The organism is Pseudomonas sp. zfem002, from assembly GCF_032621685.1.
Classification (GTDB): domain Bacteria; phylum Pseudomonadota; class Gammaproteobacteria; order Pseudomonadales; family Pseudomonadaceae; genus Aquipseudomonas; species Aquipseudomonas japonica.
Genome location: NZ_JAVYJH010000003.1, coordinates 57672 through 288357, shown reverse-complemented (window position 1 = coordinate 288357; position 230686 = coordinate 57672). Strand labels below are relative to the sequence as shown.

General features: G+C 65.1%; 188 protein-coding genes, 1 tRNA gene and 2 pseudogenes (2 of these 191 only partly in view). 88 read left to right on the top strand and 103 right to left on the bottom strand.

What is annotated here, in order from left to right; translation table 11 throughout:
* Both RTI28_RS07170 and RTI28_RS07165 read left to right on the top strand, forming a co-directional pair.
* Positions 1-1390 carry the 3' portion of a methyl-accepting chemotaxis protein gene (locus RTI28_RS07170; protein ID WP_316919804.1) on the top strand. Its footprint begins 89 nt before the window's first position, so only the last 1390 of its 1479 coding nucleotides appear in the window; its start codon lies off the left edge, out of view; the stop codon is at positions 1388-1390.
* Positions 1391-1567: 177 nt separating this feature from the next.
* Positions 1568-1933: an Mpo1-like protein gene (locus RTI28_RS07165; RefSeq protein WP_316919803.1), complete on the top strand. Its 366-nt coding sequence runs from the start codon at positions 1568-1570 to the stop codon at positions 1931-1933.
* A gap of 3 nt (positions 1934-1936) precedes the next feature.
* On the opposite strand, the gene RTI28_RS07160 is transcribed toward RTI28_RS07165, so the two are convergent.
* The 3 genes from RTI28_RS07160 to RTI28_RS07150 form a co-directional block, all read right to left on the bottom strand.
* Positions 1937-2734, bottom strand: coding sequence for a thioesterase family protein (locus tag RTI28_RS07160; protein ID WP_316919802.1), 798 nt, complete (start codon positions 2732-2734; stop codon positions 1937-1939).
* 133 nt (positions 2735-2867) lie between these two features.
* Positions 2868-3635 (bottom strand): CHAD domain-containing protein, encoded by a 768-nt coding sequence (locus RTI28_RS07155; RefSeq protein WP_316919801.1) that lies wholly within the window; start codon positions 3633-3635, stop codon positions 2868-2870.
* Positions 3636-3651: 16 nt separating this feature from the next.
* Positions 3652-3930, bottom strand: a complete 279-nt coding sequence (locus RTI28_RS07150) for a hypothetical protein (RefSeq protein ID WP_316919800.1) — start codon at positions 3928-3930, stop codon at positions 3652-3654.
* Between the two features lie 164 nt (positions 3931-4094).
* On the opposite strand from RTI28_RS07150, the gene RTI28_RS07145 reads away from it, so the two are divergent.
* A complete protein-coding gene (locus tag RTI28_RS07145; RefSeq protein WP_316919799.1) occupies positions 4095-5153 on the top strand; it encodes a patatin-like phospholipase family protein in 1059 nt (352 codons plus the stop codon).
* A 129-nt stretch (positions 5154-5282) separates the two neighbouring features.
* Here RTI28_RS07145 and RTI28_RS07140 read toward each other — a convergent pair whose 3' ends face one another.
* From RTI28_RS07140 to kdpF, 6 genes are read right to left on the bottom strand one after another with little or no spacing between them, the layout of a single operon-like run.
* Positions 5283-5981 carry a response regulator gene (locus tag RTI28_RS07140; protein WP_316919798.1) on the bottom strand — a complete coding sequence of 233 codons (699 nt, stop codon included), beginning with the start codon at positions 5979-5981 and terminating at the stop codon, positions 5283-5285.
* Positions 5978-8632, bottom strand: a complete 2655-nt coding sequence (locus tag RTI28_RS07135; RefSeq protein WP_316919797.1) for a sensor histidine kinase KdpD — start codon at positions 8630-8632, stop codon at positions 5978-5980. The genes RTI28_RS07140 and RTI28_RS07135 overlap by 4 nt, the downstream gene beginning before the upstream one ends.
* Before the next feature lie 15 nt (positions 8633-8647).
* On the bottom strand, positions 8648-9208 hold the full coding sequence (kdpC, locus tag RTI28_RS07130; RefSeq protein ID WP_316919796.1) for a potassium-transporting ATPase subunit KdpC: 561 nt from the start codon (positions 9206-9208) through the stop codon (positions 8648-8650).
* Positions 9209-9224: 16 nt separating this feature from the next.
* Positions 9225-11279: a potassium-transporting ATPase subunit KdpB gene (gene kdpB, locus RTI28_RS07125; RefSeq protein WP_316919795.1), complete on the bottom strand. Its 2055-nt coding sequence runs from the start codon at positions 11277-11279 to the stop codon at positions 9225-9227.
* Positions 11276-12985, bottom strand: coding sequence for a potassium-transporting ATPase subunit KdpA (kdpA, locus tag RTI28_RS07120; RefSeq protein ID WP_316919794.1), 1710 nt, complete (start codon positions 12983-12985; stop codon positions 11276-11278). The genes kdpB and kdpA overlap by 4 nt, the downstream gene beginning before the upstream one ends.
* A gap of 8 nt (positions 12986-12993) precedes the next feature.
* Positions 12994-13083, bottom strand: coding sequence for a K(+)-transporting ATPase subunit F (gene kdpF / locus RTI28_RS07115; protein ID WP_042128909.1), 90 nt, complete (start codon positions 13081-13083; stop codon positions 12994-12996).
* Between the two features lie 412 nt (positions 13084-13495).
* Here kdpF and RTI28_RS07110 point away from each other — a divergent pair, with 412 nt between their 5' ends.
* A complete protein-coding gene (locus RTI28_RS07110) occupies positions 13496-14281 on the top strand; it encodes a sulfite exporter TauE/SafE family protein (RefSeq protein WP_316919793.1) in 786 nt (261 codons plus the stop codon).
* 529 nt (positions 14282-14810) lie between these two features.
* On the opposite strand, the gene RTI28_RS07105 is transcribed toward RTI28_RS07110, so the two are convergent.
* Positions 14811-15311 carry a transcriptional regulator gene (locus tag RTI28_RS07105; protein ID WP_316919792.1) on the bottom strand — a complete coding sequence of 167 codons (501 nt, stop codon included), beginning with the start codon at positions 15309-15311 and terminating at the stop codon, positions 14811-14813.
* Between the two features lie 171 nt (positions 15312-15482).
* Positions 15483-16124, bottom strand: coding sequence for a DUF998 domain-containing protein (locus tag RTI28_RS07100; protein ID WP_316919791.1), 642 nt, complete (start codon positions 16122-16124; stop codon positions 15483-15485).
* Positions 16125-16255: 131 nt separating this feature from the next.
* On the opposite strand from RTI28_RS07100, the gene RTI28_RS07095 reads away from it, so the two are divergent.
* Together RTI28_RS07095 and RTI28_RS07090 are read left to right on the top strand one after the other, a co-directional pair.
* Positions 16256-17149 carry a LysR substrate-binding domain-containing protein gene (locus tag RTI28_RS07095; protein ID WP_316919790.1) on the top strand — a complete coding sequence of 298 codons (894 nt, stop codon included), beginning with the start codon at positions 16256-16258 and terminating at the stop codon, positions 17147-17149.
* A 247-nt stretch (positions 17150-17396) separates the two neighbouring features.
* Positions 17397-17915: a cysteine hydrolase family protein gene (locus RTI28_RS07090; protein WP_316919789.1), complete on the top strand. Its 519-nt coding sequence runs from the start codon at positions 17397-17399 to the stop codon at positions 17913-17915.
* Positions 17916-18115: 200 nt separating this feature from the next.
* On the opposite strand, the gene lysA is transcribed toward RTI28_RS07090, so the two are convergent.
* The gene (gene lysA / locus RTI28_RS07085; RefSeq protein ID WP_316919788.1) at positions 18116-19333 is read right to left on the bottom strand and encodes a diaminopimelate decarboxylase; all 1218 of its coding nucleotides are present in this window, start codon (positions 19331-19333) and stop codon (positions 18116-18118) included.
* Positions 19334-19464: 131 nt separating this feature from the next.
* On the opposite strand from lysA, the gene RTI28_RS07080 reads away from it, so the two are divergent.
* From RTI28_RS07080 to RTI28_RS07065, 4 genes are all read left to right on the top strand, one after another.
* Positions 19465-20379, top strand: a complete 915-nt coding sequence (locus tag RTI28_RS07080; protein WP_316919787.1) for a LysR family transcriptional regulator — start codon at positions 19465-19467, stop codon at positions 20377-20379.
* 561 nt (positions 20380-20940) lie between these two features.
* Positions 20941-21267 (top strand): DUF485 domain-containing protein, encoded by a 327-nt coding sequence (locus RTI28_RS07075; RefSeq protein ID WP_316919786.1) that lies wholly within the window; start codon positions 20941-20943, stop codon positions 21265-21267.
* Entirely contained in the window at positions 21264-22922 is a 1659-nt protein-coding gene (locus RTI28_RS07070; protein WP_316919785.1) for a cation acetate symporter, read from the top strand. Before RTI28_RS07075 ends, RTI28_RS07070 begins: the two co-directional genes overlap by 4 nt.
* Before the next feature lie 62 nt (positions 22923-22984).
* Positions 22985-24229, top strand: a complete 1245-nt coding sequence (locus RTI28_RS07065) for an OprD family porin (RefSeq protein ID WP_316919784.1) — start codon at positions 22985-22987, stop codon at positions 24227-24229.
* 182 nt (positions 24230-24411) lie between these two features.
* Here the strand turns inward: RTI28_RS07065 and RTI28_RS07060 are convergent, their stop codons facing one another.
* Positions 24412-26994, bottom strand: a complete 2583-nt coding sequence (locus RTI28_RS07060) for an EAL domain-containing protein (protein ID WP_316919783.1) — start codon at positions 26992-26994, stop codon at positions 24412-24414.
* A 425-nt stretch (positions 26995-27419) separates the two neighbouring features.
* Between RTI28_RS07060 and RTI28_RS07055 the strand changes: the two genes are divergently transcribed.
* Positions 27420-29009 (top strand): sensor domain-containing diguanylate cyclase, encoded by a 1590-nt coding sequence (locus RTI28_RS07055; protein ID WP_316919782.1) that lies wholly within the window; start codon positions 27420-27422, stop codon positions 29007-29009.
* Positions 29010-29039: 30 nt separating this feature from the next.
* Here RTI28_RS07055 and RTI28_RS07050 read toward each other — a convergent pair whose 3' ends face one another.
* Complete coding sequence (locus tag RTI28_RS07050; RefSeq protein WP_316919781.1) at positions 29040-29990, bottom strand: DMT family transporter; 951 nt, start codon at positions 29988-29990, stop codon at positions 29040-29042.
* Between the two features lie 102 nt (positions 29991-30092).
* On the opposite strand from RTI28_RS07050, the gene RTI28_RS07045 reads away from it, so the two are divergent.
* From RTI28_RS07045 to RTI28_RS07030, 4 genes are all read left to right on the top strand, one after another.
* Positions 30093-30980, top strand: coding sequence for a LysR family transcriptional regulator (locus RTI28_RS07045; protein ID WP_316919780.1), 888 nt, complete (start codon positions 30093-30095; stop codon positions 30978-30980).
* Positions 30981-31166: 186 nt separating this feature from the next.
* Positions 31167-32177 (top strand): tRNA dihydrouridine(20/20a) synthase DusA, encoded by a 1011-nt coding sequence (dusA, locus tag RTI28_RS07040; protein ID WP_316919779.1) that lies wholly within the window; start codon positions 31167-31169, stop codon positions 32175-32177.
* A gap of 117 nt (positions 32178-32294) precedes the next feature.
* Complete coding sequence (tal, locus tag RTI28_RS07035) at positions 32295-33221, top strand: transaldolase (protein ID WP_316919778.1); 927 nt, start codon at positions 32295-32297, stop codon at positions 33219-33221.
* An 83-nt stretch (positions 33222-33304) separates the two neighbouring features.
* On the top strand, positions 33305-35206 hold the full coding sequence (locus RTI28_RS07030; RefSeq protein ID WP_316919777.1) for an alkaline phosphatase D family protein: 1902 nt from the start codon (positions 33305-33307) through the stop codon (positions 35204-35206).
* A gap of 96 nt (positions 35207-35302) precedes the next feature.
* Here RTI28_RS07030 and rssC read toward each other — a convergent pair whose 3' ends face one another.
* Both rssC and rssB read right to left on the bottom strand, forming a co-directional pair.
* Positions 35303-35785 (bottom strand): anti-sigma factor antagonist RssC, encoded by a 483-nt coding sequence (gene rssC, locus RTI28_RS07025; RefSeq protein ID WP_009394781.1) that lies wholly within the window; start codon positions 35783-35785, stop codon positions 35303-35305.
* Positions 35782-36966: a two-component system response regulator RssB gene (rssB, locus tag RTI28_RS07020; protein WP_316919776.1), complete on the bottom strand. Its 1185-nt coding sequence runs from the start codon at positions 36964-36966 to the stop codon at positions 35782-35784. The genes rssC and rssB overlap by 4 nt, the downstream gene beginning before the upstream one ends.
* Before the next feature lie 273 nt (positions 36967-37239).
* Here rssB and RTI28_RS07015 point away from each other — a divergent pair, with 273 nt between their 5' ends.
* Positions 37240-37539, top strand: coding sequence for a PilZ domain-containing protein (locus tag RTI28_RS07015; RefSeq protein WP_316919775.1), 300 nt, complete (start codon positions 37240-37242; stop codon positions 37537-37539).
* A gap of 63 nt (positions 37540-37602) precedes the next feature.
* Here the strand turns inward: RTI28_RS07015 and RTI28_RS07010 are convergent, their stop codons facing one another.
* Entirely contained in the window at positions 37603-38307 is a 705-nt protein-coding gene (locus tag RTI28_RS07010; RefSeq protein ID WP_316919774.1) for a VacJ family lipoprotein, read from the bottom strand.
* Positions 38308-38484: 177 nt separating this feature from the next.
* On the opposite strand from RTI28_RS07010, the gene RTI28_RS07005 reads away from it, so the two are divergent.
* Positions 38485-39075 (top strand): phosphonoacetaldehyde phosphonohydrolase-related protein, encoded by a 591-nt coding sequence (locus tag RTI28_RS07005; protein ID WP_316919773.1) that lies wholly within the window; start codon positions 38485-38487, stop codon positions 39073-39075.
* A 122-nt stretch (positions 39076-39197) separates the two neighbouring features.
* Positions 39198-39461: a DUF4404 family protein gene (locus RTI28_RS07000; RefSeq protein ID WP_316919772.1), complete on the top strand. Its 264-nt coding sequence runs from the start codon at positions 39198-39200 to the stop codon at positions 39459-39461.
* A 55-nt stretch (positions 39462-39516) separates the two neighbouring features.
* Here RTI28_RS07000 and queF read toward each other — a convergent pair whose 3' ends face one another.
* Positions 39517-40347, bottom strand: a complete 831-nt coding sequence (gene queF, locus RTI28_RS06995) for an NADPH-dependent 7-cyano-7-deazaguanine reductase QueF (RefSeq protein ID WP_316919771.1) — start codon at positions 40345-40347, stop codon at positions 39517-39519.
* Between the two features lie 57 nt (positions 40348-40404).
* Positions 40405-40890, bottom strand: coding sequence for a cupredoxin family protein (locus RTI28_RS06990; RefSeq protein WP_316919770.1), 486 nt, complete (start codon positions 40888-40890; stop codon positions 40405-40407).
* 149 nt (positions 40891-41039) lie between these two features.
* Here RTI28_RS06990 and RTI28_RS06985 point away from each other — a divergent pair, with 149 nt between their 5' ends.
* Entirely contained in the window at positions 41040-41720 is a 681-nt protein-coding gene (locus RTI28_RS06985) for a heavy metal response regulator transcription factor (protein ID WP_316919769.1), read from the top strand.
* On the top strand, positions 41717-43060 hold the full coding sequence (locus RTI28_RS06980; RefSeq protein WP_316919868.1) for a heavy metal sensor histidine kinase: 1344 nt from the start codon (positions 41717-41719) through the stop codon (positions 43058-43060). Before RTI28_RS06985 ends, RTI28_RS06980 begins: the two co-directional genes overlap by 4 nt.
* A gap of 6 nt (positions 43061-43066) precedes the next feature.
* On the opposite strand, the gene RTI28_RS06975 is transcribed toward RTI28_RS06980, so the two are convergent.
* From RTI28_RS06975 to RTI28_RS06965, 3 genes are all read right to left on the bottom strand, one after another.
* Entirely contained in the window at positions 43067-44311 is a 1245-nt protein-coding gene (locus RTI28_RS06975; RefSeq protein ID WP_316919768.1) for a lipoprotein-releasing ABC transporter permease subunit, read from the bottom strand.
* Between the two features lie 67 nt (positions 44312-44378).
* Positions 44379-45062: a lipoprotein-releasing ABC transporter ATP-binding protein LolD gene (gene lolD, locus RTI28_RS06970; protein ID WP_316919767.1), complete on the bottom strand. Its 684-nt coding sequence runs from the start codon at positions 45060-45062 to the stop codon at positions 44379-44381.
* Positions 45063-45069: 7 nt separating this feature from the next.
* Positions 45070-46320, bottom strand: a complete 1251-nt coding sequence (locus tag RTI28_RS06965; RefSeq protein ID WP_316919766.1) for a lipoprotein-releasing ABC transporter permease subunit — start codon at positions 46318-46320, stop codon at positions 45070-45072.
* Positions 46321-46414: 94 nt separating this feature from the next.
* On the opposite strand from RTI28_RS06965, the gene RTI28_RS06960 reads away from it, so the two are divergent.
* Both RTI28_RS06960 and RTI28_RS06955 read left to right on the top strand, forming a co-directional pair.
* Complete coding sequence (locus RTI28_RS06960) at positions 46415-47002, top strand: PilZ domain-containing protein (protein WP_316919765.1); 588 nt, start codon at positions 46415-46417, stop codon at positions 47000-47002.
* Positions 47003-47036: 34 nt separating this feature from the next.
* Positions 47037-47759, top strand: coding sequence for a glycerophosphodiester phosphodiesterase (locus tag RTI28_RS06955; protein WP_316919764.1), 723 nt, complete (start codon positions 47037-47039; stop codon positions 47757-47759).
* 42 nt (positions 47760-47801) lie between these two features.
* Here the strand turns inward: RTI28_RS06955 and sthA are convergent, their stop codons facing one another.
* The 3 genes from sthA to RTI28_RS06940 form a co-directional block, all read right to left on the bottom strand.
* The gene (gene sthA / locus RTI28_RS06950) at positions 47802-49196 is read right to left on the bottom strand and encodes a Si-specific NAD(P)(+) transhydrogenase (protein WP_316919763.1); all 1395 of its coding nucleotides are present in this window, start codon (positions 49194-49196) and stop codon (positions 47802-47804) included.
* A 171-nt stretch (positions 49197-49367) separates the two neighbouring features.
* Positions 49368-50387 (bottom strand): FAD:protein FMN transferase, encoded by a 1020-nt coding sequence (locus RTI28_RS06945; RefSeq protein ID WP_316919762.1) that lies wholly within the window; start codon positions 50385-50387, stop codon positions 49368-49370.
* Positions 50388-50553: 166 nt separating this feature from the next.
* Positions 50554-52017 carry a glyceraldehyde-3-phosphate dehydrogenase gene (locus tag RTI28_RS06940; RefSeq protein WP_316919761.1) on the bottom strand — a complete coding sequence of 488 codons (1464 nt, stop codon included), beginning with the start codon at positions 52015-52017 and terminating at the stop codon, positions 50554-50556.
* A 169-nt stretch (positions 52018-52186) separates the two neighbouring features.
* Between RTI28_RS06940 and mfd the strand changes: the two genes are divergently transcribed.
* The 3 genes from mfd to RTI28_RS06925 are packed head-to-tail and all read left to right on the top strand — an operon-like array spanning position 52187 to position 59551.
* Entirely contained in the window at positions 52187-55636 is a 3450-nt protein-coding gene (mfd, locus tag RTI28_RS06935; RefSeq protein WP_316919760.1) for a transcription-repair coupling factor, read from the top strand.
* A gap of 9 nt (positions 55637-55645) precedes the next feature.
* Positions 55646-56218 carry a CsiV family protein gene (locus RTI28_RS06930; protein ID WP_316919759.1) on the top strand — a complete coding sequence of 191 codons (573 nt, stop codon included), beginning with the start codon at positions 55646-55648 and terminating at the stop codon, positions 56216-56218.
* Between the two features lie 3 nt (positions 56219-56221).
* On the top strand, positions 56222-59551 hold the full coding sequence (locus RTI28_RS06925; protein ID WP_316919758.1) for a DEAD/DEAH box helicase: 3330 nt from the start codon (positions 56222-56224) through the stop codon (positions 59549-59551).
* A gap of 55 nt (positions 59552-59606) precedes the next feature.
* On the opposite strand, the gene nagZ is transcribed toward RTI28_RS06925, so the two are convergent.
* The 3 genes from nagZ to RTI28_RS06910 are packed head-to-tail and all read right to left on the bottom strand — an operon-like array spanning position 59607 to position 61911.
* Positions 59607-60605, bottom strand: coding sequence for a beta-N-acetylhexosaminidase (nagZ, locus tag RTI28_RS06920; RefSeq protein ID WP_316919867.1), 999 nt, complete (start codon positions 60603-60605; stop codon positions 59607-59609).
* Positions 60606-60627: 22 nt separating this feature from the next.
* Complete coding sequence (locus tag RTI28_RS06915; RefSeq protein WP_316919757.1) at positions 60628-61152, bottom strand: L,D-transpeptidase; 525 nt, start codon at positions 61150-61152, stop codon at positions 60628-60630.
* A 45-nt stretch (positions 61153-61197) separates the two neighbouring features.
* A complete protein-coding gene (locus RTI28_RS06910) occupies positions 61198-61911 on the bottom strand; it encodes a TetR/AcrR family transcriptional regulator (RefSeq protein WP_316919756.1) in 714 nt (237 codons plus the stop codon).
* 214 nt (positions 61912-62125) lie between these two features.
* On the opposite strand from RTI28_RS06910, the gene lexA reads away from it, so the two are divergent.
* The gene (gene lexA, locus RTI28_RS06905; RefSeq protein ID WP_316919755.1) at positions 62126-62737 is read left to right on the top strand and encodes a transcriptional repressor LexA; all 612 of its coding nucleotides are present in this window, start codon (positions 62126-62128) and stop codon (positions 62735-62737) included.
* Positions 62738-62750: 13 nt separating this feature from the next.
* Complete coding sequence (gene sulA, locus RTI28_RS06900) at positions 62751-63224, top strand: SOS-induced cell division inhibitor SulA (RefSeq protein WP_316919754.1); 474 nt, start codon at positions 62751-62753, stop codon at positions 63222-63224.
* A gap of 55 nt (positions 63225-63279) precedes the next feature.
* Here sulA and RTI28_RS06895 read toward each other — a convergent pair whose 3' ends face one another.
* From RTI28_RS06895 to fadB, 6 genes are all read right to left on the bottom strand, one after another.
* Complete coding sequence (locus RTI28_RS06895; protein ID WP_042124341.1) at positions 63280-63516, bottom strand: hypothetical protein; 237 nt, start codon at positions 63514-63516, stop codon at positions 63280-63282.
* Positions 63517-63567: 51 nt separating this feature from the next.
* Positions 63568-64089, bottom strand: a complete 522-nt coding sequence (locus RTI28_RS06890) for a DUF6586 family protein (protein ID WP_316919753.1) — start codon at positions 64087-64089, stop codon at positions 63568-63570.
* A 210-nt stretch (positions 64090-64299) separates the two neighbouring features.
* The gene (gene topA, locus RTI28_RS06885) at positions 64300-66909 is read right to left on the bottom strand and encodes a type I DNA topoisomerase (RefSeq protein ID WP_316919752.1); all 2610 of its coding nucleotides are present in this window, start codon (positions 66907-66909) and stop codon (positions 64300-64302) included.
* Between the two features lie 100 nt (positions 66910-67009).
* Positions 67010-67261 (bottom strand): DUF1653 domain-containing protein, encoded by a 252-nt coding sequence (locus RTI28_RS06880; RefSeq protein ID WP_316919751.1) that lies wholly within the window; start codon positions 67259-67261, stop codon positions 67010-67012.
* Positions 67262-67336: 75 nt separating this feature from the next.
* The gene (fadA, locus tag RTI28_RS06875) at positions 67337-68512 is read right to left on the bottom strand and encodes an acetyl-CoA C-acyltransferase FadA (RefSeq protein WP_316919750.1); all 1176 of its coding nucleotides are present in this window, start codon (positions 68510-68512) and stop codon (positions 67337-67339) included.
* Positions 68513-68543: 31 nt separating this feature from the next.
* Positions 68544-70691 carry a fatty acid oxidation complex subunit alpha FadB gene (gene fadB / locus RTI28_RS06870; RefSeq protein ID WP_316919749.1) on the bottom strand — a complete coding sequence of 716 codons (2148 nt, stop codon included), beginning with the start codon at positions 70689-70691 and terminating at the stop codon, positions 68544-68546.
* A gap of 17 nt (positions 70692-70708) precedes the next feature.
* Between fadB and RTI28_RS06865 the strand changes: the two genes are divergently transcribed.
* Entirely contained in the window at positions 70709-70966 is a 258-nt protein-coding gene (locus tag RTI28_RS06865) for a hypothetical protein (protein ID WP_316919748.1), read from the top strand.
* 219 nt (positions 70967-71185) lie between these two features.
* Here RTI28_RS06865 and RTI28_RS06860 read toward each other — a convergent pair whose 3' ends face one another.
* Positions 71186-72676 (bottom strand): MFS transporter, encoded by a 1491-nt coding sequence (locus RTI28_RS06860; RefSeq protein WP_316919747.1) that lies wholly within the window; start codon positions 72674-72676, stop codon positions 71186-71188.
* A gap of 132 nt (positions 72677-72808) precedes the next feature.
* Here RTI28_RS06860 and RTI28_RS06855 point away from each other — a divergent pair, with 132 nt between their 5' ends.
* Entirely contained in the window at positions 72809-73693 is an 885-nt protein-coding gene (locus RTI28_RS06855) for a LysR family transcriptional regulator (RefSeq protein WP_316919746.1), read from the top strand.
* A 23-nt stretch (positions 73694-73716) separates the two neighbouring features.
* On the opposite strand, the gene RTI28_RS06850 is transcribed toward RTI28_RS06855, so the two are convergent.
* Positions 73717-74154 (bottom strand): hypothetical protein, encoded by a 438-nt coding sequence (locus RTI28_RS06850; RefSeq protein WP_316919745.1) that lies wholly within the window; start codon positions 74152-74154, stop codon positions 73717-73719.
* A gap of 110 nt (positions 74155-74264) precedes the next feature.
* Here RTI28_RS06850 and RTI28_RS06845 point away from each other — a divergent pair, with 110 nt between their 5' ends.
* Complete coding sequence (locus RTI28_RS06845; protein ID WP_042124321.1) at positions 74265-74708, top strand: universal stress protein; 444 nt, start codon at positions 74265-74267, stop codon at positions 74706-74708.
* A gap of 42 nt (positions 74709-74750) precedes the next feature.
* On the opposite strand, the gene RTI28_RS06840 is transcribed toward RTI28_RS06845, so the two are convergent.
* Positions 74751-76679, bottom strand: a complete 1929-nt coding sequence (locus RTI28_RS06840) for an ATP-binding cassette domain-containing protein (RefSeq protein ID WP_316919744.1) — start codon at positions 76677-76679, stop codon at positions 74751-74753.
* A 205-nt stretch (positions 76680-76884) separates the two neighbouring features.
* Between RTI28_RS06840 and RTI28_RS06835 the strand changes: the two genes are divergently transcribed.
* Positions 76885-78810, top strand: coding sequence for a transglycosylase SLT domain-containing protein (locus RTI28_RS06835; protein WP_410478962.1), 1926 nt, complete (start codon positions 76885-76887; stop codon positions 78808-78810).
* A 57-nt stretch (positions 78811-78867) separates the two neighbouring features.
* Here the strand turns inward: RTI28_RS06835 and RTI28_RS06830 are convergent, their stop codons facing one another.
* Positions 78868-79671, bottom strand: a complete 804-nt coding sequence (locus tag RTI28_RS06830) for an MOSC domain-containing protein (RefSeq protein ID WP_316919743.1) — start codon at positions 79669-79671, stop codon at positions 78868-78870.
* Positions 79672-79746: 75 nt separating this feature from the next.
* Positions 79747-80682, bottom strand: coding sequence for a chemotaxis protein (locus tag RTI28_RS06825; protein ID WP_316919742.1), 936 nt, complete (start codon positions 80680-80682; stop codon positions 79747-79749).
* Positions 80683-81060: 378 nt separating this feature from the next.
* Between RTI28_RS06825 and RTI28_RS06820 the strand changes: the two genes are divergently transcribed.
* The 3 genes from RTI28_RS06820 to RTI28_RS06810 all read left to right on the top strand — a co-directional run bounded on the left by RTI28_RS06820 (position 81061) and on the right by RTI28_RS06810 (position 83562).
* Positions 81061-81489: a histidine kinase gene (locus RTI28_RS06820; protein WP_316919741.1), complete on the top strand. Its 429-nt coding sequence runs from the start codon at positions 81061-81063 to the stop codon at positions 81487-81489.
* Between the two features lie 595 nt (positions 81490-82084).
* Entirely contained in the window at positions 82085-82912 is an 828-nt protein-coding gene (locus RTI28_RS06815; RefSeq protein ID WP_401246645.1) for a sensor histidine kinase, read from the top strand.
* Positions 82909-83562: a response regulator gene (locus tag RTI28_RS06810; protein WP_042124307.1), complete on the top strand. Its 654-nt coding sequence runs from the start codon at positions 82909-82911 to the stop codon at positions 83560-83562. The genes RTI28_RS06815 and RTI28_RS06810 overlap by 4 nt, the downstream gene beginning before the upstream one ends.
* Here the strand turns inward: RTI28_RS06810 and yegS are convergent.
* Positions 83546-84445 carry a lipid kinase YegS gene (yegS, locus tag RTI28_RS06805; RefSeq protein WP_316919740.1) on the bottom strand — a complete coding sequence of 300 codons (900 nt, stop codon included), beginning with the start codon at positions 84443-84445 and terminating at the stop codon, positions 83546-83548. The genes RTI28_RS06810 and yegS overlap by 17 nt on opposite strands.
* Positions 84446-84680: 235 nt before the next feature.
* On the opposite strand from yegS, the pseudogene RTI28_RS06800 reads away from it, so the two are divergent.
* Positions 84681-84833: pseudogene (locus tag RTI28_RS06800) on the top strand (sugar phosphate nucleotidyltransferase); the annotation flags it as partial.
* Between the two features lie 83 nt (positions 84834-84916).
* The gene (locus tag RTI28_RS06795) at positions 84917-86155 is read left to right on the top strand and encodes a glycosyltransferase family 4 protein (RefSeq protein ID WP_316919739.1); all 1239 of its coding nucleotides are present in this window, start codon (positions 84917-84919) and stop codon (positions 86153-86155) included.
* Between the two features lie 135 nt (positions 86156-86290).
* Here RTI28_RS06795 and glp read toward each other — a convergent pair whose 3' ends face one another.
* Together glp and moaB are read right to left on the bottom strand one after the other, a co-directional pair.
* Positions 86291-87478: a gephyrin-like molybdotransferase Glp gene (glp, locus tag RTI28_RS06790; protein ID WP_316919864.1), complete on the bottom strand. Its 1188-nt coding sequence runs from the start codon at positions 87476-87478 to the stop codon at positions 86291-86293.
* A gap of 22 nt (positions 87479-87500) precedes the next feature.
* Positions 87501-88040 carry a molybdenum cofactor biosynthesis protein B gene (moaB, locus tag RTI28_RS06785; protein WP_316919738.1) on the bottom strand — a complete coding sequence of 180 codons (540 nt, stop codon included), beginning with the start codon at positions 88038-88040 and terminating at the stop codon, positions 87501-87503.
* 194 nt (positions 88041-88234) lie between these two features.
* On the opposite strand from moaB, the gene RTI28_RS06780 reads away from it, so the two are divergent.
* From RTI28_RS06780 to RTI28_RS06770, 3 genes are all read left to right on the top strand, one after another.
* Positions 88235-88456 (top strand): YgdI/YgdR family lipoprotein, encoded by a 222-nt coding sequence (locus tag RTI28_RS06780; protein ID WP_042124298.1) that lies wholly within the window; start codon positions 88235-88237, stop codon positions 88454-88456.
* A gap of 78 nt (positions 88457-88534) precedes the next feature.
* Positions 88535-88611 (top strand) — tRNA-Pro (locus tag RTI28_RS06775).
* Positions 88612-88746: 135 nt separating this feature from the next.
* On the top strand, positions 88747-89109 hold the full coding sequence (locus RTI28_RS06770; RefSeq protein WP_316919737.1) for a YMGG-like glycine zipper-containing protein: 363 nt from the start codon (positions 88747-88749) through the stop codon (positions 89107-89109).
* A gap of 125 nt (positions 89110-89234) precedes the next feature.
* On the opposite strand, the gene mqo is transcribed toward RTI28_RS06770, so the two are convergent.
* The 4 genes and pseudogenes from mqo to RTI28_RS06755 form a co-directional block, all read right to left on the bottom strand.
* Positions 89235-90833, bottom strand: a complete 1599-nt coding sequence (gene mqo / locus RTI28_RS06765; RefSeq protein ID WP_316919736.1) for a malate dehydrogenase (quinone) — start codon at positions 90831-90833, stop codon at positions 89235-89237.
* 521 nt (positions 90834-91354) lie between these two features.
* Entirely contained in the window at positions 91355-92059 is a 705-nt protein-coding gene (locus RTI28_RS30275) for a methyl-accepting chemotaxis protein (protein ID WP_410478963.1), read from the bottom strand.
* Positions 92060-92287: 228 nt separating this feature from the next.
* Positions 92288-92398 (bottom strand): annotated as a pseudogene (locus RTI28_RS30270) (hypothetical protein); the annotation flags it as partial.
* A gap of 805 nt (positions 92399-93203) precedes the next feature.
* Positions 93204-94967: an ABC transporter transmembrane domain-containing protein gene (locus RTI28_RS06755; RefSeq protein ID WP_316919734.1), complete on the bottom strand. Its 1764-nt coding sequence runs from the start codon at positions 94965-94967 to the stop codon at positions 93204-93206.
* Between the two features lie 174 nt (positions 94968-95141).
* Here RTI28_RS06755 and RTI28_RS06750 point away from each other — a divergent pair, with 174 nt between their 5' ends.
* Complete coding sequence (locus RTI28_RS06750) at positions 95142-95309, top strand: PA1571 family protein (protein ID WP_316919733.1); 168 nt, start codon at positions 95142-95144, stop codon at positions 95307-95309.
* A gap of 95 nt (positions 95310-95404) precedes the next feature.
* Here RTI28_RS06750 and pdxB read toward each other — a convergent pair whose 3' ends face one another.
* Positions 95405-96550: a 4-phosphoerythronate dehydrogenase PdxB gene (pdxB, locus tag RTI28_RS06745; RefSeq protein WP_316919732.1), complete on the bottom strand. Its 1146-nt coding sequence runs from the start codon at positions 96548-96550 to the stop codon at positions 95405-95407.
* A gap of 143 nt (positions 96551-96693) precedes the next feature.
* Here pdxB and RTI28_RS06740 point away from each other — a divergent pair, with 143 nt between their 5' ends.
* On the top strand, positions 96694-98079 hold the full coding sequence (locus tag RTI28_RS06740; protein ID WP_316919731.1) for an MATE family efflux transporter: 1386 nt from the start codon (positions 96694-96696) through the stop codon (positions 98077-98079).
* Between the two features lie 149 nt (positions 98080-98228).
* Here RTI28_RS06740 and tusA read toward each other — a convergent pair whose 3' ends face one another.
* Both tusA and rlmM read right to left on the bottom strand, forming a co-directional pair.
* The gene (tusA, locus tag RTI28_RS06735) at positions 98229-98471 is read right to left on the bottom strand and encodes a sulfurtransferase TusA (protein ID WP_316919730.1); all 243 of its coding nucleotides are present in this window, start codon (positions 98469-98471) and stop codon (positions 98229-98231) included.
* 26 nt (positions 98472-98497) lie between these two features.
* Positions 98498-99565, bottom strand: coding sequence for a 23S rRNA (cytidine(2498)-2'-O)-methyltransferase RlmM (rlmM, locus tag RTI28_RS06730; protein WP_316919729.1), 1068 nt, complete (start codon positions 99563-99565; stop codon positions 98498-98500).
* 254 nt (positions 99566-99819) lie between these two features.
* Between rlmM and acnA the strand changes: the two genes are divergently transcribed.
* The 3 genes from acnA (at position 99820) to RTI28_RS06715 (ending at position 105246) form a co-directional block, all read left to right on the top strand.
* Positions 99820-102507, top strand: coding sequence for an aconitate hydratase AcnA (gene acnA / locus RTI28_RS06725; RefSeq protein WP_316919728.1), 2688 nt, complete (start codon positions 99820-99822; stop codon positions 102505-102507).
* Between the two features lie 193 nt (positions 102508-102700).
* On the top strand, positions 102701-103489 hold the full coding sequence (locus RTI28_RS06720; protein ID WP_316919727.1) for a CPBP family intramembrane glutamic endopeptidase: 789 nt from the start codon (positions 102701-102703) through the stop codon (positions 103487-103489).
* A gap of 191 nt (positions 103490-103680) precedes the next feature.
* Positions 103681-105246 carry a PAS domain-containing methyl-accepting chemotaxis protein gene (locus RTI28_RS06715; protein ID WP_316919726.1) on the top strand — a complete coding sequence of 522 codons (1566 nt, stop codon included), beginning with the start codon at positions 103681-103683 and terminating at the stop codon, positions 105244-105246.
* A gap of 156 nt (positions 105247-105402) precedes the next feature.
* Here the strand turns inward: RTI28_RS06715 and RTI28_RS06710 are convergent, their stop codons facing one another.
* The 4 genes from RTI28_RS06710 to RTI28_RS06695 form a co-directional block, all read right to left on the bottom strand.
* A complete protein-coding gene (locus tag RTI28_RS06710) occupies positions 105403-106287 on the bottom strand; it encodes a pseudouridine synthase (RefSeq protein ID WP_316919725.1) in 885 nt (294 codons plus the stop codon).
* Between the two features lie 50 nt (positions 106288-106337).
* Entirely contained in the window at positions 106338-106649 is a 312-nt protein-coding gene (locus tag RTI28_RS06705; protein WP_316919724.1) for a transcriptional regulator, read from the bottom strand.
* Between the two features lie 94 nt (positions 106650-106743).
* Positions 106744-107175, bottom strand: coding sequence for a D-Ala-D-Ala carboxypeptidase family metallohydrolase (locus RTI28_RS06700; protein ID WP_316919723.1), 432 nt, complete (start codon positions 107173-107175; stop codon positions 106744-106746).
* Between the two features lie 121 nt (positions 107176-107296).
* A complete protein-coding gene (locus tag RTI28_RS06695; protein ID WP_316919722.1) occupies positions 107297-107533 on the bottom strand; it encodes a glutaredoxin family protein in 237 nt (78 codons plus the stop codon).
* A gap of 167 nt (positions 107534-107700) precedes the next feature.
* On the opposite strand from RTI28_RS06695, the gene RTI28_RS06690 reads away from it, so the two are divergent.
* Positions 107701-109671, top strand: coding sequence for a monovalent cation:proton antiporter-2 (CPA2) family protein (locus RTI28_RS06690; protein WP_316919721.1), 1971 nt, complete (start codon positions 107701-107703; stop codon positions 109669-109671).
* Here the strand turns inward: RTI28_RS06690 and RTI28_RS06685 are convergent.
* Positions 109662-110870 carry an ammonium transporter gene (locus tag RTI28_RS06685; RefSeq protein ID WP_316919720.1) on the bottom strand — a complete coding sequence of 403 codons (1209 nt, stop codon included), beginning with the start codon at positions 110868-110870 and terminating at the stop codon, positions 109662-109664. The two genes, RTI28_RS06690 and RTI28_RS06685, sit on opposite strands and share 10 nt — an antisense overlap.
* Before the next feature lie 309 nt (positions 110871-111179).
* On the opposite strand from RTI28_RS06685, the gene RTI28_RS06680 reads away from it, so the two are divergent.
* The 7 genes from RTI28_RS06680 (at position 111180) to RTI28_RS06650 (ending at position 119370) form a co-directional block, all read left to right on the top strand.
* Positions 111180-111494: a YqjD family protein gene (locus RTI28_RS06680; protein ID WP_316919719.1), complete on the top strand. Its 315-nt coding sequence runs from the start codon at positions 111180-111182 to the stop codon at positions 111492-111494.
* A gap of 10 nt (positions 111495-111504) precedes the next feature.
* On the top strand, positions 111505-111873 hold the full coding sequence (locus tag RTI28_RS06675; protein ID WP_316919718.1) for a phage holin family protein: 369 nt from the start codon (positions 111505-111507) through the stop codon (positions 111871-111873).
* Positions 111870-112202, top strand: a complete 333-nt coding sequence (locus RTI28_RS06670; RefSeq protein WP_316919717.1) for a hypothetical protein — start codon at positions 111870-111872, stop codon at positions 112200-112202. Before RTI28_RS06675 ends, RTI28_RS06670 begins: the two co-directional genes overlap by 4 nt.
* Before the next feature lie 82 nt (positions 112203-112284).
* On the top strand, positions 112285-113448 hold the full coding sequence (locus RTI28_RS06665; RefSeq protein WP_316919716.1) for an EAL domain-containing protein: 1164 nt from the start codon (positions 112285-112287) through the stop codon (positions 113446-113448).
* 64 nt (positions 113449-113512) lie between these two features.
* Positions 113513-114844 (top strand): deoxyguanosinetriphosphate triphosphohydrolase, encoded by a 1332-nt coding sequence (locus RTI28_RS06660; RefSeq protein ID WP_316919715.1) that lies wholly within the window; start codon positions 113513-113515, stop codon positions 114842-114844.
* A gap of 225 nt (positions 114845-115069) precedes the next feature.
* The gene (locus RTI28_RS06655; protein WP_316919714.1) at positions 115070-115696 is read left to right on the top strand and encodes a response regulator transcription factor; all 627 of its coding nucleotides are present in this window, start codon (positions 115070-115072) and stop codon (positions 115694-115696) included.
* Positions 115693-119370 (top strand): transporter substrate-binding domain-containing protein, encoded by a 3678-nt coding sequence (locus tag RTI28_RS06650; RefSeq protein ID WP_316919713.1) that lies wholly within the window; start codon positions 115693-115695, stop codon positions 119368-119370. The genes RTI28_RS06655 and RTI28_RS06650 overlap by 4 nt, the downstream gene beginning before the upstream one ends.
* 39 nt (positions 119371-119409) lie before the next feature.
* Here RTI28_RS06650 and RTI28_RS06645 read toward each other — a convergent pair whose 3' ends face one another.
* Complete coding sequence (locus RTI28_RS06645) at positions 119410-119751, bottom strand: YggL family protein (RefSeq protein ID WP_316919712.1); 342 nt, start codon at positions 119749-119751, stop codon at positions 119410-119412.
* A gap of 216 nt (positions 119752-119967) precedes the next feature.
* On the opposite strand from RTI28_RS06645, the gene dacB reads away from it, so the two are divergent.
* On the top strand, positions 119968-121419 hold the full coding sequence (dacB, locus tag RTI28_RS06640) for a D-alanyl-D-alanine carboxypeptidase/D-alanyl-D-alanine-endopeptidase (protein WP_316919711.1): 1452 nt from the start codon (positions 119968-119970) through the stop codon (positions 121417-121419).
* A gap of 1 nt (position 121420) precedes the next feature.
* On the opposite strand, the gene RTI28_RS06635 is transcribed toward dacB, so the two are convergent.
* Together RTI28_RS06635 and rlmKL are read right to left on the bottom strand one after the other, a co-directional pair.
* A complete protein-coding gene (locus RTI28_RS06635) occupies positions 121421-123811 on the bottom strand; it encodes a diguanylate cyclase (RefSeq protein ID WP_316919710.1) in 2391 nt (796 codons plus the stop codon).
* A gap of 102 nt (positions 123812-123913) precedes the next feature.
* Complete coding sequence (gene rlmKL / locus RTI28_RS06630; protein ID WP_316919709.1) at positions 123914-126100, bottom strand: bifunctional 23S rRNA (guanine(2069)-N(7))-methyltransferase RlmK/23S rRNA (guanine(2445)-N(2))-methyltransferase RlmL; 2187 nt, start codon at positions 126098-126100, stop codon at positions 123914-123916.
* 532 nt (positions 126101-126632) lie between these two features.
* Between rlmKL and rmf the strand changes: the two genes are divergently transcribed.
* Positions 126633-126848 (top strand): ribosome modulation factor, encoded by a 216-nt coding sequence (gene rmf / locus RTI28_RS06625; protein ID WP_009404525.1) that lies wholly within the window; start codon positions 126633-126635, stop codon positions 126846-126848.
* A gap of 117 nt (positions 126849-126965) precedes the next feature.
* On the opposite strand, the gene RTI28_RS06620 is transcribed toward rmf, so the two are convergent.
* Positions 126966-127991 (bottom strand): quinone-dependent dihydroorotate dehydrogenase, encoded by a 1026-nt coding sequence (locus tag RTI28_RS06620; RefSeq protein WP_316919708.1) that lies wholly within the window; start codon positions 127989-127991, stop codon positions 126966-126968.
* A 157-nt stretch (positions 127992-128148) separates the two neighbouring features.
* On the opposite strand from RTI28_RS06620, the gene RTI28_RS06615 reads away from it, so the two are divergent.
* The 5 genes from RTI28_RS06615 to cobA all read left to right on the top strand — a co-directional run bounded on the left by RTI28_RS06615 (position 128149) and on the right by cobA (position 133731).
* Positions 128149-129339: a CmpA/NrtA family ABC transporter substrate-binding protein gene (locus RTI28_RS06615; RefSeq protein WP_316919707.1), complete on the top strand. Its 1191-nt coding sequence runs from the start codon at positions 128149-128151 to the stop codon at positions 129337-129339.
* A 14-nt stretch (positions 129340-129353) separates the two neighbouring features.
* Positions 129354-129929 (top strand): ANTAR domain-containing response regulator, encoded by a 576-nt coding sequence (locus RTI28_RS06610; protein ID WP_316919706.1) that lies wholly within the window; start codon positions 129354-129356, stop codon positions 129927-129929.
* Between the two features lie 147 nt (positions 129930-130076).
* Complete coding sequence (locus RTI28_RS06605; protein WP_316919705.1) at positions 130077-131288, top strand: nitrate/nitrite transporter; 1212 nt, start codon at positions 130077-130079, stop codon at positions 131286-131288.
* Positions 131288-132958, top strand: coding sequence for a bifunctional protein-serine/threonine kinase/phosphatase (locus RTI28_RS06600; RefSeq protein WP_316919704.1), 1671 nt, complete (start codon positions 131288-131290; stop codon positions 132956-132958). The genes RTI28_RS06605 and RTI28_RS06600 overlap by 1 nt, the downstream gene beginning before the upstream one ends.
* 29 nt (positions 132959-132987) lie before the next feature.
* Entirely contained in the window at positions 132988-133731 is a 744-nt protein-coding gene (gene cobA, locus RTI28_RS06595; protein ID WP_316919703.1) for a uroporphyrinogen-III C-methyltransferase, read from the top strand.
* A 66-nt stretch (positions 133732-133797) separates the two neighbouring features.
* Here cobA and RTI28_RS06590 read toward each other — a convergent pair whose 3' ends face one another.
* The 9 genes from RTI28_RS06590 to ppsA all read right to left on the bottom strand — a co-directional run bounded on the left by RTI28_RS06590 (position 133798) and on the right by ppsA (position 142234).
* Positions 133798-134838, bottom strand: coding sequence for an OmpA family protein (locus RTI28_RS06590; protein WP_316919702.1), 1041 nt, complete (start codon positions 134836-134838; stop codon positions 133798-133800).
* Between the two features lie 110 nt (positions 134839-134948).
* The gene (gene sigX, locus RTI28_RS06585; protein ID WP_316919701.1) at positions 134949-135539 is read right to left on the bottom strand and encodes an RNA polymerase sigma factor SigX; all 591 of its coding nucleotides are present in this window, start codon (positions 135537-135539) and stop codon (positions 134949-134951) included.
* Positions 135540-135627: 88 nt separating this feature from the next.
* The gene (locus tag RTI28_RS06580; RefSeq protein ID WP_042124227.1) at positions 135628-136452 is read right to left on the bottom strand and encodes a mechanosensitive ion channel family protein; all 825 of its coding nucleotides are present in this window, start codon (positions 136450-136452) and stop codon (positions 135628-135630) included.
* Between the two features lie 2 nt (positions 136453-136454).
* Positions 136455-136703 carry a CrfX protein gene (locus tag RTI28_RS06575; protein WP_170946401.1) on the bottom strand — a complete coding sequence of 83 codons (249 nt, stop codon included), beginning with the start codon at positions 136701-136703 and terminating at the stop codon, positions 136455-136457.
* A gap of 94 nt (positions 136704-136797) precedes the next feature.
* Positions 136798-137793 carry a zinc transporter ZntB gene (locus RTI28_RS06570; RefSeq protein ID WP_316919700.1) on the bottom strand — a complete coding sequence of 332 codons (996 nt, stop codon included), beginning with the start codon at positions 137791-137793 and terminating at the stop codon, positions 136798-136800.
* 27 nt (positions 137794-137820) lie between these two features.
* Positions 137821-138309 carry a ribonuclease E activity regulator RraA gene (gene rraA, locus RTI28_RS06565; RefSeq protein ID WP_316919699.1) on the bottom strand — a complete coding sequence of 163 codons (489 nt, stop codon included), beginning with the start codon at positions 138307-138309 and terminating at the stop codon, positions 137821-137823.
* A 93-nt stretch (positions 138310-138402) separates the two neighbouring features.
* Entirely contained in the window at positions 138403-138702 is a 300-nt protein-coding gene (locus RTI28_RS06560) for a Rieske (2Fe-2S) protein (protein ID WP_316919698.1), read from the bottom strand.
* Positions 138703-138753: 51 nt separating this feature from the next.
* Positions 138754-139752, bottom strand: coding sequence for an alpha/beta fold hydrolase (locus RTI28_RS06555; protein ID WP_316919697.1), 999 nt, complete (start codon positions 139750-139752; stop codon positions 138754-138756).
* Positions 139753-139858: 106 nt separating this feature from the next.
* Entirely contained in the window at positions 139859-142234 is a 2376-nt protein-coding gene (gene ppsA, locus RTI28_RS06550) for a phosphoenolpyruvate synthase (protein WP_316919696.1), read from the bottom strand.
* A gap of 188 nt (positions 142235-142422) precedes the next feature.
* On the opposite strand from ppsA, the gene RTI28_RS06545 reads away from it, so the two are divergent.
* From RTI28_RS06545 to RTI28_RS06535, 3 genes are all read left to right on the top strand, one after another.
* The gene (locus RTI28_RS06545; protein WP_042124213.1) at positions 142423-143241 is read left to right on the top strand and encodes a pyruvate, water dikinase regulatory protein; all 819 of its coding nucleotides are present in this window, start codon (positions 142423-142425) and stop codon (positions 143239-143241) included.
* 246 nt (positions 143242-143487) lie between these two features.
* Positions 143488-143886, top strand: coding sequence for a carboxymuconolactone decarboxylase family protein (locus RTI28_RS06540; RefSeq protein ID WP_316919695.1), 399 nt, complete (start codon positions 143488-143490; stop codon positions 143884-143886).
* Positions 143852-144208 carry a hypothetical protein gene (locus tag RTI28_RS06535; protein ID WP_316919694.1) on the top strand — a complete coding sequence of 119 codons (357 nt, stop codon included), beginning with the start codon at positions 143852-143854 and terminating at the stop codon, positions 144206-144208. Before RTI28_RS06540 ends, RTI28_RS06535 begins: the two co-directional genes overlap by 35 nt.
* Positions 144209-144303: 95 nt before the next feature.
* Here RTI28_RS06535 and RTI28_RS06530 read toward each other — a convergent pair whose 3' ends face one another.
* Positions 144304-149169 (bottom strand): NAD-glutamate dehydrogenase, encoded by a 4866-nt coding sequence (locus RTI28_RS06530; RefSeq protein ID WP_316919693.1) that lies wholly within the window; start codon positions 149167-149169, stop codon positions 144304-144306.
* 340 nt (positions 149170-149509) lie between these two features.
* Between RTI28_RS06530 and RTI28_RS06525 the strand changes: the two genes are divergently transcribed.
* The 10 genes from RTI28_RS06525 (at position 149510) to RTI28_RS06480 (ending at position 162691) form a co-directional block, all read left to right on the top strand.
* Positions 149510-149863: a hypothetical protein gene (locus tag RTI28_RS06525; RefSeq protein ID WP_316919692.1), complete on the top strand. Its 354-nt coding sequence runs from the start codon at positions 149510-149512 to the stop codon at positions 149861-149863.
* Positions 149864-150191: 328 nt separating this feature from the next.
* Positions 150192-151151 carry an AAA family ATPase gene (locus RTI28_RS06520; RefSeq protein WP_042124203.1) on the top strand — a complete coding sequence of 320 codons (960 nt, stop codon included), beginning with the start codon at positions 150192-150194 and terminating at the stop codon, positions 151149-151151.
* Between the two features lie 4 nt (positions 151152-151155).
* Positions 151156-152100 carry a DUF58 domain-containing protein gene (locus RTI28_RS06515; RefSeq protein WP_316919691.1) on the top strand — a complete coding sequence of 315 codons (945 nt, stop codon included), beginning with the start codon at positions 151156-151158 and terminating at the stop codon, positions 152098-152100.
* The gene (locus RTI28_RS06510) at positions 152097-152591 is read left to right on the top strand and encodes a DUF4381 domain-containing protein (protein ID WP_316919690.1); all 495 of its coding nucleotides are present in this window, start codon (positions 152097-152099) and stop codon (positions 152589-152591) included. Before RTI28_RS06515 ends, RTI28_RS06510 begins: the two co-directional genes overlap by 4 nt.
* A complete protein-coding gene (locus tag RTI28_RS06505) occupies positions 152584-153672 on the top strand; it encodes a VWA domain-containing protein (RefSeq protein ID WP_316919689.1) in 1089 nt (362 codons plus the stop codon). Before RTI28_RS06510 ends, RTI28_RS06505 begins: the two co-directional genes overlap by 8 nt.
* Positions 153669-155393 (top strand): VWA domain-containing protein, encoded by a 1725-nt coding sequence (locus tag RTI28_RS06500; RefSeq protein ID WP_316919688.1) that lies wholly within the window; start codon positions 153669-153671, stop codon positions 155391-155393. The genes RTI28_RS06505 and RTI28_RS06500 overlap by 4 nt, the downstream gene beginning before the upstream one ends.
* Positions 155390-157009: a BatD family protein gene (locus RTI28_RS06495; RefSeq protein WP_316919687.1), complete on the top strand. Its 1620-nt coding sequence runs from the start codon at positions 155390-155392 to the stop codon at positions 157007-157009. The genes RTI28_RS06500 and RTI28_RS06495 overlap by 4 nt, the downstream gene beginning before the upstream one ends.
* 218 nt (positions 157010-157227) lie before the next feature.
* Positions 157228-158469 carry an exonuclease SbcCD subunit D C-terminal domain-containing protein gene (locus RTI28_RS06490; RefSeq protein WP_316919686.1) on the top strand — a complete coding sequence of 414 codons (1242 nt, stop codon included), beginning with the start codon at positions 157228-157230 and terminating at the stop codon, positions 158467-158469.
* On the top strand, positions 158466-162113 hold the full coding sequence (locus RTI28_RS06485) for an AAA family ATPase (RefSeq protein ID WP_316919685.1): 3648 nt from the start codon (positions 158466-158468) through the stop codon (positions 162111-162113). Before RTI28_RS06490 ends, RTI28_RS06485 begins: the two co-directional genes overlap by 4 nt.
* Positions 162110-162691, top strand: a complete 582-nt coding sequence (locus tag RTI28_RS06480; RefSeq protein WP_316919684.1) for a glutathione S-transferase — start codon at positions 162110-162112, stop codon at positions 162689-162691. The genes RTI28_RS06485 and RTI28_RS06480 overlap by 4 nt, the downstream gene beginning before the upstream one ends.
* 165 nt (positions 162692-162856) lie before the next feature.
* Here RTI28_RS06480 and RTI28_RS06475 read toward each other — a convergent pair whose 3' ends face one another.
* The 11 genes from RTI28_RS06475 to RTI28_RS06425 form a co-directional block, all read right to left on the bottom strand.
* Positions 162857-163036, bottom strand: coding sequence for a hypothetical protein (locus RTI28_RS06475; protein ID WP_316919683.1), 180 nt, complete (start codon positions 163034-163036; stop codon positions 162857-162859).
* A 118-nt stretch (positions 163037-163154) separates the two neighbouring features.
* Complete coding sequence (locus RTI28_RS06470; protein WP_316919682.1) at positions 163155-164261, bottom strand: lactonase family protein; 1107 nt, start codon at positions 164259-164261, stop codon at positions 163155-163157.
* On the bottom strand, positions 164218-164511 hold the full coding sequence (locus tag RTI28_RS06465; RefSeq protein WP_316919681.1) for a DUF5629 family protein: 294 nt from the start codon (positions 164509-164511) through the stop codon (positions 164218-164220). Before RTI28_RS06465 ends, RTI28_RS06470 begins: the two co-directional genes overlap by 44 nt.
* 99 nt (positions 164512-164610) lie before the next feature.
* Complete coding sequence (locus tag RTI28_RS06460) at positions 164611-166986, bottom strand: RND family transporter (RefSeq protein WP_316919680.1); 2376 nt, start codon at positions 166984-166986, stop codon at positions 164611-164613.
* A gap of 20 nt (positions 166987-167006) precedes the next feature.
* Positions 167007-167978: a WD40/YVTN/BNR-like repeat-containing protein gene (locus RTI28_RS06455; RefSeq protein ID WP_316919863.1), complete on the bottom strand. Its 972-nt coding sequence runs from the start codon at positions 167976-167978 to the stop codon at positions 167007-167009.
* A 634-nt stretch (positions 167979-168612) separates the two neighbouring features.
* The gene (gene pepN / locus RTI28_RS06450) at positions 168613-171270 is read right to left on the bottom strand and encodes an aminopeptidase N (protein ID WP_316919679.1); all 2658 of its coding nucleotides are present in this window, start codon (positions 171268-171270) and stop codon (positions 168613-168615) included.
* A gap of 12 nt (positions 171271-171282) precedes the next feature.
* On the bottom strand, positions 171283-172113 hold the full coding sequence (locus tag RTI28_RS06445; protein ID WP_316919678.1) for a DUF2797 domain-containing protein: 831 nt from the start codon (positions 172111-172113) through the stop codon (positions 171283-171285).
* Positions 172110-172370 (bottom strand): YeaC family protein, encoded by a 261-nt coding sequence (locus RTI28_RS06440; RefSeq protein ID WP_316919677.1) that lies wholly within the window; start codon positions 172368-172370, stop codon positions 172110-172112. Before RTI28_RS06440 ends, RTI28_RS06445 begins: the two co-directional genes overlap by 4 nt.
* Before the next feature lie 13 nt (positions 172371-172383).
* Positions 172384-173253, bottom strand: a complete 870-nt coding sequence (locus RTI28_RS06435) for a rhomboid family intramembrane serine protease (RefSeq protein WP_316919676.1) — start codon at positions 173251-173253, stop codon at positions 172384-172386.
* On the bottom strand, positions 173250-174224 hold the full coding sequence (locus RTI28_RS06430) for a metallophosphoesterase (RefSeq protein WP_316919862.1): 975 nt from the start codon (positions 174222-174224) through the stop codon (positions 173250-173252). Before RTI28_RS06430 ends, RTI28_RS06435 begins: the two co-directional genes overlap by 4 nt.
* Positions 174221-175111, bottom strand: a complete 891-nt coding sequence (locus RTI28_RS06425; protein WP_042124167.1) for an NAD(+) kinase — start codon at positions 175109-175111, stop codon at positions 174221-174223. Before RTI28_RS06425 ends, RTI28_RS06430 begins: the two co-directional genes overlap by 4 nt.
* 101 nt (positions 175112-175212) lie before the next feature.
* Here RTI28_RS06425 and RTI28_RS06420 point away from each other — a divergent pair, with 101 nt between their 5' ends.
* The gene (locus tag RTI28_RS06420; protein ID WP_316919675.1) at positions 175213-176187 is read left to right on the top strand and encodes a DUF1853 family protein; all 975 of its coding nucleotides are present in this window, start codon (positions 175213-175215) and stop codon (positions 176185-176187) included.
* A 250-nt stretch (positions 176188-176437) separates the two neighbouring features.
* A complete protein-coding gene (locus RTI28_RS06415; RefSeq protein WP_316919674.1) occupies positions 176438-176986 on the top strand; it encodes a cytochrome b in 549 nt (182 codons plus the stop codon).
* Here RTI28_RS06415 and RTI28_RS06410 read toward each other — a convergent pair.
* Positions 176983-177855 carry a 1-aminocyclopropane-1-carboxylate deaminase/D-cysteine desulfhydrase gene (locus tag RTI28_RS06410; protein WP_316919673.1) on the bottom strand — a complete coding sequence of 291 codons (873 nt, stop codon included), beginning with the start codon at positions 177853-177855 and terminating at the stop codon, positions 176983-176985. The genes RTI28_RS06415 and RTI28_RS06410 overlap by 4 nt on opposite strands.
* Positions 177856-178206: 351 nt before the next feature.
* On the opposite strand from RTI28_RS06410, the gene RTI28_RS06405 reads away from it, so the two are divergent.
* Both RTI28_RS06405 and RTI28_RS06400 read left to right on the top strand, forming a co-directional pair.
* Positions 178207-180828 carry a T6SS effector BTH_I2691 family protein gene (locus RTI28_RS06405; protein WP_316919672.1) on the top strand — a complete coding sequence of 874 codons (2622 nt, stop codon included), beginning with the start codon at positions 178207-178209 and terminating at the stop codon, positions 180826-180828.
* Complete coding sequence (locus tag RTI28_RS06400; protein WP_316919671.1) at positions 180829-181989, top strand: DUF6708 domain-containing protein; 1161 nt, start codon at positions 180829-180831, stop codon at positions 181987-181989.
* A 78-nt stretch (positions 181990-182067) separates the two neighbouring features.
* Here RTI28_RS06400 and RTI28_RS06395 read toward each other — a convergent pair whose 3' ends face one another.
* Complete coding sequence (locus RTI28_RS06395; RefSeq protein ID WP_316919670.1) at positions 182068-184104, bottom strand: NADPH-dependent 2,4-dienoyl-CoA reductase; 2037 nt, start codon at positions 184102-184104, stop codon at positions 182068-182070.
* Between the two features lie 252 nt (positions 184105-184356).
* Here RTI28_RS06395 and RTI28_RS06390 point away from each other — a divergent pair, with 252 nt between their 5' ends.
* On the top strand, positions 184357-184917 hold the full coding sequence (locus tag RTI28_RS06390; RefSeq protein ID WP_316919669.1) for a TetR/AcrR family transcriptional regulator: 561 nt from the start codon (positions 184357-184359) through the stop codon (positions 184915-184917).
* A gap of 150 nt (positions 184918-185067) precedes the next feature.
* Here RTI28_RS06390 and RTI28_RS06385 read toward each other — a convergent pair whose 3' ends face one another.
* From RTI28_RS06385 to RTI28_RS06375, 3 genes are read right to left on the bottom strand one after another with little or no spacing between them, the layout of a single operon-like run.
* The gene (locus RTI28_RS06385) at positions 185068-186471 is read right to left on the bottom strand and encodes an efflux transporter outer membrane subunit (protein WP_316919668.1); all 1404 of its coding nucleotides are present in this window, start codon (positions 186469-186471) and stop codon (positions 185068-185070) included.
* Positions 186471-189593 (bottom strand): efflux RND transporter permease subunit, encoded by a 3123-nt coding sequence (locus RTI28_RS06380; protein ID WP_316919667.1) that lies wholly within the window; start codon positions 189591-189593, stop codon positions 186471-186473. The genes RTI28_RS06385 and RTI28_RS06380 overlap by 1 nt, the downstream gene beginning before the upstream one ends.
* Positions 189594-189608: 15 nt before the next feature.
* The gene (locus RTI28_RS06375; RefSeq protein WP_316919666.1) at positions 189609-190742 is read right to left on the bottom strand and encodes a MexC family multidrug efflux RND transporter periplasmic adaptor subunit; all 1134 of its coding nucleotides are present in this window, start codon (positions 190740-190742) and stop codon (positions 189609-189611) included.
* Between the two features lie 95 nt (positions 190743-190837).
* On the opposite strand from RTI28_RS06375, the gene RTI28_RS06370 reads away from it, so the two are divergent.
* On the top strand, positions 190838-191416 hold the full coding sequence (locus RTI28_RS06370) for a TetR/AcrR family transcriptional regulator (RefSeq protein ID WP_316919665.1): 579 nt from the start codon (positions 190838-190840) through the stop codon (positions 191414-191416).
* A 22-nt stretch (positions 191417-191438) separates the two neighbouring features.
* Here the strand turns inward: RTI28_RS06370 and RTI28_RS06365 are convergent, their stop codons facing one another.
* Entirely contained in the window at positions 191439-192692 is a 1254-nt protein-coding gene (locus RTI28_RS06365) for a PucR family transcriptional regulator (protein WP_316919664.1), read from the bottom strand.
* Positions 192693-192945: 253 nt separating this feature from the next.
* On the opposite strand from RTI28_RS06365, the gene RTI28_RS06360 reads away from it, so the two are divergent.
* Positions 192946-193818: a phytanoyl-CoA dioxygenase family protein gene (locus RTI28_RS06360; RefSeq protein WP_316919663.1), complete on the top strand. Its 873-nt coding sequence runs from the start codon at positions 192946-192948 to the stop codon at positions 193816-193818.
* Positions 193819-194438: 620 nt separating this feature from the next.
* On the opposite strand, the gene RTI28_RS06355 is transcribed toward RTI28_RS06360, so the two are convergent.
* The 7 genes from RTI28_RS06355 to RTI28_RS06325 form a co-directional block, all read right to left on the bottom strand.
* Complete coding sequence (locus tag RTI28_RS06355; protein ID WP_316919662.1) at positions 194439-195401, bottom strand: WD40/YVTN/BNR-like repeat-containing protein; 963 nt, start codon at positions 195399-195401, stop codon at positions 194439-194441.
* Positions 195402-195411: 10 nt separating this feature from the next.
* On the bottom strand, positions 195412-197826 hold the full coding sequence (locus RTI28_RS06350) for an efflux RND transporter permease subunit (protein ID WP_316919661.1): 2415 nt from the start codon (positions 197824-197826) through the stop codon (positions 195412-195414).
* 8 nt (positions 197827-197834) lie between these two features.
* Positions 197835-199481, bottom strand: coding sequence for a DUF1302 domain-containing protein (locus RTI28_RS06345; protein ID WP_316919660.1), 1647 nt, complete (start codon positions 199479-199481; stop codon positions 197835-197837).
* A gap of 24 nt (positions 199482-199505) precedes the next feature.
* Complete coding sequence (locus tag RTI28_RS06340) at positions 199506-200924, bottom strand: DUF1329 domain-containing protein (protein WP_316919659.1); 1419 nt, start codon at positions 200922-200924, stop codon at positions 199506-199508.
* A 471-nt stretch (positions 200925-201395) separates the two neighbouring features.
* Positions 201396-202058, bottom strand: coding sequence for a hypothetical protein (locus RTI28_RS06335; RefSeq protein ID WP_316919658.1), 663 nt, complete (start codon positions 202056-202058; stop codon positions 201396-201398).
* A 63-nt stretch (positions 202059-202121) separates the two neighbouring features.
* Positions 202122-203489, bottom strand: a complete 1368-nt coding sequence (locus RTI28_RS06330; protein ID WP_316919657.1) for an FAD-binding oxidoreductase — start codon at positions 203487-203489, stop codon at positions 202122-202124.
* A gap of 143 nt (positions 203490-203632) precedes the next feature.
* On the bottom strand, positions 203633-204520 hold the full coding sequence (locus RTI28_RS06325; RefSeq protein WP_316919656.1) for a phytanoyl-CoA dioxygenase family protein: 888 nt from the start codon (positions 204518-204520) through the stop codon (positions 203633-203635).
* Positions 204521-204922: 402 nt separating this feature from the next.
* On the opposite strand from RTI28_RS06325, the gene RTI28_RS06320 reads away from it, so the two are divergent.
* The 5 genes from RTI28_RS06320 to RTI28_RS06300 all read left to right on the top strand — a co-directional run bounded on the left by RTI28_RS06320 (position 204923) and on the right by RTI28_RS06300 (position 210586).
* Positions 204923-205504 (top strand): TetR/AcrR family transcriptional regulator, encoded by a 582-nt coding sequence (locus RTI28_RS06320; RefSeq protein ID WP_316919655.1) that lies wholly within the window; start codon positions 204923-204925, stop codon positions 205502-205504.
* A gap of 318 nt (positions 205505-205822) precedes the next feature.
* Positions 205823-207346, top strand: coding sequence for an NAD(P)/FAD-dependent oxidoreductase (locus tag RTI28_RS06315; protein WP_316919654.1), 1524 nt, complete (start codon positions 205823-205825; stop codon positions 207344-207346).
* Positions 207343-208218, top strand: coding sequence for an alpha/beta hydrolase (locus RTI28_RS06310; RefSeq protein WP_316919653.1), 876 nt, complete (start codon positions 207343-207345; stop codon positions 208216-208218). The genes RTI28_RS06315 and RTI28_RS06310 overlap by 4 nt, the downstream gene beginning before the upstream one ends.
* 278 nt (positions 208219-208496) lie before the next feature.
* Positions 208497-209546, top strand: a complete 1050-nt coding sequence (locus tag RTI28_RS06305) for an AraC family transcriptional regulator (protein ID WP_316919652.1) — start codon at positions 208497-208499, stop codon at positions 209544-209546.
* Complete coding sequence (locus tag RTI28_RS06300; protein WP_316919651.1) at positions 209537-210586, top strand: AraC family transcriptional regulator; 1050 nt, start codon at positions 209537-209539, stop codon at positions 210584-210586. The genes RTI28_RS06305 and RTI28_RS06300 overlap by 10 nt, the downstream gene beginning before the upstream one ends.
* A 306-nt stretch (positions 210587-210892) precedes the next feature.
* On the opposite strand, the gene RTI28_RS06295 is transcribed toward RTI28_RS06300, so the two are convergent.
* From RTI28_RS06295 to RTI28_RS06250, 10 genes are all read right to left on the bottom strand, one after another.
* Positions 210893-212272, bottom strand: a complete 1380-nt coding sequence (locus RTI28_RS06295) for an aspartate aminotransferase family protein (protein ID WP_316919650.1) — start codon at positions 212270-212272, stop codon at positions 210893-210895.
* A 94-nt stretch (positions 212273-212366) separates the two neighbouring features.
* Positions 212367-213620: a diaminobutyrate--2-oxoglutarate transaminase gene (locus RTI28_RS06290; protein WP_316919649.1), complete on the bottom strand. Its 1254-nt coding sequence runs from the start codon at positions 213618-213620 to the stop codon at positions 212367-212369.
* A gap of 71 nt (positions 213621-213691) precedes the next feature.
* Positions 213692-215116: a gamma-aminobutyraldehyde dehydrogenase gene (locus tag RTI28_RS06285; RefSeq protein ID WP_316919648.1), complete on the bottom strand. Its 1425-nt coding sequence runs from the start codon at positions 215114-215116 to the stop codon at positions 213692-213694.
* A gap of 112 nt (positions 215117-215228) precedes the next feature.
* On the bottom strand, positions 215229-216563 hold the full coding sequence (locus tag RTI28_RS06280) for an APC family permease (RefSeq protein ID WP_316919647.1): 1335 nt from the start codon (positions 216561-216563) through the stop codon (positions 215229-215231).
* A 12-nt stretch (positions 216564-216575) separates the two neighbouring features.
* Entirely contained in the window at positions 216576-217733 is a 1158-nt protein-coding gene (locus RTI28_RS06275) for an iron-containing alcohol dehydrogenase (RefSeq protein WP_316919646.1), read from the bottom strand.
* 85 nt (positions 217734-217818) lie between these two features.
* On the bottom strand, positions 217819-219477 hold the full coding sequence (locus RTI28_RS06270; protein ID WP_316919645.1) for an AMP-binding protein: 1659 nt from the start codon (positions 219475-219477) through the stop codon (positions 217819-217821).
* An 84-nt stretch (positions 219478-219561) separates the two neighbouring features.
* Positions 219562-220329: an SDR family NAD(P)-dependent oxidoreductase gene (locus RTI28_RS06265; RefSeq protein ID WP_316919644.1), complete on the bottom strand. Its 768-nt coding sequence runs from the start codon at positions 220327-220329 to the stop codon at positions 219562-219564.
* Positions 220329-221501 (bottom strand): acyl-CoA dehydrogenase family protein, encoded by a 1173-nt coding sequence (locus tag RTI28_RS06260; RefSeq protein ID WP_316919643.1) that lies wholly within the window; start codon positions 221499-221501, stop codon positions 220329-220331. The genes RTI28_RS06265 and RTI28_RS06260 overlap by 1 nt, the downstream gene beginning before the upstream one ends.
* 44 nt (positions 221502-221545) lie before the next feature.
* On the bottom strand, positions 221546-221902 hold the full coding sequence (locus tag RTI28_RS06255) for a DUF6285 domain-containing protein (RefSeq protein WP_316919642.1): 357 nt from the start codon (positions 221900-221902) through the stop codon (positions 221546-221548).
* Positions 221899-222957 carry a phosphotransferase family protein gene (locus tag RTI28_RS06250; RefSeq protein WP_316919641.1) on the bottom strand — a complete coding sequence of 353 codons (1059 nt, stop codon included), beginning with the start codon at positions 222955-222957 and terminating at the stop codon, positions 221899-221901. The genes RTI28_RS06255 and RTI28_RS06250 overlap by 4 nt, the downstream gene beginning before the upstream one ends.
* A gap of 201 nt (positions 222958-223158) precedes the next feature.
* On the opposite strand from RTI28_RS06250, the gene RTI28_RS06245 reads away from it, so the two are divergent.
* The 3 genes from RTI28_RS06245 (at position 223159) to RTI28_RS06235 (ending at position 227382) form a co-directional block, all read left to right on the top strand.
* Positions 223159-225111, top strand: coding sequence for a sigma 54-interacting transcriptional regulator (locus RTI28_RS06245; protein ID WP_316919640.1), 1953 nt, complete (start codon positions 223159-223161; stop codon positions 225109-225111).
* Between the two features lie 116 nt (positions 225112-225227).
* Positions 225228-226337, top strand: a complete 1110-nt coding sequence (locus RTI28_RS06240) for a carbon-nitrogen hydrolase family protein (RefSeq protein ID WP_316919639.1) — start codon at positions 225228-225230, stop codon at positions 226335-226337.
* Positions 226338-226341: 4 nt separating this feature from the next.
* Complete coding sequence (locus RTI28_RS06235) at positions 226342-227382, top strand: AraC family transcriptional regulator (RefSeq protein ID WP_316919638.1); 1041 nt, start codon at positions 226342-226344, stop codon at positions 227380-227382.
* Between the two features lie 633 nt (positions 227383-228015).
* Here RTI28_RS06235 and RTI28_RS06230 read toward each other — a convergent pair.
* The gene (locus RTI28_RS06230; RefSeq protein WP_316919637.1) at positions 228016-228942 is read right to left on the bottom strand and encodes a DUF2242 domain-containing protein; all 927 of its coding nucleotides are present in this window, start codon (positions 228940-228942) and stop codon (positions 228016-228018) included.
* Between the two features lie 248 nt (positions 228943-229190).
* Here RTI28_RS06230 and RTI28_RS06225 point away from each other — a divergent pair, with 248 nt between their 5' ends.
* Positions 229191-230686, top strand: partial view of a cyclic peptide export ABC transporter gene (locus tag RTI28_RS06225; RefSeq protein ID WP_316919636.1) — the 5' portion only. 169 nt of this gene lie beyond the right edge of the window; only the first 1496 of its 1665 coding nucleotides appear in the window; the start codon lies at positions 229191-229193; its stop codon lies beyond the right edge, outside the window.

The window sequence follows — 230686 nt, the reverse complement described above, 5'->3', positions numbered from 1 at the left end:
GTACGCGGTGTTCCTCGAACAGCAGGCGCGGGTCGACGAGGCCCGCGACCGCGCCGCCGCCGAAGCCCGCCTGCTGGCGGCCTGGCCCGCCGGGCAGGCGTTGCCGCAAAGCCCGCACATCGTCGCCTTCACCCCGGGCCAGACACCCAGCTACCAGGGCCAGCCCCTTGCCGGCCTGGCCAATGCCAGCGGCTGGGTCAGCCTCGAACCCTACGCGATCTTCGGCGAAGCGCCGCTGGCCGGTGCCCAGGTCATCAGCCGCGACGGTCAGCGGGTCGCGGTGCTGGCGCCGTCGCCGAGCTTCGTCCAGGTCTACGGCGACCGTTTCGGCAACTACGCGGTGTGCGTGCTGATCCTCATGCTGGCGATGCTCTGCGCCTCGCAGTTGCTGATCCGCTTCCTCCTGGCCCAGCTCAATACCCTCAAGGACGTGATGCTCCACGTCGAGAAGACCGGCGACCTGTCCGCCCGCGTGCCGCTGTCCTGCGGCGACGAGGTCGGCCAGATGGCCAGCGCCTTCAACGCCATGCAGACCACCTATCACCGCGTGGTCAACACCGTCGCGGTCACCGCCGCGCAGCTCGACTCCGGTGCCGCGCGCCTGGCCTCGAGCATGAGCGACGTGCGCCAGGGCATGCTCGGTCAGCAGAGCGAGACCGACCAGGCGGCCACGGCGATCAACGAGATGTCCGCCACCGTCTACCACATCGCCCAGCATGCCGGCGCCACCCGCGACCTGTCGCAGACCGCCGACAGCCTCGCCGGCAGCGGCAAGGACGTGGTCAACCGGGTGCAGACCTCGATCGCCGGGCTGTCCAGCGGTGTGCAGCAGACCGCCGAGATGATTCGCCAGCTGGCCGAGGACAGCCAGAAGATCAATGGCGTGGTCAACGTCATCCACAGCATCGCCGAGCAGACCAACCTGCTCGCCCTCAACGCCGCCATCGAGGCGGCCCGCGCGGGCGATCTCGGGCGTGGTTTCGCGGTGGTCGCCGACGAAGTGCGCAACCTGGCCAAGCGGGTGCAGACCTCCACCGACGAGATCACCGAGATGGTCTCCGCCCTGCAGGCCGGAACCCGGGATGCGGTGGAATTCATGACCGAGAGTTCGTTCAAGGCCGACGACTGCGTCAAGCAGGCCCAGGAAGCCGGCGAGGCGCTGGCGGAGATCACCGCGGCGGTGGCGCAGATGCGCGAGAGCAATACGCAGATCGCCGTGGCCGCGGAGCAGCAGAGCCAGGTGGCGGAAGAAATGAACCGGGCGGTGGTGAGCATCCGCGATGTCACCGAGGATACGGTGCAGCAGACGGTGTCCTCGGCGAGCACCAGCAGTGAGCTGGCGACCCTGGCCGGAGAGCTGAACAAAGTGATCGGGCAGTTGAAGTTGTAGGGATCTTCAGGCCTCATCGCGGGCAACGCCCGCTTCCACAGTGGGAGCGGGCGTTGCCCGCGATGAGGCCGCAACTGACACACCTATGCCGCCGATCAATCCCCTCAATTGGCCCGTCCTACACCGCACAACTACTCTTCAGACATGCACTGTCATAAAAGTCTGAGGACCCCGCCCATGAGCAAACGCCTGCCCAACCTCCCCGCCTGGCAGTGGCGTGGCTATCCCGACAACCACCGCAACCCGACCAACCTGGTGCTGCACTTGATCGCCGTGCCGCTGTTCATCGTCGGTACGTTGCTGGTGCTGTCGGGATTGTTCGGGCTGGACCCGGGGCAGATCGCCGTGGGGGTGATCGGCCTGTTCGCCGGGTTGGCCCTGCAGAAGCATGGCCATCGCCTGGAAGCCGAACAGCCGGAGCCATTCAGCGATCGCCAGGATGCGGTGAAGCGCCTGCTCACCGAGCAGTTCATCACCTTTCCACGCTTCCTGTTCAGCGGTGCCTGGTGGCGCGCCTGGCGCGAGCGCCACCGGCAGCGCTGAGGCTCAGGCGAACACCGTCACCGTCTGCCGGCTGATCGCCAGCAGCTCGCCGGCAGCATTCCACATGCCCGCCGCGGTGTGCCCGTAACCGTCGCGGGCATGTTCGATCTCGGCGCAGTACTGGCACCAGTCCAGGGTGCTCAGGCTGGCCACCGGCTGGACGAATTCGATGGTCCAGGTCAGGGTGCTGCCCGCCGCCGGTTTGCTCAGGTACGGCATCAGCGCCGGCGGCCAGGCGTCGACCAGGGCCAGCAGGTGCGCCTCGGTCACCGGCTCTTCCACCGCGTCACGCAAGCGCACCCAGCCACCCATGTGGCGCCCCGGCGTATTGGTGAACGGCAAGGCGCCAATGCCCCAGCGCATCGCCAGGTGCCGGGTGTACTCCGGGGTAATGCCCGGAATGAACGGCAGCTCCGAGCTGGATTGCTCCAGGCTTTTCATCTCCACCACCGGCAGCGCCGGCACATCGACCACCGAGCTGCGCCCGGCGCCGAAGCTACCCTGCACCAGGGTCACCGTCTGGCCGTTCTGCACCGCCCGCCCGAGCAGGGAACTGACCGCCTTGCCCTCGCGCAGCAGCTCCACTTCGAAACTGATCGGCACATTCGGCTCGGCCGGGCCGACGAAGGTGATCGCCAGGGACCGAACGGGGCGCTCCGGCGCTACCCGCGCGTGCATGGCCTCGTACACCAGCGCCGCCATCAGGCCGCCGAAACAGGCACGCCCCTGCGCCCATTCAGCGGGAATCACCACGTCGTGCGGGCGCTGGCGAACGGCGGTGAGCAGTTGGGAAAAATTCATGCGAACCTCATCCTGCGGAAAAGTCCTACGATCTTAAGAGGACAACGCAGGCCCGGCAGGACGCATAACTGCCAAGTTTGATGCCGATCAGTCACCGATACGCTCTTGTAGGAGCCTATGCAAGGTCGGTCAGTCAGCGCGCGTCGATGTGCTTGAGCAGCCTGGCCAGGGTCTTGTCCGACTGCCGTTCGGCCTTCACCAGTTGCTGCTGCCACTCGGCAATCAACGGCGCCAGGTCGGCCTGCTTCTCGGCCTGGGTCAGCCACTGCAGCAGGTCATGCCAGTGCCCGAGGTCGTCCTGGGCGCGCTTGAGTTCGGCGCGCATCGACTTGCCGATGCGGCTCAGCTGCGGATAGGCTTCGGCGCCGTAGCGCGCCCGCTTGATCAGCAGGCGCAGGCGATGGCGGTCGTGGGCCGGATCGTGCACCGCCTCGACGATCTGTTTCCATTGCTTGTTCAGGCGCTTGTCGATGCGCTTGCCGAGGTCCGGCGCCAGGCCCTGCTGCTGGATGGATCGGAGGAAATGGGGAAAGGCATCGATCACCGCCAGCAATTTCTGCAGTTGCGTGCTCGCCGCCACCGAGGCGAAGACCACCCCCTCGCCGGCGAGACGACGTTGCCCCGCCTCGTCCAGGTGGCGCTCGAACAACTGCTCGGCGAGCACCTCGCGATCACGCAGCGGCGTGGTCATGTCGCCGATGGCCTTGGCCGCGCCCTCCAGCTGATCGACCCCGGGCAGGCCGCGCAACGGCCGCAACAGGCTGCGCAGGCGCCGCACCGTGGTGCGCAGGTCGTGCAGGGCCTCGCTGTCGGTGTTCTGCGCCAGACGCGCCTGGCACGCCATCAAGCGCACCTGAAGATTCAGAACCTCGGCGACTACGTGATCGAACATCTTCGACATGGCGCTACCTCACTCCTCAGCGGCCGGCACGCGACTCGCGAATATAGAACCGGGCCTTCTCGGCCTTGCGGGTACAGCCTTCGAAAGCTTCGAACTGCTGCTGGGTCTTGGCCCCGGTCAGCAGCGACAGGGCCTTGGAGTAACTGACGGTCCCGGCGAAACCTTCGGCCTTGGCCAGGTCGAGCTCCTTCCATGCCGCGTCGAGCTGGGAGCCGCAACTGTCGCGATAGGCCGTCTTGCCCGCGCAACCGGCCAGGGCCAGGACGATCAAGGGCAGGGTGATCCAGGCTTTCATCTGTGTTACCTCGAAAAGAGAATAAATCGTGTCGGCCTTTTCGACGACAGACGCCAGGAAAAGTGCCATAACCAGCGTAGCCCAGCGCTGTCGGCGATTGAAGCGCGATGGCCAACGGGTGCATTCTCAGGGCATCGGACGGGGATCGACGCGGGAACGCAATCATGAACAAGCGCGTGGCACTGGTGTTGGGCTCGGGCGGTGCCCGGGGGTATGCGCATATCGGCGTGATCGAGGAAATCGAGCGGCGCGGCTACGAGATCGCCTGTATCGCCGGCTGCTCCATGGGCGCGGTGATCGGCGGGATCTACGCCGCCGGCAAGCTGAACGACTACCGCAACTGGATCGAGAGCCTGGACTACCTCGACGTGCTGCGCCTGGTGGATGTGAGTTTCCGCCTCGGTGCGATGCGCGGCGACAAGGTCTTCGGACAGATCCGCAAGATCGTCGGCGAAATCAACATCGAGCAGTTGCGCATCCCCTACACCGCGGTGGCCACCGACCTGACCAACCAGCAGGAAATCTGGTTCCAGGAAGGCTGCCTGCACCAGGCCATGCGGGCCTCGGCGGCGATTCCCAGCCTGTTCACCCCGGTGGTCCAGGGCAACCGTACCCTGGTGGATGGCGGCATCCTCAACCCGCTGCCGATCATTCCGGTGGTGTCCAGCCATTGCGACCTGATCATCGCGGTCAACCTCAACGCCACCAACCAGAAGCAGTACGTGCTGCCGGTGATCGAACGGCCGGCGGCGTTCAAGCTGCGCTTCGACAGCCTGATCAGCTCGCTGGGCTCGCGGCTGCCGTTCCGGCGCAAGCAGGCCGAAGTGCTGCTGGGGCTGGAAAAGGAACTGGCGCTGGAACAGGAACTGGCCAGCGAAGCGGTGCCGGTGCCCAATCCGTGGCTGGCCGACGCCGCCAGCCCCAAGGCCCAGCAGCCCTCGGCGGCACCGGAGAGCGATGGTGCGCCACGTTCGGCCACCGGCTCGTTCATCGTCGACAACGTCGGGCCGGCGTCGTTGCTGGACCTGATCAACCAGAGCTTCGAGGTGATGCAGACGTCCCTGGCGCAGTACAAGATCGCCGGCTATCCGCCGGATGTGCTGATCAACGTGCCGAAGCGGGTGTGCCGGTTCTTCGAGTTCTACAAAGCGCCGGAGCTGATCGCGCTGGGGCGGGAGATTGCCCGGGATACGCTGGACAACCATGAGGGCGAGAAGCGCTGATCGGCCCGGTATCCGCGTCGCCCCCATCGCGGGCAACGCCCGCTCCCACAGGCTTCGGCGGTGCACGCAATCCTTGTGGGAGCGGGCGTTGCCCGCGATGAGGCCCTGAAGGTCAAAACGGGTTTCCGGTTAGACCTGATCCTGCCCGATCAGGCGATACCCCACCCCCGGCTCGGTGACGATGAAGCGCGGCGCCGTCGGGTCGTCGCCGAGCTTCTGCCGCACATGGGCGACGACGATGCGCAGGTAGTGACTGTCGTCCACATGGGTCGGTCCCCAGATGTCCTTGAGCAACTGCTGCTGGGTGATCACCCGTCCCGGATGCCGCGCCAGTTGCGCCAGCAGCGCGTATTCCTTGCGGGTCAGGGCCACTTCCTGGCCATCCAGCAGCACCCGCCGGTAGGCCAGGTCCACCGTCAGCGGGCCGAAACTCAACGCCGCCTGCGCTGTGCTCGCCTGCGGCACCTGGCGCAGCAAGGCGCGCACCCGGGCGAGAAACTCCTGGATGCCGAACGGCTTGGTCACGTAGTCGTTGGCCCCGCCATCCAGGGCCTGGACCTTCTGCGCCTCGCTGGCGCGCACCGAGAGGACCATCACCGGCACCGCGCTCCACTCACGCAACTCGCGCAGCACCTCCTGGCCGTCCATGTCCGGCAGGCCGAGATCGAGCACCACCAGGTCGGGACGCGCCAAGGCCGCCTGGCTCAGCCCCTCGGCCCCGCTCCCCGCCTCGATGACCTTGTAGCCCTGCGAGACCAGGCTGATGCGGAGGAACTTGCGGATCTGCGGTTCGTCGTCGATGACCAGCAGGGTCGCGGTCTGGCTCATGGGGTCTCGCTGTCCAGTTCGGGTTGGGCCGGAAGCGGCAAGCATAGTGTGATGCAGGTGCCACGACCACCGAGGCCGTCCGCCACCTGGATATGCCCGCCGTGGGCGCCGATCATGCCGCGGCAGATGGCCAGGCCGAGGCCGGTGCCCTGGCCGCCGCGATCGCCGCGGGCAGCGGTGTAGAACATGTCGAAGATGCGCTCGCGATCCGCCACGGCGATGCCCGGGCCCTCATCGGCGACGGCGAAGCACAGCTGGGTGTCCTCGACCGCGACGCGCAGTTCCAGCTGGCCACCGGGCGGCGAGAAGCGCGCGGCATTCTCCAGCACGTTGATCAGGGCCTGCTCGATCAGCGCCGCATGCACATACAGCAACGGCAGCTCGGCCGGCACCTCGGTATGCAGTTGCAATGGCGCCAGCACCACGCGCAGACGGTTCAGGGCGCTGCCGACGATGTCCGCCGGCGCCACCCAGTCCCGCGCCAGCTTGAGGCCGCCATGGCCGAGGCGGGTCATGTCGAGCAGGTTCTGGATGTAGCGGTCGAGGCGCTCGGCCTCGTCGCGGGTGCCTTCCAGCAGTTCGCGGCGGTCCTCGGTGGGAATCGCGTCGCCCAGGGCCAGCAGGCTGTCGATGCTGCCGCGCATGGCGGTCAGCGGCGTGCGCAGGTCATGGGAGACCGAGGCAAGCAAGGCGCTGCGCAGTTGCTCGGTTTCACCGTGCAGGCGCGCCGCTTCCAGCTGATCGACCAGGCGCGCCCGGGCCAGCGCCTGGGCCAGCGGCTGGCTCAACGACTTGAGCAGACGCCGGCGCTGCGCAGGCAGGCTGTCGTCATCGCGGGCGCGCACCCCGAGCAGCGCCAGCGGCCCCTCCTCCGCCGACAGCGGCCACCACCACCAGCGGCCGTTGGGCAGGGTATCGCTGCCCTGCCCGGCTTCCTGGTCGTGCTGCCAGGCCCATTCGGCGGCGGCGCGCTCGTTGTCGCTGAACTGCAGGTCGCCACCGAAGGCTACCTGCAGGCGCCCTTCACCATCGCGGTCGAGCAGGCAGGCCTGCACCTGCGGCCAGTTCTCCAGGTGCTGCGCGGCGGCGCTGAGCACCGCCTGGCGGTCGGTGGCGGCGGTCAGCCGACGGCTCAGTTCAAGCAGTTGCCCGGTCTGCTCCTGGGTCTCGCGCAGGGCCTTGAGCTGGCGCCGCTGGCGCGCCGCGAGATTGCCGGTGAGCACGGCCATCAGCAGGAAGAACAGCGAGGTCAGCACGTCCTCCTCGCGCTGGATGGCGAAGGAAAAATTCGGCGGGATGAACAAAAAGTCATAGGCCAGGAACGACAGCGCCGCGCAGGCCAGGGCCGGGCCGATGCTGCTGCGTACCGCCACCAGCAGCACGGCGGCGAGGAACACCAGGGAGATGTTCGGCAGGTCCATGATTCGCGCCACCGCCGAGGCCAGCGCGGTGGCCAGCAGGGTCGCGGCCAGGGCCAGGGCGTAATGGCGCCAGACCCATTCGCGGGGCGCGGCCACGCGCGCCGGTTCCGGCTGCTCGTCACGGTCGAGGACGTTGATTTCCAGGCCATGGGCCTCGCGCAGCAGACGGGTCGCCACCCCGGCGCCGAACAGCCGCCGACGCAGGCGATCGCGCGATTGCCCCACCAACACCAGGCTGGCACGGCGCTCGGCGGCATGCTGGAGCAACGTGCGCGCCACCTCCCCGGCACGCAGCACCACCACCTCGCCGCCCAGACGCTCGGCCAGCTGCTGGGCCGCCTGCAAACGCTGGCGCGCGGTTTCGTCGCGCAGCTTGCCGTTGTCCACATGGACCAGGCTCCACGGCAGATGACGACGCTGGGCGACGCGGCTGGCATGGCGCACCAGGCGCTCGGCCTGGGCATCGCCGTCCACCCCGACCAGCAGGCGCCCTCGCAGGGCCGGCGCGTCCTGGCCGAGGCGCCGGTAACCATGGGCCAGGTCGGCATCGACCTGGGCCGCCGCGGTCTGCATCGCCAGCTCGCGCAGGGCGGTGAGGTTGGTCTGGGTGAAGAAGGCATCGATCGCCGCCCGCGCCTGCTCCGGCACGTAGACCTTGCCGTCGCGCAGGCGCTCCAGCAGTTCCCGCGGCGGCAGGTCGATCAGGACCAGCTCGAAGGCTTCCTGCAGGACCCAGTCCGGCAGGGTCTCGCGGACCTGCACGCCGGTGATGCCGCGCACATGGTCGTTGAGGCTTTCCAGGTGCTGGACGTTGACCGTGGTGTAGACGTCGATGCCCGCCGCCAGCAGTTCCTGCACGTCCTGCCAGCGCTTGGCGTGACGGCTGCCGGGGGCATTGCTGTGGGCCAGCTCGTCGACCAGGGCCAGTTCCGGGGCGGCCTTGAGCAGGCCGTCCAGGTCCATTTCCTCGAGCATCACGCCGCGGTATTCCGAGCGCACCAGCGGCTGCTGCGGGATACCGCCGAGCAAGGCCTCGGTCTCGCTGCGACCGTGGGTCTCGACCACCCCGGCCAGTACCTTCACGCCATGGCGCAGGCGGGTGTGGGCGGCCTGCAGCATCGCGTAGGTCTTGCCCACGCCCGGCGCCGCGCCGAGAAACACCTTGAGCCGGCCGCGCCCCTGGCGCGGCAGCTCGGCCAACAACGCATCGGCGCGCTGGGAATCACTCATGGTCTGGACGTTTCCTTATTTCGAGAGCGGTGCGAGGCGGTCAAGGGCCGCGTTCAGCATCAGGATATTCACCACCGGCGGGCCCACCAGCGGTTGCAGGGTGGACTGCTCGACCAGGCCTTGCAACGCCTGCGGCGAGATTTGTCGCGCCGCGGCCACCCGCGGCAGCTGGTAGGCCACCGCCGCCGGCGACAGGTGCGGATCGAGCCCGCTGCCCGAGGTGGTCAACAGCGCCAGCGGCACCGGCCCCCCGGCCTGCTCGTACACGGCCGCGGCACTGTCGCCGATGCGCTTGGCCAGGGCCGGGTTGCTCGGCGCCAGGTTGCTCGCGCCACTGGACACCGTGGCGTAGTCGCCGGCCGATGGCCGCGGCTGGAACCAGGCCGCGCCGCTGAACGGCTGGGCGATCAGGCGCGAGCCGCGCACCTGGCCCTGGTCGTCGCGCAGCAGGCTGCCATTGGCCTGGTCCGGGAAGGCCACCTGGGCGATGCCGGTGACCGCCAGCGGATAGGCCACGCCGGTCACCAGGGTCATCAGCAACAGCAGGCTCAGGGCCGGACGAAGATGGGTAGTCATGTGCAGGTTCTCCAGTTCACACCAGTTGCAGGGCGTTGAGCAGCAGGTCGATCAGCTTGATCCCGGCGAACGGCACCAGCAGGCCGCCGAGGCCGTAGATCAGCAGGTTGCGCCGCAGCAGATGGGCCGCGCTGGCGGCCTTGACCCGCACCCCGCGCAAGGCCAGGGGGATCAGTACGACGATGATCAGGGCGTTGAACACGATCGCCGAGACGATGGCGCTCTGCGGGCTGGCCAGTTGCATCAGGTTGAGCACGCCCAGTTGCGGATAGATCGCGGCGAACAGTGCCGGGAGGATGGCGAAGTACTTGGCCACGTCGTTGGCGATGGAGAAGGTGGTCAGCGCGCCACGGGTCACCAGCAGTTCCTTGCCGACCTGGACCACGTCCAGCAACTTGGTCGGGTCGCTGTCCAGATCGACCATGTTGGCCGCCTCGCGCGCCGCCTGGGTGCCGTCGTTCATGGCCATGCCGACATCGGCCTGGGCCAGTGCCGGGGCGTCGTTGGCGCCGTCGCCGCACATGGCGACCAGGCGGCCTTCGTCCTGTTCCTGGCGAATCCGCGCCAGTTTCTTCTCCGGCGTGGCCTCGGCCAGCACGTCGTCGACCCCGGCTTCGGCGGCGATGGCGGCGGCGGTCAGCGGGTTGTCGCCGGTGACCATGACCGTGCGGATGCCCAGCTTGCGCAGTTCGGCAAAACGTTCGCGGATGCCTGGCTTGACCACGTCCTTGAGGTGGATCACGCCAAGCAGGCGCTTGTCGACGCAGACCAGCAGGGGCGTGCCGCCGCTCTGGGCGATCCTGTCCACTTCGCGGGCCAGCGGCGCGGGCAGGTCGCTGCGCTGCATGCCGACGAAGGCCAGCAGTGAATCCACCGCGCCCTTGCGGTAGCGCCGCGGGCCGAAGTCGACGCCGGACAGGCGCGTCTCGGCGCTGAACGCCACCGGCACCAGCTGGCTGGCCTCCGGCTCGGCGAAGTCGTGCAACTGGCGGAGGAACTCGACGATGGACTTGCCTTCGGCGGTATCGTCGGCCAGCGAGGCGAGCAAGGCGCCCTCGCCCACTTCCCGGGCGGTGATGCCCGGCGCGGCATGCACTGCGCTGCAACGGCGGTTGCCGAAGGTGATGGTGCCGGTCTTGTCGAGCATCAGCACATGCACGTCGCCCGCGGCTTCCACCGCGCGGCCGGAACGGGCGATGACGTTGAGGCGCACCAGGCGATCCATGCCGGCGATGCCGATGGCCGAGAGCAGGCCGCCGATGGTGGTCGGGATCAGCGTCACCAGCAGGGCGACGAGGAACACCGTGGGGATCGCGCCGCCGGCGAAATGGGCGAACGGCTGCAGGGTCACCACCACCACCAGGAAGATCAGGGTCAGGCCGATCAGCAGGATGTCCAGGGCGATCTCGTTGGGCGTCTTCTGCCGCTTGGCGCCCTCCACCAGGGCGATCATGCGGTCCAGGGTCGACTCGCCGGGATTCGTGGTGATGCGCACCAGCAGCCAGTCGGAGACCAGCCGGGTACTGCCGGTGACCGCCGAACGATCGCCGCCGGACTCGCGGATCACCGGCGCCGATTCACCGGTGATGGCCGCTTCGTTGACCGCGGCGATGCCTTCGATCACCTCGCCGTCGCCAGGGATCATCTCGCCGGCATCGACGCGCACCACGTCACCCTTGCGCAGGGCGGTGGCCGCCACCGTCTCGAACGCCCCGGACGCCGTGCGCCGGCGTGCGGTGAGCCCCTGGTTGCCGGCCTTGAGGCTGTCGGCGCGGGCCTTGCCGCGGCCTTCGGCAAGGGCCTCGGCGAAGTTGGCGAAGAGCACGGTGAACCACAGCCACAGGGCGATCTGCACCGCGACGGCGGTGGGCACGCGGCTGTCGGGCAGCAGGCAGAGCACGGTGGTGAAGATCGCCGTCAGCTCCACCACCAGCATCACCGGGGCGCGCTTGAGCTGACGCGGGTCGAGCTTGACGAAGGCCTGTACCAGCGCCGGTTTCCACAGCGCGGCGAACGAGGTCTTGGCGGTAGTGCCGGTTGCCGTTTTCACATCGCGAATCGGCATGTTCATGGAGTGACTCCTTGCAGGACCAGGCTCAGGTGTTCGGCGATCGGGCCAAGGGCCAGGGCCGGGAGGAACGTCAGGCCACCCACCAGCAGGATGGTGACCACCAGCAGGCTGACGAACAGCGGCCCGTGGGTCGGGAAGCTGGCCTGGCCCACCGGTGCGCTCTTTTTCAGCGCCAGGCTGCCGGCCAGGGCCAGTACCGGGAGGATGTAGCCGAAGCGACCGATGAGCATGCCCAGACCGATCATCAGGTTGTGGAAGGTGGTGTTGGCGCCGAGGCCGGCGAACGCCGAACCGTTGTTGGCGCTGGCCGAGGTGTAGGCGTAGAGCAGTTGACTGAAACCGTGGGCGCCGGGGTTGCTCACGCTCGCCGCAGGACCCGGCAGGGCCGTGGCCAGGGCGCCGAGGATCAGCACGCCGACCGGCATCACCAGCAGGGTCGCCACCAGCAGTTGCACTTCCCGCGCCTGGAGTTTCTTGCCGAGGTATTCCGGCGTGCGGCCGATCATCAGGCCAGCGAGGAACACCGCGATCAGCACGTTCAGGAGCATGCCGTAGAGACCGGCGCCGACACCGCCGAAGATCACCTCGCCGACCATCATGTTGACCAGCGCCACCATGCCGGTGAGCGGGTTGAGGCTGTCGTGCATGGCGTTCACCGAGCCGTTGGAGGCGGCGGTGGTGGTCACCGTCCAGAGCACACTGCCGGTGGTGCCGAAGCGACTTTCCTTGCCTTCCAGCGGGGCACTCTGCTGCACCTGCGGGTTGTCCAGCGCCGGGTTGGGCTGGTGCTCGGACCACAGCGCCGTGGCACCGCCGACGAGGAACAGGGCGAGCATGCCGGCGATGATCGCGCGGCTCTGGCGCATGTCCTTGACGTAGTGGCCAAAGGTGAACACCAGGGCCACCGGGATCAGGATGATCGACGCCACTTCGAACAGGTTGCTCCAGGCCGTCGGGTTCTCGAACGGATGCGCCGAGTTGACGCCGAAGAAGCCACCGCCGTTGGTGCCCAGTTGCTTGATCGCAATCTGGCTGGCGGCCGGGCCGAGCGGGATCACCTGGTCGGCGCCCTGCAGGGTGACGGCGTGCACGTAGTCGCTGAGGGTCTGCGGAACGCCCTGCCAGACCAGCAGCAGCGCCAGCAGCAGGCACAGCGGCAGCAGGCCGTAGAGGGTGGCGCGGGTCATGTCGACCCAGAAGTTGCCCAGGGTCCCGGCGCTGCGCCGGGCGATGCCGCGGCACAGGGCGACCAGCACGGCCAGGCCGGTGGCGGCGCTGACGAAGTTCTGCACGGTCAGGCCGATCATCTGGCTCAGGTAGCTGAGCGAGGCTTCGCCGCTGTAGGACTGCCAGTTGGTGTTGGTCATGAAACTGACCGCGGTGTTGAACGCCAGCGACCATTCCTGGCCGGGCAGGTGCTGCGGGTTCAGCGGCAGGTAGGCCTGCAGTTGCAGCACGGTAAACAGGAAGAGGAAGCCGGCGAGGTTGAACACCAGCAGGGCCAGGGCGTACTGCTTCCAGTTCTGCTCCTTGTCGGCCTCGACCCCGGCGATGCGGTAGCAGCCGCGCTCCACCGGGCCGAGTACGGGGCTCAGCCAGGTGCGCTGGCCTTCCATCACCTTGTAGTAGAAGCGTCCTAGCCATGGCGCCGGCAACAGCACCAGGGCGAAGAACGCCAGCAGCAATGCGTAATCGTAACTGTGCATGGCCGCTCCTAGCCGCGATCGGCGCGCAGCAGCGCGACCATCAGGTACACGAACAACGCCACCGCCAGCAGCAGTGACACCCCGTCCAGAATGTTCATCAGAAATCTCCGTCCAGCGGCCGGTTGCCGCGTAGGAAAATTCTCCGACCGAGGGGCGTAAAGGGACGAGATCGGGGCAAAGCCCAAGGCATAAAGAAAGCGTAAAAATCGCCACGACCACGGCCCCCGTAGGAGCTGGCTTGCCTGCGAAAGGACCGCGCAGCGGTTCCATGGATCTTATTGGATGGCCCAGTTCGGGACCGCTGCGCGCTCCTTTCGCAGGCAAGCCAGCTCCTACGGGGCACCGACGCAAAAGGGTCGAGTCAGTGCGCTCGGCACATGAATAGCCCAGTCCCCGTGCATAGAAAGAATCGATATCGGTTATAAGCTAATTCGATACAAATATATTTGGGCATAAAAACATCCGTTATGCTGCGCCGGCCCCGTCGATCAAGAGCGTGTCAGGTAACGTATGGATGTAGGTTCGTTTGGCTTCACCATTGCTGGTCTGGTTGTAGGATTCATCGTCGGCATGACCGGCGTTGGCGGCGGCTCGCTGATGACCCCGATCCTGCTCTGGTTCGGCATCAACCCGGCGACCGCCGTGGGTACCGACCTGCTCTACGCGGCCATCACCAAGGCCAGTGGCGTCTGGGTCCACGGCAAGCAGAAGAACATCGACTGGGCCATCACTGGCTGGCTGGCCCTGGGCAGCGTGCCCGCGGCGGCGGCGACCCTGTGGTTCCTAAGCACCCTGCACACCGACACCGCGGCGCTCAACGCCATCATCAAGCAGGGCCTGGCGGTCGTGCTGATCCTCACGGCCCTGGCGATCCTGTTCAAATCGCGCCTGCAGGCCTTCGCCAGCAAGCATGCCGGCGACCGCTACCACCTCAGCGGGCGTAGCCTGAATGTGCTGACCGTGATCACCGGCGTGGTGCTCGGGGTAATGGTTTCGCTGACGTCCATCGGCGCGGGTGCGCTGGGCACCGTGGCGCTGTTCCTGCTCTATCCGTACCTGGTGACCCGCCGCCTGGTCGGCACCGAGATCGCCCACGCCGTACCGCTGACCCTGGTCGCAGGCCTCGGCCACGCGAGCATGGGCAACATGGACTGGTCGCTGCTGGGTTATCTGCTGCTGGGTTCGCTGCCGGGGATCTACATCGGCAGCCATTTGACCGGGAAGATTTCGGATTCGGTGTTGCGGCCATGCCTGGCGGCGATGCTCTTGCTGATTGGGTACAAGCTGGCGTTCTGATTCAGACGCGATGCGAACACAAAGGCCGTCGGGCGATCCCGGCGGCCTTTTTTCATTGCTGGCGAAGGCCCTTCAACAGCGACTCCAGCACAGCCTGGTCGATCTCCAGCGAATGCTGGGTGGCCCAGGCCAAGGTGGCGCCATCCACAACGTGACCAAGTGATTTGGGTGGCGACTGTACGTGGATTGGTCAACCGGGGATCCAGGAGCATTGCCCGGCGCACCCGAAGGCGCCCCACGCACAGCCGCCATGACAGCAGCAGATGCGCTCATGCTCCAGATATCTCAGGTGACCAAACCTGATCGCTGAGGTGCAGCGACCGGCGAAGACTAGGAGCGGATTTCCAGGAGCGCAACGACAAACGAGGCGCGGAAGTATGATTGGGAAATTGCCTACATAAAAGTCGGAAATAGAGGGAATTTCGTAGCTGTATGCAACATTCTCGGGCAACGCCTTCGGTGCAAAAGCGGACTTGCCGGGGCGATAGTCCGGCGCCCCTCATCAATCGCCCGGGCGCCAGGGGAGAGATTATTCCGCCAGTGGCACTCTGCGGCTGACCTCGAGTTCCTGCATCGCATCCAGTTGCGTCTCGATCTGCAGGAAGCGCATGGCACGCTTGGGCGAGACTTTATCGGCAAGGCGCCGCGTGTACTTTTCACGCAGCTCGATGTGATCTTCCTGAAGGACGTAGATGCGATTGAGCAAGTCGGTGGCGAGTTCGTCGGTCACATAGCCTTTGTCATACGCCTGGCCGTAATCGATCATCGCTTCCAGGGTCTTCTTGTTGATCTTCACGGCCTCTGCCCGGTACGTGTTGTAGATCGGCCAGAACGTCTCGTTCTCCGCACCTTCAAGACCCATGTTGTTCTTGACCACGACTTTGCGCTTGTAGTCCGCGTCATCCAGGTTGTTCTGAATCTGTGCCTGGTTTTTCTCCATGATTTCCTTGCCCGTGGGCAACTCGTTTGCAGAGGCCATCAGCGGCAGGCTGACAAACGCGAGAGCGGTGACGACGGTGCGTAAGAACATTTCCATTTCCTCGGTGATTGCTGTTCCCGGGCATATCCAATTGAGCGCAATGGTGCTTTCGAAGCCATGCTCAGGCATCTGTATGGATATGACCAATTGAGACTAATACTAATCAATTGAGTCAAAATTGACTCAATATGAGCAAAAAGCTATCAGCAAGCCGGCTCGCGATCAAGGATTCGATGGCGGCAAGACTGCGTCACCGCGACTCAGCCAGGCCAGGACCGCCAGCCAGGCGACGGCGATTCCGTAGTTGAGACGCTGGTAGAGGCCGAAGCCGTGGCCGCTTTCCAGCGCCTCCGCCATCAGCCCCACGGTGACCAGTGTCAGCCCCGTGCACAGCAGGCAAAACCAGGCGAAACCGGGCGATCCCAGCAGGCGCCGCGCGAGGAAGATCCACAGCGTGCTGGCCAGGGTCAAGGACAGGAACATGACCAGCCCCGAGAGGTTGTGCAGGCGCTGCGACAACGAGGGCTCGGCCGGCAGGCAGCCCTGGTCGCAGGGGAAGTAACCGGCACTGATACTGGCCAGCCCGTGCAGCATCACCAGCAAGGCACTGACGGCGGCCAGGCGCGCACCCTGGAAACGACGCCACACGCCCAGTCCGCAGAGCACGAACAGCACACCCAGCGGCAGGTTGTTCAGCCACGGCGAGACATCATGGGTCGGCGCCCCCACCGCGCCCAACTGGCTCATGGCCAGGTCGACATGGCTGTAGCCGGGAAACTGGCGGGCGGTCAGCAGCACGCCGAAAAACAGCCAGAACGGAATCAGCAGCCCGGCCCCCAGCAATACGCGATCGATCGTCCTCACAGGTTTCACCATTCCGTTGTTGTTCGATCCGACATGCTAGTAACCGCCTTCGCACAGTGGTTATCGAATTTTTTGCAAGGCAGCTTGCCACTGCGTCATCCTGTCGCCCCTCTCGGCAAGGAGCGCTTTTCGTGACACGACGTCTCCCCGGCACCACCGCCCTGCTCGCCCTCGAAGCCGCCGCCCGGCATCGGAGTTTCGCCCGCGCCGCGCAGGAACTGTCCCTCAGCGAAGGCGCCATCAGCCGGCAGATCGCCAAGCTGGAAAGCCTGCTCGACGTGCGCCTGTTCCATCGCGTCGGCAACCGCGTCGAACTGACCGAACCCGGCGCACGCTACGCCGCCGACATGCGCGAAGCCCTCGACCTGATCGAGCGCAAGACCCGCCAGTTGCAGGCCGAATCCCGGGTCGATGCGCCCCTGGAAATCGGCGTGATCCCGACCTTCGCCAGTCGCTGGCTGATTCCGCGGATGGCGCGTTTTCACCAGTGCCACCCGCAGATCCGGATCAACCTGCGCGAACGCACCGAACCCTTCGACCTGGCTGACAGCGGGTTGCATGCGGCGATCAATGTCGAGCATCCGGCCTGGGCCGGGATGCAGGTTGAGCCGCTGTTCCAGGCCCCGCTGCTTGCGGTGTGCCATCCCGATCTGGCCGGGCGCCCGCCCGCCGGGTTGCCGCTGTTGCACAAGCATGAGGATGGCGAGCAATGGGCCGACTACGCGCGGCACAGCGGCATTGACCTGCCAGCAACCCACGGCGGGCCGCGCTATGACCGTTTCTCCCTGCTGATCGACGCCGCCCGCGCCGGCATGGGCATGGCCCTGGTACCGCGCCTGTATGTCGAGGACGATCTGCGCGACGGCCGCCTGGTCGCACCCTGGCCGGAGGTGGCGCAATTGAGCGAGCGCTATGTGCTGGTGAGCCGACCGGGGGAGGATCCGACGGCACTGGGGGCATTGCGCAGATGGCTGCTCGAAGAGATCGGCGGCCGGCCTGCCGGCGCTACAACACCCGCTCCATGACCACGGTGCGTTCAGGCTGGCGGTGCCCACCACCCGGCCAACGGGTTGCCATTACCCCGCCATCAGCGCTACTGTTGGCCCCATGAACCTTTTCCGCAGCACCTCGACCACCACCACGACCACCGCCAACGGCGGGGTGCGCGGGTGTTCCTGAGCTGCTGAAGCCAGACCCGAAAGGCCCCGCCAGCGATGGACGGGGCCTTTTTCGTTGTCCCGTGTCGCTGGCTCATCACAAGGAGCGACACCCATGCATGCACTCTTGATTCTCGATCTGCAGGTCGGCCTGTTTCACGGCGCGGAGAAACCGTGGCGTGGCGACCTCATGCTGGACGCAGTGAATACCCTGCTGGACAAGGCCCATGCCGCTGGCGCGCCGGTGTTCCTGGCACGTCACGTGGGGCCGGAAGGCTCGCCGCTGGCGCCGGACAGTGCGCTCACGCGGTTGATCCCGGAACTGCGCCTGGACGGCAGCGAGCGAGTGTTCGAGAAGCGACGGCCGAATGCCTTCGTCGGCACCGGACTGGTGGAGATGCTTCACGAATGCGCGGCGACGGGGGTGGTGATCGCCGGGATGAAGACCCAGTACTGCGTGGACAGCACCTGTCGCGCGGCGGGCGACCTGGGGTTCCCGGCCGTGCTGGTGGCGGATGGGCATAGTTGCTCGGATACACCGGGGCTGAGCGCCGAGGCGATCGTGGCGCATCACAACGGGACGCTGGCGGGGGCATTCTGCCAGTTGGTCAAAGCACGGGATTGGCGGTTCTAAGCTCGAGCCAAATCCTGAAATCGCTGCAAAACCCTGTGGGAGCGGATTCATCCGCGAGCGGGCGCGAAGCGGCCGTAAAACCTGAGTCCTCGGTGTATCAGGAGCATTTGGAACTCAGGTTTACGACGGCTGCGCTGCCGATCGCGTGGTCCGCCATCGCGGATGAATCCGCTCCCACATGGACGGCGGCGATCTCTAAATTACAGCCCCTGTTCCAACGCCAGCAGATCCGCCAACGGCTGCGCCCGACGAATCAGCCGCACCTCGTCGCCATCCAGCAGCACCTCGGCCAGCAGCGGCCGGCTGTTGTAGTTGGACGACATCGACGCGCCATAGGCCCCGGTGTCATGCATCACCAGCAGATCGCCGACCCGCGGCTGCGGCAGCAGGCGCGGTACCAGGCCCTGGTCGTCCTGGGTGAACACATCGCCGGACTCGCACAGCGGCCCGCCCACCACGCATTCCACTGCGGCGCGATCCGCCGCATCCAGCAGGCTCATATGGTGATAGGCGCCATACATGGCCGGACGCATCAGGTCGTTGAAACCGGCATCCACCAGCACGAACTGCCGGCTGCCCGCGCGCTTCACCGCACGCACTTCGCTCACCAGGCGCCCGGACTCGGCCACCAGGAAACGCCCCGGCTCGATCTCCATGCGCACCGGATGGGCGAGGAACGCCTCGATCTCTTCCCGCGCCTGCTGCCAGGTGCTGGCGTAGCGCTGCACGTCCACCGCCACGTCGCCCTCGCGGTACGGCGTGGACAGGCCGCCACCGATGGAGAAGGCCTCGATATCGTGGTCCAGCGACTTGACGGTGGCGACCATCGCCCCGCCCACCTGGGCCAGGTGGCCGTAGTCGACGCCCGAGCCGATATGCATGTGGATACCCACCAGGTGCAAGCCGTACTGGCGGATCACGGCCAGGGCATCGCCGACTTCCTCGTGCCAGATCCCGTGCTTGCTGTTCTCGCCGCCGGTGTTGGTCTTGCGGCTATGGCCGTAGCCGAAGCCCGGGTTGATCCGCAGCCACACGCGATGGCCCGGCGAGTGCTCGCCCAGCTGGCGCAGCATGTCGATGGAGCCGCAGTTGACCTCGACCTTCAGTTCCACCACCCGGCGCAGGGTCGGCTGGTCCAGCAGGTCACAGGTCAGGACCACCCCGGCCGGATCGCCTTCCGGGCTGTAGCCGGCCAGCAGCGCGCGCTCCAGCTCACCCAGGGACACCGCGTCGACGCGCACGCCGTGCTCGCGCATCAGGCGCAGGATATGCAGGTTGGAGCAGGCTTTCTGGGCGAAACGGACCACGTCGAAGCAGCTCAGGCGCTGGATACGGTCGCGGATGATGGCGGCGTCGTAGGTCCAGAACGGGGTCGGGAACTGCTGCGCGGCGGCGGCCAGGGCGGAAGGCGTGGTCATGGCGGGAAAAGGTCCTGCGGAAAGTGGGAAGAGCACCATGATGCCGAAGGGCGATCATTCAGAAAAATATCTATTCTTTGTCAGTCCATTCAGTTCTGATATGCCACCCCTCCCCGCTCAGGTTGCTGCCGATGAGTCTCTCCGTCCGCCATATCGAAGTGTTTCGCGCCATCATGCTGGCCGGCAGCGTCACCGGCGCGGCGCGCCTGCTGTTCACCTCGCAGCCGACCCTGAGCCGCGAGCTGGCGCGCCTGGAAAGCCTCACTGGCCTGAAGCTGTTCGACCGCCAGGGCGGACGCCTGCTGCCCACCGCCCAGGCGCTGATGCTGCTGGAGGAAGTGGAGCGTTCCTACGTCGGCCTGGAACGGATCAACAGCCTGGTGGAGTCGATCCGTCGTTTTGAACATGGCCAGCTCGACCTGACCTGCCTGCCGCTGTTCTCCCAGACCCTGCTGCCGCGGGTGTGCAAGCGCTTCCAGCACCAGCAGAGCGGCATCGGCCTGTGCATCAGCGCCCAGGAATCGCCGCTGCTGGAGGAATCCCTCAGCGCCCAGCGGCATGACCTCGGCCTGACCGAGGGTGAACAGGTCCCACGCGGCACCCGCGGCGAACTGCTGTTCAGCGCCGACATGCGCTGCGTGCTGCCGGACGGCCACCCGTTGCTGCAGCACGAGCGCCTGGCGATGGCGGATTTCCAGGGCGTGGCCTTCATCAACCTGGCCGGGCGCGATATCTATCGCCAGCGCCTCGACGAACATTTCCGCGAGGCCGGCGTGGAGCGGCATACGGTGATCGAAACCACCAACGCCGCCTCGGTCTGCGCCATGGTCCGCGAAGGCCTGGGGGTGGCGATCATCAACCCGCTCAGCGCCCTGCAGGAGAACGGGCGCGGACTGCAGGTGCGGCGGCTGGCGGTGTCGATTCCATATCGGGTGATGCTGATTCGGCCGGAGTTTCGGGCGTCTTCGGTGTTCGTCGAGGCGTTTTGCGGGGCGTTGCATGAAGAGGCAGAGGGATTGATGACGCGCTTGGCACAGCTCGGTTGAATCGCCGGGGCCGCTTTGCGGCCCTTCGCGAGCAAGCTCGCTCCCACAATGTCCGCGTCGACTGGAACCTTGTGGGAGCGAGCTTGCTCGCGAAGGACCGCAAAGCGGTCCCATCTGGTAACTAATCCATTAAGCAACCCGAAACCGAGCAGAACCCTCAAAAAACAACCGAACAAATATAGTATAAATACTATATTAAGCAGGTATTACTTCCATACCAACTCAGGACTGTTATATAAAGCCCCCGGAGCCATCTGCGCCGCTTCCTCTCGACAAGGACGCGGCAAACATCAAGAGCTAACAATCAGCCGCCGGGTGCCACACATGTCGATACCAGTCCTCACCGCCAGCAGTCCGTCCGCGCGTCCTTCGCGGATTCGCCCACGCCATCGCCGCAGCCTCTTGCGAACACCGATCCCCGCCCCGTCGCCTTATCGCGACTGAGCACACGCACATCCCGCTGTTGTTCCGGTGACGGGCCGCGCCCGCCGCCATGGCGCCCTGCACGCCGAAATCCTGCAGGCCCCCAAAAAACACAAGAAAACCCAAGGAGCCCCACCCATGAACACCCCCGACCTGGCCCACGCCCAGCGCTGTGCGCGGATCCGTGCCAATCCGAAATTCCACGCGCTGGTGCGCAGCCGCGCCCGCCTGTCCTGGTCCCTCAGCGCCACGGTGCTGGGCGCCTATTACCTGTTCATGGCGGTGGTGGCGTTCCAGCCGCACTGGCTGCACGCACCGCTGACCGAAGGTCGCCAACTGACCGTGGGTATTCCGGTGGCGGCGGCGCTGATCGTGCTGTCCTGGCTGCTCACCGGCTGGTACGTGCGCAACGCCAACACGCGCTTCGACGCCATGAGCGCCGACCTGCTGGAGGAACTGAAATGAGCCGTCGCATCCTGGGCCTCGGTGCCCTGCTGCTGGCCCCGGCGCTGGCCTTCGCCGCGCCGATCGTGGCCGAGAAGCAACCCGTCAACCTGCATGCGATCGGCATGTTCTTCGTCTTCGTCCTCGGCACCCTGGGCATCACCTGGTGGGCCGCGCGGCAGACCCAATCGACCTCGGACTTCTACACCGCCGGCGGCGGCATCAGCGGCTTCCAGAACGGCCTGGCGATCGCCGGCGACTACATGTCCGCGGCAACCCTGCTGGGCCTGTCCAGCCTGGTCTTCGCCAAGGGCTACGACGGTTTCATCTATACCGTGGCGTTCTTCGTCGGCTGGCCGATCATCACCTTCCTGATGGCTGAGCGCCTGCGCAACCTCGGGCGCTTCACCTTCGCCGACATCGTCTCCTACCGCCTCGACCAGACCCGCATCCGCACCTTCGCCGCCTTCGGCTCGCTGACCGTGGTGTGCTGCTACCTGGTGGTGCAGATGGTCGGCGCCGGCCAGCTGATCAAGCTGCTGTTCGGCCTCGACTACCGCACCGCGGTGATGGTGGTCGGCGTGCTGATGCTGGTCTACGTGATCTTCGGCGGCATGATCGCCACCACCTGGGTGCAGATCATCAAGGCCGTGCTGCTGCTCGTCGGCGGCAGCACCCTGGCCCTGCTGGCCATGGCCGAGTTCGGATTCAGCTTCGAGACCCTGGCCGCGCGGGCGGTCGAGGCCCATGCCAACGGTTTCAACATCATGGGCCCGGGCGCGATGCTGGCCGACCCGGTCAACGCCGCGTCGCTGTCTCTCGGCCTGGTCTTCGGCATCGCCGGCCTGCCGCATATCCTGATGCGCTTCTTCACCGTGCCGAACGCCAGGGAAGCCCGCAAATCGGTGTTCTACGCCACCGGCTTCATCGGTTTCTTCTTCCTTGTGGTGATGGTGCTGGGCTATGCCGCCATCGTCATCGTCGGCACCGATCCGCAGTTCTTCGTCGGTGGCGATGTGAAAGCGGCGCTGATCGGCGGCGGCAACATGGTCGCGATGCACCTGGCCAAGGCGGTGGGCGGCAACCTGTTCCTCGGTTTCCTCTCGGCGGTGGCCTTCGCCACCATTCTCGCGGTGGTCTCCGGCCTGGCCCTGGCCGGCGCCTCGGCGATTTCCCACGACCTCTACGCCACCGTGCTGAAGAAAGGCACCGCCACGGAACAGCAGGAAATGCGCGTGACCCGCTTCGCCACCGTCGGCCTCGGCCTGGTGGCGATCTTCCTCGGCTTCCTGTTCGAGAACCAGAACATCGCCTTCCTCGTCGGCCTGACCTTCGGCATCGCCGCCTCGACCAACTTCCCGGTGCTGATCATGGCCATGTACTGGAAAGGCCTGACCACCCGCGGCGCACTGGCCGGTGGCTTCGCCGGCCTGGTCAGCGCTCTGGTGCTGGTGATCCTGTCGCCGGCGGTATGGGTCACGGTGCTGGGCAACGCCAAGGCCCTCTACCCCTACGACCACCCGGCGCTGTTCTCCATGCCGCTGGCATTCCTGGTCACCGTGGTGGTCTCGCTGCTCGACCGCAGCGCGCGCGCCAACCGTGAACGCGAGGCCTTCGACGACCAGTTCGTCCGCGCCCAGACCGGCCTCGGCGCCGCCGCCGCGTCCGCCCACTGAGCCGTTAGCCGTACCAGAGGCCCGCAACGCGGGCCCAACCAATAACAACAAGAGACCCCGACATGTACCGCACCCTCACCCCACTGGCCCTGGCCCTCCTCTGCCCGACCACCCAGGCCGCCTTCCTCGACGACAGCAAGGCCAGCGTGGAAACCCGCAACTTCTACTTCAACCGCGACTTCCGCCAGGACGGCGCCGCGCAGTCGAAGATCGACGAATGGGCCCAGGGCTTCCTGCTGCGCTACGAGTCCGGCTTCACCGATGGCACCCTCGGCTTCGGCGTCGATGCCATCGGCCTGCTCGGCCTCAAGCTCGACTCCAGCCCCGAGCGCGCCGGCAGCGGCCTGCTGCAACGCGACCGCGAAGCGCCGAAACGCGCCCAGGACAGCTACAGCGACATCGGCCTGACCGCCAAGGTCCGTGCCTCCAACAGCGTGCTCAGGCTCGGCACGCTGATTCCCAAGCTGCCGGTACTCATGCCCAATGACTCGCGCCTGCTGCCGCAGGTGTTCGAGGGCGGCCAGCTGAGCGTGCAGGAAATCCGCAACCTGGGCATCGAGCTCGGCCAACTGCGCCAGGTCAACCAGCGTGACTCCCAGGACTACGAGGACATCGGCCTGACCACCGGCGCGGCGAAGCAGATCGTGGTCCGCCAGACCGGCAGCGACCGCTTCGACTTCGGCCATCTCAACTACAAGTGGAGCGACAGCCTGAACACCAGCTACAGCTACGGCGGCCTGGAGCACTTCTACCGCCAGCACATGCTCGGCCTCGGCCACAGCTGGGCACTGGGCAGCGGCCAGACGCTGAAAAGCGACCTGCGCTTCGCCCGCTCGCTGGATGACGGCGGCAGCAACGTGGACAACAAGGCGCTGGGGGCGATGTTCACCTACGGCATCAACGGCCATGCCTTCGGCCTCGGCTACCAGCGCATGAGCGGCGACACCGGCTTCGCCTACATCAACGGCGCCGATGCGTACCTGGTGAACTTCGTGCAGATCGGCGACTTCGCCAACAAGGACGAGCGCTCCTGGCAAGCGCGCTACGACTTCAACTTCGCCAGCGTGGGGATTCCCGGCCTGACCTTCATGACCCGCTACCTGCGCGGCGACAACATCGACCTTGGCGCAGGGCGAGCGGAAGGTCGGGAGTGGGAGCGGGACATGGATATCGGCTACGTGATCCAGAGCGGACCGCTGAAGAACCTGGGGGTGAAGTGGCGGAACGCGACGGTACGCTCGACGAACTTCGGCAATGACCTGGACGAGAACCGGTTGATCGTGAGCTACACCCTGGCCCTCTGGTAATCGGCGGCGCCGCTACCCCCTGTAGGAGCTGGCTTGCCTGCGAAGGACCGCGTAGCGGTCCCGGTTCCCGATCCAAAGCCGGGTAGACACCGCATTGGCCTGACTGTAGATCAGGAACCGGGACCGCTGCGCGGTCCTTCGCAGGCAAGCCAGCTCCTACAGGGGTTAGCGGCGCCTTCAAATCACCCGGCAATTTCTCCCATCGCCACCACCCGCTCCGCCAACCACTGCGCCAGCGCCTCCGGCGCCAGCGGCGGCGAGTACAGGTAGCCCTGCGCCACCGGATAACCCTGCTGCTTGAGCCAGACACTCTGGGTATCGGTCTCGATGCCCTCCGCGACCACGGTCAGGTGCAGGCTCTTGCCGATCCCCAGGATCGCGCTGCTCAAGGCCCGCGCGGCCTCGTCATGCTCGATGTCGGCGACGAAACTGCGATCCAGCTTCAACTCCGACACCGGCAGGCGACGCAGGTAGCTCAGGCTGGAATAGCCCGTGCCGAAATCGTCCATGGACAGGCGAATGCCCTGGGCATGCACTTCCTCGATGGTCTTCATGGTGCTGGGGTTGGTGTCCAGCAGGATGTTCTCGGTCAGCTCCAGGGTCAGGTCGGCCGGCAGCAGGTCATTGTGGCGCAGGGTGTCGGCGATCATCCGCGGCAGGTCGAGGTTGTGGAAGCTGGTCGGCGACAGGTTCACCGCCACCGCCGGCACCACCAGCCCCCGCGCACGCCATTCGGACAGCTGCCGGCAGGCTTCGCGCAGGGCCCAGCGTCCCAGCTCGGCGATCAGCCCGCACTCCTCCGCCAGGGGAATGAAGCGCGCCGGGGACACCTCGCCCAGTTGCGGATGGGTCCAGCGCGCCAGGGCCTCGACGCCATACAGGCGGCCGCTGGACATCTCCACCTGCGGTTGATAATGCAGACGCAACTGCCCCTGCTGCAGCGCCTCGCGCAAGGCGTTTTCCAGGGCCAGGCGCTCCTGGGCCAGCTTGTTCATCTCGCTGCTGAAGAAGCTGAAGCAGCCGCGGCCGCTGTTCTTCGCCTGGTACATGGCCATGTCGGCGCGGTGCAGCAGGGTTTCCACGTCGCAGCCATCGGAGGGGTACATGGCCACGCCGACGCTGGCGGAAATGGCGAACTGGGTACTGGCGATGGTCATCGGTTCGCTGAGCAGGATCTGGATGCGCTCCACCGCATCGGCGGCATGGTCGCCGTCGCACTGCGGCAGGATCACCACGAACTCGTCACCGGACAGGCGCCCGGCGATATCGGCGGCGCGCAGTTCGCTGCGCATGCGGGTCGCCACCTGGCGCAACAGCTCGTCGCCAGCCGGATGGCCGAGGGAATCGTTGACCTGCTTGAAGCGATCGAGGTCGATGAACAGCACCGCCACCTGTTCGTTGTTGCGCGCTGCACTGGCAATCGCCTGGTCGGCCTTGGCCTGCAGCAGGCTGCGGTTGGGCAGTCCGGTGAGGGCATCGTAATAGGCCAGCTGGCGAATGCGCTGGCGCGAGTTCTCCCGCTCCAGGGCCAAGGCGCAGAGGTGCGCGCAGGCATCCACCAGGCGCTGGTGGAACAGCGCCGAGGCGACGTTGCGCGGCTGGCGGAAATAGAAGGCAAAGGTGCCGATGGCCGCGCCCTGGCTGTTGCGGATCGGCGTCGACCAGCAACTGCGAAAGCCCAGCTGGCTGGCCAGGTCCTGGTAGTCGGCCCAGAGCGGATCGGTGGTGATGTCGTCCACCAGCACCGATTCGTTGCGCCATGCCGAGGTACCGCAGGAACCCACGGTGGGACCGATGCGCACACCATTGAGCTGGCGGCTGTAGTCCACCGGCAGGCTCGGCGCGGCCAGGGAATGCAGCTGCCCGTCCTCGTCGACGCGCAGGATCGACGCCGCCAGTTCCGGGGCAATGCGCTCCACCTCCAGGCAGATCAGCTCCAGCACCTCGGTCAGCGGCTGCTCCCGGGCCATGGCCTCCAGCACCCGGTGCTGCAGGGCCTCGTGCATCTTGGCCTGGGTGATATCGGTGAACAGGGTGACAGTGTGCTGCAACTGCCCGGCGTCGAAGATCGGATTGCTCACCACCTTGGCCCAGTAGCGCTGGCCGTGCTTGCCGCTGACGATTTCCTCGCGCTGCATGGAGCCGGCGGCGTACATCTCGGCGTAGTACTCGGCGATGCTCTGCTCGTCCCGGTCCGGCACCAGCAGGGCCATCGGGCTGCGTCCGACGATCTCCTCGCCAGACCAGCCGAACATGCGGCTGAAACCGGCATTGGTGTAGGCGATGCGGCGCTGGCTGTCGCTGATCATCACCGCCGTGTCGCTGGCATCGGCCACCAGCGACAGCACCCGCAGGCGTTGCTGCTGGGCCTGTTCCCGGGCCAGGCGGGCGGTGACGTCGGTGGCGATCTTGAGGATCTGCGCCACCTCGCCACGCGCGTCGTGCACCGCCGCGTAGGTCGCCTCCAGCCAGCGCCGGCTGCCGTCGCGGTGGACCCGCTCGACGATCCCGGAGCGGGCATCGCCATCGCGCAGGCGTACCCAGAAATCGGCGTATTCGGCACTCTGCGCCAGGGCCGGCGGACAGAGCATACGGTGGTGACGCCCACGCAGTTGTTCCAGCGTGTAGCCCATCAGCACCAGGAAGTTTTCGTTGGCCCGCAGCAGGGTGCCGTCCGGGGTGAACTCGGCGATGGCCATCACCCGGTCGAGGGCGGCCAGTTGAGCCAGCGACAATTCGGTGGAACGGTTGTCCTGAGACGTCATGTTCTACTCAAAAGATTCCGGCTCTTAACGGCCGGTCGGACCTGGAGAAGCCGTTGCCCAGCGACGTCCCGGGATCACCGGACACCGCCTCCTTGGCACACGATCTGATATCAGCATGATATTACCGCCACGGGCGGCCGGTCCATCACTGCGCCTGCTGCGCCAGTGCCGGTGGCTGCCGCAGGACCCGCGAAATCACAATAACGCGCTGAAATATCGAGACTTTTCAGCCATTCAGTGACCATTCGGTCGAAGCAATTACCGTGTTGGCGTTGTGGCTATTCGACCAAAGTCTCATTACCCTTGGCGCGACAATATCGGGCCACGAGCGCAGTATGCCGCGCTTCCCGCGCAGCGGCATGGCAATCAGCCATCTATTTTCCACGCAGGTTTACTGATTCAAGATCGAGGCAAGGGGGCTTCGGGTGCCGTTCAAGACTTTTTTCCGCTGGGATCTGCGCAGCCTGATCCTCCTGCTTACCCTGGTCACCGCCCTGGTCACACTGCTCAACAGCTTCCATGCCAGCTACCGCGTGCAATACCAGTTGCTGATCGACAACGCGCTGGAAGCCAACCACGCCTACGCCTCGAAACTGGCCTCCAGCACCGAAACCTACCTGCAGGCATCGCAGCAGCAACTGGCCTACGCGGCCAATCTGCTGGCCGAGCGTTTCGACGCCATCGACTACCTGCACCAGGAGGCCACCCGTCTGCGCCGACAGACCAACACCTTCAATTCCATCGTCATCACCGATGCCCGCGGCAAGGTCCTGACCACCTCGCCGGACACCCTGCAGATCGTCGGCAAGACACTGGAGTCGGAAGGTGCCGCGGCCGCCCTGCGCGAGCGCAAACCGATGATCTCCAGCCCCTACATGTCGGCGGCGAACAACCTGATCATCTTCATTTCCCAACCCGTGTTCGACCGCGACGGCAACTATCTCGGCCTGATCGGCGGGAGCATCTACCTCAAGCACAAGAGCATCCTCAACGAGCTGCTCGGCGAGCACTACTACAACAACGGCTCCTACCTCTACGTGGTCGACGCCAACCGGCGCCTGCTCTATCACCCGGACGCCGACCGGGTCGGCACCATCGTCGGCGCCAACAGCCTGATCGACAATATCGCCAGCCTCGACAACGGCATGCAGCGGGTCACCAACAGCCAGGGCATGGACATGCTCGCCGGCTTCGCCACGGTGCCCTCGGCGCACTGGGGCATCGTCGCCCAGCGCTCCACCGAATCGACCCTCGAAGGCCTCAACGAGCTGCTGCTGAGCGTGATCTTCAAGACCATCCCGCTGGTCGTCGCCAGCTTCATCCTGATCTGGTGGTTCTCGCGGATCATCGCCCAGCCGCTCAAGCAGCTGGCCGCCGGCGCGCACAAGATCAGCGAGCCGGGCACCGCACTGCAGATCGAGAATGTGCGCTCCTGGTATTTCGAGTCCTCGGAACTCAAGCGTGCCCTGCTGATCGGTCTGAACCTTCTGCACGAGCGCCTGGGCAAGCTCAACCACGATATCCAGACCGATCCGCTCACCGGCCTGCGCAACCGCCGCGGGCTGGACCTGGCGGTGACCCTGTGGCAGGCGGAAAAACGTCCGTTCTCGGTGGTGGCCATCGATATCGACCACTTCAAGCGGGTCAACGACAGCTACGGGCATGCCGTCGGCGACGAGGTGCTGCAGGCCCTGGCCGAACTGATGCGCGGCTGCTCGCGGGACAACGATGTGATCTGCCGCTCCGGCGGCGAGGAGTTCTTCATGCTCCTGCCCGGGGCCAGCCCGGAGGTCGCGGCGAGGGTGGCCGAACGCCTGCGCGCGGTGGTGGAACAGACGCCGTTCGAGACCATCGGCCACATGACCGTGTCCATGGGCGTGGCGGCCTGGCCGTTGCACTCGGAGAATGCCGCGCGGGTGTTCGAGGTGGCGGACGAGCAGTTGTACCAGGCCAAGCAACAAGGGCGGAACCGGATCAGCGTGGCCCTGGAGCCCGAGGTGAAAACCCCGCTTTGAGGAGACTGCCGGCAAAGGCAGCCAAGCGACTCACGCCGCCACATCCCTGCCGACCGCCGCCTTGGGCTTGCCCGGCTTCAACCGCGACACCCCGAACAGCACCAGCGCCAGCCCGGCGATCTGGTACGCGGAAATCTCCTCGCTGAGCACGGCCCAGGAGGCGAAGACCGTCAGCACCGGGCCAAGATTGCCCACCGCCGCGGTCTGCGTCGCGCCCAGGCGCTGGATCGCCAACGCCACCCACCAGATCGGCAGCACAGTGGAGAACACCGCCATCAGCAGCGCATTGAGCCACACCGCGGGCGGCAACTGGCCAAGCAGGGTGAAATCCCCGGTCAGCAGGTAGTGCCCCAGCACCATGAGCGACGAGGCGGTGCCCGCCAGGCCGGCAAGGCGCATGGAGCTCATGGTCCTCAGCATCATCCCGGTGCCGGAGTAGTACAGCGCGTAGGTCACCGCGCTGGCGAAGACCCACAGCGAACCGAGCATCACCTGGTTGCCCATCCCGGAAATGCTCAGGTCATGGGCAAAAGCGATACCCAGCCCCAGGTAGCACAGGCCCATGGCCGCCAGCACGCGCGGCGTCGGCCGCTCGCGCAGGGCCACGGCCTGGAAGATCAGCACCAGGGTCGGATAGGTGAACAGGATCAGGCGCTCCAGCCCCGCACTGATGTATTGCAGCCCGTAGAAGTCGAACAGGCTGGCCAGGTAATAGCCGAACAGGCCGAGCAGCAGCACGCGCCCGGCGCTGCCCCAGGTCAGCGGCGCGTTGGCGTGATGGCGGCTGAACCACACCAGCCAGACGAACAGCGGCAGGGAAATGCCCATGCGCAGCGCCAGCAGGGTAATGGCGTCCACCGTGCCGGCCGCGTAGGCCAGCTTGACGAAGATCGCCTTGAGGCTGAAACCGAGGGCGGCGAGCACGGCGAACAGGCTGCCGTTGTCGAGGTAACGCTGGATCCGGGAAGGCAAGGTGATCATTGGAGGTCCGCAGCAGAATGTGACAGGCTTATTCTGAACAGAACGCCATCGCGCCAGAATCGCTTTTTTCCGAACAGGGCGTTCTGAATTGGAGAAAGCCCCATGCACTTCGATCTGCCCGACCTGCGCCTGATCGCCGCCATCGCCGAAAGCGGCAGCCTGAGCAAGGCCGCGGCGGGATTTCCGGTGGCGGTGTCGGCGGCCAGTACGCGCCTGCGCCAGTTCGAGGAGCGCAGCGGCCTGACCCTGTTCACCCGCAAGGCCGACGGCATGCAACTGACGCCGGCCGGGCGCCTGGTCCTGGAAGCCGCGCGCAGCGTGCTCGGCGAGGCACGCAAGCTGGAAGACACCCTCGAGGAGCTTGCCGGACAGAAGCGCATCATCCTCCACCTGGCCGCCTCTACCGTGAGCAACAGCACCATCCTGCCCAGCGTGCTCGGGCCGTTCCTGTTCGACTACCCGGAAATCGACCTGCACCTGGTGGAACACAAGAGCGTCGATATCCTGCGCATGGTCCGCGGTGGCGAATGCGAGATCGGCGTCTACGACGGCAACCTGGTCAACGAAGGGGTGATTTCCGTGCCGTTTCGCAGCGAGCGCCTGGCCCTGCTGGTGCCGGCCGACCATGCGCTGGCGGAGCGTGGCCAGGTGCACCTGCCTGATGCCCTGGCCTACCCCTTCGTCTGCCTGCCGCCGGAGCGGGCCATGCAGCGTTTCGTCGAGGAAAAGGCGATGAACCTGTCGATGCCCCTGAAAATCCGCGTGCGCGCCCCTGGCTTCGAAGCCATCGCGCAACTGGTGGCACAGCGCGCCGGTATCGCGATGCTGCCCGAGACCACGGCACGGCGCCTGGAGCAGGAACTGCCGGTGCGTTGCCTGACCCTCGAGGAGCGCTGGGCGGCGCTGGAATTGCGCATCTGCTTCAGGGAATGGGAGGCGTTGAGCTCACATGGGCGGCAACTGGTGACCTTTCTTTCCGGACATCGCTGATACGGGAAGAACTGGCATGCCTGCCAGGTGTCAGCCGGTGGGCCTGCCCCCGCGGCGGTTTCAAGCCGTAATGGCACGGCATCTGGTAGACTTGCAGCCTTTTCCTCGATTCCAGATCCCTCGCGCATGGCCGCCACCTGGCCACGCGGGAGCCTTCTGACGAGCTCCACGCTACGTAGTCGAAAAATGCTCCCAGACGCCGCCACAACCCCAGACACCCAACCAGCCGCCCTGTCCCGCCGCTTTTCCGTTGCGCCGATGATGGACTGGACCGATCGCCGCTGCCGCTACTTCCTGCGCCTGCTGTCCCGCCATGCCCTGCTCTATACCGAGATGGTCACCACCGGTGCGCTGCTGCACGGCGATGCCGCGCGCTTCCTCGGCCATGACGCCGCCGAGTACCCGCTGGCCCTGCAACTGGGCGGCAGCGTACCGGCGGACCTCGCAGCCTGCGCCAGGCTGGCCGAGGCGGCGGGCTACAACGAGGTCAACCTGAACGTCGGCTGCCCCAGCGACCGGGTGCAGAACAACATGATCGGCGCCTGCCTGATGGGCCATCCGGCACTGGTGGCCGACAGCGTCAAGGCGATGATCGACGCGGTGGACATCCCGGTCACGGTCAAGCACCGCATCGGCATCAACGGCCGCGACAGCTACGCCGAACTGTGCGATTTCGTCGGCCAGGTCCGCGATGCCGGCTGCCGCAGCTTCACCGTGCATGCACGGATTGCCATCCTCGAAGGCCTGTCGCCCAAGGAAAACCGCGAGATTCCGCCGCTGCGCTACGACGTCGCGGCCCAGTTGAAGCGGGATTTCCCCGATCTGGAAATCATTCTCAACGGCGGCATCAAGACCCTGGAAGAGTGCCATGAGCACCTGCAGACCTTCGACGGCGTGATGCTGGGGCGCGAGGCCTACCACAACCCGTATCTGCTGGCGCAGGTGGACCAGCAGCTGTTCGGCAGCAGCGCGCCGGTGGTCAGCCGCAGCGAAGCGCTGGAACGGCTCAAGCCGTATATCGCCGCGCACCTGGCCGCGGGCGGCGCCATGCACCACGTGACCCGCCACGTCCTCGGCCTGGCCCAGGGCTTCAAGGGCGCGCGGCGCTTCCGCCAGTTGCTCTCGGTGGACGTGCACAAGACCAACGACCCGCTCGGACTGCTCGATCAGGCCGCGGAGTTGCTAAAAGGCCACTAGGAACCCGCGCGCCCTGGGCGACTCCAAGGCATACCCGGAAAAAGCCCGCCGAGCTGGCCTTGAGCCACCGGCGGGGCTCGGGTAATGTCGTTGCACCGCACAGGACAGAGCACGCCCATGACTTCCAAGCTGGAACAACTCAAGCAGTTCACCACCGTCGTCGCCGATACCGGCGACATCGACGCGATCAGCCGCCTCAAGCCGGTCGATGCCACCACCAACCCGTCGCTCCTGCTCAAGGCCGCCGCCATGCCTGGCTACGCCGACCTGCTGGATCAGGCGATCCGCGGCAGCAAGGGCGATGTCGACCTGGCCTGCGATACCTTCGCCGTGGCGGTGGGCAGCGGCATCCTGAAAGCGATCCCCGGGCGTATCTCCACCGAAGTGGACGCGCGCCTGTCCTTCGACGAGCCGGCCCTGCTGGCCAAGGCGCGCAAGCTGATCGAACTGTACGACCAGGCCGGCGTCGGCCGAGATCGCGTGCTGATCAAGCTGGCCTCGACCTGGGAAGGCATCCGCGCCGCCGAGACCCTGGAGAAGGAAGGCATCCAGACCAACCTGACCCTGCTGTTCTCCTTCGCCCAGGCGGCCGCCTGCGCCGATGCCGGGGTGTTCCTGATTTCGCCGTTCGTCGGTCGCATCTACGACTGGTACAAGAAGTCCACCGGCAAGGAATACGTGGGCGCCGAGGACCCGGGCGTGCAGTCGGTGACGCGCATCTACGACTACTACAAGGCCAACGGCTACGACACCGTGGTCATGGGCGCCAGCTTCCGCAATATCGGCCAGATCGAACAATTGGCCGGCTGCGACCGCCTGACCATCAGCCCCGAGCTGCTGCAGCAGCTGAGCGACGACCAGGGCCACCTGGAGCGCCGACTGAAGCCGGGCGCCGCCGGTGAACCGCGCCTGGAGCTGAATGAAAGCCGCTTCCGCTGGGCCTTCAACGAAGACGCCATGGCCACCGAGAAACTGGCCGAAGGCATTCGCCTGTTCGCCCGCGACCAGGAAAAACTCGAAGCCCTGCTTTCCGCAAAAGCTTGATACAAATATCGGTTTGCCAGTAGCGGCGACAGCGCGGAAAGTCCCGCCTCTTCGCAACTACTGGCAGACGATTTCCCGTCCAGATGTCCGACTCCCCTTCATTGCCACTGGTGCTCGCCGGGCCGCTGCTGCGCCGCCTGGAAGATCGCCGCATCGTGCTGTGGCTGGTCGCCACGCGGCCGCTGAGCGCCGAACTGCAACTGTACCCTGCCGAGCGCGAGACCCTGCGCCTGCCCCTGGACAGCCAGCGCTGCCAGGTCCTGCCGGTAGGCCGCCAGGCCTTCGTGCACCTGGTCGATGTGCAACTGGACACCCCGCTGCCCTGCGATGAGCGCATCGGCTACGACCTGCTGCTGGACGGTATCGGCATCGCCGGCTGGGCGCCACACCTGTTGTACGACGGAGCGACACACCCGGATTTCGTGGTGCGATCGCGCCTGGACCAGTTGCTGCATGGTTCCTGCCGCAAGCCGCACCACCCCGCCACCGACGGCCTGCTCTGCGCCGACCGCCTGCTGGCCAGCCCGCACGCCGCCCGGGAGCGGCCGGCGTTGCTGATGATGAGCGGCGACCAGGTCTACGCCGACGACGTCGCCGGCCCGATGCTGCGCGCCATCCATCAACTGATCCAGCGCCTGGGCCTGTTCGAGGAATGCCTCGAAGGCGCAGTGATCCGCGACAGCGCCGAGCTGTACGGGCATCCGGCCAGCTACTACCAGCGCGGCGACCTGCTGCCGGCCCTGAAAAGCAACGAAACCCTGCGCGAGCGCTTCTTCGGCGGCGTGCGCAAGCCGATCTTCACCAGCAGCAGCGCCGACAACCACCTGGTGACCTTCGGCGAAACCCTGGCGATGTACCTGCTGGTCTGGTCGCCACTGCCGTGGACGCTGATCACCGCGGACATGCCGCCCCTGAACGCCGAGCACCAGGCCCGCTATCGCCTCGAACAGGACTGCCTGGCGGGCTTCATCGACGGACTCGGCGGCGCCGCCCGCGCCCTCGCGCACCTGCCGACGCTGATGATCTTCGATGATCACGACATCACCGATGACTGGAACCTCTCGGCGCAATGGGAAGAAACCGCCTACGGCCACCCCTTCTCGCGGCGCATCATCGGCAACGCCCTGCTCGCCTACCTGCTCTGCCAGGCCTGGGGCAACGATCCCGATGCGTTTCCCGAGCTGCTGGGCAAATGCCGGGAGCTGTTCAGCAGGACCGGCGAGGACCGCCACCTGAGCAGCCCGCTGCAGGATGCCCTGATCAGCGATCTGCTGCGCTTTCAGCAGTGGCACTACGTCCTGCCGACCAGCCCCGCCCTGCTGGTACTGGACACCCGCACCCGGCGCTGGCGCAGCGAAAGCAATCTAGCCAAGCCGTCCGGCCTGCTCGACTGGGAGGCCCTCTGCGAGCTGCAGCAGGCCCTGCTGGACCATCCTTCGGCGATCATCGTCTCGCCAGCGCCGATCTTCGGCGTGAAGCTGATAGAAACGGTGCAGAAGATCTTCAGCTGGTGCGGCTACCCGCTGCTGGTGGACGCGGAAAACTGGATGGCCCACCGCGGCGCGGCGCAGGTGATCCTCAACATCTTCCGCCACTCCCGCACGCCGGGGCATTACGTGGTGCTCTCCGGCGACGTGCACTACTCGTTCGTCTACGAAGTGCTGATCCGCCATCGACAGAACAGCCCGCACCTGTGGCAGGTCACCAGCAGCGGGATCAAGAACCAGTTTCCGGCGCGCCTGCTGGAGGTCTTCGACCGGCTCAACCGCTGGCTGTACTCGCCCCGTTCGCCGTTGAACTGGTTTACCCGGCGGCGCTTGATGGAGGTGGTGCCACGGGTGCCGAGCCGTGCCGAGTCCGGGGAACGGCTATGGAACAGCGCGGGACTGGGGCAGGTGTTCTTCAATGAGGCGGGGCAACCGCAGCGGGTGTTCCAGCTGAATGCGGATGGGTCGGAAAAAACCGAGTTTCTGCGGCGGGATTGACGGCCTCATCGCGGGCAACGCCCGCTCCCACAAGGTTCGGCGGCGCACATGGACCTTGTGGGAGCGGGCGTTGCCCGCGATGGGGCCCTGAAAGTCTCAACTACGTTCGAGCGCACTCACCAGGTCATGGAACGCCTCGCGGTTGGAGTCGTTCAGGCCCATGAGGATCTTGTGCGCCTCCAGCACCTTGGAACGCACCACCTCCTCGTCCTGGTCCTGCGATGGCAGGTCGGTCAGGCACTCGGGGCAGGGAATCGGCCGATCGACGATGTTGAACACCTGATCGAAGCCCATCGACTGCAACAGACGAGTGATGTCGGCGTGGGTGGTGACCACCGTCGGCAGCAGGCCGACCTTCTGCCGCGACAGGATCGACAGCTTGGCCAGCAGGCCCAGGGTGGTGCTGTCGATGCTCTGGGTTTCCGTCAGATCGATGACGATCGCCGAGAAATTCAGGGCGGTGAAGATCTTTTCAATAGTTGCATCCAGCGCCGAACACAGGGTCAGGCGCACTTCACCGACAAATTTCAGAACAAAGGTGCCGTTCTGTTCGGCGAACTGGATTCTACCGGTACTCATTGAAGGTTCCTGCTCAACACCAATAGGGCGATATCATCCGGCATCTCCCCAAGCGTAGCCAATTCGAATCGTTGCCGCAGGCCATCCAGGCTGCCGCCCGCGTCCCTGATGATTTCAGGCAGGGCCGCTTCTTTATCTTTGAGTGTCTCGCCGGGCAAAAGGTCAAGGATGCCGTCCGAGAGCAGGGTCAGGCTGAACTGCTCCGGCAGTTCCAGCACATGATCCTGGTAGGTGGCCTCGTCGAACAGGCCGACCGGCAGGCCACGCCCCTCCAGGTAACGACCCTGGCCCGGGGTGAACAATACCGGCAGCGGCAGGTGGCCACCGATGGAATAGGTCAGCAGGCCGGTGTCCTCGTCGATGACGCCACCGACCATGGTCACGTGCTTGCCCAGCTTGCAGTTGATCAGGCCGCGGTTGATGTGCCCGAGCACTTCCGACGGTTTGAAGTCGCGCAACGACCCGGCGCGCTTGAATTCGAAAAGCAGCCGGGTGGTCATGAACTTCAGCAGCACCGTGACGAACGCCGACGAGGCGCCGTGACCGGAGACATCCGCCAGGTAGAAGGCGATACGCCGCTCGTCGACACGGAAGTAGTCGGCGAAATCGCCGGACAGGTACAGCGACGGGATGATCTGGTGCTCGAAGGAAAAACCGCCGCACTGCCACGGGCTTTCCGGCAGCATGTTCATCTGCACCTGGCGACCGGCGGTCTGGTCCTCCTGCAGCAGGTGCAGGCTGGCTTCCAGTTCGCGGTTGGCGGTCTCGAGCTTTTCCCGGTAACGCTGGTTTTCCAGGACCAGGCGCGCGCGATCCAGCGCACGGCGCACCGAGTGCTCCAGCACCGCGAGGTCTTCCAGGGGCTTGATCAGGTAATCGGCGGCACCGAGACGCAGGGCTTCGACGGCATCGTTCATCACGCCCGCGCCGGAAACCACGATCACCGGCAAGTCGGGGGCGCGCTCGGTGACCTGGCGAATCAGTTCCAGCCCGCCCATTTGCGGCATGCGCAAATCGCAGATCACGAGGTCGGGTCGATCCTGTTCGAACACTTCGAGACCCTGCTGGCCATTGCTCGCCTGCAGGACGCTGAAACCGCTGTCTTCCAGGTAGGCGGCGAGGCTCTCGCGCACCACGTCGTCGTCATCGATTATCAGCAGCGTTGCACTGGTTTTCTGCATGTGGGCAAACGGCGCCAGAAATAGGTTGGCGTAAGTGGCTCGACAGGCTAAAGCACACGTACTGGATTCTCTTCTAGCCACTCTGTCTATCTGAGTTGTAGGTCAGAAAAAGCTGACCGACAACCCGCAGAGGTGCCCTGTAAGGCGCAGACGGTACTCCCATCCGTCAGGCGTTTCAAGCATGCGGCAACGCTCATCCGCCGCTCTTTACAGCGCAAATCACCGGGAGTTATAAAAACCCGGTTTGTGGCAACTCAATGTAAGGATGAAGGTATGAGCCAGACGTTCGACGGCTACAGCGAGAAGCGTGATTTCATCCGGATGCGGGTCGACGCCGACGTCACCCTCATCCATGCCGACCAGGTGGTCGCGGCGGTCTGCCTGGACCTCTCCAGCAGCGGCATGCAGATCCAGGCGCCGCGCACCTTCCAGGTCGGTGACCAACTGCAGGTACGCATCGAGTCCGATCACCCGGCACTCAAGGGCCTGGAGGCCACCACCCAGGTGGTGTGGATCGCCGACCAGGCGGACAACCAGCAGAAACTCGGCCTGCGCATCCTGGCGATGCACTGAACCCCTCTCCCCCACAAAAAAAGGCGACCCGAAGGTCGCCTTTTGCATGGCCCGAAGCACCGATCAGAAATCGTCTTCGACCTGACCGTCCTTGACCTTGAACTCGCGGTTCTGCAGGTAGGCATTGCGGATGAAGATGTACTTGTCGCCCTGGATCATCTTCTCCGCCGACAGCAGGCTGGCGCGGGTGTCCACCACATCGACGGCGCGCAGGGTGTTGCGGGTCGGTACGTGGTCGATGTACTGGTAGGGCTCGGTGTAGGTGTCCGGGTACTTGCCGATGGCATCGCGCACGGTGCTCGGGCCGAGCAGCGGCAGCATCACGTACGGACCGCTACCGATCCCCCAGTAGCCGAGGGTCTGGCCGAAGTCTTCGTCGTTGCGCTGCAGGCCCATCCTGGTGCCGACGTCGAAGAAGCCGCCGAGACCGAAGGTGGTGTTGACGATCAGCCGCGCGGTATCGACACCCGCCGCGTGCGGCTTGAGCTGGAGGATGTTGTTGGCCAGGTTGGTCACGTCCCCCAGGTTGAGGAACATGTTGTGGATACCGTCTTCCAGGAACTGCGGGGTGATCCACTGGTAGCCCTGGGCGATGGGTTTCAGCGCGTAGGTATCGACCGTGTCGTTGAAACGGAAGATTGGCCGGTTGACCGCTTCCCAAGGGTCCTCCTCGGTGGCCGCCTGGGCCGCGAAAGGCGCCAGCAGCGCGGTCGCGCAGACACTGGCCCGGAACCAACGATCGAGCACTCCCGTACCGATCCCACGCATAACTATCTCTCCTGGATGAACACTGAACGGGGCGCTGCGGCCCCGCGCGAAATTGAACGAGTATAAAGCCTCGCAGCGCCGGCGTCGCAAATAGTTGACGCCCAGGCCTTCACCCAGGCGTCACCAAACCGTCATCGAGGCCCGGTAACGTCCCTGCTATTTCAGGGATGTCTGCCAATGCCACACGCTCCCGCGTTCACTGCGCTGCTGTTCGGACTCCGTGGCTGCCTGGTCGATTTCGGCGGGCGCAGCCTGGAGGCTGCCGAGCATGCTCCGGTCCAGCCCACCCCCGGCGCCCTCGAGGTGCTCGACTGGCTGCGCCGCCACGACGTGCCCTGTGCCTGGCTGGACGATGTCGCGCCTGCGCACGGCGAGCACCTGAGCAGGCCCCTGCCCGACTGGCTGCGGGCGGTCCATCACGGTGCGGCGAAACCCTGGCCGGCACCGGACGCCTGCTGGCAAGCGCTGATGCAGATCGAAGCCGGACGCCTCGACGGTTGCGTGCTGATCAGCGGCGAGCCGCGGCTGCTCCAGGCGGGGCTCAACGCCGGCCTGTGGACCATCGGCCTGGCCGCCTGCGGGCCGTTGTGCGGCCTGTCGGAAACGCAGTGGCAGGCCCTGGACGACAAGCAGCGCGAACACAAGCGCGGCAAGGCCACCCTGCAACTGTTCGGCCTGGGCGTGCATTCGGTGATCGATCATCTGCAGGAGCTGGCGGACTGCCTGGCGGATATCGGCCAGCGCCGGCTCAAGGGGGAAAAGCCCTGACGGGGCGCTTGATCCGGATCATGCAAAGCGCCAGCGGGTGGATTACTCTGTGAAGCGGGACATGGACCTTTCGCCCTCGGCCGGGGTCCATGGCTGTGCCTATCGAGATAAGGGAGATCACCATGCCTGCCCGCGACCTGCAACAGCAACTCGACACCCTGCGCGAGCAACTGGAGCAAAACCCGCCGCTGTCCCTGGAAGAGCGTGAACACCTGCAGCAGCTGATGCAGCAGATCGACGCCCAGATCAAACTGGAGGCCGCGATCCAGGACAACAACCTGGTGGATGGCGTCAACCTCGCCGTCGAACGCTTCGAAGTCGATCACCCCGGGCTGACCGCCACCTTGCGCAATATCGTTCAGAGCCTGCAGAGCATGGGGATCTGAGACTCGCCTGAAACGACAAAGCCCGTCAAATGACGGGCTTTGTCGTTCTGCAGCCTTACTGGCGCACCAGACGCCGGTTATCCACATCCACCGGCCCGGTGCTGCGGTACGGATTGATATCCAGCCCACCCCGCCGCACATAGCGCGCATACACCGTCAGATACTGCGGATCCAGCAGACGCTTGAGATCCAGCCAGATCCGCTCCACGCATTGCTCATGGAAGTCCGCATGCTGGCGGAAGCTGATCAGGTAGCTGAGCAGGCTCGCGGCATCCAGCTCCGGCCCGCGATACTCCACCACCACACTGCCCCAGTCCGGCTGGCCGGTGACCGGACAGTTGGACTTGAGCAGATGGCTGTGCAGCACCTGGTCAACTTGTTTCTCTTTATTGCAGCGCAGCAGTTCAGGCTGCGGCTGCTCGTAGTTGCTGATGCTGACATCGAGGTCGTCGATGCACTGGCCCGGCAGACTGATCACACCCTCGCCCGCCACTTCGTCCAGGCTGCGAATGCGCACGCCCACCGGCCTGCCGGCAGCGGCGCTCAAATCCTTCTCCAGGCAGGCCTGCAACGCGACCGGCGACTCGAACACGGTCTGGTTCAGGGAGTTGAGATAGAGCTTGAACGACTTGGATTCGATGATGTTCGGCGAATCCGCGGGAATGGCGAACTCGCCGATGGCTACCACCGGCTTGCCCGACGGCAGCAGCCAGGACAGCTCGAAGCAGTTCCAGAAGTCGATGCCGTGCCATGGCAGGCTGTCACCGATGACGCCCAGTTCGGCCCATTTCGCCAGGCGCGGGATGGGGAACAGCAGGGACGGCGTGTAGGTGGAAACGTATTCGCTGGATTTACCCAGCGGTGAATGTTCTGCAGCAGGGTGCATGGCTCAAACCTGAAGGACGAAATGCCCCTAGTCTATCGGGTTTGCGCCTCGCGTTGGTCACTGGGCGATGTTCAGCTTGCCGACCATGCCCGCCTGGTAGTGCCCCGGCACATTGCAGGCGAACTCGATGGGCGCGGACGTGCGGAAGGTCCAGGTCAGCTCGCCGCGCTGGCCGGGCTGGACCATGACCATGTTCGGATCGGCGTGGGTCATGCCGTGGTCCATGCCGCCATGCCCCATCTTCGAATGATCCATCTGCGCCATGGCGAGCATCTGCTTCTGGTGCTCGGCATGCATGGCAGCATCGCCCAGGTTGAATTCGTGAGCCACCTGGCCCTTGTTGATCACCACGAAACGCACGGTTTCGCCGGCCTTGACCTCGATGTTGCGGGGTTCGAAGTACATGTCGCCCAGCGTCACTTCGATGGTGCGCGTGGCCTTGGCCGCCGCGGCCGGCTGGCCGAAGGAGAAGCCGTGCTCGGGCGCGGCCATGACCGGCAGGCTGAGCAGGGCGAGAACGGCGGCGGCAAGTGCGGATTTCATGGGGGTACCTCGTGTCGATCGATTCATGACGCCATTGTGCGCGGTCCGCGCTGGCGTCGACCTGACGAAAAGATTACAACTTTGTCAGCTTTGCCCTGCCCGTCCGCCGGACAGGTATAACGTCACCGTCGCCCACCTCCGAGAGCCCCATGAAACTGCTGATCGTCGAAGACCAGGCCAAGACCGGCCAGTACCTGCGCCAGGGCCTCAGCGAGGCCGGATTCAGTACCGAGCTGGCCAACGATGGCGAGACCGGCCAGTTCATGGCCCTGACCGGCGACTACGACCTGCTGATTCTCGATGTGATGCTGCCCGGCCGCGACGGCTGGCAGATCCTCCAGGCGGTGCGCGAAGCCGGGCAGAATGTGCCAGTGCTGTTCCTGACCGCCCGTGACGCCGTCGAGGATCGGGTCCACGGCCTGGAACTGGGCGCCGACGATTACCTGGTGAAGCCCTTCGCCTTCTCCGAACTGCTGGCCCGGGTGCGCACCCTGCTGCGCCGCGGCACCGCGCCAACCCAGGAAACCACCCTGGGCCTGGCCGACCTGCGTCTGGACCTGATCCGCCGCCGCGTCGAACGCGCCGGCCAGCGCCTCGATCTCACCGCCAAGGAGTTCGCCCTGCTGGAGCTGCTGCTTCGCCGCCAGGGCGAGGTGCTGCCCAAGTCGCTGATCGCCTCGCAGGTCTGGGACATGAATTTCGACAGCGACACCAACGTCATCGAGGTAGCGATCCGCCGCCTGCGCCTGAAGATCGACGACGCCCACGACAACAAGCTGATTCATACGGTGCGCGGCATGGGCTACGTGCTCGAAGAGCGGCCGGCCTGATGCCGCGCCTGTCCCTCGGTGCGCGCCTGGCCCTGCTGTTCGCCGCCTGTACCGCCGTGGTCTCGCTGCTGGCGGGGATTCTCTTCAGCCGCGCCAGCGAGAAACACTTCATCGAACTGGACCAGCAACTGCTCGGCAGTCGCCTGCCGGTGCTGCAGCGCATGCTCGCCGGGGTCGACAGCCCGAGCAGCCTGGCGCCACGCCTGGGCGAACTGAAGGAAGAACTGGCTCACCAGACCGACCTGGCCCTGCGCCTGCGCGGCAATGATGGCCAGATCTGGTTCGACAGCCGCGCGAACCTCCCCGCCAGCGCCAGCACGGCGGGGCTGACCACCCTGCACGACGGGCAGATCGCCTGGCGCGGGCTCGCCGTGCAGCTGCCGGCGCTGCAACTGACCCTGTTTCTCGATATCACCCACCACCAGCATTTCCTCCAGCGCATGCAGCACCTGATCTGGCTGACCGTCGGCCTCAGCGCCCTGGCCACCGCGCTGCTCGGCATCTGGGCCGCGCGCAGCGGCTTGCGTCCGCTGCGGCGGATGGGCGAGGTCGCCGCCAGTGTCTCGGCGCGCTCGCTGACCACGCGCCTGCCCGCGGAACAGATGCCGGTGGAACTGGCGGAACTGGCCGCCACGGTCAACGCCATGCTCGAACGCCTCGACGACGCCTTCCAGCGCCTCTCGGCGTTTTCCGCGGACATTGCCCATGAATTGCGCACCCCCTTGTCGAACCTGCTGACCCACACCCAGGTCACCCTGACCCGCCCCCGCAGTCTCGACGAATACCGCGAGGCCCTGCACGGCAACCTCGAAGAGCTGCAATGGATGGCGCAGATGGTCAACGACATGCTCTACCTGGCCAAGGCCGACCATGGTCTGCTGATGCCCAATCGCGAGCCGCTGGCGCTGGATCAGGAAGTGGATGCCTTGCTGGAGTACTACGCGCCGCTGGCCGAGGACGCCGGGGTCGCGCTGCAGCGCAGTGGCCAGGCCACGCTGGGCGGCGACCGCCATATGCTGCGCCGGGCCCTGTCCAACCTGCTGGACAACGCGCTGCGCTTCACCCCGCCGAACGGGGAAATCGGGGTAGGCATCGAGGAAAGCGACGGAACAATCCGCCTGGAAGTGGCCAATCGCGGCGAACCGATCGATGCGGCGCAACTGCCACGTCTCTTTGACCGCTTCTACCGCGCCGATCCCGCGCGCCGGGCCGGCAGCAGCGAACACGCCGGACTGGGCCTGGCGATCACCCAATCCATCGTCCGCGCCCATGGCGGGACCATTCGCGCCGAATCGACGGCGGGCTGGACCCGATTCATCATCGAGCTGCCCACCGCCTGAGCCGGCTTATTCGTAACGCAGGGCCAGCGCCGGCTCCACCTGCGAAGCGCGCCAGGCCGGATACAGGGTGGCGAGGAAGCTCATCACCAGGCCGGCCGTGCAGATCAACGCCACATCGCCCCATTGCAGCTCCGACGGCAGCGAGCTGATGAAGTACACGTCGGAGGTGAAGATGTGCTGGCCGCTGACCCGCTCGATCCAGCTGACCACGTCACTGACGTTCAGCGCCAGCGCCACGCCGAGCACGCCGCCGATCAACGTGCCGACCACGCCGATCAGGCTGCCCTGGACCATGAAGGTGCCCATGATCTGCCCCGGCGTCGCACCGATGGTGCGCAGGATGGCGATGTCCGCGCCCTTGTCGTTCACCACCATGATCAGGGTGGCGATGATGTTGAACGCGGCCACGGCGATGATCATCAGCAGCAACAGGCCGATCATGGTCTTTTCCATCTTCATCGCGCTGAACAGACTGCCCTGGGTGTGGGTCCAGTCATCGGCGCGATAGCGCTCGCCCAGGCTCGCGGCAATGGACGCCGACACCGCCGGCGCCGCGTACAGGTCCTTGAGCTTGAGGCGCACGCTCTGCACCTGGTTCGGCGCCCAGCGCTGCATTTCCGCGGCGTCGGCGACGTGGATCATGGCCATGGAGCCGTCCAGCTCGGCACCGACCTTGAAGATGCCGACCACGTTCAGGCGCTGCATGCGCGGAGTGATGCCGCCCGGCTCGCTGCTCACTTCCGGGACGATCAGGGTCAGCTTGTCGCCGACGTTGAGGCGGAAGCGCCGCGCGGTGATCTCGCCGATGACCACACCGAACTCACCGGGCTTGAGGTCTTCCAGACGGCCCTGGACGATGTGTTCGGTGACGATGGAGACCTTGCCTTCCTGCGCCGGGTCGATACCGCTGACCTGGATCGGCTGCATCGAGCCCTTGTAGGAGAGCATGCCTTCCATCTCGGTGAAGGGCACCGCGGCGATCACCTCGGGATTCTTCAGCGCGGCAGCGGCCACCGGCTGCCAGTCGTCCAGCGGGTTGACCCCGACGATCATGGCATGGGGCACCATGCCGAGGATCCGCGAACTCATTTCGCGCTGGAAACCGTTCATCACCGACAACACCGTGATCATCGCCAGCACGCCCAGGGACAGGCCGATCATCGAGGTCATGGAAATGAACGAGATGAAATGGTTGCGGCGCTTGGCGCGGGTGTAGCGCGCGCCGATGAAGATTGACAGGGGTCTGAACATGAAGTGATGCACCCAGGCAAGGAAAACGACCAGGGCGCCCGGCAACGGCACGGGCGCCCGCCACACGTCAGATCGGGACCAGCTGGCCCTCTTCCAGACGCAGCACGCGGTCCATCTGCCGCGCCAGGTTCAGATCGTGGGTCACGACCAGGAAGGCGGTCTGCGACGAAGTGCTCAGCTCGCGCATCAGATCCTGGATGCCCTGGGCAGTGTGCTGGTCGAGGTTGCCGGTGGGCTCGTCGAGCATCACCAGTCCCGGCCGGTTGACCAGCGCCCGGGCGATCGCCACGCGCTGGCGTTCGCCGCCGGACAGCTCCGCCGGCTTGTGGTTGAGGCGATGGCCGAGGCCGACACGCTTGAGCAATGCCTCGGCGCGCTCGCGGGCCTCCGGAATCGCGGTGCGGCCGATCAGCAGCGGCATGCACACGTTCTCCAGGGCGGTGAACTCCGGCAGCAGGTGGTGGAACTGGTAGACGAAGCCCAGCGCACGGTTGCGCAGCAGGCCGCGGGCGCGCTCGCCGAGGGCCGAGAGTTCCTCGCCGGCCAGCCAGACGCTGCCTTCGCTCGGCGTATCGAGACCGCCCAGCAGGTTGAGCAAGGTACTCTTGCCCGACCCCGAGCTACCGACGATGGCCACCCGCTCTCCGGCGAACAGTTCCAGTTGCAGGTTCGACAGCACCTGCACCTTCTCCGGGCCTTCTTCATAAGACTTGCCCAGGCTGCGGCAACTCAGTACGGCTTTATCACTCATGCCCAACTCACTCATAACGTAGCGCCTCCGCGGGCTGGGTGCGTGCCGCACGCCAGGCCGGATACAGGGTGGCGAGGAAACTCAGGACCAACGCCGCGCCGCAGACCATCCAGACGTCCTCGGCCATGATCCGGGACGGCAGGTAGTCGATGAAATAGACGTCGGCGTTGAGGAATTTGTGCCCGATCAGGCGCTCCAGGCCGGCGATGGCGGCGCTGACATTGAGCGCCGCGGCGATCCCGACAGCGGCACCGATGGCCGTGCCGACCACGCCGATGATGGTGCCCTGGACCATGAAGATCGCCATGATCTGCCGCGGCGTCGAACCCAGGGTACGGAGGATGGCGATGTCGCCGCGCTTGTCGTTGACCACCATGACCAGGGTAGAAATGATGTTGAACGCCGCCACCGCGACGATCAGCAGCAGGAGCAGGCCGATCATCGCCTTCTCCATGCGGATCGCCTGGTACAGGTTGCCGTAGCTGCGGGTCCAGTCGCGCGCGTAGAACTCGCGGTCGCCCAGCTGGCGGGCGATGTTGTAGGCATTGCGCGGGGCCTGGAACAGGTCATCGAACTTCAGGCGCAGGCCCTGGACCTGGTCGGCCTTCCAGCGGTGCAGGCGCGACAGGTCGGAGAGATTGGTCAGGCCGAGGTAGCCGTCGATCTCGCCGGCGCCGACGTGGAAGGTGCCGACCACGGTGAAGCGCTTCATGCGCGGGAACATCCCGGCCGGGGTCACGGTGACTTCCGGGGCGACGAAGGTCAGCTTGTCGCCGATGCCCACACCCAGCTTGGCCGCGGCCTTGTCGCCGATGAGGATGCCGAAGCCGCCCGGCTCCAGGTCTTCAAGACGGCCCTGCTGGATGAAGTTGCCGATGATCGAAACCTTGCGCTCCTGCGCCGGGTCAATACCGTTGAGCAGGACTTTCTGTACCTTGCCCTCGTGGGTCAGCAAACCCTGCATCTGGGTGAACGGCGCCACGTCCAGCACCGACGGATTCTGCTTTACTTCAGCAGCGAGGGCCGGCCAGTCGTTGAGCGGCTGCCCGGTCTCCAGCGTGGCATGCGGGACCATGCCGAGGACGCGGGTACGCATCTCGTGGTCGAAGCCATTCATGACCGAGAGCACCACGATCATCACCACCACGCCCAGGGCGAGGCCGATCATCGAGGTCAGGGAAATGAACGAGACGAAGTGGTTGCGGCGCTTGGCACGGGTGTAGCGCGTACCGATGAATACGAAGAGAGGTCTGAACATGTCGGGGCTTGTTCGGATGAAAGAGGAACGTCCTTGTGGCGGGGGCAGGACAGCGGATTTACACTCAGACCACCGCCGTAACCATGGGTTCGCCATGTCGACATTAGATGAAGAAGATCGCCGCGAATACTATCGTATCGAGGACCGGATCGCACTGGAAATTAGCCCGCTGAGCGCGGCGGACGCCCTTGGCACAGACTTGTTGCAGGATGATTCACCGCTCTTCAACCTGCTCAGCGAACTGCACCTGAGCGAGTTCGAATCGCAGCACCTGCTGCGCCAGCTCAGCGAGAAGGACCGGACCCTGGCGGCCTTCCTCAAGGCCCAGAACAAGCGCATCGACCTGCTCAGCGCGGTGCTCGCGCAGACCCTGATCGGGCAGATCGGCGCCCCGCAGGCGGTGACCCTGTCCGAAGGCGGGGTCGAGTTCAGCAATCCCGAGGCCTTCGCCCCCGGCACTCGCGTGGCGGTGAAGATGGTCCTGATGCCCCGTGCCTCCGGCCTCCTGCTGCGCGCCCGAGTCACCCATTGCGACAAGCTGGCCGACGGTCACTATGACATCGGCACCGAATTCGTCGATATCAGCGATGCCCAGCGCCAGCTGCTGGCCCGCTATATCCTGCAGCGCCAGCAACAGCAACGCCGCCAGGCCCTGGAACAGAACGACCCGCCAGTTTCCTGAGTTTCAGTTCTCAGTCTTACTTGAAGGAACAAACGTGACGCAGATTTACGGCCATCGTGGCGCCAAGGGCGAAGCCCCGGAAAACACCCTGACCAGCTTCCAGCAGTGCCTGAAACACGGCGTGCGGCGCTGCGAACTCGACCTGCACCTGTCGGCCGACAACGAGCTGATGGTGATCCATGACCCGACGCTCAAGCGCACCACCGGCCGCCGCGGCAAGGTGGTGGAGCACAGCGCCGCCGAGCTGGTGACCTACGACGCGCGCAAGGGCGGCCCGGGCTGGGTACAGCCCTGCCCCGTCCCGCGCCTTGAGGAACTGTTCGAGAAGTGCGACTTCGAGCACTGGCAACTGGAAGTGAAGAGCGCCTCGCGTACCCGCGCCGCCACCACGGTGCTGGCGATCCGCGAGATGGCCCAGCGCTTCGGCCTGCTGGACAAGGTGACCATCACCTCCAGCTCGCGGGAAGTGCTCGGCGCGGCCCAGGAGCTGGTACCGGACATTTCCCGTGGACTGGTGGCGGAATACGCCTGGCTCGACCCGCTGAAGGTCGCGCAGAACTACGGCTGTGAATTGCTGGCGCTGAACTGGACGCACTGCAGCCCCGAGCGCCTGGTCAAGGCCCAGCGCCAGGGACTGCACGTGTCGGTGTGGACGGTCAACGAACCGGCGCTGATGCGCCGGCTCGCCGACTTCGGCGTAGACAGCCTGATTACAGACTTTCCCGGTTTGGCCAGCGCCACCCTCGAGAATCGCTGAAATCGGTCTCCCCGGCTGGCTCAGGCCACCGGCCGGAGCCGCTCAAAAAAGCCGGTTGAGGCCATCGTAGGCAGCTACCCGATAGGCCTCGGCCATGGTCGGGTAGTTGAAGGTGGTGTTGACGAAATACTTCAGCGTATTGCGCTCACCCGGCTGGTCCATGATGGCCTGGCCGATATGGACGATCTCCGAAGCCTGGTAGCCGAAGCAGTGCACGCCAAGGATCTCCAGGGTCTCGCGGTGGAACAGGATCTTCAGCATGCCTTGCGGCTCGCCGGCGATCTGCGCGCGGGCCATGCTCTTGAAGAAGGCCTTGCCCACTTCGTAGGGCACCTTGGCCTGGGTCAGTTCCTGCTCGTTCTTGCCGATCGAGCTGATCTCCGGAATGGTGTAGATGCCGGTCGGCACATCGTTGACGAAGCGCCAACTGCCGTTGTCGACGATGCTGCCGGCGGCCGAACGGCCCTGGTCGTGGGCGGCACTGGCCAGGCTCGGCCAGCCGATCACGTCACCGGCGCCGTAGATGTTCGGCACCTGGGTCCGATAGGCTTCGTCGACTTCGATCTGGCCACGGCTGTTGACCTTGACGCCGATGTTCTCCAGCCCCAGCCGGTCGGTGTTGCCGGTACGGCCGTTGCACCACAGCAAGGCGTCGGCCTTGATCTTCTTGCCCGACTTCAGGTGCAGGATCACTCCGTTGTCCAGGCCTTCGACGCGCTCGTACTCTTCGTTGTGGCGCACGGTGATGTTGTTGTTGCTGAAGTGGTAGCTCAGGGCCTGGGAGATTTCCGAGTCGAGGAAGCTGAGCAACTGACCACGGTTGTCCACCAGTTCCACCAGCACGCCGAGGCCGCTGAAGATCGAGGCGTATTCGCAACCGATCACACCGGCGCCGTAGACGATCAGTTTGCGCGGGGTGTGCCCGAGGCTGAGGATGGTGTCGCTGTCGTAGATGCGCGGGTGGTGGAAATCGATATCGGCCGGGCGATACGGACGCGAACCGGTGGCGATGATGATGTGCTTGGCCACCAGCTTCTCGACCACGCCGTTGGCGCAGACCACTTCCACGGTCTGCTCGTCGGCGAAGCTGCCGGTACCGAAGAACACGTCGACGCGGTTGCGCGCGTAGTAGCCGGTGCGCGAGGCGACCTGCTTGGAAATGACCTTCTCGGCGCTCTTCAGTACATCGGGGAACGAGAACCAGCGCGGCTCACCAATGGCCCGGAACATCGGGTTGGTGTTGAACTGCATGATCTGGCGCACCGAGTGACGCAGGGCCTTGGACGGGATGGTGCCCAGATGGGTGCAGTTGCCGCCGACCTGACGACGGCTATCGACCATCGCAACCTTGCGTCCTGCTTTGGCGGCATTCATTGCCGCCCCTTCTCCTGCGGGGCCGGAACCCAGCACCACTACGTCGTAGTTGTAGACAGCCATGCGTACTCCTTCAGAACAGGCCCGGGCGCCTGGCCGGCGTCCCGGGGCTAGATCATGTGCCCGGCGGGCCCCATGAAAAAATTCGGGTGCAGTCTAATCAAGCTTCAGTGGCGCGCACATTAACCCTTGGTCGCGTCGTAGGCTATTTTTCTCTGCACTACATGCAAGACATCATTGTTTGTTTTCAGCCGCGCCTGTAGCGACGACCCGCGCGAAGGCCGGGGTCACACGGACACTGAAACCGCTATCGGCACGCAGCACGAAAACCGCGGCCAGGTCCTGCGCCACGGCGAACTCCCAGCCCTGTTCCGGGCCGAGAATCAGCAACAGCGTGGAATACCCGTCGGCCACCAGCGCCGACGAATCGAACACCGTCACCGCCGCCAGTGCATGCGCCACCGGCCGGCCGAGACGGGCATCGAAGGTGTGGGAAAAACGCTGGCCATTTTCCTCGAAATAGTTGCGGTAGTCACCTGACGTCGACACGCCGAGACCATCGACGCTGAGGATCTGCTCGGCAATCTGGCGATCTTCCCTGGGCAGCTCCAGGGCCACGCGCCAGGCGCTGCCGTCGGGCTTGCGACCCAGCGCCTTGAGCTCGCCGGTGACCTCCACCAGCTGGTTGTCGATACCCAGCGCGCGCAGGCGCGCGGCGATCAGGTCGACAGCGTAGCCGGCGACGACGCTGTCGAAGTCCAGTTCCAGGGCGATGTCCTTGCACAGCTGGTCGCCGTCGATGCGCAGATACCCCTGTCCGACGCGCTGGCGCGTCTCGGCCAGGCGTTGTGGATCGGGGACCTTCTGTTCACGGGATTGCGGACCGAAGCCCCAGAGGTTCATCAGCGGCTCGACGCTCAGGTCGAAGGCGCCACCGCTTTCGCGCCACAGGGTGTCGCCGAAGCGGACTAGCTCGAGCACGTCTTGCGGCATGGCCTGGCAGCTACCGGCAGGCAACTGGTTGAAGGTGCTGACCAGGGAATCGCCGCGGTAGGTGGAGAAGTGCTGGTCGAGGGTGGCGAGGATGCTTTCGATTTCCTGTTTGACCTGGCTGGCATCCGGGCCGTTGGCCGGCGGCACGTATTGCACGGTGTAGGTGCTGCCCATGGTCGGGCCGCTGATGCGCTCGACCGGGTCAGATTCTCCACAACCGGTCAGGGCAAGGGCACAGAAGACACTCAGGATTGTTTTCAAATCGGTCCACCTTTGACTCGAAGGCCGCTTTGCGACCTTTCGCGGGCTTGCGCGGACGCCCGTAGGAGCGTGGCTTGCCCGCGAAGGACCGCAGAGCGGTCCCGGAATTCACCGCAAAAAAAACGGGAACCCGAAGGCTCCCGTTCTTTTCAACACACCAGCAAGCTTAGCGTGGGAATGCAGGCGGGTTCACACCAGCCATGTCTTCCATCACGCGCACAACCTGGCAGCTGTAACCGAATTCGTTGTCGTACCAGACGTACAGGACAACACGGTTTTCGTTGCAGATGGTGGCTTCGGCGTCGACCACACCGGCGTGGCGCGAACCGACGAAGTCGGTGGAGACCACTTCCTGGGAGCTCACGTAGTCGATCTGCTTGTGCAGCTCGGAATGCATGGCGGTCTGGCGCAGGTACTCGTTCAACTCTTCGCGAGTGGTGGCCTTTTCCAGGTTCAGGTTGAGGATCGCCATGGAGACGTTCGGCGTCGGAACGCGGATGGCGTTGCCGGTCAGCTTGCCCTTCAGCACCGGCAGTGCCTTGGCGGCTGCGGTGGCGGCGCCGGTCTCGGTGATGACCATGTTCAGCGGCGCGGCGCGACCGCGACGGCTGCCCTTGTGGAAGTTGTCGATCAGGTTCTGGTCGTTGGTGAACGAGTGAACGGTTTCGACGTGGCCGTTGACGATGCCGTACTGGTCATTCAGCGCCTTCAGCACCGGCACGATGGCGTTGGTGGTGCAGGAAGCGGCAGAGATGATCTTGTCGTCGGCGGTGATGTCGCCGTGGTTGATGCCGTGAACGATGTTCTTCAGCGCGCCCTTGCCAGGTGCGGTGAGGATCACGCGAGCGGCGCCCGGGCAGGCCAGGTGCTGACCCAGACCCTCGGCATCACGCCATACGCCGGTATTGTCGACGATCAGGGCGTTCTCGATGCCGTACTGGGTGTAGTCGACTTCGCTCGGCGCCTTGGCGTAGATCACCTGGATCAGGTTGCCGTTGGCGGTGATGGTGTTGTTCTCTTCGTCGACGGTGATGGTGCCGTCGAACGGGCCGTGAACCGAGTCACGACGCAGCAGGCTGGCACGCTTGATCAGGTCGTTGGTCGCACCCTTGCGCACGACGATGGCACGCAGGCGCAGGCCGTCGCCGCCACCGGTCTTCTCGATCAGGATGCGCGCCAGCAGGCGGCCGATGCGACCGAAGCCGTACAGGACGACGTCGGTGCCTTTGCGTGCGGAAGCGTTCTGCTGACCGACGACGTCAGCCAGCTCTTCGCGAACGAACTGCTCGACGCTGCGGCCATTGCCTTCCAGCTTGAACTTGTTGGCCAGCTTGCCTAGGTCGACCGAAGCGGCGCCCAGTTTCAGCTCGCTCATGGCCTTGAGCAGTGGGAATGTCTCGTGGACGGACAGTTCGGTTTCGTCGGTCTGGCGATGGCGAGCAAAGCGGTGGGCCTTGAGGATCGCGATCACCGAACGGTTGATCAGGCTACGGCCATAGATCGAGCTCACCACGTTGTTGTTGCGGTAGAGCTGACCGATAAGCGGGATCATCGCTTCGGCAAGTGCTTCACGATCGATCCACTCACCAAGACACTGGTCGGGCTTCTGAGTCACGGGAACCTTCCACATGTAGGGACAGAAAAAAGGGGCTACATTATGACGCCGTGCCGCGCTTCGAGCAATGCGCGCCTGTCGTCACCGTCCTTCCACGCCAATTAGCCCGGCACAAGCCTTACGGCACGGGCCTTCGCCCGGTACAATCGGTGTCTTTGTCGCAACGCTTGGAGCTCGACCTCCCGTGCCTGTTCTGCGTCTACCGCACCTGCCGGCCACCGCCGGCAAACAAACCTGGGGCAACCTGCCCGGCGCCGCCCTGAGCCTGGCCATCGCCGAGGCCGCCAGCGCCGCCAAACGCTTCACCCTGCTGCTCACCGCCGACAGCCAGAGCGCCGACCGGCTGGAGCAGGAGCTGCGCTTCTTCGCGCCGGAGCTGGCGGTACTGCCCTTCCCCGACTGGGAAACCCTGCCCTACGACCTGTTCTCGCCGCACCAGGACATCATCTCGCAGCGCATCGCCAGCCTGTACCGCCTGCCGGAGCTGGACCACGGCATCCTCGTCGTGCCGGTCACCACCGCCCTGCACCGCCTGGCGCCGACCAGTTTCCTGCTCGGCAGCAGCCTGGTCCTCGATGTCGGCCAGAAGCTCGATGTCGAACAGATGCGCACGCGCCTGGAAGCCAGCGGCTACCGCTGCGTCGACACGGTCTACGAGCACGGCGAGTTCGCCGTGCGTGGCGCCCTGATCGACCTGTTCCCCATGGGCAGCAAGCTGCCCTACCGCATCGACCTGTTCGACGACGAGATCGAGACGCTGCGCACCTTCGATCCGGAAACCCAGCGCTCGATCGACAAGGTCGACTCGGTGCGCCTGCTGCCGGCACGGGAATTCCCCCTGCAGAAGGAGGCGGTGACCCGCTTCAAGGCGCGTTTCCGCGAACGTTTCGACGTGGATTTCCGCCGCAGTCCGATCTTCCAGGACCTCACCAGCGGCATCATCCCCGCCGGCATCGAGTACTACCTGCCGCTGTTCTTCGAGGAAACCTCGACCCTGTTCGACTACCTGCCGCAGGACACCCAGGTGTTCTCCCTGCCCGGCGTGGAGCAGGCCGCCGAGCATTTCTGGAACGATGTGCGCGGGCGCTACGAAGAACGCCGCATCGATCCGAACCGGCCGTTGCTGCCGCCCGCCGAGCTGTTCCTGCCGGTGGAAGACTGCTTCGCCAGGCTGAAGGGCTGGCCGCGGATCGTGGTCAGCAGCGATGACCTCGACGCAGGCGTCGGCCGCGAACGCTTCCCGGCGCACAAGCTGCCGAACCTGGCGATCGAGGCCAAGGCCAGCCAGCCGCTGGCGGCGCTCGCCGAGTTCCTCGACCAGTTCCCCGGTCGCGTGCTGTTCACCGCCGAATCGGCGGGCCGCCGCGAAGTCCTCCTGGAACTGCTGGAACGCCTGAAGCTGCGCCCGCAGACGGTGGACAGCTGGCTCGACTTCGTCACCGGCAAGGCGCGCCTGGCGATCACCATCGCCCCGCTCGACGACGGCCTGGTACTGGAAGACCCGGCCCTGGCCCTGGTCGCCGAGAGCCCGCTGTTCGGCCAGCGCGTGATGCAGCGCCGACGCCGGGAGAAACGCAGCGACGCCAGCAACGACGCGGTCATCAAGAACCTCACCGAACTGCGCGAAGGCGCCCCGGTGGTGCATATCGACCATGGCGTCGGGCGCTACCTGGGCCTGGCGACCCTGGAGATCGACCACCAGGCCGCCGAGTTCCTCACCCTCGAATACGCCGAGGGCGCCAAGCTCTACGTGCCGGTGGCCAACCTGCACCTGATTGCCCGCTACACCGGCAGCGACGACGCCCTTGCCCCGCTGCACCGGCTCGGCTCCGAGGCCTGGCAGAAGGCCAAGCGCAAGGCCGCCGAGCAGGTCCGCGACGTCGCCGCCGAGCTCCTCGACATCTATGCGCGTCGCGCCGCACGCAAGGGCTACGCCTTTGCCGACCCGGCCGCCGACTACGCCGCCTTCAGCGCCGGCTTCCCCTTCGAGGAAACCCCGGACCAGCAGAACGCCATCGAAGCGGTGCGCGAGGACATGCTGGCGGCCAAGCCGATGGATCGCCTGGTCTGCGGCGACGTCGGCTTCGGCAAGACCGAGGTGGCCATGCGCGCCGCCTTCATCGCCGTGCACAGCGGCCGCCAGGTAGCGATCCTGGTGCCCACCACCCTGCTCGCCCAGCAGCACTACAACAGCTTCCGCGACCGCTTCGCCGACTGGCCGGTGAGCGTCGAAGTGATGAGTCGCTTCAAGTCGGCCAAGGAAGTCGGCACGGCCATGACCGAGCTGAGCGAAGGCAAGATCGACATCGTCATCGGCACCCACAAGCTGTTGCAGGACGACGTCAAGTTCAAGGACCTGGGCCTGGTCATCATCGACGAGGAACACCGTTTCGGCGTGCGCCAGAAGGAGCAGTTGAAGGCGCTGCGCAGCGAAGTGGACATCCTCACCCTGACCGCCACGCCGATCCCGCGCACCCTGAACATGGCGGTGTCGGGCATGCGCGACCTGTCGATCATCGCCACCCCGCCGGCGCGACGCCTGTCGGTGCGCACCTTCGTCATGGAGCAGAACAAGAGCACGATCAAGGAAGCACTGCTGCGCGAGCTGCTGCGCGGCGGCCAGGTCTACTACCTGCACAACGATGTGAAGAGCATCGAGAAGTGCGCCAGCGACCTCGCCGAACTGGTGCCCGAAGCGCGCATCGGCATCGGCCACGGGCAGATGCGCGAACGCGAACTCGAACAGGTGATGAGCGACTTCTACCACAAGCGCTTCAACGTGCTGATCGCCTCGACCATCATCGAGACCGGCATCGACGTGCCGAGCGCCAACACCATCATCATCGAGCGCGCCGACAAGTTCGGCCTGGCCCAGTTGCACCAGTTGCGCGGCCGGGTCGGACGCAGCCACCACCAGGCCTACGCCTACCTGCTGACGCCGCCGCGGCAGCAGATCACCGCCGATGCGGAAAAGCGCCTGGAAGCCATCGCCAACACCCAGGACCTCGGTGCCGGCTTCGTCCTCGCCACCAACGACCTGGAAATCCGCGGCGCCGGCGAACTGCTCGGCGAAGGCCAGAGCGGCCAGATCCAGGCCGTGGGCTTCACCCTGTACATGGAAATGCTCGAGCGCGCGGTCAAGGCCATTCGCAAGGGCACCCAGCCGAACCTCGACCAGCCGCTGGGCGGCGGCCCGGAAATCAACCTGCGCCTGCCGGCGCTGATTCCCGAGGACTACCTGCCCGACGTGCATGCCCGGCTGATCCTGTACAAGCGCATCGCCTCGGCGCTCGACGAGGACGGCCTGAACGACCTGCAGGTCGAGATGATCGACCGCTTCGGCCTGCTGCCCGAGCCGACCAAGAACCTGATCCGCCTGACCCTGCTCAAGCTGCAGGCGGAGAAACTCGGGATCAAGAAGGTCGACGCCGGCCCGCAAGGCGGCAAGATCGAATTCGAAAGCGAGACCCCGGTGGACCCGCTGGTCCTCATCAAGCTGATCCAGGGCCAGCCCAAGCGCTACAAGTTCGAAGGCGCGACTCAATTCAGGTTCATGGTGCCCATGGAGCGCGCCGATGAACGTTTCTCGACACTGGAAGCGCTGCTCGAGCGCCTTACCCCGCAAACCGCTTAAGGAAGACCCATGCGTGCCATTCGCAACCTGACCCTGCTGCTGGCGCTGATCGCCCCGGCCGCCTTAGCCGACACCCAGTACCTGGTGGAAATGATCCTGGTGCGGCAGAACAGCGTACCGGCCATCACCAGCCAGTTCGCCCCGGAAGACTGGAAAGGCGGCGGCGCGCCGATCGCCGAGTACGATGTGCGCCAGCCGATCCTCGACGACGAAGTCGAGCGCCTGTCCGCCGACAGCCAGTACACCGTGCTGCTGCGCAAGGCCTGGCAGCAGAACGTCAGCAGCGAAGCCTCCCGGGTCGCCTTCAGCGACGGCCAGGAGCAGTTCGGCCACTTTCCCATCGAAGGCAACCTGAGCCTGAAAGAGGGGCGCTTCCTCGATGTCGAGGCCAACCTGTGGGTCAACCAGTTCGACGGCAATGGCGCGGTGATGCAGAGCGAACAGTTCCGCCAGGGCAACAGCAATGTGAAGAATGCCGAGCTGACCTTCCTCGATGGCGGGCATCTGGCCCTGCTGCTGAAGATTCGCAAGGCGGGAGCGCCGGCGAGTGCGGCGCCTGATCCTGCTCTGATGGAGCAATAGCGGATGTCTGTCGTAATCGACCTGCTGTTGGACGATAACCGCTGGGAACGTCACTTCAGTCGCATGATTCTCGGTCGAGGTCGCGAATACGCAGCACAGCAGCGCGTCACTATCCAGAACATCGAGGACGCCGACGACATCGACGCCGGCGAGGTCAGCGAAATCGTTCACGCCACCTGCCAGGGCTCGGAAGGCAACCTCTACCGGCAGACCATAACGATCAGCCCGGGCCACCGCTGGATCTCCCTCGATTGCCAGTGCACCTGCCCGGTGCGCTCCGACTGCAAGCATTGCGCCGCGGTGATCTACCACCTGCAAGCCAATCAGGGCGCGGCTGCGAAGCCGCCCCCGGAACGGATGCCCACCGACCTGCAGACCTGGCTGGACGGGCTGGAAAAACCGCCTGCCAGCGAAATCAAGCCTGACCGCCAGGGCCGCGGGCTCTACTACTTCATCCATTTCGACGAAGACATTTTCTGCCTCAAGCTCAAGAAAGGCACCCGGCAGGCCGACGACAGAATCCAGTTTGCCAAGCTGCAATCCGTTCCCGAGTTGCTGTATCAACCGCCAAAGTACATCACCGCGGAAGACCGCCAGATCCTCCTGCGCCTCAACCGCAAGCAGAACACCTGGTTGATGACCTTCCCGCTGGATGAGACGCACGACAGTGAAATCTTCCAGCAGGCCCTGGCCACAGGCCGCCTGATGTTCATGGAAGGCATGCCCGCGGTACAGCAAGGTCCCGCGCGCCATGCCGACTTCCGCTGGGTCCGCCTCGACAATGGCAACTATCGCGGCGACTGGTACGCCGGCGACGCGCGGCTGGGCATGATCCTGCCGCTGCAACCGCTCTATTACTTCAATGGCGAAACCCAGCAGGCCGGCCTGGTCGAGCATGACCTCGATCCCCATGTCGCCCAGCAACTGAGCCGCGCCCCGGATGTCCCGGAGCCGCTGGTGGCGCAGCTCAGCCACCGCCTCAGCGCCCTGGGCAAGCAGGTGCCGACCCCGACCCGGCTGCAGGAAGAAACCCTCGACCATCTGCGCCCGGTCGCCCACCTGATCCTCGCCAGCCACGAATTCAGTGCCTACGCCCCGAAAACCGGGCGCATGCAGCGCCAACTGCAACACCGCGCCGCCCTCTCCTTCAGCTACGAGGGCCTGCGCACCAGCGGCGCGGACAACAAGCCGCTGACCCGCCTCGCCGGCAGCACCCGCCAGACCATCCAGCGCGACAAGGCGGCGGAGCAGGCGCTGCGCAAGCCCCTGCAGCGCTGGGGCTTCAAGGTCGCCACCCGGCAGAGCAAGGCGCTGCCGGAAAGCGCCGGGGAAATGCTTCTGCTGGACACCGACCAGGAATGGCTGGCCTTCGCCCGCGAAGGCATTCCGGCACTGCGCGAGGCGGGCTGGGAAATCGAGATTCGTCCGGACTTCGCCTTCAACCTGCAGAACATCGACGCCTGGTACGCCGATATCGAAGAAGCCCCGGGGCACCAGTGGTTCGACCTGGAACTGGGCATCGAGGTCAATGGCGAGCGCCACAGCCTGCTGCCGATCCTCCTGCAGTTGCTGCGCAGCAACCCTGAACTGCTGCGCGCCAGCGAGCTGGCCAGGCGTGGCGACGACGAGCACCTGCTGGTCGATCTCAATCGCCACCGCCATGACCTCGCCGCCGCGCGGGTGGCCCTGCCCTACGGACGAATCAAGCCGTTGATGGCGACCCTCGGCGAGCTCTATCTGCACGAAAGCGATGGCCGCTCGCTACGCCTGGCCGCACCCGACGCGGCACGCCTGAGCCACCTCGACGATCTCCCGCTGACCTGGCAGGGCGGCGAGCGCCTGCGCCATTTCGCGGCGCGCCTGAAAACCGCCCAGTACAGCGAAGTACAGGCGCCGGCGGGCCTGAACGCGACGCTGCGCCCCTATCAGCTCGAAGGCCTGAGCTGGCTGCAGACCCTGCGCGACCTCGATGCCGGCGGCCTGCTCGGCGACGACATGGGCCTGGGCAAGACCCTGCAGACCCTCAGCCACCTGCTCGCCGAAAAGAACGCCGGACGCCTGAAAACGCCGGCCCTGGCGGTCATGCCCACCAGCCTGATCCCCAACTGGCTGGACGAGGCCGAGCGCTTCACCCCGCAGTTGCGGGTAGTCGCCCTGCATGGCGGCGGGCGCAGCAAGCATTTCGCCAACCTGCTCGACTACGACCTGGTGCTGACCACCTACGCCCTGCTGCCCCGCGATCTCGAGCACTTCACCCGGCATACCTGGCACGTCCTGGTGCTCGACGAAGCACAGAACGTCAAGAACGCCACCAGCAAGGCCGCCCAGGCCGCCCGCGAGATCCAGGCCAACCAGCGGCTGTGCCTCACCGGTACGCCGATGGAAAACAACCTGGGCGAGCTGTGGTCGATCTTCCATTTCCTCATGCCCGGCTGGCTTGGTGACAGCAAGAGCTTCAGCCGCGACTACCGCACCCCGATCGAACGCCACGGCGACAGCGAGCGCATGAGCCATCTGGCAGCGCGGATCCGTCCGTTCCTGCTGCGCCGGACCAAGGAACAGGTGGCCACCGAACTGCCGGCCAAGAGCGAAATCGTCCACTGGGTCGACCTCAGCGACGCCCAACGCGACACCTATGAAACCGTGCGGGTGGCCATGGACAGCAAGGTCCGCGCGGAAATCACCCGCAACGGCGCGGCGCGCAGCCAGATCGTCATCCTCGACGCCCTGCTCAAGCTGCGCCAGGTCTGCTGCGACCTGCGCCTGGTGGCCAACGCCAAGGTGAAAGGCTCGCAATCCGACAAGGGCAAGCTCGGCAGCCTGATGGACATGCTCGACGACCTGCTCAGCGAAGGGCGCCGGATCCTGCTGTTTTCCCAGTTCACCTCGATGCTCGCCCTGATCGAGGAAGAGCTGGAAAAACGCAAGATCCGCTACAGCCTGCTGACCGGCGACACCAAGGACCGGCGCGCACCGGTGCAGGCATTCCAGAACGGCGAAACGCCGCTGTTCCTGATCAGCCTGAAAGCCGGCGGAACCGGCCTGAACCTGACGGCGGCGGACACGGTGATCCACTACGACCCGTGGTGGAACCCGGCCACCGAGAGCCAGGCCACCGACCGCGCGTACCGCATCGGCCAGGACAAGCCGGTGTTCGTCTACAAGCTGATCACGCGGGGAACGGTGGAAGAAAAGATCCAGCAGTTGCAGAAAGACAAGGCAGCGCTGGCGGCCGGGTTGCTGGCAGGCAATGAAGGTGGCCAGTGGAAGCTGGCATCGGATGATATCGAGGCGCTGTTTGCGCCGTTGCCGGAGCAGCAGAAGACACGTTGAGTCGGGTTGCCTTCAACGGCCTCATCGCTGCGATGAGGCCGTTGAAACCAGCAAATCAATCCACCAGTTGCGCCTGCTTCAACGCCCCCAGCGCCTCCAGCCAGCGTGGCTGCTGACGATAATCGGTACGTGCGAAGCCACGCCCCCGCATCGCCGCGATCCGCGGCGAAGGCTTCACCTTCAGGCGCTGCGCCGCGCTCAGGGCCAGCTCCGCCGCCGCCCGGTCGTTGCACACCAGCCCCATGTCGCAGCCGGCACTCAGTGCCGCCTCGATACGACTGGCCGCGTCGCCGACCACATGAGCGCCAGCCATGGACAGGTCGTCGCTGAAGATCACCCCGGAGAAGCCCAGCTCGCCGCGCAGGATGTCCTGCAGCCAGCGCCGCGAGAAACCCGCAGGCTGGTTGTCGATCTGGGGATAGATGACGTGGGCCGGCATCACCGCGGCCAGTTGACCACTCAAGCGCGTGAACGGCACCAGGTCGGCAGCGCGGATCTGCTCGAGACTGCGCTCGTCGGTGGGAATGGCCACATGGGAATCGGCCTCGGCCCAGCCATGCCCCGGGAAGTGCTTGCCGCACGCGGCCATGCCGGCTGCGTTCATGCCGCGAATGAAGGCCCCGGCCAATGCCGTGGCGCGCTGCGGGTCGCCTTCGAAGGCGCGGCTGCCGACCACCGCGCTGCGCTGGTGATCGAGGTCGAGCACCGGGGCGAAACTCAGGTCCAGGCCCACCGCCAGCACCTCGCTCGCCATCAGCCAGCCACACTGCTCGGCGAGGTATTCGGCATTCTCGTTGTCGGCGATGGCGCGCATCGCCGGCAGGCGCACGAAACCCTGGCGCAGACGCTGCACGCGCCCGCCTTCCTGGTCGACAGCAAGAATCAGATCCGGGCGAATGGCGCGGATCGACGCGCTCAGCTCGCGCACCTGGCGCGGGCTGTCGATATTGCGGGCAAAGATGATCAGGCCGGCCACTTCGGGCTGGCGCAGGAGATGGCGGTCTTCGGCGGTCAGCCAGGTACCGGCGATGTCTACCATCAGGGAGCCTTGCAGGCTGGAGCTCATAAATGATCCTTCAGTTGAGGGGGGCACCGGCCCACTGTGGGCAAGCCGCCTCTTCGATACGTACCGGGCAATGAAGCGGAATCTGGTCGAACAGCCCCGGCAGATCGGCATTGCGCAGGCGGATGCAGCCATGGGACAGCGGAATGCCCATGGGTTCACTGTCCGGCGTGCCGTGCAGATAGATGTAGCGACGGAAGGTATCTACCTGCCCCAGGCGATTGCGCCCGGGTTCGCAGCCGCTGAGCCAGAGGATGCGGGTGAGGATCCAGTCGCGACCGGGGAATTGGTCATGCAGCTCGGGCGTCCAGGTCTCGCCGGTCCAGCGCCTGCCACGCAGCACCGCGCCCCGGGGCAGGCCAGCACCGATCTTCGCGCGCACCTGATGCAGGCCACGCGGCGTGCAGCCGGAACCGTTGCGTTCACCTGGACCATTGAGCGCCGTGGAAACCGGCAGACGCACGACCAGACGACCCTGGGAAAACCCGTAGAGGCATTGATCGGCAAGGGAAATGTGCAGCAGATCGAGAATAGACATGGGGCGCTAGCTTAGCCGAAGCCAGGCGCCGCGCCCAGTCGTCAGTCAGGCCTTGGCCGGCACCGGCGCGCTGCTCGACTTGCTCCGCGGGCGCAGTTGCGCAGCTGCCATCGCCTCATCGGTGACACCGCTGTCGGCACGCATGCCCGCGGCCAGGAACGGCACCATCAGGCGCATCACCTGCTCGATCGAGGTATTGATGCCGAAGTCGGTCTCGGCGATCGCCCGCAGTGCCTTGATACCAGACATGCTGAACGCCGCGGCGCCAAGCATGAAGTGCACGCGCCAGAACAGCTCGATGGGGGGAATGCGCGGCGCGGCTTCGTTGACCAGCAGCATGTAGCGACGGAATACCTTGCCGTACATGTCTTCCAGGTAACGCCGCAGATGCCCCTGGCTCTGACTGAAGGCCAGGCCCAGCAGACGCATGAAGATGGACAGGTCGTTGCCGCTGCGTGGCTGTACCACCAGGGCCTGCTCGACCAGCATCTCGAGGAGTTCCTCGAGGTTCGGCTTGTGCTCCGGACGCGCCTGGCGGCGGTCCAGCTCACGCTCGAGGCTCTGGCAGAACGGTCCGAGGAAGCGCGAGAAAACGGCCTGGATCAGGGCCTTTTTCGAACCGAAGTGATAGTTGACGGCTGCCAGGTTGACCCCAGCCTTGCTGGTGATCAGCCGCAGCGAGGTTTCCGCGAAACCTTTTTCCGCGAACAGCTGCTCGGCAGCATCGAGGATGCGTTCGACGGTTTCCGATTGGGCCATGAGTAATCTACCTGACAAACAGTTGTTTGAAACATACGTTTCATCCTCATGACTGTCAAGTCAGGGGCGCTATTAGATCACAGCCGCCGGCTTCAGGCTGCAGGCGACAAGACAGACCGCAGTGCTTTTTCGTGCCGCCTGGAGCTTGAGGCTTGCAGCTCGCCATGCACTGTATATAATTCCAGTCACTGTATAAAAAGACAGAGCCATCGACATGCTAAAACTGACGCCACGCCAAGCTGAGATTCTGGCTTTTATCAAGCGCTGCCTGGAAGAGAACGGCTTCCCCCCGACCCGGGCCGAAATCGCTCAGGAGCTGGGCTTCAAGTCCCCCAACGCCGCCGAGGAGCACCTCAAGGCGCTGGCGCGCAAGGGCGCGATCGAGATGACCCCAGGCGCATCCCGCGGCATCCGCATTCCCGGCTTCGAAGCCAAGCCCCAGGATGAAAACTCGCTGCCGATCATCGGTCGGGTCGCCGCCGGTGCACCGATTCTCGCCGAGCAGCACATCGAGGAATCCTGCGCCATCAACCCGACCTTCTTCCATCCCCCCGCCGACTACCTGTTGCGCGTGCACGGCATGAGCATGAAGGACGTCGGCATCTTCGACGGCGATCTGCTGGCCGTACACACCTGCCGCGAGGCGCGCAATGGTCAGATCGTCGTAGCCCGCCTGGGTGACGAAGTGACGGTCAAGCGCTTCAAACGTGAAGGCAGCAAGGTCTGGCTGATTGCGGAAAACCCCGAATTCGCACCCATCGAGGTCAACCTGAAAGAACAGGATCTGGTGATCGAGGGCTTGAGCGTCGGCGTCATTCGCCGGTAAACCAGGAGGCGTCATGCAGTATTCCCATGCACCACAGCAAGCACAGTTACCCCTGTTCGAGGCTTTTCTGGCCCAGCCGGTCCTGCCCAAGCTGAAAGCCGAAAAGCCCGCGCGCGTCGGCAATGAACCGCAGGTGTTCAGCGAATTGTCTTTCCGTGGTGCCCTGGAGCACTGCCACAACCTGCTGGCGCCGGTCCTGCGTGAACTCAGCGAAGAAGAAGACGCCCGCTGGCTGACCCTGATCGCACCACCGGAAACCCTGACCCAGGCCTGGCTGCGCGATGCCGGCCTCAACCGCGAACGCATCCTGATCCTGCAACCGCGAGGCAACCAGAGTGCCCTGCAACTGGCCTGCGACGCCCTGCGCCTGGGCCGCAGCCATACGGTAGTGAGCTGGTTGAATCCGGTCAGCAATACCGGGCGGCAACAACTGATCCGTGCTGCAAGCGCAGGAAGCGCGCAGAGCCTGAATATTCGTCTGGGCTGATACCGCGATAACGCCGGGAATCCGGCTTCCTCATTGCGAGGAAGCCCGGCCACTATCAATGCAGTACGCGCGGTCCTTCGTCTTCCCGTTCAATCTCGCCTTCCACCAGGCGACCCGCCATCTGTACACCAACGCTGAGCATGGCCTTGGCTACTTCGACGTGCTGACCCTGCAGGAACGCCTTGGCGTCTTCGGAGAAGTTCAGGGTTACCAGGGAACCCTCGTCCTCGGCACGGCGCAGCTCGATGCGACCGTCTGGCAATTCGACAATTTCTAGAAAGGACGTGGGCATATCAGGATTGTTCTCCAGGAAAGGCCGGCATTGTAACAGCGCAGGTCACGATCAGCACTCACTCAAGCCTTCACGGAAACGAACGGTCAGTTTCTTCAGGTTCTGCCGCCATTCCTCCAGTTCTTCCCGGGACAGAGGGGCTGCTTCAGGCTCATCGAGGCTGACAGCGTGGATCAGCGGCTGGGTGACATCACCCTTGGGCGCCTTGATGGCGACCGGCGGTTTGAACAAATCGGAATAAGCTTTCAACAGACGCGCCAGCCAGGTCTCGGACTGCTGCGCCAGTTCCACCAGTTCAGCCATTTCCGGAATAGCGATGCTTTCCAGCACTTCAGGGGTCAGCAACAGCTCGGCACGGGATGCGGTGGCCTGCGGCAAGCGGTAGAAGCCGGCAATCTCATGACACAGCCCCAGCAATGCCCCATAAAGATGGAACAGTGCCGACTCGCGCTCGGCCTGGACCAGCGCCTGGGCGTTCATCGCCCGACTGTCCTGCGCCTTGCCAAGACCTTCGAGAGCCAGGCCAGCGAAGAAAATTTTCTGATTGGTGCGGGTATAGAGTTCCTGGGCCATGAGGGCGCTCTCCGATAAGGCTGCGGGGGCAAGTCTGTCAGTTTCGGGGAAGCCTCGGCCCGCTGCAAGGATCGATCACTGATTTTGTTCCCGAGAGCCTCATCGCGGGCCGGGTGGCGTTCCGCCTGCCAGCGATGAGCACCTCAAAGACAAACAAAAAGGCCGCACCTGACATCGTCAGACGCGGCCCTGGCTCAGCCCTTCAACGACTCAGCTCTTGTCCTCGACCTTCCACGCCTTGCCGTCATAGAACGCACGCCAGCCGGTGGGCTTGCCGTCCACTTCGGTCTGCACGTACTGCTCCTTGGTCTTGCGGCTGTAGCGAATCACCGCCGGACGACCTTCCGGATCCTTCTGCGGCGCGTCGCAAAGGAAATGGTACTTAGGATCGATCTCGTGCTTGTGCGGGATGATCTCCTGCACCAGCGGCGCACGGGTCTCACGATTTTTCGGGAACTGGCTGGCAGCCAGGAACAGGCCCGAAGCACCGTCACGCAGCACGTAGGTGTCGTTGACCTTCTCGCACTTGAGTTCGGGCATGTCCACCTTGTCCATCTTCGGTGGCGCCGCCTCGCCGCTCTTCAGCAGTTTGCGGGTGTTCTTGCACTCGGCGTTGGTGCAGCCGAAGAACTTGCCGAAACGGCCCGTCTTGAGCTGCATCTCGCTGCCGCACTTGTCGCATTCCAGGCTCGGACCTTCGTAGCCCTTGATCCGGTAGTTGCCTTCCTCGATCTCGTAGCCCGCGCAATCCGGGTTGTTGCCACAAATGTGCAGCTTGCGCTTCTCGTCCAGCAGGTAGGCATCCATCGCCGTCGCGCAGATCGGGCAACGGTGCTTGCCACGCAGCACGCGAGACTCGGACTCACCCTCGTCGTCCGCGGCGATCTCATCGCCCGGCACCAGGTTCACCGTGGCCTTGCAGCGCTCTTTCGGCGGCAGGCTGTAGCCCGAGCAGCCCAGGAAGACACCGGTGGAAGCGGTGCGGATCATCATGGGCCGGCCGCATTCCTTGCACGGGATGTCGGTCGGGGTCGGCTGGTTGGCACGCATGCCGTCTTCGCTGGACTCCGCGACCTGCAGCTTCTTGCTGAAATCGCCGTAGAACTCGTCGAGAACGTTCTTCCAGTCACGCTCGCCCTGGGCCACGTCGTCGAGATTCTCCTCCATGCCGGCGGTGAAGCCGTAGTCCATCAGGTTGGAGAAGCTCTCGGACAGGCGCTCGGTGACGATGTCGCCCATCTTCTCGGAATAGAAGCGACGGTTGTGCAGCGTCACATAGCCGCGGTCCTGGATGGTGGAAATGATCGCCGCGTAGGTCGACGGACGGCCAATCCCGCGTTTCTCCATTTCCTTGACCAGGCTGGCTTCGGAGTAGCGCGCCGGCGGCTTGGTGAAGTGCTGGCTCGGATCTAGCTGAATCAGCTTGAGCACTTCACCCTGGTTCATTTCCGGCAAGACATCGTCTTCGCCCGGCTTGCTCTGCTGCGGCAGCACCCGAGTGTAGCCGTCGAACTTGAGGATGCGGCCCTTGGCACGCAGTTCGAAATCGCCGGCGGCGACGCTGACGGTGGTCGACAGGTACTGCGCCGGTGGCATCTGGCAGGCGAGGAACTGGCGCCAGATCAGTTCGTACAGGCGCTCGGCGTCACGCTCCATGCCGCTGAGCTTGCTCGGATGGGTGTTGACGTCGGACGGGCGGATCGCTTCGTGCGCTTCCTGAGCCCCTTCCTTGCTGCCGTAGACGATCGGTGCCTCGGGCAGGTACTTCTTGCCGAACTCGTTCTCGATGTAGCTGCGCGCCATCTCGAGGGCGTCGCTCGACAGGTTGGTCGAGTCGGTACGCATGTAGGTGATGTAGCCAGCTTCGTAGAGCCGCTGCGCCATCATCATGGTCTTCTTCACGCCGAAGCCGAGACGATTGCTCGCCGCCTGCTGCAGGGTCGAAGTGATGAAGGGTGCCGACGGCTTGGAACTGGTCGGACGGTCCTCACGCTTGGCCACGCTGTAGCTGGAGGCCTTGAGCTTCTCCAGCGCCGCCATGGCCTGGGCTTCGTTCAGCGGCTTGAAGGCCTCGCCGTTCTCGCGGGCGACCTCGAAACGCACCTTGGCGTCCTTGGCGGTACCCAGGTCGGCGTGGACTTCCCAGTACTCTTCCGGAATGAAGGCACGGATCTCGCGCTCGCGCTCGACCACCAGCTTGACCGCCACCGACTGCACCCGGCCGGCCGACAGGCCACGGGCGATCTTCGACCACAGCAGCGGCGAGACCATGTAGCCGACCACGCGGTCGAGGAAACGCCGGGCCTGCTGCGCGTTGACCCGGTCGATATCCAGGTCGCCCGGCTGGGAGAAGGCTTCCTGGATGGCTTTCTTGGTGATTTCGTTGAACACCACGCGCTTGTAGCGGCTGTCGTCACCCCCGATGGCTTCCCGCAGGTGCCAGGCAATGGCCTCCCCTTCGCGGTCCAAGTCGGTTGCGAGATAGATGGTGTCGGCATCCTTGGCCAGACGACGCAGTTCGTCGATGACCTTCTCCTTGCCCGGGAGAATTTCGTACTTGGCTTTCCAGCCGTGATCCGGATCGACGCCCATGCGCGCGACCAGCTGCTTGCGCGCCTTTTCCTTGGGCGACAGGGCCGGCGCTTCGCCAGCAGTCTTGCCGCGCTTGGCAGCGGGTTCCTTGGAGGCACTGGCCGAACCGCTGGTAGGCAGGTCTCGGATATGGCCGATACTCGACTTCACCACGTACTGGTTGCCCAGGTACTTGTTGATGGTCTTGGCCTTAGCCGGGGATTCCACAATGACCAGCGATTTGCCCATGGATCGGAAAATTCCTGAATATCGAAAATAAAAACGCGACAGGTACCTGACGCGGCACCGCTATATATAGTGGCTATAGAATGAGGTCAAGCGCGGGAGTTCAGACGCCGTCGCCATCCGGACGCGAAAACAGCGTCGCCTCGGCCTCGACCAAAGCAAAGCGTGGGACCTGCTCGCCGTCAACTTCCACCGACTCCAGAAACATCGACAGCGGCCGTACCCACAGGCCGTATTCGCCGTACAGGGCCTGGTAGAACACCACCCACTCCTCGCTTTCGGAATGCCGCGCAGTGCCAAAGACACGGTACTCAGGCCCTTTGTAGTGCCGGTAGACGCCTGGTTGTATCTGCATGTCGCTGGCCCTCTGAAAAAAAATCCAAAAAAACAAAAACCGGGGCACCAGGCCCCGGTTTGGTCAACAACGCGATCAGACGCGCTCGAAGACCGTGGTGATCCCCTGGCCGAGGCCGACGCACATGGTCGACACACCGAAAGTACCACCGTTCTGCTTCATCACGTTGAGCAGCGTGCCGGAGATCCGCGCGCCCGAGCAACCGAACGGGTGACCCAGGGCGATCGCGCCGCCGTGAAGGTTAACCTTCTCGTCCATCTTGTCGAGCACTTTCAGATCCTTCAGCACTGGCAGGGCCTGTGCGGCGAAGGCTTCGTTGAGCTCGAAGAAGTCGATGTCGGCAATGCTCAGGCCAGCGCGCTTGAGCGCTTTCTGGGTCGCGGGGACCGGACCGTAGCCCATGATCGCCGGATCGACGCCAGCCACGGCCATGGAGCGGATAACCGCCAGCGGCTGGATGCCCAGGTCCTGGGCGCGCTGCGCCGACATCACGATCATGCACGAGGCACCATCGGTGATCTGCGAGGAAGTGCCCGCGGTCACGGTACCGCCTTTCGGGTTGAACGCAGGTCGCAACGCCGCCAGGCTTTCCAGGGTGGTGTCCGGACGAATGGTTTCATCGTAGTCGAAGACCTTGAGGAAACCGTTCTCGTCGTAGCCCTGCATCGGGATGATCTCGTCCTTGAACTTGCCTTCCACGGTCGCCTTGTGGGCGAGCTGGTGCGAACGCAGGCCGAACAGGTCCTGCTGCTCGCGGCTGATGCCGTGCATCTTGCCGAGCATTTCCGCAGTCAGGCCCATCATGCCGGAAGCCTTGGCGGCGTACAGGGACATGTGCGGGTTCGGGTCGACGCCGTGCATCATGCTGACGTGCCCCATGTGCTCGACACCACCGACGACGAAGACGTCGCCGTTGCCGGTCATGATTGCCTGGGCAGCGGTGTGCAGCGCGCTCATCGACGAGCCGCACAGGCGGCTGACGGTCTGGCCGGCGGCGGTGTGCGGGATCTGGGTCATCAGCGACGCCATGCGCGCGATGTTCCAGCCCTGCTCCAGGGTCTGGTTGACGCAGCCCCAGATCACGTCCTCGACTTCCGCCGGATCGATCTTGGCGTTGCGCTCCAGGACCTTGCTGATCAGGTGCGCGGACATGTCTTCGGCGCGGGTATTGCGGTGCATGCCACCCTTGGAGCGGCCCATCGGCGTGCGACCGAAGTCGACAATCACCACGTCTCTTGGATTCAGGCTCATATATTTACTCTCGCTCTATACCGTTGGGCGCTTAACCGAAGAAGCGCTGGCCGTTCTTGGCCATCTCACGCAGCTTCGCGGTGGGGTGGTACAGCGGGCCCAGATCGGCGTACTTGTCTGCCAGGGCAACGAACTCGGCCACACCGATCGAATCGATGTAGCGCAGCGCGCCGCCGCGGAAGGGAGGGAAACCGATGCCGTAGACCAGGCCCATGTCGGCCTCGGCCGCGGTCTCGACGATGCCGTCTTCCAGACAGCGCACGGTTTCCAGGCACAGCGGCACCATCATCCAGTTGATGATGTCCTCGTCGCTGACCTCGCGTTGTTCGTAGACGACCGGCTTGAGCACTTCCAGGACCGAGGCGTCGGCGACTTTCTTCGGCTTGCCGCGCTTGTCGGTTTCGTAGGCATAGAAGCCCTTGCCGTTCTTCTGGCCCAGGCGATTGGCTTCGTAGAGCGCGTCGATGGCAGAACGACGATCGTCCTTCATGCGATCCGGGAAGCCTTCAGCCATCACGTCGCGACCGTGGTGGCCGGTGTCAATGCCGACCACGTCCATCAGGTACGCCGGGCCCATCGGCCAGCCGAACTTCTCCATGACCTTGTCGATGCGGACGAAGTCGACACCGGCGCTGACCAGCCTGGCGAAGCCGCCGAAATACGGGAACAGCACGCGGTTGACCAAGAAGCCCGGGCAGTCGTTGACCACGATCGGGTTCTTGCCCATCTTCTTGGCGTAGGCAACGGTGGTGGCGACTGCCACGTCGCTGGACTTCTCGCCACGGATCACTTCCACCAGCGGCATCATGTGCACCGGGTTGAAGAAGTGCATGCCGACGAAGTTTTCCGGACGCTTCAGCGCCTTGGCCAGCAGGTTGATGGAGATGGTCGAGGTGTTGGAGGCGAGAATCGCGTTCTCCTTGACCTGGCCTTCCACTTCGGCCAGCACGGCCTGCTTGACTTTCGGGTTCTCGACCACGGCTTCGACGACGATGTCGACATTGCCGAAATCACCGTAGGACAAGGCCGGACGAATCGCATTCAGTGCCTCGGCCATCTTCGCCGGGGTCAGGCGACCTTTCTCGACACGCTTGCCGAGCAGCTTGGAGGCTTCGTTCAGGCCGAGCTGGATGGCTTCCTCGCGGATGTCCTTCATCAGGATCGGAGTGCCCTTGACCGCGGACTGGTAGGCGATGCCGCCACCCATGATGCCGGCGCCGAGAACGGCGGCCTGCTTCACGTCGTGGGCGATTTCATCGTGGGCCTTGGCCTTGCGCTTCAGTTCCTGGTCGTTGAGGAACAGGCCGATGAGGCTTTCCGCAACCGAGGTCTTGGCCAGCTTGGCGAAGCCGGCGGCTTCGACGTCCAGGGCCTTGTCACGGGTGAAGTTGGCGGCTTTCTGGATGGTCTTGATCGCTTCCACCGGTGCCGGGTAGTTCGGACCGGCCTGGCCGGCGACGAAGCCCTTGGCGGTCTCGAAGGCCATCATCTGCTCGATGGCGTTCAGCTTGAGCTTTTCCAGCTTAGGCTGACGCTTGGCCTTGTGGTCGAACTCGCCGCTGATGGCGCGCTTGACCAGGTCCAGCGCGGCTTCATGCAGCTTGGCGGGAGCAACCACGGCATCGACGGCGCCGACCTTCAGGGCATCTTCGGCACGGTTTTCCTTGCCCGAGGCGATCCACTCGATCGCGTTGTCGGCACCGATCAGGCGTGGCAGACGCACGGTACCGCCGAAGCCCGGGTAGATACCCAGCTTGACTTCCGGCAGACCGATCTTGGCGCTGCTGGACATGACCCGGTAGTCGGCCGCCAGGCACATCTCCAGGCCGCCACCCAGGGCGATGCCGTTGATGGCGACGACGGTCGGCACTTCGAGGTCTTCGAAGGCATTGAAAATGCGGTTGGCTTCCAGGTTGCCGGCGACCAGTTCGGCCTCGGGCAGCTTGAAGTTGTCGACGAATTCGGTGATGTCCGCGCCGACGATGAAGACGTCCTTGCCACTGCTGACAATCACGCCCTTGATCGATGCGTCGGCCTTGATGGTGTCCACCGCCTGACGCAGTTCGTTCAGGGTAAGACGGTTGAATTTGTTGACGGACTCACCCTTGAGGTCGAACTTCAGTTCGACGATGCCGCTTTCAAGAGCCTTAACCGTGATGGCTTTACCTTCGTAAATCATCAACTGATCTCCACGATATGGAAGCTGAACTGTACACGCTGATCGCTGTTGCGCTGGCCGGCGCCTGCCGGACCCTCGCTTCAGACATACCCGTCAGCGCGATAGTCGGGGTTATGTACGAGCTTTCTGACAATACAAACGCTCAATTCATACGCCCGTTTGATTGGGGTGTGCACACATTCACTGAAAAGAATGCCTTTGTCAAACCCCCTCAAGCACGGGAAAAATGCGACTTTCCGGTCAGTTCTGCTCGGCTTTTGAGCAATACGGCATGACAGTGATCGACCATCATTCACGTAAGCGATAGCCCTCGGCATCGGCAAAAGGCGCCAACCGCCTAAACATCGTGGAGGAGAAAAAAGAAGGAAGTTTGACGCGCGGAAAAATCGTTTGCGCTCTACACTTCGAGCGATTGAAGCACTTCCCGGCCTGCCTGGCCTTTTTTCCAGTGTATGCAGTGCATTGCAGCCCAGCGTGTTCGCGCTGGGCTTTTTTCATTCCGCGTCCGCCAGCAACCAGCCCACCACGACGCCTGCGCCAAGGGTGACGACGAGCAGAAAGCGGACCAGCCAGCGGAAGGCGTCCCCATAGATGCCGAGCAGCGTATCGAGCCCGAGGTGCGAGAACCGCTGCGCCGCGGCCAGATCACCCATCGCCAGATCCCGGGCCGCCGCGCTGTGGCTCGGTAGATGAAGTTCGATCGACAAGGTCAGCAACGCGCCGACGATGGCAATCGCCACGCCCTCGCCCGCCACCCGGGTCGTGCTGAAGATCCCCGCCGCCATGCCGGCACGCTCCTTGGGCACGACGCTCACCGCCAGGCCGTCCATGAGCCCCCAGGGCAACCCCGTGCCGATGCCGACGACCAGCAGCGGCCAGAGGAGCGACGTCCGGGAATCCGTCGGCTCGATCTCGCCGAGCCAGTAGAGTCCGGCCGCCGCGACGAAAAGCCCGAAGGCCGAGATTCTGCCTGGCGAAATCCAGCGACTCAGGCCAGCCGCGAGACCAGGCACGATCAGCATGGGGATCGACAAGGCGATCATCTGCAAGCCGGCGTCGACCTCATCCAGCCCCTCCAGGCCGATAAAGCGCAACGGCAGCAACACCAGCAGAACCACATAGCAGTAACAGGTCGCCACGGGCAACAGTTGCACGCCGAGGAAACGCGGGTAGCGAAACAGCGACAGATCCAGCATGGGCCGCGCCACGCGCCTCTCCACGTGCAGGAACACCGCGCCCGACACCGCAGCACCCAGCAACACGGTCCAGGCCTGCCAGGCACCCCAGCCACTGACCGGCAGGAGCAGAACGCCCCAGGTGAACAGACCGAGCGTACTGGTGAACGTCGCGGCCCCGGTCCAATCGAAGCCTGTCGCGTTGGGGTCGCGTGATTCGGGCATCCTCGACACCGCCAGGAGCAAGGCCAGCGCTCCCAGTATCGCGCTGGAGAAAAACACCGAGCGCCAGCCCAGGTGCGCGATGATCGCCCCCGCGAGCACCGGGCCAAAGGCCAGGCCCGCGCCGAAACAGGTGCCCAGCAGACTGAACGCCCGGGTCCGCGCCACACCGTCGAAAGCCTGGGCCAGCGCCGCCGAACCGCCCGCCAGAGCCGCTGCCGCGGCGCCACCCTGCACTGCGCGCAACACATCGAGCCAGAGGATGTCCGGCACCCAGGCGATGACGATGGAGGCGAAGGCGAACAGCGACACACCGCACATGAACACACGCTTGCGACCGAAAGCATCCGCCGCCGCCCCGGCGGCCATCAGCAGGCTTCCGAAGCTCAGCATGAACGCATTGGTGATCCAGCTGGAGGCCAGTGCGCCAGCGCCCAGGTCCCGGCTGATCACGGGAGTGGCGACAACCGCGCCGGTAAAGCTCAGGGGCAGTATCAGCGCCGCCAGGCAGACCGCGGCGAGCAGCGCCAGCCAGGGTTGGCGGCGTATGGGCAAGGAAGCAGCGATAGTGGTGATTTCCACAGGCATCTCTCGTTCCGTCTGACTTCATCGACGGTTTGGGGGTGATCGGATGCCAGACATGCTAGATAATCATCAATCATTGAAAAATACCGATTCAATCCTCTATAAAACGACAAAAACTCACCAATCAAGGCAGCAATGGACAGTCTGAGTGGCTTGATGGCCTTCGTCAGCGCCGCGCAAACCAACAGCTTCGTGGCAGCGAGCGAGCGCCTGGGCGTCTCTCCTTCGGCGATCAGCAAGAGCGTGGCGCGTCTTGAAAGCGAACTGGGCGTGCGCCTGTTCAACCGCAGCACGCGACACCTGAGCCTGACAGAAGAAGGCGCGCTGTTCTTCGAGCGCGGCCGGCGCATCGTCGAGGAAATCGCGGAGGCGCAGGCCGAGCTGGCGCGTTTGGCCGGCAGTCCCAGCGGCACCTTGCGCGTCAGTGTTCCCGCGATCGGCTACCGCCTGCTGATGCCGGTGCTGGACGAGTTCACGGCACGCTACCCGGACATCCGGCTGGATCTCGACTTCAACGACCGGCTGGTGGACGTCATCGCCGATGGCGTGGATGCGGCCATCCGCAGCGGCGACATGGGCAATTCGCAACTCAAGGTGCGCAGCCTGGGCACGTACCGTTTCGCGCTGGTCGGTGCGCCCGCCTACTTCGCCCGCCGGGGCACCCCGCGAACCGCTGCGGACCTGACGGAACACAGCTGCCTGCGCTACCGATTCCCCGCGACAGGCCAGTTGCAGGCGTGGAAACTCGACACACCGCACGCCTTTACCACTCCCAATGGCCACACGTTCAACAGCGTGGAGGCACTGATCCAGGCGGCCACGGGCGGTCTGGGCATCGCCTGGCTGCCGGACTTCGCTGTCCGCGAGGCACTGCAGGCAGGCACGCTGGTGACCGTGCTGGATGATCTGGTGGCGGAAACCGGGCGTTTTTCCATCCTCTGGCCGGAGCATCGCGGCATGGCGCCCAGGCTCAGGGCCTTCATCGATTTCCTGGTGGACAAGCAGGTGCTGGGCAACTGAGCGAGGTCAGCGCCGGGAGGGTGTCAGGCCAGCGCCTTGAGCACAGCGGCGACATCCTGCAATGCCGCGCTGTCCTCGCGCTCGCCCCAGCACAGGGCGATCATCTGCGCGCCGGCCTCGACCTTGTATACGCTTTGCGGCAGGCGCTTGAGCTGTTCCAGCACCCGCTCGTCCGCGCATGACTCACGCCACTGGTTGAGCCAGACACCCGCCTCGGTCTGCCAATAGCACCAGTTGTCCGTACTGCCCTTGCGCCGCGCCTGGTGATACTGCGCACAGGTGGCTGGCGGTTCTTCCGGCAGCCAGTGCGGCCAGGTCTGCGGTGCCAGTTGCATCGCCAGGCCCATGCGCCGGGCCTCCAGGCGCAGGGCCATGCGCCCGCTCATGCGCCGCGACGGCAGCAGCCAGGCCAGAGGGCTGAGGATCAGCGCGAGGATTGACACTACTACCCAGACCGTCATATCTGTTATTCCTATCAAGACTTTACAAATGAGCTGGTTAGCCGCAACCGGATGCGATCAGCCTGAAACGGACCATACTTCTACTATTGCGATTGTCAGGAGAACCTCTCATGCCCTACGAACACATTCTGGTTGCCGTCGACCTGACCGAAGAATGCGACCCGGTCATCAAGCGCGCCCGCGAGCTGGCGGGACCGAGCAACGCCAAGGTCTCGCTGGTGCATATCGTCGAGCCGATGGCCATGGCCTTCGGCGGCGACGTGCCGATGGACCTGTCGCAACTGCAACAGCAGCAGTTCGACCAGGCCAAGGAACGCATGGACCGCCTGTTTAACAAATATCCGGAAATCAACCGCGGCGATTCGCACCTGACCTACGGCCAGCCACGCCAGGAAATCCACCAGTTGGCCAAGGACCAGCAATGCGACCTGATCGTGGTCGGCAGCCATGGCCGCCACGGCCTGGCCCTGCTCCTGGGCTCCACGGCCAACGACGTGCTGCACGGTGCGCCGTGCGATGTGCTGGCAGTGCGCCTACAGAAGAAAGCTGAGTAAATCGTCCGACAGAGGGGCCGCTTAGCGGCCCCTTCTTATTGATCAGCCATCCAGTTCCGCCCAGCGTTCCACCAAGGTGTCCAGCTCGACCTGCATCGCTTCCAGATCGGCCAGGACCTTGCTGGTGTGGGCAGCCGGCTTCTGATAGAAGCCGACATCGGAAATTTCCTGCTGCACCGCAGCGATCTTCCCTTCCAGCACCTCGATCTGCCCCGGCAGGGCCTCCAGCTCGCGCTGCAGCTTGTAGCTGAGTTTCTTCTTCGCTTCCGGCGCCGCGGCAACCGCAGCGGCTGCGGGTTCGGCAGCGACGGGCGCGGCAACCACGGCGCTGTTCAGCTCGGACTTGCCCGACTTGCTCTCGCTCACGCCGAGCAGGCGCGGTGAGCCGCCCTGGCGAATCCAGTCCTGATAACCACCGACATACTCGCGTACCCGCCCCTCGCCTTCGAAGACCAGGGTGCTGGTCACCACGTTGTCGAGGAAGGCCCGGTCGTGGCTGACCATCAGCACGGTGCCCTTGTAGCCGGACAGGACTTCCTCCAGCAGCTCGAGCGTTTCCACGTCGAGGTCGTTGGTCGGTTCGTCGAGCACCAGCAGGTTGGCCGGCTTGCTGAACAGCTTGGCCAGCAGCAGGCGTGCGCGCTCACCACCGGACAGCGCCTTGACCGGCGTCCGCGCGCGTTGCGGGCTGAACAGGAAGTCGCCGAGGTAGCTCAGGACATGCCGGCTCTGCCCGTCGATCTCGATGAAGTCACGGCCTTCGGCGAGGTTGTCGATCACGGTCTTTTCCAGATCGAGCTGGTTGCGCAACTGGTCGAAGTAGGCCACTTCCAGGCGGGTGCCGGACTCCACCTTGCCGCTGGACGGCTGCAGATCGCCGAGCATCAGCTTGAGCAGGGTGGTCTTGCCGGTACCGTTGGCACCGAGCAGGCCGATGCGGTCCTCGCGCTGCAGGACCATGGAGAAATCCTTGACCAGGGTCGGGCCGCCCGGATGAGCGAAGCTGACGTTGTCGAGAACCATGACCTGCTTGCCGGACTTCTCCGCCGCCTCGATCTGGATATTCGCCTTGCCCTGGCGCTCGCGGCGCTCGCTGCGTTCCACCCGCAGCGCCTTCAGCGCCCGCACGCGGCCTTCGTTGCGGGTCCGGCGAGCCTTGATGCCCTGGCGAATCCACACCTCTTCCTGGGCCAGGCGCTTGTCGAACAGCGCGTTGGCGGTTTCCTCGGCGGCCAGCTCCGCCTCCTTGTGCACCAGGAAGCTGGCGTAGTCGCCGTTCCAGTCGATCAGGCCGCCGCGATCCAGTTCGAGGATGCGCGTGGCCAGGTTCTGCAGGAAGGAACGGTCGTGGGTGATGAACAGCACCGCGCCGTTGAAACCGCTCAAGGCGTCTTCCAGCCAGGCGATGGCGCCGATGTCGAGGTGGTTGGTCGGTTCGTCGAGCAGCAGCAGATCCGGCTCCGACACCAGGGCCTGGGCCAGCAGCACGCGGCGGCGCCAGCCACCGGAAAGCTCGGCGAGGGTCTTGTCGGCCGGCAGTTGCAGGCGGCTCAGGGTGCTGTCCACCAGTTGCTGCAGGCGCCAGCCGTCACGGGCCTCGAGGTCATGCTGGACGTGCATGAGTTTTTCCAGATCGGCATCGCTGTGGATGTTCTGGCTCAGGTGGTGGTACTCGGCGAGCAGGCGGCCGACCCCTTGCAGGCCTTCGGCGACCACGTCGAACACGGTACGCTCGTCGGCTACCGGCAGTTCCTGCGGCAGCTCGCCGATCTTCAGCCCGGGGGCACGCCAGATCTCGCCGTCGTCAGGTTTCTGGTCGCCCTTGACCAGGCGCAGCATGCTCGATTTGCCGGTGCCGTTGCGACCGATGATGCAGACCCGCTCACCACGGGCGATCTGCCAGGACACCTTGTCCAACAGGGGCATGGCGCCGAAGGCGAGGCAGACATCGCTGAATTTGAGCAGGCTCATGTTCTTCTCCAGAAAGCGGGCGCGCATTCTACCCGACTTGGCTGGACGACACAGCCCGCATCCCATCCGCCCGGCGGCACGGCATTACGTCCGGATGCAAGCACAATGCTTTCATCCGCGGCGGGCAAACGGCTAAGCTTAGGTTCGTGAACCCACAGTGCTGGCGACGCCGACACTCGTTTTGGTCAACTGTTCTGGAAGTATCATGCGCCGCCTGCTCAACCTCGTTTCCTGCCTGCTGCTCTCGGCCTCCGTGGCCGGTGTCGCGCAGGCCGCCGATCTCGCCCAACAACGCCAGATGTACGACGAAGCCAAGCGCGCGCTGGCCAAGGGCGACAGCGGCCCGTATCAACGTTACGCCGCGGCCCTGCAGGACTACCCGCTGGAACCGTATCTGGCCTACGACGAACTCACCGCCCGCCTGAAGAGCGCGAGCAATGCCGAGATCGAAGCCTTCCTGGCGAAGAACGGCGATCTGCCCCAGGCCAACTGGATGAAACTGCGCTGGTTGCGCTGGCTGGCCGAGCGCGGCGACTGGAAGCCCTTCGTCAAGTACTACGATCCCAAGCTGAATTTCACCGAGCTGGACTGCCTCAATGGCCAGTACCAGCTGGTTCACGGCCTGCGCGCCGAGGGCTATGCCACCGCCGACAAGCTCTGGGCGGTAGGCAAGTCGCAACCGGCCGCCTGCGATGCGCTGTTCGAGCGCTGGGCCGCGGAAGGCCAACTGACCGAGCAGAAGCGCTGGCTGCGCACCAAGCTGGCCGCCCAGGCGCGCAATTACGCGCTGGCCAACACGCTGGTGAAGACCCTGCCGACCCTGGGTAACGAAGGCCGCCTGCTGCTGGACGTGGCGCAGAAGCCGGAGCTGCTCAACCAGCCGTCGCGCTTCAGCCCGACCAACGAGGCCATGTCCGACGTGGTCAGCCTCGGCCTGCGCCGCCTCGCTCGCCAGGACCCGGAGCGGGCCATGGCGCTGCTCGACGACTACGCCAACCGCATGCATTTCTCGGTCGAGGAGAAGGTCGCCATCGCCCGCGAGATCGGCCTGACCCTGGCCCGCCGTTACGACCCGCGGGCGCTGGACCTGATGACCCGCTACGATCCGCAACTGCGCGACAACACCGTCAGCGAATGGCGCATGCGCCTGCTCCTGCGGCTCGGCCGCTGGGAAGAAGCCTACGAGCTGAGCAAGCGTCTGCCGCAGGACCTGGCCAGTACCAACCGCTGGCGCTACTGGCAGGCGCGCAGCCTGGAACTGGCGCAACCGCAGAACCCGCAGATCCCGCTGCTGTACAAGACCGTCGCCCGCGAGCGTGACTTCTATGGTTTCCTCGCCGCCGACCGGACGCAGACGCCCTACCAGCTGAACAACAAGCCGCTGGTGATCAGCCAGCAACTGATGAACAAGGTGCGCAACGCCCCGGGCGTGCGCCGTGCCCTGGAATTCCATGCCCGCGGGCAGATCGTCGAAGGTCGTCGCGAGTGGTACCACGTCAGCCGCCACTTCAGCCGTGACGAAATGGTCGCCCAGGCGCGTATCGCCTATGACCTGCGCTGGTACTTCCCGGCCATTCGCACCATCAGCCAGGCGCAGTACTGGGATGACCTGGATATCCGCTTCCCGATGGCCCACCGCGACACCCTGGTGCGTGAAGCCAAGGTCCGCGGCCTGCATTCGAGCTGGGTGTTCGCTATCACTCGCCAGGAAAGCGCATTCATGGACGACGCCCGTTCCAGCGTCGGCGCCTCCGGCCTGATGCAACTGATGCCGGCCACCGCCAAGGAAACCGCGCGCAAGTTCAGCATTCCCCTGGCCTCGCCGGCCCAGGTGCTGAATCCGGACAAGAACATCCAGCTGGGCGCGGCCTATCTGAGCCAGGTGCACGGGCAGTTCAACGGCAACCGCGTGCTCGCCTCGGCGGCCTACAACGCAGGCCCCGGTCGGGTACGCCAGTGGTTGCGCGGCGCCGACCACCTGAGTTTCGACGTCTGGGTCGAGTCGATCCCGTTCGACGAAACCCGCCAGTACGTACAGAACGTGCTGTCTTATGCGGTGATCTACGGGCAGAAGCTCAATTCACCGCAGCCGCTGGTGGATTGGCATGAGCGTTATTTCGACGATCAGTGAGGTGTCGCCGCTGATGGCCTCATCGCTGCGATGAGGCCATCGGCACCACCTGAAGAACTACTCCAGCACCTCTACCGCCATCCCCACCTCCAGCACACCCTCACCGTCCGCCACCAGGTTCTGCCCGAACATGGCCTCGCCTTCCTTCTTCCGATAGTTCATCAGCGTCGCGAACGGCTCGCGGTCCGGGCTGCGCTCGCCGCTGGCCGGGTCGATGGTGGTGAGGATGCAACGCCCGCACGGCTTGACCACGCGGAAGGTCTGCTGGCCAATGCGGATGCGTTTCCAGCCATCCTCGGCAAAGGGTTCGGCGCCCTCGATCACCAGGTTGGGACGAAAGCGCATCATCTCCATGGGCCGTCCGACCTTCTGCGTCAGGTCATCCAGCGACGCCTGGCCGATCAGCAGCAGCGGGAAGCCATCGGCGAAGGCCACCCGGTCGCTGTTCTCGCCATAGCCCGAAGGCAGGTAGCGCGTGCGCGATTGCGGCACATGCACCAGGCGCACATCACGCCCCATGAAGGTGCTCAACCACTGCGCCGCGGCATCGCCGGCATCCGGTACGCGCAGGGTGTCGCTCCAGATGGTCACGCCACGCAGCGCATCGTCGGGCTCGGGGATCGGCACATGAAAGGTCGACAGGCCCGGCGCATCGAGCAGCAGTCCGCCATCGGCGGCGTACAGCGCCGACAGCTGGCTCATCTGCGGGAATGCGCGCTGGGTGAGAAAACGGTTGTTGCCGGCATCCACCAGCATCCAGCGACGATCGCCGTCCAGCCCCAGCAGGCCCGACGGCGAGCGTTGCAAGGCCTCGCCTTGCGCCGATTTGAGCGGGTAACGATAAAGCGCACTCAGACGCATACGACATGCTCCCTGGGAAAAGCCAGCAGCTTACACCCGTTGCCCGGCAAACGCTGCCGGGCGAACGACGACGGCTCAGGCGGTGGCCTGATCCAGCTCCAGGCGCTGCCGCACCACTTCCACCAGGCGATCGGGCTGGAACTTGGAAAGGAAGTTGTCGCAACCGACCTTCTTCACCATGGACTCGTTGAAGCTGCCGGAGAGCGAGGTGTGCAGCACCACGTACAAGCCACGCAGGCGGGCATCGCTGCGAATCTCGGTGGTCAGGCGGTAACCGTCCATTTCCGGCATTTCCGCGTCGGTGAAGACCATCAGCAGTTTCTCGCAGACATCCTCGCCGGCATCCGCCCAGCCCTTGAGCAGGCGCAGGGCCTTGAGTCCGTCGCTGGCCACGTGCAGCTTCATGCCCAACTGCGACAGGGTCTCGCGCAACTGCGCCAGGGCCACGGTGGAGTCGTCCACCAGCAGTACTTCACGCCCCTGGGCACGTCGCAGAAGCGGATCGTCGAGTTTTTCCCGGGAAACTTTCGCGTTGTAGGGAACGATTTCCGCCAGGACCTTCTCTACATCGATGATCTCCACCAGTTGCTCGTCGACCTTGCTGATGGCGGTCAGGTAGTGCTGGCGGCCGGCGCTGGTCGGCGGCGGCATGATGGCTTCCCAGTTCATGTTGACGATGCGGTCGACCCCGCCGACCAGAAACGCCTGCACGGACCGGTTGTACTCGGTGACGATGATGGTACTGTTCGGCCCCGGCTCCAGCGGGCGCATGCCGATCGCCTGGGACAGGTCGATCACCGGCAGGGTCTGGCCACGCAGGTTGACCACGCCGCAGACGAAGCTGTGGCGCTGCGGCATCAGGGTCAGTTTCGGCAGTTGCAGGACTTCCTGCACCTTGAAGACGTTGATCGCGAACAGCTGGCGGCCCGCGAGGCGGAACATGAGGATTTCCAGGCGGTTCTCACCTACCAGCTGTGTTCTTTGGTCTACCGTGTCGAGAATGCCAGCCATTGAATCCCCCGGGGTTGTTGCAAAAGGTAAAAAGCATCGGCCTTGTATCGGCCGCTTGCGGCACAGCTTGACCCCTGGAAGAAAAAGCCACCCGGGGCATTGATGTCACTTTAGCATCATGCTTTACTGCACTGGCAACCCCTTCCCCTACCCCGCAACGGGGTGACACCGGAAAAACCTCATCAGGGAAACCCTTATCAACAATCGGGTTGGACCTGATATTCGTGATATCCGTTAGCCATTAATGTGACGCCATTCTCAATGCATGAATGGAGTCAGGCCTTTGTTCGCTATCACTTCGCTGTGGCCAGCCTCCGTTCCTGACCGTTCGTCCGCTTGCGTCCGCGCTTTCCGCTGGTGTTCAGGAGGAACCGACTGATGCCGAAGGACTTGCCGGATATGAGCGCCCTGCAGGATTTTCTGGGTGATGCCCACCAGTTGCTGAACCGGGCGCAGGAATGCCTGCAGCATTTTCGCCTGATCGGCGAGGACGCCGATGCCAGCCATTGCCTGATCGATACCCTCGCCACCCTGAGGGACCGAGCCCAGGCCCAGGAGCAGGTGCAGATCGCCGATTTCTGCCGGCAGCTGTGCAGCGTGCTCGACACGATCGAGCGACGCAAACATTTGCATGGCCCGGCATTGGTCATTCTGGAGGCAAGTATCTGCCTGCTGGCCTGGCAACTGGAACTGGTCGACCCCTACGACGGCACGCTCAACCTCGACGCCGAGGAAGAGAATGAATTGCTGGGCAGCCTGGAAAGTACCTTGCAAGCCGCCGCGCAGACACACGAACAATCGGCCTGACGTCAGCACCGCCACTCTCGCCGATGCCGTGGCAACCCTTATGGCAGAGCATCCGTCTGGGCAATCGCCTACAACTAAAGTCAAACTAGAAACTGCCTTGAAAAATACCAGGCCTACATATAGGTGTGTTTTCAGCGCACTCTAATCGGCAACTAAGCAGCTTCTTTCCATACAACTCCATCAATACGGAAACAGCACATGCGCCCTTTAAATGAAAGTTCAAGTTCGCCAACCGTAGTGGCATGGTGCTAGAATCCGCGCCCGACGGAACGCGCGTAGCACCCCGTAAAACCTGACTCCGCCAACCATCGACAGCCCCGACGACCGATCGGGTCTGAAGTGATACCATGCGCCGCCCGAGCCGGCTGCCGATTGTTTCCCCTGTTGGAACATGGCGTTTTCAGCGCACTGAAAAAGTGCCCGGCTGCCCGCTGCGACACGATGACAAAAGTTGTTGAAGGCCTTCCGGAAAAGCCTTTCAATCAACCCCGGACCGGCTTTGAAAAGTGATCTTTCAGTGGCTTCATTTCCCGTGTACTCAAGCCTCAAGACTTTCACGCGATGCCCGCGCGGCCTGGCCCTGCTGCATCGGTCCATGCTGCTGCTGTGCCTGGCGTCGCTGCTGCTCGCCCTGTTCTGTTATCTGAATGCCCGCCCGCTGCCCGCGCCCCTGGTGCTGCTGCAGGGTCTCACCCTGCTGGGCCTGCTGTGCCTGCCGCAGCGGCGCAAGGACAACATCCTGATGTCGCCACAGGAACTCGCCGACCGCCTGCTCAAGGTCCAGGAAGCCGAGCGCCAGCGCCTGAGCCGCGAGCTGCATGACGACATCGGCCAGTTGCTCACCGCCGCCAAGCTGCAGGGCGAGTGGCTGCAGCGACGTCTCCCGGAAGACCTGCAGGCCCACTGCGATACCCTGCGCAGCACCCTGGACGAAACCCTGTCCCACGTACGCAACCTGGCCAGCAGCCTGGCCCCGCGCCAGCTTGCCAGCCTGGGCCTGGAGGCCAGTCTGCGCACCCACCTGCTGCGCACCCTGGACAACACCGAGGTGCGCTGGAGCCTGGAATGCCGGAGCCGCCTCGACGGTCTGCCGGAAGACATGGCCATGGCCGCCTTCCGCATCACCCAGGAAGCGGTGACCAACGTGTTGCGCCATGCCCGGGCGCACAACCTGATCGTGCGTTTCCAGCGCCAGCCCGAGGGCCTGTCGCTGTCGATCAGCGACGACGGCCAGGGTTTCCTGCCCTCTTCCAACCCTGGCGAGGAAGGCCAGTGCGGCATGGCCGGCATGGCCGAACGCGCGCACCTGCTCAACGGCAGCCTCACGGTCCACAGCGAACCCGGCAAGGGCACGCGGATCGATGCGCTCTTCCCCTGGCCTCCCCGCACGCGCGAGCGCGCCAATTCAAGTAAGACTTCATGACCTGTAAATTGCTGCTGGTTGACGACCATTCCCTGATTCGCGCCGGCGTGCGCGCCCTGGTATCCGACATCCCCGGCTATACCGTGGTGGGCGAAGCCTGCGATGGCAGCCAGTTGGTGGAGTTGGTCCGGCAACTCGACCCGGACATCGTCCTGCTCGACCTGTCGATGCGCTCCATGGGCGGCCTGGAAGCCCTGAGCCGCCTGCAGGCCGAAGGCAGCCGCTGCAAGGTTTTGATCCTGTCGATGCACACCGACCCGCAACTGATCATGCAGGCCCTGGAAAGCGGGGCCCACGGCTACCTGCTCAAGGACACCACCGCCACCGAACTGGAGCAGGCCCTGGCCGCGCTGAGCGCCGACGAGCGCTACCTGAGCCCGGCCATCGCCCACACGGTGATCAACCAGGCGCTGCTGCGCGGGCACAAGGCGGAGCCGGTGGAAACCCACAACCTCACCGCCCGCCAACTGGAAATCCTGCGCCTGATCGTGCGCGGCAAATCCACTCGGGAAATCGCCAACGGCCTGGGCCTCAGCGTCAAGACCGTGGAAACCCACCGCTCGCAGATCATGAAACGCCTGCAGATCTACGACGTGGCCGGCCTGGTGCTGTTCGCCGTGCGCGAGCAGATCATCAGCCTCGACGACTGAGCAGCGCCGACTGCGCCGGCAGGTGCAGGCGCAACGCCGAGGGCAGCACGCGAAAGCGCAGGCTGTCACCCTGCAGCGGTTCGCCATCGAGGTTGATGTCCAGCCCTTGCGAGCCCTTGATCTCGACCCACGGCAGGCGCGCGCGCACGAACATGCTGTCCAGGCCCAGGCCATCGCTGAGCAGGTCGCGCAGGGTGCCGACCACTTCCTGCGGCGCCGGCAGGATGCTGATGTCGAGCAAGCCGTCGTCCACCACCGCCTCCGGGCACAGCACATGCCCGCCGCCGGCCTGCCGCCCGTTGCCGATGCCCAGCGCCAGCAGCTCGCCCTGCCAGTGGAAATCCGGGCCGTGCAGGCTGACCGAGGCTGCGCTCAGCTCGCTGAAACGGGACAGGCCGGTGAACAGATAGGCCGCAGCACCCAGCACCTTCTTCAGCTCTTCCGAAGTCTGCGCGGTGACCTGGCTGCCGAAGCCACCGGTGGCCATGTTGAGGAACACCTCGCCATCGACCTCACCCAGATCGATCGGCCGCGCCTCGCTGTCGAGCAACGCCAGGGCCGCCTCCGGCTCCAGTGGAATGCCCGCGGCCCGGGCGAAGTCGTTGGCGGTGCCCAGCGGCAGCAGCGCCAGGCTGGCCTGCGCACCGGCCTGCGCCATGGCATGGGCGACATCACGCAGGGTGCCATCGCCGCCGCCGGCGATCAGCCGTGGATAACCGGCCGCCAGCGCCTCCTCCACCAGACGCTGGGCATCGCCCCCCTCCCAGGTCAGGCGCACGTCCAGTTGCCAGCCACGCTCGCGCAGGCCCTGCACCGCGCCGCGCACCTCCTCGTTCATCGCCTGCTTGCCATGCAGAATCAGCAGCGCTTTGCGTTCGCCCATCGAAGCTCCCCTCTCGCCTGGTTGCGACCTCCTATCTCGACCACGGCCGAAGGCGATTTGCTGCACTTCCCACGAGCAAGTTTGCGCAATCTTACGAATGACATTGAAAGATCCCGCATCCGCGACCATGCTTCGACAAATAATTGGCAAGAAGTGAAGAGCCGAACGACAGAGTCACTTTATTGACGAAATACCCGCGACGGCTTCCTGCCCGGCGCACCGAGGCGGCATGACAATGAGTGTATTGATTCCCTGCATCATCGCCGGCGGCGCCGGCACCCGACTCTGGCCAGTGTCCCGCGAGGCGCTGCCCACGCCGTTCATGTCGCTGCCCGACGGCCAGAGCCTGCTGCACAAGACATTCGTGCGCTTTACCGATCTGTACGGCCGCGCCCGGGAGTCAGCCACCGACTGACGCCGCGGGCGCTTTTCGTTCCACCGCTCACGCCCTACGGCAAGCGAGGAAGTGTCATGCGTGTACTCTGGACACTGCCCTATCTGCCCTGGCCAACCACCAGTGGCAGCAAGACCCGCCAGTTCAACCTGTTGCGCGGCCTGGCGCAGCGGGGTCATCGCATTACCCTGCTGACCCAGTCCAAGGTGCCCCTCTGCGAGGCCGCGCGAGAGGCCCTGGCGCCACTGGTGGAGCGCCTGATCGTCATCCCGCGCCGCGCCGCGCACAGCCCGCTGAACATGGTCGCCGCGGTGTCCGCCGGCTACCCCATGCGCACCTGCATCAACGGCCTGGCGCCGCATCTGCGTCATCATTTCGAAAACCTGCTGCAAGAGCAGTGGGACGTGATCCAGATCGAACACAGCTACAGCTTCCAGCCCTTCGAACGGGCCCTGCAGGCCAGCGGCCGACCGTTCATCGTCAGCGAACACCACGTCGAATGGTGCAAGGGCGCGGTCTGCCAGGACCGCCTGCCGCTATGGCTGCGCCCGTTCAACAGTTTCGATGGCTGGCGCTATCGGCGCTGGGAAACCCGGGTCCTGAAGCAGGCCAGCGAAGTGGTAGCAGTCAGCCCGTGCGATGCCGAGGAAATCAGCCAACTGACCGGAAAACCGACCCAGGTGGTGGTCAACGGCGTCGATTGCGCGCATTACCAGCACATCGATTTCGCCCCGCACAGCCAGCGCCTGCTGTTTGTCGGCAACTTCGAATACCGCGCCAACCAGGAAGCCCTGGAATGGGCGCTGGAAGACATCCTGCCGCAGGTCTGGCAGTACAACCCGGCGGTGCGCCTGGCCATCGTCGGCCATGCGCTGCCGGAACACTGGAAACTGCACTGGAACGACCCGCGTATCGAGTGGGTGGGCTATCTGCCCGATCTGCGCGAATTGCAGCGTCTGTCGGCGCTGTTCTTCGCCCCGTTGCGCCACGGTGGCGGGTGCAAGGTGAAGCTGCTCGAGGCCATGGCCGCGGGGTTGCCGGTGGTGACCACGCAGCAGGGGGTTTCAGGCTTGCAGGTGCGCTACGGCGAGCATTATCTCGGTGGCGACGGCGCGGACGAGCTGGCCCTGACCATCACCCGCCTGCTCAGCCAGCCACAGCGCATGCATCAGTTGGGCGAAGCCGGGCGGGCCTTCGTGCGCGAACGGCATGACTGGAGCGTGGCGGCGGCGCAGCTGGAAGGGGTGCATCAGCGGCTGGTCAGCCGGCCGCTGGCGATGGGCGATGTGGCGGGTGGGGTGATGCCGTTTTCCTGAAATGGCCTTGTTCGGCTTGAGGGCCTCATCGCAGGCAAGCCAGCTCCTACGGGTTGATCACACGCTCTGCGAGCGACGCAGAACCCGTAGGAGCTGGCTTGCCTGCGATGACACCTTCAAGAACGCCAGGAAACCTCAGCCAAGCAACTCGCTCAGGGGAATGAACTGCACGATATCCCCCTGCCGTGGCGTAGTGCCTTCCAGCACCTCGACCAGGCCCTCGGCCCAGGCCGCGCTGCGCAGCACGCCGGAACTCTGGTTGCGATAGATCTGCGCCCTGCCCTGTTCCAGGCGCGCCCGCAGGTACTCGCGACGGTTGCCCGCCTTCGGCCAGTCGAAGCCCGCCGGCACGGCGAACTGCAACGGCTTGACCTCCTGCACGCCCTGGCGGCGCAGCAGATAGGGCCGGGTCAGCAACCCGAAGGTCACCAGGGTCGACGCCGGGTTGCCCGGCAGGCCGATCACCGGCACACCGTTGTACTGCCCCACGGTCAACGGCTTGCCCGGCTTGATCGCGAGTTTCCACAGAGCCAGTTCACCGGCCTCGCGCAAGGCGATGCCGAGGTAATCGGCCTCGCCCACCGAAACGCCACCGGTGGACAGGATCAGGTCCACGCTATCCAGGCGCCCCAGGCTCTGCCGGGTCAGTTGCAGATCGTCCGGGAGAATCCCGCCATCCACCACCTCGCAGCCCAGGCGCTGCAACCAACTGCACAGCAGGCGGCGGTTGCTGTTGTAGATCTGCCCCGGCCCCAGCGGCAGGCCCGGCTCCACCAGTTCGTCGCCGGTGGACAGCACCGCCACGCGCACCCGGCGCACTACCGGGATACGGGCATGACCCAGGGTCGCGATCAGGCCGAGCTCGATCGGGCCCAGGCGGGTGCCGGCAACCAGCACCAACTCGCCAGCCCGGGTTTCCTGGCCTTGCGGGCGAATGTTCTGACCGGCGTGCAGGGCTTCGCTGAAACGCACCCGCTGGTCGTCCAGCACCTCGGTGTTTTCCTGCATCTCGACGCAGTCGGCGCCCGCGGGGACCGGGGCTCCGGTGAAGATCCGCGCGCAGGTGCCAGGCTGCAGCGGCTGTGGCGCATGCCCGGCGAAGATGCGCTGGCTCACCGGCAGCGGCTCGCCGCTCCAGTCGGCCACGCGCAGGGCGTAGCCGTCCATGGCGCTGTTCGGCCACGGCGGCAGATCGAGGCTGGCGTGCAGGTCGGTCGCCAGCACCCGGCCTTCGGCATCGGCCACGGCAACGTCCTCGACGTCCTTGATCGGCGCGGCTTCGGCCAGGGCCAGCAGGCGTTCGAGGGCGGCTTCCACCGGCATCAGCGGCCTGGCCGCCGGCGCCTCAGCCACGGCTTTCGCAGGGCGCGGCCTGCTTCAGGTGCGGGACGAAGTTGCATGGGCGGTGACGGTTGTCCAGCTGCTCGCCGAGGATGCCGTCCCAGCCGGTCCGCACGGCGTTGGTCGAGCCCGGCAGGCAGCACACCAGGGTGCCGTTGGCCAGGCCGGCCAGGGCGCGGGACTGCACGGTGGAGGTGCCGATATCGGCCACGGAGATCTGCCGGAACAGCTCGCCGAAACCATCGACCTGCTTGTCCAGCAGGCAGGCCACCGCTTCCGGGGTGCTGTCGCGCCCGGTGAACCCGGTACCGCCGGTGATCAGCACCACCTGCACCACGTCATCGGCAATCCAGGTCGCGACCTGGGCGCGGATCTTGTACAGGTCGTCCTTGAGCAGTACCCGCGCGGCGAGGTTGTGCCCGGCCGCACCGAGGCGGTCGACGAAGACCTGGCCGGAGGTATCGGTTTCCAGGGTGCGCGTGTCGCTGACCGTCAACACGGCGATATTGAGCGGCACGAAGGAGGCATCTGCCTTGGCTTTCATGGCATGGGGTCCGTTGAACGAGGGGAATGGCCGGAGTTATATCACAGGGAAGCATTGCCCGGCGCGGGCAACCCGGGGGTACATTGCGCTCGATCAATACGCAGATTGAAGGCTACGCTCAACTCGCAAGGAACTTGCTGTAACTGTTTGCGTCTTAACGAACTATACGGCCTCACTTAATTGGAGATTTACCCATGATTCAACGGACCCTTCCCGCATTCCTGCTCGCTCTCGGTATCGGCGCCCTGGCCGGCTGCGCCTCGCCAACCGTGATCACCCTCAATGACGGGCGCGAGATCCAGGCAGTCGACACCCCGTCCTACGACGAAGACTCCGGCTTCTACGAATTCGAGCAACTGGACGGCAAGCGCACCCGGGTCAACAAGGACCAGATCCGCACCGTGAAAGAGCTGTAAGAAACTTCGAAAAAAGCCCCCGATCGGTCTGAATTGGGGGCTTGTCGAAGCGAAATTTTTGAGTAGAATTTTCTTCATCGGAGTGTAGCGCAGCCAGGTAGCGCGTCTCGTTCGGGACGAGAAGGCCGCAGGTTCGAATCCTGTCTCTCCGACCAAATCGCTCATCGACAAAGCCCGCCAGCCGCGGGCTTTGTCGTGTATGTCCCCGGCTGTTTTCCTGGCGCGATCCGCAACGCGGGCCGCGCCGTTTCGCGTGCCTGAAGGCACGCTCTTTCTCGAGGTTGTTTCACATGCGCAAGACAATTGTCGCCGTCACCCTGGGCCTGCTGTTCGCACAAGGCGCTGTCGCCGGCGATGGCACTGCCGCACTCGGCGGCGGCCTGGGCGGGGCCCTGGGCAACGTGGTGGGTCAGCAGATCGGTGGCAAGACCGGCGCGGCCATCGGTGCCGGTGTCGGCGGCGCGGCGGGCAGTGCCGTGGCGGCGAACAAGGGCAACAAGACCAAGGCGGCGGTCGGTGGCGGCCTGGGTGCCGCGGGTGGTTCGCTGCTGGGTGACAAGCTGGGTGGCAGCACCGGCGCTGCGATCGGCGCGGGTGTGGGTGGCGCGGCAGGTGGGGCCTTGGGCAATCACCTGGGCAAGAAGAAGCATTGATCGCGAAGGGGACCCGTCTTATTTGAGTTGACGGGTTTGGGGCCGCTATGCGGCCCTTTCGCGAGCAAGCTCGCTCCTACAGGATTGTCGCGTACACCTGTAGGAGCGAAGCGGTTCCGACAGTCTTACTGAGCAGCCACCGGCTCAGCCACAGCCTGCTCTTCCGGCAACACTGGAACATAGATCAGGCCCAGACGCGAGCTGGTCCACTCGCGGGTCTTGTTGGTCAGTTCCAGGTCGTTGTTCAGCTTCTGACCATAGGTCGGCACGATTTCCTTCAGCCTGGCCTGCCACTCAGGGGTCTTGATGCGATCCTTGAAGGTCTTTTCCAGCACGGTCAGCATGATCGGCGCGGCGGTCGAAGCGCCTGGCGACGCGCCCAGCAGCGCAGCGATGGAGCCGTCCTGGGAGGCGACCACTTCGGTACCGAACTGCAGGATGCCGCCATGCACCGCATCCTTCTTGATGATCTGCACGCGCTGGCCGGCCTGCAGCAGCTTCCAGTCTTCGTTCTTCGCGTTCGGGAAGTACTCGCGCAGCGCCGCCATGCGGTCGTCGAAGCTGAGCATCAGCTGGCCCATCAGGTAGGTGCTGAGGTCGATGTTGTCGATGCCGGCATGGGTCATCGGCATGATGTTGTGGCTGTTCAGCGCGGCGAACATGTCCAGCAGCGAACCGTTTTTCAGGAACTTGGTGGAGAAGGTCGCGAACGGACCGAACAGCAGCACTTCGCGGCCGTCGATGATGCGGGTGTCGAGGTGCGGAACCGACATCGGCGGCGCACCGACCGAGGCCTTGCCGTAAAGCTTGGCCTTGTGCCGGGAGACGATGTCCTGGTTGTCGGTCATCAGGAACTGGCCACCCACCGGGAAGCCGGCATAGCCCTCGGCTTCAGGAATGCCGGACTTCTGCAGCAGCTTCAGCGCGCCGCCACCGGCACCGATGAAGACGAACCTGGCCTTGACGCTGGTTTCCACACCCTTGTTGCCCAGGTCGGCGACCACCACGGTCCAGCTGTTGTCGGCGTTGCGCTTGATGTCGCGGACTTCGTGGCGCAGATTCAGGCTGACCTTGTCGCTCTGGGTCAGCGAGCCCACCAGCTGGCGGGTGATTTCGCCGAAGTTGACGTCGGTGCCGATCGGCATGCGGGTCGCGGCGATCTTCTGGTCCGCGGCGCGGCCTTCCATCACGATCGGTACCCACTGGGCGATCTGCGCGTGGTCTTCGGAGTACTCCATGCCACGGAACAGCGAGCTGTGCTGCAGGGCGGCGTGGCGCTTGCGCAGGAACTCGACGTTCTTGTCACCCCAGACGAAGCTCATGTGCGGCACGTTGTTGATGAACGAACCCGGGTTGTTCAGGACCTTGCGCTCGACCTGGTAGGACCAGAACTGCTTGGAGATCTCGAACTGCTCGTTGATGCCCACGGCCTTGCTGATGTCGATGGAGCCGTCGGCGCTTTCGCTGGTGTAGTTCAGCTCGCAGAACGCGGAATGGCCGGTACCGGCGTTGTTCCAGGCGTTGGAGCTTTCCTCGGCGACCTGGTCCATGCGCTCGTAGATGTCGATCGACCAGTTCGGTTCCAGTTCGTGCAGGTAGGTGCCCAGGCTGGCACTCATGATGCCGCCGCCGATCAGCAGGACGTCGACGGTCTTTTCCGGTTCACTGGGCTTGGAGCAACCAATGACGCTCAGGCACAGGAGCGCCAAAAGGATTTTTTTCATAATTCAATCCAATTGAAGTGAAGGTATTGGCCTGACCGCCGCACCCGGGTGCACGCCCTGGTCTTGTCGTTCTGCTCACACGTGTGCCGAGCATGTGGCTGGACCGGACGGTTGTGCCGGGCCGAACGCTGGCGGGTGGCTGGGGTATCTTCGATGCGGGGAGCGGTCTTTCTGCCGGAGCTGCCGTGGCAACCCATGGTCTTTGCGCGGGGGCTTGGCCCGCACGCCGTTAAAGCACGAAGCAGGCCAACTTTGTCGCGACCAACGGCCAATAGGCGAGGCGCATGGTCGCACCCCATATTTGCGGGTTTTTCTGGCGGGATTCCGCCATCAGCGTCGGAGATATTCCCGGCGAGTGGCGGATTTCCCCCTGGTTCTGGCCAGAAAACCAGAAGCCCTTTGGGCTGCTTTGCAGCCTTCGCGACGGTTCGGCGCCAGACGAGCTCGCTTCCACAGAGAGACACTGCGCAATCTGTGGGAGCGAGCTCGCTCGCGAAGGGCCGCAAAGCGGCCCCAATGGGTCAGGCACTCAATCGAGCGGTCACTTCACCCAGTTGCCCGGACAACTCATGCAAGCGATGGCCTGCCCGCTCGGTACGCTGCACCGCATCCTGGTTGTCGGTGGCGATACGGGTGATCTCGACCAGGTTGCGCGAGATATCCTCGGCCACGCTGGTCTGCTCTTCCGCCGCCGTGGCGATCTGCCGGTTCATGTCGCGGATCGCCTCCACCGCCAGGGTGATGCGCTGCAGCATCTCGCCGGCGCGCTGGACCTGCTCGGCGCCCTCCCGCGAGCGCACCTGGCCGCTCTCGATGGCCTTCACCGCTTCCACCGCGCCGGACTGCACGGCGCTGATGATCTGGTTGATCTCGGCGATCGACGAAGCGGTACGCTGGGCCAGGTTGCGCACTTCATCCGCGACCACGGCGAAACCGCGCCCGGCCTCGCCAGCCCGCGCCGCCTCGATGGCGGCGTTGAGGGCCAGCAGGTTGGTCTGCTCGGCGATGCCACGGATCACCTCCAGCACCTTGCCGATCCGCGCGCTGTCCTGCTCCAGATCCCGGATCACCACGGCGGTGCCGCTGATCTCGGCGTTGACCCGGGAGATGGTGTCGATGGTCGCCTGCATCACCTGCTCGCCGGCCTGGGCGCTGTGGTCGGCGTCGTCGGCCGCCCTGGCGGCCTCGGCAGCATGCCGGGCGACTTCCTGGGCGGTCGCGGACATCTCGTGCATCGCCGTGGCCACCTGGTCGGTGCGCTGGAACTGGTCGTCGGTGCCACGGGCCATGCCACCGGCCAGCTTGCGCAGGTCGCCGCTGGCGTTCTCCAGTTCGCCGGCATTGTCCTGCAGGCGGCCGACGGTGTCGGCGAGGAAGTCGCGCAAGGTGTTGGCCGCGACGGCCAGGCGCCCCAGTTCATCCTGTCGATCGCTGGCGACACGGGCGTCGAAGCGCCCCTGGCTGAGGTGAGCGACGTATTCGATCAGGCGGCGGATCGGCTCGATCAGGCTGCGGTTGACCAGCCACAGACTGAATACGCCGATGACCAGGGCCGACCCCAGCATCATCATCAGGCCAAGCCACACGGTGCGCTGCGCATCGTCGCTGAGGGCCACGGCCTGGGCCGAAGCGGCGGCGCGCAACTGGCTGACCAGCGCACTCATCTGCTCGCTGGCGGCGCGATCGACGCCCTTCACCGCCAGATCGCCAGCGGCCGGATCGCTGCCGGCGGCGAGGAAGGCTTCACGCCCGCGGGCATAGGCCTCACCCAGTTGGCGGTGGCTCTCCTGCAAGCGGCCCAGGCTGGCGCGCAGTTGCGCGTCGCCATCGTTCTCCCGCACCAGTTGGCCGAGGATGTCCTGAACCAGGCGATCCTGGGCCTGGAACTGCTGCCAGTACTTGTCCAGATCCGCCGGCTGCTTGCCGCGCAGGAGCACGTTCTTCCATTCCTGGACCTGGATCTTGAACTGCAGGTTGGCTTCGTCGATCTGTTGCGAAGCGCGCAGCGGGCCACTGAGCAATTGGCTGTAGCCATCGACACTGGCGGACAGCAGGCGGAAACAGACCAGGGCAATCAGCAGCATCGCCAGCAGGCTGCCGGCGAGCAGCGCGAGGATTTGCAGTCGCAGGGAGGTACGCAAGGACATCGGCGGGATCTCGGAACAAAGGATGGGAAGCGCTGGCAGCACGCCAGCCAAAGACATCCATGTCGTCGATTCACGGGCAGGAAAAGCCGCCATCTGACAGTGGCAACCCACTGCATCGGGCTTTTACACAACAGCCGAGACGGATACTCTCAGGGGATTGCTACAGAAATGTGACAACTCATGTCGAGCCTGTCACATTTCTGTAAACAAGGCCTGCAGCGCTCTATTCCGGGCCAAATTGCAGGGCCGCCAAGCGCGCGTACAACGGATTTTCCGCAATCAGTTGCCGATGAGTGCCTATCGCCACCACTCGCCCGCCCTCGATGACCGCGATGCGATCGGCATGCTGCACGGTGGCCAGGCGATGCGCGATCACCAGCGTGGTGCGCCCCGCCATCAGGGTTGGCAACGCCTGCTGGATCAGGTGTTCGCTTTGCGCGTCGAGGGCGCTGGTGGCCTCGTCCAGCAGCAGGATCGGCGCGTCCACCAGCAAGGCACGGGCGATGGCCAGGCGCTGGCGCTGACCGCCGGAGAGGCCGAGGCCGGCATCGCCGAGATGGGTCTGGTAGCCCTGCGGCAGTTGCAGGATGAAGTCATGGGCATGGGCGCTGCGCGCGGCGGCCTCGACCTCGGCGAAGCTGGCGTCGGCACGGCCGTAGCGGATGTTGTCCTCGACACTGCCGAAGAACAGCGCCGGGTTCTGCGCCACCAGGGCGAAATGCCGGCGCAGGTCCAGCGGATCGAGGGCGGTCAACGGCTGGCCATCGAGGAGAATGCGCCCCTCCTGCGGGTCGTAGAAACGCAGGAGCAGGTCGAACAAGGTCGACTTCCCCGCCCCCGACGGGCCTACCAGGGCCAGGGTCTGGCCCGGCTGCACCCGCAGGTCGAGACCGTCGATGGCCGGGCGACCAGGCCGCGACGGATAGGCGAAACGCACGCCCTGCAGCTCCAGTTCGCCACGAACCCGCGCCGGCAACCTGGTCGCGCCCTCGGCTGGCGCAACGATTTCGCTGCGCGACGCCAGCAGCTCGGCGATGCGTTCGGCGGCCCCGGCGGCGCGCTGCAGTTCGCCGAGCACCTCGCTGAGGGTGCCGAAGGCGCTGCCGACGATCAGGCTGTAGAAGACGAACGCGGCCAGGTCACCGCCGGAAATTCGCCCGGCGATCACATCCATGCCGCCGACCCAGAGCATCACCCCCACTGCGCCCAGCACCAGCACGATCACCAGGGTGATCAGCCAGGCGCGCTGGACGATGCGCTTGCGCGCGGTAGCGAACGCCGCCTCCACCGTTTCACCGAAGCGCTGGCGATCCCGCCCCTGGTGGTTGTAGGCCTGCACCGTCTTGATCTGGCCGAGGGTTTCGGCGACATAGCTGCCGACATCGGCGATGCGATCCTGGCTCTGCCGCGACAGGCTGCGCACGCGCCGCCCGAAGACCAGGATCGGCGCCAGCACCAGCGGCAGCGCGAGGACCACGATGCTGGTCAGCTTGGCATTGGTGACGAACAGCAGGACGATGCCGCCGATGACCATCAGCGCGTTGCGCAGGAACAACGACAGCGAGGAGCCGATCACCGACTGCAGCAACGTGGTATCAGCGGTCAGGCGCGACTGGATCTCCGAACTGCGGTTGTTCTCGAAAAAGCCCGGATGCAGGCTGATCAGGTGGTCGAACACCTGCTGGCGAACATCGGCCACCACCCGCTCGCCGATCCACGACACCAGATAGAAGCGGGTGAACGTACCGATCGCCAGGGCCAGCACCAGCGCCATGAACAGGGCGATGGACTGCCCCAGCAGCTCGGCCGAGCGGGTGACGAAGCCCTGGTCCACCAGCAGGCGGATGCCCTGGCCCATGGACAGGGTGATGCCGGCGGTGACGACCAGGGCCAGCAAGGCCAGCAGCGACTGCCGGCGATAGGGACGCACGAAGCGCCAGGCCAGGCGCAGTGCCTGGCGCTGGCGGGCGGAAAGCGGATTGAACATGGAGGCTGCCGTCTGGTGCGGACGTTAGATCGCATCGGTCTAAAGTACCGCTGGTGATCGAATGAACTTTCTGTTGGACTATCCGCTCGCATGATGAGACAGCCAAGGGAGTTGTCATAGCCTGGTCATCACGCGACGTTATTTTGGGCTAGCCACCTGATGAGGAGACAGGAAATGAGCCTGCAGCATAGCAGCAACCCGCAACAACGCCCGGCCCAGCCTGCGCCGGCGCACGGTTCGATCATCGACGCGCAAGGGCGCGAGATTCCGATCACCGAGCAGATGATCCAGCAGGCGTGCCGCGAGCTGGAAAACAGCCGCAAACCGGTGAAGAAGGGCTGAAACCCCACCGCCTCTTTCGAGACCCGGCGCTTGCGCCGGGTTTTTTATTGGTTCTTCACGCAATCCCGTGAAGAACCTTGTCAGCGCCGAAACCGTCAACCCTCGACCACACACCCCAGAGCCAGCGCGATCCGCCGCAATTGCGCCGCCTCGCCGTCGATCCGCACCACCAGCCCTTCGATCTCGCGCCGTACCGGATAACGCTTGCGCAGTACATCGAAGGCGATCTTCTGCGCCGCCGGATCATCGCCCAGGCTGCGGCGGAAATCGGCATCGTCACGCCGCGGGTCGTACACCGCCCGGCACAGCATCGCCAGGGTCCAGGCCGGATCGCTGTCGGCCTGCAACTGCAGGCGCGCCAGCCATGGCGCCGGCAGCAGGTCCGCCAGCCGCACCTGCTCGGCCTCGCCACGCCAGGCACAGAACGCCTGGTAGATCTGCGCGGTGCCGCGTTGCTTGCCATCCAGGCTGTAGCCGGCGATGTGCGGCGTGGCGATGACGCAGAGATCGGCCAGCTCCACATCCACCAGCGGCTCCTCCTCCCAGACGTCCAGCACCGCCAGCACATCTTCGCGCGCCAGCAGCAGTTCGCGCAGGGCATGGTTGTCGATCACCGGCCCGCGCGCGGCGTTGATCAGCCAGGCGCCCGGGCGCAACTGCGCCAGGCGCGGGGCATCCAGCAGATGCCAAGTGGCCTGCTCGCCGGAACGGGTCAGCGGCGTGTGCAGGCTGATCACGTCGCACTCGGCGAGAATCCTCTCCAGACCGACATAATCGCCCCCCTCCGCCGCCTGCCGTGGCGGATCGCAGACCAGCACCTTCCAACCCAGACCGCGCAATACCTGGACCAGGCGCCCGCCGACTTCGCCGGCGCCGATCACACCATAGGTCCGCGCGGCGAGGTCGGCGCCATCCAGTTCGGCCAGGGTCAGCAGGCTGCCCAGCACGTAGTCCACCACGCCCCGGGCGTTGCAGCCCGGCGCGCTGGACCATTGGATACCGGCCTCGGCGAACCAGCCCAGATCGAGGTGATCGGTGCCGATGGTGCAGGTGCCGACGAAGCGCACCCGGCTGCCTTCGAGCAGCGCGCGATCGACCCTGGTCACCGAACGCACCAGCAGTACATCGGCGTCGCGCACGCAGTCACGGTCGATGGCCCGCCCCGGATAGCGGCGGATCTCGCCGAAGCCGGCAAAGAAGGCATCGAGCAACGGAATATTTTCGTCGGCGACTATCAGCATGAAGGCTCTCCTGTGGGGGATCGCAGTGTAGGGGGAGAGCAGAAGGCGAGCCATGTCTTTTTCCAGCCTGGCGGTCAGTGTTTCCTGACCGATACGTCAAGGCGTAGTATTGCCGGTTTTCCGCTACTGCCTCAGACCAGCCAATGACCAGCATCACCCTCTCCCGCCCTGCCCGCATTCGCAGCGAAATGCGCAGCCTGATGCACCTGGCGACGCCGATCATCGTCGCCCAGCTGGCGACCACCGCCATGGGCTTCGTCGATGCGGTGATGGCCGGCCGGGTCAGCCCCGGCGACCTGGCGGCGGTGGCCCTGGGCAATTCGATCTGGATTCCGGTGTACCTGCTGATGACCGGCATCCTGCTGGCCACCACGCCCAAGGTCGCCCAGCGTTTCGGTGCCAACCAGCACGGCGAGATCGCGCCCCTGGTGCGCCAGGCGCTGTGGCTGGCGCTGCTGGTGGGCCTGCTGGCCAGTGCCCTGCTGCTCGGCGCCGAACCGATCCTGCACCTGATGAAGGTCGATCCGCAGTTGATCGGCCCCAGCATGGGCTACCTGCAGGGCATCGCCTTCGGCCTCCCCGGCATCGCCCTGTACTACGTGCTGCGCTGCTACAGCGACGGCCTCGGACGCACCCGACCGAGCATGGTCATCGGCCTGTGCGGCCTGCTGCTGAACATCCCCCTGAACTGGGTGCTGATCTACGGCCACTTCGGCCTGCCGGCGCTGGGCGGGGTCGGCTGCGGCTGGGCGACCGGCATCGTCGGCTGGTTCATGGCCCTGAGCATGGCCGCCTGGAGCCGCTGGGCCCCGGCCTATGCCAGCAGCCGCGTGCTGGTGCGCCTGGAGCGCCCGCGCTGGACGGTGATCAAGCGCTTGCTCGGCATCGGCCTGCCGATCGGTATCGCGGTGTTCGCCGAGTCGAGCATTTTCGCGGTGATCGCCCTGCTGATCGGCAGCCTCGGCCCGACCGTGGTGGCCGGGCACCAGATCGCCCTGAACATCAGCTCGCTGCTGTTCATGATTCCGTATTCGCTGGGGATGGCGGTCACCGTGCGCGTGGGTCAGGCAGTCGGAGCCGGCGATCCGTACCAGGCACGCTTCGCCGCGCAGGTCGGGCTGGGCACGGCGCTGCTGTTCGCGGTGTTCTCCGCCAGCCTGATCCTGCTGCTGCGCGAGCAGATCGCGGCGATCTACACCCCGGACACGGCAGTGATCCAGATCGCCGCGATGCTCATCGTGTTCGCCGCGCTGTATCAGTTCTCCGACGCCATCCAGGTCATCTGCGCCGGCGCCCTGCGCGGCTACCAGGACACCCGGGTGACCATGATCCTGACCCTGTTCGCCTACTGGGGCATCGGCCTGCCGGTGGGCTACCTGCTCGGCCTGAGCGATTTCTTCGGCCCGGCCAGCGGCCCGAGCGGCCTGTGGCAGGGCCTGATCGCCGGCCTGACCTGCGCCGCGCTGATGCTCTCGATCCGCCTGCTGCGCAGTACCCGGCGGCATATCCGCCGGGCACAACGCGGCTGAGCCTCAGCCCAGGCTGAAACGCGCGGTGTTGTCGTTGAGGGCGCGACTGCCCTGGTGCAGGGTGTCGGTCCCCCCTGCCCCGCCCCGGCGGCCCAACACACACTCGTCGCGGAAGAAACAGCGGGAGTAACAGACAGGCGTGTTTCGCTTCAGTCGAGCTTCTTGCGAATCCAGTACAGGTAGGTGCCGCCCGCTTCTTCCTGCTGCACCAGTTCATGCCCGAGAAACACGCAGAACTTGGGAATGTCGCGGCGGGTCGAGGGGTCGGTGGCGATCACCTTGAGCAGGCCGCCGCCGGCCAGGTCGCGCACGTATTGGTGCAGCATCATCACCGGCTCCGGGCAGTTCAGGCCGCTGGCATCGAGCACGGCATCGGGGGTGAAATCGGTCATTCGGGTACTCCGCAATTCGTGGGTGATCAGCGTGGCTTGAGGTCGAGGCGGCGCAGGTGGCAGGTGACTTCCTCGCGGTCGTGGTAGAGCTGCTTGCAGCCGATGGAAACCTTGACCTTGCGCGCCTTGCAGCCTTCCTCGATGCGCTCCAGCAGACGCCGCACCTCGGCATAACGCTGCTTCATCGGCAGTTTCAGGTTGACCACCGCCTCGCGGCAGTGCCCGCCGCCCAGCCATTCCTCGATCATCGCCGCAGTACGCGCCGGCTTCTCGACGATGTCGCAGACCATCCAGTCGACCATCTGCTTCGGCTTCCAGGTAAAACCGTCGACCATCAGGTGCTGGACCAGCCCGGTGTCCATCAGGCTCTCGGCCATCGGCCCGTTGTCGATCGCCGTGACCAGCATGCCACGCCGCACCAGCTGGTAGGTCCAGCCGCCCGGCGCGGCGCCGAGGTCGACGCCGGTCATGTCGTCGGACAGGCGCTGCTCCCACTGCTCGCGCGGGATGAAGTGGTGCCAGGCCTCCTCCAGCTTGAGGGTCGAACGGCTCGGCGCCTCGCGGGGGAACTTCAGGCGCGGAATGCCCATCGGCCACATCGCCGAGTTGTCGCCGTCGGCAAGGCCGAGGAAGACCCGTCTGCCACTGACGAACGTCAGCAGCAGGCGCGGCCCCGGCGCATCCTTCTCGCTCAGCCGCCCGGCCTTGACCAGCGCCTTGCGCAGCGGCGCCTCGAACTTGCGACAGAAGGTCGAGAGCTCCTTGCCGTCGTTGCTGTCCATCACCTCCAGCCACAGGCTGCCGGCCCGCGGATAGGCGGCCAGGTGTTCCAGCAGCACGCTGATGCGGTCGCTTTCCGGCAGCTCGACGAAGCTGCCGCGGGCCCACTGGCGGGGGAAGATCAACTGCTTGAAACGCAGCGCGCTCATGATCCGCTCGGCGCCTTCGGCGTCGTTGCAGATGAATTCGGCGCAGGCGCTCTGCGGCTTGGCCTTGGCATAACCGGGCACGCCGAGCTGCGCGGCATGTTCGCTGATCTCGGAACAGACCTCGCCCTCGAAACCGGGTCGGCAATGCAGGAACAGGGTATTCATCACTCACTCCAGAACGGTCGGCCGGCCATTTCGCCCCAACCCTGACCGGAGACAAGTGCCCCGGCGGAAAATCGGCGAATGATAAAGGACTTTCGGAACCGGCGACATGCCCCGCCGGTCCAGTAAAGGGTCGGATTAGCCAAACGGGGCTAATCTGACCGTTCAGCCAGGTCCGTGCCGTGCGGACCGATAAGGCGGTGCAACGGCGAAAACGGGCATGAACGCCGTTCACCGACCCCAGAAGGAGTTGGTCAATGTCCTCGCTCGACAGCCTGAAAACCCTCAAGACCCTGGCCGTGAATGGCCGTGATTACCACTACTTCAGCCTCACCGAGGCCGCACGCAGCCTCGGCGATCTGCACCCTTTGCCGATGTCGCTCAAGGTGCTGCTGGAAAACCTGCTGCGCTGGGAAGACGGCAAGACCGTCACCGGCGCCGACCTCCAGGCCCTCGCCGGCTGGCTGCGCGAGCGTCGCTCGGACCGCGAGATCCAGTACCGCCCGGCGCGGGTGCTGATGCAGGACTTCACCGGCGTGCCGGCGGTCGTCGACCTCGCCGCCATGCGCGCGGCCATGGCCAGGGCCGGTGGTGATCCACAGCGGATCAACCCGCTGTCGCCGGTGGACCTGGTGATCGACCACTCGGTGATGGTCGACCGCTACGCCAGCCCCGCGGCCTTCGCCGAAAACGTCGACATCGAGATGCAGCGCAACGGCGAACGCTACGCCTTCCTGCGCTGGGGCCAGAATGCCTTCGCCAACTTCCGCGTGGTGCCACCGGGCACCGGCATCTGTCACCAGGTCAACCTGGAGTACCTCGGGCGCACCGTCTGGACCCGCGAGGAAGACGGCCGCACCTATGCCTTCCCCGACACCCTGGTCGGCACCGACTCGCACACCACCATGATCAACGGCCTCGGCGTGCTCGGCTGGGGCGTCGGCGGCATCGAGGCGGAGGCGGCCATGCTTGGCCAGCCGGTGTCGATGCTGATTCCCGAGGTGATCGGCTTCAGGCTCACCGGCAAGCTGCGCGAAGGCATCACCGCCACCGACCTGGTGCTGACGGTCACCCAGATGCTGCGCAAGAAGGGGGTGGTGGGCAAATTCGTCGAGTTCTATGGCGATGGCCTCGCCGACCTGCCCCTGGCCGACCGCGCCACCCTGGCCAACATGGCGCCGGAGTACGGCGCCACCTGCGGTTTCTTCCCGGTGGACGAGGTCACCCTCGACTACCTGCGCCTGTCGGGCCGCCCCGCCGACACCGTGGCACTGGTCGAGGCCTACAGCAAAGCCCAGGGACTGTGGCGCGAGCCGGGTCATGAACCGCTGTTCAGCGACACCCTGGCGCTGGACATGAACGACGTCCAGGCCAGCCTGGCCGGACCGAAACGCCCGCAGGACCGGGTCGCCCTGCCCGGGGTGAGCAACGCCTTCGATGATTTCCTCGGCCTCAACGCCCGCAAGGCCGGCGCCGAGGGCCAGGGCGAGATCCGCTTCGATCTCGAGGGCCAGCAGCACACCCTCAAGGACGGCGCGGTGGTTATCGCCGCCATCACCTCCTGCACCAACACCTCCAACCCCAGCGTGATGATGGCCGCCGGCCTGCTGGCGAAGAAGGCGGTGGAAAAGGGCCTGCAACGCAAGCCCTGGGTGAAGAGCTCGCTGGCCCCCGGCTCCAAGGTGGTCACCGACTATTACCAGGCCGCCGGCCTGACCCGCTATCTCGACGAACTGGGCTTCGACCTGGTGGGCTACGGCTGCACCACCTGCATCGGCAACTCCGGCCCCCTGGCCGAGCCGATCGAAAGCGCCATCGGCAAGGCCGACCTGGTGGTGGCCTCGGTGCTCTCGGGCAACCGCAACTTCGAAGGCCGCGTGCATCCGCTGGTCAAGACCAACTGGCTGGCTTCGCCGCCACTGGTGGTGGCCTATGCCCTGGCCGGCAGCGTGCGCCTGGACCTGTCCCGCGAGCCGCTGGGCAACGACAGCAACGGCCAGCCGGTGTACCTGCGGGACATCTGGCCCAGCCAGCAGGAAATCGCCGCGGCGGTGGCCCAGGTGGACACGCGGATGTTCCACAAGGAATACGCCGAGGTCTTCGCCGGCGACGAACAGTGGCAGGCCATCGCCGTGCCGCAGGCCGCCACCTATGTCTGGCAGGACGACTCCACCTACATCCAGCATCCGCCGTTCTTCGACGGTATTTCCGGCCCGCCGCCGAAGATCGAGGACGTGCACGGCGCGCGGATCCTCGCCCTGCTCGGCGATTCGGTGACCACCGACCATATTTCCCCCGCCGGCAACATCAAGGCCGACAGTCCGGCCGGACGCTACCTGCGCGACAAGGGCGTGGAGCCACGCGACTTCAACTCCTACGGCTCGCGGCGCGGCAACCATGAAGTGATGATGCGCGGCACCTTCGCCAATATCCGCATCCGCAACGAAATGCTCGGCGGCGAGGAAGGCGGCAACACCCTGCACGTGCCCAGTGGCGAAAAGCTGGCGATCTACGATGCGGCCATGCGCTACCGCGACGAAGGTACGCCACTGGTGGTGATCGCCGGCCAGGAATACGGCACCGGCTCCAGCCGCGACTGGGCGGCCAAGGGCACCAACCTGCTGGGGGTCAAGGCGGTGCTGGCGGAGAGTTTCGAGCGTATCCACCGCTCCAACCTGGTGGGCATGGGCGTGCTGCCGCTGCAGTTCAGCGCCGGGCAGGACCGCAGGCAACTCGGCCTGACGGGGCGCGAGAAGATCGACATTCTCGGCCTGAGCGGGACCAGGCTCGAACCGCACATGAGCCTGGACCTGCGCATCTCCCGCGCGGATGGCAGCACGGAAACCATCGCCGTGCTGTGCCGGATCGATACCTTGAACGAGGTGGAGTACTTCAAGGCGGGGGGGATTCTGCACTATGTGTTGCGGCAGATGATCGCGCGCTGAGCGCTGCATGCTGTGGCCCGGTAGGAGCGTGGCTTGCCCGCGAAGGAGCGCGTAGCGCTCCCGGACATCACCGTAATCGGGAGTGCTGCGCACTCCTTCGCGGGCAAGCCTCGCTCCTACGGGGTCAAGTCTGCGTGTCCTCGACGCCATGACCGCAGTCGAAGCCTGCATGCCTTATCGCAAAGGACTCGACATGCGCGCCTCCCACTGGACCCTGCTGGCCCTGCTCACCACGGTCTATGCCTTCGCCCTGACGCAGGGCAGCCTGGGCCTGGCTACCCTGCCGGTGTTCGCCGTGCTGCTGTTCAGCGCCTGGCTGGTACGACCCGGCCACGCCCTCCCCCGCAAAGTCCTCGGCCACAGCCTGTTCGTCCTCACCGCCGTGGCCCTCGCCCTGCACCAGTTGCCGGGTTTCGACAACGCGCTGGTCATCGACCAGGCCCGCTTCAGCGCCGACGCCGCGCCGTTCTCCATGCACCTCAATCTGGACAAGCCGCTGATCGGCTTCTGGCTGCTGCTGGCCTGTCCGTGGATCGTCATGGCACGCCAGCCGCGGCCCGGGCTCGCGGCCTTGGCGATGGTCCTGACCAGCCTGGTCTGCCTGGGCATCGCATGGCTGCTGGGCGTCGTCGCCTGGTCGGTGAAATGGCCGCCCCAGGCCTGGCTGTGGATAACCAACAACCTGCTGCTGGTCAGCCTGGTCGAGGAAGCGCTGTTTCGCGGCTATCTGCAGGGCGGCCTGCAACGCTGGCTGGTCCCGCTGCGCCAGGGCGACAACCTCGCGCTGGGCCTGAGTGCGCTGCTGTTCGGCCTGGCCCACGTCGGTGGCGGCTGGCCCTGGGTCGCCCTGGCAACACTGGCCGGGGCCGGTTACGGGTTAGCCTGGCGCCATGGCGGACTGCCGGCGGCGCTGCTGGCGCATTTCGGCCTGAACCTGATGCATTTCGCGCTGTTCACCTACCCGCTCGAAACAACCCCATGAACCATAGGTCATTGACTGACTTATGTTGCGAAAATGTGAAAGAATGCGCGCAAATTTGACGAACGTGACGACTTCCCATAGCTCAGGCGACCTCGGCGAACATTGAGCAGGATCAACAAAACCCAAATATTCATTCAATAATTTCGTGCCTGTGCCGATAGCTCACGAAAGCCTTGCGGATTGAACAGCTTATGCGTAACAACCAGCCGATTACCCAGCGCGAACGGACTTTCCCTGCCCAACAACGGTTGATCTCGACTACCGATGCCAAGGGTGTCATTACCTACTGCAACGACGCATTCATCGAGATCAGCGGTTTCTCGCGCGACGAGCTGATGCGTGCGCCGCATAACCTGGTCCGCCACCCGGACGTGCCTTCGGCGGTATTCGCCCACATGTGGGCGACCCTCAAACAGGGCCTGCCATGGATGGGTATCGTCAAGAACCGCTGCAAGTCCGGCGACCACTACTGGGTCAACGCCTACGTCACGCCGATCTTCGAGAGCAATCAGGTGGTGGGCTACGAGTCGGTGCGGGTCAAACCGACCGCCGAGCAGATCCGCCGCGCCGAAGCCCTGTACAAGCGCATCAACGACGGCAAGTCGGCCATTCCGCGCCGCGATAAATGGCTGCCGGTACTGCAGGACTGGCTGCCGTTCATCATGATCAGCCAGATCGGTTTCCTCATCGGCATCTGGCTCGGCCACTCCTGGGGCTTCGCCCTCGCCGCGGCGCTGTCGGTGCCGCTCGGCCTGCTCGGCCTGGGCTGGCAGCAACGTGGCCTCAAGCGCCTGCTGCGCCTGGCCGAACAGACCACCTCCGACCCGCTGATCGCGCAGATGTACACCGACAGCCGTGGCGTCCAGGCGCGCCTGGAGATGGCCATGCTCAGCCAGGACGCTCGCCTGAAGACCTGCCTGACCCGCTTGCAGGACACCGCCGAGCACCTCAACGAGCAGGCCCGGCAGTCCGACGCCCTGGCCCACAACAGCTCGTCCGGCCTGGAACGCCAGCGCGTCGAGACCGAACAGGTCGCCGCCGCGGTCAACCAGATGGCCGCCACCACCCAGGAAGTGGCCAACCACGTCCAGCGTGCCGCCGACGCCACCCAGGCGGCCAACCGCCTGACCGACCGCGGGCGCAACATCGCCGGGGAAACCCGCGACGCCATCCAGCGCCTGTCCACCGCGGTGGGCGAAACCGGCCAGACCGTCACTCAACTGGCCCGTGACAGCGACGAGATCGGTGGTGTGGTCGACGTGATCAAGGGCATCGCCGACCAGACCAACCTGCTGGCGCTCAACGCCGCCATCGAAGCGGCCCGTGCCGGGGAAATGGGTCGCGGCTTCGCCGTGGTCGCCGACGAGGTCCGCCAACTGGCGCAGCGCACCAGCGAGTCCACCGGACAGATCCATGGCCTGATCGCCAAGCTGCAGCAGACCGCGTCGAATGCCGTGCAGACCATGGAAGCCGGCCATCGTCAGGCCGAGGAAGGTGTACAGCGGGTGATGGAAGCCGACCAGGCGCTGGTGGGCATCAGCGAGGCGGTGGCCAACATCACCGACATGGCCACCCAGATCGCCGCCGCTACCGAGCAGCAGACTTCGGTGGCCGAGGAAATCAGCCGCAATATCACCACCATCGCCGCCCTGGCCGACCAGACCTCGGAGCAGGCGCAGCACTCGGCATTGCTCAGTGAAGAACTGACCCATACCGCGACGACCCAGTACTCGCTGGTCGAGCGCTTCAATCGCTAGGGACGACATCTCCCCCCCGTAGGAGCGTGGCTTGCCCGCGAAAGGACCGCGCAGCGGTCCCGGAATCACTGAACCATCCCAGGACCGCTGCGCGGTCCTTTCGCGGTGGTTCGTCACACGACAAGCCACGCTCCTACGAGAACGCACCTCAAGCCATTACCAATCGAGGCTCAAGCGACTCTCGAAATACCGCTCTTCCCCGCTCAACGGATCCTCGAAGCGCAGACTCCTGGCCAGCAACTTCAGCGGCTTCGCATAGTCATCCTCGCCCTGCAGCACCTGTGGATAAAACGGATCGTTGCAGATCGGCGCACCCAAGGCCGCCATGTGCACCCGCAACTGATGGGTCTTGCCGGTCACCGGTGACAGGCCGTAGCGCCACAGCTCGCCATTCTTCTCCAGCACATCGGCCAGCGTCTCGCTGTTGCTCACTCCCGGCACTTCCTGCATGCGGAAGAACGGCTCGCCACTGGCCATCCGGCTCCTGTGCACCAGGGGGAACTGCAGATCCGGCAAGGCAGGCGCGATCGCCTGGTACTGCTTGTCGATCCTTCGTGTCGGGAACAGTTGCTGATAGACCGAGCGACTCTGCGGATTGGCGGAAAACAGCACCAACCCGGCGGTGTGCCGGTCGATGCGGTGCAGCGGTACCAGATGGGGATTGTCGAGACGGCGGATCAGACGCCGCAGCAGGGTTTCCTCGACATACTCGCCGGTGGGCGTCACCGGCAGGAAATGCGGCTTGTCCGCCACCACCAGGTGCTCGTCGACGTGGAGGATGTTTTCCAGGACGGGAATGGGTTTCTCGTTGGGTACTTCGCGAAAATAATGAACGCGCAGCCCCTGGCGATAGGGATGATCGACCGCGAGCGGCTGACCCTGGGCATCCAGCACCCGCCCGCGGGCAAAGCGGTCGAGCCAGACGTCACGGCCGATGGCCGTGAAGTGCTCGCACAGACAATCCAGCACGGTGGCCCAGTTGCCCGGCGGCAGGCAGACGGTACTGGCCTGATGCCGGGCCGGATCGAAGGAAACGCTCATGCTGACACTCGCAACGGAAGGGCCGGTCATTATCCGGCATGACCGCCGCCTCAGCCAGCCTGGATGGCGACGCCCTCGCAACTCGCCTTCAAGCGCCGCAGCACATCCACCGCCTCCCAGCGGCTGGCGTCGTACAGCGCATAGGCCTGTCCTTCGTAACCCACCACATCCAGCGGCCGATGGAAGCCGGCACGCTGGAACAGCGCCTCGATCTCGGCGAAACAGGTGTTGAAGTGGACCTTGCCGAACGGTGTGCGGTCATCGGTGACCAGACCATCAAGCCGCAACTCGCGCACGACCTCGCCAACCTCTTCGGCGGACATGCGATTGACGCTGGATTTCAATTGTTCGACGTTGACCATGGTTTTTCTCCGGGCAAGAAGCCGCCCGCCTCGCATACTGTATCCATATACAGCATAGGAGGCGGACGCCTTGGACGTCAATCGAAGTAACGATTCATTGCAGGCCCGGCAGGTAGCCGGTGCCCTTGCGGATGGTCAGCACCTGCCGCCGCTGCTGGCGCGGGCCGAGGCCCAGGTGGACCCAGGCGTCGAATTCGAGAATCAGCTGGTCGAACACCAGGTCGCTGTCGGCGATGCATTGCGCCAACTGGCGCGGTGTCAGGCGGCTGACCATGATGTCGGCGGCCAGCCCGAGGACATGGGCACTGGAAGACGAACCGCCCACCCGGCGGTTCACCGCGGCGCTGCGATAGCCGCTACTGACCAGCAGCGGCTGGCCGACCAGGCTGCGCACCTGCTCGAGGGTCTTGCACAGTTCGACGAGGTTGGCGATGGTCTTGCTGTCGGGGTTGTTGTCCAGGCCCTCGCGATGAGCGATCTGCGAGGCGGTCATTTCGGCGAGGGTGAAGTTCGGGGTCAGAAACATCTTTGCCACTCCGTTGGCTTGGTGATCCGGGTTCACTGCCGCTGGGGCAGCGACCCTGGATTCTCCAACCCTCATCGCGACGATGCATGTGCCCTTGTGCATCAAAATGTGAACCGGCGCCTCAGCCGAGGAAAGCCACCACCTGGTCGGCATCGAACGGCCAGTTCAGCTCCGCCCCGCTGTCGCAGCGGCGCAGGACCGGAATCCGCAGACCGTAGCGCTCGACCATGGTCTGGTCCTCGGCGATGTCCACCAGCTCCACCAGCAGGCCGTGCTCGACCAGCGGCATCAGCAGCGCCTCGGCGACCTCGCACAGATGGCAACCCAGGGTGCCGAACAATTGGCATTCAGGAAGCATGAAAAATACCGATACAAAATGAACGAAAGGCCCATTCTAGGTCTGCGCGAAAACTGCGTCGAGGCACGTCGACCAGGCGCGCAACGATTGACCCAGATCAATGGGCGAGATTTCCACCTGCTGTACTCTAGGCGTTTTTTTGCGGTTTTTTACAGGGAGTGTGTGGTGTGTTCGCAAACCTGCTGATCATCCTGGCGTCGTCGCTGGTCGTCATTGCGGTATTCCGGCGTCTGCAGTTGCCGCCGGTACTGGGCTATCTGTGTGTCGGACTGTTCGTCGGACCCACGGCGCTGGACTGGGTCAACGAGAGCGAGGAATTGCCGGACCTGGCGGAAATGGGTGTGGTGTTCCTGCTGTTTTCCCTGGGCCTGGAGTTCTCCCTGTCGAAGATGCTCGCCCTGCGCCGGGTGGTATTCGGCCTGGGCAGCCTGCAGGTGGTGTGTACCGGCCTGGCACTGGCCGGCGCGCTGGCGCTGCTGGGCATGCCGAGCACCGCGGCGTTGCTGCTGGGTGGCGGCCTGGCGCTGTCTTCCACCGCCATCGTGTCCAAGGAACTGACCAGCCTTGGCGAGATCTTCAGCAGCCACGGCCAGAACGCCATCGGCGTGCTGCTGTTCCAGGACGTGGTGGCGGTCCTGCTGCTGACGCTGGTGCCAGTATTCGCCGGCGAAAGCAGCCAAGCCTGGTACTGGGCCCTGCCGCTGACCCTGGGCAAGACCGTGATCCTCTTCGTCGGCCTGCTGCTGGCCAGTCGCTGGCTGCTGCCGCGCCTGTTCCATGAAGTCGCCAGCTCCCATTCGGCGGAGCTGTTCGTCCTGCTGGCCCTGGTGATCGTCCTGCTCACCGCCTGGCTGACCCACCTGCTCGGCCTGTCGCCGGCGCTGGGGGCGTTCCTCGCCGGCATGCTGCTCGGCGAAAGCAACTACCGGCACCAGATCGAAGCCGATATCCGCCCGTTTCGCGACATCCTGCTGGGGCTGTTCTTCGTCAGTATCGGCATGCTCATCGACCTGCATCTGTTCGCCAGCCACGGCCTGGAGATTCTCGCCCTGACCCTCGGCCTGCTGCTGCTCAAGGGCTGCGTGGTGGCGGCGCTGGTGCGGGTTCGCGGCAGCGATGCGGAAACCGCCTGGCGCAGCGGCCTGGCCCTGGCCCAGGGCGGCGAGTTCTGCTTCGCGCTGATGGCGCAGATGCAGCAGAGCAATCTGCTGCCGGAACAACTCGGGCAGCTGCTGCTGGCGGCGACCTTCTGCTCGATGCTGGTCACCCCCCTGCTCCTGCGTGCCGCTCCCGCCGTGGCCTTGCGCCTGCACCGCAAGCCCAACGAGGAAGTCCACCTGGAAGAAATCGAAGCGCAGAGCGCGGATGTGAGCGGTCACGTGATCATCTGCGGCTATGGCCGTGTCGGCCAGTCCATCGGCCGCTTCCTGCGCCGCGAAAACCTGCCCTTCATCGCCCTGGATGACGACCCGGTGCGGGTCCAGGAAGCCGCCGCGGGGGAAAACTGCGTGCACTATGGCGACTCGCGGCGCGGCGAACTGCTCGAAGCCATCGGTCTCGAACGCTCGCGCCTGCTGGTGATCGCGGTGGACAACACCGAAGTGGCGATGAGCGTGCTCAAGGCGGCGCGCCATCGCCACAGCCAGATCCCGATTCTGGTGCGTACCCGCGACGACAGCCTGCGCGACGAACTGCGCGCTGCCGGCGCCAGTGCCGTGGTGCCGGAGGTGCTGGAGTCGAGCGTGATGCTCGCGTCCCATGCCCTGGTGATGCTCGGCGTGCCCGAAGAGCGGGTACGTCAGACCGTCGAGGAAGTGCGCAAGAGTCGCTATCGCCTGCTCCACGGCTTCTACCAGGGCGCCCAGACCGAACTGGTCGACAGCGAAGGCCAGCCCAAGGTGCTGATGCACGCGGTCAACCTGGCCGCCGATGCCTTCGCCTGCGGGCGCCGGCTGCACGACATGCAGCTGGAAACCCTCGGCGTGGAGCTGCGCGCGGTACAGCGCAACGGCAACGAACTGGCACTGAACAGCGGCACCTGCCTGCACGCCGGCGATTCCGTCCTGCTGTGCGGCCCGTTGCCGGCGATCAAGGCGTGCGAGGCACGCCTGATGGCCGGGCGCGGCATTCAGTCCTGACTGGTGGCGCCGATCTTGTGAATCGACAGGTCGGCGCCGTAGTACTCCTGCTCCTGGCTCAGGCGCAGGCCGTGGACGCACTTGATCAGGCCGTACACCGCAAAGCCGCCGGCCAGGGCCACGATCACCCCGGCCAGGGTGCCGATCAGCTGGCTGGCGAAGCTCACCCCGCCAAGACCGCCGAACAGCTGCTGGCCGAAGATCCCGCAGGCGATCCCGCCCCATACCCCGCACAGGCCATGCAGCGGCCAGACCCCGAGGACGTCGTCGATCTTCCAGCGATTCTGCGTCGCGGTGAAGCACCAGACGAACAGCGCCCCAGCCACCGCGCCGGTGACCAGCGCACCGACCGGGTGCATCAGGTCGGAGCCGGCGCAGATCGCCACCAGCCCGGCCAGCGGGCCGTTGTGCAGGAAGCCCGGGTCATTGCGCCCGACCAGCAGCGCAGCGACGGTGCCACCGACCATGGCCATCAGCGAGTTGACCGCCACCAGGCCGCTGACCGCCGGCAAGGTCTGCGCGCTCATCACGTTGAAGCCGAACCAGCCGACAATGAGGATCCACGAACCGAGTGCCAGGAAGGGAATGTTCGACGGCGCAAACGCCACCAGCCGGCCATCGCGGTAGCGGCCGTTGCGTGGACCGAGCAGCAGCACCGCCGCCAGCGCCAGCCAGCCGCCCATGGCGTGCACCACCACGGAGCCTGCGAAGTCGTGGAAGCCGGCACCGAAGCGTGCCGTGAGCCAGGCCTGCACCCCGAAGTTGCCATTCCAGACGATGCCTTCGAAGAACGGATAGACGAAGGCGACGATCAGCAGGGTCGCGCACAGTTGCGGGGCGAAGCGTGCCCGCTCGGCGATCCCGCCGGAAATGATCGCCGGGATCGCCGCGGCGAAGGTGAGCAGGAAGAAGAACTTCACCAGGCCATAGCCGTGCTCGGCGCCGAGCGTCGCCGCCGGGTGCAGGAAGTGGGTGCCGTAGGAGACCCAGTAGCCGATGAAGAAGTAGGCCAGGGTCGAGACGGCGAAGTCACTGAGGATCTTCGACAGCGCGTTGACCTGGTTCTTGTGGCGAACCGTGCCCACTTCGAGGAAGGCGAACCCGGCGTGCATGGCCAGGACCATGACCGCACCGAGAAGGATGAACAGGGTATTGGAGCCCTGGATCAGGGAGTCCACGGCGCTTTGCAAATTTTCCATGAAGTCGGCAGACCTGCAGATCGAAAAAAGCACCAAAGCGGTTCGAAGACCTTCCTGGTCGCACCAGACTGGATCAATCCAGTGCCTGTCCGTGTATGCGGCAATCGATGCGAGGGTGATTTTTCCTGGGTTCGTGTTGATTTGGGTTATGGTTTAACGGCCGGCCAGACGGCTCAGCGCCCGCAAACAGCGCAGACGCCCGGCCAGGCGCACCACAGCGAAGCAATTGCTGTACCAGCGTCATTGCACTGAACCTTCGGCGACGCCCGGCACTCGAAATTCAATTGCCAACCTTTCATGGAGAACCGTATGGCCAGCAAACCGACCCCGACCGCCCAGGAAATCCTCATGGCCGATTTCCAGACCCTGGTCCGCGACACCGAAAAGCTCCTCGAACACACCGCCACCCTCGCCGGCGACCAGGCCGACGAACTCCGCGCGCAGATCCACGACAGCCTGCTGCGCGCCCGTGAAACCCTGCAGCAGACCAACGACGATCTGCGCCAGCGCGGCCATGCGGCACTGAGCAGCACCGAGGACTACGTGCAGAACAATCCCTGGCAATCCATCGGCATCGCCGCCGGCGTGGGCTTTCTGATCGGCCTCCTGGCCAGCCGCCGCTGAGGTCCGGTCAATGGAAAACCAAACCCCCGGTTCGTCCTCCCGGCGTCTCGGCGCCGCGATCCTCGGGCTGCTCCACGGCCATGTCGAGCTGTTCGGCATCGAACTGCAGGAACAGAAGGCCCGCACCCTCAGCCTGCTGCTCTTTGCCGGACTGGCCCTGGTCTTCGCCCTGCTCCTGCTGACCGCGTTGTCGGCGTTGCTGCTGGTCCTGCTGTGGGATACCTATCGCCTGGCCGGAATCATCGGCCTCTGCGTGTTCTACGGTGTCGCCGCGCTGTTCTGCGGCCTGCGCCTGAGAGCCGCGGTGCATGACGAACGCTCGCCATTCGGCGCCACCCTCGAAGAACTCGCCAAGGACCGGGAGCGCCTGTTGCCATGAGCCTGCCTGAACTGCCCAAGACCAACGACCGTCGCGAACTGCGCAAGGCCCTGGTGCGCCTGCGCCTGGAGATGCATCGCCAGGAAATCCGCAACGAAGCGGGCAACGCCCTGCAACCGCTGACCCGCCTGCGCGGCATGGGCGACAGCCTGCAGGGCGGCCTGGGAATCAAGCATGCGCCGTTGTGGGGCATCGGCGCGGTCGTCCTGCTCGGCTTCCTCACTGGCAAGGGTGCGCGCAGCGGCAACCTCGGCCGGCTGACCCAACTGACCAGCAGCCTGCTGCCCCTTGTGCGCCTGTTCATGCAGCAGCCGCCGAAGCGTCCCTGACGGAACTGGCGGCATTCTTGCAGAACGTCGACCGGGCGGTCGCCAGCCCGCCCGTCAGCGTTCAGAACAACAAGGAGTCGCCGTGTTCGTCGAGCAACCGCTCGCCTGTTTCCAGCCCTTCATCGATACCGCCACCGGCCGCATCGCTGGCGTCGAAGCCCTCGGGCGCCTGCGCCGCGACGACGGCCAGCTACGTTCGGTGGGACCGCTGTTCAATGATCCAAGCATTCCTTCCGCCGAGTTGCTGCAACTGGATCGAAGCCTGCGGGAACAGGCCTTCAAGCATTTCCACAAGGCCCCGGAAGACTGGTTTCTGAGCCTCAACATCTCGCCGCGCTGGGTCAGTGAACTGCCCCTTGGCGAACCGCCACCCAGCCTGACGCAACTGCGCCAGCAAGGCATCGATCCACGCCGCGTGGTCTTCGAAATCACCGAGACCGGCGGCGACCGCGAGCGCCTGGCCATGGTGGTGCAGCAGTACCGGGAAGCCGGGGCGCGGGTCGCCATCGATGATTTCGGCGCCGGCTACTCGCAACTGGACCGGGTGCTGTCGCTGCAACCGGACATCCTCAAGCTGGACATGCGCCTGTTCCAGAGCGCTGCCCGCGGCGGGCCGAGCAGCGAGGTGGTCAAGGCCCTGGCGCAGATGGCCGAGAAGACCGGTTGCTGGATCATCGCCGAAGGTGTCGAGACCGAGGCTGAACTGAATTTCGCCCTGGAGTGCGGGGCGCGCTATCTGCAAGGGTTTCTCTTCGCCGGCGCCGAGCCCGGTTTCTTCCCGGCGCAGACCTTCGCCGGACGCTTCGCCAAACTGCGCGAACACTATGTACAGGGCAAACTGGTGGAACGCGCCCGCCTGATGCAGCGACGCCAGCAACTGGTGGAACTGATGCCGCAGTTGCAGCAGTGGGTGCTGAGCAACGCGCCGATCGAGAAGCTGCCCGACCTGAACGCCTATCCCTGGCTGCTGCGCTTTTTTCTCTGCGATCCCCACGGCACCCAGCTGACGCCCAACCTGGAGTGGCGCGCGCCACGCTGGCACCTCGACTCCAGCTACCTGGGCCACAACTGGTCGTGGCGTCCTTACTTCCATCACCTGCTCGCCGAGGGCTGGACCGAGCGCCGGCTGATCCTGTCCAGCACCTACCGCGACGCCACGACCAACCAGTACTGCCTCACCGCCGGGCAGTTCTTCGATGGCGGACGCCGCCTGTTGCTGATCGACGTCGATGCCGCCGGACTTTGAGCTTGCGGCGAGGACCACGACACGGGAAGCTAGCCCCCTGCACTCTAGAGAGGGAGAACCGGCCTTGGACTGGCACACACTGCTTACCCGCGAACGCCTCGGCAAGACCCTGCACAGTTCCGAAGAACTCGGTCGCAGTCCGTTCCACAAGGATCACGACCGCATCATCTTCTCCGGCGCCTTCCGCCGCCTGGGGCGCAAGACCCAGGTCCATCCGGTCACCAGCAACGACCATATCCACACCCGCCTGACCCATTCGCTGGAAGTCAGTTGCGTCGGTCGCTCGCTGGGCATGCGCGTCGGCGAGACCCTGCGCGAATCGCTGCCGGACTGGTGCGAACCGAGCGACCTGGGCATGGTCGTGCAATCGGCCTGCCTGGCCCATGACATCGGCAACCCGCCCTTCGGCCATTCCGGCGAGGACGCCATTCGCCACTGGTTCCAGCAGGCCGCCGGGCGTGGCTGGCTGGATGCCATGAGCGATGCCGAGCGCGCCGACTTCCTCAATTTCGAAGGCAACGCCCAGGGCTTTCGCGTCCTCACCCAACTGGAATATCACCAGTTCGATGGCGGCACGCGGCTGACCTACGCCACGCTCGGCACTTACCTGAAGTACCCCTGGACCGCGCGACACGCCGATTCGCTGGGCTACAAGAAGCACAAGTTCGGCTGCTACCAGAGCGAACTGCCACTGCTCGAGCAGATCGCCCACAAGCTCGACCTGCCGCTGCTCGACAACCAGCGCTGGGCACGCCACCCGCTGGTCTATCTGATGGAGGCGGCGGACGACATCTGCTATGCCCTGATCGACCTGGAAGACGGTCTGGAAATGGACCTGCTGGACTACGCCGAGGTGGAATCGCTGCTCCTCGGCCTGGTCGGCGACGACCTGCCGGAAACCTATCGCCAGCTCGGCCCCGACGACTCGCGGCGGCGCAAACTGGCGATCCTGCGCGGCAAGGCCATCGAGCACCTGACCAATGCCGCCGCGCGTGCCTTCGTCGAACAGCAGCCGGCGCTGCTGGCGGGCACCCTGCAGGACGACCTGGTGGAGCACATGGACGGCCCGGCCAAGCGCTGCGTACTCCAGGCCAAGGACATCGCCCGCCGGAAGATCTTCCAGGACAAGCGCAAGACCCTGCACGAAATAGGCGCGTACACCACGCTGGAGATTCTCCTCAACTCCTTCTGCGGTGCCGCGCTCGAACAACACGGCGGGCGCACGCCATCGTTCAAGCACCGGCGCATCCTCGACCTGCTCGGCAACAACGCGCCCGACCCGAAGGGTTCGCTGCACACCGCCTTCCTGCGCATGATCGACTTCATCGCCGGGATGACCGACAGCTACGCCAGCGAAATGGCCCGGGAAATGACCGGGCGCTCCAGTCCGGTATGACACCGCGCCGACCCGGTCCGTGACGCAGGCCGGGTCGGCGAAGATGGCTGTTTGCCGGTATCTTCCGACAATAAAACTCGAAACTTCATAAGGAATTTTGTAGTCAATAAGTAAATACGAAGTAGGAAAATTCCTATATTAAAGCTCAACCCCACTCTATTTATGTGCACGCTTCCTATCTGGGCTATGGTGCGGCTTTACCTGAGTTCCTTTGGAAGATTGAGCATGCACTCTGTTTTTATTGTCGATGATCATCCGGTCATACGCCTGGCGCTGCGAATGATGCTGGAAAACGAAGGCTATCGAATCGCCGGCGAATCCGATAATGGCGTCGACGCCATGCAGATGGTCCGCGAAAGCCCGCCGGACCTGGTCATTCTCGATATCGGCATCCCCCGTCTGGACGGCCTGGAAGTGCTTTCGCGCTTCAACACCATGTCGCTGTCGCTGAAGATCCTGGTACTCACCGCTCAATCGCCCGCACTGTTCGCCATTCGCTGCATGCTTTCCGGCGCCTGTGGCTATGTGTGCAAACAGGAAGACCTGAGCGAACTGCTCAGTGCCATCAAAGCGGTACTTTCCGGATATAACTATTTCCCCAGCCAGGCCATCACCCCCTCCCGGCAACATATTGCCACCGAGCAGGAAATAGAACTGTTCAAGTCGGTCAACGATCGCGAGTTGATGGTGCTGCAACTTTTTGCCCAGGGCAGAAGCAACAAGGAAATTGCCGAAGGCATGTTTCTCAGCAACAAGACCGTGAGCACTTACAAGAAGCGCCTGATGCAGAAACTCAAGGCGCGTTCGCTGGTGGAACTGATCGAAATGGCCAAGCGCAACGAACTGGTATGAGGGCCGCCATGCTCAAGTCGGTGGCATTGTTCCTCCTGCTGGTGATTGCCTGGCCGGGCAATGTCATCGCCGACGAGGGCGGAGACGACCAGTACAGCCTGTTCAGCCGCGGCGCGCAGACCCCGCTGCGGATTTCCCTGACGCCGGCCCAGCAAGCCTGGATCCAGACCCACCGGGAACTGGTCCTGGGTACCTCGGCACCGGATTATCCACCGTTCGACATGACCGCCAGCGGTGACTACGAAGGGGTAACCGCCGATTATGCCGGGCTCCTCGGCGCCACCCTCGGCCTGCCGGTGAAGATCAGGCGCTTCGCCAGTCGCGACCTGGCCCTGCAGGCACTGGTGAACGGCCAGATCGACCTGCTCGGCAGCGCCAACAGCTACGACATCGCCGTCCCCGGCGTGGTGCTGTCGCAACCTTACGCCGAAGACCAGCCCGTGCTGGTGACCCGGGAAAACGAAACCCGGCCGCTGGACACCGGGCTCACCGGTCTGCGCCTGAGCATGATCGAGCACTACCTGCCCCTGGCGGAAGTCCGCGCCACCTATCCCTACGCCAGCATCCGCACCTACAGCTCGTACCACAATGCCCTCAATGCCGTGGCATTCGACCAGGCCGACGTGTTCCTCGGCGATACCCTGTCGACCCACTACCTGCTCAACCAGAGCCACCTGCAGAACCTGAAGATGGCCAATTTCGCCAAGCATGAAGCCATGGGCTTCGGCTTCGCCGTCCACCAGAGCAACCCGGTCCTGCTGACCCTGGTCAACAAGACCCTGGAAGCGGTGACCACTACCACCCGCGCGAGCATTTTCCAGCGCTGGAGCGCCGGCAGCAGCATCCTCCTCACCGACCGCAAGCTGCAGCTGTCGCCACGCGAGGAGGCCTGGCTGGCGAAGAACCCGGTGGTGCGGGTCACGGTCGACGAACACGCCGCCCCACTGACCTTCTTCGACAAGTCCGGCAACCTGCGGGGTATCGCCGCCGACCTGCTGGAACTGATCCGCCTGCGCACCGGCCTGCATTTCGAGATCAAGCGCAGCAGCGGTATCAGCGACATGATCGATCAACTGGAGCATGACCACGCGGACCTGATCGCGGCCATTTCCTCCAGCCCGGAACGGGAAAGCGCGTTGAACATCAGTCGCCCGTACCTGGAAAACTCCTACGTCCTGGTTACCCGCGACAGCAAGGATGCCCCGCGCACGCTCGAACAGATGCAGGGCCGCCGCCTCGCGGTGACCCGCGGCAACCTGCTCAACGACGGTATTCGCCAGCGGTATCCGAACATCCAGTTGGTGTCCACCGAAGACACCTCTGCCGCCGCCTCGCTATTGGCCCATCGCCAGGTGGATGGCATGGTCATGGCCCTGATCAATGCCAACTTCAACCTCACCACCCAGCGCGACCTGGTGATCCGCTCCACCGTCAGCGACATTCCCGCCACCTTCTCCCTGGCCAGCTCGCGCCACGACCCGGAACTCGCCTCGATTCTCGACAAGGCCCTGATCAGCATCGTTCCCGAGGAAATGGGCATCATCAACAGCCGCTGGCGCGGTTACAACGGCGGTTCCTATTCCTACTGGCAGAACCACCAGAGCACCATCCTCAAGATCATTCTCAGCACCCTGGTGCTGTTGATCCTGTCGCTGACCTGGAACGCCTGGATGCGCCGCCAGATCAAACAGCGCGAGGCCGTCGAGCGCGCACTCAACGACCAGCTGGAGTTCATGGGCGCGATGGTCAACGGTACCCCCCACCCCATCTACGTTCGCGACCGCCATGGCCTGCTGCAGACCTGCAACGAGAGCTACCTGCAGGCGCTGGGGGTGGATCTGCAGGCGGTGCTGGGCAAGTCGATCCACGAAGCCCCGCTGGGGGGCAGGGACGACACCCGCACCATCCAGACCGACTACCTGCGCGTGATGAACGAAGGCAAACCGATGATCCTCGACCGCCCGATCACCCTGAAGGGCGCCGAGCAGACCATCTACCACTGGATCCTGCCCTATCGCGATTCCCTCGGCGAGGTGAAGGGCATCATCGGCGGCTGGCTGGACATCAGCGAACGCCGCCAGCTGATCCAGGACCTGCGCCTGGCCAAGGAACAGGCCGACGCCGCCAGTCGTGCCAAGAGTACCTTCCTGGCCACCATGAGCCATGAGATCCGCACGCCGATGAACGCGCTGATCGGCATGCTCGAACTGGCCCTGAAACGCGCCGACAAGCCCGGCATGGACCGGCCGGCCCTGGAAGTCGCCTACCACTCGGCCCGCGACCTGCTGGCGCTGATCGGCGACATCCTGGATATCGCCCGGATCGAATCGGGTCACCTGAACCTCAGCCCGGAACGGGTCAATCCGGCGGAGCTGGTGCAGTGCGTGTTCCAGGTGTTCGACGGGCTGGCCCGGCAAAAGGGCCTGGAGCTGATCCTGACCGTCTCGCGCAGCGCCCACCGCGATGTCCTGCTCGATCCACTGCGGGTCAAGCAGATTCTTTCCAACCTGGTGAGCAACGCGATCAAGTTCACCAGCTGGGGCCAGGTCAAGATCGACCTGGCCATCTCCAGCCTGCCCACCAGCGGCGACGGCAACCGCGACGACCTGCAACTGGAGCTGTCGGTCAGCGATACCGGCATCGGCATCGCTGCCGAGGACCAGCAGCGCCTGTTCCAGCCTTTCGCCCAGATCCACCCGGACAGCTCCCAGGCGCGCAGCGGCACCGGCCTGGGCCTGGTGATCAGCCGCAACCTGTGCGAAATGATGGGGGGCAAGCTGAGCCTGTTCAGCAAGCCCGGCGAAGGCACGGAAATCCGCGTCAGCCTGCCGCTGCGCGGCCTGTCGGGCGGTTGCGAACCCAAGCCTTGCGAACCCGCCCTGCTCATGCCCAGCGCCGATCTGCGGGTGCTGGTGGTGGACGACCATCCGGCCAACCTGCTGCTGGTCGCGCAGCAGCTGGAATTCCTCGGCGTGCGCTACCACTGCGTGGACAACGGTCGCCAGGGCCTGGAGCTGTGGCAGAACAGCCGTTTCGATGTGCTGATCGTCGACTGCAACATGCCCTGGATGGATGGCTACCAGTTCAGCCGCGCGGTACGCGAGCAGGAACAGCGCGACGAGCGCCAGCCCTGCACCATCCTCGGCTATACCGCCAATGCCCAGCCGGAAGTCCGGGAACGCTGCCAGCAGGCCGGCATGGATGACTGCCTGCTCAAACCCATCGGCCTGCATACCCTCGGCCAGCACCTGGCCGGGGTTCCCGCCAGTGCCCGGCCAACCTGCCCGACAAGTCCGGCACGGCTCGATCTCAATGGCCTGGAGCCGATCATCGGCGACTGTCCACTGGAACTGCGCCGCCTGCTCGAAACCCTGTTGCGCAGCAGCCCGGAAGACCAGCAGCGCCTGCGCGCGACCGATACCCACGGCAATCCGTCGTCACTGCAGAGCATGGCCCACCAGATTCTCGGGGTCGCCCGTATCGTCCAGGCCGAAGAGTTGATGCTCGCCTGTGAACGCCTCGAAGAAGTGTGCGCACGCTTCGCCCCCGAGCCATTGCTCAGACGCCGCAAGCGACAGGTGCTGTATCAGATGAGGCGGGTCGACGAGACCCTGCGGCAAACCCTGGCGAGGCTGCCGGAACCGACGGACGCCGGCGAGGAAGGACGGAACTGAAAGCAGCGCGGCAGCCCCGAGGCTGCCGCGCTGTTCACATCAGGCCTTGTTGACCGGGACGTCGGGGTACCAGGCATCCAGCAGCGGGCTGATTTCGATCTTGGTCAGTTCGCTGCGGCCCTTGAGCCACGCATCGACGGTGGCGCGCTGCTCTTCGCTGACCGAGCCACGCTTGGCCAGGCAGACCAGACCGAAGTCGTCGCCGCCGACGTAGTCCAGACCATTGGCGTCCATGGCTTGCGCCAGGAAGTCGTCGAGGAAGGCGTCGATGGCTTCATCGCTCAGGTCTTCCTTGAACTCCAGGTTCAGCTCGAAGCCCAGTTCCTGGAATTCGTCTACACAGAGCTTTTTGCGCAGACGGCGGGAACGGTTGGTAGCCATGAAACAATCCTCTTGAGTATTAACGCGGCGCACTTTACCAGCTTCGCCGCCCGTCTGCCCGGGAAAACCCGACAAAACCGCCACACGGACGCGCAATCGCGAAGCACGCCGGCACGGGCTTGGGGCATAATGCGCGCTATCATTTTTTCAGCCGGGGCCATCATCCTGTAAAGCCCCGTTTCATCTCACCCTTCCTGCGCAGGGTTCTCAGTACTCATGACCCCATCCCTCCGTTCGCTGTTGTTCGCCGGCCTGCTGCTACCCATTGCCCTGCCGGCCCATGCCGCCCCCGTCAACAACAGCCTGCCGCCCAAGGTGCAGCAGGCGCTCAAGAGCAACAAGCTGGACGATTCGGCACTGTCGCTGGTGATGATCCCGCTCAACGGCCCCGGCACCCCGACGATCTTCAACGCCGATGTCTCGGTCAACCCGGCCTCGACCATGAAGCTGGTGACCACCTATGCGGCCCTGGAGATGCTCGGCCCCACCTACCAGTGGAAAACCGAGTTCTACACCGATGGCCCGCTGAGCAACGGCGTGCTCAACGGCAACCTGTACCTCAAGGGCGGCGGCGATCCCAAGCTGAACATGGAGAAACTCTGGCTGCTGATGCGCGACCTGCGCGCCAATGGCGTACAGACCGTCACCGGCGACCTGATCCTCGACCGCAGTCACTTCATCCAGCCGCAACTGCCACAGTTCAACGATGACGGCGGCGACGAGAACAAACCGTTCCTGGTCAAGCCCGACTCCTTGCTGGTCAACCTCAAGGCCCTGCGCTTCGTCGCCCGCAACGACGGCGGGCGGGTGCTGGTGTCGGTGGAACCGCCGATCGCCAGCATCCGCATCGACAACCAGGTCAAGGCCATGCCGGGCAAGCAATGCAACGGCGAGGTGCGCTACAAACCGGTGGTGCAGGCCGACGGCGTCAGCGTCACGGTCACCGGGCAACTCGGCGAAGGCTGCAACTCGCAGACCTACCTGTCGCTGCTCGACCACCCAACCTACGCCGCCGGTGCGGTACGGGCGATCTGGAATGAGCTGGGCGGCACCATCCAGGGCCGCGATCGCGTCGAGGAAGTGCCGAAGAGCGCCCGCCTGCTGGCACGCGCCTTCTCCCCGGACCTGGTGGAGATCATCCGCGACATCAACAAGTACAGTAACAACACCATGGCCCAGCAACTGTTCCTCAGCCTCGGCGCGCGTTTCCGCACCGACGCCGATGGCGACGACGCCCGTGCCGCGCAGCGCGTGGTACGCCAGTGGCTGGCGAAGAAAGGCATCACCGCCTCGCACCTGGTCATGGAAAACGGCTCCGGCCTGTCCCGCGCCGAGCGGGTCAGCGCCCGCGAGATGGCGACCTTGCTGCAGGCTGCCTGGAAGAGCCCCTACGCCGCCGAATTCATCAGCTCGATGCCGCTGACCGGCATGGACGGCACCATGCGCAAGCGCCTCAAGCGCACCGCCATGGCCGGCGAAGCCCACATCAAGACCGGCACCCTGAACACCGTGCGCGCCATCGCCGGCTTCAGCCGCGACAGCAACGGCACCACCTGGGCGGTCACCGCGATCCTCAACGATCCGCGGCCGTGGGGCGCTTCGGCGGTGCTCGACCAGGTCCTGCTGGACTTGTACAAGCAACCGAAAGCGGCCATCGCCAGCCAGTGATTCAGAGCTGTTCGGCCTCGACCCGGTCGCGGCCACCCTGCTTGGCCGCGTAGACCCCGGAGTCGGCACGCAGCAACAAGGCATCGGCGCCCTCCCCCGGGCGCCAGCCGGCCACACCAAAGCTGGCGGTGACCCTGCCCACACCCTCCACCGGCACGCTGCGCACGCCCTGCCACAACTCCAGCGCCAGCGAATGGGCCTGGGCGGCGTTGCTGCCCGGGCACAGCACCATGAATTCCTCGCCGCCCAGACGACAGAACACATCGGTACGCCGCAGACGATGACCGATGCGCTGGCACAGGCTCTGCAGCACGTGGTCGCCCACGGCATGGCCGAACTGATCGTTGATCAGCTTGAAGTGATCGATATCGAGCATGATCACCGCCAGGTCCTGGCCATCGCGCTGCGCGCGCTCCAGCTCGGCCTTGAGCCGTTCCTGGAAATAGCGGCGGTTGTGGATGCCAGTCAGCGAGTCGGTCACCGACAGCGCGCGCAGTTCCTCCTCGACCCGCTTCAGGTCGGAAATATCCGTCAGATAGCCATGCCACAGCGTACCGCCATCCGCCAACGGCTCCGGCGTTGCCTCGCCACGCACCCAGCGCAGACCGGCCGTGGGCAACTGCACACGGTACTCCTCACGCCAGGGCGTCAGTTGATCGGCGGACTCGCGAATGGAAAAACGCACACGGGCCAGGTCATCGGGATGAATCCGCTCGAACACGATGGTCGCGTCCTGGCGCAGCAGCGCCGGGTCCACCTCGTAGATGTCGCGCAGGCCTTCGCTGGAATAACTGAAGCAGGAACTGCCGTCGGGGTTGAGGCGGAACTGGTAGATGCCACCCGGCACCTGCGCCGTGAGCTTTTCCAGGAGACGGTCGCGGGCTTCCAGGGCTTCGTGGACGCGCTTGCGCTCGGTGATGTCGATGCAGATCGCCAGGTGCCCGACCCACAGGCCGAACTCGTCGAGTACCGCGGTGACCAGCATGTTGGCCGGCAGCAAGCTGCCGTCCTTGCGGCGCAGCGTCCACTCGCTCGGTTCCTGGTCGGCGTTGGGCACGCTGTCGGCCAGCAGCGCCTGGCTGGGACTGATGTCACGCCCGAAGCGCAGGCTCAGCAGGCGTGCCCGCTCCTGGACTTCGCCGGGCAACAGCAGGCGTTCCAGGGTCAGCTTGCCCAGCACCTCGTCGCTGCGATAGCCCAGCATGCGCTCGGCACCGGCGTTGAAGGTGCTGATCACACCATGCAGGTCGGTGGCGATGATCCCGACCTGGGTCGCTGCATCCAGCACGCTGCGCAACTGATTGTGGGTGTCGCGCAGGGTTTCTTCGCTGATGCGCAATTCGCCGGTGCGCTGCTCGACCAGCGTCAGGGCCCGCTGGCGCTGGTTGAACAGACTGAACAGCAAGGCACTGAGCAACAGGCTGAGCAGGCCGCCGACCACGATCACGGCGCTGGTCGAGGAACTGTTGTCCTGGAGAAACTCCTGGCTGGGAAACAGGTGCAACTGGTAGGAACGGTCGGCCAGATGCAGCACCTTGCGCAGCGCCAACGGCGAGTCGGGCACTTGCTCACCGGACTGGAACAGTGCCTCCGGCGCCCCCGCGGAAGACAGGTCGAGAATGCGCACCACCAGATTGTCGGCCTCGGCGCTGGGCAGACCGTCCGCCATCAGCTGGCGCATGCTCAGCGCCGTCATGACATAACCCTTGGGCTCGCCGTCCGTCGCCTGTGGGGCGAACACCGGTGCCACCATCAGCATGCCGCGGGAATAGGCCGGGTCCACGTCGAGCAGGTCCAGCGGCGCGGACACCGCCATCGCCCGCGACGTCGCGGCACGCAGCAGCACATCGCGGCGCAGGGCCTGGGACAGCAGGTCGAAACCCAGCGGTGGCGGCAAGTGGTTGAGGGTCTGGCTGAACAGCACCGGGTAGTACAGCGGGCGTGACCGCGAAGGCTGCAGAACGCCGCCATCGCTCAACTCGCGGATAACGTAGGCGTCGCCCACAATCGCCCGGGCACGCTGCTCGAACTCGCTCCGCTGCGCATCGCTGACCCGAGGCGCCCAGGAATACGCCTGGGAACGGTGCAGCAAGGGGCGCACGTAGCCGTCGAACTCGTCGCGGGTGATTTCCTGGGCAAACACGAAAAAGCGCCGCAGGCCGTCCAGACGTTGCATCTGGTCCTGCAGGCGCTCTTCGATGCGGCTGTAGCGTTCCTCGGCGAGCAGCTCGAAACGCTGGGTCAGTTGCTGGCGATAGAGCTCACGGGCCGCCACCGCCAGCAAGGTGGTCAGCAGCCCGCCAATCAGCAGGGTAACGAATGCCACCAGCCAGGGAGATACCTCCTCGCTGATGAGACCGAGCATCTTCGGGCGCAGGACAGGCTTCGACATGGAACAGCACTCACAACGCCGGCCGGTGACGGCACTCAGGGCTCTCTTCTTCAATAATAGCCAGTAGCCACGTCCTTGAGAGCCATGAATGCGTCATTTACTTCACCGCGCCTGGATGCGCCAGGCCCGGTGAATCTTGCCATTGCGAGCGAAGTCGGGGTCGAGGGTGCTGGCACTGATTTCCTCGATGGCATAGCGCTCCTGCAGATGCTCGTCGAGTTGGAACTTGCGGAAGTTGTTGGAGAAATACAGCACGCCCCCCGGCGCCAGGCGTGCAACCGCCAGGTCGAGCAGTTGCACATGGTCGCGCTGGACGTCGAACACGCCTTCCATGCGCTTGGAGTTGGAGAAGGTCGGCGGGTCGATGAAGATCAGATCGAACTGCTCGCGGTTGCTTTCCAGCCAGGCCATCACATCGCCCTGCTCCAGGCGGTTCTTGTCGGAATAACCGTTGAGCGAGAGATTGCGCCGCGCCCAGTCCAGGTAGGTCTTCGACAGGTCGACGCTGGTGGTGCTGCGCGCGCCGCCCTTGGCCGCGTGCACGGTGGCCGTGGCGGTGTAGCAGAACAGGTTGAGGAAACGCTTGCCCGCAGCCTCGCGCTGGATGCGCAGGCGCATCGGGCGATGGTCGAGGAACAGGCCGGTGTCCAGGTAATCGGTGAGGTTGACCAGCAGCTTGACCCCGCCTTCGCTGACCTCCATGAACTGCCCCTGGCTGTTCTGCCGCTCGTACTGGCGGGTGCCGCTCTGCCGCTCGCGGCGCTTGACCACCACCTTGCTCTGGTCGACGCCGAGCGCCTGCGGAATGGCCGCCAGCGCGTCGAACAGCCGGGCCTGGGCCTTTTCCGGATCGATGGAGCGCGGCGCGGCGTATTCCTGCACGTGCACCCAGCCCTGGTAGAGATCGACCGCCACGGCGTATTCCGGCATGTCGGCATCGTAGAGGCGATAGCAGGTGATGTGCTCGCGGCTGGCCCACTTGCCCAGTTGCTTGAGGTTCTTCTGCAGGCGGTTGGCGAACATCTGCCCGCCTTCGCTCAGTCGAGCCGGCTCGGCAGCCGCGGCAGGCCGGGGTTCGTCCGGGTTGCGCTCGCTGGAACGACGTTCGCCGGTGACGAACTGGTCCGGTTGCACCTTGATCAGCAGCAGCTTGCACGGCAACGCGCCGTTCCAGAACGAATACTGCTTGTGGCTGCGGATGCCCATGCGCTTGCCCAGGTCCGGAGCGCCGGTGAACACCGCCGCCTCCCAGCCGAGACAGGCCTGGCGCAGGCGTTCGCCGAGGTTCTGGTAGAGGTACAGCAAGCTGGCTTCGTCGCCGAGGCGCTCGCCGTAGGGTGGGTTGCTGATCACCAGGCCTTTCTGGTTCTGGTCCGGGCGCGGCTCGAAGGTACCGACCTCACCCTGGTAGATCTTCACCCAGTCGCTCAGGCCGGCGCGCTCGACGTTGTTGCGTCCCGGCTGGATCAGCCGCGGATCGGCCTCGTAGCCGCGAATCCACAGCGGTGGACGGGCCAGGCCGGCTTCGGCACGGGCACGGGCGTCATCGTGGACCTTGCGCCACAGGGCCGGCACATGGCCGAGCCAGGAGGTGAAGCCCCAGCGCTCGCGCTTGAGGTTCGGCGCGATGTCCGCGGCGATCATCGCCGCTTCCACGAGGAAGGTACCGACACCGCACATCGGGTCGGCCAGGGCCCCGCCTTCGGCGGCGATGCGCGGCCAGCCGGCGCGGATCAGCACGGCGGCGGCGAGGTTTTCCTTGAGGGGCGCGGCGCCCTGCTGCAGGCGGTAACCACGCTGGTGCAGGCTGTGCCCGGACAGGTCCAGGGACAGGATCGCCTCGCCACGCTCCAGGCGCAGGTGCACGCGCAGGTCAGGATTCAGCTTGTCTACCGATGGCCGCTCGCCGCGGGCGTTGCGCAGCTTGTCGACGATGGCGTCCTTGACCTTGAGCGCACCGAAGTGCGTGTTGTCGATGCCCGAACCATGGCCGCTGAACTCCACCGCCAGGGTGCCGGCAGCATCCAGGTGCTCCTGCCAGTCGACATCGTGGACGCCGTCGTACAGGTCATCGGCGTTCTTCATGTCGAAGCGCTTGAGCACCAGCAGCACGCGGTTGGCCAGGCGCGACCAGAGGCACAGGCGATAGGCGGTTTCCATGTCGGCCGAGCCGCGCAGCGCCGAGGTGTGCTCGCGCACATCCTCCAGGCCAAGGCCGCGGGCCTCGTCGGCGAGCAGGCCTTCCAGGCCTTTGGGACAGGTGAGGTAGAGTTCGAAACGGTCCGACATGGGTCAATCCAGCCTTGTAGTGAAGGTGCGAGCGCATCGCCCTTCGAAGTTTGATCGGGTGCCTTCGGCAAGCACCCGAGTGGCACGACGCTGCGTGCCGGGCCGCCCGGAGAATCCTTTTCGCGAGAGGCAAAAAGGCTTTGATCGCCGGGCAGAACGAAAAATTCTATTGCGGAAGGTGACAAATTCGACCCTTCGTCGATTTATCCACCAGCGCCGGAAAACCAGCTACGCGATGGCGTTTTGCTGCATAGGCGGGGCAAATCCTGATGATAGCTGGCTTTAACCGCCGTCCCTCTGTGAAGCATTTTTTTACTTATCCTCTCACCCATGGAAAGGTTACGTGCTTATGACAAAACGTTCGTTCACACGCCCATCCCCATTGGTTAGAAATCAACTCAGGTCGTGACCGCAACGGTACGACACTTCAGCTCGCCACGCCGGCAGCGAGCGCAAAACCGGCAGAACGAATCTGCCCGGCCTCAGACGAGGCCGACGGGACATTACAGTCAACAAATGAGGGCAGTACCCTATGAGAAGACTTAAGCGTGATCCGTTGGAAAGAGCATTTTCACGTGGCTACCAATACGGGGTCACCGGCAAATCCCGCGAGCTTTGCCCCTTCACCCTGCCGTCCGTACGCCAGGCATGGATCAATGGCTGGCGTGAAGGACGAGGCGACAACTGGGATGGTATGACCGGCACCGCAGGTATCCATAGACTCAACGAAGTTCACGCCGTTGGCTGATCGAGGAGCTTGACCGAATAACCGTTTCACATGCGCGCCCTATCCGGGCGGCGGGCTTCGGCCCAGGGGGCCCCTTGATGGGGCCCTTTTTTATGCCCGCATCTTTATGCCCGTGAGTCAGCGCCCCGGCATGGCGGCGATGGCGTCCACCGCCTCGCGGATCAGTGCCGGGCCCTTGTAGATGAAACCGGAATAGATCTGCACCAGGCTCGCACCCGCGGCGATCTTCTCGGCGGCATGGCGCCCCTCGGTGATTCCGCCGGCGGCGATGATCGGCATGCGACCCGCCAGTTCCCCGGCCAGGACCTTCACCGTATGGGTGCTCTTGTCACGCACCGGAGCACCGGACAGGCCACCGGCCTCGTCGGCGTGATGCAGGCCTTCGACACCTTCACGGCTGAGAGTGGTGTTGGTCGCGATCACCGCGTCCATTCCAGAATCCAGCAGGGCCGCGGCCACCAGTGCGGTTTCCTCGTCGGTCATGTCCGGGGCGATCTTGATTGCCAGCGGTACGCGCTTGCCATGCGCCAGGGCCAGTTCCTCGCGGCGCACGGCCAGCTCTTCGAGCAGTTGCTTGAGCGAATCGCCGAACTGCAGGCTGCGCAGGCCCGGGGTGTTGGGCGAGCTGACGTTGACGGTGATGTAGCTCGCCTGGGCGTAGACCTTGTTCAGGCAGATCAGGTAGTCGTCCACCGCGCGCTCGACGGGGGTGTCGAAGTTCTTGCCGATATTGATGCCCAGCACGCCCTTGTAGCGGGATGCCCGGACCCGGTCGAGCAGGTTGTCCACACCCAGGTTGTTGAAGCCCATGCGGTTGATGATCGCCTCGGCTTCCGGCAGACGGAACAGCCGCGGCTTCGGATTGCCCGGCTGCGGACGCGGGGTCACGGTGCCGATCTCGACGAAACCGAAGCCCAGTTGGCCGAAACCATCGATGGCCGCGCCGTTCTTGTCCAGGCCGGCGGCCAGCCCCACCGGATTGGCGAACTCCAGGCCCATGACCGTCACCGGCAAGCGCGCCGGCGCCTTGGTCAACAGTCCGTTGAGGCCCAGACGGCCGCCAGCGCCGATCAGGTCGAGCGACAGGTCGTGGGACGTTTCCGGGGACAGTTTGAACAACAGCTGGCGGGCCAGGTTATACATGGGCGGGCTTGGCTCAAGATTTGGAGAGGTGGCGATTATAGCCACGCCGGGGTTTCGGCGACAGGGCCTTGGCATATGGGTTGCTTGGATGGTTGCCACGCGGTCGGCGTGTTCAGCGCGCCGGCCAACGCTTTATCTGCCGGGCGACTGCATTGCGATGACTGATATCTCCCCCACCCCACTGGCCTGGCTGCATGGCAGCGACGCGCCGGAAAAGACCAGCCTGAACATCGGCTTCATGGCCCTGAGCGACTGCGCCCCGCTGGTGGTCGCGGCGACCCAGGGCTTTGCCCAGCCCCATGGCCTGAGCCTGAACCTCAAGCGCCAGAGCTCCTGGGCCGGCTTGCGCGACGGCCTGCTCAGCGGCGAGCTGGATGCCGCGCACTGCCTGTACGGCCTGACCTACGCCGTTCACCTGGGCATCGGCGGCGTCGCGGCGACGCCGATGGCGGTGCTGATGGGCCTGAACCACAACGGCCAGGGCATCAACCTCTCCCCCGCGCTCCAGGCCCAGGGCGTGACCAATCCGGAAGCACTGCAGCGTCACGTGCACCAAAGTCGGACAAAACTGACCTTCGCCCAGACCTTTCCCACCGGCACCCACGCCATGTGGCTGTATTACTGGCTCGCCAGCCAGGGCATCCACCCCCTGCGCGACGTCAACAGCGTGGTGGTCCCACCGGCGCAGATGCTCGCCCACCTGCGCGCCGGGCGCATCGACGGCTTCTGCGTCGGCGAACCCTGGTCGGCGGACGCGGTGAACCAGGGCATGGGCTTTACCCTGGCGACCAGCCAGTCGATCTGGCCCGAGCATCCGGAAAAGGTCCTCGGCGCCACCCGCAGCTTCGTCGAGCACTACCCCAACACCGCGCGGGCACTGGTGGCCTCGGTACTCGCGGCGAGCCGCTTCATCGAGGCCAGCCAGGAGAATCGGCGCGCCACCGCGCAATTGCTCAGCGCACCGCCCTATCTCGATGCACCGTTGACGACCATCGAGCCACGCATGCTCGGCGACTACGAGGACGGTCTCGGCAACCGCTGGCACGATCCTCACGCCCTCAGCCTGCACAACTATGGCAAGAGCAACGTGCCGTACCTGTCCGACGGCATGTGGTTCATGACCCAGTTCCGCCGCTGGGGCCTGCTGCGCGACGATCCGGACTACCTCGAGGTGGCGCGCCAGGTCCAGCAACTGAGCCTGTACCGTGACGCCGCCATCAGCCTGGGCATCGACTGTCCCGTGGAATCCATGCGCAGCAGCCGGCTGATCGACGGCACGGTCTGGGATGGCTCGGATCCCCGCGGCTATGCCCATGGCTTCAGCCTGCACGCCCTGAGCGACGCCTGACCGGAGCTGCCGACATGTTGCGAATCCTGTTGATCGACGACACCGAGAAAAAGGTCGGCCGCCTGCGCGCAGCGCTGGTGGAAGCCGGTTTCGAGGTGATCGAGGAATCCGGCCTGACCATCGACCTGCCGGCGCGCGTCGAAACGGTGCGTCCGGATGTGATTCTGATCGATACCGAGTCACCCGGCCGTGATGTCATGGACCAGGTGGTGCTGGTCAGCCGCGATCTGCCCAGGCCGATCGTGATGTTCACCGACGAGCACGATCCCGGCGTCATGCGCCGGGCAATCCAGGCCGGGGTCAGCGCCTACATCGTCGAGGGCATCCATGCCCGTCGCCTGCAGCCGATCCTCGACGTGGCCATGGCCCGCTTCGAGAGCGACCAGGCGCTCAAGGCCCAGCTCCAGGCCCGCGACCAGCAACTGGCGGAGCGCAAGCGCATCGAGCTGGCCAAGGGCATGCTGATGAAGATGAGGCAGTGCGACGAGGAACAGGCCTACACCCTGATGCGCCGCCAGGCCATGAGCAAGCAGCAGAAACTGATCCAGGTGGCGGAGCAGATCATCGCCATGAGCGAGATGCTGGGCTGAGGCGACATCTGGCCCGCCTCTTGCTTTGACTCACCCCGGTAGCCAACGGCGGTTGCCCATATTCCTCGACAAAGACGTCGCTCTCCCCCTCGCACCACGCGGGCAGGGAAGCGACGTCTTTTTGTTTCAGCCCCCGTGAGGTGTCCAATGAATACGAGCTTCTGGAAATCCGGGCATGTCCCGACCCTGTTCGCCGCGTTCCTCTACTTCGATCTGAGCTTCATGGTCTGGTACCTGCTCGGCCCGCTGGCGGTGCAGATCGCCGCCGACCTGCAACTGACCACGCAACAACGCGGGCTGATGGTGGCCACGCCGATCCTGGCCGGCGCGGTGCTGCGCTTCATCATGGGCATCCTGGTGGATCGCCTGTCGCCGAAGACCGCCGGGCTGATCGGCCAGGTGATCGTCATCGTCGCGCTGTTCTGCGCCTGGAAGCTGGGCATCGACAGTTATTCACAGGCCCTGCTGCTGGGCGTGTTCCTCGGTGTGGCCGGGGCGTCCTTCGCCGTCTCCCTGCCGCTGGCCTCGCAGTGGTATCCGCCACAGCACCAGGGCAAGGCCATGGGCATCGCCGGCGCGGGCAACTCCGGCACGGTGTTCGCCGCGCTGCTGGCCCCGGTGCTGGCCGCAGCCTACGGCTGGAACAACGTGTTCGGCTTCGCCGTGCTGCCGCTGCTGCTGACCCTGGTGCTGTTCGCCCTGTTCGCGCGCAATGCCCCGCAGCGGCCCAAAGCCAAGGCCATGGCCGACTACCTCAAGGCCCTGGGCGACCGCGACAGCTGGTGGTTCATGTTCTTCTACAGCGTCACCTTCGGCGGCTTCATCGGCCTGGCCAGCGCCCTGCCCGGCTATTTCAACGACCAGTACGGCCTCGACCCGGTCAAGGCCGGCTACTACACCGCCGCCTGCGTCTTCGCCGGCAGCCTGATGCGCCCGCTGGGCGGCGCCCTGGCCGACCGCTTCGGCGGTATCCGCACCCTGCTGGCGATGTACAGCGTGGCGGCCATCTGCATCGCCGCGGTGGGCTTCAACCTGCCCAGCTCGGTGGCAGCGCTGGGGCTCTTCGTCAGCGCCATGCTCGGCCTCGGTGCGGGTAACGGCGCGGTGTTCCAGCTGGTCCCGCAACGCTTCCGCCAGGAGATCGGGGTGATGACCGGGCTGATCGGCATGGCCGGCGGCATCGGTGGTTTCCTCCTCGCCGCTGGCCTGGGCACCATCAAGCAATACAGCGGTGACTACCAGCTGGGCCTGTGGCTGTTCGCCAGCCTCGGTGTCCTGGCCTGGTTCGGCCTGCACGGGGTCAAACGCCGCTGGCGCACCACCTGGGGCTCGGCGGCCGTGACCGCGGCGCGCGTCTGATGAGCCTGCGCCTGAGCTTCGCCCAGGCCAGCGCCAGCGGGCCGCGGGAGGAAAACCAGGACGCCACGCGCCTGGTCACCCCCGCGGCGGAACTGGCCGCGAGCAAGGGCTACCTGTTCGCCCTTGCCGACGGCGTCAGCCAGTGCGCCGATGGCGGCCTGGCCGCGCGGGCCAGCCTGCAGGCGCTGGCCATGGACTACTACGCCACGCCGCCGACCTGGGGCGTGGCCCAGGCCCTGGACCGTCTGCTGCTGGCCCAGAACCGCTGGCTGCGCGCCAATGGCGGCGGCCAACCGCTGCTCACCACCCTCAGCGCCCTGGTGCTGCGCGGACTGCGCTTCACCCTGGCGCATGTCGGGGATTGCCGGGCCTATCGCTGGCATGACGGACAACTGCAGCGGCTCAGCCAGGACCATGTCTGGGACCAGCCGGGCATGCAGCATGTGCTCAAGCGGGCCCTCGGCCTGGATGAACACCTGCTGGTGGACTATCTGGAAGGCGAGTTGCGCCGCGGGGAAAGCTTCGTCCTGCTCAGCGACGGGGTCTGGAGCGTGCTGGATGATCGGCAGATCGCCAGCGTGCTGCGGGAAACCCCGGACCTCGACGAGGCCAGCGCCACCCTGGTGCGCATGGCCCACATGGCCGGCAGCCAGGACAACGCCAGCGCGGTACTGGTGCGGGTCGACGAGCCTGGCGCGGCCAGTCTCGGCGATACCCTCGCGCAGTTGCAGCAATGGCCGCTGCCCCCCGCACTGCGTCCCGGCCAGGCGTTCGAAGGCTGGCAGGTGGAGGCGCTGCTGGGGCAGAGCCGGCAATCCCTGCTCTACCGCGTGCGCGACCGCCAGCAGCAGGCCTGGCTGCTGAAGACCCTCCCCGCGCAGCGCGACCAGGACACCCTGGCGCAGCAAAGCCTGCTGATGGAGGAATGGTTTCTGCGCCGGGTCGCCGGGCGCTGCTTCCCCGAGGTCCACCCCGGCAACCAGCGCCAGCACCTGTACTACCTGATGCGCGAGCATTCAGGGCTGACCCTGGGTCAGCGCTTCGCCCAGCAAGGCCCGCTGTCGCTGCCGGAATGGCTGGATATCGCCCAGCAGAGCCTGCGCGCGATCGGCATCCTGCACCGGCGCAACATCCTCCATCGCGACATCAAACCGGACAACCTGCACCTGGGCGACGACGGCCAGGTGCGCCTGCTGGACTTCGGCCTGGCGTACTGCCCCGGCCTTTCCCAGGACAGCGCCCATGACCTGCCCGGCACACCGTCCTTCATCGCTCCGGAAGCGTTCGAGGGCGCGGCACCGACGGCGCAACAGGACCTGTATGCCCTGGGCGTCACCCTGTTCTGGCTGCTCACCGGACAGTACCCCTACGGCGAGATCGAAGCCTTCCAGCATCCGCGTTTCGGCACCCCCGCGAGCGCGGCGAGGCTGCGTCCCGACCTGCCGGAATGGCTTGAGCGCAACCTCGCCCAGGCGCTGGCGCGCGACCCGCGGCAACGCTTCGAAACCGCCGAGCAATGGCTGCTGCAGCTGGAACAGGGCGAACACCAGCCCATGCCCCTGCGGCCACGCCCCTTGCTGGAACGTGAACCCCTGAAGGTCTGGCGCACCCTGGCCCTGCTGTCCCTGCTGCTCAACCTGATTCTGCTGATCGGCCTGTTCAAAGGCTGACAGTCCCTGACCTGACGAGGAATGCCCCGATGAATGCAAAAGTCTGGCTGGTAGGTGCTGGCCCCGGCGATCCCGAACTGCTCACCCTGAAAGCGGTGCGCGCCATCGCCCAGGCCGATGTGGTGATGCTGGATGACCTGGTCAACCCGGCAGTCCTCGAACACTGCCCGCAGGCACGGGTGATCCGCGTCGGCAAACGCGGTGGCTGCCGCTCGACGCCACAGTCGTTCATTCAGCGCCTGATGCTGCGCCACGCGCGCCAGGGCCGCTGCGTGGTTCGCCTGAAGGGCGGCGATCCGTGCATCTTCGGTCGGGGCGGCGAGGAAGCCGAGTGGCTTGAGGCACGAGGTGTGGAAGTGGAACTGGTGAACGGCATCACCGCCGGGCTCGCCGGCGCGACACGCTGCGGTATTCCGCTCACCTTGCGCGGAGTGAGTCGCGGCGTGACGCTGGTCACAGCGCATACCCAGGACGACAGCCCGCTGAACTGGCACGGCCTGGCGCAAAGCGGTATGACTCTGGTGGTGTACATGGGCGTAGCCCGGCTGCGGGAGATCCAGCAAGGCCTGCTGGCGGCCGGCATGGCAGCACAGATGCCCGTGGCGATGATCGAGAACGCCTCCCTGCCCGGGCAACGGGAATGCCGCAGCCAGTTGCAGCACATGGACCAGGACGCCGCGGCGTTCGCCCTGCAGAGCCCGGCCATTCTGGTCATCGGTGAGGTGGCGGGGGCAGCCTCTGCCCTGCTGGAACTGCAGCAAGCAGCGATCTGAAAAGGTAAATCGCAGGCAAAGAAAAGCCCGGCCGAAGCCGGGCTTTTCAGTAGTGCGTCAGACCAATTACTTGGCTTGAGCTTCTACTTGAGCTTCAACGCGACGGTTGACAGCGCGACCAGCTTCGGTGGCGTTGTCGGCAACCGGACGGGACTCACCGTAGCCAACCGACTGAACGCGGCCCGGCTCAACACCGTACTGTTCGGTCAGCACGTTCTTGACTGCCTTGGCGCGACGGTCGGACAGCTTCTGGTTGTAAGCGTCGGTACCAACGGAGTCGGTGTGACCTTCAACGGTGGTGGTGGTTTGTGGGTACTGCTTCATGAAGTCAGCCAGGTTCTTGATGTCGCCGTAGCTGTTTGGCTTCACGACCGACTTGTCGAAGTCGAACTTGACGTCCAGCTCAACGCGAACGACTTCGGCAACAGCCGGGCAGCCGTCGGCGTCAACGGTAACGTTGGCCGGGGTGTCAGGGCACTTGTCGACGTTGTCGCAGACGCCGTCGTTGTCGCTGTCGGAGCAGACTTCAGCAACTGGAGCCGGAGCTGGAGCAGCGGCAGGCTTGGTGCTGCCACCGAAGTTCAGGCCGATACCGACGGTAGGCGCCCACTCGGTGTTGCCGTTGTCGATGTTGTATTGAGCTTGAACGCCAGCACGAGCGAAGAAGTTGTCGGTGATGTACCACTTGGCACCGGCGCCCAGGTTGGCGAAGGTGGAGTGGTCACGGCCGCCACGAGTGGCCTGGCCCAGGCTTTCGTGGGCGAAACCGGCGGAAACGTATGGACGCAGACCAGCTTCAGGAGCGCCGAAGTGGTAAGTCGCGTCGAGACCGGTTTTCGAGCCTTTGATGTCCTTGTTGAACACTTCACCACGAGCGTTGTGAGTCTCGTTGTAGTTCAGGTCCAGGGACACATCGTCGGTCAGGAAGTAGCCGAGACGAACACCAGGATTGGTGCCATCATTCTTGAAGTTACGTTCGCTATCGTAGTACTGCTTAGTGACGTTACCTTCAATCTCGACCGCGCCTTGGCCTTGTGCCAGTGCGCCGAAGGAAGTTGCGGCAACAAGAGAACCAATGGCCAAGCCCAAGGTGTTTTTCAATTTCATCCGTTAAATCCCCATTTGGTGATTGTTAAGCAGTCCCCACCAATTCCGGGGGACAACTCGACGGCAAGTTTAGCAGAACTCACCGGGTCGTTAGAGAAAATTCCGTAGGACTAAGTTTCAATCTGTCCGGAAAATTTCTCGCGAAGCTTGTCCAGCGCACGCTTGTAGCGCATTTTCGTTGCGCTCAAGCCCATATGCATGATGTCGGCGATTTCCTGGAATTCCAGCTCTGCGACAAATCGTAGCACCAGGATTTCCCGATCGATGGGATTCACATGAACCAGCCACCGATCCAATCCGCCCTTCTCTTCCGGCTTCGGCGATTTCTCTTCTGAAGCTTCTTCCACCGGATCGAGACTCAGGGCATCCATCAACCGCCGCTTGCGCCGCTCCTTGCGGTACTGGGTTATGCACTCGTTGTAGGTGATGCTGTAGAGCCAGGTCTTGAACTTGGATTTGCCCTCGAAGTTCTTCAGACCGTACAGGACCTTCAGCATCACCTCCTGACAGACATCATCGGCATCCCGATCGTTCCCGAGATAGCGCGCGCAAACGTTAAAAAGTGTGCGCTGATAGCGCCTCATGAGCTCTTCATAGGCGCGGGTGACGTGAAATAGCTCCTCATGCGAACGCGCCACCAACTCCTCATCAGTGAGTTCGCGGGGATCGTAACGCATGGGCAGCGGGGTGACTTTATTCAAAACAAATCAGGCCGACAGTCAGGTATTCGTCGCCGCCCGCCCGGGAGGGGCGATTTCGCGGCGGCATACATTAACAGGATTTGCCCGGTTAGCGGCTACTGACACGCTGCTCCAGCAGGGTCCGGTTGGACAGCGACACCAAATCGCCATCATCGGTCAGTACCACCGTCTTGACCGTGCCGATCTCTTCGATCTGGCCTTCGACGTCGCCAATCCGCACATCCTGACCGACTTGATAGAGCTCGCGGACATAGATACCGGCAATGATCTGCCCGGCAATTTCCCGACTGCCGAGGCCCATGGCCAGGGCCACGGCCAGACCAACGGTAATCAGGCCGATGACGATAACATGGTTGAGCAGGTCGGTTTTCACCTCCAGCTGGCTGATCGCCACCGAGATGCTGATGATGATCACCAGGCCCTGGGCGATGCGGCCGATACCCGCCGCATATTCCAGGCCGATACCCTCGGCGGCGCCCCGCACCAGGCCATTGGCGAACTGCGCCAGGAGCAGGCCGCAGAGCAGCACCAGAGCGCCGCCGAAGACTTTCGGCAGGTACAGGGCGAGCATGTCGAGCGTGGCGGAAACCCGCTCCAGGCCGAGGGATTCAGCCGCGGAGACGAGGAATACCAGGAGCACGAACCAGTAGACGATCTTGCCGATCAGGGTCGAGATCGGCACCTGGATACCCACGCGGCTGAGCATCTTGGTCAGGCCAGTGCCCGCCATCAGGCGATCGAGGCCGAGCTTGGCCAGCAGTTTGGACAGCAGGGTGTCGAGCAGCTTGGCCACGACGAAGCCGAGCAGCACGACCACCAGGGCGCCAAACAGGTTGGGGATGAAGTTCGCGACTTTGGTCCACAACGCGGTCATCGCAGCGACCAGGCTCTGGGTCCAGAGATCAAGTTCCATATTCAATCGGCCTTATCAGCTTTGGAAGCGGTGCGGCGAACCGGCGCGACATGCGCCGAGCCATTGTTGATGGCGATCATCAGCGCCTGGCTCCAGCGGCCAAGCAGGCTGAACAGATCGCCGGCGCCGACCTGGCGGTTGGCGGTTTTCAGGACACGCCCGAGGCAGGCATCATCGTCCCGGTCCTGGCCGGAAGGCGACGCCTTGAGCATGTCTCGCAGGGATTGTTCAAACGGATCGTGCATGGGCACCTCGCGCAATGTCTGTCAAAGACGAGACGCCCGTGCCACGGGTCACATGAACAATTCGCACGGGGGTCGGGAATGAATTCGTCAAGATCGCTTCTCACACCCAGCGCAGGCGGCGGAACAGCCACCATTGCCCGAGGGCCAGGCCCAGCACCAGCAGGCTGGCGTAGAGGAAGCCGAAGGGACTGTCGGAGCCGGGAATGCCGCCGACATTGATGCCGAGCAGACCGGTGACGAAGCTCATCGGCAGGAAAATGCAGGTGATGATGCCGAAGCGGTACATGGTCCGGTTCATCCGTTCGTTGAGACGACGGTCCTCGCTCTCCAGGACCAGCGCCACCCGCTCGCGGGTAAGTTCCAGCTCTTCCAGGTAACGGATCAGGCTGTTGTTCAGCTCGTTCCAGTAGTCCGCGTCGTCCTCGACGAACCACGGCCACTTGTTGCGCGCCAGTTGCGCGTAGATTTCCCGCTGCGGCGCAAGGAACCGGCGCAGCCCGGCGGCACGCCGGCGCATCTGCTGCAAGGCGCCGTGTTCCGGGGTGTAGCGCTCGTCGGCTTCGAGTTTTTCTTCCTCGTCGTCGACCAGTTCCGAAAGGTCGGAAACCACCGCCTGGATCTTGTCCGTCAGCAACTGCGCCAGGCTCAGCAGCAATTCCGACGCGGTGCGCGGACCCCGGCCCTCATCCAGTTGCTGCAACAGCTCGTCGGTGGCGCGCAGGGGCCGCAGACGCAGGGAAATCACCCGCTGGGCCTGGGCGAAGATGCGTACCGAGACCATGTCCTCGGGTTCGGCGCCAGGATTGAGGTTGACCCCGCGCAGAAACAGGAGCATCTGCGCATCGGGCTGCGGCAGCATGCGCGGGCGGGTGTTCTCCTCCAGCAGCAGGTCGCAGGCAAATTCGTTGAGACCGCTGTCCTGGCGCAGCCAGGTCTGGGTCTGCGGGTGCCCGCGGTCCCAGTGCAGCCAGAGGCTTTCCTCCGGCTGCAGGACCAGGGCGTCGAGTTCAGTCCGAGCGATAGGACGCGCACCGCCCCTGCCATCGAGAACCAGGGCATGAACCAGCCCCCATTGCGCGTTGTCTTCCTCGAACATCCTTACTCCATCGTCCTGTCTATCGGATCACTCGGGCATGCTCAGCGGGCTCGGCGAGATGATCACGCCGTTGTTGTCCGCGTAGAGGTACTGGCCCGGGTGGAAGGTGACACCGGCGAAGGTCACCGCGACATTGAGGTCGCCGATGCCGCGCTTGTCGGTCTTCATCGGGTGGCTGGCCAGGGCCTGCACGCCGACATCGGTCTGCGCCAGGACGTCGACGTCACGCACGCACCCATAGATCACCAGGCCTTCCCAGCCATTCTTCGCCGCCTTCTCGGCAAGCATGTCGCCCAACAGCGCACGGCGCAGCGAACCGCCACCGTCGACCACCAGGACCTTGCCCTTGCCGTCGAGATCGACCTGCTCCTTGACCAGCGAATTGTCCTCGAAGCACTTGATGGTGACGATCTCGCCGCCAAACGAGTCGCGACCACCGAAGTTGCTGAACATCGGCTCCAGCACCTGCACCAGCTCAGGGTAGGCGTCGCACAGATCGGGCGTAACGTAATGCATGGGAAACTCCTGTCAGACAGAAAAAATGGATGTCGGATTCACGATCACTGAAATGGACGAAACCTGGCAATACGGCTTTAGACCAGACTCAGGCTACACGTCGATGCCAATGCGGTCACCCTCATACGCCACCTTGTACAGGTTGAGTCCCGCACAACCCGGCTGCAGCGCCCGTCCCGAAGACAGGCTGAAGGCCAGGCCATGGCGCGGACAACGCAGCACGTCACCCTCCACGGTGGCCGCGGCCAACGGCGCGCCCTGATGCGGGCAGCGTTCGTCGATCAGCACCGGACGATTGTCCACCACCAGCAACAGCAACGCCTGGCCGTTGACCCGGAAGGCCTTGCGATAGCCATCGTGCAGATTGATCAGCCGCTCAAGGACAACGAACATGGCAAGGACCCAAAAACAGAAAGTGACCATAGAGCCGAAAAACGTCACATCTTAGCCGTTAACGGGCTCCGGCGAAACGTCCGACACCACCTGCGGCTCGATCATCGCCAGCGGATCGCGCAACCAGCGCTCCACCAGCGGCCAGACCTGAGTTTGCGCAGGCTTGCTGACCAGCATATCCACATGGCCGAAGTTGTCGAATCCCTCTTCCTTGCCCAGGCGCAGAAAACGCTTGTCGTCGCTGCCGATCTGCTCGAACAGCTTGCGACAGGCCCACACCGGGTCCTGGAAATCGCTGGCGCCAGCGACCGTCAGCACCGGCACGCGCACCTCCGCCAGGCCGGCCCACCAGTCGCGCTCCTTGTCGCCGAAACGGCCGAACAGACCGAACCAGCGCATGCTTTCGATGGCCAGGCCGATCGGCTCGTCTTCCGGACCACGCTTGAACCGCGAACCGGAAATATGCGGGAAGCGCTTGAGCAGCAGACGACTGCCCCACTCCAGCGGCGGAATCTTCAGTGGCCAGTAGGTGCGGCTGACCTGGGTGCCGAAGAACGCGGCGCTGGCGATCAGCGTCTCGTCCAGGTAGTGCCCACCCAGCGCCGCCGCCAGGGTCGTGCCGCCGAGGGAATGGCCGAGCCAGTGCGCAGGCTGGGCGGTCTGCTCGTGAACGAAGGCGGCGACGGCCGGCAGATCGTAGGCGGCATAGTCCGCGACACGATTGGCGTTGTAGTCGCGGTTGCGTGGCGACAGGCCGTGGCCGCGCATTTCCGGGATCCACACATCGAACCCGGCCCGCGCCAGATGGGCGCCGAGCCCGATGCCCCTGGGCGAAAACCAGAAGCGGCGATTGGAGAAACTGCCGTGCAGAAGGATCACCGGCACGCCCCGGACCGCATCCTGGTCGGCCATGCCAAGGCGGGTCAGCGCCAGCTCGACACTCGGGTCGGGGCTGTTGCCGGCCTTCAGGCGGTAGACGTCCTCGCTCAGGTCACCACAACGTTCGGCCCTGAGCAGGGCGACGGGAAAAAGGCTGCTGCTGCTTTGCATAGGTTTCTTGCACGAAAAAGGGCGCGTCCACTCATTGGACACGCCCTGGATAAAAGCGTCGCGACGCTCGCCGCCCGGGGACGAGGAGCGCCGCGTGTCTAGCGGATCAGACCGCGCCCTGACCTTCGGCCAGGAAGAACCAGGTCTCCAGTACGGAGTCGGGGTTCAGCGAAACGCTTTCGATGCCCTGCTCCATCAGCCACTTGGCCAGGTCCGGGTGGTCCGAAGGACCCTGGCCGCAGATGCCGATGTACTTGCCAGCCTTGTTGCACGCCTGGATGGCGTTGGCCAGCAGCTTCTTCACCGCAGGATTCCGCTCGTCGAACAGGTGCGCGATGATCCCGGAGTCGCGGTCCAGGCCCAGGGTCAGCTGGGTCAGGTCGTTGGAACCGATGGAGAAGCCGTCGAAGTACTCGAGGAACTCGTCGGCGAGGATGGCGTTGGATGGCAGTTCGCACATCATGATCACGCGCAGGCCGTTGACACCGCGACCCAGGCCGTTTTCCGCGAGCAGGTCGACGACCTGGCTGGCTTCGCCCAGGGTACGCACGAACGGCACCATGATCTCGACGTTGGTCAGGCCCATTTCGTTGCGCACACGCTTCAGCGCACGGCATTCCAGCTCGAAGCAGTCACGGAACGACTCGCTGATGTAGCGCGAGGCACCGCGGAAGCCGAGCATCGGGTTCTCTTCTTCCGGCTCGTAGAGCTTGCCGCCGATCAGGTTGGCGTATTCGTTGGACTTGAAGTCCGACAGACGCACGATGACCTTCTTCGGCCAGAACGCCGCGGCCAGGGTGCTGATGCCCTCGACCAGTTTCTCGACGTAGAAGCCGACCGGATCGTTGTAGCCGGCGATGCGCTTGTCGACGCTTTCCTTCAGCTCCTGCGGCAGGCCCGCGTAGTTCAGCAGCGCTTTGGGGTGCACGCCGATCATGCGGTTGATGATGAACTCCAGGCGCGCCAGGCCGACACCGGCGTTGGGCAACTGGGCGAAGTCGAAGGCGCGGTCCGGGTTGCCGACGTTCATCATGATCTTGAACGGCAGGTCGGGCATGGCGTCGACCGAGTTCTGACGCACATCGAAGCCCAGCTCGCCTTCGAAGATGAAGCCGGTGTCGCCTTCGGCGCAGGATACGGTGACGCCCTGGCCATCTTTCAGGACCTGGGTGGCGTTGCCGCAACCGACGACCGCCGGAATACCCAGCTCGCGGGCGATGATCGCCGCGTGGCAGGTACGTCCGCCGCGGTTGGTGACGATGGCGCTGGCGCGCTTCATCACCGGTTCCCAGTCCGGGTCGGTCATGTCGGAAACCAGCACGTCGCCCGGCTGCACCTTGTCCATCTCGGACACGTCGTGGATCACGCGGACCTTGCCGGCGCCGATGCGCTGGCCGATGGCGCGGCCTTCGACGAGGACGGTGCCCTTCTCTTTCAGCAGGTAGCGTTCCATGACGTTGGCGCTGGAACGGCTCTTCACGGTTTCCGGACGGGCCTGGACGATGTACAGCTTGCCGTCGTCGCCGTCTTTCGCCCATTCGATGTCCATCGGACGCTGGTAGTGCTTCTCGATGATCATCGCCTGCTTGGCCAGCTCGCTGACCTCGGCGTCGCTCAGGCAGAAGCGTGCGCGGTCGGCGCGGTCGACATCGACGGTCTTGACCGAACGACCGGCCTTGGCTTCCTCGCCGTAGACCATCTTGATCGCCTTGCTGCCCAGGTTGCGGCGCAGGATGGCCGGGCGGCCGGCTTCGAGGGTGTTCTTGTGGACATAGAACTCGTCCGGGTTGACCGCGCCCTGCACGACGGTTTCACCCAGGCCGTAGGCGCCGGTGATGAAGACTACGTCGCGGAAGCCCGATTCGGTGTCGAGGGTGAACATCACGCCCGCCGTTCCGGTTTCCGAACGGACCATGCGCTGCACGCCGGCGGACAGGGCCACCAGCTTGTGGTCGAAGCCCTGGTGGACGCGGTAGGAAATGGCGCGGTCGTTGAACAGCGAGGCGAACACTTCCTTGGCCGCGCGGATCACGTTGTCCACGCCGCGGATGTTCAGGAAGGTTTCCTGCTGGCCGGCGAAGGAGGCGTCCGGCAGGTCTTCGGCGGTGGCCGAGGAACGCACGGCGACGGCCATGTTGTCGTTGCCCTGGGCCATTTCGGCGAAGGCGGTGCGGATTTCCGCGTCGAGACGAGCCGGGAACTCGGCTTCCATCACCCACTGACGAATCTGCGCACCGGTCTTGGCCAGAGCGTTGACGTCATCCACGTCGAGGGCGTCGAGCGCCGCGTGGATACGGTCGTTCAGGCCGCTCTGCTCGAGGAAGTCACGGTACGCCTGAGCCGTAGTGGCAAAGCCGCCGGGAACCGATACACCGGCACCCGCGAGGTTACTGATCATCTCGCCCAGGGATGCGTTCTTGCCTCCCACATGCTCCACATCATGGACGCCGAGCTTATCGAGGGAAACTACGTACTCTACCAAGGTGATCTCTCCACTAACTGTATTGGAAAAGCTCAGGACGCCGGCGAATCCCCCGCGGGACCGGCCGGGCGCTTGTGGCCTGGACCTGGAAAATAAGTGAGAATGCCGACGATGTCGTTACGATGGCGTTCGGCAAACCGAACCTATCATATCCAAGATTCGTCACCAGCTTAAGGCCCATGGCGCAAATGAAACGATCTGCTTTCTTCATTTCCGACGGTACCGGCATCACTGCCGAGACCCTCGGGCAGAGTCTTCTAGCCCAATTCGAGAACATTCCGTTCAACAAGTTCACCCGTCCGTACATCGACAGCGTGGACAAAGCACGGGTCATGGTGCAGCAGATCAACGCCGCCGCAGAGCGCGACGGCGTGCGCCCGATCATCTTCGACACCATCGTCAATCAGGACATCCGCGAGATCCTGGCCACCTCCAATGGCTTCATGATCGACATCTTTTCCACCTTCCTCGCCCCGCTGGAACAGGAACTGACCGCCCATTCGTCGTATTCCGTGGGCAAATCCCACTCGATCGGCGGCAATTCCAACTACATGGAGCGGATCGAGGCGGTCAACTTCGCCCTCGACAACGACGACGGCGCGCGGACCCACTACTACGACAAGGCCGACCTGATCCTGGTCGGGGTATCGCGCTGCGGCAAGACGCCGACCTGTCTGTACATGGCCATGCAATTCGGCATCCGGGCGGCCAACTACCCGCTGACCGAGGACGACATGGAACGCCTGCAACTGCCGGCGGCGCTGAAGAACCACCAGCACAAGCTGTTCGGGCTGACCATCGACCCGGATCGCCTGACCGCCATTCGTCACGAACGCAAGCCCAACAGCCGCTATGCCAGCTTCGCCCAGTGCGAGTTCGAGGTGCGCGAGGTGGAAAACCTGTTCCGCCGGGAGAATATTCCCCATATCAACTCCACGCATTTCTCGGTGGAGGAGATTTCCGCGAAGATTCTGGTGGAAAAAGGCGTGGAGCGGCGCTTCAAGTAAAACAGGCCGGCTTGCCGTGGAAGGACTGCGCAGCGGTCCTTCACATGCGCTGCACCTGCCAGCAGAACCGACCTTCGTTAGCGATATTGCATTACGCCAAAAAAATCTAAGTCCATCCTGTTGTTTCCACGGGGTTTACGCCTTCATTGCCGGGGGCGCCCCGCTGCCGACCCAGGCAGCGCTGCCAGTGAACTAAACTGGATCTGCCTCTGGAGCAGATGCCTCCAGAGCAGCAGGAGGTGTCACATGGCTATTAACGATACCTATCGAGAAATTGAACAGACCCTGGGCCAGGTACCGGAGTGGATCAGGCAGATGCCGGAAGGCGGCGCGAACGGATTCTGGGGCATGGCCCGGGACTTCTGGCTGGCGGATACCCGGATTCCCAACAAGTACAAGGAGTTGATCGGTGTGGCGGTGTCCGGGGCAACCCGCTGCAAGTATTGCGCCCTGTTCCATACCGAAGCCGCGCGCCTGTTTGGCGCAAGCGACGAGGAAATCTCCGAAGCCAGCTTCATGGGGGCACTGACCATGATGGGCAGCACCTTCATCAACGCCCAGCAGATCGACTACGAGCAGTTCCACCAGGAAACGCTGAGTATCGTCCGGTATGTCAAAGATCACTCGCAAGCCAAGGCCGCTTGAGCCATTGCGGGAACCCGCCCTTCGCCAACTGACGCAGGACAAGTTGATTGCAATCACCAGCGGTGGTCCGCGGACCACCGCGCGGTGGCAAGCGGCTGTGCTGCGCGCCATCAGCGAACTGATGCGCTACAGCGACACCGCCCGGGAAGAAGACCAGGACCTGCGCATCCCCTTCGCCAAGGCACTCAATGACCTTTATGCCGGACAGAAGTCCGATGCCGAGTTGACGCAAATGGTGCTGCTGATGCTGGAAGTGGAAACCGCGCCCTTTCTCGGCAAAGGGCCCCAAGCGGGTGCGGCATCCGGGAACGATGACCGCTGAGAGCAAAGCCGTGTTGTAGCGCGACACAACAACCCCGCCGCCAATGAAAAGGCCCCGGCATCACTGCCGGGGCCTCTTCATTTCACCTTACGGGATCAGGACGGCAACACCGTCGACTGCCCGCTCAGCGCCAGATCCACCAGCTCGCGGTTGGCCACCGCGTACATGGCGTAATCGATGCCGGTGGCGGCCCGCAGGTCGTCGAGCATGGCGCGCCAGCGCTCGACCATCACGCGATGCTGCTCCATCCACAAGGCTACCCGCGCGTCCATGTCCTCCGGCGCATCGGCCATCTGCAGCACGGAAATGGTGATCGCGCGCTGCTGCAGGTCGATATCGTCGCGGAAGGCTTCGCGGGCCAGGGCCTGCCAGTTGTTTTCCACGGTCAGGTTGCTGATTTCCTGCAGGTACCAGGTCAGGTCCAGCGCGCTGCCCACGGCAAAGAACGCCTTGGCCACCTGCGCCGGGTCCTGGCCGGTGACATCGGACGCCTCGATGATCGGCAGCAGGGTGTACAGGTGCGTGGTACCCGCCACCATGCGCGCCAGCAGTTCCGGTACGCCAGCCTCGACGAAGCTCTGGTAGCGGGTCTGCCAGCGTTCGCGGGTCGGGCCTTCCAGCAGTTCGTCGAGTTTCAGGCCCAACGCAGCGATCTGCGGACCGAAGTGAGCGACGTCACGGCCGGCATCCTGCTCGTTGCGGCGGCTGCGCAGGAACCAGCGGGTCGCGCGACGACCCAGGCGCATCAGTTCGTCCATCAGGGTCAGCTGGACTTCCGCCGGCACCTGGTAGTCCAGCGCCTCGATCTGACGGAACCAGTGCGGCAGGTGGAAGATGTCACGCACGATCACATAGGCCCCGGCCACGTTCGCCGGGCTCATGCCGGTGGACTCCTTCAGGCGCTGGACGAAGGTGATGCCCATGTTGTTGACCAGGTCGTTGGCGATCTGGGTGCTGACGATCTCGCGTTTCAGGCGGTGACGGCGCATGGCGTCGGCGAACTTGTGCACCAGCGACGGCGGGAACGCGGTTTCCATGTCGCGGGTCAGGTAGTCGTCGTCCGGCACCAGCGACTTGAGCAGGGCTTCCTTGAGATCGATCTTGCTGTAGGAGATCAGCACCGACAGTTCGGCACGGCTCAGGCCCTGGTTGGCGGCGATGCGCTCGGCCAGCTGCTCTTCCGAAGGCAGGAACTCGATCGCCCGGTCCAGCTTGCCGCGACCTTCCAGGTCGGCCATCAGGCGCTTGTACTCGGCGATGCGCTCTTTCGCCCGGCGCGCCGCCAGGGACAGGGCCTGGGTCTGCTTGTAGTTGTTGCCCAGGACCAGCGCGGCGACTTCGTCGGTCATGCTGCCGAGCAGCTGGTTGCGCTGCTTCTCGGTCATGTCGCCAGCCTGCACCACCTCGTTGAGCAGGATCTTGATGTTGACCTCGTGGTCGGAGCAGTCCACGCCGCCGGCGTTGTCGATGAAGTCGGTGTTGGTCGCGCCGCCGTTGAGGCCGAACTCGACGCGGCCGAGCTGGGTCATGCCCAGGTTGCCGCCCTCGCCCACCACCTTGCAGCGCAGCTCGTTGCCGTTGACCCGCAGGGCGTCGTTGGCCTTGTCGCCGACATCGGCGTGGCTTTCCGCGCTGGACTTGACGTAGGTACCGATACCGCCGTTCCACAGCAGGTCCACCGGCGCCTTGAGCAGGGCGTTGAGCAGCTCGGTCGGGGTCAGCTTGTCCGCCTCGATCGCGAAGCGCTCCTTCATTTGCGGGGTGATGGCGATGCTCTTCGCGCTGCGCGGGAAGATACCGCCACCCTCGGACATGATGCTGGTGTCGTAGTCGCTCCAGGCCGAACGCGGCAGGTCGAACAGACGCTTGCGCTCGGCGAAGCTGCTGGCCGCATCCGGATTCGGGTCGATGAAGATGTGCAGGTGGTTGAAGGCCGCGACCAGTTGCAGGGTCTCGGACATCAGCAGGCCGTTGCCGAACACGTCACCGGCCATGTCGCCGACGCCGACCACGGTGATGTTGTCCTTCTGCACGTTGATGCCGCGCTCGCGGAAGTGGCGCTGCACACCGACCCAGGCGCCACGGGCGGTGATGCCCATCTTCTTGTGGTCGTAGCCGGCCGAGCCGCCGGAAGCGAAGGCGTCGCCGAGCCAGAAGCCGTAGTCGATGGCGATGCCGTTGGCGATGTCGGAGAAGGTCGCGGTGCCCTTGTCCGCCGCCACCACCAGGTACGGATCGTCATCGTCGTGACGCACCACGTTGGCCGGTGGCACCACGCCGCCGTCCTTGAGGTTGTCGGTGATGTCCAGCAGACCGGAGATGAAGATGCGGTAGCAGGCGATGCCTTCGGCGGCGATGTCGTCACGGCTGCCGCCCAGCGGCAGGCGACGCGGCAGGAATCCACCCTTGGCGCCGACCGGCACGATCACCGAGTTCTTCACCTGCTGGGCTTTCACCAGGCCCAATACTTCGGTACGGAAGTCTTCCTCGCGGTCCGACCAGCGCAGGCCGCCGCGGGCGACGTTGCCGAAGCGCAGGTGCACGCCCTCGACCCGTGGCGAGTAGACGAAGATCTCGAAGCGCGGCACCGGCTTGGGCAGCTCGGGGATCAGCTTGGGATTGAACTTGAAGCTGAAGTAGGACTTGTTCTGGCCCTTGGCGTCCGGCTGGTAGAAGTTGGTGCGCAGGGTGGCCTTGATCAGGTCCAGGTAGCGCCGCAGGATGCGGTCTTCGTTGAGCACCTGGACGTCGTCCAGGGCACTGAGGATCGCCTGCTCCAGGCGCTGCTGCTTGTCTTCCAGGTCTTCGCTGGTGAGCTTGCGCGCCAGGTAGAAGCGGGTCTTGAACAGCCGGGTCAGCTCGCGGGCGATGTCGGTGTGGTTGTTCAGGGTGCTGGCGATGTAGCCGAGGTCGAAGCCCAGACGGATCTGCTTCATGTAGCGCGCATAGGCACGCAGCAGGGCAACGTCGCGCCACGGCAGGCCGGCGGTCAGCACCAGGCGGTTGAAGGCATCGTTTTCCGCATCGCCGTTGACGATATGGACGAAGGCGTCCTGCAGGGTGTCGTTGAGCTGCTGGATATCCAGGTCCAGGCCTTCGCTGTAGGTGAAGGCGAAGTCATGGATCCAGAACTCGCGGCCATTGCTGTGACGCAGGCGGTACGGGAACTCGCCGAGCACGCGCAGGCCGAGGTTTTCCAGGATCGGCAGGACATCGGACAGGGCCAGCGGGGTATCGGCGTGGTACAGCTTGCAGTGCAGGCTCTGTTTGCCGGTCTGGGTCAGCGGCTGGTAGAAGCTCATCACCAGCGGCTTTTTCTCCGACAGGGTGAGCAGGTGCTGCATGTCGACCACCGCCGAGTGCGCGGCGAAACGCTCGCGGTAGCCGGCCGGGAAGCCTTTCGGGAAGTCGGCCAGGACGTTGGTGCCCTGGGCTTCGCCGAAGCTCTCGACGGTGAGGCTGGCGTAGTCGTCCTGCCACGAACGGCAGGCCTGGATCACTTCGTTTTCCAGCTGCTTGGGATCGATATCGATGCGGTTCTTCGGATCGACCCGCAGGATCAGTTGCACCCGCGCCAGCACCGACTCGGAGAAGAAGGTCCAGAACTCGCAGTCGCTGGCCTTCAGGCGCTCCATCAGCACCTGCTGGATCTTCTGCCGCACTTCGGTGGAGTAGATGTCGCGCGGCACGTAGGCCAGGCAGTAGCAGAAGCGGCCGTACGGATCCTTGCGCAGGAACACCCGGATCTTGTTGCGCTCCTGGATCTGCACGATGGACATGACGGTGGTGAACAGCTCGTCCACCGGGGTCTGGAACAGATCGTCGCGCGGCAGCACTTCGAGGACCTGGGCCAGTTCCTTGCCCAGGTGGGCCTTCGGATCGAAGCCGGAACGGCGCTCGACTTCAGCGACCTTGTCGCGGATGTACGGGATCTGGCGGACGCTTTCGCCGTACACCGCGGAGGTGTACAGGCCCATGAAGCGGCATTCCTTGATGACCTTGCCGTCGGTGTCGAGCTGGCGGATCGATACGTAGTCCGGGTAGGCCGGGCGGTGCACGCGGCTCGGATGGGCAGCCTTGGCGAAGGACAGCAGCAGCGGCTCGTTGAGGTAGCTGACCGCGTAGTCCTCGATGCGCAGGTCGTCGGCGGTGAGGCCGGTGCGCAGCAGGCGGGCCAGGCCGAGGAAGGACTGTTCGTCATAGGCCAGGTGGCCGCCCTGGGCATCGCCCTTGACCACGAACTCTTCGTAGCCGAGGAAGGTGAAATGGTTGCCCACCAGCCATTCGAGGAAGCTCTGGACCTCGGCCTTCTCGCCTTCGACCGCGGCGTACGGGGTCTGCTCGACCAGCGCCAGCAGGTCGCGAACCTTGGCCTTCATCGGCTCGAAGTCGGCCACGGCGACCCGCACTTCGGCCAGCACCTGGGTCAGTTCGTGGGTCAGCACGGCGAGTTCGGCGTTGTTGGCGCAACGGTCGATCTCCAGGTACATCAGCGATTCCTGGAGCACGCCCTCGCCCTGGGTACCTTTGGGCAGGATCTCCAGCAGCTCGCCGGCCGCCCCGCGACGCACGCTGAGCACGGTGGTCTGCAGGGTGTGGATGCTGTAGCCGCGGCGGTTCAGCTCGGTGCGCACCGAGTCCACCAGGAACGGCAGGTCATGGTGCAGGACTTCCACGGCGGTGTGGGTCGACTGCCAGCCATGACGCTCGTAATCGGGGTTGTAGACGTTGACCTGGGGCTGGTTGTGGTCGAAGCGCTCGATGATGCGCCAGGCAGAGAGGGTGCAGCCGACCAGGTCGGACAGGCGCCGCTGGGTGAGTTCGTCAAGAGAGATGATGCCGAAGAACTGCTCGGCGAACAGCGCCACTTGTGGCAGTGCCTGCTCGCTGATGTGCTGCCCCAGGGCCGCTTTCAGTTGATGCTGGAAGTCGGCTTTGCTGGCTGCGGTGAAAAACGCCATCTGTGGTACTCCGCTTGGGCTTTGTTATTGGGTGAAGCGTCGCGCGTGTCCGCTTTATCCCGCATCAACCATAGTCAATGGCGGGCAAAACGGTGGGGAATGCTAAAGAGCGGCTGCCGGGCTGACCGAACGGTCACACCGGGAATGGACGTCTGCAAAAACCACTGGCGCGGCAGGCGACTGCGTCTTTGCGGAGGTCCATCGACATCGCAGCTTAACGACAGCCCCCCGCCCCTGCTTGCGATGCTGCGACATATTCGGACAACGAGGAGCAACCCGTGATTTATCCGCCCGGCAAAGACTGGCAAACTCGCGTTTCAATTCTCCTATCGAGCCCGCCATGCAACTGACCTCCGCGCTGATCTTCGCCAACCCGGCCGACGACGAAGAAGACAATCTCGCCACCCTGGGCAGCAACAGCACCAAGGGCGAGCTGTTCATCATGAGCCGCTATCCGGACGAGGACGATATCGACCTGCTGCTGGACGAGGAAGGCGATACCCTGCGCGACATCAAGGTGACCCTCAGCGCCACCCGCCTGCTGATCGAGACCGCGCCGGGCGCAACCGACCTGTTCGGTGGCGATGACGTGCTGGAGATCAGCCTGGAGAATGCGCTGGGCGACCTGGATGAGGTGGAGCAGGCGCTGAAGGTGATTCTCAAGGACATCGGCACCTTCGTCAGCGAGCGCTGAACACCTCGAGCGCGCGCCGCGGTCAGTGTGGGAGCGGATTCATCCGCGATCGGGCGCGAAGCGGCCGTAAAACCGCTATCCCGGTTGTGTCAGGCAGACTCGGGACTCAGGTTTTACGACGGCTTTGCCGCCGATCGCGGATGAATCCGCTCCCACACTGAGCCCGACGCCCTCTCGATTGCCGACCAGGAGTTTGCCCTCGACACCCCTGCCCCTGAAGATTTTCCCCCGCCACCGTTAGTCGGCAGGCCCCCGGATGGATTAAAGTATCCGCCTCTGCCCGGACGCTGCACGCCAGCCCGGAGCCTCATTCCAGGAACCGTCGACGATGGAACACCGTGAAGCGCTGATCGCGCTGCGCACCTTTCTTTCAACCCAGATCCTTGGCCAGGAAAAACTGGTCGAACGCCTGCTGATCGTGCTCCTGGCCGACGGCCACATGCTCGTCGAAGGCGCCCCCGGCCTGGCCAAGACCAAGGCCATCAAGGAACTTTCCGACGGTATCGAGGCGCAGTTCCATCGCATCCAGTTCACCCCCGACCTGCTCCCGGCGGACATCACCGGCACCGAGATCTATCGCCCGGAAACCGGCAGCTTCGTGTTCCAGCAGGGGCCGATCTTCCACAACCTGGTGCTGGCCGACGAGATCAACCGCGCCCCGGCCAAGGTCCAGTCGGCCCTGCTCGAAGCCATGGCCGAGCGCCAGGTCAGCGTCGGTCGCAGCACCTACGAGCTGTCGCCGCTGTTCCTGGTGATGGCGACGCAGAACCCCATCGAGCAGGAAGGCACCTACCCGCTGCCGGAAGCCCAGCTCGACCGTTTCCTCATGCACGTCAAGATCGGCTTCCCCGACGCCGCGGTGGAGCGACGCATTCTGTCGCAGGCCCGCGGCGAAGCGCTGCACGGCGAGACCAAGCCCGAGCGGCGGGTCAGCCAGCAGGCGATCTTCGCCGCGCGCAAGGAAATCCTCGGCCTGTACATGGCCGACGCGGTGGAGGAGTACCTGGTGCAACTGGTCATGGCCACACGCAACGGCGCCAAGTACGACGCCGAGCTGGGCGACTGGATCGCCTACGGCGCCAGCCCGCGCGGCTCGATCGCCCTGGACCGCTGCGCACGGGCGCATGCCTGGCTGGCCGGGCGCGATTTCGTCAGCCCCGAGGACATCCAGGCGGTGCTGTTCGACGTGCTGCGCCACCGCATCATTCTGTCGTTCGAGGCCGAAGCGGCCGGGATCGACCAGGACCGGGTGATCCAGCGCATCCTCGACGTCGTCGCCGTCGCCTGAACCCATGCCCAGTCAACTGTTGGCCGAGCCCGGCATCCGCATCAGCCTCGCCGAGCTGATCGAGATGCGTCATCGGGTGCGCGAGGTCCGCATCTTTTCCGCCCCCGGCCAGCGCAGCCCGCTGGTCGGCCTGCACCATTCGCGGCTGCGCGGGCGCGGCGTGGATTTCGACCAGGTGCGCGTGTACCAGGCCGGGGACGACGTGCGCAACATCGACTGGCGGGTCACCGCGCGCACCCAGGAGCCGCACACCAAGCTGTTCCACGAGGAGCGCGAGCGGCCGATCTTCATCATGGTCGAGCAGAGCCGGCGACTGTTCTTCGGCTCCGGGCTGATGTTCAAGTCGGTCCTCGCCGCCCAGGCCGCGGCGCTGTTCGGCTGGGCCGCGCTGGGCCACAACGACCGTATCGGCGGCCTGGTCTTCGGCGACAACGAACACCACGAGATCAAGCCGCGGCGCAGCAAGCAGAGCCTGCTGCAACTGCTCAACCGCCTGGCCCGGGTCAACCAGGCGCTGCATACCGAGGCCGTGCCGCAAGGCGACAACCTCGGCATCGCCCTGCGCCGCGCCCGCGAGGTGCTGCGCCCGGGCAGCCTGGCGATCATCCTGTGCGACGAGCGCGCCCTGAACCCCAGCGTCGAGCAGCAACTGAGCCTGCTGTCGCGACATTGCGACCTGCTCCTGCTGCCGCTCTCCGACCCCCTCGACCACGCCCTGCCCGCCGCCGGCCTGCTGCGTTTCGCCCAGCGCGGCGCGCAACTGGAGCTGGACACCCTGGACAGCAACCTGCGGCAGAGCTACCGCCAGCAGAGCGAGGCGCGCATCGAGCGCTGGGAAATGCTCGCGCAAAAACTGCGGGTAGTGCTGATGCCGCTGAGCACCCAGAGCGAGATGATCGAGCAGTTGCGCGAATACCTCGATCCGCAACGGGCGGGCAAACCGCGATGAATCCACTGGCGCAACTGCAACCGCTGATCGCCCCAGCACCGATCAGTGCCTGGCCACCGGCCCCGGGCTGGTGGGCGCTGCTGCTGATCCTGCCGCTGCTCGGCTGGGGCGCCTGGCGCCTGCGCCACTGGCGGCCGCGCCAGGCCCCGGTGCCGCGCGCCGAACAGCCGCTGGACCCGATCCGCGTCGCCGCCCTGGCGGAACTGGCGCAACTGCCCAAGCCCTACGACGGCGCGCCGGCCGGCGCCTGGCTGCAGCAGATCAACGCGCTGCTCAAGCGCCTGTGCCGCAACCATTACCCGGACAGCCACAGCCACACCCTCAATGGCCGCAAATGGCTGGCCTTTCTCGACAACCGCTGCCCGGCCGCCGGGCTGACCCGCTGGATGATCCTCGTCGAGGGCACCTACAAGCCCGAGTGCCGCCTCGACGACAAGGCCATCGCCGGGCTCAACCAGGCGGTCGAAACCTGGATTCGCAAGCATGTTTGAACTGGCCTGGCCGTGGGTCTTCGCCCTGTTGCCGCTGCCCTGGCTGGCGCGCCTGCTGCTGCCGGCGGCGGACAGCGGCGAGCCGGTGCTCAAGGTCAGCTTCCTCGACGAACTGGAAGGCCTCGCCGGACGCCGCGCACGCCTCAACCTGCCGACCTGGCGCCAGCAGGCACCGTTCGTGCTGGTCTGGCTCCTGCTGCTGTGCGCCGCGGCGCGTCCGCAGTGGCTCGGCGAGCCGTTGCCGGTTGCCGCCAGCGGCCGTGACCTGCTGGTGGCGGTGGACGTTTCCGGCTCGATGGATTTCCCCGACATGAACTGGCAGGGCGAGGAAGTCAGCCGCCTGGCCCTGGTCAAGGAACTGCTCGGCGATTTCCTGCAGCAGCGTGAAGGCGACCGGGTCGGCCTGATCCTGTTCGGCAGCCAGGCCTACCTGCAGGCGCCGCTGACCTTCGACCGGCGCACCGTGCGCAGCTTCCTCGACGATGCGCAGATCGGCATCGCCGGCAAGAACACTGCGATCGGCGACGCCATCGGCCTGGCAGTGAAGCGCCTGCGCCTGCGTCCCACCGACAGCCGCGTGCTGATCCTGGTCACCGACGGCGCCAACAACGGCGGGCAGATCCACCCGCTCACCGCGGCGCGCCTGGCCGCCCAGGAGAGCATCCGCATCTATACCATCGGCATCGGCGCCAGCGCCGAGGAAAGCGGCACCCTCGGCCAGCTCGGCCTGAATCCGAGCCTCGACCTCGACGAAGCCTCGCTGCGCGAGATCGCCCAGATCACCCATGGCGAATACTTCCGGGCCCGCGATGGCGCCGAACTCAAGACCATCGGCGACACCCTCGACCTGCTCGAACCGGTGGAGCAGCAACCGACCCAGGCCCGCACCGCCGAGGCACTGTATGCCTGGCCGCTGGCCGCGGCGCTGCTGCTGAGCATCGCCCTGGTGATCCGCGAGCGCTGGCCCGATCACCTGCTGCAACGTCTGCTGCAGCGCCTGCTGCGACGCCCGGACTTCCTCCAGCCGCACCCGGAATGGCGCCAGCGCCTCAAGCGCCTGCGCCTGCGGAGGCGCCGATGAGCGAGGTCCTGCCGCATTTCATGCGTCCGCTGTGGCTGCTGACGCTGCCGCTGTTCGGCTGGCTGCTGTGGAAGCTCTGGCACCGGCAGAAGCGTGCCGGCCGCTGGCAGATGATCCTGCCGCCGGCCTTCCATGGCGTGCTGCTCGGCGGCGGCAGCGGTCACGCCAGCAAACTGCCCTGGATCGCCCTCGGCCTGGCCTGGCTGCTCGGCGTCCTGGCCCTGCTCGGGCCGAGCTGGCAACGCCTGGAGGAAACCCGCCAGCGTCCCGCCGATCCGCTGGTGATCCTCCTCGAACTGACCCCGGCGATGCTCGCTGAAGACAGCCCGCCGACCCGCCTGGAGCAGGCACGACGCAAGATCATCGACCTCCTCGAGCACCGGCGCGACAGCCAGACCGCCATCGTCGTCTACGCCGGCAGCGCGCACACCCTGGTGCCGCTGTCCGACGACCTCAGCACCAGCCGCAACCTCCTCGAAGCCCTGGAGCCGGGGATCATGCCGCAACCGGGGCAGCGCGCCGACCTTGCCGTGCGCAAGGCCCTGGCCCTGCTCGCCCAGGGCGCACTGGGCCAGGGCCGGCTGCTGCTGATCGCCTCGGCGCTGAGCGATGAAGAACGCCAGGGTATCGCCCAGGCGCTGAACCGCGACGGGCCCGACCTGTTGATGCTGGGCGTCGGCAGCGCCGAGGGCGCGCCGGTGAAACAGGCCAATGGCGAGCTGCTCAAGGACGCCGACGGCGCGATCCTCGTGCCCAGGCTGGACAGTTCCAGCCTCAAGCGCTTCGTCGCCGAGTTCGGCGGCCGCTACCGTCACGCCCGCATCGATGACCTCGACCTGCGCGGCCTCGGCCTGTTCGACAAACCGAAAGCCCTGGGCAACGACGGCCAGACCGTGCAGCTCGATACCTGGGCCGACCAGGGTTACTGGCTGCTCCTGCCGCTGCTGGTGCTGGCCGCCTGTGCCGGGCGGCGTGGCTGGTTGTTCTGCCTGCCGCTGCTGTTCTGCCTGCCGCAGCCCGCGCAGGCCTTCGAGTTCAGCGACCTGTGGCGGCGTCCCGACCAGCAGGGCCAGCATCTGCTGAAGAAGAAACGCCCAGCGGAGGCAGCGAAACATTTCCAGGACCCGCAATGGAAAGGCTGGGCCCTCTACGAAGCCGGCGACTATGCCGGCGCGGCGCGCCAGTTCGCCCTCGACGACAGCGCCAGCGGTCACTACAACCGCGGCAATGCCCTGGCCCGCGGCGGCGAACTGGAAGCGGCGGCGGATGCCTACGAAGAAGCCCTGGAACGCCAGCCCGACCTGCAACCGGCACTGACCAACAAGGCCCTGGTGGAGCAACTGCTGCAACAGCGCCAGCAGCAACAGGCGCCGCCGCCCGAAGAGCCGCAGGCGGAAACCCCGCCACAGCCGGGCCAGCCGATTCCCGGCGAGAACAGCGACGACGAGCAGCAGAGCAGCGAGCAGCATGAGGCCGGGCAGACCGCCGATGAGCCCGCGCAGACGCAGGATCAGGCAGCCAGCCAGACCCCGCAGACCGCCGCCGACAGTGACGACGAGTCCGTCACCCGGCCGCCGCAGCGCCCCACCGGCAGCACGCTCGACGCCGAGCAGCGTCAGGCCCTGGAACAATGGCTGCGGCAGATCCCGGACAATCCGGCACAATTGTTGCGGCGCAAATTCTGGTACGAACAGCAACAACTTCAGGAAACCCATCGATGAGCCGCGTCTGCGCCTTCGTCTTCAGCCTTTTCTTCGTCGTACCGGCCCTGGCCCAGGAGCTGCTGGCCAGCGTCGACCGCAGCCACCTGAGCACCGCCGAGACCCTGGAACTGACCCTGGAAATCCGCGATGTCACCCAGTTCGGCAAGCCGGACCTCGCGCCGCTGCAGGCGGATTTCGAAGTCCGCGGCACGCGCCAGCTCAACAGCCTCAACACCCTCGACGGACAGAACGAAGCCACCACGCGCTGGGTCGTGACCCTGATGCCGCGACGCGCCGGAACCTTGGAAATCCCCGCGCTGCACCTCGGCGAACTGCACAGCGAACCGATCCAGCTGCAGGTCCAGGCCGCCGACGACACCCCGGTCACCCTGCTCGCCCCGGTGTTCATCGAGGCCAGCCTCGACCAGAGCAGCGTCTATGTGCAGGCCCAGGCGGTGCTGACCCTGCGCATCTACCATTCGGTGTCGCTGTACGACGACAGCAGCCTCAGCCCGCTGCAGCTCGACGGGGTGAAGATCGAACCGCTGGGCGAGTCGCGCACCTACGAGAAGCTGATCAATGGCATCCGCCATGGCGTGATCGAGATGCGCTATGCCCTGTATCCGCAGCAGAGCGGCGAAGTCACGGTGCCGGCCCTGACCTTCAGCGCCACCAGCGCCGGTACCGACAGCGAGCGCTCCGACGCCGCCGGCAACAGCCAGGTGCGGGTCGCCTCGCGGGAGCTGCCGCTGCGGGTCAAGCCGATTCCCCTTGGCTACCCGGCCGGCGCCCCGTGGCTGCCGGCGCGCAGCCTGACCCTGGAAGAACACTGGAGCCCCGACCCGACGCAGACACCGGTCCAGATCGGCGACTCGCTGACCCGCGGGGTCACGGTCAAGGCCGAGGGCCTGTCCAGCACCCAGCTGACGCCCCTGCCCGGCATCGAGGTCAACGGCTTGCGCCGCTACCCGGACCAGCCGCAACTGCGCAACCAGATCGACGAGCGCGGCTTGATCGGCAGCCGCGAGGAACGCGAGGCGCTGGTTCCGACCCACAGCGGCAGCTTGGAACTGCCGAGCCTCGAAGTGGTGTGGTGGAACACCCGCGAGGACCATCTGGAACACAGCAGCTTGCCGGCGCGCAGCCTGAACGTGCAGGACAATCCGGCGCTGAGCGCGGACACGCCGAGCGTGGTCACGGACCAGGGCAGCCGGCTGCTGTGGCCCTGGCAACTGAGCACGCTGCTGCTGGCGTTGACCACCATCGCCGGTTTCGCCCTGTGGTGGCGCGCCCGTTCGCAGCCGGCGGTGGCCCGGGCGATCCAGGCCGGCCCCAGCCCGCGCACCTTGCTCGACGACCTCAAGCGCGCCTGCCAGGCCAACGACCCGCAGGCCACCCGCCAGGCCCTGGACGCCTGGGCCCGGCAGCAGCCGCAGACCCTGGCCGACATGGCGGCGCGCTTCGTGCCGTTGTCGGATGCGCTGGACGGGCTGAACAGTGCGCTGTACAGCGAGGCCGGGCAGTACTGGCAGGGCGAGGACCTGTGGCGGGCGATCAGCACCATTCCGGCGGCGGAACAGGCGCAGCCGACGCAGGGCGAGAATGGCAGCCTGCCGCCGCTGTACCCCAAATAACCCGACGGTTTAGCACGGTACCGTAGGAGCTGGCTCGCCTGCGAAGGACCGCAAAGCGGTCCCTGATTGCCTGACTCTGGGTCGGGAACCGGGACCGCTTTGCGGTCCTTCGCAGGCAAGCCAGCTCCTACAGCACTACCCCAGCCCGGATAAAACCTCGCAACATTCAGGTACCATACCCGGCTTTATCTCTCGCCCAGATCACCCCGGGACTACCCATGCGTCTGTTTCACACCTCCGACTGGCATCTGGGGCAAACCCTGCACGGCCAGGAGCGCGATTTCGAACATGCCTGCTTCCTCGACTGGCTGCTCGGCCAGCTGAAGCTGCGCCAACCCGATGCCCTGCTGATCGCCGGGGACGTCTTCGACACGGTCAACCCGCCGGTCAAGGCCCAGGAACGCCTCTACGACTTCATCGTCCAGGCCCACGAGCAGCAGCCGGGGCTGACCATCGTGATGATCGCCGGCAACCACGATTCCGGCTCGCGCATCGAGCTGCCCGCCGCGCTGATGCGCCGCCTGCGCACCCACGCCCTCGGCCGCGTGCAATGGCTGGACGACGGCGAACTGGACGCCGAGCGCCTGCTGGTGCCGCTGAGCAACGCCAAAGGCAAGGTCCAGGGCTGGTGCCTGGCCCTGCCCTTCCTGCGTCCGGCGGAAGTCACCGGGGCGCTGCTCGGCGACGATTACCTGCGCGGCATCGCCCAGGTCCATGAAAAACTCATCGCCGCCGCCCTGGGCAAACGCCAGCCGAAGCAGGCGCTGATCGCCATCAGCCACGCGCACATGGCCGGCGGTTCGGTGTCCGAGGACTCCGAACGCAGCCTGATCATCGGCAACGCCGAGGCCCTGCCCGCCAGCCTGTTCGGCAGCGAGATCGGCTACGTCGCCCTCGGCCACCTGCACAAGCCGCAGCAGGTCAACGGCGAGGAACGCATCCGTTATTGCGGCTCGCCGATCCCGCTGTCGTTCTCGGAAATCAACTACCCGCACCAGATCCTCGAAATCGAGTTCAAGGGCGCCAGCCTGGTCAGCGTCGAGAGCCGGCGCGTGCCGCGGGCCGTGGCCCTGCAGCGGGTCGGTCCGGCGCCACTGGCCGAGGTGCTCGTGCAGTTGACCGAGCTGCCCGAACCCGACCTGCTCGACGACCCGCAGCGCCAGCCCTGGCTGGAGGTCCGCGTGCAACTGGACGAGCCGCAACCCGACCTGCGCCAGCAGATCGAGGCCGCCCTGCAGGGCAAGGCCGTGCGCCTGGTGCGCATCGCCGCCGAGTATGCCGGGCGCGCCACTGCCGAGGGCGATGACGACGAGCGCCTGATGGAACTGAGCCAGCTGCGTCCCGAAGACCTCTTTGCCCGCGCCTGGGAGCAGAGCTACGGCAGCATCGCCGACGAGCGGACCCTGGCCGATTTCGCCCTGCTCCTGCAGGAAGTCCAGCAAGAGGAGGAGCCGGTATGAAGATCCTCGCCATTCGCCTGAAGAACCTGGCCTCGCTGGCCGGTCCCTTCGAAGTCGATTTCACCGCCGAACCGCTGGCCAGCGCCGGCCTGTTCGCCATCACCGGACCTACCGGCGCCGGCAAAAGCACCCTGCTCGATGCCCTGTGCCTGGCGCTGTTCGGCACGGTACCGCGGCTGGACAACATCGGCCGGGAAACCAAGGTCCCCGATGCTGACGGTGAAATCCTCACCAACGACCCGCGCACCCTGCTGCGACGCGGTACCGGCAGCGCCTTCGCCGAGGTGGATTTCGTCGGGATCGACGGCCGCCGCTACCGTGCCCGCTGGGAAACCAACCGCGCCCGCGACAAGGCCAACGGCAAGCTGCAGGGCAGCCGCCAGAGCCTGCACGACCTGGACAGCCAGCAACTGCTGAGCAACCAGAGCAAGCGCGAGTACGAGCAACTGATCGAAGCGCGCCTGGGCCTCAACTTCGCCCAGTTCACCCGCGCGGTGATGCTGGCCCAGAGCGAGTTCAGCGCCTTCCTCAAGGCCGACGACAAAGAGCGCAGCGAACTGCTGGAAAAGCTCACCAACACGGCGATCTACAGCCAGTTGGGCCGTCGCGCCTTCATCAAGGCGCGGGAAGCGAAAGACGCGCACGACACCCTGGAGCGGGACGCCAGTGGTGTCCTGCCGATGAGCGAGGAGGATCGCGCCGCGCTCGATGACAACCTCGCCGCCGCCCAGCAGCGACTCAAGGACGAACAGGCGCAACAACGCCAGCTCGAACAGCAGCGCAACTGGCTCAACGAGTTGCAGGCCCTGCAGGTGCAACAGCGCAGCGCTGCCGAAGCCCTCGCCACTGCCCGCCAGGAATGGGAACAACTGGCCGGCGAACGCCTGAACCTGACCCGCCTGGAACAACTGGCGCCGCAGCGTCACCAGTTCGCCCGGCGCCAGGATGTGCTGAACCAGCTGACGCCGCTGGCCGTCGCACTGCAACAGCAGCGTCACCAGCAAAGCGCACTGGGCGAGCGCCAGACGCAACTGGAGCAGGCCCTGAACGCGGCCCGCGAAGCCCTGGCCGCCGCCCGCGAACAACAGCACGACAACGCCCCGCACCTGCGCGAAGCCTTCAACATCCAGAACAACCTGGCCCGCCTGGACCAGGACCTCAAGCGCGATCGCGACGCCAGCCAGCAGGCGCAACAGGCCTGCACAGATGGCCAGGTGCAGTTGGCGGCGCTGATCGAACACCAGCAGCGCCACGAACAGACCCTGGCGGCCATCGGCGCTCAGCTGGAGCAGAGCGCAGCGCTCGCCGACCTCGGCGGCTCCTGGAATGCCTATCGCGGTCAGTTGCAGCAGGTGATGCTCACCGCCAATCGCCTGGGCAAGGGGCGCGAAGAGCTGCCGGCCCTGCAGCAACGCGCCGAAACCCAGGCCCGCCAGTGTGCGGAGCTGCGCAATGCGCTGGAGCTGCTGTTCAAGGAAGCCGACGCCGAGCCCCAGGCCCTCGCCGAACAGATCGGCCTGCTCGGCACCCTGTTGCAGGACAACCGCAAGCTGCAGCGCGGTTTCGAATCGCTGGCGCAGTTGTGGAACCGCCAGCAGGAAGTCGAACAGCGCCTGCACGCCCTCGGCGAACGCCAGCAGGCCGCCCAGCAGCAACATACCGAGCTGATGGCCGCCGGCCTGCAGGGCAAGCAGGAAAAGATCGCCGCCGAACAGGCCCTGACCCTGACCCGCCAGTTGCTCGAACGCCAGCGCCTGGCCCGCAGCGCCAGCGTCGAAGAACTGCGCGCACAGTTGCAGGACGAGGAGCCCTGCCCGGTCTGTGGCAGCCTGGAGCACCCTTATCACCAGCCGGAAGCGCTGCTGGAGAACCTCGCCCGTCACGATCAGGACGAGGAAGCCAACGCCCAGCGCGCCGTCGACCAGCTCAACCAGAAGCTCGACGACCTGCGTTCGCAGCTCGGCAGCGTCAAGGGCCAGCTCAAGGAATACCAGCACCAGCAGGAGCAGTTGAACGCCCAGGTCCAGGCCCTGGCCCCGGAACTGCAGGGCCACGCACTTTATCCACAGCTGGCCGAACACGATGCCGCCGCACGCAGCAAATGGCTCGACCTGCAACTGCGCCGACTGAACGACGATATCGCCCGCGACGAGCAGCGCCAGAGCGCCCTGCTCAGCCTGCAACAGGACGCCACGCGCCTGCAGCACGAACTGCAGCAGGCCAGTGAAGCCAGCCAGCAGGCGGCCCTGCAACTGAACCAGCAACTGGATGCCCTGGGCAGCGACGAACAACGCCTGCAGCAGGACCTGGCACCGTTCGCCAGCCTGCTGCCGGCGGAGATCTTCGCCGCGCTGCAAGAGGATCCGGCGCCGACCTTCCTCGACCTCGACCAGCGCCTGAGCGCGCGCAAGCAGTTGCTCGAGCAGCAGCAGGACGAGCAGGAAGAACTGGCGCAGCGCCTGAAGCAGCGGGAAAGCGACGACGCGAAACAGCAGGAACGCCAGCGCGCACTGGACAAGCTGCAACAGCAACTCGTGGCCCTCGAAACCCAGCAGCAACAGGCCCGCGAGGCGCTCGGCGCACTCATCGGTGAACACCGCGACGCCGAACACTGGCAGCAGCAACTGGAGCAGGCCGTGGAACAGGCGCGCGCCGCCGAAACCACGAGCAACCAGCAACTGCAGGAAGCCCGTACCGAAGCCGCGGCCCTCGCCAGCGAACTGAAGGCGCGGGAAGAACAGCACCTGGCCCTCGACCAGGAGCGCCAGCAACTGGAGGCGGCCATCGGCCAATGGCGCGAGGCCCATCCGGAACTGGACGAACAGGGACTGGATGCCCTGCTGGGCATGGACGACGAGCAGGTCGCACAGTTGCGCCAGCGCCTGCAGGCGGCGGAAAAAGCCGTGGAACAGGCCGGTGTACGGGTGCAGGAGCGCGACGAGCGGGTGCAGCAGCACCAGGCGCTGAACCTCAGCGAGCGCTCCCTCGACGAACTGCAGGAGGCCCTGCTCGCCAGCCAGCAGCAGCTGGAACAACATGAGCACCAGTGCGCCGAGCTGCGAGCGCAGCAGGCCGAGGACCAGCGTCGCCAGCAGGCCAGCCAGGCCCTTGCCGAACGCATCGGCGAAGCGCGGGAGAACATGCTGCGCTGGGGACGCCTGAACGACCTGATCGGCTCTGCCAGCGGCGACACCTTCCGCAAGATCGCCCAGGGCTACAACCTCGACCTGCTGGTGCATCACGCCAACCATCAGTTGCGCCAACTGGTCCGGCGCTATCGCCTGAAACGCGGTGGCAGCCAGCTCGGCCTGCTGGTGCAGGACACCGAGATGGGCGACGAACTGCGCTCGGTGCATTCGCTGTCCGGTGGCGAGACCTTCCTGGTTTCCCTGGCGCTGGCACTGGGGCTGGCGTCCATGGCATCGAGCACGCTGCGCATCGAATCGCTGTTCATCGACGAAGGTTTCGGCAGCCTCGATCCGGAATCCCTGCAACTGGCGATGGATGCCCTCGATGGCCTGCAGGCCCAGGGGCGCAAGGTCGGGGTGATCTCCCACGTCCAGGAAATGCATGAGCGGATCGGCGTGCAGATCCAGGTGCGGCGCCAGGGCAATGGCCTGAGCACCCTGGAGGTCAACGGATGATCCTGTATTCCTTCCGCCGTTGCCCCTATGCCATGCGCGCGCGCCTGGCCCTGCGCTATGCGGGGGTTGCGCTGCGCATCGAGGAAGTCAGCCTGAAGGCCAAGCCCGCCGAGATGCTGGCGCTGTCACCCAAGGGCACGGTGCCGGTGCTCGACCTGGGTGGGCGGGTGCTGGAGGAAAGCCTGGAGATCATGCGCTGGGCGCTGGAGCAGAATGATCCGCAGGACTGGCGGCTACAGGGCGATGTGCGGATCGACGAACTGATCGCGCGCAATGACGGCGAGTTCAAGGTGCACCTGAACCACTACAAGTATGCCGAGCGCTATCCCGAGCATTCGCGGGAGCACTACCGGCAGCAGGCGGAGGGGATTCTTGCCGACCTGGAACGGCGGCTCGGCGCGCAGCGTTACCTGCTGGCCGAGCATCCGAGCCTGGCCGATGCCGCCCTGATGCCGTTTATCCGCCAGTTCGCCGGGGTCGAACCGCAGTGGTTCGCCGAGGCACCCTACCCGCGCTTGCGCGCGTGGTTGCAGGGCTGGCTGGACTCGGAGCTGTTCAGGGCAATCATGGCCAGATAAGCCACCTCGATCAGTGTGGGAGCGGATTCATCCGCGATTGGGCGCGAAGCGGCCATAAAACCTGAGTCCCGAGTGTGTCAGGAAAACCTGGGACTTAGGTTTTACGACGGCTTCGCCGCCGATCGCGGATGAATCCGCTCCCACACTGATCGTCGCGTTCTTGGCTCAGTGGCTGGCCTTGTGATCCAGCGCCGCATAGAAGTTGGCGCTCTGACGCAGGTATTCGGTGGTGTAGCTGGGCGTGGCGGCCTTGCGCTCGTTCAGCTCGACATGAGCATTGGCGGCCTGGACCACGGAAGCGGAAATGGCAGAAGCGGCGATCACGGGGAAGAGATTGAAGTTCATCGGTCTGGCCTCGAAAACGTTGAGTTGAAGAGCCGTCTGGCTTGGGTTCAAAACTACGCCGCTGCCGCCACCGGGAAAAATTCATTGCACCAGTAACGACTATCGAGGCCATCGATAGTCAGTCGATGAACTTCAGGTCCGAAGGCGAGGCCTGACTGAATGTCTGCACCACCTCCCCCAGCTTGCCGCTGTCACGATCGCGGCGGATCACCACGATTTCAGCGCTTTTCTGATTTGCTACCAACACGAACGCCTGCGACGGGTCGAGCGCGAATTCCCGTGGGTGGTCGCCTTCCACGGAGCGCCGCTGCAGCAGCTTCAATCCACCATCGACCGGATCGATGGCGAACACCACCAGCTCGTTGGCCGTCCCGCGATTGCTGGCATACAGGAAACGCCCGTCCGCCGAGGCATGCAGCGCACCCGCCGCCCTGGCCCCGGGATCGCTGCTGCCGGTCAGGGGGACCGTGTCGCGCAGGGTCAGGCGGCCGTCCTGGTAATCGAACACCGCTACCGCCGCGCTCATTTCCAGGGTCAGCCAGGCATGCCGGCCATCGGCGCTGAACAGCAGATGCCGCGGCCCGCTGCCGGGCGGCAGCGCCACCGAAGCGAAGGCTTCAAGTGGCTGGGCCTTGTCGCCGTCATAGCGATAGGCGAAGACCCGATCCGCACCGAGGTCACTGGCGAACACATAGCGACCATCCGGCGACGACACCATGGAATGCACATGCGGCGTCGCCTGGCGTTCAGCATCGACCTTGCTCGCGGCATGCCGAACCTGCTGCACCGGCTCGCCCAGGCGACCATCGGCCAACACCGGCAGCACGGCAAGATTGCCGCCCTCGGCAGTGGAGCCGCCGTAGTTGGCGACGAACAGGAAGCGCCCGTCATGGCTCAGGCTGCTGTGGGTCGGTTCAGCGCCGCCGCTGCTCACCTGGTTCAACGCGCTCAAGCCATGCTGCCGGTCCAGGCTGAACGCCGAAACCCGCCCTGGGGCCTGCTCGTTGACCGCAAACACCTGGCGCGCATCGACGGACAGGGTCAGCCACGACGGATTGCGGGTCGCCACGACCTGCAACGGCGGCGCCTCGATGCGTCCAGCGCTGAAGCGGTAGCGGTAGAGGCTGTCGGTGTAGCTGCCCACCAGCAGTTCATGGCCTTGCGCGGTCAGGCTCATGGCACTAGCGATCAGCAGGCTCGGCAGCGCTTTCATCGTCGTCTTCATCTTCTTCCGAGGCGCGCAGTGCGCTCAGGCACACCAGGCGGTGCTCGCCGCTGTCGCCGGTGATCAGCCAGTCACCGCCCTCGGCACGGGCCGCGTCGATCTGCGCGAGGGTGAAGGTCCAGCGCTTGAGGGCACGGCCATCCATGCATTCGATGCGCAGGCCGCTGTCATCGAAGACGAAGTCGAAGGCGTGCAGGCCGTCGATCAGCAGCATGTCGCAGGCTTGCAGGGCGTGGGAAAGGGTGGTCATCGGAGAACTGCCATGGCGAAGGAAAGGCGCAATGATAGCCCAAATGCAGCGCGGGCCAGACGTTGTGACGTCTGGCCCGCGGCAGGGTTCCCGACAGGATCAGTGGGCGAAGATCGAGTTGCCCTTCTGCCCGGCGAGCTTCTCCGGCTTGATCAGGAAACGCGCCAGCGCCGGCAGCAGCCACAGGGCGCCGAACATGTTCCAGAGGAGCATGAAGGTCAGCATCAGGCCCATGTCGGCCTGGAACTTGATCGCCGAGAAGATCCAGGTGCACACGCCGATGGCCAGGCACAGGCCGGTGAACAGCACGGCCTTGCCGGTGGAGCGCAGGGTCTCGTAGTAGGCCTCCTGCAGCGGCAGGCCGGCGCGCAGGAAACTCTCCAGGCGGCTGTAGATGTAGATCCCGTAGTCCACACCGATCCCCACGCCCAGGGCCACCACCGGCAGCGTCGCGACCTTGACGCCGATGCCCATGAAGGCCATCAGGGCGTTGCCCAGCACCGAGGTCAGCACCAGCGGCAGGACGATGCACAGCGTCGCGGCGAAGGAGCGGAAGGTGATCATGCACATCACCGCCACGCAGATGTAGACCAGGATCAGGATGGTCAGCTCGGCGGACTTGATCACGTCGTTGGTCGCCGCCTCGATGCCCGCGTTGCCCGCGGCCAGCAGGAACTCCAGGCCCTCGCGGTTGTGCGTGTCGGCGAACGCCTTGACCGCCTTGACCACGCCGTCGAGGGTCTCGGCCTTGTGGTCGTTGAGGAACACCAGCACCGGCGCCAGCGAACAGTCGGCGTTGTACAGGCCGTCGGCGCGGGAGACCGAGGTGTTCAGCACTTCAGGGTTGCGCGACAGGCTTTCCCATTTCAGGTTGCCCTCGTTCATGCCCTTGATCATCTGCTTGGACACGGTCACCAGGGAGATCGCCGACTGCACGCCGGGGGTGTTCTCCATGGTCCACATCAGCTCGTCGATCGGCGCCATGGTCTGGTAGGCCGAGCAGCCTTCGGTCGGGGTCTTGACCATCACCACCAGCACGTCGGAACTGGTCGAGTAGTTGTCGATGATGAAGGCGTTGTCGTTGTTGTAGCGCGAATCCGGACGCAGCTCCGGGGCGCCCTGGTCGAGGTCGCCGATCTTCAGGTTCTGGCTGTACCAGAGGCCGCCGCCGAAGGCCAGCAGGGCCAGGACGATGGACACCGGGGCCACTTTGGCGCTGGCAAAGTTCGACAGCAGGCGCCAGAACGGGTGCTCGCGGGTCGCGTCGCGCTTGCTGCGCTCGATCGCCTTCTTGCTGATGCCGACATAGGAAATCGCCACCGGCAGCAGGATCAGGTTGGTGAAGACGATCACCGCGACACCGATGGAGGCGCCGATGGCCAGTTCGCGGATCACCCCGATATCGATGATCAGCAGGGTGATGAAGCCCACGGCGTCGGCGAGGATGGCGATCATCCCCGGCAGGAACAGCTGGCGGAAGGTCCGCCGCGCCGCGGTCAGGGCGTTGTCGGCGCCGCTGGACTGCAGGGCGATGCCGTTGATCTTCTGCACGCCGTGGGAAATGCCGATGGCGAAGATCAGGAACGGCACCAGCATCGAATACGGGTCGATCCCGAAGCCCACCACATGCATCAGGCCCAGTTGCCAGACCACCGCCACCAGGGTGGTGACGAGCACGGCGATGGTGCTGCGGATACACCAGGTGAACCAGTACAGCAGGATCCAGGTGATCACCAGGGCGATACCGAAGAAGCCCACCACCATCATCAGGCCGTCGATCAGGTCGCCGACCTTCTTGGCGAAGCCGACGATGTGGATCTTCACGTTGGGGTTCTGCGCCTGGTACTTGTCGCGGATCTTCTCTTCCAGCTGGTGGGAGAACTGCTGGTAGTCCAGCTTGATCTGCTTGCCCGGGTCCTGCGGGTCCGGGTAGGACTCCTGCAGCGGCACGTCGACGATGCTCGACTTGAAGTTGTTCGCCACCAGACGGCCGATCTGCCCGGACTTGAGCACGTTGTCGCGCAAGGCATCGAGGCTTTGCTGGGAGCCGTTGTAGGTGTTGGGGATCACTTCGCCGCCGGAGAAACCTTCCTCGGTCACTTCGGTCCAGCGCACCGCCGGGCTCCACAGCGACTTCAGGCCCGAGCGATCGACGCCAGGCACATAGAAGACCTCGTCATGGATCTGCCGCAGGGTCTCCATGTAGTCCTTGTCGAAGATATCGCCGTTGACCGCTTCCACCGAGATGCGCACGGTGTTGCCGAGGTTGGCCAGGTCATTGCGGTGCTCGAGCATGTTCTGGATGAACGGATGCTCCAGCGGGATCATCTTCTCGAAGCTGGTGGACGGACGGATCAGGGTGGCCTGCCAGAACAGGAAAATGCTCACCAGCAGACAGATGGCGATCACTGCCGGGCGGTTGTTGAAGATCAGGCGCTCGAGCACAGTCGGCTTGTCCTGATGGTGTTGATTCATGCTGAACGACTCCCGAACGGTCATGGTTGCGCCCTCTCGGCACCGGTGGCGGCGGCGAAATGAGCGCCGCCCTGCCCCACCAGGATCAGATTGCCGTCGGACAGGCCACTGGCACCCGCCAGGGCCAGGCGGTCGGCCCGGTTGAAGACGTTGAAGGTCACGCCGTCGTCGCTGCTGCGCAGGACCGTGCCGCCGTTCCCCACCAGTACCAGACTGCCATCATCGAGAAGCGTAGCGTTTGACAGGCCAAATTGAAGTGGTCCGCGCGCGGCCTGGAGTTCGATCTGCTCCCAGGTGTCGCCGAAGTCGGTGGAACGGTACAGGTTGGCGCGCAGACCGTAGGCCAGCAGGGTGCGCGGTTGCGCGGTGCCGATCACGCCGAAGAACGAGCCCTCGTAGGGGCTTTCGACTTTCTGCCAGGTCTGGCCGTCGTCGCCGGAGCGGAACAGGGTGCCCTGCTCGCCGACGATGAACAGGCCGGCGTCCTTGACCCGGGCGATGCCGTTCAGGTGCAGCTGGTCGGGGTTGTCGAGGCGCTCGCTGACGTCCTGCCAGTGCTGGCCGCCGTCGCTGGTTTCGAACATGGCGCCGTAGGCACCGATGGCCAGGCCGTGCTGCGGGTTGTCGAAGCAGACATCGAGCAGCGGCGCTTCGCGGGAGAGGTCTTCGAACTGCTTGCTCCAGGTCGCGCCGCCGTCGCTGCTGGCGAGGATCTGCGCGTCGTGGCCGACCGCCCAACCGTGCTTGTCGTCGACGAAGGTCACGGCGGTGAGCAGTTGCCGGGTCGGCACCTTGGCCTGGGTCCAGGTCTTGCCCTGGTCATCGGAGAAGAGGATATGACCGCGTTCGCCGACCATGACCAGGCGCGCGCCGGCCCTGGTCACGTCGAGCAGCAGGCCCTTGTCGGCCTTGGTCGAAAGGCTCGACCAGACTTCGGCTTCAGGTGCCGCGGCGGTGGTCGCCGCTTCGACGCTGTTGGTCCACAAGCCCATCGCCAGCAGCAATGCTGCGCCGGTCGCCAGAGCCCAAGGGCGCGCGCGATGCGCACTGCCAGTACCCGCTGTATGAGGCCCGGTCATAGATCTGTCCCCCGATTCTTGTTATTTGGGTCAATCCATTTGCAGGCACTGCGAAAAACCGTGTTCCAGAGCCCTGCAATAGCTGCTGGCCATCCTATCGGGGTTTGCGAAGGGCTGACAACGAACGGGACGTTATCTTTTGTTATCGGAAGATCGCGGGTGTTGCTGTAGGCCTCATCGCGGGCAATGCCCGCTTGTGTCTTGAACCAGAGGTACGGTAATCAGATGCTTTGTGTTGAGCGCTGCGGGTACGGGTGCGGGAATCGTGTGTTGATCCATTGGCCAAGGCGACGCTGAATCACCTTTTCGCCCTTACGGCGACCCACTTTTGAAAAGCGCAAAAGTGGGTCGCCGTAAGGGCGAAAAGGTGATTCAGCGTCGCCTTGGCCAATGGATATGCACGCAAGCCTCAGCACCAGCACCAAGCCCCAAGACAGTTGCTCCCACAAGATTCCAGCAAGACACAGAACCCTGTGCGGGCATTACCCGCGATGAGGCCCGCACTGACGAAAAAAGAAAAAGGCCGCTTTCGCGGCCTTCTCTCACATCAGGCGAGACTCTTGCTCACCACCTCGAACACATCGCTGGACAGCGATCCCGAATCGCGGATCCGCTGCAATTCCCCTTTCATCAGCGCCTGACGCTTGTCGTCATACTTGCGCCAGCGGGTCAGCGGCGCCAGTTGCCGCGAGGCGATCTGCGGGTTCAGGGCGTTGAGCTCGATGACGATATCGGCCAGGAAGCGATAGCCCGAACCATCCGCGGCATGGAAGTTGACCAGGTTCTGCCCGGCGAAGGCACCGATCAGCGCACGCACCTTGTTCGGGTTCTTCAGGGTGAACGCCGGATGCTCCATCAGCGTGCGCACGCGCGCCAGCCCGCCCGGCAGGGTGCTGCCGGCCTGTACGCTGAACCACTGGTCCATGACCAGCGGATTGTCCTTGAAGTGCTCGGCGAACGCCGTCAGGGCCTTGGCCCGCTCGGCCTCGAACGGCGAATTGACCAGCACCGCCAGGGCGGTCAGGCGTTCGGTCATGTTGTCGCAGGCATCGAACTGCTCCAGGGTCGCTTCCAGCACCTGCGGCTTGCCGCTGAGCATCAGGTAGGACAGGACGATGTTCTGCAGGCCACGGCGGGCGAAGTGCTCGGCCTCGGCCACGTAGGCGGTCTGCCGCGAGGCGGTGCGGTTGGCCTGGTAGCGCGCCCACAGGCCGTCGAACAGCTGCTCGGCCAGTTGCTTGCGGGCGAACTCGCGGGCGGCATGGATGGCATCGACATCGGCGGTTTCGCTGATTTCGGTGAGATAGGCCTCGCTCGGCAGCGAAAGCATCTCGGCGACCATGGCCTGGTCCAGCGCGTCATTGCCCAGCACGCTGCCCAGGGCGGTGACCAGGCGCTGATCGAGCACCAGTTGCTCGCCCTTCTGCTGCTGCGCGATCAGTTCCTGCAGCACCTGCACCGACAGTTGCTGGCCAGCTTCCCAGCGGTTGAAACCGTCGCTGTCGTGCTGCATGAGGAACATCAGCTGGTCGCGATCGTAGGGGAACGCCAGCTTGACCGGTGCGCTGAAGCCTCGCAGCAGCGACGGCAGCGGCTTGGCCGCGACATCGACGAAGGTGAAGGTCTGCTCGGCCTCGGTCACCGAGAGCACGCGGGACGTGCCGGCGGCGGCGATCTCGCCCTGCAGGCGCAGCGCCAGGTCGTGGCCCTGGGCGTCGAGCAGGCCCAGTTCCACCGGGATCACGAACGGCTTCTTCTCGACCTTGTCCGGGGTTTCCGGGCAGCTCTGGCGGAAGGTCAGGCTGTAGGTGTGCGCGGCAGCGTCATAACGTTCGCTGACCGCCAGACGCGGCGTACCCGCCTGGCTGTACCAGCGCTTGAACTGGGTCAGGTCGACGCCGTTGGCATCTTCCATGGCCTTGATGAAGTCGTCGCAGGTCACCGCCTGGCCGTCGTGGCGCTCGAAGTACAGGTCGCTGCCCTTGCGGAAGCCCTCGGCGCCGAGCAGGGTGCGGACCATGCGCACCACTTCCGAACCCTTCTCGTAGACGGTCAGGGTGTAGAAGTTGGAGATTTCGATGAAGCTGTCCGGGCGCACGGCGTGGGCCATCGGGCCGGCATCCTCGGCGAACTGGTGGGTGCGCAGGTAGGCCACGTCCTCGATGCGCTTGACCGTGCGCGAGTTCACGTCGGCGCTGAACTCGGCGTCGCGGAACACGGTGAAGCCTTCCTTGAGCGACAGCTGGAACCAGTCGCGGCAGGTCACGCGGTTGCCCGACCAGTTGTGGAAGTACTCGTGGGCGACCACCGCCTCGACCCGCTGGTGCGCGGCGTCGGTGGCGGTTTCGGCGCGGGCCAGCACGCAACTGGAGTTGAAGATGTTCAGGCCCTTGTTTTCCATGGCGCCCATGTTGAAGTCGTTGACCGCGACGATCATGAAGATGTCCAGGTCATATTCGCGGCCGTAGACCTCTTCGTCCCAGCGCATGGACTTCTTCAGGCTGGTCATGGCGTGCTGGCACTTGTCGATGTTCTCCGGCTCGACATAGATGCGCAGGGTCACGTCACGCCCGGACTGGCGGGTGAAGGTATCTTCGACGCACCACAGGTCGCCGGCGACCAGGGCGAACAGGTACGCCGGCTTCCTGAACGGGTCTTCCCAGGTCGCCCAGTGCCGGCCGTCGTCCTGCGGGCCACTGCCCACCGGGTTGCCGTTGGAGAGCAGGACCGGGTAGCGGTGCTGTTCGGCGATCACCGTGGTGGTGAACGCACTCATCACGTCCGGGCGATCGAGGTAGTAGGTGATCTTGCGAAAGCCCTCGGCCTCGCACTGGGTGCAGAACATGCCGCTGGACTTGTACAGGCCTTCCAGCGCGGTGTTGCTTTCCGGGTGGATGCGCACGCTGGTGTCGACGGTGAACTGCGCGGCTTTCGGCTGCAGGGTCAGGTGGCTGTCGCCGAGCTGGTAGTCGGCGGCGCCCAGGGGCTGGTCGTCGAGGGCGACGCTGAGCAGTTCCAGTTGCTGGCCGTCCAGCACCAGCGGCGGCAGGCCGGCACCGCGCGCCGGGTTGCGGCGCATCACCAGCTGGGCGTGGACCAGGGTGTGGTCCTCGAACAGCTCGAAGGTCAGGTGGGTTTCGTCGATCAGGTACTCGGGGGCCTGATAGTCCTTGAGGTAGATCACTTGCGGCTGTTCGGTGCGCATGTGGCGGTCCTTTTACTGATGCACGGCCAGTTGGTAGGCCGTGTACTTGCGAATGTTGATCACGCCGGTATCGAAGATCAGGTACTGGCCCTTGATGCCGAGCAGCGTGCCCTCGGCCACCGGGTTCTTGTCCAGGTTGAAACTGACGATCTTGCTCGGGTAGGCCTCGACCGGATAACGGATCTCCAGCGGCTCGCCGTCATGCAGCGGCTGGATGGCCTGCAGCCCGAAGCGCTCCTGCAAGCCACGGATGCCGTCGCCGCAGCTGTCGAACAGCTGGTCACGCACGGAGGCCAGGTCCACCGGTTCGGCATCGCCCTTGAGCAGCGCGCGCCAGTTGGTGCGGTCGGCGACCTGGCTGCGCAGCAGGTCTTCCACCAGCCCGGACTGCTGCCGGGTGGCGACCCGCAGGATCGGCAGGGCCTGGCTGGCACCCTGGTCGAGCCAGCGCGTGGGCAGCTGGCTGGCGCGGGTGATGCCGACCTTGATCCCCGACGAGTTGGCCAGGTAGACCACATGGTCGGTCATGCAGAACTGCTCGCCCCAGGACGGCTCGCGGCAGGTGCCGGCGTCGTAATGGCACCGTTCGGGACTCATGATGCAGACATCGCACTGGGCCAGTCGGGTCATGCAGGGATAGCAGTAGCCCTGGCTGAAGCTGGTCTTGGTGCGCTTGCCGCAATGACTGCAGTGGATCGCGCCCAGGTACTCCAGGCGCACGGTCTGGCCGATCATCGGGTTGACCGGGACTTCGACCTCATCCAGGCGGAAGGCGTATTGCACGACCGGCGTCTCGAGACGCGCGGCCATCTTGCGAATGGAACCACGGCCGACTTCGATCAATGGATCGCATCCGACTTGAACAGGATGTTCGGCACGCTGATGGACTTCGAGGCGCATTCCTGCGGGCCCATGTAGCCGGTGCGCTGCTCCTCTGGGAGGTTCTGCAGCTCCCAGGCGATCACCGCCTGCAGGGACAGTTCGCGCTGCTCGCTGGTGAGCTTGCGCCCGTCAGCCCATTTGCCGATTTCCACGGCCAGCTTCAGGCTCTCGTAGATTTCCGGGGTGATGTTTTCGATCATTTGCGCAAAAGTGGACATAGCGTCTCCCAAATCAAGTCGTCAGTTTACGCCGGGCCAGCGCCCCGCCCAAGAGTCCGCTCAGGCATCCGACCAACAGACCGCCGACATGGGCGGCGTTGGCGATCTGGCCGAAACCGAGCAGGCTGACCAGCCCGGACAGGCACAGCAGCAGCCAGACCAGCATCATCACCAGCACGCCGCGAGGCATGCGATAGAGCGGGCTGGGCGCCAGCCACTGGTACAGCCAGATATGCCCGAGCAGGCCGTAAAGCACGCCGGACAGCCCGCCGAACAAGCTCGGACCGCCGAACAGGTATTGCGCGGCGTTGGACACCAGGCCGAAGACCAGGGTCAGGCCGAGCAGGCGCAGGGCACCCTGGCGCCATTCGATGCGCCGCCCCAGCTCCCAGTACCAGAGCCCGTTCATGGCCAGGTGGAGGATGCCGAAATGCACCAGCATCGGGCTCAGCAGGCGCCACCACTGGCCGGCCTGCAGGCTGACCTCCAGCGGGGTGAAATAGACGTAGTCGCCCTTCACGTGAAAATCGAGGAAGGTCAGCCAGCGCAGGGTCTCGAGGTTGTCGCCGAGGCCGGTCAGGCCGGCGACCAGCAGGCTCAGCAGGAGGATCGCCGCGGTGGCCTTGCTGACCCGCAGCTGTTCGCCCACCCCGGGGCGTTGCTCCGGCGCCGCCGCGGGTGGCAGCAGGTCGGCATCGACATCGCCCAGCGGATGCAACTGATACAGGCGATGGATCTCTGCAGCCCGTGTCTCGTCGACCCAGAGCACCTGCGCGCCCTGCTCCTCGGTGACCCGGTGCGCCACCTGCAGGCGCCGCAACAGCTGGACGAAACCGCTCAGGTCGGCGCTCAACGGCAGGCGCAGGACTTCAACCACATTCATTGACTGGCCTCCGGCCGTTCCACATCGACCCAGACGAACTTGCGTGGATCGATACGGGTTTCCTCGTCGAGCCGGTACGCCACCAGCTTGCCGTAGAGCACTGCACTGTAGTCCAGGCAGGCCAGGTTGGCGCGGATCGGCGCCGGCTTGCCACTGCGCCAGTAATGCCCGACGAACAGCAGTGGCTCGTCCTCGGCGTAGCGCAGCAGGGCATTCTTCTGGCTGTGGCTGAGCGGCGCGCTGGCCACCTCGGCCGGCAGCGCGTCGGGCTGGAAGACGATATCGCCGTAGGTCTGCGGGTCTTCTTCCCAGAACTTGGTGCGGAAGAAGGCGCGGGTCAGGCCGTCGCCACCGGTCAGGGTCAGGCCGTCCGGCAGGCGCATGTCGGTGCCGCGCAGCAGGCGGTTGCAGGCCAGGTGGGCGAAGGTGTCGGGCTGCGCCGAGGCCCGCACGAAGGCTTCGTCGATCAGGCCTTGCGGATACTGCTGGCGCAGTGTGTCGATCACCCGCCCGTCCCAGCAGGCATGGACCAGGCGGAAGCGCCCGGCATCGACGAACAGCGGCAACTGGTAGAACCAGCCGAGGAAGTCGTGCCAGTCGCCGGGGTGCTGGGCGAACTGGGTCAGGGTTTCGTCGATCAGCCGGGCGTGGCGCGGGGTGTGCTCGCGCACGAAGGTCTTGCCGCTGCCGGCCGGGGCCGGGGTGGTCCAGCCCAGGGCGTTGTATTCATGGTTGCCCATGATGCAATGCGCCTGGCCGGCCTCGACCATGTCGTGAACGATATGCAGGGCCTCACGAATACGCGGGCCGCGATCGATGATGTCGCCGAGGAACAGCGCCTGGCGCTGGGCATGCCGCCACACCCCGCCCTGGCGCTTGTAGCCGAGGCTGTCGAGCAGGCGTTCGAGGGTGTGGGCGCATCCGTGTACATCGCCGATCAGGTCGAAACTGCGCGCTGGATCGAGCATCAGTCGCCTCCACCACCCAGACGGCTGCCCCAGCCGAGTTTGGTCCGGCAGACCTCGTAGTAGTTGTGGTCCAGCGGATGGATCAGGCGCAGCTTCTGCGGCTTCTTGTTCACCGTGATGGTGTCGCCGGGGGCGCAGGTGAAGTGGTTCTGGCCGTCACAGGAAACCTGCGGATAGATGGTCATGTCCTGGGACACGACGATCTTCAGCTCGCTGTTGCCATCGACCACGATCGGCCGCCCGGACAGGGTGTGCGGGTACATCGGCACGATGACGATGGCGTCCAGCTTGGGATGCATGATCGGCCCGCCGGCGGACAGGGCGTAGGCGGTGGAGCCGGTCGGGGTGGCGACGATCAGGCCGTCGGCCTTCTGGCTGCAGACGAACTGGCCGTCGATGTAGATCTCGAACTCGATCATCCGCGTCGACTTGCCCGGGTGCAGGACCACATCGTTGAGGGCGTCGCCCTGGCCGATGGCCTCGCCGTGGCGGCGCACTTCGGCCTGGAGCAGGAAGCGGTTTTCCACCAGGTAGTGGCCGTCGAGCACCTCGGCGACTTTCACTTCCAGTTCGTCGGGACGGATATCGGTGAGAAAGCCCAGGCTGCCGCGGTTGATCCCCAGCACCGGGGTGTTGTGCCGGGCCAGGGCGCGGGCGGCGCCGAGCAGGCTGCCGTCGCCGCCGACCACGATGACCAGGTCGCAGACCTCGCCCAGCAGTTTGCGCGAGGACGTCTGCAGGCCGTGGCCGGGCAGGACTTCGGCGATGGTGTCCTCGAGGATGACGTGCAGATGCCGCTCCAGCAGGAATTTTTTCAGTCGGCGGATGGTATCGAGCACCTGCGAGCTGCCAAGGCGACCGATGATACCGATATTGCGAAATTGCTCCATGGGGCTCCTGCAAGGCTCTGCGACGTGGATAAAGCACGGTTGCGAAAAGCCCGATTATGGGCCAGCGCCCCGGCTGGCGGCAAACGGGCTATGCTCGCTGGATGAATCCGTTCGCCAGCCTCGACGCCCTGCCCCGCCATCTGCGCCAGCCCGCGGTCCGCGATCTGGCCTGGACCCTGCTGTCGCCGCCGCTGCTGGCCAACGCCCCGTGGCCGCAGCGGCATCCGCTGAGCGCCAGTGCCTGGGTCGACGATCCGCAGCGCCTGCAACACTGGCTGCTGCACCTGGAGCAGGAGCCCGCGCCATTGCTGGACTGGCTGGCGCGCTCTGCCAGCCGCCGCCTGGGCCTGTACTACGAGCGCTTGTGGCAGTTCGCCCTGCAGCAGGCGCCCGGTGTCGAACTGCTCGCCGCCAACCTGCCGATCCGCCAGGGCGGCCACACCCTCGGTGAACTGGACATGGTGCTGCGCGACCGCGAAGGCGTGCATCACCTGGAACTGGCGATCAAGTTCTACCTCGGCCCCGACCATGGCGACGGCCTCGACCCGGCGCACTGGCTGGGCCCCGGCTGCCACGACCGCCTGGACCGCAAGCTGGCGCACCTGGCCGAGCACCAGTTGCCCATCTCGGGGCGTGCGGAAAGCCGCGAAGCCCTCGCCGGACTGGGCCTGCAACGGGTCGAGGCGCACCTGTGGCTGGGCGGCTACCTGTTCTACCCCTGGCCGGCCCACGCCGATGCGCCGCGCGGCGTGTATCCCGGGCATCTGCGCGGGCGCTGGCTGCATCGGCGCGACTGTTCGGCATTCCACGCCAGCAGCACCGGCGGCCGCTGGCAACTGCTGCCGCGGCAGACCTGGCTCGGTCCGGCGCGGGTCAGCGCCAGCGAGGTGTGGACCGAACAACAGTTGCACACCTGGCTCGCCGCCCTCGATCCGCAGGCCCAGGCACAGCTGATGGTGCGCCTGCAGCCCGGCGAGGATGGCGACTGGCACGAGGTGGAACGGGCCTTCCTGGTCGCCGACCACTGGCCGCAACTGGCGGAAAATCCCCCCACGCCCTTGATCCAGGCACCTTGACCCTAATGCTGGTCAGTTAGCGTTCTGGGGCTGCTTTGCAGCCCTTCGCGAGCAAGCTCGCTCCCACAGGATTGCGCCTACCTTGTGGGAGCGAGCTTGCTCGCGAAGCGGCCCCAATTGGCATAACTGATCGGCATTAGCCTTGACCCGGTCTTTTTTGCGCATTCCACCTGCCGTAACGGCCATCAGCTATTAGAGTGGAAGAACAGCGCCGCAAAGAGCGCAGCCAACGACCGACGAGGAACGCTTCATGACCCTGACCAATACCCGGGAGCGCTACGGCAGCCTGTCCGTGGCCTTGCACTGGCTGATGCTGGTGCTGCTGGCGGCGGTGTACGCCTGCATCGAGTTTCGCGGCCTGTTTCCCAAGGACACTCCGGAACGGGAACTGATGAAGACCCTGCACTTCATGCTGGGCCTGAGCGTGTTCCTGCTGGTCTGGTTACGCCTGCTGCTGCGGATAACCCGGCCGACGCCGCGCATCCTGCCCGCCCCGCCCGCCTGGCAGACCGGACTGGCGCACCTGGTGCACTGGATGCTCTACGGGCTGATGATCGGCCTGCCGCTGGCCGGCTGGACCGTGCTCAGCGCCGCCGACAAGCCGATCCCCTTCTACGGTTTCGAGCTGCCGGCGCTGGTGCAACCGGACAAGGAACTGGCGCGCACGGTCAAGGGCTGGCACGAATGGTTCGCCACCCTCGGCTACTGGCTGATCGGCGTGCATGCCCTGGCCGGGCTGTATCACCACTACGTGCGCAAGGACAACACGCTGCTGCGCATGTTGCCGTCCAAGGACTAGACGAAGCCGCGGCGGCCCTGCAGGCCGCCGGTATGAACGAAGATCAGCCGGGTGCCTCTGCTGAAGGCCCCGGCTTTTTCGTGCAGGGCCATCAGCGCCTTGCCCGTGTACAGGGGTTCCAGCGGCACGCCGGATGTCCTTTCGCAGTCCTCGATGAACGCCAGCAGCTCGGCGTCCACCTTGGCGAAACCGCCGCGACAGGCTTCATGGAGGTGGTAGCCGGTCAGCGCCGACAGGTTTTCCTCCACGCCGTAGCCCGTGGGCACCGCCAGCGCGCCATGCACCGGATGGGCGCCCTTCTCCGCCATGACCAACCCGGCCAGGGTGGTCCCGGTCCCGGCGGCCAGCCACCAGGCGTCGTAGTCGTCCCACCCCAGCAGCGGCAACTGCGCCCGCGCCTGTTCGACAATCAGCGCACAGCCCTTCGCCCCCAGCTCGCCACCGCCACCTTCCGGCACGCAGTGCCAACCGGGATAGCGCGCGTGCCAGGGCGCCCAGAAACCGGGCTGGTTGCGCGCGCGATAGCCGCCGTAGCCGAGCCAGTGCAGATGCATGCCGAACGCCTGCAGGTCGCGGGTGGTCGGGGTGTCCTGGGGCTCGCCACGCAGCAGGCCGACGGTGGCGAAGCCGAAACGCTGGCCGGCGACGGCCAGGGCGTGCAGGTGATTGGAGTGGTTGCCGCCGAGGCTGATGATGCCCGGCGCGCCGCTGGCCCGGGCCAGGCGCAGGTGTTCGAGGAGCTTGAACCACTTGTTGCCGCTGACCAGCGGGTCGATCAGGTCGAGGCGCAGGATGGCGGCGTCGATGCCGGACTGGGTCAGCCAGGGCAGGGACAGGCGTTGCAGGGGGGCTTGGGGGAGACTGAGCATGGCGAGATTGTACCGCCCTCGACATGATTTTCGGCGCCCCTGCAGGAGCGCGGCTTGTCGTTGACGAACCACCACGAAGGACCGCACAGCGGTCCCAAATCAGCGTTGCTCGCCGCAAGTTCTCTGAAAGCGCAGCCTTTTCACCGCAGGGCTTGGGACTTTTCCTATATATCCGCCGCTGATCGGCATGCAGGATCTCAGCGGAATTTTTTCCCCAGTAATCCCCCGTTTTCAGCGGTCGGCAACACTTGCTCCAGCCCTCAAGTGATTACCTACCTAAATGCTATCGAGAGGTTATGCACCGGATGTGGGGGAATAAGTCCGGCCCGTATCGAAACGAGAGAGCTCCCCATGTCCAAACGCACCTACTCCCTGAGCGAGATACTCGCCATCAGCCGCGAGGCCTCCAACCGAACACGCACCGACGAGCCGCTCAGCCCGTGTGTCAGTTGCAAGCGCAATCTCATCATCCTGCCGCTGCGCTACGGCGTGGTGTCCGGACAAGACCGGAGCATCGTCGAGCAACTGGCCCCAGCGTTGCCCGCCCATCTGGGCAAGCGCCTGACGCTCCCGCTCAGCCACAGCCGCTACGCCGTGCGCAGCATTCGTGAGGGCTACGTTTATGTGTTCGTCAAGCGCATGGGCAAGGACTACCTGTGCGAAGGCACCTACCGCGTGCATGACTCGGGCCTGCTGCAGCCCGTCCTGTCTTATGAGCCGGGCACGCCGCTAGGTGGCGTCTCGGCGTTGGGAGGATGGACCCTGAGCGTGGCCGACCCGGAAGACGTTGATGAGGCGCGCCTGTTGTTCACGCCGGACCCGCTCAGTCCCGACATGCTCGACCGCTACCTGAAGGTCAACCGCTACCGCGACCTCCTGCAGAAATTCGACCTGCGCACCCTGGCCAACAGCTGCGGTGTCTTCGATGACGTCATCACGCCTTCGCAGGTGGACAGCATTGTCGCGGAGTTCCTGGCAACCCAGGATGCCGCCGCCAGAACCTTGCTGGAAAAGCAGGCCTTTCCTCCATTCCGGAGCGCACTGGCCCCGGGCGAGGCGCCGAGGGACATGGACTCGATCTACCGCAATGCCCTCGACCGGATGGTAGACGCGGGTGGTGTCGCCCTGGTGCTCGATGACCCGATCGGCATCGTTCAGGAGCTGAATGCCTGGCGTAACGACGCCGTCGAGATCAACCTGCCCTGGCTCAAGACTGTCGATGCACAGGGCATCAGCAACGAGCGCAAGTATGTGGTGGCCGAGGCCCTGGACGATGTGAAGGCGGCCATGCAGCAAGGCTATGTCGAGAACGCCGTCGAAGCGGCCGAGCGCAAGGTCAGTTACGAAAAGACCTACGACATGATGAACGCCAGCCGCTTCGGCACGCGCGTTGGCAGCCCGGCCGAAAAGGGCGAGCACCATGACCCCGAGCGCGTGCTGGCCCAGGCCGAGTCCGGAAAGGCAGCGGCCTTCGACAAGTACGAAGCCATGCTCGACTGGGATGCCAAGATGGACATCCAGGAACAATTCGCCAGGCGCGATCGCCTGGCCCAGGACGAAATGGACAAGCGTGGCGTGGACCATCTCGCCTGGCTGGACAGCGAGATGCTCGAACAGGCGCTCGACTTCTATGATCGCGACCAGCCGCTCTGGGGGCAGGCGTTCGCGAGCCAGATCGCCCTGTGCTTGCTCGGCATGAACGGCAGCAGAGGGGGCGAGGCGAAGCTGGCGTCCTGGTGGGCGGGCACTGAAATCACCAAGCGCAACCTGGTCTGGCGCGCCTTGACGCGCAACCAGGTCGACATCGAGAAGGAAACCCGGGAGGCGTTTACCAAGGCGAAAGCCGCGGCCAACGACCTGACCGCCGACACCATCGTCGCTGAACTGGGCGCTGCCGGTGGCTGGTTCCAGAAGGTCGTCGATCTGCTGATCAAGGCGGATGCGGCGGTTCAGAGTGCGGTGGTGAGCGATGCTCATCGCTGGTTCGATCCACAGCGTCTCGCCGTTACGCTGGTCCCGTTCGCCTGGCTTCACCAATACCTGTTGAAACTGCTGCCAGCCAACGCGGTAGATCGACGACTGTTGAGCCCGATGCTCGGCTTCGTGTATGCGGGGTTGGGCGAGGTGACGACCCGTCTGCGCATGAGCGAACTGGCGGCCTCAGGCCAGACGGCCAATCCGAACCGGGTGGCGGGGCAGGTGAACGCCCATATCGGCAGGGTGCGCGACACGCTGATGCGTGAGTTCCAGAACGGTGGGGGTGGTGGGTTTCACCAACTTCGGGGTGGCGTGCTGTTGGCGCTGCTCGAAGGAATCATTCTCGGGGTCAAGGCCTCAACGAAGAATGAGGGGGAGAAGGAGTACCTCGAATTCCAGGCGGCGTTTCTGATTACCACGGCTGCGGGCATCGAGCTGGCGGCGAGTGGTGTGCAGATGGTTGCGAATCGGTATGCGACGGGAGTGGTGAGTCAGGGAGCTAGGGTTTCGTTGGGTGGGTTGCGGTTGGTGGGGGGAAGTCTGGCGACTGTGGGTGGTGTCATGCTTGCTGTCATAGACTTAAAAGATGGCAAAAAGGCCTTTGATAATGAATATAGAATACTTGGTGGCGCCTACTTTGCCCGAGGCATTTTATCATTGGGGATGTCGCTGCTTGCTGGAATGGTAGCGATTTCTTTTGCCGGTCCATTGCTGCGATTCATATTTGGACAGAATAGCCAGTTAGGATTCATTGCGGTGATAGAGGGGTTGGCAGGTTCCGGGCTTCCATCGGTAATGCTGAAAATAATCGGTGTTGGTAGCTTGGTTACCCTAGGAATTAGTGTGGCAATAATATATCTCTCCCCCTCCAAGATAGAGGAGTGGTGTTGGCATAGCTGCCTCAAGAAGTGGGAGTCGGATAGCTTGTTAAAGCCGTTCAAGGATCAGGAAACAGAGCTGCAAAAGCTCTATGAAGCGCTGAAGGAGGTAAGCTGAATGTACTGGCTCGAATGGATGCTCTGGTATATCCAGACCTCGCCTCGTGAAAACGAGCAATGGCAAGATAAACTGGAAAAAATTCTAGCGGTCGAACGGGCGGGAAAAGGCAAGGATAAACGCCCCGGAATTTATGATCGAGTTAGTGACTCTCCTTCTGCGGATGGATCAGTCCACGAGTTGAATGGAACCTATATTGAGCTACAAGCCGGAGAATCACAGGAGAGGCGTGGTGCTATTACATTTATGACATTGGCCATTGTCTATTTTTTATACGATCTTTCCAGCTTCGCTTTAATGTTTAATGAGGTTTGGTTTTCTGGGGTTTACTATTCTTCGAGAAGGCCTGCGGAAACAGGAGATTACGTTACAGGAGTAATTCTGATCGCATTCGTGGCATGCTTGTTTTGGGTGGTGCTTCGTTATGCACGTATTTTTATAAACTTAGAAAATTTCGTTCAACGCCGGATGTTGATCCGCTTCAACCGAGTCACGCGCCAGGTCTACCTACACCGCCCAAAATTCGCCGGCGGCATTACCGTTTTCGACTGGGAACAGGTCTCCGCCGAGGCTGTGGTAGGTGAGGACGAAGGGGCCAACATCGGTCGAAAGCTCATTCTGAGCTGGGGGCCGACCATGCCAGATCTTCCCCACTTTCACATCGTCTTCGTCGGCAAGCGCGCCGATGGCACCAGCGATATCACCAACCTGTGGGAGTTCATCCGTCGCTACATGGAAGAAGGCCCGCAATCGGTGCCTGTTCCGAAGAAGTTTTTGAGCAAGGCGCCTTGGCCGTGGCTGTCGGTGATGGCAACCCTCAGCTTCTTCAGACCGTTGTGGCGTGCCGGGCTGCGTTGGCAGGTCGCCTGCATTGTGGCGCTGGCCTCTCCCGCGTTGGCACTGCACACCATGGGTCATTGGATATCGCTGCTGCTGTGTTGGGAACCCCGCTGGCCGCGTATCATTCGCGAAGCCGGCCTGCCCGGAAAACCTGTCCCGCCACTGTCCACCGCCGCTGATTGGCCTCCTTTGCCCAAGGTGGAATCTGCGAAGAAAAAAAGGCGTGCACATAAACCTGCACAGTTAGTCGGCCAAGATCCGAACGTCCCTGAATCCACGTCCGCCCCTGAATCAGCTACTCATCGTCAGGGATTGGAATAACGTGCCCCTTTTCCCAACACTGGCAAGCCATTCATAAGTAAAGCGTCCAGCCTCGACATCAAGGCTGGACGCCTTACCTCAAAGCCCCGCCGCCAACCGCGAACCCTGGTTGATCGCCCGCTTGGCATCCAGTTCTGCCGCCACATCGGCGCCACCGATCAGATGCACCGACTGCCCGGCCGCGACCAGGCCGTCATGCAGTTCGCGCAGCGGATCCTGGCCGGCGCAGATCACCACGTTGTCCACCGCCAGCACCTGCGGCTCGCCCTCGCCGACGCGGACATGCAGACCGGCATCGTCGATCCCCAGGTATTCGACGCTGTTGAGCATCTGCACCTGCTTGTTCTTCAGCCCGGTACGGTGAATCCAGCCGGTGGTCTTGCCCAGGCCGTCGCCGACCTTGCTCTTCTTGCGCTGCAGCAGATAGACCTGACGCGCCGGCGCATGGGGCTCGGGCTTGACCCCGGCGACACCACCCCGCGCCTGCAGGGCGCTGTCGATGCCCCACTCCTTCCAGAACGCCTCGCGGTCCTGGCTGGTGGCAACGCCCTGGTGAACGAGGAATTCGGACACGTCGAAACCGATCCCGCCCGCACCGATCACCGCGACGCGCTGGCCCACCGGCTTGCGCTGCAGCAGCACGTCGAGGTAGGTCAGCACCTTGGCGTGCTCGATCCCCGGAATCGCCGGCAGACGCGGCGCGATGCCGGTGGCGAGGATGATCTCGTCATAGCCGCCGGCGGCCAGCTGCCGCGCATCGACACGGGTGTTCAGGCACAGCTCGACGCCCGTGGTCTGCAGCTTGCGCCCGAAGTAGCGCAGGGTCTCGTAGAACTCTTCCTTGCCCGGCACCCGCTTGGCTACGTTGAACTGGCCACCGATTTCGCTGGCAGCGTCGAACAGCACCACCTGGTGGCCCCGCTCGGCCGCCACGGTGGCCGCGGCCAGGCCGGCCGGGCCGGCACCGACCACGGCAATGCGCTTGGCCTGGGTCACCGGAATGTAGTTGAGCTCGGTCTCGTGGCAGGCTCGCGGGTTGACCAGGCAACTGGTCAGCTTGCCGCCGAAGGTGTGGTCGAGGCAGGCCTGGTTGCAGCCGATGCAGGTATTGATCTCGTCGGCGCGGCCCTGCGCGGCCTTGTTGACGAAATCCGGGTCGGCCAGGAATGGCCGGGCCATGGAGACCATGTCGGCATCGCCCTCGGCCAGCACCTGTTCGGCCACTTCCGGGGTGTTGATGCGGTTGGTGGTGATCAGCGGGATCTTCACCGCGCCCCGCAGCTTGGCCGTGACCTTGCTGAACGCCGCCCGCGGCACCTTGGTGGCGATGGTCGGGATGCGCGCCTCGTGCCAGCCGATGCCGGTATTGATCAGGGTCGCCCCGGCCTTTTCGATGGCCTGGGCCAGTTGCACGATCTCATTCCAGTCGCTGCCGCCTTCCACCAGGTCGAGCATCGACAGGCGGAAGATGATGATGAAGTTGGGCCCCACCGCCTCGCGCACCCGGCGCACGATCTCCACCGCCAGGCGCATGCGGTTCTCGTAGCTGCCGCCCCAGCGGTCGGTGCGATGGTTGGTGTGGGCGGCGAGGAACTGGTTGATGAAGTAGCCTTCCGAACCCATGATCTCGACGCCGTCATAGCCGGCGCTCTGGGCCAGTTGCGAGCAGGTGACGAAGTCGGCGATCTGCTTCTCGATACCCTCCTCGTCCAGCTCCTTGGGCTTGAACGGGTTGATCGGCGCCTGGATGGCGCTCGGCGCCACCTGCTTGGGGCTGTAGGCATAGCGTCCGGCGTGGAGGATCTGCAGGCAGATCTTGCCGCCGGCCTCGTGCACGGCCTGGGTGACGATCCGGTGCTTTTCCGCCTCTTCCACGGTGCTCAGCTTGGCCGCGCCGGAGTACACGCCACCCTCGACATTGGGGCCGATACCGCCGGTGACCATCAGGCCGACGCCGCCCCGGGCACGCTCGGCGAAGTACGCGGCCATGCGTTCGAAGCCGTCGGGTTTCTCTTCCAGGCCGGTGTGCATCGAGCCCATCAGGGTGCGGTTGCGCAGGGTGGTGAAACCGAGGTCGAGGGGGGCAAGCAGGTGCGGGTATTGGGCGGCGGTCATGACGATCTCCACGGTGATCACGGAAAATGCGGGCGCCTCATCGGGCCCCGTCGGTTTGTCTGGAGCCGACATTAATGGCCGCCCCGCCGCCGCTCAATGACCGAAAGTGACAAGTTATTGATCGAAATGCACTAAGCGCCCAAGCGCGGATGCGACGGCGAAGTCCGGATTGAATCGACATTCGATCAAATGGATGCCACAGGCCCGTGCTTGCTTCACAATGGCCGCCCAATCAGCCCTGTGGAGCATCCGATGTCCCTCCCGACAACCGACGAGCGTCTGCTCAAGGCGCTGGCCGATGCGATCGTTGTCCATCCTCGTGCGACCCTGAAGGAACTGGCCGAGGCGGCAGGCGTCAGCAAGGCGACGCTGCACCGCTTCTGCGGCACCCGTGACAACCTGGTGAACATGCTGGAGGGCTACGGCGAACAGGTGCTCGCGCAAGTCATCGGCGATGCCGGGCTGGAAGAGCCCGACCCGATCGCGGCCTTGCGCCGGCTCATCGTCGAGCACCTCAAGCATCGCGAGATGATGATCTTCCTGCTCTTCCAGTACCGCCCCGACTCGTTCGACGACAGCGAGCAGAACCGCCCGTGGCGGGCCTATGCCGACGCCCTGGATGCTTTCTTCCTGCGTGGCCAGCGCGCAGGCGCGCTGCGCATCGACATCAGCGCGGCGGTCTTCACCGAGATGTTCCTGAGCATGGTGTATGGCATCGTCGATGCCGAACGCCGCGGGCGCGCGGCCAGCGCGACTTCGGTGCAGACCCTCGAACTGCTGTTCCTCGACGGCGCGGCTGCCCCCGCTGCCTGATCTGTTCCGGCAAAAGAGTGGCGGTGGCGGTTTCGCGAGCTGATCCGTTGCAGGCGGTGACGCCACCACTCACCCCAAGCCCCCCAAAAAAAGGCCCCTGGGCATTCGCCCCGGGGCCAGGCGGCTGGACTCGCCAACCAAAGGAGGACTTCAGCCCTTGTCCGGCCAGCCGCCACCCAGTGCGCGGAACAGGTCGACCAAGGCCAGCTGGCGCTGAGTACTGGCGTCGATGAAAGCGGCCTCGTTGACGTAGCTGCTGCGCTGCGCATCCAGGTAGCGCAGGTGGCTGTCCACCCCGCCCTGGTAACGCGCCTTGGCCAGCGCCACGGTCGCCCGGCTGGTATCGACCAGGGCCCGCCGCGCGGCTTCCTCGCGGCGCAGGGTGTCGGTGGCGGCGAGGGCATCGGCGACTTCGCGGAAGGCGGTCTGGATCGTGCCTTCGTAAGCGGCCACCGCCGAATCCTTGCGCACCTCGGCCAGGTTCAGGCCGGCCCGGTTGCGCCCGGCATCGAACAGCGGCAGCGACAGCTGCGGCATGAAGCTCCAGCTGCGCGAGCCACCGTCGAACAGCCCGGACATCTGCGCACTGGACGTACCAAAGCTGCCAGTCAGGCTGATCCGCGGGAAGAACGCCGCCCGCGCCGCGCCGATATCGGCATTGCGCGCACGCAGGCGATGCTCGGCGGCGAGGATGTCCGGGCGCCGCTCGATCAGGCTCGACGGTGTACCCGGCGCGATGTCGTGCAGCACCATCGGCTCATCCGCGCGCTCGGCGGGAATCGCCCTGGCCGCCTCGGCGCTGCCCAGCAGCAGGACCAGGGCGTTGTAGGCCTGGCGCTGCTGGCGCACGGTCGCCTCGAGTTCGGCCCGCGACTGCTCGACCAACCCCAGCGCCTCCTGGTGATCCAGCGCGGTGGCGGTGCCGGCGGAACGCCGCTGGCCGACCAGGGCCAGCGAATCCTCGCGGCTGGCCAGGGTCTGCCGGGTCAGGGCCTGGCGCCGCTCGGCGCCATCCAGGGTCAGGTAGGCCTGGCTCACCTCGGCGATCAGGGCGATGCGCGCGGCACGGCCGACCTCTTCAGTGGCCAGGTACTGCTCCAGGGCCGCGTCGCTCAGGCTCTTGACCCGACCGAACAGGTCGATCTCGTACTCCGGCAGCGACAGCCCGACCTGATAGCTACTGCTGACGCCCTGGCGCCCGTCGCTGGCCAGGTCCGCCGGCAGGTGTTGCCGGTTGCCGGACGCCCCGGCATTCAAGCCCGGCAACCGATCGGCACGCTGGATGCGGTACTGCGCACGGGCCTGCTCGATATCCAGCAGGGTCTGGCGCAGGGAGCGGTTGTTGTCCAGCGCACTGGCAACCAGCTGGCGCAGCACCGGATCGACGATGAAGCCCTGCCAGTCCAGCTGCTCCACCGCCTGACCCTGATGAGCGACGGCGTCGCCCCAGGCGGCCGCCACCGGCGCCTCGGGGCGCTCATAGGTGGGCGCCAGGGAGCAGCCGGCCAGGGTAACGGCCAGGGCGAACGGAAGAACACGATTGAGCATGACCATCACTTCGCTACCTCGACAGCCTGGTGAAGCGGGGCTGGTTTGCGCTTCAACAGCTTCAGCACCCAGACGAAACAGATCGGCACGAACACCACGCCCAGCAGCGTGGCGCTGAGCATGCCGCCGATCACCCCGGTACCGATGGCGCGCTGGCTGGCCGCACCGGCGCCCGTGGCGATGGCCAGCGGAATCACACCGAGGATGAAGGCCATGGAGGTCATCACGATCGGACGGAAACGCAGGCGCGCGGCCTCGATCGCGGCGTCACTCAGGCTGTAGCCCTTCTCCCACAGTTCCTTGGCGAACTCGACGATGAGGATGGCGTTCTTCGCCGCCAGGCCGATGATGGTGATCAGGCCGACCTTGAAGTACACGTCGTTGGACAGACCGGTGAGCATCACCGCCCACACCGCGCCCACGGCCCCGATCGGCACGATCAGCATCACCGTCAGCGGGATCGCCCAGCTTTCGTACAGCGCCACCAGCAGCAGGAACACTACCAGGATGGCCAGGCCGAACAGGCCCGCGGCCTGGCCGCTGGAGACCTTCTCCTGGTAGGACAGCCCCGTCCACGCATAGCCGATGCCAGGTGGCAGCTCGGCGACCAGACGCTCCATCTCGGCCATCGCCTGGCCGGTGCTGTAACCGGGCCCGGCGTCACCGGCGATGCGGATCGACGGATAACCGTTGTATCGCACGATCTGTACCGGACCTTCCTCCCAATGGGTGGTGACGAAGGCACTGAACGGCACCTGCTCGCCACTGGCGTTGGGCGCATACAGGCGCAGCACGCTTTCCGGGGTCATGCGCTGGTCCTGTTCGGCCTGCACCACCACGCGCTGCTGGCGCCCGGCATTGCTGAAGTCGTTGATCACCGCCGAACCGAAGGCGGTGGCCAGGGTGCTGTTGATCACCTCGAAACTCACGCCCAGGGCGCGGGCCTTTTCGCGGTCGATCTGCACACGCAGCTGCGGCGCCTCGGCCAGGCCTTCCATCATCGCGTAGAGGAATATCGGGTTGCCGTTGGCACTGGCCAGCAACTGGTCACGCGCCGCCAGCAGCGCTTCACGCCCCAGGCCACCACGGTCCATCAGACGCAGGGCAAAGCCCCCGGAGTTGCCCAGGCCGTCGATCGGCGGCGGCATGACCGCGGTAATGGCACCATCACCATTGGCGGCGAACTGGGCGTTGGTCGCCACGATCTCGGCAGCGACCGATTGTTCCTCGGTGCGCACTGACCAGTCCTTGAAGGTCGGGAATGCCAGCGCGGCGTTTTCCCCCTGGCCGGAGAAGCTGAAGCCGGTCACCAGGATCGAGTTGGCCACCGCTTCACGGGACATCAGGAATTTCTCCAGCGCGTCGGCGGTGTGGTCGGTACGCACCCGGCTGGCGCCCGGTGGCAACTGCACATCGACGATGCTGTAGCCCATGTCCTCGGCGGGCACGAAGGCCTCCGGCAGACGCACATAGGAATAGCCGAGCACCACCAGGATCCCGACATAGGCCAGCATCCAGCGCCCGGCACGGGCCACCAGGGCGCTGTTCATCAGCGAGTAGCGCTCGGTCAGCCGCGCGAAACCACGGTTGAAGGCGCCGAAGAAGCCGCCTTTTTCGTGATGGCCGTGGGCAACCGGCTTGAGCAGCGTGGCGCACAGCGCCGGCGTGAAGGTCAGGGCAAGGAAGCCGGAGAACAGAATCGACACTGCCAGCGACACCGAGAACTGCTGGTAGATCACCCCGACCGAGCCGGACATGAACGCCAGCGGCAGGAACACCGCAGCCAGCACCATGGTGATCCCGATGATCGCCCCGGACACCTGCCCCATCGCCTTGATGGTCGCCTGCGCCGGCGACAGGCCTTCCTCGGCCATCAGGCGCTCGACGTTCTCGACCACGACGATGGCGTCGTCCACCAGGATGCCGATGGCCAGGACCATGCCGAACATGGTCATCATGTTCACCGAGAACCCGAGCAGCTTCATGACCAGCAGCGTACCCAGCAGACACACCGGTACCACGATCGACGGGATCAGGGTGTAGCGCACGTTCTGCAGGAACAGGAACATCACCAGGAACACCAGGACCATGGCTTCGATCAGGGTGTGGACCACCTTCTCGATGGCCACGTCGACGAAGCGCGAGGTGTCGTAGGGCACCGAGTATTCGACGCCTTGCGGGAAGAACTGCGACAGCTCGTCCAGGCGTTCCTTGACCAGCGTCGCGGTCTGGATGGCGTTGGCACCCGGGGCCAGCTGCACGGCGGCGACCACCGCGGGCTTGCCGTCCAGCCGCGCCGAGAGGTTGTAGTTCTCGCTGCCGATGGCGATACGCGCGACATCACCCAGGCGCACGCTGGAGCCATCCGGATTGGCGCGCAGCACGATAGCGCCGAAGGCCTCGGGGGTCTCGAGGGTACCCTGCACCGCCAGGGTGGCCGTCAGTTCCTGCTCGCTGGCACCGGGCGTACTGCCGAAGCTGCCGGCCGGCACCTGGACGTTCTGGCCGAGAATCGCCGCCTTGATGTCATCGATGGACAGGCCGTAACCCACCAGTTTCTGCGGATCGACCCAGACCCGCATCGCCGCTTCCGAGGCGAAGAACTGCAGCTTGCCCACACCGGGCACACGCAGCAGCTCGTTGTTGATGTTGCGCGCGGCGTAGTCGGACAACGCCGTGATATTCCCACCGGTGCTACTGGTCAGGGCGTACATCAGCAGAAAACCGGAACTGGCCTGCTCGACTTTCAGTCCCTGGGTCAGCACGGCCTGGGGCATGCGTGCCTCGGCCTTCTTCAGGCGGTTCTGCACGTCGACCTGGGCCATGTCCGGCACGGTGCCGGGCTCGAACGTCACCATCACCTCGGCCACGCCGTTGGAGTTGTTGGTGGACTCGTAGTACAGCAGGCCTTTGGCGCCGTTGAGCGACTCTTCGATGATACTGGTCACCGACTCCACCATCACCTTGGCCGAAGCACCCGGATAGGAGGCGGTGATGGAAATCTGTGGCGGTGCCACGCTGGGGTACTGGGCCACCGGCAACACCGGGATCACCAGCAAGCCGGCCAGGGATATGAACAGCGCCACGACCCAGGCGAAGTTCGGCCGATTGATGAAGAACTTGGACATCTCGTCAACCTCGCCTTAGTGCGCCACGGCCTGTTGCGCCTGGGCCGGCGTCACCGGCATGCCTGGGGCAAGACCTGCCGGACTGCCGACGATGACCTGGTCACCCGCCTTGAGTCCCGCGGTGATCTGCCAGCGCGCGCCCTGCATCGCACCCGTCTGCACGACCCGTGCTTCGGCGACGCCGTTGGCGGCCAGCATGACCCGCGCCTGCCCGTCGCTGCCGCGCTGCACAGCACGCTGGGGAACCAGGATGGCCTGCTTGTCGGTGCCCTGAGGTGTGCGCACACGCACATACATGCCCGGCAGGAGCGTGCCGTCGGCGTTGTCGAAACGCCCGCGCAGCACCACCTGGCCGGTACCCCGGTCCACCGTCACATCGGTGAACATCAGTTCGCCCGCGCGCTGGAAATCGGTCCCTTCGACTTGCGCCGTCAACGCCTGGCTGCCCGCCGCGAGTGCGCCGTCCTTCAGCGCCTGGCGCAAGCGCAGGGCGTCGGCGGCGGACTGGGTGAAGTCGACGTAGATCGGGTCGAGCTGCTGGATCCGCGCCATCAGCGTCGCATCGCCCTGCCCGACCAGGGCCCCTTCGGTGATCAGCGCACGGCCGATGCGTCCGGAGATCGGCGCGGTGACCGTGGCGTAGCCCAGGTTCAGGCGTGCCGTCTGCACATCGGCCTGGGCCGAACGCACGGCCGCCTGGGCACTGCGCAGCTCGGCGCTGGCGGTGTCGAAGTCCTGCTGGCTGACCGCTTCGATCTTGACCAGCGGCTCATAGCGCTTGACCCGCGCCTGGGCCTCCTGCTGCACGGCCTGGGCACGGGCCTGGTCGGCCTCGGCGCGGGCCAGGGTGGCCTTGAGCGGCGCCGGGTCGATGTTGAACAGCACATCGCCCGCCTTGACGTCGGCGCCTTCCTCGAAGCGCTTGTGCAGCACGATGCCCGGCACCCGCGCACGCACCTCGGCGACCCGCATCGGCTCGACCCGGCCCGGCAATTCAGCGGCCAGCGTCATCTGTTCGGCGACCAACGTAACGACTTCCACCGGGTAGCTCGCGGTCGCCGCGGCCTCCGGCTCCGTCGCGGGATTGCACCCTGCCAGGGCTATCGCTGCCGCCAGCACACCCATCCTGATCGAACCTGTCTTGCTCATTACTCACCCGAGCCATGATTGAAAAATTGCGCGAATGCTACTTTTCAATTCAAATTGAGTCAATAATGACTCATAAAATTCATAAGAGACTCTATATGGACACCCTGACCTCAAGCACTGAGCACGGCGGTTCTCTGCCCGGCAAGCTGCTGAACGCCCTGTATGCCGCGGTCGCCCAGCGGCCCAGAGCGTCGATGCAGGAACTGGCGGCGCTGGCCGGCGTCAGCCGGGCCACCCTGCATCGTCATTGCGGTACGCGGGAGAACCTCGACAGTCAGCTCGACCGGCACGCCAGGGCGGCGCTCCTGCAGATGCTCGGCACAGTCGATGCGCTGGCGAGCCAGCCCCTGCTCGCCGTGCGCCAGCTGATCCACGAGCACCTGGCCCGGGACGCGCTGATCGCCTTCCTGGCCTCGCGTTATCACGCGCAGGCGCAGGCGCAGCGCGAGGAAGAGCTGAGTTTCTATGTGCAAAGGCTCGATACGCTGTTTCTCAACGGCCAGCGCCAGGGCGCCTTTCGCCTCGATGTCACCGCCGCCGTGCTGACGGAGATCTTCGTATCGCTGCTGTACGGCACGGTGGGTGCCCGGCAACGCGGGCGGACGCCAGGCCAGTGCGCGAGGATGCTGGAAAACGCCTTTCTGCAGGGCCTGGCCAGGCGGCCGCTCGAGTGAGCGGCCGCGCTGTCGGCGCTGGCTATTGCTCGGCGTCTTCCGCGGGGGTGCTCCAGATCACCAGTTCGAGTGCCGCGGCGATCTGAATGCGGTGGTCGGCCAGCTTGATGGGCAACAGATCCTGCGCGCGCTCCAGGCGCCGCAGCAGGGTATTGCGGTGGGTCCCCAGCACTTCGGCGGTCTGGGTGATGTTGCAGCCATTGGCCAGGAACGCATGCAGCGAATGCAGCAGCACCGCCGGTTCCGCGGCCATGCGCCCCAGCGTGCTGAGGATGAACTGCCGGGATGCGCGGGCGTCCTGGGTCATCAGCGACACCATGCGCACCTGATCGATGCTGGCAACCGGCGGTGCCCCGGCCAGGCGCCCCATCACCCGCTGCGCGGTCAAGGCCTCCAGGTGCGAGCGCCGAAAGCCGTTCAGTCCCGCGCCCGGCGAACCGAGCGCGGCGCGAATCCCCGGAAACTGGCGGCCGACGCTGTGCAACTGGTTCAGGTCCAGCGGCTTGACCGCGCTGCTCCACACCCACAAGGTCGCGGGCCCGGCGAAGACCACCAGCGGTGTGGCCGAACCGGTGAGGCTGGCCAGCGCCCGGGCCATTTCCTCGAGGCGGTGGATCTCTGCGTTCGGGCTCTCGCTCCAGACCAGGCAGGCCTGATGCTTCTGCACCAGGCTGTAGCCCAGGCGCCTGCCGAACTGCTCGGTATCCATGTCCCTGCCGTCGAGCAGCCGACTGACCAGGCTGCGCTTGTCGACGTGCTCGTCATGGGCGTGGGCGTTCTTCTCCTCGAGGATGATCTCGGTCACCACACGCATGTTGCTGTCGATGAAGGTCGAGATCGAACGCGACGAGACGTCGAGGAATTCCTCGAGCAGTTGCGGATCCTGGGTCAGGCTGAAGGCCATCTTCATCCACACTTCCCAGGCCGCGTTCTGCGCGGCCCTGGCCGAGTTCATCAGCAACTCGGACATACCGCGCCGGGCCAGTTCCCGGGCGGTGTCCACCATGTCGGAGGAGACATAGGGCTGCACCGGCTCGCCGGGGCGCTGCAGATTGGCGTTGGCCCAGTGCAGCAGCTCCGCCCGGTTGGCCCGCCGGCATGCCGCGAGAATCACCGGGTCCTCGAGCACCAGCGTGTCCTCCGGCGAGGAAAACAGCGACTGATTGAGCCGCTCGACCCATTCCGGCGGCAGGCTCTGGGCGATTTCCGCACCTTTGCGCATGAGCTCGCGAACGGCTTCCGAGGGGCGCGGCCAGAGCGGCGAAGGGTTAGTCATGGCTGGTACAAATCAATCAAAAATCCCCTTTGAATTGGTGCACTTTGTACCTTGGCGGGAGGCTGGGCGAAAAATAGCATTAAGTGACTGCCTGAACAAAAAAAATCACAGGGTGGCACCCCGTCGCTCCATGTTCATTTTGGGTTTAGCGCAGTGCTCATCGTCCTGGCGGACTTGTTCGGTGATGCCGATCCATCGGCCCCGAATGCAAGCCACCCGAGCGCAAACCGTCCTCATATCTGGAGTGTTTTCCATGTCGTCTTCCCTTCGCGAATCCCTGCCCAGCCTGCCGATCGCGACTCGCTCGACCTCAGCGGAAGAAATCGCTGCGCTGAGCGATCAGGCTGGCGCGGTCATCATCCGCGGCTTCCTGACGCCCGAGCAAGTGACGCGGATCAACGAAGAACTCGATGCACCGCTGGCCGCGCTCAACGCCGGCTCCAAGCACGATCACGAGCTGATCGCGGAGTTCCATGGCTATCAGACCAAACGCCTGACCAACCTGATTACCCTGAGCAAGACCTTCCGCGAGGAAGTCCTCGATGACGATCTGTTCCACGCCGTGGGCCATGCGCTGTACGCACCGGAGTGCGGTGACTGGTGGCTGACCACCGCGCAGTTGATCGAGATCGGCCCGGGCAACAGGGCGCAGATGCTCCATCGCGACGCGATGCAGTACGCCCCCTTTGTCGCCCAGAACAAGCATGCACCGCGCGCCATCACCAACCTGATGCTGGCCCTGACCGATTTCACCGAGGAGAACGGCGCCACCCGCATGATCCCCGGCAGCCAGGACTGGGACGATTTCGAAGAGGTCGGCACGCCGGAGATGACCATTCCCGCCGTGCTCAAAGCCGGTGATGCGGTGCTGTTCGGCGGCAAGGTGGTGCACGGCGGCGGCGCGAACGTCACCGCCGATCAGTATCGCCGCGGCCTGACGATCCCCATGCAGGCGTCGATCCTCACGCCTGAAGAAGCCTACCCGTTGATCGTGCCGATCGAAGTGGTGCGCACGCTGTCTCCGCGCGTGCAGAAGATCATCGGCTTCCGCTCGCAGTATCCGGCGGGCAGCCCGGGCCTGTGGCAGCACAACTACGCGGATCTGGCGGACCATCTGGAACTCTAAGGATGGATTCGGGGGTGGCTTGCCGCCCCCGAACCTTTTCGCGCTGGGGTTCTTCACGGAATTTCGGGGGGTGCTGGGGGGCGGGTGTCGGTGTCGGTGCCGCATAGGTATCTACGCATCTTCGAAGGCTTGTCGGGGGACCGCATCAAGGCTGCCAGGTGCCTGTCTTGAGCCTTGCAGCGCCCTCCAGATCGAGCGCCGCCCGCGCGGCGCATCGCGGATGAATCCGCTCCCACATTTGTTGCAACGTGCCTATGTCTGACAGGCTATGGTTGACCGCCTTTTGTGGTCGACTCGATATCGAGTCGAACCCAGCAGCCTCCCCGCGATACATCGCCGAAAAAACAAAGGCTGACAACCCAAATCCCACAGGCCATGGCACGTTGCAACAAATGTGGGAGCGGATTCATCCGCGATGCGCCGCGCGGGCGGCGCTCGATCTTGAGGGCGCTGCAACACTCAAGACAGGCACCTGCCGGCCTTGATGCGGTCCCCCGACAAGCCTTCGAAGATGTGTAGATACCTATGCCGGATGCAGGAGCAAGCGGTTTTCATCCATTTTTGCCAAAAAAGGCCAGGCGCCAATTCAACGCCCGGCCTTCTTCATTGCCCAACGCCAGTCATTTCTGCCCAGGCACCACGCCACGCCGTGAGAACAGCAGCGGCGCACCGTCGGCATCGAGCAGCGCCGCCGTCAGCGAAACGCCGTCGGCCGCCTGCTGCTCCTGGAAACTGTTGCCACCGTCGCTGCTCACCGCCATCAGGCCGTCCAGACCGGCCACCAGCACCCGCGACCCGGAGACCGCGACAGAGGTAACCGAACCCTTGCTCTGCATCGGCAGGCGGCGGAAGTCGCTGCCATCGGCATTGCCATGCAACAGCGTGCCGCGCTGACCACCCACCAGCAGACTGCCGTCGGCCAGCACCGCGCCGGACCAGAGGGTACCTTCGTAACCGCTGTCCAGATAACGCCAGCTCTTGCCCTGGTCTTCGGAACACAGCACCTGGCCGTGCTCCGCCGTCGCATACAGCTTGCCTTTGCCGTCGGCGAACAGGCCCATCAGGTTGAGGTCAGCCCTGCTCGACCCGGGAGGCGCCGGCAGGGACTGTTCGCTCCAGGTCTGCCCGCCGTCCTCGGTGGTCAGCACCAGCGACCAGAGGCCAACCGCAACGCCCTGCTGCGCATTGAAGAAATGCACGGCGAAGAGCGGACGATCCTCTTCGCTGGACAGGCGCTGGACCTGCCAGGACTCACCGCCGTCCGTGGTGGCGAGAATCGCCCCCCAGTGGCCCACGGCCCAGCCATGCTGCGCATCGACGAACGACACGCCGGTCAGCGGGGTGGAAACCGGTACCGCGCTCGCCTGACGGAAACGTGCGCCGTGATCATCGGACAACAGCACCACGCCGTGGTCGCCCACGGCCACCACCCGCGGCCCCGCCCAGACGGCATCGAGCATGGTGGCCTGGGTCGCGTTGCTCGCCTGGACGGCGGGCAGCGCCTGCAGCGGCGTGGCCTGAAGTGCCCCGAACGGCAGTGCCGCAACGACCAGGGCGGCCATCAATGAAACCGTGTATCGCATGCTTCTCTCCTCAATGCAGCAACGCGCCGATCATGCGCACCGGACGCTTGCGCGGAAACACCCGTTCCAGCCAGACAGCGAAGGCCGGCAGCACGGTCATGGCCATGATCATGTTGACGATGAACATGAAGGCCAGCAGCTTGCCCATGTCGGCCTGGAACTTGAGGTCGGAGAATGCCCAGGTGGCCACGCCGATGGCCAGGGTGATCGCGGTGAAGATGGTGGCCACGCCCACTTCGAGCAGCGCGTACTCGACCGCCTTGGTGATCGACTGGCCATGGGCCTGGTGCAACTGCAGGCGGTTGTAGATGTAGAACGCATAGTCCACGCCGATCCCCACGGCCAGCACCATCACCGGCAAGGTGGCGATGGTCAGGCCGATCTGCAGTTCCTTCATGAACCAGTAGCCGATGAAGGTACCGATGGTCAGCGGCAGGCAGCACACCAGCACCGCGCGCAGATCGCGATAGACCACGAACACCAGCAAGGCGATGGCGGCGTAGACGTACAGCAGCATCGGCGTCTCGCTCTTCTCCACCTCTTCGTTGATGGCGGCCAGGACCCCGGCGTTGCCCGAGGCCAGACGCACCGAAACGCCCGGCAGCGGATACTCGCTGCGGAACGCCTTGGCCGCTTCGACCACCTTGTTGATCGTGGTGGCCTTGTGGTCGGCCAGGTACAGGTGCACGGCGGTCATGCTGCAGTCGACGCGCATCAGTCCGGGCGTGCGCGCGACCTCGGTGGCCAGCGCGGCGTAGTTCAGCGGATCGATGGGCACCGTCGACATCTTCGGATTGCCCTCGTTGTAGCCCTCGTTGAACTGGCGCATGTTGCTCGAGAACGAGGCGACCGAGAGCACCCCGGGCACGCCCTGCATGGCCCAGACGAAACGATCCTGGTACTGGCCCAGGGCGACGTTTTCGCAGGCGACCGTGCTGCCCTCGCCGCCAGCGTCGCTGTTGACTTCGAAGACCACGCTGAGCCAGTCCAGGCCGATGTCGTAGTTGCTGGCGATGGACACCGCGTCACGGTTGAAACGCGAGTCCTCGCGCAACTCCGGCGCACCGGCCTGCAAGGTGCCGACGACGCGGTCATGGCTTTGCCAGATCGCCACCAGGAAGACCACCAGCGCGGCGCCCAGTACCCACTGCGCGTTGCGCGGCTCGGCGAGCCGGGCCAGACCGTGCAGCCAGCGGCTGCGACGCTCCCGGGAGATTTCCTGGGTGGCGGCGTAGGTGTCGCCGACCCGCAGCATCGACGCCACCAACGGCAGCATCACCAGGTTGGTGATGATCTTGAAGGCCACGCCGAGGGACGCGGTGATGGCCAGTTCGCGGACCATCGGGATCGGGATCAGCAGCAGGGTCACGAACGACACCAGGGCCGTCACCAGCGCCAGGGTGCCGGGGATCAGCAGGCCGCTGAAGCTGGAACGCGCGGCCTCCTCGGCGCTCTTGCCGATGGCGATCTCGCGCACGATGAAGTTGATCTGCTGCACGCCGTGGGAGACGCCGATGGCGAAGACCAGGAACGGCACCAGCACCGCCAGCGGATCGAGACCGTAGCCGAGCAGGCGCAGGCTACCGAACTGCCAGACCAGCGACGCCAGCGAACACACCAGCGCCAGCAGGGTGAAACGCACCGAGTGGCAGTACCAGTAGACCGCGGCCGCGGTCAGCAGCAAGGCCAGCAGGCAGAACTCCAGCACCGCCGAAGCACCGTCGGCGATATCGCCGATCTGCTTGGCGAAACCGATGATCTGCACTTCGAACTCGCCATCCTCGAACGGCTGGCGGATCTCCCGTTCCAGCACATGGTTGAAGGCGACATAGTCCAGGTGCGCACCACTGGCATCGTACTCGTTGAGTTCCACCGTGATCATCGCGCTGCTCTGATCACGGGAAACCAGGGTCCCGATAAAGCCACCCTGCGCGGTGGAGCTGGCGATCCTGCCGATGATCTGCTCATCGAGGTGCTCGGGAGAAACCGTTCCCGGCACCAGTGGATCGGCGCGGAACCCCTCCTCGGTGATCTCGTTGACAAAAGCATTGGGCGTCCACAACGAACGCACGCTGCTGCGCGATACACCCGGGAGGAAGGTAACCGCCTGGGTGACGTCGTACAGCCGCTTCAGGCCCGCGGCACTCCAGATGCTGCCATTGCGGGCCTTGACCACGAGGGTCAGGCGGTTCGCCCCGAGCAGGTCATTGCGATAGGCCTCGAATGTCTTGATGTATTCGTGACCGATCGGCAATTGCTTCTCGAAACCGGCATCCATGCGCAGTTGTACGGCGAACCAGGCCATGACCAGGGTGAAAACGGCCAGGATCGCCAGCACCAGCCGGCGATGCCCGAACAAGACCCCCTCGACGCGCGACAGCAAGCCGCGCGCCGGGGTTTCAGATAGCTTTACGGAACCGTTCACAGCAGGCCTCACAAGGTACGGGAGATCGCGACACCGACATAATCGCGGTCACGGTACAGCTGGTCGTAAGGGGTATCACCGCCCATGAACGTCGCGTAGTTCAGCGAGATCTGCCAACTGGCCGGATTTCGCACGAAGTTCAGGTAGAGGTTCATGCTGCTGGCGTCTTCGGTGAAGGTCGCGGCCAGGTTGGGCGTGCGCCCGCCCAGGGAGCGCGAATAGAAGACACCCGGGGTCACTTGCCAGCCCGGCAGCAAGGTGCCGTCGTAGGTGAAGCTCAGGTCCAGGTTGACCCCCGACGAGGTCTTGTCGCCATGCGCGCGGGGCGCGGTCGTCGGATCCAGCTGCCAGGTGTTGAGACCGGCCGCGAGTGGTTCGCCGTTGTACTCGTCATGCAGGCCCGGGTACTTGATGACCACCAGTTCGCTCAGCAAGGTACCGGTGCTGGCGCCAAGGAAGTCGAGAAGGTCCGGGGAGTTGGACGGGGTGAAGCTGTACAGGCCGGTCAGGTGCCACTGGAACTTCTTCTCGTCCTTCCAGCATTTGCCGCCATTGTTGGTGCACAGGTCGATGACCGGGTTGAGCGCTACCGAGTCCTTCGGACGGTACGACAGCTCCGTGCCGACGGCCCAGTCGCCGATCGGCATGTTGGCGCTGATGCCGTACAGCATGCGGTCTTCCTGGTAGCGCCAGACCGGCGCCGCGGCGAAAGTGGCCGGATCGAGGATGTCCACGCTCAACGACGGCAGCTTGTCGTGATAACGCATCACGTAGAAGCCGTAGTTGACGTCACTGTCCTCCGGCTGCCAGCGCAACGAGAGACCCCACTGGCCGCTGTCGCGGGCATCCTTGTCGGAGTAGCCGTAGTCCTTCTTGCCCTCGCCGAGCCCGGTCGTCGTGGACCAGTAGCTGCCCACCGGCGGCAATTCGCTCTTGTTCCAGCGGAACTGGTAGTAGGCCTCGATGTTCACCCCGGAGCCCAGGCCCGAGGCGACGCTGATCATCGGCGCCGGCAGCACCGCTTCCTTGAGCTGCACGCCGGGGCGCGCCAGGGCCTGCATATCGTAGGCGTTGGTGTTGTTGATGCCGCCCTGCACGAACAGGCTTTCGCCCCAGTTGATCACCTGGTTACCCAGGCGGGCACGGACGCGCTGGTCGCCCACGTCGAAGCTCTTGCTCACCCACAGGTCGAGCAGGCGGGTCTTGAACTTGAGGTCATCGCGGGCGTCGTCGCTGAGGCCGTCGCTGCCGACGCTCTCGGGGGTGTAGAACGACTGCGTGCCGGTGGTGTCGGTGGCGGCGAAGTCGCGGATCCAGGTGCCACGCGCCATGAAGGTGTAGTCGTCGGGCAGCTTCAGCAACAGCTCGTGGGTGCCCTTGAGGTAGTTGGTGAACATATCGCCGCGGTCGTAGTTCAGGTCGCCCTGGTCGCCTATGCCCGAGGTCTGTGCCAGGCAGCCGGAGGGCGCGTTGTGCCCGCTGACGCCCTGGTTGATCAGGTTGCAGCCCCGCGATTCCGTACGCAGTCCCATGCCTACGGCGATCGTCGAGTCGAACGAACCCTGGATGTTTTCGGTTTCAAATGTGAACCCCATTGCCAACGGGGTTGCGCACGCGATGACAAGGCCTGACGCTTTCGTAATTATTCTTTTCATGTTGGCTCTCGATCTGACGTCGTTTTAGCGTTCGCTCATGGCTCGCAGGTTGTCGGAAGTGAAGAAGTCACGTTTCAGGCGCGGACTGCCGGTGTCCTCGACGAGCCAGCGGATATCGTTCTTGCCTGCGCCGACCGAAGTCATGTCGAACAGGTAGCGGCCATCCGCCAGGTTGTACTGGACCTGGGCCTGCACGTCGCAAGCGCCCGTTTCGTACACCGGGATCGAGAAACCTTCGCGCACTTTCCAGATCTGCCCTTGCTTGTCGTAGTCGACCGCGACCAGCGGGTTCCAGCTGTCCTCATCGATGTAGAACATGCGTTTCGGCGCCTGGTGGCGCATGCCCTGGCGAACGTTGGCCTCGACCACCCAGACGCGATGCAGCTCGTAGCGGCGCGCCTGCGGGGCCAGCGAATCGTTGCCGGCGAAGGCTTCTACCTTGGCCCCGGTGTCATAGGCGCCGAAGTCGTTGTAAGGCACCAGCAGTTCCTGCTTGCCCACCAGTTTCCAGTCGAAACGGTCCATCGCGCCGAAGAACACGTTCGCTTCATCGACGGTGTACTGGTTGTCCAGGCCGATCTGCGGCGCGTCGTAGGAATACGACGGCATGCGCCGTACGCGACGCTGACCCGGGAAGTAGTAGAAGCTCGTCGCCTGTTCGCCGGCGACGGCGGTCTGCACTGCGGATTGACCGGCCAGCGCGGCGGGTTCCTGGAAGCTGAAGAAGGTGGCGTTTTCCAGGCGACCGTAGGACGAGAACAGCGAACTGCCTTTTTTACCCCAGGGGGTGTAGAAGAACGTGTCCGTCGACTGACGCAGCCATTCGCCGCCCTTGCGTGGCGAAATCCCGGAAATGCTCCGCGGGATTTCCACGCCGGTACCGCGATAGCGCATCTTCATGTTCCACATCACCTCGGCACCGTTGCCCGGCATCGGGAACGGGACACCCGGCACATGCGCCTCCTCGAGGGCGAGCCCGGCGGCATCGAGCTTGGCGAAGCCAACGTTCTGCCGGGTGTTGTCCACCACGAAGTCAGGCGCGCTGCAGGTACGCCGGGTCGGATAGACCTCCATGCGATAGCCCGGCACTTTCTTGAACAGCTCGAGCTGACCGGGGGCAAGCTTGCTCGCGTACTGCGCGACATTGTTCGAGTCGATGCTGTACAGCGGCTTGTCGCCCTTGAACTTCCAGTGATCACCGCGGACCTGGCCGTAACTCCATCCCGCCCCTTGTGGACCAGGCTGGGTCCAGGCCGGAATGTCCCCACTGGAACTTGCCGCGACCTCACCGCCCAGAGGGGTCAGTTGCGAACCCAGCGCCTCGGGGCCAGTCGCGGCCTGCACCGAGCAGATCGTGGACGACGCCACGATGCTCACGAGCAGTTGCCTGATCACACGGCGGGCGGACACTTCACCTTCCAGCCGTTCAGTCACTTCTTTCATTGGAGGATCCTCAAACAATGGGCCTTGACCGGTGGCTGTACCTTCCCTGGAGGAAGAGTCAGCGCCCGTCACTTCTCTTGGTCACCTGACCTGATCAACTGACCATGTCACTCGATCAAGACGCAAGCCATATGCCAGAATCGCTTTTCGTTTAATTTATCCTTTAAAATCAATAACTTATATATCCGACCCAGGAGTTGATCTGGCACAGCCCTGCCCCATCATGGGAATTAAGGAAACATGTGTTACCAGGCGATGCCTGCTCATGGGGCGCTGTAACCCGGCCAAGGCAAGCGCATCGGGTTGTTACCTCACGCATTTGAGTCTAGTTGTGTCACAGGCGAAGGCATGGCAGGCCGCCCCCGAATGCCAGGCATAAAAAAACCGCCCCGAGGGGCGGTGGAAAAATGCAGGCCGAGGCCCGCCATGGAGTTGCGCGTCGAAACGAACAGTTGGCCATTCGCCCCGGCGTCAGCGGGAATGCGCGAAAGTGTGCGCGGTGCTTGCCTGCGAGCGCTCCAGCGCCGTGTAGGCGTAGTACAACTGCACGATCGAATAGGCCCAGGTCAGCAGGGCGTAGGTCATGAAGATCAGCTTGGTGTCATCGCCCGGAATCGGGAAGAAATCATTGCGGATCGCGATGGTCAGCCCCGCTACCCCGCCCACGATCGTGGTCAGGACGTGGAAGAACTCCCTGGCCCGCGCCAGGCGCCAGATGAAGCAGCAGAGGTACAGGGTGTAGAGCGACCACATGACCAGATAGAAGTACGGCAGTGGCGCCTTGAAGGCATCGGAAAGGTGGTAGACGAATGTCGCGGCAAAGCCACCGACGAACAGGACGATGTCCGTTGCGCGAGAGGGCCGGTAGCCGTGGGTGAGCGCCATCAGGCCGAGGGTCGCGATGATCGGTACGCCAACGCCGCGGGAGAAGGCATCGAGAAACAGCGCGATGTCGTAGTTCAATTGCCAGCCCGTGGCGATGAACGTGGTGAAGTTGGAGGCGGAGATACCCACGATGAGGAATTCAAGGCCCAGCAGGTAATTGTTTCTCCTGATGAACGCCACGCCATAAAACAACCCGGAAATGACCAGGGCAATGCATGCAAGCAGGGCAAATAAATCTCTCGGTTCCACGATGACAGCCTCTAGGGATAGAAAATCGGCGAATGCCTTGTCGCAACTGCGCGAAGATCGCGCTCAGCCGTTCAAGACATTGTCTTTACGCACTTTCTTGTTGGTCCATGAATCGAACAGCTTGGCGGTCGCCAGGGCGGACTTCATCGCGCACCACTGGAAGGGCTCGGGCAGCATGGACGGCGTCTTGTGCTGCATGGCCGCGAACAACTCCGGCGCTTCTCCGCTGATCTGCGCGGCGAGCAGCGCACCCATCAGCGACTGCGAGGCCAGGCCATGCCCTGAACACCCCGCGGAATAGAAAATGTTCTGTTTGGCCCCGGTCGTACCGACCACCGGCAGCGCGTCATAGGCCGCGCTGATGTAGCCGCTCCAGCAGTGCTGGATGCCCAGCCCCTGCAACATCGGGAAGCGCTCGCGCAGCCCTTGGGCCAGGGCGGCGTAGGCATTGTGATCCGGAATGTTGGGGGTCTTCGAACCGTACACATAATTCAGCTGCTTGGTGGTCAGCACCATCGTGTCATGCGCGGTCAGGCGGTGGCTCTCCATGGTGAAGTGCGGAGTGATCAGCCCCTCCCGCCCCTTCCAGTCCAGGGACGCCAACTGCTTGGCCGACAGCGGCTGGGTTTCGATCGCCGACACCCGAATCGGTGCGACCTTGTTGCGCAGCAGCCCAAGTTGGGGCGTATAGGCGTTGGTAGCCAGGAGCATGACCGGGGCGGTCGCGCTGCCCAGCGCGGTCTTGCAGGTGATCACCGGGCCTTCGCTGTAGGACAGCAGCGGCGTGCGTTCGTACAGCCTGACCCCCGCCTTGAGCGCGGCACGGCGCAGGGCGCCGACGTACTTGCCGGGATTCAGGGTGCCGCCGCGCTGCTCGCTGCCGAACAGGAACGCTGGCGGAATACCACGGGCGCGCATTTCCGCGGCGTCGACAAAGCGTGTCGACGAGCCCAGCTTCTCGCCCAACTGCATATTCGCGCGCAGGCGTTTTTCCTGGCTGGGATGGACAGCGGCGCGGATGATCCCCGAAGGGTTGTAGTCACACTCGATACCCAGCGCGTTGAAACGCCCTTCCACATAGGTGACCCCCACGTCGTAGAGGCTGACGAACTGTCGTGCCTGCTCCAGGCCCACGCGCTTGATGAAGAGATCGAACTCGATGCCCATACTGCCGAGGAGATAGCCGGCATTGCGGCCGCTGGCACCGAAGCCGCAGAACTCCTGCTCCAGGAGGATGACACTGGCACCACGCGCCGCCAGTTCCAGGGCCGCCGAGAGACCGGCAAAGCCGCCGCCGACCACGATCACGTCAGCATGTTCATGACCTTTCAGCTCCGGTTGCAGGTCGAGCGGACGCTCGACCCAGCCGCCAAGGCTGCGAAACCTCATCACGCCAGAATCGCCGAGGGCCACTTTGTTTGACATTTCCATTCACACCACTCCTACGTGGGCTCTGTGAACATTCCGCATGCATGAGCATTGCAGCGGACACGACATCGCCCGCATGAGGAAGATCGGCAGTGCAGTTGTTTACTGATCGACTGGGAAAGCCCCGGTCGATCGATTCGATAAAGTCAGAAATCCTTGCCCGGCTCGGTGAAGGACGGCATGTCGAGAAGCGCTTGCGGGTCGCGCATCTGGCCATCGATTTCCACCCAGCCCAGCAACGTCGAGCTCGAACTCCAGCCCAGCAGGCGCTGCATCTGCGCCGGCAACTGGCGCACGCGCTCGATGGGCAGGGACAGGTAGTGGTTCTCCTCCAGGCGCAGGAAGGCCAGGTCGTAGGCCATCGTCAGGCCCGTGCGGGGGGCCGCCGAGGTGTTGGCGCCACCACCGTGGTACACCGAACCCATCCACAGCAGCGCCGAGCCCGCCTTCATTTCCGCCGGAATGGTTTCTTCCTGGGTCGGCATGCGCTCGTCATCCCATTGGTGACTTCCGGGAATGACCCGGGTCGCGCCGTTCTCCTCGGTGAAGTCGGAAACCGCCAGCATCATCTGCAGGCGCGCCTCGCGGCCATATTGCGGGTGGCGCCAGAGCGAAGTGGCATCGTCGCGGTGCAGCGGCTGCAGGCCCTGCCCCGGACCGATCTGGATGGCCTGGGTGATGCTGAGCTGAATGTCCGGTGCGACCTCGACGCGCTCGCTGCCTACCCAGACATGGGTCGGGGTCTGCAGTATCTGCCTGGCCGATTCGAGAAACAGTGGATCCAGGGCCACGTCCACCGCCGTGTCGCTGCGCCCGATAATGCGCGCCACACGCCGGGTCTGGGTGCCTGCGAAGTACGGATCGACACCGCAGGGGGTCACGTTCAGATAGCGGTCCAGCTCCTCGGCGAGGGTGGCCAGGGTCTGTTGCGAGACGAAGTCGGCAATGACCACGGCGCCGTCCCGCCGGATGATCTCCACCACCTGCTCGATAGGCGTGTCGCGGCTTACCGTCGAGAGTTTTTGCGTGTTCATCGGTTTCCTACCCCTGTGTGTCGTGGTTCTGTGGTTCTGGTCATTAGACATGATCAGTTGACCAAGTCATTTGAACAAGGCAATTTACGTGCCTATCGAACCGAGTGCTGCAAAAACACGCGCGAATGCGTGGTCGGGAGTGGAATTACCTGGCGCTGGTGATACCGATATACCCATGCACAGCGGACTACCGTGCCCTGCAAAGGATGGTTTCGGGAATTAACGAAACAGTAACGAATCCGGCGCACGCCACGAACGCAACCGCTGTGGCATGCCCCACACCGACGCGCTGCGCGCAATCGCAGCGGCTCATGGATTGGGGAACGACCATGCGTTAGCATTCATCAGCATCGACGCCGTACCAGTTGGCTGGCGGCAACACTGAATAAGGAGTACGCCTTTATGGCTCGAATGGGCGCAGAACTGCGCAGACAAGACTTCATTGAAGCCACCGTGAAGGTGATCGCCGAACATGGGATAGCCAACGCCACTACCCGTCGTATCGCCGCGGCAGCGGATTCTCCCCTGGCGTCGCTGCACTATGTTTTCCACACCAAGGACGAGTTGTTCTATGCGGTCTACGAATCGCTGATCAACATGCCCCAGGAGTCGCTGCAGCACGTTCCCAAGGGCACCACGGCGGCGGAATCGGTCGCCGAGATGCTGCGTCAGTTGGTCAACTGGTTCACCGACCACCCTGAACTGGCGACGACACAGTTCGAGCTGTTCTTCTGGAACCTGCGCAACAACCCGGAAATGGCAACCAAGATCTACACGGTTTCCGTCCAGGCCACCGAACAGGCCATCGCCAAGGTCGCCGGCGCCCAGCTTGATCCGGTGCAACTGACGACCGTCAGCCGCCTGCTGATCAATCTGTTCGACGGCCTGCTGCTCGCCTGGTCCGCCCATGGCGACCACGAGCGCCTGGAAAACGAAACCGAGACCGCCTGCCAGGCAGTGAAACTGCTGGTGGCCAGCTACTGAGACAACGTCCGCCGGCACCCTGCGCGGTGCCGGACGAAAGCAACTCGACGAGCCGAACGCCGGCTCGTCCGACAGCAGCATCAGCGCCCTCCCCCGCGCACCGGGAACCTCGCTCCCACCCCCTCGCGCAAGCGCCTGGCCTGACCCGATAACCGCCCCCGCCCCCCGCTCCGCACTGGCATTTGGTGCAAATTGTCCCAAAGCGATAGCAAACGTGTGCAATTTGCACCTTGCATCGCCCGATCCGGCAATTCTATGCTTATATCAAGCGATCAAGTCACTTGACCAAGTCTCTATAACACAACAATAGGAGGCGACATGTCCTCACACAATGCTCTTCCCGTTGAGCCGCTCGATATCCTGATCATTGGCGCCGGTGTTTCTGGCATTGGTGCGGCGGCCTACCTGCGACGCAACCAGCCAAACAAGACCTTCGCGATTCTTGAGTCCCGCGAGCGAATGGGCGGCACCTGGGACCTGTTCCGTTATCCCGGCATCCGTTCCGACTCGGACCTGTTCACTTTCGGTTTCGACTTCAAGCCCTGGACCAAGGCCAAGTCCCTGGCAGACGCCGCGGATATTCTCGAATACCTGCGCGAAGCCATCGACGAGTACGCCCTGGACCCCTACATCCAGTACCAGCAGAAAGTCGTCTCGGCCAACTGGCAGAGCGACAAGGGCCTGTGGGCGGTGCAGATCGAGGATGGCAGGACCACTGAAACCCGCACCGTCGAATGCCGCTGGCTGTTCAGCGCGGGCGGCTATTACCGCTACGACCAGGGTTTCAGCCCACGCTTCGAAGGCGCCGAGCAATTCAAGGGGCAGATCGTCCATCCCCAGCACTGGCCGGAAGACCTGGACTACAGCGGCAAGCGGGTGGTAGTGATCGGCAGCGGCGCCACCGCCGTGACCCTGATCCCGGCCATGGTCGACAAGGTGGCCAGCATCACCATGCTGCAGCGCACCCCGTCGTACATCATCAACCAGCCGGCCAACGATTCCGTCGCCGCGTTCCTGCGCAAGATCTTCCCGGCGCAGACCGCGTATTCGCTGACACGCTACAAGAACGCCAAGATCACCCTGGCATTCTGGGCGTTCTGCCAGCGCTTCCCGAAACTTTCGCGCAAATTGCTGCTCTGGCTGACCAAAAAGGAATTGCCGAAAGACTACCCGGTGGACGTCCACTTCAACCCGCCGTACAACCCCTGGGACCAGCGCCTGTGCACCGTTCCCGAGGGCGACCTGTTCAAGGCGATCAGTGCCGGCCGGGCGAACATCGTCACCGACCATATCGACCGCTTCACCGAGTCGGGCGTGCGTCTGAAATCCGGCAAGGAACTGAAGGCGGACATCATCATCACCGCCACCGGCCTCAACGTGCAGCTGTTCGGCGGCATCGCCCTGCACAAGGACGGCAAACCGGTCGTGTACAGCCAGAGCCTGGCCTACAAGGGCATGATGCTCTCCGGCGTGCCCAACTTCGCCTTCGCGGTGGGCTACACCAACTCCTCGTGGACCCTGAAAGTCTGCCTGCTGTGCGATCACTTCTGTCGCCTGCTCGACTACATGGACAAGAAAGGCCACAACGTCTGCGAACCCAAGGCGCCAGCGGGAATCGAAACCCGTCCGCTGCTGGACTTCGGCGCCGGCTACGTGCAGCGCGCGCTGGACGGCATGCCACGGCAGGGGCCGGCCGAACCCTGGGTGATGTCGATGGACTACTTCCGTGACGTCAAACTGCTGCGCAAAGGCGAGGTCGCCAACCCCAGCCTGATGTTCAGCGCAGTCCCTGCGAGTCGCCAGCACAACGGCGTCGAACTGCAGAAGAGCAGCCGGCGATGAGTATCGATCGGTTCTGCGAGCTGCCTGGCGAGCGCCAGCTGTGCTATCGCAGCCATGGGGCCGACAACGCCCCACCGGTCCTGCTCATCGTCGGCCTGGGGCTGCAGCTGACCTACTGGCCGCAGGCGTTCATCAACGGCCTGGTCGACAAGGGCTTGCGCGTCATCACCCTGGACAACCGCGACTCGGGCAGATCCTTCTTCACCCAGGTCGCGCCACCCACGGTGCTGCAGCAGTTCTTCCGCAAGCCGACCACGGGTTACGACCTGGGAGACATGGCCGCTGACGTGATCGGCCTGATGGATCACCTGCAGCTGGAAACCGCGCACGTGGTGGGCATGTCGATGGGCGGCATGATCGCCCAGACCCTCGCCGCCCGGTATCCCGGGCGGGTGAGCAGCCTCACCTCGATCTTCTCCACCACGGGTTCGCAGCGGGTAGGCCAGCCGACGTTCAAGACGATTCTGCAACTGCTGCGCCGCCCTCCACGGAACCAGCAGGAAAGCGTGCGCGACTATGTGGACATCATGCGCCTCATCGGCACGACGCTCGAATGGCATGAGCAGGCGCTGCGCGACTATGCCGCCGAGGCCTGGGAGCGCGGCGGTGGCGAGGCGAGCAACCTCGGCACCGCCAGGCAGATCGGCGCCATCATCAACTCGGGCGATCGCACCGAGGAGCTCAAGCGCATTACCTGTCCCACACTGGTCATCCATAGCGACAAGGACCTGATCGTCGCGACCAGCGGTGGGTTCGCCACCGCGGCCGCGGTGCCGGGTGCGAAGCTGGTGCTGTTGCCGGGGCTGGGTCATGACTTCCCACCCTCGCTGATCGGCACCCTGCTGTCCCTGGTGGGTGGGCACCTGCAGTAGAACGACTTCCCTTTAGGGGCGAAACGCTCATCGCCCCTCTTTTTTTACCCGGATCAGCACAGGCTGCGGTACACCAGCGGCCGGCGAAAAAGCCGATGCGTGGTCAAGCCCTCCGCCACCCACTGGCACGAACAAAAGTCTGATGCATCGAAACCAAGAAAAGCTTCACAACCTCCGCCAGAATATAGGCAAGGCCTGCAACGACCCGGCACGGATCCACGCCCCTGCAAAGCGGCATGACACTCCGCTGCCTCGATTGACGATTCGGGACTTCGCAGATGGCATCTAGTATCCGTGGCACCGCCTTGCTGGGCTTCGACGAATTTGCCTTCACCCAGGGGCTGGACTCCCGCGCCCTCCTCGCCGATTTTTCGCTCGCAGCCGTCAGCCCTGACGACCCCCTCGATACCCGCCGCTTCAACGACCTGCTCGAGTTGTGCGCGCAGCGTTCGGGCAACCCGCTGTTCGGCCTCGAGTTCGGCCTGCAGCATGGTCTGCGCGGGCTCGGCAACCTGGGTCCGCTGGCCGCCAACGCGAGCACCGTCGGCGAGGTACTGGAGGCCTTGAGTCAACCCAACCATGGCTACGGCAGCGCCGTGGAATTCCATCTCGAACGGCATGCCGACCCTGCCCGCCTGTCGTTCCAGGTCATCGACGCGGACATCCCCCGCGTACGCCAGGCGGTGGAACTGGCGGCCGGCATGACCGCGCAGCTCATGCAGCACCTGGGCAAACAGCACTGGCATCCCTCCGGTCTGCTCCTGCGCCACACCGGCGGCGGCGTGGACCTGGCGGCCTACCGGCGCCTGCTGGGGGTCACGCCACGCTTCGCCAGCCTGGAAAACGCCTGGCTGTTCGACCCGGCGTTGCTCGGCCTGCGCCTGGTCGAGCGCGATGAACGGACCACGCAATGGATGCGCCAGTTGCAGGAGGAGCTAAGCGATATCGAGCTGCACGAGCTGCCCGCCTACGTGCAGAAGCTGATACGCGGGCGCATGCTGCATGGGCGGGTCACCCTCGAACAGATCGCCACCGACCTGACGATCAGCCCGCGCACCCTGCAGCGCTACCTGATGACAGAAGGCACGAGTTTCCAGGCACTGCTCGACGACACCCGGCAAGCACTGGCCACGCGCTTCATGCGCGACTCGGCGATCAGCCTGACGCGACTGGCGGAACTGCTCGGGTACGCCCAGCTGGGTGCGTTCTCGCGGGCCTTCAGCCGCTGGCATGGGGTCAGCCCGCAGCAATGGAAACGCCAACTGCAGTGCGAACCGCTGGCCAGGCAGGAGGGCCAGTCCGCGGAGCCATCACCACCATGCCCATGACCCCTTTCGTGCGCACCATCAGCCTGATCGGCTTCCAGGAATTCGCCACCCGGCAAGGGCTCGATCCTGCGCAGATGCTCAAGCTGATCGGCCTGCCCCTGCAAAGCCTGCAGGGCGAGGACGCGCTGTATCCCTACCAGCAGTACTGCGCCCTGCTGGAGGTGTGTAGCATCCACTCGGGAAACCCGCTGTTCGGCCTGCACTACGGCCTGTTCCAGGCCTCCAGCGCCTTCGGCGACCTGCTCTTCCTGCTGCGCAATACGCATACCGTGGGTGAGGCGCTGACGGAGTTGCGCACGCACTATCGGCTGTACAACGGCGCCGCCGACATTGGCCTGGTCAGCGAAAACGGCCTGACCACCCTCAGCTACCACGTCCACCAGCCTGAAATGCCGGGTGTGCGCCAGGCGCAGGAACTGGGTTGCGCGGTGGGTATGCAACTGATGCGCTTACTGCTGGGCGCCCACTGGCTGCCCGATGAGATCCGCCTCCCCCACTCACCCGGCAGCGACCCCGAGCGCTACGTACAGGCCCTGGGCATGTCGCCGTGCTTCGACTCGGACAGTCTTGCCATGGTGTTCGCCTCCGCCTTGCTCGAACAGCCGGTCAATGCCCCGGATGATGCCGTGCATCACCTGGCGAGCCGGAAGATGGAACGTCTGGAGTCACTCTGCGCCGACGGGCTGTGCAGCCAGATCAGGCAACTGCTGCGCCACCTGCTGCCCAGCGGACGCGCCACGGCGGAGAAAGTCGCCGACATCATGGCCCTCACGCCGAACGCGCTGCGCCAGGCCATGGCCGAGGAAGGCACGTCCTTTCAACAGTTGCTGGAAGAAGTTCGCCAGGGCATGGCCCGGGAATACCTGAGCGGCCCGTCGACCAACGTGGCCGAGCTGGCAAGAATGCTCGGCTACTCCGAGGCGAGCGGTTTCTGCCGCGCCTTTCATCGCTGGTTCGGCATGAGTCCGCTGAACTGGCAGAAAACCCAGGGGGTCAAGCGCCAGCCACGTCTTCTCGGCAGACGTCGCAAGCGCTTGTAAACCCGCGCCTAGAAGCCCCTGAACACATCACCGATGCTGGCCACCGGGTGTCCGACATGGGACGCCACAGCCTGGCCGGCAACAGACGGTTTCGAGACGTAGACAGCACTCAGGAACATGGCCAGGGTCACACCGACCAATAGAAACGCAAAGCAGCGCATAGGAACCTCCAGCGGTGTTTTTATAGTTGTTATCACTGAGTGTGCTCCGCGGTGACCGCGAAAGCTTCACAAAACACGCCATTAAATGCTCTTCTGATCCGCCCCCCGGCCGTCGCGTCCTTGCGATCGTCTGGTCGTTCGCGGACTAGGCCAGTTTCTGCAGATGAGCCCAGTGCGTAGCATCGCTCAAGGTCTTCTCGAACGCCGTGAAGATGACATCGATGTCCTCCTCCGTGGTGATCAGCGGCGGGCAGAAGGCGATGGTGTCGTAGATGGCGCGGATGATCAGGCCATGCTTGTGCGCCTGCTTGAAGATGAAGCTGCCCAGCGCTCCCGGCTGCGCGAACGGTCGCTTGCTGGCCTTGTCCGCCACCAGCTCGATCCCGCCCACCAGCCCGACACCACGGATATCGCCCACCAGCGGATGGTCGGCGAAGGCCCGCAGCCGGCTCTGAAAGATCGGCGCCAGGCGCTGCACATGGCCGAGCAGATCGCGCTCCTCGATGATGCGGATGTTCTCCAGTGCGACCGCGGTGGCGACCGGGTGACTGGTGGCGGTCAAGCCATGGGCGAACGAACCGAGGCGCTCGCTCTGGCTGATCAGGACGTCATGGATCGCATCGGACACCACCAGTGCCGCCAGTGGCTGATAGGACGAGGTGAGCTGCTTGGACAGCACCAGGACATCGGGCTGGATGTCGTACAGCTCGGAGCCGAACATGGTGCCGAGACGACCGAAGCCGGTGACGATTTCGTCGATCACCAGCAGGATGTCGTAGCGTCGGCACACCGCCTGGATCGCCGCCCAGTAGCCTTTGGGCGGCGGCAGCACGCCACCCGCGGCGATCAGCGGCTCGCCGATGAACGCGGCGATGGTCTCCGGCCCTTCGGCCAGGATGTAGCGCTCCAGCTCGTTGGCCAGGCGCGCGGAAAAGTCTTCTTCGGTTTCGCCAGGCTCGGCGAACCGGTAGTAGTTCGGGCAGGTCAAGTGATGCACCGGGATCGCCGGCAGATCGAAATCGCGATGGATCCCCGGGATCCCGGTCAGACTCGCGGAAGCCACCGTGGCGCCGTGATAGGCCTGCTGCCGGGAGATGAATTTCTTCTTCGTCGGTCTGCCCAGTGCGTTGTTCATGTACCAGACGATCTTCACCACCGAGTCGTTGGCCTCGGAGCCGGAGCTGGTGAAGAACACATGGTTCAGGTCACCGGGCGCCAGCTCGGCCAGCTTGGCGGCGAGCGCGGCGGCGGGGGCGTTGGTCTTGTGGCTGAAGCTGTGGTAGTACGGCAACTGCCTGAACTGCTCGACGGCGGCATCCACCAGTCGCTGTTCACTGAAGCCCAGTGCCACGCTCCACAGCCCCGACATGGCCTCGATATAGGTATTGCCCTGGTCGTCGATGACCCGCACGCCCTCTCCCCCGGTGATCACTATCGGGCCCGTCTCACGGTGCTGGGCCAGGTTGGTGTAGGGATGGATGTGTGACGACAGATTGTTCTGAACGGTGGATTGCGGAGTACTCATTGGCGGGTTTTCCTTCCTGCGGACGGTTATCGACTGCACGGTGGCCCATGCGGCAGGTGTCTGACAGACATCGCCACACAGGGGTCCAAGGGGTTTACTGGCTCAGCGCGGCCGCGATCGACTCGCCGAACAGTTTCAGGCCCAGTTCCAGCTGGTCGGTAGGGATGTTCACCGGCGGCATCAGCTTGATCACTTCGCCGTTCGGACCGCAGCGGTCGACCAGCACACCGGCCTGCAGTACGCGCTGCTGGGCATCCTTGGCGTAGGCGACGCGACCACGACCGAAGTCGATGCCGGCGACCATGCCGCGGGCACGCGCGGAGGCGACACCCGGGATCTGCGCGAAACCGGCGACCGCCTCTTCCATCACCGCGACGTTTTTCGCCAGCAGCTTGAGGAAGCTCTCGTCACGCCAGTAGCCGAGCGCGATCTGCGCCGTCAGGAAGGCCAGCTGGTTGCCGCGGAAGGTGCCGATGTGCTCGCCGGGCTGCCACACGTCCAGCGCCGAGCGGATCAACACAATGGCCATCGGCAGGCCGAAGCCGCCGATCGATTTCGCGCAGGTCACCAGGTCCGGCTGGATGCCGGAACGTTCGAAGCCGAAGAAGTCCCCGGTACGGCCACAGCCGGCCTGGATTTCGTCGCAGATGAGAATCACGCCGTTATCGCTGGTCCACTTGCGCAGGCGCTGCAGCCACTCGTTGGACGCAGCGTACACACCCGCCTGGATCTGCACCGACTCGACGATCACCGCCGCCGGCAATTCCCAGCCGCTGCCCTGGTCGTTGGCCATGCGCTCGAGGAAGCCGATGCTGTCGAATTCGCCGTGCGGGCTGTCTTCGTAAGGCACGAAGGTCACGTCGGAGGACAGGCCGGCACCACGGCGGGTACGGTTGCCGGTGATGGCCAGGGCCCCGGCGGTCATGCCGTGGTAAGCGCCATAGAACGACACGATGCGGGTCCGCCCGGTGGCCTTGCGCGCCAGCTTCAGCGCGGCTTCGACCGCATCGGCGCCGGTCGGGCCGGTGAACTGCACCTTGTAGTCCCAGCCGCGCGGATCGAACAGGTCACGCTTGATCGATTCGAGGAAGTTGCGTTTGGTGCTGGTGTGCAGGTCGAGACCATGGGTCACGCCGTTCGCCGAAAGGTACTCGATCAGGGCGTCGCGCATGCGCGGATCGTTGTGGCCGTAGTTCAGCGCGCCGGCGCCGGCGAAGAAGTCCAGGTACTCGCGGCCGTCCTCGGCGTGGACCTTGCTGCCCAGCGCGGTATCGAATACCAGCGGCAGGTCGCGGCAGTACATCCGCACGTTGGATTCGAGCTTTTCGAACGTCTCGATGTTGTTCATGCATAACCTCTTTTCAGTGTCTGAACAGGCCCGCAGTCTTGCTTGCGGGCCTTGTCGCGGTGTCGTTGCTATCAGTGCTTGAACATCACGTGGCGCACCACGGTGTAGTCTTCCAGGCCGTAGGTGGACAGGTCCTTGCCGTAGCCGGACAGCTTCACGCCGCCATGCGGCATCTCGCTGACCAGCATGAAGTGAGTATTGATCCAGGTGCAGCCGTACTGCAGGCGAGCGGCCAGGCGGTGGGCGCGGCCGACATCGGCGGTCCACAGCGACGAGGCCAGGCCGTAGTCGGACTCGTTGGCCCAGGCCAGCACCTGCGCTTCGTCTTCGAATTCCGACACCGTCACCACCGGGCCGAAGATCTCGCGCCGCACCACTTCGTCGGCCTGGGTCGTGCCGGCCAGGACGGTAGGCTCGAAGAAGAATCCGTCACCCTCGGCACGCTTGCCGCCGGTGACCACCTCGATGTGCGGAACCTCCAGCGCACGCTTGACGAAGCCCTCGACACGCTCGAGGTGCTCGCGGGTGATCAGCGGGCCCATTTCGGTCGCCGGGTCATCCTGCAGGCCGGTCTTGATGCTGGCCACGGCTTCGCCGAACTTGCGCACGAACTGCGCATACACGCCCTTCTGCACATAGATGCGGCAGGCCGCGGTGCAGTCCTGACCGGCGTTGTAGAAACCGAAGGCGCGGATGCCCTCGACAGCGGCATCGATGTCGGCGTCGTCGAAGATCAGCACCGGCGCCTTGCCACCCAGTTCCATGTGCATGCGCTTCACGCTGTCGGCCGTGCCTTCGATGATGCGGCTGCCGGTGGCAACGGAGCCGGTCAGGGAGACCATGCGCACCTGCGGATGGCTGGTCAGTGGTTCACCCACCGAGGCACCGCGCCCGTGCACGATGTTGACCACGCCCGCGGGGAAAATCCCGGCGAGCAACTGCGCCAGCTTGAAGGTGGTCAGCGGCGTGTGCTCCGAAGGCTTCAGCACCACGGTGTTGCCCGCCGCCAGGGCCGGGCCGAGCTTCCACGCGGCCATCAGCAGCGGGTAGTTCCACGGCGCGATGGAGGCGACCACGCCTACCGCATCGCGGCGGATCATCGAGGTGTGGCCGGGGATGTACTCACCCGCCGCCGAGCCCTGCAGGCAACGCACCGCGCCGGCGAAGAAGCGGAACACGTCGGAAACCGCCGGCAGCTCGTCCTGCAGCACGGCGGTGAACGGCTTGCCGCAGTTGTCCGACTCCAGGCGGGCGAACGTCTCGGCATGGGCATCGATGCTGTCGGCCAGCTTGAGCAGGAGGGTCGCGCGGTCTTTCGGCGGGGTCTGCGACCAGCCGTCGAACGCCGCGTTCGCGCTCGCCACTGCGGCGTCGACCTGGGCGCGACTCGCCTCGCGGGTCTGCACCAGAACACTGCCCAGGGAAGGGTTGTACACCGCCAGGTTGTCGCCTTCGCCGTCCACCAGGGCGCCATTGATCAGAAGCTGGGTCTGCATATCGATTCTCGCGATTGGAGGGCAAGCCCGCGGGCTTGCCGGATGATTGTTGTCGAAGCGTTCGATTGAAAAAACGTCGCCAGGCCAGGCGCCCGCGCACCCGGCCAGCAGTTCACGGGATCAGCGGCTCAGGCACGGGACTGCGGAAGAAGCTGGTCCGGCAGGCCAGGTAGACCAGGCCCAGGCCCAGCCAGGTGCAGCCCATGATCAGGGCGTCCTTGTCCAGGCTGATCAGCATCCAGCCGGCCGTGACCAGGCCGATGAGCGGAAACAGCACGCCACCAAACACACCCGCCCCGTCCCTGGACTGCGCATCGAAGGTCAGGCGCAGCGCACAGAGGTTGACCGCAGTGAAGGCGAGGAAGGCGCCGAAGTTCACCAGCGAGGTCGCGGTGGCGATCGACATGCCGAAGCCGACGGTGCCGAAGGCGCCGCTGAGCAGGATGTTGAACACCGGCGTCTTGAAGCGCGCGCTCAGCGAACCGAAGAGCCTGCGTGGCAGCTGGTTGTCCCGACCGAGGGCATACAGCAGCCGCCCCACGCTGGCCTGGAACGACATGCCCGCAGCGAAGTGGGCGACGATGATGCCGGCCAGCACCACGGCGAAGAACAGGTCCCCACCGATGATCCGGGCGATCTCGAAGGCCGCGCCATCGATGTTGGCGAACTCCATCGACGGATGGACCAGGTGCATGAAGTACGACGAACCGACGTACACCGTGCCGCCGGTCAGCGCCACCAGCAGCATGGCCCGCGGAATGGTCCGCGTCGGGTCACGGGTTTCCTCGCTCAGCGTCGACAGCGCGTCGAAGCCGAGGAAGGAATACGCGGCGATCGCGGCACCGGCCATGGTCGTCGAGAACGGCACGTCCTGCTTGAAGAACGGTTCCACCGAGAGCAATCCGCCAGGGCCGTTGACAGCACTGACGTAGTGCCAGCAGAGCCCGATGAACATGACGATGATGGCCAGCTGGACCAGCATCAGCGTCACGTTGAAGCGGTTCGCCACCTGGATGCCGAGGACGTTCAGCAGCGTGCTGGAGACGATGAAGCCGGTGATCCAGACCCACTGCGGCACCTCCGGAAACGCCATGGCGAGGTAGCTGGCGCCGAGCAGCCAGATCAGCATCGGGATGAAGAAATAGTCGAGCAGGGCCGCCCAGCCGACCATGAACCCGAGATTCGGGCTGAGCATCTTGCGGGTGTAGAAGTAGGCCGAACCCGCGACCGGAAATACCTTGACCAGACGACCGTAGCTCAATGCCGTGAAGATCACCCCGATCGCCGCCATGGCGTAGGACATCGCCGTGGTGTTCTGGCTAGCCTGCGAGATGACCCCGTAGGTACCGAAGACGATCAATGGAGCAAGGAATGCCAGACCGAAGAGCAGAACCGAAAACGGGCCCAGGGTGCGCTTCAATGAAACGCCGGGAGTTGCTTGGCTCATGATCGTCTCCCCTCAACCTACGAAGTCGTAGGCAGCGGCGATGATGCCGCGATAGGTCTCCACCGTCATTTCCTTGGCATTGTTCGGGTCGGAGAAGTTCTTCTTGGACTTCTCGGCGATGACCTGGAAGTCCTCGACACGAACCCCCTTGACCCCGGAGAAACGCGGGATGCCCAGATCCTTGCTCATCTGGAACAGGTAGTCGACGGCAGCCTCGGCGGCGGCGACAGGCGAGAGGTTGGGATCGATGCCAAGCGCGTAGGCGACCTGGGCATGGCGGGTGATATCGGCATCGCGGTTGTGGCCGAAGATGAACGGCAGGAAGATCGCGTTGCCGACGCCGTGCGGGGTGTCGTACATGCCGCCGATGGCCTCGGAGATGCAGTGCACGCTGCCCACGTCGGCGTTGCCGAAGGCCATGCCGGCGATCAGGCTGGCGATGAGCATCTGCTCGCGGGCTTCGAGGTTGTCGCGCTCCTGCACGGCGGGCTTGAGGTAGCGGCTGATCAGGCGGATGGCATGCAGGGCCAGGCCGTCGCTGATCGGGTTCGCCACGCGGCAGGTGTAGGCCTCGATGGCGTGGGTCAGGGCATCCATGCCGGTCGCGGCGGCGATCGGCGCGGGCAGCGTCGCGGTGATGTGCGAGTCGAGCAGGGCCAGCACCGGGCCGATGCGATAGTCGAGGACGTTCATCTTGAAGTGGCGGGCGGTATCGGTGATCACCGAGAAACACGTCACTTCGCTGCCGGTACCCGCGGTGGTGGGGATCGCCACGATCGGTGGCAACGCATTGGTGAGGGTGAAGGAGCCCTCGTAGTCTTCGATGCGGCCCTCGTGGGCCAGCAGGATACTGATGGCCTTGGCCGCATCCATCGCGCTGCCGCCACCCACGGCCAGCAGGCCGTCGATGCCCTTGCCGCGGTAGACCTGCGCCGCCTGGTTGATGTCGTCGCTGCGAGGGTTGGCCTTCACATCGGCGATTTCCTCGAAGGTAATGCCCGAAGCCTCCAGGCTGGTGTACACGCTGTTCAGCAGACCGGCAGCCTTGACCCCGGCGTCGGTCACGATGAGCACGTGCTTGAGGCCGAGTTCACGCAGATGTTCGCCGGTGCGCTCGCGCAGACCAGGTTCCATCACGATCTTGGTGGGAAGTACAAAGCGGAATTCCATACATACCTCGTGCCCTTCGGGCGCAGTTATTGTCGTTTTCAAAGGTTCGCTGGAACAGCACCAGCTAGGCCATCAGCAGGGTCGATCAGTGTTGCTTTTCGGTCGTCGCAGCCTCCTCTGCCCGGGCCCACTCACGCAGGACGAACTTCTGGATCTTGCCGGTGGCGGTCTTGGGAAGCGCCGCCAGCGACACGTAGCGCGGAGCCTTGAAGCCCGCCATGTGCTGGCGGCACCAGCGAATCAGGTCGTCGCCACTGACACTGGCCAGGGCGTCGTCACGCAGGGTGACGAAGGCGTGCGGGGTTTCGCCCCAGCGCGAATCGGGGCGCGCTACCACCGCGGCTTCGATCACCGCCGGATGCAGGTAGAGCGCTTCCTCGATTTCCAGCGAGCTGATGTTCTCGCCGCCGGAAATGATGATGTCCTTGGCCCGGTCCTTGATTTCCACGTAGCCATCGGGGTGCAGCACGGCCAGGTCGCCGGTGTGCAGCCAGCCGTTGGCCAGCGCGCTGCGGGTGGCTTCCGGGTTGTCCAGGTAGCCCTTCATCACCGTGTTGCCGCGCACCACCAGCTCGCCCAGGGTGGCGCCGTCGGCGGGCACCGGACGACCGGTCTCGCTGTCGAGCACCGTGGCCTCTTCGAGCATCGGGTGGGCCACGCCCTGGCGGCTCATGAAGCGGGCGCGCTCCTCCAGCGGCAGCTCGTCGATACCCGGTTGCCACAGGCACAGCGTGCTCGGGCCGTAGCTTTCGGTCATGCCGTAGGCGTGGGTGATGCTGAAGCCGCGTGCCTCCATCGCCGCGATCACCGCGCTGGGCGGTGCCGCGCCGCCGGTGATCAGCGACACCGGCTCGCTCCTGGTCGCGCCCTGGGCGGGCTCGGCGTGGATCAGCATGGACATGACCACCGGCGCCGCGCTCATGTGCGTCACGCCGTGCGCGGCGATGGCAGCATGGATGGCCGGGGCCAGGACCTTGCGCAGGCACACGTGGGTGCCGCCGGACAGGGTCACCGCCCAGGTGTGGCTCCAGCCGTTGCAGTGGAACATCGGCAGGGTCCACAGGTAGACGCTGCGCGGCCCGAACTGGAAGGCCAGGGCACCGGCGCAGGCGTTGAGGTAGGCGCCGCGGTGATGCAGGACCACACCCTTGGGATCGCCGGTGGTGCCGGAGGTGTAGTTGATGGCGATCGACTGCCATTCGTTCTGCGGCGCGCTCAGCGGCCGGCCCGGATCGCCCTGGGTGAGGAAGGTCTCGTAGTCGAGGTCCGAGACCAGGTCGGCGGCATCGGCCTGGGCATCGTCGATGCCCACCAGCAGCGGCGGCGAATCGAGCAGCGCCAGCGCCTCGCGGACCACCGGACCGAACTCGCGGTCGCAGAGCAGCACCTTGGCCGAGCTATGGCGCAGGATGAAAGCGATGCTGCGCGCCTCCAGGCGAATATTGATGCACACCAGCACCGCGCCCGCGCCCGGCACACCGTAGTGCGCTTCGAGCATCTCGGGGATGTTCGGCGCCAGGATCGCGACCCGTTCACCCGGCTGCACGCCGACCCGCTCCAGGGCGCTGGCCAGGGCGCGGCTGCGCTGGTGCAACTGCTGGTAGCTGTAGCGCCGCTCGCCGTAGATCACCGCATCGCGCTGCGGATAGACCCGGGCCGCGCGCTTGAGAAACGACAGCGGCGACAGCGGCACATGGTTGGCTTCGTTGGGAGCAAGCTCGTGTTCGAAGTTCGGGGTCATCATGAAAGGCACCTCATCGGCACGTTACCCAGGCAGTTCAAGTCCATTACTGATTCCGGTTTCTTATTGTCTTGGCGCCGGGGCGCGTCACAGGCTGCTGCACAGATGGCCGCCATCGACCACGATCTCGCTGCCGGTCATGGCCCGGCCGGCATCGCTGGCGAGCAGCAGCAGGGCACCATCAAGGTCGGCCGGCTGGCTGAAGGCGCGGCTGGGGATGCGCGCGCGCAGCTTCTCGCCGGCCTCGCTGACCAGGAATGCCTCGTTCAGGTCGGTCATCACGTAGCCGGGCGCCAGGGCGTTGACCCGGATGCCATGGCGCGCCAGTTCCAGGGCCATGGCCCGGGTCAGGTGGGCCAGGCCGGCCTTGGCCGCGAGATAGGGCGCAACGGCGCCCGCCACACGACTGGCGAGGATCGAGGTGACGTTGATGATGCTGCCGCCCTGCCCCGCCGCGATCATCCGCCGGGCACTTTCCTGGGCCACGGTCCAGGCGCCCTTGAGGTTGGTGTCGAACACCCGGTCCCAGCTCTGCTCGTCGCAGGCCAGCAGGGGCTGGCTGTCGCTCACCCCGGCGTTGTTGACCACCACATCCAGGCGGCCGGCGGCATCGAGCACGCGGCAGACATCGTCACGCGAGGTCACATCGAGGGCGAAGGCACGGGCGCGGCCACCGGCCCGCTCGATGTCCTCGACCAGGCTTTGCAGGGGCGCCAGGCGCCGGGCGCTGACCACCACCTCGGCGCCCGCGGCGGCCAGGGTCATGGCGAAGTGGCGACCCAGGCCACTGGAGGCCCCGGTGACCAGTGCACGGCGCCCGTCGAGGGCGAACAGTCGGGCAATCGTCGGCTGCATCAGTGGGCTCCCAGGCGCTGGTCGAGGAGTTTCTTCGCCAGGCTCATGCGGTGGACTTCGCTCGGGCCGTCGTAGATGCGGAACGGACGAATGTCACGGAAGATCCGCTCGACCACGGTATCGCCGGTCACCCCGCGTCCGCCGAGCACCTGCATGCAGCGATCGACCACTCGCCACAGCGCCTCGGAGCTGATCACCTTGGCCATGCTCGAATCGACGTTGCCGCGCTGGCCCTGATCCAGGACCCAGGCGCAGTGCCAGACCGCCAAGCGCACCACATGCAGGTCCATCATGTTGTCGGCCAGCATGAAGCCGACGCCCTGGTGCTCGCCCAGCGGCTTGCCGAAGGCGTCGCGGTGGCGCGCGTAGTCGCAGGCGATATCGTGGGCTCGGCGCGCGGCACCGAGCCAGCGCATGCAATGGGTCAGGCGCGCCGGCGCCAGGCGTACCTGGGCATAGCGGAAGCCCTTGCCGACTTCGCCCAGCACATCGCTCGCCGGCACCCGCAGGTTGTCGAAGCGCAGCTGGCCGTGGCCACCGGTGAAGCAGCTGTCCAGCGAGTCCAGCTGCCGCTCGTGGATGATGCCGTCACGCTTCATGTCGCTGAGGAACATGGTCGCCGTGCCGTCCTCCATGCGCGCCATGATGATGGCGAAGTCGGCGCCGTCGGCTCCGGTGATCAGCCATTTGTGGCCATTGATCAGGTAGTCGTCGCCATCGCGGGTGGCGGTGGTGCGCAGCATCGACGGGTCGGAACCCGAGCCCGGTGCCGGTTCGGTCATGGCGAAGCAGGAACGGGTGCGGCCTTGGACCAGTGGACGCAGCCAGCGGTCCTTCTGCGCCTCGGTCGCCACCACATCCATCAGGTGGATGTTGCCTTCGTCCGGGGCATGGATGTTCAGCGCCACCGGGCCCAGGGGCGAATAGCCGGCTTCTTCGAAAACGATCGCCTTGGCCACATGGCTCAGTTCCAGGCCGCCCATTTCACGGCTGGCGTGAGGGGTCAGCAGGCCCGCTTCGCGGGCGCGGGCCACCAGGTCCTGACGCAGCGCGTCGCTGGGGCCGTGGGAGTCCTGGCGTGGGTCGTTCTCGAACGGGATAACCTGTTCGGCAATGAAATCGCGAGTTTTCGCCTGCAAGGCAAGCAGCTCGTCCGGCAGAGTAAAGTTCATATCTATCCTTCTCGTTCTTGTCGGTCCGGGTACGGATCGCTTGTTCAGGGCATGGCCTTGGGATTGCTGATCGCCAGCTGGGCAACGGTCACCTGGCGCAGGGCCTCGACCAGCGTGCTGCGTCCTTGCACCGCGTCATGGCGGCCGGCGCGGATGTCCCGGGCAAGTTGCCGGCGGGCGTCTTGCAGCGAAGCGCCGCTGACGTCGGTGAGGACTGCCAGCCGGGACAGTTCGTAACTGCTGGAGCGCTCCTGCAGACGGCTTTCGCGGGCAGCGATGGCCATGGCGTTGGCGATCATCAGGGTCGGGTAGCGCAGGTCCGCGGACAGCGCCGGGAGCACCTGTTCGAGCAGGGTCTGGCGGGCGATCTCGAGGAGTTCGCAGGCGTTCGGCTGGGTCATGGCGCGTCTCCGCCCGTCATGTTGAGGATGTCGAGTTCGAGTTCCGGCAGCATGCGCGCGGTCAGTGCCAGTTCGAGGGAAGGTTCTTCGCCGGACAGGTGGCGCTGGCCCTGCTGCAGGGCGATCACCGCCCAGCGCAGCGTCGCCATGACCTGCCAGTAGTGCAGTTCGCTGCGCTCGATGCGCAGCGCGGAAACCTGCTGGTAGCCCGCGAGGAAGTCTTCCAGCAGACCGATGCCACCGGCTTCCAGGTCCGGGCGGGTAAAGCGCCAGCAGCGCGCGGTGAACCAGCCAAGGTCCTCGCGCGGGTCGCCCCAGCCGGTGAACTCCCAGTCGAGGACCGCTTCCAGGCCTTGCTCGCTGGCCAGGTAGTTGCCCGAGCGGTAGTCGCGGTGCAGCAACGCCACGTCATGGCTGCTCGGCACATGCAGTTCGCACCAGCGCAGGCCCCATTCCAGTGCCGGATAGGCATCGTCGAGGGTATCGAGGTAACGCCGGTAGGCATTGATGGTCGCCAGGGCCGGCGAGCCCTCCGCCACCGGCAGGAAGTCCAGCGCGGCCTGCGGTGGGCGAACCTGGTGCAGGCGCGCCAGGTTGCTGCCGAGCTGCGCCGCCAGTTGCGCGCGCCCCTTGGCGCCGGCACCGGCACTGAGCACCCGGCCAGCGGCGACACCCGACACGTATTCCATCAGGAAGAACACCCGGCCGTTGACGCTCGCATCGCGGCACAGCCACAGCGGGCGCGGTACTTTCACCCCGGCCTGGTGGACCACCTGCAACACCGCGAACTCCTGCTCGCGGCCAAGGCTGGCCGGCAGCGACGACAGCGCGTCGCTGCGCAGCACCCAGCGCCGCGCACCGGCCCAGGGACCACCCTCGATCAGCAGGTCGAGCAGCCAGTTTTCCTGGATGGCGCCGCCGCTCAGGCGTTTGCGGGCCTCGATGACCACCCGCGTTGCCGCGGCGTGCTCACGGATGAAGTCGATCAGGCGCTGATCGTTGGCCACGGCCGCGACGGCGTCGCTGGCCTGGGGCACTGCAGAAGAAATGCTCATGGATCGATAAGCCCAGACTTCGATTTGTTATTGGCCCAACACGCAGAGCAAGGTGTGGGCCAACTCCGCTGAAATCGGCTACAGACCAGGCAGAACAAGGCCTACAGGCATTTCAGAAGGGCTTTGCAAAGACACCTGCATTTCACAATCGCAAGGAAATCCTGCAACATCGAAACATTGCAAACTTGAAAAGGTCTCGCCATGCACTCCCCCACCGCCCAGGTCGTCGTGCTGATCAGCCACCTGCAGCGCCCCCGGCAGCGCAGCCGGCTCGCCCATGTGGTAAGCGGGCTCACGGCGGACTACCCCGGCACCCATATCGAGGTGCTCGACACCTCGGTCACCGAAGCCCTGCAGACCGCGCGCGAGCTGGAACAGCTGGGTGCCGTCGACGTGTTCATCTGCGCCGGCGCCACCGGCGCCTACCTGCGCAAGCACCTGACCCGCCCGGTCCTGACGATGCACATCGGCGAGGGCGATCTGCTGCGCGCCCTGGGCCAGGCCCGGGAGCACTCCTCGCACGTCGCCCTGCTCAGCTACAACCGCGTCAACCACGACCTGCAGGCGATGAGCGCGCTGTTCACCGTGCAGATTCACCAGGCCGCCTACACCACCCTGGAAGAGGCGCGCCAGGCGGTCGAGCAGGCCGCCCGGCTGGGCTGTCGCAGCCTGATCGGCTCCTCGACGGTGGTGGAACTGGCCGAGCAGGAAGGGCTGTACGGCGTGCTGTCGCTGAGCGAGGACACGGTGCGCAAGGCGCTGGACGAGGCCCTTGGCATCCTCGACAGCCAACGTATCGAGGTGGCCAAGCGGCGCCACCTGAATGCCGTGCTGCAGCACATTCCCACCGGCGTCGCGGCGATCGACACCCAGGGCCTGGTGCAGTCGCTCAACCCGGCGCTGGCGCAACTGCTGGACTTGCCGCTCAACGCCGCCCTGGGCCGGCCGCTCCAGCAACTGTGCCCGGAACTCGACCCGCAGCAGGCCCTGCGCGATGGTGGCGGCGAGGAAAACCGGGTGATCCGCCTCGGCTCCCATGCCGTGGTCAGCAACCTGCTGCCGACCCTGGAGAACGGCGAGCGCACCGGCCTGGTCCTGACCTGCCAGGACATCACCGCGGTGCAGCGGGCCGACCAGCGCATCCGCTCGACGCGCCGGCCCGGTGCGTTCACCGCGCGCTACCAGCTCGAACAGCTGGTGGGCGACAGCCGCGCCAACCGCGAAATGCTGCAACTGGCCAAGCGTTTCGCCGCCAGCCATTCGACCATCCTCATCACCGGTGAAAGCGGCACCGGCAAGGAGCTGCTGGCCCAGGGCATCCACAACGAGAGTCCGCGGCGCCAGGGGCCCTTCGTCGCCATCAACTGCGCGGCGTTCCCCGAGTCGCTGCTGGAGAGCGAACTGTTCGGCTACGAGGAAGGCGCCTTCAGCGGTTCGCGCAAAGGCGGCAAGCCCGGCCTGTTCGAAACGGCGCACCGCGGCACGCTGTTTCTCGACGAGATCGGCGACATGCCGGTGTCGCTGCAGACCCGCCTGCTGCGCGTGCTGCAGGAACGCGAAGTGCTGCGCCTGGGCGGCACCGAGCCGATCGCCATCGACGTGCGGATCATCGCCGCCACCCACCAGGACCTGCGCAGCGCCCTGGAAGAAGGCGAGTTCCGCAACGACCTGTACTACCGGCTGAACATCCTGCGCCTGCGCACCACGCCGTTGCGCGAGCGGCCCGAGGACATCGCCTCGATCGCCCGCGGCATCGGCCAGCGCCTGCTGGTCCAGGGCCAGCCGCCGCGCGCCGCCGAGATCCCCGGCGCCCTGCTGCCCTACCTGACGCGCTATGCCTGGCCGGGCAATGTCCGCGAGCTGGAAAACGTCATCGAACGGGCGATGCTCTCGGCCCGCGAACTGCTCAACGCGCACGGCCTGGACGAACACTACCTGGCGCGCGTGCTGCCCGAGCTGTGCGAAGACCGACCGGCGCCAGCCACACGGAAAAAAACGCCGCGGGAAACCGACCTGCACACCATCGGCAAAGCCGCGCAGCTGCGCCACGTCCAGGAGACCCTGGACAGTTGCCAGGGCAATCTCGACGAAGCCGCGCGGCGCCTCGGCATCAGCCGCACCACCCTGTGGCGACGCCTGCGCGCCGAATCCTGACCGCGGCTGGCGGCACGGCCGCGGGGGTGGCTTGCGCCGAGCTTTGGTATGATTCGAAACATTCGATTTTGCCCTGATGCCCTCAGGGCCATTGCTTTCCGGTGAAAAGCGAATCCATGCGCAAACTGCTTTCCGGCGCCCTGGCGCTTGTCCTGCTCGCCACCCTGGGTGGCTACCTGCTCTGGGCCGACCAGCGTCCCGAGGGTCACTACCTGTCCGACCTGCGCGTCGAGCTGGTCCTCGACCAGGGCCTGCCCAGCGGCCAGGGCAACCTGCTGGGCATCGAACCGCTGCTCTACCCCGGCGACTACCAGAACCTCACCCGCCTGCACCGCAAGCTCGCCGCCTACCTGGAACAGGCGCGGGTCAAGGGCCTGGTCAACGAGCGCACGGTGGTGATCCTGCCCGAGCACATCGGTACCTGGCTGTGGACCCGCGGCGAGAAGCGCGAGATGTACCAGGTCACCCGCCTGCGCGAGGCGTACCAGTGGCTGGAGCTGAGCAACCCGCTGCGCTATGGCCTGGCGATGCTCAATGCCGAGGGTGACGACCGCCGCTCGGACGCCCACCTGCGCATGAAGGCCGGACAGATGGCCGCCGACTACCAGAAACTGTTCGGCGACCTGGCCAGGGAGTTCGGCGTGACCCTGGTGGCTGGCTCGATCGTCCTGCCCGAGCCCTACCTCGACCACGGCGTCCTGCGCACCGGCTCCGGCGCCCTGTACAACAGCAGCCTGGTGTTCGCCAGCAACGGCGCGGTGCTGGGCGAAGTGCAGCGCCAGCAGTACCCGGACAGCAACGTCAGGCGCTTCATCGAGGCCGGCACCGCGCACCCGCCACAGGTGGTGGAGACCCCGGCCGGGCGCCTCGGCGTACTGCTCGGCAGCGACGGCTGGTATCCCGCAAGCTACCAGCGCCTGGCCAGCCAGGACGCGCAGATCATCGCCAACCCGGCCTTCGTCGGCAGCTGGCACGGGCCATGGCGCGGCAACCGGCACCAGCCGCGGGCGGCCGACCTGCTGCTGCAGCCGGGTGAAATGAGCGAGGAACAGGCCTGGTATCGCCTCAGCGAAAGCACCGTGCCCGCCGGCGTTGCCAGCATGAGCGTGTTCCTGCGCGGGCAGTTCTGGGAAGTGCGCGGCGAAGGCCTGGGCTTCGCCAACCTCAACGGCCTCTACCATGCCAGCGCCAGCCGTGGCGCGCGGCTGCTCAACCTGTGGCTGTAGGCGCATGAGCCGACCACGGGTGCGCCTGGGCGATCTCTCGGTGGGTTTCATCCAGAGCCTGGAGATGGCCCTGGCCGAACTCGGCCAGGACCCCGCGCCGCTGCTGCAGCGCTACGGCCTGACCGCGCAGCGCCTCGCCGAGCCGGGCGCCCGCCTGTCGATCCCGCGCTACATGCACCTGGGCCACGCGGCCATCGAACAATGCCGCGAGCCGGCGCTGGGCCTGCGCATGGGCCGCCTGAGCCGCCTCGGCCAGGCCGGCCTGGCCGGCGTCAGCGCGGCCCAGGCGCCGACCCTCGGCGAGGCCGCGCGCACCCTGCTGCGCTTCGAGCCGCTGTACGCCGCCAACTACCGCGGGCAGTCCAGCATCGAGGAAGACAGCCAGGGCGCCTGGCTGCGCTTCTATTCCATCAGCCCGTACAACGCCTACAACCGCTTCGTCGTGGACTCGCTGCTCTCGGGCTGGCTGGCACAGCTGGCGGACCTGGTCGGCCAGCCGGTGCAGGCCGAGCGCATCGAGATCGAATTCGACAGCCCGGCCTATGCCGAGCGTTATCAGCCGCTGAGCCTGAGTCCGGTGCAGTTCGGCGCGCCGACCAACCGCCTGCGCCTGAGCCGCGCCACCCTCGAGCTGCGCAACCCGGCGCACTGCCCGAGCACCTGGCAGCACCTGCTGCAGCTGTGCGAACAGGAACTGCTCGAACGCACCCGGGTCCGCAGCCTGGGCGAGCGCATCGTCCATCTGCTCGGACCGCTGCTCAATGGCGGGCGCGAGCCGGACCTGGAAGAAGTGGCGCGGCGCCTGCAACTGCCGACCTGGACCTTGCGGCGCAAGCTCGCCGAGGAAGGCACCCAGTTCCGCGCCATTCTCAACGACACGCGGCGGGATCTGGCGATGAGTTATATCCGCGATACCGAGCTGGCGTTCGGCGAGATTGCCTATCTGTTGGGGTTTGCCTCGGCGGAGGCGTTCCAGCGTGCGTTCAAGCGCTGGAGCGGGGTGACGCCGGGGGAGTTTCGGCGTAGTCAGCGGCGGGGGGGGTAGAGGGGGGAGGTGCCTGTCATGAGTGTTGCAGCGCCCTTGAGATCGAGCGCCGCCCGCGCGGCGCATCGCGGATAAATCCGCTCCCACATTTGTTGCAACGTGCCATGGCCTGTGAGATTTGAGTTGCCAGCCTTTGTCTTGCGGCGATGCATCGCGGGGAGGCTGTTGGGTTCGGCTCGGTATCGCGTCGTGCCGACAAGGCGAACAACCATGACCTGTCAGGCATAGGCACGTTGCAACAAATGTGGGAGCGGATTCATCCGCGATGCGCCGCGCGGGCGGCGCTCGATCTCAAGAGCGCTGCAAGACTCAAGACAGGCCCCCGGCGGCCTTGACGCGATTCCCCGCCAATCCCCCAATAAAAAAGGGCCAGTGCATTCACTGGCCCTTCTACCCCACTACCTGCCGAGCGCCGCTCACAGCTCGGTCGCATCGTCCGCCGGTTCTGGTACATCCAGCTCCGCGGCGTGGAATTCGAGAAGTTCTTCCTGATAATCGTCCATCGTCTGCTCCGTGTTTTCGTTCTGTTCGTGTCTGATTCCTGATTCACCCTAAAGTGCACCGGTGAAGGAAAAATGACAATAACGTGTAGGAAAATAAACGTAGCAGGTGTAACAGGATTTATCCCGCGAGCTAGAGCGCCGGCGCCGGTGCAGCGTCGCTCGGCGCGGGTGGCGTGTCCACGGTCGGCACGCTGGTGGCCGGGGCGACCGGCTCGGTCACCGTCGGGGCGGTCGTCTCGGGCGCGGTCGGCGCCACCGCTTCGGCGCTGATCGGCGCGGCCTCGGCCGGCGGCGCCACCGGTTGCGAACCCTGGCTGTCGTCCACCACCGGCGCCGTCTGGGTTTCCGCTACCGGAGCGGCTACCGGTACGGGCGCAGGGGCAGGTGCAGCTTCGACCACCGCCGGGGCGACCGCCGCCTGCGGTGCGGCCAGGGCAGCCGGCGCGGCACTGGCGCTTTCCGGCACACCCAGCTCGGCGGCGGGCTTGGCCGGTGCGGCAGCTTCGGGCGCGGCGGCCTTGTTCTTCGGCTCCGGCGGCAGGAAGCTCTCCACCAGGGCGAAGTAGCGCTCGTAGAACTTGGCCGAGGTCACGGTCTCGCTGGCCACCTTGACCATGGAGTCGTCGGTGGAGCCGATCGGCATCGACACCGAACCCAGCACACCCACCCCCAGGCTCGCCGAGGTGTTGGACTTCTTCAGCGCGTAGCGATCCTGCAGGGCATTGGCGAACACCGTGGAACGCTTGCTGCCGCCCATGTCGTCGGCGCAGACGATGTTGAAGGTGATCTGCAGATGGCTCTCGCCGGTCTGCTGGAAGCTCTTGTTGCCGTTGACCTGGCCCTTGTCGGCCGAGGTGATGATGTAGCCCTGGCTCAGCAGCGCGCGGCGCGCGGCTTCGCAGGAGCCGGACTCGCTGACCGGAAAGCTGCGGGAGAAGGTGCCGGAATCATCGAAGTTCTCGTGTTCGTAGATGGCCGCCTTCTTCGAGGAACAGCCGGCGACACCCGTCAGCACAAGGGCCAGCCCGAGTGCAACGCGGACGGTGGACTTTGACATTGCAGATCCTGGAAGGGAAAAACGATCGGCGCCTATTGTGCAACACCTGGCCGGGCACTGAAACCGCCTGGCGCAGAATCGGCGACGGAATTCATCTCGCCGACACACGGCACCCGGCCAGGCGCGGTGCCCCCGCGCTAAATTTCGCTGCCGCGGGATCGTCCTCTCCGTGACGGCAAAGCCCCCTCTTTGCCCGCACTGCGAACGGCAACCCTGAACGAGGCGGCCATGACCCGAGAGACGACAGCATGACCCTCAACACCGAAAGCCTGGCCCGGGAAACCCTGCGCATCCTCAAGCCCTACTGGTGGCTGGTGGCGCTTTCCACGGCGCTGGGGATCGTCAGCGGCCTGAGCGTGACCGGCCTGCTGGCCACCATCAACAACGCCATGGCCCAGCCCGAGGGACCGGGCGTGGAAACCGCGCTGCTGTTCGCCGGACTGTGCGTCCTCACCCTCGCCTGCTCCACCGCCTCCAGCCTGATGAGCAACAAGGTCGGCCAGCGCGTGGTCACCAACCTGCGCCGCGAACTGGCGGCGAAGATCCTCGTCGCGCCCATCGAGCAGCTCGAACGCTACCGCTCGCACCGGCTGATCCCGGTGCTGCTCAACGACGTCACCACCCTGAGCAACTTCGCCCTGTCGGTGGCGCCGATGGTCATCGCCTTCACCGTGACCCTCGGCTGCCTCAGCTACCTGGCCTTCCTGTCCTGGCAGATCCTGGTCCTCACCGTGCTCACCGTGGTCATCGGCAGTGGCGCGCAGTTCCTGGCGCACCGGCTCGGCATGCGCAGCATCCTCGACGCCCGTGACGGCGAGGACGAGCTGCAGAAGCACTACCAGGCGATGTCCGCCGGGGCCAAGGAACTGCGCATCCAGCGCAAGCGCCGCCAGCACCTGCTCGACGAGCAGATCTTCGCCACCACCGAGCGCATCTGCACCTCGAACATCCGCGCGGCGAACATCTTCGTCAGCGCCGAGACCTTCGGCTCGATGCTGTTCTTCGCCGTGATCGGCATCGCCATCGCCTTCCAGGCCCTGTGGCCGAGCAGCGACAAGACCGTGCTTGGCGGCTTCGTCCTGGTCATGCTGTACATGAAGGGCCCGCTGGAGCGCCTGGTGACCTCGCTGCCGATCATCTCGCGGGCGAAGATCGCCCTGGGCCGCATTGCCGAGCTGTCGTGGAAGTTCTCCTCGCCGGAGCCGCACCTGCTGGTCAAGGACCGTCCCTCGAGCCTCGGCAGCATGCATACCCTGGAGCTGCGTCAGGCGCGCTACGACTACCCGCGGGTGGAAGGCGTCGAGTCGTTCCACCTCGGCCCGATCGACCTCTGCATCAAGCAGGGCGACATCGTCTTCATCGTCGGCGAGAACGGCGGCGGCAAGACCACCCTGATCAAGCTGCTGCTGGGCCTGTACACCCCGCAGCAGGGCGAGATCCTGTTCAACGGCACGGTGCTTGCGCCCGAGCAGCTGGACGACTATCGCCAGCTGTTCACGACCATCTTCGCCGACTACTACCTGTTCGACGATCCGTTGCCCGGCGAAGCGCCGCTGGCGGCGGATGCCGGCAAGTACCTGGAGCGCCTGGACATCGCGCACAAGGTCAGCATCCGCGACGGTGCCTTCACCACCACCGACCTGTCCACCGGCCAGCGCAAGCGCCTGGCGCTGATCAACGCCTGGCTCGACGAGCGCCAGCTGCTGGTCTTCGACGAGTGGGCCGCCGACCAGGATCCGGCGTT

Bases quoted from the DNA above. Each gene is read 5' to 3' on its own strand.
- fadA (WP_316919750.1), bottom strand. From the start codon at position 68,512: ATGAGCCTGAATCCAAGAGACGTGGTGATTGTCGACTTCGGTCGCACG.
- kdpC (WP_316919796.1), bottom strand. From the start codon at position 9,208: ATGACTACCCATCTTCGTCCGGCCCTGAGCCTGCTGTTGCTGATGACC.
- RTI28_RS06740 (WP_316919731.1), top strand. From the start codon at position 96,694: ATGACCAGCATCACCCTCTCCCGCCCTGCCCGCATTCGCAGCGAAATG.
- RTI28_RS06670 (WP_316919717.1), top strand. From the start codon at position 111,870: ATGAGCCTGCCTGAACTGCCCAAGACCAACGACCGTCGCGAACTGCGC.
- RTI28_RS06435 (WP_316919676.1), bottom strand. From the start codon at position 173,253: ATGAATGTGGTTGAAGTCCTGCGCCTGCCGTTGAGCGCCGACCTGAGC.
- RTI28_RS06400 (WP_316919671.1), top strand. From the start codon at position 180,829: ATGTACTGGCTCGAATGGATGCTCTGGTATATCCAGACCTCGCCTCGT.
- RTI28_RS06270 (WP_316919645.1), bottom strand. From the start codon at position 219,477: ATGATGACCCCGAACTTCGAACACGAGCTTGCTCCCAACGAAGCCAAC.
- RTI28_RS06325 (WP_316919656.1), bottom strand. From the start codon at position 204,520: ATGAACACGCAAAAACTCTCGACGGTAAGCCGCGACACGCCTATCGAG.
- RTI28_RS06250 (WP_316919641.1), bottom strand. From the start codon at position 222,957: ATGAGCATTTCTTCTGCAGTGCCCCAGGCCAGCGACGCCGTCGCGGCC.
- RTI28_RS06260 (WP_316919643.1), bottom strand. From the start codon at position 221,501: ATGAACTTTACTCTGCCGGACGAGCTGCTTGCCTTGCAGGCGAAAACT.
- RTI28_RS06930 (WP_316919759.1), top strand. From the start codon at position 55,646: ATGCGTGCCATTCGCAACCTGACCCTGCTGCTGGCGCTGATCGCCCCG.
- RTI28_RS07060 (WP_316919783.1), bottom strand. From the start codon at position 26,994: ATGACGTCTCAGGACAACCGTTCCACCGAATTGTCGCTGGCTCAACTG.
- RTI28_RS06610 (WP_316919706.1), top strand. From the start codon at position 129,354: ATGTTGCGAATCCTGTTGATCGACGACACCGAGAAAAAGGTCGGCCGC.
- RTI28_RS06975 (WP_316919768.1), bottom strand. From the start codon at position 44,311: ATGTTCAGACCCCTGTCAATCTTCATCGGCGCGCGCTACACCCGCGCC.
- RTI28_RS06850 (WP_316919745.1), bottom strand. From the start codon at position 74,154: ATGACGGTCTGGGTAGTAGTGTCAATCCTCGCGCTGATCCTCAGCCCT.
- RTI28_RS06525 (WP_316919692.1), top strand. From the start codon at position 149,510: ATGCAACTGACCTCCGCGCTGATCTTCGCCAACCCGGCCGACGACGAA.
- RTI28_RS06355 (WP_316919662.1), bottom strand. From the start codon at position 195,401: ATGCGATACACGGTTTCATTGATGGCCGCCCTGGTCGTTGCGGCACTG.
- RTI28_RS06985 (WP_316919769.1), top strand. From the start codon at position 41,040: ATGAAACTGCTGATCGTCGAAGACCAGGCCAAGACCGGCCAGTACCTG.
- RTI28_RS06375 (WP_316919666.1), bottom strand. From the start codon at position 190,742: ATGAGCAAGACAGGTTCGATCAGGATGGGTGTGCTGGCGGCAGCGATA.
- RTI28_RS06515 (WP_316919691.1), top strand. From the start codon at position 151,156: ATGCCCAGTCAACTGTTGGCCGAGCCCGGCATCCGCATCAGCCTCGCC.
- kdpA (WP_316919794.1), bottom strand. From the start codon at position 12,985: ATGCACAGTTACGATTACGCATTGCTGCTGGCGTTCTTCGCCCTGGTG.
- RTI28_RS06810 (WP_042124307.1), top strand. From the start codon at position 82,909: ATGACCTGTAAATTGCTGCTGGTTGACGACCATTCCCTGATTCGCGCC.
- RTI28_RS06880 (WP_316919751.1), bottom strand. From the start codon at position 67,261: ATGCAGATACAACCAGGCGTCTACCGGCACTACAAAGGGCCTGAGTAC.
- RTI28_RS06460 (WP_316919680.1), bottom strand. From the start codon at position 166,986: ATGAATCAACACCATCAGGACAAGCCGACTGTGCTCGAGCGCCTGATC.
- RTI28_RS06915 (WP_316919757.1), bottom strand. From the start codon at position 61,152: ATGTCTATTCTCGATCTGCTGCACATTTCCCTTGCCGATCAATGCCTC.
- RTI28_RS06635 (WP_316919710.1), bottom strand. From the start codon at position 123,811: ATGTCGAAGCCTGTCCTGCGCCCGAAGATGCTCGGTCTCATCAGCGAG.
- RTI28_RS06540 (WP_316919695.1), top strand. From the start codon at position 143,488: ATGGCTATTAACGATACCTATCGAGAAATTGAACAGACCCTGGGCCAG.
- RTI28_RS06960 (WP_316919765.1), top strand. From the start codon at position 46,415: ATGTCGACATTAGATGAAGAAGATCGCCGCGAATACTATCGTATCGAG.
- rlmM (WP_316919729.1), bottom strand. From the start codon at position 99,565: ATGAATACCCTGTTCCTGCATTGCCGACCCGGTTTCGAGGGCGAGGTC.
- rlmKL (WP_316919709.1), bottom strand. From the start codon at position 126,100: ATGTCGGACCGTTTCGAACTCTACCTCACCTGTCCCAAAGGCCTGGAA.
- RTI28_RS06770 (WP_316919737.1), top strand. From the start codon at position 88,747: ATGCGCAAGACAATTGTCGCCGTCACCCTGGGCCTGCTGTTCGCACAA.
- RTI28_RS06890 (WP_316919753.1), bottom strand. From the start codon at position 64,089: ATGGCCCAGGAACTCTATACCCGCACCAATCAGAAAATTTTCTTCGCT.
- RTI28_RS06605 (WP_316919705.1), top strand. From the start codon at position 130,077: ATGAATACGAGCTTCTGGAAATCCGGGCATGTCCCGACCCTGTTCGCC.
- tusA (WP_316919730.1), bottom strand. From the start codon at position 98,471: ATGACCGATTTCACCCCCGATGCCGTGCTCGATGCCAGCGGCCTGAAC.
- RTI28_RS06490 (WP_316919686.1), top strand. From the start codon at position 157,228: ATGCGTCTGTTTCACACCTCCGACTGGCATCTGGGGCAAACCCTGCAC.
- cobA (WP_316919703.1), top strand. From the start codon at position 132,988: ATGAATGCAAAAGTCTGGCTGGTAGGTGCTGGCCCCGGCGATCCCGAA.
- RTI28_RS06865 (WP_316919748.1), top strand. From the start codon at position 70,709: ATGGAAGCTGAACTGTACACGCTGATCGCTGTTGCGCTGGCCGGCGCC.
- RTI28_RS06305 (WP_316919652.1), top strand. From the start codon at position 208,497: ATGGCATCTAGTATCCGTGGCACCGCCTTGCTGGGCTTCGACGAATTT.
- RTI28_RS06815 (WP_401246645.1), top strand. From the start codon at position 82,085: ATGCTGCTGCTGTGCCTGGCGTCGCTGCTGCTCGCCCTGTTCTGTTAT.
- RTI28_RS06390 (WP_316919669.1), top strand. From the start codon at position 184,357: ATGTCCCTCCCGACAACCGACGAGCGTCTGCTCAAGGCGCTGGCCGAT.
- RTI28_RS07140 (WP_316919798.1), bottom strand. From the start codon at position 5,981: ATGAGCCAGACCGCGACCCTGCTGGTCATCGACGACGAACCGCAGATC.
- RTI28_RS06715 (WP_316919726.1), top strand. From the start codon at position 103,681: ATGCGTAACAACCAGCCGATTACCCAGCGCGAACGGACTTTCCCTGCC.
- RTI28_RS07030 (WP_316919777.1), top strand. From the start codon at position 33,305: ATGTCCGACTCCCCTTCATTGCCACTGGTGCTCGCCGGGCCGCTGCTG.
- RTI28_RS06385 (WP_316919668.1), bottom strand. From the start codon at position 186,471: ATGGTCATGCTCAATCGTGTTCTTCCGTTCGCCCTGGCCGTTACCCTG.
- kdpB (WP_316919795.1), bottom strand. From the start codon at position 11,279: ATGAACATGCCGATTCGCGATGTGAAAACGGCAACCGGCACTACCGCC.
- RTI28_RS06420 (WP_316919675.1), top strand. From the start codon at position 175,213: ATGAATCCGTTCGCCAGCCTCGACGCCCTGCCCCGCCATCTGCGCCAG.
- RTI28_RS06360 (WP_316919663.1), top strand. From the start codon at position 192,946: ATGTCGTCTTCCCTTCGCGAATCCCTGCCCAGCCTGCCGATCGCGACT.
- RTI28_RS07005 (WP_316919773.1), top strand. From the start codon at position 38,485: ATGCCACACGCTCCCGCGTTCACTGCGCTGCTGTTCGGACTCCGTGGC.
- rssB (WP_316919776.1), bottom strand. From the start codon at position 36,966: ATGCAGAAAACCAGTGCAACGCTGCTGATAATCGATGACGACGACGTG.
- RTI28_RS06415 (WP_316919674.1), top strand. From the start codon at position 176,438: ATGACCCTGACCAATACCCGGGAGCGCTACGGCAGCCTGTCCGTGGCC.
- RTI28_RS06475 (WP_316919683.1), bottom strand. From the start codon at position 163,036: ATGAACTTCAATCTCTTCCCCGTGATCGCCGCTTCTGCCATTTCCGCT.
- RTI28_RS06655 (WP_316919714.1), top strand. From the start codon at position 115,070: ATGCACTCTGTTTTTATTGTCGATGATCATCCGGTCATACGCCTGGCG.
- RTI28_RS06530 (WP_316919693.1), bottom strand. From the start codon at position 149,169: ATGGCGTTTTTCACCGCAGCCAGCAAAGCCGACTTCCAGCATCAACTG.
- RTI28_RS06720 (WP_316919727.1), top strand. From the start codon at position 102,701: ATGCGCGCCTCCCACTGGACCCTGCTGGCCCTGCTCACCACGGTCTAT.
- RTI28_RS06590 (WP_316919702.1), bottom strand. From the start codon at position 134,838: ATGAAATTGAAAAACACCTTGGGCTTGGCCATTGGTTCTCTTGTTGCC.
- topA (WP_316919752.1), bottom strand. From the start codon at position 66,909: ATGGGCAAATCGCTGGTCATTGTGGAATCCCCGGCTAAGGCCAAGACC.
- acnA (WP_316919728.1), top strand. From the start codon at position 99,820: ATGTCCTCGCTCGACAGCCTGAAAACCCTCAAGACCCTGGCCGTGAAT.
- RTI28_RS06380 (WP_316919667.1), bottom strand. From the start codon at position 189,593: ATGTCCAAGTTCTTCATCAATCGGCCGAACTTCGCCTGGGTCGTGGCG.
- sthA (WP_316919763.1), bottom strand. From the start codon at position 49,196: ATGGCTGTCTACAACTACGACGTAGTGGTGCTGGGTTCCGGCCCCGCA.
- RTI28_RS06925 (WP_316919758.1), top strand. From the start codon at position 56,222: ATGTCTGTCGTAATCGACCTGCTGTTGGACGATAACCGCTGGGAACGT.
- RTI28_RS06750 (WP_316919733.1), top strand. From the start codon at position 95,142: ATGAGCCTGCAGCATAGCAGCAACCCGCAACAACGCCCGGCCCAGCCT.
- RTI28_RS07150 (WP_316919800.1), bottom strand. From the start codon at position 3,930: ATGAAAGCCTGGATCACCCTGCCCTTGATCGTCCTGGCCCTGGCCGGT.
- RTI28_RS06560 (WP_316919698.1), bottom strand. From the start codon at position 138,702: ATGTTCGTTGTCCTTGAGCGGCTGATCAATCTGCACGATGGCTATCGC.
- RTI28_RS06440 (WP_316919677.1), bottom strand. From the start codon at position 172,370: ATGTCCACTTTTGCGCAAATGATCGAAAACATCACCCCGGAAATCTAC.
- RTI28_RS06555 (WP_316919697.1), bottom strand. From the start codon at position 139,752: ATGCAAAGCAGCAGCAGCCTTTTTCCCGTCGCCCTGCTCAGGGCCGAA.
- fadB (WP_316919749.1), bottom strand. From the start codon at position 70,691: ATGATTTACGAAGGTAAAGCCATCACGGTTAAGGCTCTTGAAAGCGGC.
- RTI28_RS06700 (WP_316919723.1), bottom strand. From the start codon at position 107,175: ATGTTTCTGACCCCGAACTTCACCCTCGCCGAAATGACCGCCTCGCAG.
- rssC (WP_009394781.1), bottom strand. From the start codon at position 35,785: ATGAGTACCGGTAGAATCCAGTTCGCCGAACAGAACGGCACCTTTGTT.
- RTI28_RS06910 (WP_316919756.1), bottom strand. From the start codon at position 61,911: ATGGCCCAATCGGAAACCGTCGAACGCATCCTCGATGCTGCCGAGCAG.
- RTI28_RS06855 (WP_316919746.1), top strand. From the start codon at position 72,809: ATGGACAGTCTGAGTGGCTTGATGGCCTTCGTCAGCGCCGCGCAAACC.
- RTI28_RS06265 (WP_316919644.1), bottom strand. From the start codon at position 220,329: ATGCAGCCGACGATTGCCCGACTGTTCGCCCTCGACGGGCGCCGTGCA.
- RTI28_RS06535 (WP_316919694.1), top strand. From the start codon at position 143,852: ATGTCAAAGATCACTCGCAAGCCAAGGCCGCTTGAGCCATTGCGGGAA.
- RTI28_RS06940 (WP_316919761.1), bottom strand. From the start codon at position 52,017: ATGTGGAAGGTTCCCGTGACTCAGAAGCCCGACCAGTGTCTTGGTGAG.
- RTI28_RS06505 (WP_316919689.1), top strand. From the start codon at position 152,584: ATGTTTGAACTGGCCTGGCCGTGGGTCTTCGCCCTGTTGCCGCTGCCC.
- RTI28_RS06675 (WP_316919718.1), top strand. From the start codon at position 111,505: ATGGAAAACCAAACCCCCGGTTCGTCCTCCCGGCGTCTCGGCGCCGCG.
- yegS (WP_316919740.1), bottom strand. From the start codon at position 84,445: ATGGGCGAACGCAAAGCGCTGCTGATTCTGCATGGCAAGCAGGCGATG.
- RTI28_RS06830 (WP_316919743.1), bottom strand. From the start codon at position 79,671: ATGCGTCTGAGTGCGCTTTATCGTTACCCGCTCAAATCGGCGCAAGGC.
- RTI28_RS07075 (WP_316919786.1), top strand. From the start codon at position 20,941: ATGAACACCCCCGACCTGGCCCACGCCCAGCGCTGTGCGCGGATCCGT.
- RTI28_RS06795 (WP_316919739.1), top strand. From the start codon at position 84,917: ATGCGTGTACTCTGGACACTGCCCTATCTGCCCTGGCCAACCACCAGT.
- RTI28_RS06295 (WP_316919650.1), bottom strand. From the start codon at position 212,272: ATGAGTACTCCGCAATCCACCGTTCAGAACAATCTGTCGTCACACATC.
- RTI28_RS30275 (WP_410478963.1), bottom strand. From the start codon at position 92,059: ATGTCCGCGACCGCCCAGGAAGTCGCCCGGCATGCTGCCGAGGCCGCC.
- RTI28_RS06255 (WP_316919642.1), bottom strand. From the start codon at position 221,902: ATGACCCAGCCGAACGCCTGCGAACTCCTCGAGATCGCCCGCCAGACC.
- RTI28_RS07160 (WP_316919802.1), bottom strand. From the start codon at position 2,734: ATGAATTTTTCCCAACTGCTCACCGCCGTTCGCCAGCGCCCGCACGAC.
- RTI28_RS06280 (WP_316919647.1), bottom strand. From the start codon at position 216,563: ATGAGCCAAGCAACTCCCGGCGTTTCATTGAAGCGCACCCTGGGCCCG.
- rmf (WP_009404525.1), top strand. From the start codon at position 126,633: ATGAGAAGACTTAAGCGTGATCCGTTGGAAAGAGCATTTTCACGTGGC.
- RTI28_RS07080 (WP_316919787.1), top strand. From the start codon at position 19,465: ATGAGTCTCTCCGTCCGCCATATCGAAGTGTTTCGCGCCATCATGCTG.
- RTI28_RS07110 (WP_316919793.1), top strand. From the start codon at position 13,496: ATGGATGTAGGTTCGTTTGGCTTCACCATTGCTGGTCTGGTTGTAGGA.
- queF (WP_316919771.1), bottom strand. From the start codon at position 40,347: ATGCACCCTGCTGCAGAACATTCACCGCTGGGTAAATCCAGCGAATAC.
- RTI28_RS06345 (WP_316919660.1), bottom strand. From the start codon at position 199,481: ATGAAAAGAATAATTACGAAAGCGTCAGGCCTTGTCATCGCGTGCGCA.
- RTI28_RS06230 (WP_316919637.1), bottom strand. From the start codon at position 228,942: ATGTCAAAGTCCACCGTCCGCGTTGCACTCGGGCTGGCCCTTGTGCTG.
- RTI28_RS06500 (WP_316919688.1), top strand. From the start codon at position 153,669: ATGAGCGAGGTCCTGCCGCATTTCATGCGTCCGCTGTGGCTGCTGACG.
- RTI28_RS06650 (WP_316919713.1), top strand. From the start codon at position 115,693: ATGAGGGCCGCCATGCTCAAGTCGGTGGCATTGTTCCTCCTGCTGGTG.
- RTI28_RS06245 (WP_316919640.1), top strand. From the start codon at position 223,159: ATGCACTCCCCCACCGCCCAGGTCGTCGTGCTGATCAGCCACCTGCAG.
- RTI28_RS06370 (WP_316919665.1), top strand. From the start codon at position 190,838: ATGGACACCCTGACCTCAAGCACTGAGCACGGCGGTTCTCTGCCCGGC.
- RTI28_RS06965 (WP_316919766.1), bottom strand. From the start codon at position 46,320: ATGTTCAGACCTCTCTTCGTATTCATCGGTACGCGCTACACCCGTGCC.
- RTI28_RS06860 (WP_316919747.1), bottom strand. From the start codon at position 72,676: ATGCCTGTGGAAATCACCACTATCGCTGCTTCCTTGCCCATACGCCGC.
- RTI28_RS06520 (WP_042124203.1), top strand. From the start codon at position 150,192: ATGGAACACCGTGAAGCGCTGATCGCGCTGCGCACCTTTCTTTCAACC.
- glp (WP_316919864.1), bottom strand. From the start codon at position 87,478: ATGCCGGTGGAAGCCGCCCTCGAACGCCTGCTGGCCCTGGCCGAAGCC.
- RTI28_RS07070 (WP_316919785.1), top strand. From the start codon at position 21,264: ATGAGCCGTCGCATCCTGGGCCTCGGTGCCCTGCTGCTGGCCCCGGCG.
- RTI28_RS07105 (WP_316919792.1), bottom strand. From the start codon at position 15,311: ATGTTCTTACGCACCGTCGTCACCGCTCTCGCGTTTGTCAGCCTGCCG.
- RTI28_RS07045 (WP_316919780.1), top strand. From the start codon at position 30,093: ATGCACTTCGATCTGCCCGACCTGCGCCTGATCGCCGCCATCGCCGAA.
- RTI28_RS06410 (WP_316919673.1), bottom strand. From the start codon at position 177,855: ATGCTCAGTCTCCCCCAAGCCCCCCTGCAACGCCTGTCCCTGCCCTGG.
- RTI28_RS06600 (WP_316919704.1), top strand. From the start codon at position 131,288: ATGAGCCTGCGCCTGAGCTTCGCCCAGGCCAGCGCCAGCGGGCCGCGG.
- RTI28_RS06685 (WP_316919720.1), bottom strand. From the start codon at position 110,870: ATGGAAAATTTGCAAAGCGCCGTGGACTCCCTGATCCAGGGCTCCAAT.
- kdpF (WP_042128909.1), bottom strand. From the start codon at position 13,083: ATGAACATTCTGGACGGGGTGTCACTGCTGCTGGCGGTGGCGTTGTTC.
- RTI28_RS06510 (WP_316919690.1), top strand. From the start codon at position 152,097: ATGAATCCACTGGCGCAACTGCAACCGCTGATCGCCCCAGCACCGATC.
- RTI28_RS06285 (WP_316919648.1), bottom strand. From the start codon at position 215,116: ATGCAGACCCAGCTTCTGATCAATGGCGCCCTGGTGGACGGCGAAGGC.
- RTI28_RS07155 (WP_316919801.1), bottom strand. From the start codon at position 3,635: ATGTCGAAGATGTTCGATCACGTAGTCGCCGAGGTTCTGAATCTTCAG.
- rraA (WP_316919699.1), bottom strand. From the start codon at position 138,309: ATGCATTACGTTACGCCCGATCTGTGCGACGCCTACCCTGAGCTGGTG.
- RTI28_RS06845 (WP_042124321.1), top strand. From the start codon at position 74,265: ATGCCCTACGAACACATTCTGGTTGCCGTCGACCTGACCGAAGAATGC.
- sulA (WP_316919754.1), top strand. From the start codon at position 62,751: ATGCAGTATTCCCATGCACCACAGCAAGCACAGTTACCCCTGTTCGAG.
- RTI28_RS06240 (WP_316919639.1), top strand. From the start codon at position 225,228: ATGCGCAAACTGCTTTCCGGCGCCCTGGCGCTTGTCCTGCTCGCCACC.
- pdxB (WP_316919732.1), bottom strand. From the start codon at position 96,550: ATGCTGATAGTCGCCGACGAAAATATTCCGTTGCTCGATGCCTTCTTT.
- RTI28_RS06320 (WP_316919655.1), top strand. From the start codon at position 204,923: ATGGCTCGAATGGGCGCAGAACTGCGCAGACAAGACTTCATTGAAGCC.
- RTI28_RS06820 (WP_316919741.1), top strand. From the start codon at position 81,061: ATGCCGAAGGACTTGCCGGATATGAGCGCCCTGCAGGATTTTCTGGGT.
- RTI28_RS06755 (WP_316919734.1), bottom strand. From the start codon at position 94,967: ATGTTCAATCCGCTTTCCGCCCGCCAGCGCCAGGCACTGCGCCTGGCC.
- RTI28_RS06545 (WP_042124213.1), top strand. From the start codon at position 142,423: ATGAAACGATCTGCTTTCTTCATTTCCGACGGTACCGGCATCACTGCC.
- RTI28_RS06705 (WP_316919724.1), bottom strand. From the start codon at position 106,649: ATGGTCAACGTCGAACAATTGAAATCCAGCGTCAATCGCATGTCCGCC.
- RTI28_RS07050 (WP_316919781.1), bottom strand. From the start codon at position 29,990: ATGATCACCTTGCCTTCCCGGATCCAGCGTTACCTCGACAACGGCAGC.
- RTI28_RS07165 (WP_316919803.1), top strand. From the start codon at position 1,568: ATGAGCAAACGCCTGCCCAACCTCCCCGCCTGGCAGTGGCGTGGCTAT.
- RTI28_RS06315 (WP_316919654.1), top strand. From the start codon at position 205,823: ATGTCCTCACACAATGCTCTTCCCGTTGAGCCGCTCGATATCCTGATC.
- RTI28_RS06695 (WP_316919722.1), bottom strand. From the start codon at position 107,533: ATGCTTCCTGAATGCCAATTGTTCGGCACCCTGGGTTGCCATCTGTGC.
- RTI28_RS06615 (WP_316919707.1), top strand. From the start codon at position 128,149: ATGACTGATATCTCCCCCACCCCACTGGCCTGGCTGCATGGCAGCGAC.
- RTI28_RS07000 (WP_316919772.1), top strand. From the start codon at position 39,198: ATGCCTGCCCGCGACCTGCAACAGCAACTCGACACCCTGCGCGAGCAA.
- tal (WP_316919778.1), top strand. From the start codon at position 32,295: ATGACTTCCAAGCTGGAACAACTCAAGCAGTTCACCACCGTCGTCGCC.
- RTI28_RS06290 (WP_316919649.1), bottom strand. From the start codon at position 213,620: ATGAACAACATCGAGACGTTCGAAAAGCTCGAATCCAACGTGCGGATG.
- RTI28_RS06465 (WP_316919681.1), bottom strand. From the start codon at position 164,511: ATGACCACCCTTTCCCACGCCCTGCAAGCCTGCGACATGCTGCTGATC.
- RTI28_RS07015 (WP_316919775.1), top strand. From the start codon at position 37,240: ATGAGCCAGACGTTCGACGGCTACAGCGAGAAGCGTGATTTCATCCGG.
- RTI28_RS06570 (WP_316919700.1), bottom strand. From the start codon at position 137,793: ATGTTCGAGGAAGACAACGCGCAATGGGGGCTGGTTCATGCCCTGGTT.
- pepN (WP_316919679.1), bottom strand. From the start codon at position 171,270: ATGCGCACCGAACAGCCGCAAGTGATCTACCTCAAGGACTATCAGGCC.
- RTI28_RS06425 (WP_042124167.1), bottom strand. From the start codon at position 175,111: ATGGAGCAATTTCGCAATATCGGTATCATCGGTCGCCTTGGCAGCTCG.
- RTI28_RS06780 (WP_042124298.1), top strand. From the start codon at position 88,235: ATGATTCAACGGACCCTTCCCGCATTCCTGCTCGCTCTCGGTATCGGC.
- RTI28_RS07065 (WP_316919784.1), top strand. From the start codon at position 22,985: ATGTACCGCACCCTCACCCCACTGGCCCTGGCCCTCCTCTGCCCGACC.
- RTI28_RS07135 (WP_316919797.1), bottom strand. From the start codon at position 8,632: ATGAGTGATTCCCAGCGCGCCGATGCGTTGTTGGCCGAGCTGCCGCGC.
- RTI28_RS07010 (WP_316919774.1), bottom strand. From the start codon at position 38,307: ATGCGTGGGATCGGTACGGGAGTGCTCGATCGTTGGTTCCGGGCCAGT.
- RTI28_RS06300 (WP_316919651.1), top strand. From the start codon at position 209,537: ATGCCCATGACCCCTTTCGTGCGCACCATCAGCCTGATCGGCTTCCAG.
- RTI28_RS06495 (WP_316919687.1), top strand. From the start codon at position 155,390: ATGAGCCGCGTCTGCGCCTTCGTCTTCAGCCTTTTCTTCGTCGTACCG.
- RTI28_RS06710 (WP_316919725.1), bottom strand. From the start codon at position 106,287: ATGAGCGTTTCCTTCGATCCGGCCCGGCATCAGGCCAGTACCGTCTGC.
- RTI28_RS07145 (WP_316919799.1), top strand. From the start codon at position 4,095: ATGAACAAGCGCGTGGCACTGGTGTTGGGCTCGGGCGGTGCCCGGGGG.
- RTI28_RS06580 (WP_042124227.1), bottom strand. From the start codon at position 136,452: ATGGAACTTGATCTCTGGACCCAGAGCCTGGTCGCTGCGATGACCGCG.
- RTI28_RS06840 (WP_316919744.1), bottom strand. From the start codon at position 76,679: ATGAGCCTGCTCAAATTCAGCGATGTCTGCCTCGCCTTCGGCGCCATG.
- mqo (WP_316919736.1), bottom strand. From the start codon at position 90,833: ATGAAAAAAATCCTTTTGGCGCTCCTGTGCCTGAGCGTCATTGGTTGC.
- RTI28_RS06365 (WP_316919664.1), bottom strand. From the start codon at position 192,692: ATGACTAACCCTTCGCCGCTCTGGCCGCGCCCCTCGGAAGCCGTTCGC.
- RTI28_RS06895 (WP_042124341.1), bottom strand. From the start codon at position 63,516: ATGCCCACGTCCTTTCTAGAAATTGTCGAATTGCCAGACGGTCGCATC.
- RTI28_RS06480 (WP_316919684.1), top strand. From the start codon at position 162,110: ATGATCCTGTATTCCTTCCGCCGTTGCCCCTATGCCATGCGCGCGCGC.
- moaB (WP_316919738.1), bottom strand. From the start codon at position 88,040: ATGAAAGCCAAGGCAGATGCCTCCTTCGTGCCGCTCAATATCGCCGTG.
- RTI28_RS06275 (WP_316919646.1), bottom strand. From the start codon at position 217,733: ATGGAATTCCGCTTTGTACTTCCCACCAAGATCGTGATGGAACCTGGT.
- lysA (WP_316919788.1), bottom strand. From the start codon at position 19,333: ATGACCACGCCTTCCGCCCTGGCCGCCGCCGCGCAGCAGTTCCCGACC.
- RTI28_RS06620 (WP_316919708.1), bottom strand. From the start codon at position 127,991: ATGTATAACCTGGCCCGCCAGCTGTTGTTCAAACTGTCCCCGGAAACG.
- RTI28_RS06330 (WP_316919657.1), bottom strand. From the start codon at position 203,489: ATGGAAATGTCAAACAAAGTGGCCCTCGGCGATTCTGGCGTGATGAGG.
- lexA (WP_316919755.1), top strand. From the start codon at position 62,126: ATGCTAAAACTGACGCCACGCCAAGCTGAGATTCTGGCTTTTATCAAG.
- RTI28_RS06485 (WP_316919685.1), top strand. From the start codon at position 158,466: ATGAAGATCCTCGCCATTCGCCTGAAGAACCTGGCCTCGCTGGCCGGT.
- dusA (WP_316919779.1), top strand. From the start codon at position 31,167: ATGCTCCCAGACGCCGCCACAACCCCAGACACCCAACCAGCCGCCCTG.
- RTI28_RS07090 (WP_316919789.1), top strand. From the start codon at position 17,397: ATGCATGCACTCTTGATTCTCGATCTGCAGGTCGGCCTGTTTCACGGC.
- RTI28_RS06680 (WP_316919719.1), top strand. From the start codon at position 111,180: ATGGCCAGCAAACCGACCCCGACCGCCCAGGAAATCCTCATGGCCGAT.
- RTI28_RS06405 (WP_316919672.1), top strand. From the start codon at position 178,207: ATGTCCAAACGCACCTACTCCCTGAGCGAGATACTCGCCATCAGCCGC.
- RTI28_RS06455 (WP_316919863.1), bottom strand. From the start codon at position 167,978: ATGGGCTTGTGGACCAACAGCGTCGAAGCGGCGACCACCGCCGCGGCA.
- RTI28_RS06235 (WP_316919638.1), top strand. From the start codon at position 226,342: ATGAGCCGACCACGGGTGCGCCTGGGCGATCTCTCGGTGGGTTTCATC.
- RTI28_RS06645 (WP_316919712.1), bottom strand. From the start codon at position 119,751: ATGGCTACCAACCGTTCCCGCCGTCTGCGCAAAAAGCTCTGTGTAGAC.
- RTI28_RS06310 (WP_316919653.1), top strand. From the start codon at position 207,343: ATGAGTATCGATCGGTTCTGCGAGCTGCCTGGCGAGCGCCAGCTGTGC.
- RTI28_RS06835 (WP_410478962.1), top strand. From the start codon at position 76,885: ATGCGCCGCCTGCTCAACCTCGTTTCCTGCCTGCTGCTCTCGGCCTCC.
- RTI28_RS06990 (WP_316919770.1), bottom strand. From the start codon at position 40,890: ATGAAATCCGCACTTGCCGCCGCCGTTCTCGCCCTGCTCAGCCTGCCG.
- lolD (WP_316919767.1), bottom strand. From the start codon at position 45,062: ATGAGTGATAAAGCCGTACTGAGTTGCCGCAGCCTGGGCAAGTCTTAT.
- RTI28_RS06340 (WP_316919659.1), bottom strand. From the start codon at position 200,924: ATGAAAGAAGTGACTGAACGGCTGGAAGGTGAAGTGTCCGCCCGCCGT.
- dacB (WP_316919711.1), top strand. From the start codon at position 119,968: ATGACCCCATCCCTCCGTTCGCTGTTGTTCGCCGGCCTGCTGCTACCC.
- RTI28_RS06825 (WP_316919742.1), bottom strand. From the start codon at position 80,682: ATGGCTGGCATTCTCGACACGGTAGACCAAAGAACACAGCTGGTAGGT.
- RTI28_RS06470 (WP_316919682.1), bottom strand. From the start codon at position 164,261: ATGAAGACGACGATGAAAGCGCTGCCGAGCCTGCTGATCGCTAGTGCC.
- RTI28_RS06395 (WP_316919670.1), bottom strand. From the start codon at position 184,104: ATGACCGCCGCCCAATACCCGCACCTGCTTGCCCCCCTCGACCTCGGT.